This is a genomic window from Roseobacter sp. HKCCD7870 (assembly GCF_037830315.1).
In the GTDB taxonomy this organism is placed as follows: Bacteria; Pseudomonadota; Alphaproteobacteria; order Rhodobacterales; family Rhodobacteraceae; genus M30B80.
The window spans coordinates 1,198,312-1,390,000 of sequence record NZ_JBBLYO010000001.1; the positions used below are offsets into that span (position 1 = coordinate 1,198,312).

Annotated in this window: 181 protein-coding genes, 1 tRNA gene, 2 rRNA genes and 1 other RNA gene (2 of these 185 running past the window's edge); 83 read left to right on the plus strand and 102 right to left on the minus strand. The window is 54.9% G+C overall.

Features of this window, described 5'->3' with window-relative positions:
* The 10 genes from AAC637_RS06040 to AAC637_RS06085 all read left to right on the plus strand — a co-directional run.
* Nucleotides 1–270: the 3' end of an NnrU family protein gene (locus tag AAC637_RS06040; protein ID WP_340302742.1), read on the plus strand. 285 nt of this gene lie to the left of the window's left edge; 270 of the gene's 555 nt are visible here — the last part of the coding sequence; the start codon falls outside the window, past its left edge; the stop codon is at nt 268–270.
* Complete coding sequence (locus AAC637_RS06045; protein ID WP_340302743.1) at nt 263–478, plus strand: DUF1737 domain-containing protein; 216 nt, start codon at nt 263–265, stop codon at nt 476–478. The genes AAC637_RS06040 and AAC637_RS06045 overlap by 8 nt, the downstream gene beginning before the upstream one ends.
* 20 nt (nt 479–498) lie before the next feature.
* A complete protein-coding gene (locus AAC637_RS06050; RefSeq protein ID WP_340302744.1) occupies nt 499–1,530 on the plus strand; it encodes a MaoC family dehydratase in 1,032 nt (343 codons plus the stop codon).
* 193 nt (nt 1,531–1,723) lie between these two features.
* Nucleotides 1,724–2,107, plus strand: coding sequence for a succinate dehydrogenase, cytochrome b556 subunit (sdhC, locus tag AAC637_RS06055; protein ID WP_340261790.1), 384 nt, complete (start codon nt 1,724–1,726; stop codon nt 2,105–2,107).
* A gap of 19 nt (nt 2,108–2,126) precedes the next feature.
* Nucleotides 2,127–2,498 (plus strand): succinate dehydrogenase, hydrophobic membrane anchor protein, encoded by a 372-nt coding sequence (sdhD, locus tag AAC637_RS06060; RefSeq protein WP_340302745.1) that lies wholly within the window; start codon nt 2,127–2,129, stop codon nt 2,496–2,498.
* A 25-nt stretch (nt 2,499–2,523) separates the two neighbouring features.
* Nucleotides 2,524–4,332 (plus strand): succinate dehydrogenase flavoprotein subunit, encoded by a 1,809-nt coding sequence (sdhA, locus tag AAC637_RS06065; protein ID WP_340252619.1) that lies wholly within the window; start codon nt 2,524–2,526, stop codon nt 4,330–4,332.
* A gap of 26 nt (nt 4,333–4,358) precedes the next feature.
* Nucleotides 4,359–4,658 (plus strand): hypothetical protein, encoded by a 300-nt coding sequence (locus AAC637_RS06070; protein WP_340252621.1) that lies wholly within the window; start codon nt 4,359–4,361, stop codon nt 4,656–4,658.
* Nucleotides 4,659–4,671: 13 nt separating this feature from the next.
* Entirely contained in the window at nt 4,672–5,451 is a 780-nt protein-coding gene (locus AAC637_RS06075) for a succinate dehydrogenase iron-sulfur subunit (protein WP_340302746.1), read from the plus strand.
* A gap of 222 nt (nt 5,452–5,673) precedes the next feature.
* Nucleotides 5,674–6,522 carry an urea carboxylase-associated family protein gene (locus AAC637_RS06080; RefSeq protein WP_340302747.1) on the plus strand — a complete coding sequence of 283 codons (849 nt, stop codon included), beginning with the start codon at nt 5,674–5,676 and terminating at the stop codon, nt 6,520–6,522.
* 178 nt (nt 6,523–6,700) lie between these two features.
* Nucleotides 6,701–7,885: a type III PLP-dependent enzyme gene (locus AAC637_RS06085; protein ID WP_340302748.1), complete on the plus strand. Its 1,185-nt coding sequence runs from the start codon at nt 6,701–6,703 to the stop codon at nt 7,883–7,885.
* A gap of 37 nt (nt 7,886–7,922) precedes the next feature.
* On the opposite strand, the gene AAC637_RS06090 is transcribed toward AAC637_RS06085, so the two are convergent.
* Together AAC637_RS06090 and AAC637_RS06095 are read right to left on the minus strand one after the other, a co-directional pair.
* A complete protein-coding gene (locus tag AAC637_RS06090; RefSeq protein WP_340302749.1) occupies nt 7,923–8,231 on the minus strand; it encodes an H-NS histone family protein in 309 nt (102 codons plus the stop codon).
* A gap of 122 nt (nt 8,232–8,353) precedes the next feature.
* Nucleotides 8,354–10,321 (minus strand): protein meaA, encoded by a 1,968-nt coding sequence (locus AAC637_RS06095; RefSeq protein ID WP_340302750.1) that lies wholly within the window; start codon nt 10,319–10,321, stop codon nt 8,354–8,356.
* Between the two features lie 348 nt (nt 10,322–10,669).
* On the opposite strand from AAC637_RS06095, the gene ccrA reads away from it, so the two are divergent.
* Nucleotides 10,670–11,965: a crotonyl-CoA carboxylase/reductase gene (ccrA, locus tag AAC637_RS06100; protein ID WP_340302751.1), complete on the plus strand. Its 1,296-nt coding sequence runs from the start codon at nt 10,670–10,672 to the stop codon at nt 11,963–11,965.
* 51 nt (nt 11,966–12,016) lie between these two features.
* On the opposite strand, the gene rpe is transcribed toward ccrA, so the two are convergent.
* The gene (gene rpe, locus AAC637_RS06105) at nt 12,017–12,703 is read right to left on the minus strand and encodes a ribulose-phosphate 3-epimerase (protein ID WP_340302752.1); all 687 of its coding nucleotides are present in this window, start codon (nt 12,701–12,703) and stop codon (nt 12,017–12,019) included.
* Between the two features lie 133 nt (nt 12,704–12,836).
* Between rpe and deoC the strand changes: the two genes are divergently transcribed.
* From deoC to AAC637_RS06120, 3 genes are read left to right on the plus strand one after another with little or no spacing between them, the layout of a single operon-like run.
* Nucleotides 12,837–13,850, plus strand: a complete 1,014-nt coding sequence (gene deoC / locus AAC637_RS06110; protein ID WP_340302753.1) for a deoxyribose-phosphate aldolase — start codon at nt 12,837–12,839, stop codon at nt 13,848–13,850.
* Between the two features lie 8 nt (nt 13,851–13,858).
* The gene (locus AAC637_RS06115) at nt 13,859–16,222 is read left to right on the plus strand and encodes an aldehyde dehydrogenase family protein (RefSeq protein ID WP_340302754.1); all 2,364 of its coding nucleotides are present in this window, start codon (nt 13,859–13,861) and stop codon (nt 16,220–16,222) included.
* Nucleotides 16,223–16,237: 15 nt separating this feature from the next.
* On the plus strand, nt 16,238–17,341 hold the full coding sequence (locus tag AAC637_RS06120) for a pyridoxal phosphate-dependent aminotransferase (RefSeq protein ID WP_340302755.1): 1,104 nt from the start codon (nt 16,238–16,240) through the stop codon (nt 17,339–17,341).
* 1 nt (nt 17,342) lies between these two features.
* On the opposite strand, the gene AAC637_RS06125 is transcribed toward AAC637_RS06120, so the two are convergent.
* The gene (locus AAC637_RS06125) at nt 17,343–18,548 is read right to left on the minus strand and encodes a pyridoxal-phosphate-dependent aminotransferase family protein (RefSeq protein ID WP_340302756.1); all 1,206 of its coding nucleotides are present in this window, start codon (nt 18,546–18,548) and stop codon (nt 17,343–17,345) included.
* A 137-nt stretch (nt 18,549–18,685) separates the two neighbouring features.
* Here AAC637_RS06125 and ygfZ point away from each other — a divergent pair, with 137 nt between their 5' ends.
* The gene (ygfZ, locus tag AAC637_RS06130; protein WP_340302757.1) at nt 18,686–19,447 is read left to right on the plus strand and encodes a CAF17-like 4Fe-4S cluster assembly/insertion protein YgfZ; all 762 of its coding nucleotides are present in this window, start codon (nt 18,686–18,688) and stop codon (nt 19,445–19,447) included.
* Here the strand turns inward: ygfZ and yghU are convergent, their stop codons facing one another.
* The 8 genes from yghU to AAC637_RS06170 all read right to left on the minus strand — a co-directional run bounded on the left by yghU (nt 19,448) and on the right by AAC637_RS06170 (nt 30,052).
* Nucleotides 19,448–20,311, minus strand: coding sequence for a glutathione-dependent disulfide-bond oxidoreductase (yghU, locus tag AAC637_RS06135; protein ID WP_317656471.1), 864 nt, complete (start codon nt 20,309–20,311; stop codon nt 19,448–19,450).
* Between the two features lie 78 nt (nt 20,312–20,389).
* Nucleotides 20,390–23,305: an isoleucine--tRNA ligase gene (ileS, locus tag AAC637_RS06140; protein WP_340302758.1), complete on the minus strand. Its 2,916-nt coding sequence runs from the start codon at nt 23,303–23,305 to the stop codon at nt 20,390–20,392.
* 212 nt (nt 23,306–23,517) lie between these two features.
* The gene (locus tag AAC637_RS06145) at nt 23,518–23,877 is read right to left on the minus strand and encodes a YcjF family protein (protein WP_340302759.1); all 360 of its coding nucleotides are present in this window, start codon (nt 23,875–23,877) and stop codon (nt 23,518–23,520) included.
* Complete coding sequence (locus AAC637_RS06150) at nt 23,850–24,506, minus strand: hypothetical protein (RefSeq protein WP_340302760.1); 657 nt, start codon at nt 24,504–24,506, stop codon at nt 23,850–23,852. The genes AAC637_RS06145 and AAC637_RS06150 overlap by 28 nt, the downstream gene beginning before the upstream one ends.
* Nucleotides 24,507–24,637: 131 nt before the next feature.
* A complete protein-coding gene (gene rpsD / locus AAC637_RS06155; protein WP_340302761.1) occupies nt 24,638–25,258 on the minus strand; it encodes a 30S ribosomal protein S4 in 621 nt (206 codons plus the stop codon).
* Between the two features lie 200 nt (nt 25,259–25,458).
* Nucleotides 25,459–26,550 carry a Hint domain-containing protein gene (locus tag AAC637_RS06160; RefSeq protein ID WP_340302762.1) on the minus strand — a complete coding sequence of 364 codons (1,092 nt, stop codon included), beginning with the start codon at nt 26,548–26,550 and terminating at the stop codon, nt 25,459–25,461.
* Nucleotides 26,551–26,693: 143 nt separating this feature from the next.
* On the minus strand, nt 26,694–27,557 hold the full coding sequence (locus AAC637_RS06165; RefSeq protein ID WP_340302763.1) for a lipid A-modifier LpxR family protein: 864 nt from the start codon (nt 27,555–27,557) through the stop codon (nt 26,694–26,696).
* A gap of 215 nt (nt 27,558–27,772) precedes the next feature.
* Nucleotides 27,773–30,052, minus strand: coding sequence for an adenosylcobalamin-dependent ribonucleoside-diphosphate reductase (locus tag AAC637_RS06170; RefSeq protein WP_340302764.1), 2,280 nt, complete (start codon nt 30,050–30,052; stop codon nt 27,773–27,775).
* 117 nt (nt 30,053–30,169) lie between these two features.
* On the opposite strand from AAC637_RS06170, the gene AAC637_RS06175 reads away from it, so the two are divergent.
* Complete coding sequence (locus AAC637_RS06175; RefSeq protein ID WP_340302765.1) at nt 30,170–30,601, plus strand: DUF1489 family protein; 432 nt, start codon at nt 30,170–30,172, stop codon at nt 30,599–30,601.
* Here AAC637_RS06175 and hisG read toward each other — a convergent pair.
* The 3 genes from hisG to hisS are packed head-to-tail and all read right to left on the minus strand — an operon-like array spanning nt 30,598 to nt 33,874.
* Nucleotides 30,598–31,287, minus strand: a complete 690-nt coding sequence (gene hisG, locus AAC637_RS06180) for an ATP phosphoribosyltransferase (RefSeq protein WP_317656485.1) — start codon at nt 31,285–31,287, stop codon at nt 30,598–30,600. The genes AAC637_RS06175 and hisG overlap by 4 nt on opposite strands.
* Entirely contained in the window at nt 31,284–32,396 is a 1,113-nt protein-coding gene (locus AAC637_RS06185) for an ATP phosphoribosyltransferase regulatory subunit (RefSeq protein WP_340302766.1), read from the minus strand. Before AAC637_RS06185 ends, hisG begins: the two co-directional genes overlap by 4 nt.
* Nucleotides 32,393–33,874, minus strand: coding sequence for a histidine--tRNA ligase (gene hisS / locus AAC637_RS06190; RefSeq protein ID WP_340302767.1), 1,482 nt, complete (start codon nt 33,872–33,874; stop codon nt 32,393–32,395). The genes AAC637_RS06185 and hisS overlap by 4 nt, the downstream gene beginning before the upstream one ends.
* Before the next feature lie 137 nt (nt 33,875–34,011).
* Between hisS and AAC637_RS06195 the strand changes: the two genes are divergently transcribed.
* Nucleotides 34,012–34,212 (plus strand): SlyX family protein, encoded by a 201-nt coding sequence (locus tag AAC637_RS06195; RefSeq protein WP_317656489.1) that lies wholly within the window; start codon nt 34,012–34,014, stop codon nt 34,210–34,212.
* A gap of 3 nt (nt 34,213–34,215) precedes the next feature.
* On the opposite strand, the gene dnaE is transcribed toward AAC637_RS06195, so the two are convergent.
* From dnaE to AAC637_RS06230, 7 genes are all read right to left on the minus strand, one after another.
* The gene (dnaE, locus tag AAC637_RS06200) at nt 34,216–37,710 is read right to left on the minus strand and encodes a DNA polymerase III subunit alpha (RefSeq protein ID WP_340302768.1); all 3,495 of its coding nucleotides are present in this window, start codon (nt 37,708–37,710) and stop codon (nt 34,216–34,218) included.
* Between the two features lie 110 nt (nt 37,711–37,820).
* The gene (locus AAC637_RS06205; protein WP_340302769.1) at nt 37,821–40,337 is read right to left on the minus strand and encodes a GcvT family protein; all 2,517 of its coding nucleotides are present in this window, start codon (nt 40,335–40,337) and stop codon (nt 37,821–37,823) included.
* 184 nt (nt 40,338–40,521) lie between these two features.
* Nucleotides 40,522–41,097: a F0F1 ATP synthase subunit B family protein gene (locus tag AAC637_RS06210; protein ID WP_340244782.1), complete on the minus strand. Its 576-nt coding sequence runs from the start codon at nt 41,095–41,097 to the stop codon at nt 40,522–40,524.
* A gap of 3 nt (nt 41,098–41,100) precedes the next feature.
* Nucleotides 41,101–41,649 (minus strand): F0F1 ATP synthase subunit B', encoded by a 549-nt coding sequence (locus tag AAC637_RS06215; protein ID WP_340302770.1) that lies wholly within the window; start codon nt 41,647–41,649, stop codon nt 41,101–41,103.
* 89 nt (nt 41,650–41,738) lie between these two features.
* Nucleotides 41,739–41,975, minus strand: a complete 237-nt coding sequence (locus tag AAC637_RS06220) for a F0F1 ATP synthase subunit C (protein WP_050928673.1) — start codon at nt 41,973–41,975, stop codon at nt 41,739–41,741.
* Nucleotides 41,976–42,031: 56 nt separating this feature from the next.
* Nucleotides 42,032–42,811, minus strand: coding sequence for a F0F1 ATP synthase subunit A (locus AAC637_RS06225; RefSeq protein WP_445322726.1), 780 nt, complete (start codon nt 42,809–42,811; stop codon nt 42,032–42,034).
* Between the two features lie 83 nt (nt 42,812–42,894).
* Nucleotides 42,895–43,233, minus strand: coding sequence for an AtpZ/AtpI family protein (locus AAC637_RS06230; RefSeq protein WP_340302771.1), 339 nt, complete (start codon nt 43,231–43,233; stop codon nt 42,895–42,897).
* Nucleotides 43,234–43,477: 244 nt separating this feature from the next.
* Here AAC637_RS06230 and AAC637_RS06235 point away from each other — a divergent pair, with 244 nt between their 5' ends.
* Nucleotides 43,478–43,822, plus strand: a complete 345-nt coding sequence (locus tag AAC637_RS06235; protein WP_340302772.1) for an ArsR/SmtB family transcription factor — start codon at nt 43,478–43,480, stop codon at nt 43,820–43,822.
* Here the strand turns inward: AAC637_RS06235 and AAC637_RS06240 are convergent.
* The 3 genes from AAC637_RS06240 to AAC637_RS06250 are packed head-to-tail and all read right to left on the minus strand — an operon-like array spanning nt 43,819 to nt 45,635.
* Nucleotides 43,819–44,703 (minus strand): LysR family transcriptional regulator, encoded by an 885-nt coding sequence (locus AAC637_RS06240; protein ID WP_340302773.1) that lies wholly within the window; start codon nt 44,701–44,703, stop codon nt 43,819–43,821. The genes AAC637_RS06235 and AAC637_RS06240 overlap by 4 nt on opposite strands.
* Before the next feature lie 8 nt (nt 44,704–44,711).
* Nucleotides 44,712–45,314, minus strand: a complete 603-nt coding sequence (locus AAC637_RS06245; RefSeq protein ID WP_340302774.1) for a DUF1523 family protein — start codon at nt 45,312–45,314, stop codon at nt 44,712–44,714.
* A gap of 42 nt (nt 45,315–45,356) precedes the next feature.
* Nucleotides 45,357–45,635: a hypothetical protein gene (locus AAC637_RS06250; RefSeq protein WP_340302775.1), complete on the minus strand. Its 279-nt coding sequence runs from the start codon at nt 45,633–45,635 to the stop codon at nt 45,357–45,359.
* 118 nt (nt 45,636–45,753) lie between these two features.
* Between AAC637_RS06250 and AAC637_RS06255 the strand changes: the two genes are divergently transcribed.
* A complete protein-coding gene (locus tag AAC637_RS06255) occupies nt 45,754–47,037 on the plus strand; it encodes an acetylornithine deacetylase/succinyl-diaminopimelate desuccinylase family protein (protein WP_340302776.1) in 1,284 nt (427 codons plus the stop codon).
* Here AAC637_RS06255 and AAC637_RS06260 read toward each other — a convergent pair.
* A complete protein-coding gene (locus AAC637_RS06260) occupies nt 47,034–47,219 on the minus strand; it encodes a hypothetical protein (protein WP_340302777.1) in 186 nt (61 codons plus the stop codon). The genes AAC637_RS06255 and AAC637_RS06260 overlap by 4 nt on opposite strands.
* A 293-nt stretch (nt 47,220–47,512) precedes the next feature.
* Here AAC637_RS06260 and AAC637_RS06265 point away from each other — a divergent pair, with 293 nt between their 5' ends.
* Complete coding sequence (locus AAC637_RS06265) at nt 47,513–48,982, plus strand: ABC transporter substrate-binding protein (RefSeq protein ID WP_340302778.1); 1,470 nt, start codon at nt 47,513–47,515, stop codon at nt 48,980–48,982.
* Nucleotides 48,983–49,060: 78 nt separating this feature from the next.
* On the opposite strand, the gene hemC is transcribed toward AAC637_RS06265, so the two are convergent.
* Nucleotides 49,061–50,017: a hydroxymethylbilane synthase gene (hemC, locus tag AAC637_RS06270; RefSeq protein WP_340302779.1), complete on the minus strand. Its 957-nt coding sequence runs from the start codon at nt 50,015–50,017 to the stop codon at nt 49,061–49,063.
* 118 nt (nt 50,018–50,135) lie between these two features.
* Here hemC and hemE point away from each other — a divergent pair, with 118 nt between their 5' ends.
* Together hemE and AAC637_RS06280 are read left to right on the plus strand one after the other, a co-directional pair.
* On the plus strand, nt 50,136–51,164 hold the full coding sequence (hemE, locus tag AAC637_RS06275) for a uroporphyrinogen decarboxylase (protein ID WP_340302780.1): 1,029 nt from the start codon (nt 50,136–50,138) through the stop codon (nt 51,162–51,164).
* Nucleotides 51,165–51,212: 48 nt separating this feature from the next.
* Nucleotides 51,213–52,271 carry a glycosyltransferase family 4 protein gene (locus AAC637_RS06280; protein WP_340302781.1) on the plus strand — a complete coding sequence of 353 codons (1,059 nt, stop codon included), beginning with the start codon at nt 51,213–51,215 and terminating at the stop codon, nt 52,269–52,271.
* On the opposite strand, the gene hemF is transcribed toward AAC637_RS06280, so the two are convergent.
* On the minus strand, nt 52,268–53,149 hold the full coding sequence (hemF, locus tag AAC637_RS06285) for an oxygen-dependent coproporphyrinogen oxidase (protein ID WP_340302782.1): 882 nt from the start codon (nt 53,147–53,149) through the stop codon (nt 52,268–52,270). The genes AAC637_RS06280 and hemF overlap by 4 nt on opposite strands.
* 262 nt (nt 53,150–53,411) lie before the next feature.
* Between hemF and AAC637_RS06290 the strand changes: the two genes are divergently transcribed.
* The gene (locus AAC637_RS06290; protein ID WP_340302783.1) at nt 53,412–54,908 is read left to right on the plus strand and encodes a D-alanyl-D-alanine carboxypeptidase family protein; all 1,497 of its coding nucleotides are present in this window, start codon (nt 53,412–53,414) and stop codon (nt 54,906–54,908) included.
* Between the two features lie 3 nt (nt 54,909–54,911).
* On the opposite strand, the gene ccoS is transcribed toward AAC637_RS06290, so the two are convergent.
* From ccoS to fnrL, 9 genes are all read right to left on the minus strand, one after another.
* The gene (gene ccoS / locus AAC637_RS06295) at nt 54,912–55,070 is read right to left on the minus strand and encodes a cbb3-type cytochrome oxidase assembly protein CcoS (protein ID WP_340302784.1); all 159 of its coding nucleotides are present in this window, start codon (nt 55,068–55,070) and stop codon (nt 54,912–54,914) included.
* A gap of 8 nt (nt 55,071–55,078) precedes the next feature.
* Nucleotides 55,079–57,277, minus strand: a complete 2,199-nt coding sequence (locus AAC637_RS06300) for a heavy metal translocating P-type ATPase (protein ID WP_340302785.1) — start codon at nt 57,275–57,277, stop codon at nt 55,079–55,081.
* A 7-nt stretch (nt 57,278–57,284) separates the two neighbouring features.
* Nucleotides 57,285–57,776: a FixH family protein gene (locus AAC637_RS06305; protein ID WP_340302786.1), complete on the minus strand. Its 492-nt coding sequence runs from the start codon at nt 57,774–57,776 to the stop codon at nt 57,285–57,287.
* The gene (gene ccoG, locus AAC637_RS06310) at nt 57,773–59,203 is read right to left on the minus strand and encodes a cytochrome c oxidase accessory protein CcoG (RefSeq protein ID WP_340302787.1); all 1,431 of its coding nucleotides are present in this window, start codon (nt 59,201–59,203) and stop codon (nt 57,773–57,775) included. The genes AAC637_RS06305 and ccoG overlap by 4 nt, the downstream gene beginning before the upstream one ends.
* 331 nt (nt 59,204–59,534) lie before the next feature.
* Nucleotides 59,535–60,431, minus strand: coding sequence for a cytochrome-c oxidase, cbb3-type subunit III (ccoP, locus tag AAC637_RS06315; RefSeq protein WP_340302788.1), 897 nt, complete (start codon nt 60,429–60,431; stop codon nt 59,535–59,537).
* Nucleotides 60,428–60,631, minus strand: a complete 204-nt coding sequence (locus tag AAC637_RS06320) for a cbb3-type cytochrome c oxidase subunit 3 (RefSeq protein ID WP_340302789.1) — start codon at nt 60,629–60,631, stop codon at nt 60,428–60,430. The genes ccoP and AAC637_RS06320 overlap by 4 nt, the downstream gene beginning before the upstream one ends.
* A 15-nt stretch (nt 60,632–60,646) precedes the next feature.
* Entirely contained in the window at nt 60,647–61,366 is a 720-nt protein-coding gene (ccoO, locus tag AAC637_RS06325; RefSeq protein WP_340244818.1) for a cytochrome-c oxidase, cbb3-type subunit II, read from the minus strand.
* 14 nt (nt 61,367–61,380) lie between these two features.
* A complete protein-coding gene (gene ccoN / locus AAC637_RS06330; protein WP_340302790.1) occupies nt 61,381–62,982 on the minus strand; it encodes a cytochrome-c oxidase, cbb3-type subunit I in 1,602 nt (533 codons plus the stop codon).
* Between the two features lie 413 nt (nt 62,983–63,395).
* Nucleotides 63,396–64,145 (minus strand): transcriptional regulator FnrL, encoded by a 750-nt coding sequence (gene fnrL / locus AAC637_RS06335; protein WP_317656527.1) that lies wholly within the window; start codon nt 64,143–64,145, stop codon nt 63,396–63,398.
* 85 nt (nt 64,146–64,230) lie between these two features.
* On the opposite strand from fnrL, the gene hemN reads away from it, so the two are divergent.
* On the plus strand, nt 64,231–65,586 hold the full coding sequence (gene hemN, locus AAC637_RS06340; protein ID WP_340302791.1) for an oxygen-independent coproporphyrinogen III oxidase: 1,356 nt from the start codon (nt 64,231–64,233) through the stop codon (nt 65,584–65,586).
* On the opposite strand, the gene AAC637_RS06345 is transcribed toward hemN, so the two are convergent.
* From AAC637_RS06345 to AAC637_RS06365, 5 genes are all read right to left on the minus strand, one after another.
* Complete coding sequence (locus tag AAC637_RS06345; protein ID WP_340302792.1) at nt 65,583–67,166, minus strand: ABC transporter ATP-binding protein; 1,584 nt, start codon at nt 67,164–67,166, stop codon at nt 65,583–65,585. The genes hemN and AAC637_RS06345 overlap by 4 nt on opposite strands.
* Nucleotides 67,163–68,272 (minus strand): ABC transporter permease, encoded by a 1,110-nt coding sequence (locus AAC637_RS06350; RefSeq protein WP_340303162.1) that lies wholly within the window; start codon nt 68,270–68,272, stop codon nt 67,163–67,165. Before AAC637_RS06350 ends, AAC637_RS06345 begins: the two co-directional genes overlap by 4 nt.
* A gap of 7 nt (nt 68,273–68,279) precedes the next feature.
* Entirely contained in the window at nt 68,280–69,434 is a 1,155-nt protein-coding gene (locus tag AAC637_RS06355) for a microcin C ABC transporter permease YejB (protein ID WP_340252692.1), read from the minus strand.
* 5 nt (nt 69,435–69,439) lie between these two features.
* Nucleotides 69,440–71,311, minus strand: a complete 1,872-nt coding sequence (locus tag AAC637_RS06360) for an extracellular solute-binding protein (protein WP_340302793.1) — start codon at nt 71,309–71,311, stop codon at nt 69,440–69,442.
* A 180-nt stretch (nt 71,312–71,491) separates the two neighbouring features.
* On the minus strand, nt 71,492–72,007 hold the full coding sequence (locus AAC637_RS06365) for a c-type cytochrome (RefSeq protein WP_340302794.1): 516 nt from the start codon (nt 72,005–72,007) through the stop codon (nt 71,492–71,494).
* Nucleotides 72,008–72,123: 116 nt separating this feature from the next.
* On the opposite strand from AAC637_RS06365, the gene AAC637_RS06370 reads away from it, so the two are divergent.
* Together AAC637_RS06370 and AAC637_RS06375 are read left to right on the plus strand one after the other, a co-directional pair.
* The gene (locus tag AAC637_RS06370) at nt 72,124–72,978 is read left to right on the plus strand and encodes a prephenate dehydratase (RefSeq protein WP_340252698.1); all 855 of its coding nucleotides are present in this window, start codon (nt 72,124–72,126) and stop codon (nt 72,976–72,978) included.
* A 72-nt stretch (nt 72,979–73,050) separates the two neighbouring features.
* Nucleotides 73,051–73,971 (plus strand): DMT family transporter, encoded by a 921-nt coding sequence (locus AAC637_RS06375; RefSeq protein WP_340302795.1) that lies wholly within the window; start codon nt 73,051–73,053, stop codon nt 73,969–73,971.
* A gap of 139 nt (nt 73,972–74,110) precedes the next feature.
* Here AAC637_RS06375 and AAC637_RS06380 read toward each other — a convergent pair whose 3' ends face one another.
* Nucleotides 74,111–74,311 (minus strand): hypothetical protein, encoded by a 201-nt coding sequence (locus AAC637_RS06380; RefSeq protein ID WP_340302796.1) that lies wholly within the window; start codon nt 74,309–74,311, stop codon nt 74,111–74,113.
* A gap of 94 nt (nt 74,312–74,405) precedes the next feature.
* On the minus strand, nt 74,406–75,389 hold the full coding sequence (gene nudC / locus AAC637_RS06385; RefSeq protein ID WP_340302797.1) for an NAD(+) diphosphatase: 984 nt from the start codon (nt 75,387–75,389) through the stop codon (nt 74,406–74,408).
* 393 nt (nt 75,390–75,782) lie between these two features.
* Here nudC and ffs point away from each other — a divergent pair.
* Together ffs and AAC637_RS06395 are read left to right on the plus strand one after the other, a co-directional pair.
* An RNA gene (gene ffs / locus AAC637_RS06390) (signal recognition particle sRNA small type) lies at nt 75,783–75,881 on the plus strand.
* Nucleotides 75,882–75,977: 96 nt separating this feature from the next.
* The gene (locus AAC637_RS06395; RefSeq protein WP_340302798.1) at nt 75,978–76,694 is read left to right on the plus strand and encodes a CatB-related O-acetyltransferase; all 717 of its coding nucleotides are present in this window, start codon (nt 75,978–75,980) and stop codon (nt 76,692–76,694) included.
* Nucleotides 76,695–76,696: 2 nt separating this feature from the next.
* Here the strand turns inward: AAC637_RS06395 and AAC637_RS06400 are convergent, their stop codons facing one another.
* Nucleotides 76,697–77,014, minus strand: a complete 318-nt coding sequence (locus AAC637_RS06400) for a hypothetical protein (protein WP_340302799.1) — start codon at nt 77,012–77,014, stop codon at nt 76,697–76,699.
* A 130-nt stretch (nt 77,015–77,144) separates the two neighbouring features.
* On the opposite strand from AAC637_RS06400, the gene AAC637_RS06405 reads away from it, so the two are divergent.
* Genes AAC637_RS06405 through recR form a run of 3 tightly spaced genes read left to right on the plus strand, consistent with a single transcriptional unit; the run spans nt 77,145 to nt 79,876 of the window.
* Complete coding sequence (locus tag AAC637_RS06405; RefSeq protein ID WP_445322714.1) at nt 77,145–78,896, plus strand: DNA polymerase III subunit gamma/tau; 1,752 nt, start codon at nt 77,145–77,147, stop codon at nt 78,894–78,896.
* Nucleotides 78,897–78,914: 18 nt separating this feature from the next.
* Complete coding sequence (locus AAC637_RS06410) at nt 78,915–79,259, plus strand: YbaB/EbfC family nucleoid-associated protein (RefSeq protein ID WP_340302800.1); 345 nt, start codon at nt 78,915–78,917, stop codon at nt 79,257–79,259.
* A 5-nt stretch (nt 79,260–79,264) separates the two neighbouring features.
* Nucleotides 79,265–79,876: a recombination mediator RecR gene (gene recR, locus AAC637_RS06415; protein WP_340302801.1), complete on the plus strand. Its 612-nt coding sequence runs from the start codon at nt 79,265–79,267 to the stop codon at nt 79,874–79,876.
* 122 nt (nt 79,877–79,998) lie between these two features.
* On the opposite strand, the gene AAC637_RS06420 is transcribed toward recR, so the two are convergent.
* From AAC637_RS06420 to AAC637_RS06430, 3 genes are all read right to left on the minus strand, one after another.
* Nucleotides 79,999–81,447 (minus strand): NAD-dependent succinate-semialdehyde dehydrogenase, encoded by a 1,449-nt coding sequence (locus tag AAC637_RS06420; protein WP_340302802.1) that lies wholly within the window; start codon nt 81,445–81,447, stop codon nt 79,999–80,001.
* Nucleotides 81,448–81,467: 20 nt separating this feature from the next.
* Entirely contained in the window at nt 81,468–82,463 is a 996-nt protein-coding gene (locus AAC637_RS06425; RefSeq protein ID WP_340302803.1) for a type I glyceraldehyde-3-phosphate dehydrogenase, read from the minus strand.
* A 69-nt stretch (nt 82,464–82,532) separates the two neighbouring features.
* Nucleotides 82,533–83,180 (minus strand): ribonuclease T2, encoded by a 648-nt coding sequence (locus AAC637_RS06430; RefSeq protein WP_340302804.1) that lies wholly within the window; start codon nt 83,178–83,180, stop codon nt 82,533–82,535.
* 133 nt (nt 83,181–83,313) lie between these two features.
* On the opposite strand from AAC637_RS06430, the gene AAC637_RS06435 reads away from it, so the two are divergent.
* On the plus strand, nt 83,314–84,069 hold the full coding sequence (locus AAC637_RS06435; protein WP_340302805.1) for a DUF1013 domain-containing protein: 756 nt from the start codon (nt 83,314–83,316) through the stop codon (nt 84,067–84,069).
* A 59-nt stretch (nt 84,070–84,128) separates the two neighbouring features.
* Here AAC637_RS06435 and AAC637_RS06440 read toward each other — a convergent pair whose 3' ends face one another.
* Genes AAC637_RS06440 through clpS form a run of 3 tightly spaced genes read right to left on the minus strand, consistent with a single transcriptional unit; the run spans nt 84,129 to nt 86,328 of the window.
* The gene (locus AAC637_RS06440) at nt 84,129–84,941 is read right to left on the minus strand and encodes an SDR family NAD(P)-dependent oxidoreductase (protein WP_340302806.1); all 813 of its coding nucleotides are present in this window, start codon (nt 84,939–84,941) and stop codon (nt 84,129–84,131) included.
* Between the two features lie 19 nt (nt 84,942–84,960).
* Nucleotides 84,961–85,983, minus strand: coding sequence for a methyltransferase (locus AAC637_RS06445; protein WP_340302807.1), 1,023 nt, complete (start codon nt 85,981–85,983; stop codon nt 84,961–84,963).
* Between the two features lie 21 nt (nt 85,984–86,004).
* The gene (clpS, locus tag AAC637_RS06450) at nt 86,005–86,328 is read right to left on the minus strand and encodes an ATP-dependent Clp protease adapter ClpS (RefSeq protein WP_317656706.1); all 324 of its coding nucleotides are present in this window, start codon (nt 86,326–86,328) and stop codon (nt 86,005–86,007) included.
* A 155-nt stretch (nt 86,329–86,483) separates the two neighbouring features.
* Between clpS and AAC637_RS06455 the strand changes: the two genes are divergently transcribed.
* Nucleotides 86,484–87,191, plus strand: a complete 708-nt coding sequence (locus tag AAC637_RS06455) for an HAD family hydrolase (protein WP_317656553.1) — start codon at nt 86,484–86,486, stop codon at nt 87,189–87,191.
* Here AAC637_RS06455 and AAC637_RS06460 read toward each other — a convergent pair.
* Both AAC637_RS06460 and AAC637_RS06465 read right to left on the minus strand, forming a co-directional pair.
* Nucleotides 87,188–88,174: an NAD(P)H-quinone oxidoreductase gene (locus tag AAC637_RS06460; protein ID WP_340303164.1), complete on the minus strand. Its 987-nt coding sequence runs from the start codon at nt 88,172–88,174 to the stop codon at nt 87,188–87,190. The genes AAC637_RS06455 and AAC637_RS06460 overlap by 4 nt on opposite strands.
* 26 nt (nt 88,175–88,200) lie before the next feature.
* Complete coding sequence (locus AAC637_RS06465) at nt 88,201–88,908, minus strand: COQ9 family protein (RefSeq protein ID WP_317656555.1); 708 nt, start codon at nt 88,906–88,908, stop codon at nt 88,201–88,203.
* Between the two features lie 105 nt (nt 88,909–89,013).
* On the opposite strand from AAC637_RS06465, the gene rpsU reads away from it, so the two are divergent.
* On the plus strand, nt 89,014–89,220 hold the full coding sequence (gene rpsU, locus AAC637_RS06470; protein ID WP_009806335.1) for a 30S ribosomal protein S21: 207 nt from the start codon (nt 89,014–89,016) through the stop codon (nt 89,218–89,220).
* Nucleotides 89,221–89,319: 99 nt separating this feature from the next.
* Here the strand turns inward: rpsU and AAC637_RS06475 are convergent, their stop codons facing one another.
* From AAC637_RS06475 to AAC637_RS06485, 3 genes are all read right to left on the minus strand, one after another.
* Nucleotides 89,320–89,895 carry a hypothetical protein gene (locus tag AAC637_RS06475; protein ID WP_340302808.1) on the minus strand — a complete coding sequence of 192 codons (576 nt, stop codon included), beginning with the start codon at nt 89,893–89,895 and terminating at the stop codon, nt 89,320–89,322.
* A gap of 18 nt (nt 89,896–89,913) precedes the next feature.
* Nucleotides 89,914–90,054, minus strand: a complete 141-nt coding sequence (locus AAC637_RS06480; RefSeq protein ID WP_340244868.1) for an aa3-type cytochrome c oxidase subunit IV — start codon at nt 90,052–90,054, stop codon at nt 89,914–89,916.
* A gap of 126 nt (nt 90,055–90,180) precedes the next feature.
* Complete coding sequence (locus AAC637_RS06485; RefSeq protein ID WP_340302809.1) at nt 90,181–91,206, minus strand: MBL fold metallo-hydrolase; 1,026 nt, start codon at nt 91,204–91,206, stop codon at nt 90,181–90,183.
* A gap of 94 nt (nt 91,207–91,300) precedes the next feature.
* Here AAC637_RS06485 and AAC637_RS06490 point away from each other — a divergent pair, with 94 nt between their 5' ends.
* Nucleotides 91,301–92,281, plus strand: coding sequence for an L-threonylcarbamoyladenylate synthase (locus AAC637_RS06490; RefSeq protein WP_340302810.1), 981 nt, complete (start codon nt 91,301–91,303; stop codon nt 92,279–92,281).
* Here the strand turns inward: AAC637_RS06490 and AAC637_RS06495 are convergent.
* Nucleotides 92,278–92,880 carry a YqgE/AlgH family protein gene (locus AAC637_RS06495; RefSeq protein WP_317656708.1) on the minus strand — a complete coding sequence of 201 codons (603 nt, stop codon included), beginning with the start codon at nt 92,878–92,880 and terminating at the stop codon, nt 92,278–92,280. The genes AAC637_RS06490 and AAC637_RS06495 overlap by 4 nt on opposite strands.
* Before the next feature lie 116 nt (nt 92,881–92,996).
* Here AAC637_RS06495 and AAC637_RS06500 point away from each other — a divergent pair, with 116 nt between their 5' ends.
* On the plus strand, nt 92,997–93,851 hold the full coding sequence (locus AAC637_RS06500) for a protein-disulfide reductase DsbD domain-containing protein (RefSeq protein WP_340302811.1): 855 nt from the start codon (nt 92,997–92,999) through the stop codon (nt 93,849–93,851).
* Here AAC637_RS06500 and AAC637_RS06505 read toward each other — a convergent pair.
* From AAC637_RS06505 to AAC637_RS06520, 4 genes are all read right to left on the minus strand, one after another.
* Nucleotides 93,848–97,219, minus strand: coding sequence for an efflux RND transporter permease subunit (locus tag AAC637_RS06505; RefSeq protein ID WP_340302812.1), 3,372 nt, complete (start codon nt 97,217–97,219; stop codon nt 93,848–93,850). The genes AAC637_RS06500 and AAC637_RS06505 overlap by 4 nt on opposite strands.
* A 2-nt stretch (nt 97,220–97,221) precedes the next feature.
* Nucleotides 97,222–98,562, minus strand: coding sequence for an efflux RND transporter periplasmic adaptor subunit (locus tag AAC637_RS06510; RefSeq protein ID WP_340302813.1), 1,341 nt, complete (start codon nt 98,560–98,562; stop codon nt 97,222–97,224).
* A 106-nt stretch (nt 98,563–98,668) separates the two neighbouring features.
* Nucleotides 98,669–99,211, minus strand: coding sequence for a molybdenum cofactor biosynthesis protein B (moaB, locus tag AAC637_RS06515; protein ID WP_340302814.1), 543 nt, complete (start codon nt 99,209–99,211; stop codon nt 98,669–98,671).
* Nucleotides 99,208–100,032, minus strand: coding sequence for a uracil-DNA glycosylase (locus tag AAC637_RS06520; RefSeq protein ID WP_340302815.1), 825 nt, complete (start codon nt 100,030–100,032; stop codon nt 99,208–99,210). The genes moaB and AAC637_RS06520 overlap by 4 nt, the downstream gene beginning before the upstream one ends.
* A 133-nt stretch (nt 100,033–100,165) precedes the next feature.
* Here AAC637_RS06520 and AAC637_RS06525 point away from each other — a divergent pair, with 133 nt between their 5' ends.
* The 3 genes from AAC637_RS06525 to plsY are packed head-to-tail and all read left to right on the plus strand — an operon-like array spanning nt 100,166 to nt 103,001.
* Entirely contained in the window at nt 100,166–101,122 is a 957-nt protein-coding gene (locus tag AAC637_RS06525; protein WP_340302816.1) for an aspartate carbamoyltransferase catalytic subunit, read from the plus strand.
* Nucleotides 101,119–102,402, plus strand: a complete 1,284-nt coding sequence (gene pyrC, locus AAC637_RS06530) for a dihydroorotase (protein WP_340302817.1) — start codon at nt 101,119–101,121, stop codon at nt 102,400–102,402. The genes AAC637_RS06525 and pyrC overlap by 4 nt, the downstream gene beginning before the upstream one ends.
* Nucleotides 102,396–103,001: a glycerol-3-phosphate 1-O-acyltransferase PlsY gene (plsY, locus tag AAC637_RS06535; protein WP_340303165.1), complete on the plus strand. Its 606-nt coding sequence runs from the start codon at nt 102,396–102,398 to the stop codon at nt 102,999–103,001. The genes pyrC and plsY overlap by 7 nt, the downstream gene beginning before the upstream one ends.
* Here the strand turns inward: plsY and AAC637_RS06540 are convergent, their stop codons facing one another.
* The 3 genes from AAC637_RS06540 to AAC637_RS06550 are packed head-to-tail and all read right to left on the minus strand — an operon-like array spanning nt 103,002 to nt 105,659.
* Nucleotides 103,002–104,372, minus strand: a complete 1,371-nt coding sequence (locus AAC637_RS06540) for a glutamate--cysteine ligase (RefSeq protein WP_340302818.1) — start codon at nt 104,370–104,372, stop codon at nt 103,002–103,004.
* 20 nt (nt 104,373–104,392) lie between these two features.
* Nucleotides 104,393–104,932, minus strand: a complete 540-nt coding sequence (locus tag AAC637_RS06545; protein WP_340302819.1) for a hypothetical protein — start codon at nt 104,930–104,932, stop codon at nt 104,393–104,395.
* A complete protein-coding gene (locus tag AAC637_RS06550) occupies nt 104,919–105,659 on the minus strand; it encodes a 16S rRNA (uracil(1498)-N(3))-methyltransferase (protein ID WP_340302820.1) in 741 nt (246 codons plus the stop codon). Before AAC637_RS06550 ends, AAC637_RS06545 begins: the two co-directional genes overlap by 14 nt.
* A gap of 11 nt (nt 105,660–105,670) precedes the next feature.
* Between AAC637_RS06550 and ubiA the strand changes: the two genes are divergently transcribed.
* The 3 genes from ubiA to AAC637_RS06565 all read left to right on the plus strand — a co-directional run bounded on the left by ubiA (nt 105,671) and on the right by AAC637_RS06565 (nt 108,883).
* Nucleotides 105,671–106,624 (plus strand): 4-hydroxybenzoate octaprenyltransferase, encoded by a 954-nt coding sequence (gene ubiA / locus AAC637_RS06555; protein ID WP_340302821.1) that lies wholly within the window; start codon nt 105,671–105,673, stop codon nt 106,622–106,624.
* Between the two features lie 64 nt (nt 106,625–106,688).
* Nucleotides 106,689–108,569 (plus strand): OmpA family protein, encoded by a 1,881-nt coding sequence (locus AAC637_RS06560; protein ID WP_340302822.1) that lies wholly within the window; start codon nt 106,689–106,691, stop codon nt 108,567–108,569.
* Nucleotides 108,566–108,883, plus strand: coding sequence for a hypothetical protein (locus tag AAC637_RS06565; protein ID WP_317656582.1), 318 nt, complete (start codon nt 108,566–108,568; stop codon nt 108,881–108,883). The genes AAC637_RS06560 and AAC637_RS06565 overlap by 4 nt, the downstream gene beginning before the upstream one ends.
* Before the next feature lies 1 nt (nt 108,884).
* Here the strand turns inward: AAC637_RS06565 and AAC637_RS06570 are convergent, their stop codons facing one another.
* From AAC637_RS06570 to AAC637_RS06600, 7 genes are all read right to left on the minus strand, one after another.
* Complete coding sequence (locus tag AAC637_RS06570; protein ID WP_317656584.1) at nt 108,885–109,346, minus strand: molybdenum cofactor biosynthesis protein MoaE; 462 nt, start codon at nt 109,344–109,346, stop codon at nt 108,885–108,887.
* 4 nt (nt 109,347–109,350) lie between these two features.
* Nucleotides 109,351–109,599 carry a molybdopterin converting factor subunit 1 gene (moaD, locus tag AAC637_RS06575; protein ID WP_340302823.1) on the minus strand — a complete coding sequence of 83 codons (249 nt, stop codon included), beginning with the start codon at nt 109,597–109,599 and terminating at the stop codon, nt 109,351–109,353.
* 4 nt (nt 109,600–109,603) lie between these two features.
* Nucleotides 109,604–110,218, minus strand: coding sequence for a CDP-diacylglycerol--glycerol-3-phosphate 3-phosphatidyltransferase (gene pgsA / locus AAC637_RS06580; RefSeq protein WP_317656587.1), 615 nt, complete (start codon nt 110,216–110,218; stop codon nt 109,604–109,606).
* Between the two features lie 18 nt (nt 110,219–110,236).
* Complete coding sequence (uvrC, locus tag AAC637_RS06585) at nt 110,237–112,123, minus strand: excinuclease ABC subunit UvrC (RefSeq protein ID WP_445322727.1); 1,887 nt, start codon at nt 112,121–112,123, stop codon at nt 110,237–110,239.
* Nucleotides 112,124–112,433: 310 nt separating this feature from the next.
* Nucleotides 112,434–113,213, minus strand: coding sequence for an SDR family oxidoreductase (locus AAC637_RS06590; protein ID WP_340302825.1), 780 nt, complete (start codon nt 113,211–113,213; stop codon nt 112,434–112,436).
* Nucleotides 113,214–113,227: 14 nt separating this feature from the next.
* The gene (locus AAC637_RS06595) at nt 113,228–114,172 is read right to left on the minus strand and encodes a calcium/sodium antiporter (protein ID WP_340302826.1); all 945 of its coding nucleotides are present in this window, start codon (nt 114,170–114,172) and stop codon (nt 113,228–113,230) included.
* Entirely contained in the window at nt 114,169–114,333 is a 165-nt protein-coding gene (locus tag AAC637_RS06600; protein WP_340302827.1) for a hypothetical protein, read from the minus strand. The genes AAC637_RS06595 and AAC637_RS06600 overlap by 4 nt, the downstream gene beginning before the upstream one ends.
* A 216-nt stretch (nt 114,334–114,549) precedes the next feature.
* Between AAC637_RS06600 and arfB the strand changes: the two genes are divergently transcribed.
* Nucleotides 114,550–114,966: an alternative ribosome rescue aminoacyl-tRNA hydrolase ArfB gene (arfB, locus tag AAC637_RS06605; RefSeq protein WP_340302828.1), complete on the plus strand. Its 417-nt coding sequence runs from the start codon at nt 114,550–114,552 to the stop codon at nt 114,964–114,966.
* A gap of 15 nt (nt 114,967–114,981) precedes the next feature.
* On the opposite strand, the gene pncB is transcribed toward arfB, so the two are convergent.
* Nucleotides 114,982–116,274, minus strand: a complete 1,293-nt coding sequence (gene pncB / locus AAC637_RS06610) for a nicotinate phosphoribosyltransferase (protein ID WP_340302829.1) — start codon at nt 116,272–116,274, stop codon at nt 114,982–114,984.
* 67 nt (nt 116,275–116,341) lie between these two features.
* On the opposite strand from pncB, the gene AAC637_RS06615 reads away from it, so the two are divergent.
* Nucleotides 116,342–117,436: a THUMP domain-containing class I SAM-dependent RNA methyltransferase gene (locus AAC637_RS06615; RefSeq protein ID WP_340302830.1), complete on the plus strand. Its 1,095-nt coding sequence runs from the start codon at nt 116,342–116,344 to the stop codon at nt 117,434–117,436.
* Here the strand turns inward: AAC637_RS06615 and pncA are convergent.
* Nucleotides 117,425–118,036 (minus strand): bifunctional nicotinamidase/pyrazinamidase, encoded by a 612-nt coding sequence (gene pncA, locus AAC637_RS06620; RefSeq protein ID WP_340302831.1) that lies wholly within the window; start codon nt 118,034–118,036, stop codon nt 117,425–117,427. The genes AAC637_RS06615 and pncA overlap by 12 nt on opposite strands.
* Nucleotides 118,037–118,115: 79 nt before the next feature.
* Between pncA and trhO the strand changes: the two genes are divergently transcribed.
* The 4 genes from trhO (at nt 118,116) to arsJ (ending at nt 122,173) form a co-directional block, all read left to right on the plus strand.
* Nucleotides 118,116–119,018, plus strand: a complete 903-nt coding sequence (trhO, locus tag AAC637_RS06625; protein ID WP_340302832.1) for an oxygen-dependent tRNA uridine(34) hydroxylase TrhO — start codon at nt 118,116–118,118, stop codon at nt 119,016–119,018.
* Nucleotides 119,019–119,096: 78 nt separating this feature from the next.
* On the plus strand, nt 119,097–119,921 hold the full coding sequence (locus AAC637_RS06630) for an arsenate reductase/protein-tyrosine-phosphatase family protein (RefSeq protein ID WP_340302833.1): 825 nt from the start codon (nt 119,097–119,099) through the stop codon (nt 119,919–119,921).
* A 3-nt stretch (nt 119,922–119,924) separates the two neighbouring features.
* The gene (locus AAC637_RS06635; RefSeq protein WP_340302834.1) at nt 119,925–120,923 is read left to right on the plus strand and encodes an ArsJ-associated glyceraldehyde-3-phosphate dehydrogenase; all 999 of its coding nucleotides are present in this window, start codon (nt 119,925–119,927) and stop codon (nt 120,921–120,923) included.
* Complete coding sequence (gene arsJ / locus AAC637_RS06640) at nt 120,920–122,173, plus strand: organoarsenical effux MFS transporter ArsJ (protein ID WP_340302835.1); 1,254 nt, start codon at nt 120,920–120,922, stop codon at nt 122,171–122,173. The genes AAC637_RS06635 and arsJ overlap by 4 nt, the downstream gene beginning before the upstream one ends.
* On the opposite strand, the gene AAC637_RS06645 is transcribed toward arsJ, so the two are convergent.
* Nucleotides 122,153–123,085 carry a DMT family transporter gene (locus tag AAC637_RS06645; RefSeq protein ID WP_340302836.1) on the minus strand — a complete coding sequence of 311 codons (933 nt, stop codon included), beginning with the start codon at nt 123,083–123,085 and terminating at the stop codon, nt 122,153–122,155. The two genes, arsJ and AAC637_RS06645, sit on opposite strands and share 21 nt — an antisense overlap.
* A 105-nt stretch (nt 123,086–123,190) precedes the next feature.
* On the opposite strand from AAC637_RS06645, the gene AAC637_RS06650 reads away from it, so the two are divergent.
* Nucleotides 123,191–124,711, plus strand: a complete 1,521-nt coding sequence (locus tag AAC637_RS06650; RefSeq protein WP_340302837.1) for an FAD-binding domain-containing protein — start codon at nt 123,191–123,193, stop codon at nt 124,709–124,711.
* 1 nt (nt 124,712) lies between these two features.
* Here AAC637_RS06650 and glpD read toward each other — a convergent pair whose 3' ends face one another.
* The gene (gene glpD, locus AAC637_RS06655) at nt 124,713–126,290 is read right to left on the minus strand and encodes a glycerol-3-phosphate dehydrogenase (protein WP_340302838.1); all 1,578 of its coding nucleotides are present in this window, start codon (nt 126,288–126,290) and stop codon (nt 124,713–124,715) included.
* A 190-nt stretch (nt 126,291–126,480) separates the two neighbouring features.
* On the opposite strand from glpD, the gene AAC637_RS06660 reads away from it, so the two are divergent.
* Both AAC637_RS06660 and glpK read left to right on the plus strand, forming a co-directional pair.
* The gene (locus AAC637_RS06660) at nt 126,481–127,260 is read left to right on the plus strand and encodes a DeoR/GlpR family DNA-binding transcription regulator (RefSeq protein WP_340302839.1); all 780 of its coding nucleotides are present in this window, start codon (nt 126,481–126,483) and stop codon (nt 127,258–127,260) included.
* 3 nt (nt 127,261–127,263) lie between these two features.
* Complete coding sequence (glpK, locus tag AAC637_RS06665) at nt 127,264–128,760, plus strand: glycerol kinase GlpK (protein ID WP_340302840.1); 1,497 nt, start codon at nt 127,264–127,266, stop codon at nt 128,758–128,760.
* 14 nt (nt 128,761–128,774) lie between these two features.
* Here the strand turns inward: glpK and AAC637_RS06670 are convergent, their stop codons facing one another.
* From AAC637_RS06670 to AAC637_RS06685, 4 genes are all read right to left on the minus strand, one after another.
* Complete coding sequence (locus AAC637_RS06670; RefSeq protein ID WP_340302841.1) at nt 128,775–129,833, minus strand: AbrB family transcriptional regulator; 1,059 nt, start codon at nt 129,831–129,833, stop codon at nt 128,775–128,777.
* Between the two features lie 52 nt (nt 129,834–129,885).
* Complete coding sequence (locus tag AAC637_RS06675; RefSeq protein WP_340302842.1) at nt 129,886–131,403, minus strand: tripartite tricarboxylate transporter permease; 1,518 nt, start codon at nt 131,401–131,403, stop codon at nt 129,886–129,888.
* Between the two features lie 12 nt (nt 131,404–131,415).
* Nucleotides 131,416–131,922 (minus strand): tripartite tricarboxylate transporter TctB family protein, encoded by a 507-nt coding sequence (locus AAC637_RS06680; RefSeq protein ID WP_340302843.1) that lies wholly within the window; start codon nt 131,920–131,922, stop codon nt 131,416–131,418.
* A 108-nt stretch (nt 131,923–132,030) separates the two neighbouring features.
* The gene (locus AAC637_RS06685) at nt 132,031–133,017 is read right to left on the minus strand and encodes a tripartite tricarboxylate transporter substrate binding protein (RefSeq protein ID WP_340302844.1); all 987 of its coding nucleotides are present in this window, start codon (nt 133,015–133,017) and stop codon (nt 132,031–132,033) included.
* Between the two features lie 141 nt (nt 133,018–133,158).
* Between AAC637_RS06685 and AAC637_RS06690 the strand changes: the two genes are divergently transcribed.
* Genes AAC637_RS06690 through AAC637_RS06700 form a run of 3 tightly spaced genes read left to right on the plus strand, consistent with a single transcriptional unit; the run spans nt 133,159 to nt 136,207 of the window.
* Nucleotides 133,159–133,827 (plus strand): response regulator transcription factor, encoded by a 669-nt coding sequence (locus AAC637_RS06690; RefSeq protein ID WP_340302845.1) that lies wholly within the window; start codon nt 133,159–133,161, stop codon nt 133,825–133,827.
* On the plus strand, nt 133,824–135,209 hold the full coding sequence (locus AAC637_RS06695) for a sensor histidine kinase (RefSeq protein ID WP_340302846.1): 1,386 nt from the start codon (nt 133,824–133,826) through the stop codon (nt 135,207–135,209). Before AAC637_RS06690 ends, AAC637_RS06695 begins: the two co-directional genes overlap by 4 nt.
* Nucleotides 135,179–136,207: an ABC transporter substrate-binding protein gene (locus AAC637_RS06700; RefSeq protein ID WP_340302847.1), complete on the plus strand. Its 1,029-nt coding sequence runs from the start codon at nt 135,179–135,181 to the stop codon at nt 136,205–136,207. The genes AAC637_RS06695 and AAC637_RS06700 overlap by 31 nt, the downstream gene beginning before the upstream one ends.
* 2 nt (nt 136,208–136,209) lie before the next feature.
* Here the strand turns inward: AAC637_RS06700 and AAC637_RS06705 are convergent, their stop codons facing one another.
* Nucleotides 136,210–136,410: a hypothetical protein gene (locus tag AAC637_RS06705; RefSeq protein ID WP_340302848.1), complete on the minus strand. Its 201-nt coding sequence runs from the start codon at nt 136,408–136,410 to the stop codon at nt 136,210–136,212.
* A complete protein-coding gene (locus AAC637_RS06710; RefSeq protein ID WP_340302849.1) occupies nt 136,400–137,647 on the minus strand; it encodes an MFS transporter in 1,248 nt (415 codons plus the stop codon). The genes AAC637_RS06705 and AAC637_RS06710 overlap by 11 nt, the downstream gene beginning before the upstream one ends.
* 131 nt (nt 137,648–137,778) lie before the next feature.
* Between AAC637_RS06710 and AAC637_RS06715 the strand changes: the two genes are divergently transcribed.
* Entirely contained in the window at nt 137,779–138,633 is an 855-nt protein-coding gene (locus AAC637_RS06715; RefSeq protein ID WP_340302850.1) for a shikimate dehydrogenase family protein, read from the plus strand.
* On the opposite strand, the gene AAC637_RS12690 is transcribed toward AAC637_RS06715, so the two are convergent.
* Together AAC637_RS12690 and AAC637_RS06720 are read right to left on the minus strand one after the other, a co-directional pair.
* Nucleotides 138,630–138,968 carry a fused MFS/spermidine synthase gene (locus AAC637_RS12690; protein ID WP_445322715.1) on the minus strand — a complete coding sequence of 113 codons (339 nt, stop codon included), beginning with the start codon at nt 138,966–138,968 and terminating at the stop codon, nt 138,630–138,632. The genes AAC637_RS06715 and AAC637_RS12690 overlap by 4 nt on opposite strands.
* Nucleotides 138,898–139,797, minus strand: coding sequence for a glycerophosphodiester phosphodiesterase family protein (locus tag AAC637_RS06720; RefSeq protein ID WP_340302851.1), 900 nt, complete (start codon nt 139,795–139,797; stop codon nt 138,898–138,900). Before AAC637_RS06720 ends, AAC637_RS12690 begins: the two co-directional genes overlap by 71 nt.
* Before the next feature lie 202 nt (nt 139,798–139,999).
* On the opposite strand from AAC637_RS06720, the gene AAC637_RS06725 reads away from it, so the two are divergent.
* Genes AAC637_RS06725 through AAC637_RS06735 form a run of 3 tightly spaced genes read left to right on the plus strand, consistent with a single transcriptional unit; the run spans nt 140,000 to nt 142,176 of the window.
* Nucleotides 140,000–140,644 carry an SGNH/GDSL hydrolase family protein gene (locus AAC637_RS06725; protein WP_340262013.1) on the plus strand — a complete coding sequence of 215 codons (645 nt, stop codon included), beginning with the start codon at nt 140,000–140,002 and terminating at the stop codon, nt 140,642–140,644.
* A 21-nt stretch (nt 140,645–140,665) separates the two neighbouring features.
* Nucleotides 140,666–141,574 (plus strand): 2-dehydro-3-deoxygalactonokinase, encoded by a 909-nt coding sequence (locus tag AAC637_RS06730; protein WP_340302852.1) that lies wholly within the window; start codon nt 140,666–140,668, stop codon nt 141,572–141,574.
* Nucleotides 141,571–142,176: a 2-dehydro-3-deoxy-6-phosphogalactonate aldolase gene (locus AAC637_RS06735; protein WP_340302853.1), complete on the plus strand. Its 606-nt coding sequence runs from the start codon at nt 141,571–141,573 to the stop codon at nt 142,174–142,176. Before AAC637_RS06730 ends, AAC637_RS06735 begins: the two co-directional genes overlap by 4 nt.
* A 52-nt stretch (nt 142,177–142,228) precedes the next feature.
* On the opposite strand, the gene AAC637_RS06740 is transcribed toward AAC637_RS06735, so the two are convergent.
* Complete coding sequence (locus AAC637_RS06740) at nt 142,229–142,660, minus strand: DoxX family protein (protein ID WP_340302854.1); 432 nt, start codon at nt 142,658–142,660, stop codon at nt 142,229–142,231.
* A 348-nt stretch (nt 142,661–143,008) separates the two neighbouring features.
* Between AAC637_RS06740 and xylB the strand changes: the two genes are divergently transcribed.
* From xylB to AAC637_RS06755, 3 genes are all read left to right on the plus strand, one after another.
* Nucleotides 143,009–144,457, plus strand: coding sequence for a xylulokinase (xylB, locus tag AAC637_RS06745; protein ID WP_340302855.1), 1,449 nt, complete (start codon nt 143,009–143,011; stop codon nt 144,455–144,457).
* 221 nt (nt 144,458–144,678) lie between these two features.
* A complete protein-coding gene (locus AAC637_RS06750) occupies nt 144,679–145,044 on the plus strand; it encodes a VOC family protein (protein WP_340303166.1) in 366 nt (121 codons plus the stop codon).
* Between the two features lie 17 nt (nt 145,045–145,061).
* Complete coding sequence (locus tag AAC637_RS06755; RefSeq protein ID WP_340302856.1) at nt 145,062–147,440, plus strand: transketolase; 2,379 nt, start codon at nt 145,062–145,064, stop codon at nt 147,438–147,440.
* A gap of 260 nt (nt 147,441–147,700) precedes the next feature.
* Here the strand turns inward: AAC637_RS06755 and AAC637_RS06760 are convergent, their stop codons facing one another.
* From AAC637_RS06760 to AAC637_RS06780, 5 genes are all read right to left on the minus strand, one after another.
* Nucleotides 147,701–148,663, minus strand: a complete 963-nt coding sequence (locus tag AAC637_RS06760) for an ABC transporter ATP-binding protein (protein ID WP_340302857.1) — start codon at nt 148,661–148,663, stop codon at nt 147,701–147,703.
* Nucleotides 148,660–149,649 carry an ABC transporter ATP-binding protein gene (locus AAC637_RS06765; RefSeq protein WP_340302858.1) on the minus strand — a complete coding sequence of 330 codons (990 nt, stop codon included), beginning with the start codon at nt 149,647–149,649 and terminating at the stop codon, nt 148,660–148,662. The genes AAC637_RS06760 and AAC637_RS06765 overlap by 4 nt, the downstream gene beginning before the upstream one ends.
* The gene (locus AAC637_RS06770; RefSeq protein WP_445322728.1) at nt 149,649–150,566 is read right to left on the minus strand and encodes an ABC transporter permease; all 918 of its coding nucleotides are present in this window, start codon (nt 150,564–150,566) and stop codon (nt 149,649–149,651) included. The genes AAC637_RS06765 and AAC637_RS06770 overlap by 1 nt, the downstream gene beginning before the upstream one ends.
* A gap of 16 nt (nt 150,567–150,582) precedes the next feature.
* A complete protein-coding gene (locus tag AAC637_RS06775; RefSeq protein ID WP_340302859.1) occupies nt 150,583–151,566 on the minus strand; it encodes an ABC transporter permease in 984 nt (327 codons plus the stop codon).
* A gap of 72 nt (nt 151,567–151,638) precedes the next feature.
* Nucleotides 151,639–153,204 (minus strand): ABC transporter substrate-binding protein, encoded by a 1,566-nt coding sequence (locus tag AAC637_RS06780; protein WP_340303168.1) that lies wholly within the window; start codon nt 153,202–153,204, stop codon nt 151,639–151,641.
* A gap of 525 nt (nt 153,205–153,729) precedes the next feature.
* On the opposite strand from AAC637_RS06780, the gene AAC637_RS06785 reads away from it, so the two are divergent.
* The 3 genes from AAC637_RS06785 to AAC637_RS06795 all read left to right on the plus strand — a co-directional run bounded on the left by AAC637_RS06785 (nt 153,730) and on the right by AAC637_RS06795 (nt 157,477).
* Entirely contained in the window at nt 153,730–154,050 is a 321-nt protein-coding gene (locus tag AAC637_RS06785) for a hypothetical protein (RefSeq protein ID WP_340302860.1), read from the plus strand.
* A 258-nt stretch (nt 154,051–154,308) separates the two neighbouring features.
* Nucleotides 154,309–156,207, plus strand: coding sequence for a di-heme-cytochrome C peroxidase (locus AAC637_RS06790; protein WP_340302861.1), 1,899 nt, complete (start codon nt 154,309–154,311; stop codon nt 156,205–156,207).
* Between the two features lies 1 nt (nt 156,208).
* Entirely contained in the window at nt 156,209–157,477 is a 1,269-nt protein-coding gene (locus tag AAC637_RS06795) for a DUF4331 family protein (protein ID WP_340302862.1), read from the plus strand.
* 35 nt (nt 157,478–157,512) lie between these two features.
* On the opposite strand, the gene AAC637_RS06800 is transcribed toward AAC637_RS06795, so the two are convergent.
* The 4 genes from AAC637_RS06800 to AAC637_RS06815 are packed head-to-tail and all read right to left on the minus strand — an operon-like array spanning nt 157,513 to nt 162,930.
* The gene (locus AAC637_RS06800; protein WP_340302863.1) at nt 157,513–158,469 is read right to left on the minus strand and encodes an ABC transporter ATP-binding protein; all 957 of its coding nucleotides are present in this window, start codon (nt 158,467–158,469) and stop codon (nt 157,513–157,515) included.
* On the minus strand, nt 158,466–160,355 hold the full coding sequence (locus AAC637_RS06805) for a dipeptide/oligopeptide/nickel ABC transporter permease/ATP-binding protein (RefSeq protein WP_340302864.1): 1,890 nt from the start codon (nt 160,353–160,355) through the stop codon (nt 158,466–158,468). The genes AAC637_RS06800 and AAC637_RS06805 overlap by 4 nt, the downstream gene beginning before the upstream one ends.
* On the minus strand, nt 160,352–161,299 hold the full coding sequence (locus AAC637_RS06810) for an ABC transporter permease (RefSeq protein WP_340302865.1): 948 nt from the start codon (nt 161,297–161,299) through the stop codon (nt 160,352–160,354). Before AAC637_RS06810 ends, AAC637_RS06805 begins: the two co-directional genes overlap by 4 nt.
* Nucleotides 161,300–161,355: 56 nt before the next feature.
* Nucleotides 161,356–162,930, minus strand: coding sequence for an ABC transporter substrate-binding protein (locus AAC637_RS06815; protein WP_340302866.1), 1,575 nt, complete (start codon nt 162,928–162,930; stop codon nt 161,356–161,358).
* Nucleotides 162,931–163,022: 92 nt separating this feature from the next.
* Here AAC637_RS06815 and AAC637_RS06820 point away from each other — a divergent pair, with 92 nt between their 5' ends.
* Nucleotides 163,023–163,712, plus strand: a complete 690-nt coding sequence (locus AAC637_RS06820) for a DUF1028 domain-containing protein (RefSeq protein ID WP_340302867.1) — start codon at nt 163,023–163,025, stop codon at nt 163,710–163,712.
* Here AAC637_RS06820 and AAC637_RS06825 read toward each other — a convergent pair.
* Nucleotides 163,682–164,443, minus strand: coding sequence for a FadR/GntR family transcriptional regulator (locus AAC637_RS06825; RefSeq protein ID WP_340302868.1), 762 nt, complete (start codon nt 164,441–164,443; stop codon nt 163,682–163,684). The genes AAC637_RS06820 and AAC637_RS06825 overlap by 31 nt on opposite strands.
* A gap of 89 nt (nt 164,444–164,532) precedes the next feature.
* Between AAC637_RS06825 and AAC637_RS06830 the strand changes: the two genes are divergently transcribed.
* The gene (locus AAC637_RS06830; RefSeq protein ID WP_340302869.1) at nt 164,533–165,762 is read left to right on the plus strand and encodes a M20 family metallo-hydrolase; all 1,230 of its coding nucleotides are present in this window, start codon (nt 164,533–164,535) and stop codon (nt 165,760–165,762) included.
* Between the two features lie 149 nt (nt 165,763–165,911).
* Nucleotides 165,912–166,619: an IS6 family transposase gene (locus tag AAC637_RS06835; protein ID WP_340302870.1), complete on the plus strand. Its 708-nt coding sequence runs from the start codon at nt 165,912–165,914 to the stop codon at nt 166,617–166,619.
* Nucleotides 166,620–166,840: 221 nt separating this feature from the next.
* On the opposite strand, the gene nagB is transcribed toward AAC637_RS06835, so the two are convergent.
* The 3 genes from nagB to AAC637_RS06850 all read right to left on the minus strand — a co-directional run bounded on the left by nagB (nt 166,841) and on the right by AAC637_RS06850 (nt 169,581).
* Nucleotides 166,841–167,623 carry a glucosamine-6-phosphate deaminase gene (gene nagB, locus AAC637_RS06840; RefSeq protein WP_340302871.1) on the minus strand — a complete coding sequence of 261 codons (783 nt, stop codon included), beginning with the start codon at nt 167,621–167,623 and terminating at the stop codon, nt 166,841–166,843.
* Nucleotides 167,624–167,702: 79 nt separating this feature from the next.
* A complete protein-coding gene (locus tag AAC637_RS06845; RefSeq protein WP_340302872.1) occupies nt 167,703–168,758 on the minus strand; it encodes a hypothetical protein in 1,056 nt (351 codons plus the stop codon).
* Between the two features lie 19 nt (nt 168,759–168,777).
* Nucleotides 168,778–169,581 (minus strand): 3-methyl-2-oxobutanoate hydroxymethyltransferase, encoded by an 804-nt coding sequence (locus AAC637_RS06850; protein WP_340302873.1) that lies wholly within the window; start codon nt 169,579–169,581, stop codon nt 168,778–168,780.
* A gap of 211 nt (nt 169,582–169,792) precedes the next feature.
* Between AAC637_RS06850 and AAC637_RS06855 the strand changes: the two genes are divergently transcribed.
* On the plus strand, nt 169,793–170,572 hold the full coding sequence (locus AAC637_RS06855; RefSeq protein WP_340302874.1) for an oxidoreductase: 780 nt from the start codon (nt 169,793–169,795) through the stop codon (nt 170,570–170,572).
* Here AAC637_RS06855 and AAC637_RS06860 read toward each other — a convergent pair.
* Nucleotides 170,569–171,594, minus strand: a complete 1,026-nt coding sequence (locus AAC637_RS06860) for a LacI family DNA-binding transcriptional regulator (protein WP_340302875.1) — start codon at nt 171,592–171,594, stop codon at nt 170,569–170,571. The genes AAC637_RS06855 and AAC637_RS06860 overlap by 4 nt on opposite strands.
* Nucleotides 171,595–171,783: 189 nt before the next feature.
* Between AAC637_RS06860 and AAC637_RS06865 the strand changes: the two genes are divergently transcribed.
* From AAC637_RS06865 to AAC637_RS06910, 10 genes are all read left to right on the plus strand, one after another.
* Nucleotides 171,784–172,512: an SDR family NAD(P)-dependent oxidoreductase gene (locus tag AAC637_RS06865; RefSeq protein WP_340302876.1), complete on the plus strand. Its 729-nt coding sequence runs from the start codon at nt 171,784–171,786 to the stop codon at nt 172,510–172,512.
* The gene (locus tag AAC637_RS06870) at nt 172,505–173,674 is read left to right on the plus strand and encodes a Gfo/Idh/MocA family protein (protein WP_340302877.1); all 1,170 of its coding nucleotides are present in this window, start codon (nt 172,505–172,507) and stop codon (nt 173,672–173,674) included. Before AAC637_RS06865 ends, AAC637_RS06870 begins: the two co-directional genes overlap by 8 nt.
* A 10-nt stretch (nt 173,675–173,684) precedes the next feature.
* Nucleotides 173,685–174,599, plus strand: a complete 915-nt coding sequence (locus tag AAC637_RS06875) for a sugar phosphate isomerase/epimerase family protein (RefSeq protein WP_340302878.1) — start codon at nt 173,685–173,687, stop codon at nt 174,597–174,599.
* Nucleotides 174,600–174,701: 102 nt separating this feature from the next.
* On the plus strand, nt 174,702–175,691 hold the full coding sequence (locus AAC637_RS06880) for an ABC transporter substrate-binding protein (RefSeq protein WP_340302879.1): 990 nt from the start codon (nt 174,702–174,704) through the stop codon (nt 175,689–175,691).
* Between the two features lie 77 nt (nt 175,692–175,768).
* On the plus strand, nt 175,769–177,253 hold the full coding sequence (locus tag AAC637_RS06885) for a sugar ABC transporter ATP-binding protein (RefSeq protein WP_340302880.1): 1,485 nt from the start codon (nt 175,769–175,771) through the stop codon (nt 177,251–177,253).
* The gene (locus AAC637_RS06890; RefSeq protein ID WP_340302881.1) at nt 177,250–178,191 is read left to right on the plus strand and encodes an ABC transporter permease; all 942 of its coding nucleotides are present in this window, start codon (nt 177,250–177,252) and stop codon (nt 178,189–178,191) included. The genes AAC637_RS06885 and AAC637_RS06890 overlap by 4 nt, the downstream gene beginning before the upstream one ends.
* Entirely contained in the window at nt 178,188–179,195 is a 1,008-nt protein-coding gene (locus tag AAC637_RS06895; protein WP_340302882.1) for an ABC transporter permease, read from the plus strand. The genes AAC637_RS06890 and AAC637_RS06895 overlap by 4 nt, the downstream gene beginning before the upstream one ends.
* 12 nt (nt 179,196–179,207) lie before the next feature.
* Nucleotides 179,208–180,284 carry a Gfo/Idh/MocA family protein gene (locus AAC637_RS06900; RefSeq protein ID WP_340302883.1) on the plus strand — a complete coding sequence of 359 codons (1,077 nt, stop codon included), beginning with the start codon at nt 179,208–179,210 and terminating at the stop codon, nt 180,282–180,284.
* Nucleotides 180,281–181,396, plus strand: coding sequence for a Gfo/Idh/MocA family protein (locus AAC637_RS06905; protein WP_340302884.1), 1,116 nt, complete (start codon nt 180,281–180,283; stop codon nt 181,394–181,396). Before AAC637_RS06900 ends, AAC637_RS06905 begins: the two co-directional genes overlap by 4 nt.
* Nucleotides 181,397–181,436: 40 nt before the next feature.
* Entirely contained in the window at nt 181,437–182,471 is a 1,035-nt protein-coding gene (locus AAC637_RS06910; protein WP_340302885.1) for a Gfo/Idh/MocA family protein, read from the plus strand.
* Nucleotides 182,472–182,721: 250 nt separating this feature from the next.
* Here the strand turns inward: AAC637_RS06910 and AAC637_RS06915 are convergent, their stop codons facing one another.
* Nucleotides 182,722–184,389, minus strand: a complete 1,668-nt coding sequence (locus tag AAC637_RS06915; protein ID WP_340302886.1) for a hypothetical protein — start codon at nt 184,387–184,389, stop codon at nt 182,722–182,724.
* Nucleotides 184,390–184,654: 265 nt separating this feature from the next.
* On the opposite strand from AAC637_RS06915, the gene AAC637_RS06920 reads away from it, so the two are divergent.
* The 5 genes from AAC637_RS06920 to AAC637_RS06940 all read left to right on the plus strand — a co-directional run bounded on the left by AAC637_RS06920 (nt 184,655) and on the right by AAC637_RS06940 (nt 190,389).
* The gene (locus AAC637_RS06920) at nt 184,655–185,221 is read left to right on the plus strand and encodes a hypothetical protein (RefSeq protein ID WP_340302887.1); all 567 of its coding nucleotides are present in this window, start codon (nt 184,655–184,657) and stop codon (nt 185,219–185,221) included.
* A 220-nt stretch (nt 185,222–185,441) separates the two neighbouring features.
* Complete coding sequence (locus tag AAC637_RS06925; RefSeq protein WP_340302888.1) at nt 185,442–185,639, plus strand: helix-turn-helix domain-containing protein; 198 nt, start codon at nt 185,442–185,444, stop codon at nt 185,637–185,639.
* 183 nt (nt 185,640–185,822) lie between these two features.
* Nucleotides 185,823–187,619 carry a tyrosine-type recombinase/integrase gene (locus tag AAC637_RS06930; protein WP_340302889.1) on the plus strand — a complete coding sequence of 599 codons (1,797 nt, stop codon included), beginning with the start codon at nt 185,823–185,825 and terminating at the stop codon, nt 187,617–187,619.
* Nucleotides 187,616–188,746, plus strand: a complete 1,131-nt coding sequence (locus AAC637_RS06935) for a tyrosine-type recombinase/integrase (RefSeq protein WP_340302890.1) — start codon at nt 187,616–187,618, stop codon at nt 188,744–188,746. The genes AAC637_RS06930 and AAC637_RS06935 overlap by 4 nt, the downstream gene beginning before the upstream one ends.
* Nucleotides 188,746–190,389, plus strand: coding sequence for a recombinase family protein (locus tag AAC637_RS06940; protein ID WP_340303169.1), 1,644 nt, complete (start codon nt 188,746–188,748; stop codon nt 190,387–190,389). The genes AAC637_RS06935 and AAC637_RS06940 overlap by 1 nt, the downstream gene beginning before the upstream one ends.
* Here AAC637_RS06940 and AAC637_RS06945 read toward each other — a convergent pair.
* From AAC637_RS06945 to AAC637_RS06955, 3 genes are all read right to left on the minus strand, one after another.
* Nucleotides 190,346–190,422, minus strand: a tRNA-Met gene (locus tag AAC637_RS06945). The genes AAC637_RS06940 and AAC637_RS06945 overlap by 44 nt on opposite strands.
* Nucleotides 190,423–190,505: 83 nt before the next feature.
* A 5S ribosomal RNA gene (gene rrf, locus AAC637_RS06950) occupies nt 190,506–190,620 on the minus strand.
* An 89-nt stretch (nt 190,621–190,709) separates the two neighbouring features.
* Nucleotides 190,710–191,689: ribosomal RNA gene (locus AAC637_RS06955) — 23S ribosomal RNA — on the minus strand (it continues 1,852 nt past the right edge of the window).

Below are 191,689 nucleotides of genomic sequence, written 5' to 3' on the forward strand. Positions count from 1 at the left end.
CGCATCCGCCACAAACAACTGTCTGCGATTAAGGCTTGGGCTATTGCCCATCTCTTGGTGAATGGCGATTTGGCCTCAATCATTTTGTTTGGGGGAATGTTGGCTTGGGCCGTGGCCTCAGTCATCATCATCAATCGCCAAGATCGCGATTGGGTGCGTCCCGCCAATCCAAGTATCGTCAAGGACATCTTGGCCTTTGTCATCGGGATCATCGTAATGGGCATTGTGGGCTATATCCACACATTACTGGGGTATTTCCCCTATGGCTGAGGCAAACGTAATTTATAGGCTTCTCACCGAAGAGGACACATCGGCCTTCTGCCACAAAGTGTCGAATGCGCTAGCGAAGGGATGGGTGCTCTATGGCAGCCCATCCTATGCCTTTGATCCAAGCACCAACAAAATGCGCTGCGCGCAGGCAGTGACAAAGACAATCGCAGATGCCTATCACCCCGATATGAAACTCGGTCAGCAATGAACACGCAAAGGAATGGCGGCATGAAAACCAATTCTGGCAATTTTTTCGAGGATTATCGCCTCGGCCAAGTGATTGAGCATGCCGTTCCGCGCACAGTTTCGGATGGAGAGCGGGCTCTCTATCACGCGCTCTATCCTGCACGCCACGCGTTGCATTCCTCTGATGCTTTTGCCCAATCCTGCGGGCTAGCTCAAAGCCCATTGGATGACCTGATCACCTTCCATATCGTCTTTGGCAAAACTGTGCCAGATATTTCGCTCAATGCCGTTGCTAATTTGGGCTATGCTGAGGGGCGGTTTTTGCAGCCCGCCTACGCAGGTGACAGCCTGACCTCAAAAAGTCAGGTCATTGGCCTCAAGGAAAATTCCAACGGCAAATCTGGCGTGGTCTATGTGCGCACACAAGGCAGCAATCAAAATGGCGATGTGGTGCTTGATTATGTGCGTTGGGTCATGGTGCGCAAAAACAATCTTGATGCCGCCGCACCAGAAACCGTGATCCCAGATTTGGCAAAGGTCATTGCACCAGACGATTTGGCTATTCCCCAAGGCCTTACTTTCGCCAATTACCCGACCACTCTGGCAGGAGAGCCGCATCTTTGGGGAGATTATGAAATTGGCGAGGTGATCGACCATGTGGACGGCGTCACCATCGAGGAGGCCGAACATATGATGGCCACCCGCCTATGGCAGAATACGGCCAAAGTGCATTTTGACGCGACCTTCCGTGATGACGGCCAGCGATTGATCTATGGGGGACATGTCATCTCCATGGCGCGGGCTTTGTCCTTTAATGGCTTGGCCAATGCGCAGATGATTGCAGGCATAAACGCGGGTGCCCATGCCAACCCATGCTTTGCAGGCACGACAATCCGCGCGTGGTCTGAAGTGTTGGACAAAGCTGAGACTGCATCGCCAGATATCGGCGCGCTGCGCCTTCGATTGGTTGCCACCAGCGCGGCAGGCACCGCAGGACAGCTGCGCGATGAGGCAGGCAAATATCTGCCCCATGTGTTGCTTGATCTGGATTACTGGACACTCATGCCACGCTGAGATTCCACAGAAATTTAGTGAACACAGGATTTCTCAATGTGATCACAAAGGGCCAACTGCGGCAATAAATCACCTAATTTTGCCCTTAATTCACCTGTTAGCGTTCACTCCCCCCGTGACAGGGGCGAAAATTCGGGTATGGATGGTCGTTGAACAGACGACCAGACCAAGACAGCCTGAGAGGGTTCCCAGAATGGCAGACGTAAATCGGGGCAATCGCCCTTTGTCGCCGCATTTGCAGATTTATCGCAAACAGCTCAATTCCGCGACATCAATCCTAAACCGCATCACGGGTATCGCGATGCTTGGCTCGGCTTTGCTTATCGTTTGGTGGCTATTGGCCGCAGCGACAGGGAAGGCCTATTTCGATCTCGTGGACGGGCTGATGACATCGATGCTTGGAGATGTCGTGATGACGCTTTCCGTATTGGGGCTGTGGTATCACACGCTTGGCGGACTGCGTCACCTGATCTGGGACACTGGCCGCGGGCTAGAGCTTGAGGCAGCAGACCGCATGGGATGGGCCATGATTGTGGGCGCGGTGGTGCTGACCATTCTCACCCTCATCTTTGTCTAAGGCAGGAAAGGCATAGGTTATGAAATTCGCAACAGACCGCAAACGCGTGATCGGCCTTGGTTCTGCTCGCTCAGGCACAGAACATTTTTGGACAATGACCCTCACCTCGGTGGCGCTCATGGTTCTGACCCCGCTTTTCGTGTTCACCTTCGGGCCACTTTTGAGCCAACCTTATGACGCGGTGATCGCAGCTCTCGGTCATCCGCTGCGCGCGCTGATTATCGCGCTGATGTTGATCGTGGGCCTCCACCATTTCCGCCTCGGCATCCAAGTGGTGGTTGAAGATTACACCGGCGGCTTGACCCGCAAAGGCCTTCTCATCGCCTTTTCGATCATCTCCTACGGGCTGATGGCGATCGGGCTTTTCGCGATTACAAAACTCGCGTTATGAACAGACAAACAGGAGCAGACGGAACATGACCGCTTCCTACGAAATTCATCACCACAGCTATGACGTTGTCGTTGTTGGCGCGGGCGGATCGGGCCTGCGTGCGACCTTGGGCATGGCAGAACAGGGTCTTAAGACCGCCTGTGTGACCAAGGTTTTCCCAACCCGTTCTCATACTGTTGCGGCACAAGGGGGCATCGCAGCCTCACTTGGCAATATGGGGCCTGATAGTTGGCAGTGGCATATGTATGACACAGTCAAAGGGTCGGACTGGCTTGGCGATACGGATGCGATGGAATACCTCGCCCGTGAAGCGCCCAAGGCGGTTTATGAATTGGAACATTATGGCGTTCCATTCTCGCGCACCGAAGAAGGCAAGATTTATCAACGCCCCTTTGGCGGCCATACCACTGAATTTGGCGAAGGCCCGCCCGTGCAGCGCACGTGCGCCGCCGCAGACCGCACAGGTCACGCGATTTTGCACACACTCTACGGCCAGTCGTTGAAGAATAACGCGAATTTCTACATCGAATATTTCGCAACTGATCTGATCATGTCTCAAGACGGTCAGTGCCAAGGCGTTCTGGCTTGGAAATTGGACGATGGCACGCTGCACGCCTTCAATGCCAAGATGGTCGTTCTGGCCACAGGCGGTTATGGCCGCGCCTATTTCAGCGCAACCTCAGCGCATACCTGCACAGGCGACGGCGGCGGCATGGTCGCGCGTCATGGTCTGCCCCTGCAGGACATGGAATTCGTTCAATTCCACCCCACGGGGATTTACGGCGCAGGCTGCTTGATTACGGAAGGCGCGCGCGGCGAAGGCGGCTATCTGACCAACTCAGAGGGCGAGCGGTTCATGGAGCGCTATGCCCCAACCTACAAGGATCTAGCGTCACGCGATGTGGTTTCACGCTGTATGACAATGGAAATCCGCGAAGGCCGTGGCGTTGGTAAGGAAAAGGATCATATCTTCCTGCACCTCAACCACCTGCCGCCCGAAACCTTGGCAGAACGTTTGCCCGGCATCTCGGAAAGCGCACGGATTTTTGCAGGCGTGGACGTAACACGCGAACCAATCCCCGTGCTGCCGACTGTGCATTACAATATGGGCGGCATCCCCACCAATTATTGGGGCGAGGTCTTGAACCCCACCAAGGACAATCCCGATGCGGTGGTTCCTGGCCTGATGGCCGTGGGTGAGGCAGGCTGCGCCTCGGTGCATGGTGCCAACCGCCTTGGATCAAACTCGCTGATCGACCTTGTAGTCTTTGGCCGTGCTGCCGCAATCCGCGCAGGCAAGGTTGTCGATCCTAACACCCCTAACCCTGCGTTGAACCAAGCCAGTCTTGATGCAGCTTTGGCTCGCTTTGATGGGTTGCGCCATGCGAAGGGCACGGTCGCCACAGCCGAATTGCGCCTTGAGATGCAGAAAACCATGCAGGCCGATGCGGCTGTTTTCCGCACCGATAAGACCCTTTCGGAAGGGTGCGCAAAAATGGAGGCGGTCGCCGCCAAGATGGATGACCTATCAGTCACCGATCGCAGCCTCGTGTGGAACTCAGACCTGATGGAAACATTGGAACTGACCAACCTGATGCCAAACGCCTTGGCCACCATCGTCTCGGCTGAGGCGCGGAAAGAGAGCCGTGGTGCACATGCGCATGAGGATTATCCCGACCGCAATGACAAAACATGGCGCAAGCACAGCCTTGCGGTGGTTGAGGATCAAAAAGTGGCGCTCGATTATCGCCCCGTTCATCTTGACCCGCTGACCACGCATGAAGAAGGCGGGATTGACCTCAAGAAAATTGCCCCGAAAGCGCGGGTTTACTAAGGGAGAATGCGGTGGGACTGCAGGCCATGATACGTACTAGGCCCCTCCTTGCTGTGGCGCTGATGGCCGCCTGCACGCCCCCCGCACCGCCCACATTGGCGCAGGCAGAAGCACAATGCCGCCAACGCGCAGACGCGGCGACACGACCGCAAACCCAGATTGCGGTCGGTGTTGGCACTGGCGGCACATCTGCGGGTATGCAAATCGGCCTTTCCTCAGACTACCTCGCAGGGCGCGACCCCGGAGATGTCTACACCACCTGCGTTATCAGATTGACGGGCCAAGCGCCCGAAACACCCCTCTACCCCGAAACGGGCAGCCAGTGAGACGGAGACGACCATGGTAGAACTCGCACTTCCAAAGAATTCGCATATCACAACGGGCAAAACTTGGCCCAAGCCCGAGGGGGCTACAAACCTGCGCAAATTCCAGATTTATCGCTGGAATCCCGATGACGGGCAAAACCCCCGTGTCGACACCTATTGGGTGGATATGGACAACTGCGGGCCGATGGTTTTGGACGCGCTGATCAAGATCAAAAACGAGATCGACCCAACGCTCACCTTCCGCCGTTCGTGCCGCGAGGGAATTTGTGGGTCTTGCGCGATGAATATTGACGGGATCAACACACTGGCCTGTATCTATGGCATGGATGAGATCAAGGGCGATGTGAAAATCTATCCGCTGCCCCATATGCCCGTGGTCAAGGATTTGATACCCGACCTGACCCATTTCTACGCGCAGCACGCCTCGATCATGCCTTGGCTTGAGACGAAAACGCAGCGCCCTGAAAAGGAATGGCGCCAATCCGTCGAAGACCGCAAAAAACTGGATGGGCTTTATGAATGTGTGATGTGCGCTTCCTGCTCCACCTCCTGCCCTAGCTATTGGTGGAACGGCGATCGCTACCTTGGACCAGCCGCGCTTCTGCACGCCTATCGGTGGATCATCGACAGCCGTGACGAGGCCACGGGCGAGCGTTTGGACGAGCTGGAAGATCCGTTCAAACTCTATCGCTGCCACACGATCATGAACTGCACCAAAACGTGCCCCAAAGGCCTAAATCCCGCCAAGGCTATCGCCAATATCAAAAAGATGATGGTGGAACGGCAGTTATGAGGTGAAAGAAAAAGGGGCCCAAAGGCCCTTTTAGTTTTCAGCACTATGTTGACAGACAATAAATTTGTAGCCGCTCATAGGAATCCGAAATCACATAAATCAAATCCGCGTAGCTCAATATCGCATAAAAAGCGCCTTCTTGCTCAAATACCACTTCTCCATTTGAGACGGAGAATTGCACTGTGAAATTACAACTGCCCAAGTAATGCAGGAGGGAGCACTATGACAGACCATATAACGGCCCCAAACGATGCCGAGGCGCGCCGCACGGTGGCGCCTGTGATCTGCTATCCCACCGACAGCCTGCCCGCGCCCGACCCCGTCCGTATGGCGCGCGCGCGCAAGCATTGGCGCAAAACGGCCGAGGTGCTGATCCCCCCGCGCGAAGCGGCCTGTTTCGAGGTGAAGGCAGGGCAATCCTTCCGCATCTCCCTGCCGCAAGGGGCACAGGTGGGGGATCTCAACCTATGGAATGCGCATGACCTGTCCGAGCGGTTCTTTTCGGGCAAAACCCGCGCCATCCATGGTAGCCATGTCAGCACGGGCCACACGCTTTATTCCAACCTTCCGCATCTGCGCGCCATGGCCCTGATCCTTGAGGATAGTTTGGCGTGGTATGGGCGCGATGATTTTGGCGGCGCGGTGCATGATGTGATCGGCACGCGCTGCGACCCCTATACGCATAACCTGCTGTCTGGCGGGCAGTATCACCACTGCTGTCATTCCAACCTGACCCGCGCGCTGGCCTCACATCGCGGCCTATCTTTGACCGAGGCCGAGATGGCGGTGCATGACGTGCTCAACGTGTTTATGTGCACAGGGTTCACCCGTGATACGGGCCAATATTTCATGAAGGCCACGCCCGCGCGCGCGGGGGATCATCTCGATTTCCTTGCCGAGATGGATCTTTTGGGTGCGCTCTCTGCCTGTCCGGGTGGGGATTGCGGGGCGGAGCATTCCTCTGACAGCGCCACCTGCCACCCGATGTTGGTGGAGGTGTTTGACAGCGAGTTGACCGCTGATTTTACCCCCCGCCCCGCCAATGGTTACGACCGCAGCCATGGTTTGTGAGGCGGGCTGCAAAAAACTTCTTGCTATTTGATCGCAGGTGATGCAAACGCCCGCGCACAGACGCCAACGCACGCGCCTCTGGCGAGGTGGGCTAGCACCCACGCGGTTAATGTAGCGACGGTAACGTCTCCCTTGGAACGTCTGGTCGAGTTTCGGCCCATGTCTATTGGAGATGCCTATGAATGCTACATTTGCCGAGCCTTCGGTTTGCGAAGCTATTTCTCAACCCGTTGATCCCGATGCCCGTCTGTTGGGCTATATCCGCAGCACAAGCTTTGATCGCCCAACCCTTGTTCTGGATCTTGAGCGGATCGAAGCACAGTATCACGCACTCAAAGCGGGCTTGGGCCATGCGGATATTCATTACGCGGTCAAAGCCAATCCTGCGCCTGAAATCTTGGCCCGTCTTGTAGGTCTTGGCGCGCATTTTGACGCGGCCTCTCGCGCCGAGATTGAGGCCTGCTTGGCCCATAGCGCGCGGCCTGCGCATATCTCATATGGCAACACGATTAAGCGGCCTGCCGATATTGCCTATGCCCATGCGCAAGGAATCACACTCTTTGCCGCCGATGCGGTGGAAGAGTTGGACAAAATTGCGGCCCATGCCCCAAATGCCCAGGTCTATATCCGCGTGATTGTCGAAGCCTCGGGTGCCGATTGGCCGCTGACACGCAAATTTGGCACAAGCCGCGAGACTGTATTGGGCCTGATCGAGCACGCCCACGCGGTTGGTTTGACCCCGCGCGGCCTGTCCTTCCATGTGGGCAGCCAGACCCGTGATCCGATGATGTGGGCTGATACACTTGATCAGATTGCCGCCGTTTGGCACGCCGCGCAAGCCGCAGGGCATGGTTTGGACTTGCTCAATATCGGGGGCGGTTTCCCCGCATTTTACGGCGATGACATCCCACACCCCACCGCATATGCCCGCGCCGTTATGGATCAGGTTCACGCCCGCTTTGGGGATGTGGCGCAGATCATGGCCGAGCCTGGCCGCGGTCTGGTCGGTGAGGCGGGCATGATCGCCGCAGAGGTGCTGCTTGTCTCGCGCAAATCAACCGATGACCTATGCCGTTGGGTTTATCTTGATATTGGCAAATTCTCAGGCCTTGCCGAGACAATGGATGAGGCGATCCGTTATCAATTCATCACAGAGCGTGACCACGAAGTCACGGGCCCCTGCATTCTTGCAGGCCCATCTTGTGACAGCGCGGATGTTCTCTATGAAAAGCGGCCCATGCAATTGCCGCTTGGGCTGAAGGGCGGAGATAAAATCATTATCCGCGCCTGCGGGGCCTATACATCAACCTATGCATCCGTAGGATTTAATGGCTTTCCACCTTTAGATGTGGTTGCCATTTAAAAGAAAAAGCCGCCCATTTTGGGCGGCTTTATTCAATTTAGATCGCTAGATCATCCAAAGATTTTCCAGAATTCAACGCGTCCACAACCCAAAGGGGTTTGCGGCCACGGCCCGTCCATGTTTGGTCAGGATTGCTGGGGTTAAGATAGCGTGGCGCAACTTTAGCACCCGCTTTACGACCGCCCAACACCTCTTCAAGGCTAAACCCAAATTCTTGCGCCGCTTTTTGGGCTGCAATCAGGGCTTCTTTCTTTTTCCGTTTATCAAAATCTTTAATTGCCGCTGAGACATCTTTTTGAAGTGCGACAAGCTCATCTTTCGACATTTTTGAAAGAACAATAGACATAATGCCTCCAACCCGTTTGGAATTTCAAACTAGCAGAAGGATTAAGCCTGTAATTATATATTGGCAACAGGAATATATTTAATGCGCGCGCTATAATTATTGAAAATATAGCACGTTATTATTTACTCAGCCGCAACGGAACATGGTTCAACCAAGGCCACGATATCAAACATAATACGATTTAATTCGAAATCCTTGGGTGTATAAACCCGTGCCACACCCATAGACAAAAGGCGCTTTTCATCCGCCTCTGGGATAATCCCGCCGACAACCACAGGCAAATGTCCCAATCCTGCAGCCTCTAAATGCCCCATCAATTGCTCGACCAGAGGCACGTGGCTGCCTGATAGGATCGACAGGCCAATAACATGGGGTTCTTCCGCAAGGGCCGCTTGAACGATTTCCTCGGGCGTCAGGCGGATACCCTCATAGCTGATATCCATTCCACAATCGCGCGCGCGGAAGGCGATTTGTTCCGCCCCGTTGGAATGCCCATCAAGTCCGGGCTTGCCCACCATAAACTTAAGACGGCGGCCCAGTTTATCGCTGACCGCATCCACGGCGGCACGGATATCCTCCAGACCTTCGGTTTTGTTCGACACAGATTTCGAAACACCCGTTGGGCCACGGTATTGACCATGCACGGCGCGCATGACCTCGGCCCATTCGCCAGTCGTCACGCCTGCTTTTGCGGCGTCAATCGAGGCGGGCATGACATTGCGCCCTGCAGTTGCATCATCGCACAATCGCGCCAAAGCTGCCTCGACAGCGGCGCTATCACGTGCGGCGCGCCACGCAGTAAGGCGCCCGATTTGGTCGGCCTCGACGGCAGGATCAACAACCATGATCCCGCCCTCTTCATCGACCAAAGGCGAAGACTCTGATTGCGTAAAGCGGTTGACGCCGACAACAGTGGTGTAGCCCCGCTCAATCCCCCCCACACGGTCAGCATTCGCTTCGACCAAACGCGCTTTCATGTAATCAATCGCCATGATCGCGCCGCCCATCGAGTCGAGATTGGCCAATTCGGCCCGCGCACCTGATTTCAATTCCTCAACCTTGGCATCCACCACAGGGTTGCCGTCAAAAAGGTCGCCATATTCCAACAAATCGGTTTCATAGGCCATGATCTGCTGCATCCGCATCGACCATTGCTGATCCCATGGGCGCGGCAGGCCCAAGGCCTCATTCCATGCAGGCAATTGCACCGCCCGCGCGCGGGCGCGTCTCGACAATGTCACGGCGAGCATCTCAATCAGGATGCGATAGACATTATTTTCAGGCTGCTGCTCTGTCAGACCGAGAGAGTTCACCTGAACCCCATATCGGAAGCGGCGAAATTTAGGGTCTTCCACGCCATAGCGCTGTTCTAAAATTTCATCCCAGAGATCAACAAAAGCGCGCATCTTGCACATCTCGGTCACAAAACGGATGCCCGCATTCACAAAAAAGGAGATGCGACCACAAAGTGCGGGGAAATCTTCTGCTGCCACGCGGGGCTTTAGCGCATCAAGAACCGCAATCCCTGTCGCAAGGGCGAATGCCAGTTCTTGCTCGGGTGTCGCACCCGCCTCTTGCAGGTGATACGAGCAGACATTCATCGGATTCCATTTTGGCACATGCGTATAACAATACTCAGCCACATCTGCGATCATCCGCAGAGACGGCGCAGGGGGGCAAATATATGTCCCGCGCGACAGGTATTCTTTGATGAGATCGTTTTGCACTGTGCCTTGAAGGGCCGCCACCTCGGCGCCCTGCTCCTCAGCCACCGCGATATAGAGCGCTAAAAGCCAAGGCGCAGTCGCGTTAATGGTCATTGAGGTGTTCATCTGCTCCAGTGGGATATTCTCAAATAGGGTGCGCATATCACCCAAATGGCTGACGGGCACGCCGACCTTACCCACCTCACCGCGCGCAAGCGCATGGTCGCTGTCATATCCCGTTTGGGTAGGCAAATCGAAGGCAACGGATAGGCCCGTCTGGCCTTTGGCCAGATTGCTCCGATACAGCGCGTTCGAGGCTTTGGCAGTAGAATGACCCGCATAGGTGCGGATCAACCAAGGCTTATCTTTCTGCATCTCGGCCATCAGCGCCCTCCAGATTCGTATTTAGCAATATCCTTACTTAAATAGAGGTATATGGAAAACTTTATGTCTCTGTCAATTCGCTGCAATGCAGAATAAAGGTACGCGCCCATCGGCCGAAAATAATTTATAATAAAATCAACATATTAACGAATATCTGCCTATGATCTTGGCAAGCTGATGCGACTAAAAAAGCGAGAATTCACATTATGTGAGACATTTTATTTCTCAAAATTTGTATTTTTATTTGAATTGTTGCGCAGCACTTGATATTCAATGCTGCAATAGCACATCAGCGATTCCGCATCGCAGCACCATACGCCCCCTGGGGCGCAATTTACGGAGGCCCCAATGGCTTTGGACAGCAATCAGACGCCCCTCCACTACGAGGCGCCCGAAAAAGACCTCTATGATATGGGCGAGATGCCTCCAATGGGATATGTGCCGCCAAAAATGCACGCATGGGCCATCCGGAAAGAGCGCCACGGCACGCCCGACAAAGCATTTCAGCTTGAGGTCGTAGAAACACCCAGCATCGACAGCCAAGAAGTTTTGGTTTTGGTTATGGCTGCGGGTGTGAACTATAACGGCGTTTGGGCGGGCTTGGGTCAACCGATTAGCCCCTTCGATGGGCATGGCGCCCCCTATCACATCGCTGGCTCTGATGCCGCAGGCATTGTTTGGGCCGTTGGCGACAAAGTGAAATCTTGGAAAGTTGGGGACGAGGTCGTCATCCACTGCAACCAAGATGACGGGGATGACGAAGAATGTAATGGCGGTGATCCAATGTTCTCGCCGACACAGCGCATTTGGGGCTATGAAACCCCCGACGGGTCATTCGCCCAGTTTACCCGTGTGCAGGCTCAGCAGTTAATGCCACGCCCCAAGCATCTGACTTGGGAAGAATCCGCGTGCTACACTCTGACCCTCGCCACGGCCTATCGTATGCTGTTTGGCCATCACCCGCATGAGTTAAAACCTGGCCAGAATGTTCTGGTCTGGGGGGCATCAGGTGGGCTTGGTGTCTATGCCATTCAGTTGATCAACACCGCAGGCGCGAATGCGATTGGCGTCATCTCAGATGAAAGCAAGCGCGACTACGTCCTCAGCCTTGGCGCAAAAGGTGTGATCAATCGCAAGGAATTTGACTGCTGGGGTCAAATGCCCAAGGTGAACACCCCAGAATATAACGCGTGGCTAAAAGAGGCCCGCCGTTTTGGCAAAGCAATTTGGGACATCACTGGCAAAGGCGTGAATGTCGATATGGTGTTTGAGCACCCAGGTGAATCGACCTTCGCCGTCTCAACTCTCGTGTGCAAAAAGGGCGGCATGGTTGTTATCTGTGCGGGCACGACAGGGTTCAACTGCACCTTTGATGTGCGCTATATGTGGATGCATCAAAAGCGCTTGCAGGGCAGCCACTTTGCCCATCTTAAGCAAGCTGCAGCTGCAAATCGCCTAATGTGCGAGCGCCGTCTTGATCCGTGTATGTCCGAGGTCATGCCATGGGCCGAGTTGCCCGATGCGCATGGCAAAATGCTAAACAACCAACACAAGCCCGGCAATATGTCCGTGTTGGTTCAAGCCCCCCGCACAGGCCTGCGCACCTTGGAAGATGTGCTTGAGGCGGGCCCCAATAAAGCATAGCCACTCTTTTAGACAACCCAATCCAAAGGCGCGCAGTTTGGCGCGCCTTTTTTATTGCGCGGATGCGGCTGCTTTTCGGATAGACGCGATATTGTCGCCGTAAAGCTCAGGGCGATCAACCGAGCCGCCCTTGAAAACGGCTGAGCCTGCAACCAACACATCCGCGCCCACGGCAGCCACCAGTGGAGCGGTTACGGGATCAACGCCCCCATCGATCTCAATATGGATCGGACGATCCCCGATCATCGCGCGCAGACGCGAGATTTTGTCCGTCAGATCAATAAATTTCTGTCCGCCAAAGCCTGGGTTGACCGTCATAACGCAAACCAAATCACACAAATCCAAAAGATGCGCGACACTGTCGGCGGGTGTTCCAGGGTTCAATGCCACCCCAGCTTTCATGCCTGCACCACGAATGGCCTGCAGCGTGCGGTGAATATGCGGGCCCGCCTCAATATGCGCGGTCAAAATATCTGCCCCTGCATCCGCATAGGCATCAATATAAGGGTCAACAGGCGCGATCATCAGATGCACATCCATGACCGTTTTCACATGAGGCCGAAAGGCCTTCACCGCAGGCGGGCCAAAGGTGAGGTTCGGCACGAAATGCCCATCCATGACATCAATATGCACCCAATCCGCCCCTTGCGCCTCAATGGCGCGGATCTCTGCACCAAAATTGGCAAAATCTGCAGAGAGAATAGACGGGGCGATTTTTATCGAGCGATCAAAGGACATCGGGCAGGGCTTTCAAAAGTTTGGGCTAAAGCGTCGTCTCTCCCTTAACGCTCAATTCTACCCCTGTCACCACCTTGCCAAGCATCGCCGCGCGTGTAAGCGTAAGAGCTGACTGTATGAGTGACGCCAAAACATGACCCAAACCACCAAAACTTTTGCCGCAACGGGCCACCAGACGGGCCATGCGCAGCTGCCGCAATTGCACCTTCCCCGCAACGAGGGAATGGCGCTAGACCTTGATTGGGTTGCGCGCGCGACAGCAAATCGATCTGCAATTGAACGGCGCGCAGCCACAATTGGCACAAGGCGCAGCGTGAAAAAGGCATATCAAACAGCATGGCTTGCCCGCGCCGTAACGATGATAGACCTGACCACATTGTCAGGCGATGACACCAAGGCGCGGGTGGCGCGGCTTTGTGAAAAGGCCAAGCAGCCCGTGCGCGCAGATGTGCTAGAGCGTCTGGGACTGCCGCAGATCACAGTGGGGGCGGTCTGCGTCTTTCACGACATGGTCGAGCCCGCGCTTAAGGCGCTTGAGGGCAGCGGCATCCCTGTGGCAGCGGTATCCACAGGTTTTCCTGCGGGCCTCTCACCCTTTCATCTGCGGGTGGCGGAAATCAAGGAAAGCGTAGCCGCGGGCGCGCAGGAAATCGATATTGTGATTTCACGCCGCCACGTCCTCGAGGGGAATTGGCAGGCTCTTTATGACGAGATGCGAGAGTTTCGCACCGCTTGCGGCGCGGCTCATGTCAAAGCGATCTTAGCCACGGGTGAGCTTGGTACATTGCGCAATGTCGCGCGCGCAAGCCTCGTTTGCATGATGGCGGGCGCAGATTTCATCAAGACCTCAACAGGTAAGGAAGCGGTCAATGCCACCCTACCCGTCAGCCTGACCATGATCCGCGCAATCCGCGCTTATGAGGCGCGCACAGGGTTTAAGGTCGGCTATAAACCCGCAGGCGGCATTTCCAAAGCGAAGGACGCGCTGACCTACCTGGCGCTGATGAAAGAAGAATTGGGACAAGCTTGGATGTCTGCGCAGCTTTTCCGCTTTGGCACGTCATCTCTTCTTGGTGATATTGAACGCCAACTCGAACACCAAGCCACGGGTGCTTATTCCGCCCGTTACAATCACCCGATGGCCTGAGGCAGATCATGAATATAACCGAAATTTTCGAAACCATGGACTATGGCACCGCGCCCGAAGCCGATACTGAGGCGCGCGCATGGATTGCGGGGCATCATGGCCAGTTTGGACATTTCATCAATGGCAGCTTCACTAAGGGCCAAGATCATTTCGAAACCCGCAATCCTGCCCGCGGTGAGGTTCTGGCGCATATCGCGCAAGCAACTGAAACCGAGATAGACACGGCCATTAGCGCGGCACAAAAGGCCTTTGGGCCATGGTCACGGCTCAGCGATCATGCGCGTGCGCGCTACCTTTATGCTTTGGCGCGGGCTTTGCAAAAACACAGTCGCCTCTTTGCAGTTCTCGAAACTCTCGACAATGGCAAGCCAATACGCGAGGCACGCGATGTCGACATCCCGCTTGCTCAGCGACATTTCTACTATCATGCAGGCCTCGCCCAATTGCGCGGAACTGTGGCCGAAGACCATCAACCGCTTGGCGTTTGTGGGCAAATCATACCTTGGAACTTTCCGCTTTTGATGCTCGCGTGGAAAATTGCCCCTGCCTTGGCCGCGGGCAATACGGTTGTGTTAAAGCCCGCGGAATTCACCCCGTTGACCGCCCTTTTGTTCGCAGAAATCTGTCAGGAGGTTGGCCTGCCCAAAGGTGTTGTGAATATCATAACAGGGGATGGCACGGCGGGCGCCTATTTGGCCGCGCATGCAGGTATCGACAAATTAGCCTTCACAGGCTCAACCGAAGTTGGGCGCAAAATTTATCAAGCCCGCGCAGGATCAGGCACGAAACTCAGCCTCGAATTGGGCGGCAAATCGCCTTTCATCGTCTTTGATGATGCCGATCACGACAGCGCTGTTGAGGGCTTGGTTGATGCGATTTGGTTCAATCAAGGGCAGGTCTGTTGCGCGGGGTCACGCCTGTTGGTGCAGGACAGCGTGGCCGATGAGGTCTATGCCAAAATTCGGGCGCGGATGGCGAAACTGCGCGTGGGTGATCCGCTGGATAAATCCATCGACATCGGCGCGATGGTTGATGACAGCCAAGCCACCCGCGTGCGCGACATGGTGGCGGGTGTTGATGCATTCAGCCCTGAATGTGTCTTGCCTGAGACAGGCTGCTTTTTGCCGCCCATGCTGATCACCGATCTTGGCACCGCCCACCCCCTGATGCAGGAAGAAATTTTTGGCCCCGTTCTTGTGGCCGCGCGGTTTCGCACCCCTGAGGAGGCTGTGAGCCTTGCCAATAACACGCGTTACGGCCTTGCCGCGTCAATCTGGAGCGAGAATATCAGCCTTGCGCTTGATATTGCCCCGAAATTGGCAGCGGGTGTTGTCTGGGTCAATGGCACCAATATGTTTGACGCTGCCGCGCCCTTTGGCGGGGTGCGTCAATCAGGGGTTGGTCGTGAAGGTGGGGTTGAGGGGCTGCGCGCCTATATGAAGGCACCGCTTCCCCTGACCAAAATTGAAAAGCCAGTGCGCCACCCCGCCCCTGCAACGCTCAAGCAGGCGAATACACCCGCGATAGACCGCACCGCCAAACTCTACATCGGCGGCAAACAAGCGCGCCCTGATGGCGGCCACGTCATTCCAATTTGGTCAAAATCGGGCGACATGCTTGGCCAATTGGGCCGCGGCAACCGCAAGGATATTCGCAACGCCGTTGAGGCTGCGGAAGCCGCGTCAGGATGGGGCACGATGCCCGCCCATAGTCGCGCGCAAATCCTGTATTACTTCGCCGAAAATTTAGCGGCACGCGGACAGGAATTTGCGGAACGTCTCTGTGATCTCACAGGACAATCCAAAGCCACCGCCAAAGCGGAGGTTGAAACAAGCCTAAGCCGCCTGTTCAGCTATGCCGCATGGGCCGACAAATTCGCAGGCGAAGCGCGGGCCGTGCCCTTGCGCGGCTTGGCGATGGCGCTACGCGAGGCGGTCGGGGTGATCGGCATTATCGCCCCGCAAAACGCCCCGCTCTTGGGCGCAATTTCGCTTCTTGCGCCTGCGGTCGCGATGGGGAACCGCGTGGTTCTCCTGCCCAGTTTGGAAGGTGGTCTTGCGATGACCGATTTCTATCAAGTGCTCGACACATCCGATGTGCCCGCAGGCGTTATCAATATTGTGACGGGCGACCCATCCGAGATGGCCGCAGATTTAGCAGCGCATATGGCCGTTGATGCAATCTGGAATTTCAATGCAAATATAGAGGCGCATCTCATTGATACGAAGGCCTCTCTCAACCTCAAGCGCAGTTGGGGTCTGGCAGGCTTTAAGGGCAAAAGCCTCGATTGGCGGAATCCCGCTTGTGAGGGCGTGGTATTTTTGGAAGAAGCAACTGAAGTCAAAACCGTTTGGGTTCCATACGGGGCCTGAGGATCAAGCCATTTCATGACCAGCCCACGCTACACCAAGCTTATTGATAGCTTGCCTGCAAAAGTGCCGTTTGTCGGCCCCGAGGCGCAAGAACGCGCGCAAGGCTTTGACTTTGTCGCAAGGCTTGGCGCCAATGAAAGTGTTTTTGGCCCTTCACCCAAGGCGATCGCCGCAATGCAGGCCGCAGCGCGCGATGTGTGGATGTATGGCGACCCAGAACTCCATAATTTGCGCCATGCCCTTGCAGCGCACCATAGGGTCGCGCCTGAAAACATCGTGGTAGGCGAAGGGATAGACGGGTTACTTGGATATTTGGTACGGCTGTTGGTGGCCGAGGGGGATCCTGTCGTCACCTCGCTTGGGGCTTACCCCACTTTTCTTTACCATGTCGCGGGGTTCGGCGGGCAGGTTACAGCTGTGCCCTACAAAGAAGATCACGAAGACCCTGAAGCACTGCTTGCGGCGGCGCAGGCGAGCGGTGCAAAGCTGCTTTATCTTGCAAATCCCGACAATCCTATGGGCACATGGCACAAGGCCGAGGCAATCGAACGGCTTGTCGCCGCACTGCCCCCTGAGACGGTGCTGATCTTGGACGAGGCTTATGCCGATACCGCGCCGCAAGAGGCCATTCCTGCGATGGATGTCAGCCATCCCCGCGTGATCCGAATGCGCACCTTCTCCAAGGCCTATGGTCTTGCCGGGCTTCGCGTGGGTTATGCCATCGGCCATCACGAGCTGATCCGTGCCTTTGACAAAATCCGCAACCATTTTGGGATAGGGCGTATCGCACAAGCGGGCGCTTTGGCGGCCCTGAAGGATCAAGATTATCTCAACCTGACCGTTCAGAAAATCACCCAAGCCCGCGCCGAGATTGCCCGTATCGTGCAACAGAATGGTTTAACGCCGCTGCCTTCGGCCACGAATTTCGTGGCGGTGGATTGCAGGCGCGATGGCGCCTATGCAGCTGCGCTTCTTAAAGAGTTGACCAAGCGCGGCGTATTTCTCCGCATGCCCGCGATCGCCCCGCTCAATCGCACAATCCGCATCTCATGCGGGGATGCCGCGATGTTGGCACATCTTGAGGCAGAATTGCCAAAGGCGCTTGCCGCCCTTGGCTAGATCAGCCTGCTTCGCCAATGACCTCAATCGCGGCCTCTAACCCAGTTGGGTCATGCGGGATCTGCATCGCCTTCATGCCCGCTTGCAAACTGCCCAAAAGGCCCAAAACCATATGCGCATTCACATGCCCCATATGGCCGATACGGAAGAAATCAACCGCGCGCGCAGGGTCAGGGCGCAACCCCTGCAACGGGATGCCAAGTGTCACGCCCGCCGTGGCCGTCATCCAATCCCGCATCTTTGCACCATTCCCCGTGCCCATATCCACCGTGGTCACGGCATGCGAGCGTTTCGCAGGATCAGCAATATTGGCCGCAACAGGGCCATTCGCACCCCAACGATCTAAGGCCGCCCATACGGCACGGGCCAAAGTCGCATGGCGCGCCCAAACGGCCTCCAACCCTTCTTCATGCAAGATCATGTCCAAAGCCACACGCAACCCATAGAGGTGATGGGTCGGCGCAGTGCCGTTGAAATATTTGTAAAATTCGGTCGGATTCACACGGGGCCGCCAATCCCAATAGGGCGTCACACAATTGGCCAGTTCCCGCGCTTGATCCGCTTTTTCCGAGAAATAAACAAACCCAATCCCGGGAGGGGTCATCAAACCCTTTTGGCTGCCTGTGACCATCACATCCACACCCCATGCGTCAAATTCAAACGCATCACAGGCGAGGCAGGCGATGTTGTCAGAGAACAACAACGCGGGGTGCCCCGCTGCATCCAAGGTCTGCCGCAGGGCTAAAATATCATTGCGCACACTGCTAGAGGTATCCACCTGCACCGCGAGAACGGCCTTGATCTCATGGGCCTTATCTGCCGCCAAGGCCTCAGCCACGCGGGCCATGTCGATATCGGATTGAGGGCCAAAATCAATAATCTCGCAGTCAATACCCAGACCCGCCGCAAACTCGCCCCATCCAAGGCAGAAGCGCCCCGTGCCAAGCACCAAAATCTTGTCGCCCCGCGACAGCGTGTTGCACAGCGCCGCCTCCCAGACACCATGACCATTGGCAATATAAATCGCCACATTGGCGTTTTGCGCACGACCAACCGCCTTGAGATCAGGGATCAGCCCATGCACCATTTCGACCAACTCGCCAGTATAAATATTCGGCGCGGGACGATGCATGGCCTGCAACACGCGATCAGGAATGACCGAAGGGCCCGGAATGGCAAGATAGTGACGACCATTGGCAAGGCTCATGTAAGTGTCCCTTTGTTGAAATCGGCAAAAAGCAAGGCACAGGCTTTTGCGTCTTTGCGTAATTTCAATTACTCTGGCGGCCTTGGCAAGAGCGCAAGAATGATTAGCTCTCTGGTCAAGATAAGGGAAACAGCGCCATGACCAAAGAGCAGCCACAAAATCGTAAAATCATTGAGGTATCAGGGTCTGACCGCGAGAAATTCTTGCAAGGCTTGACCAGCAATGCCCTCCCTCGAGATACCGAGGGGCTGCGCTACAGCGCAATCCTGAGCCCGCAAGGTAAGTATCTGGCTGATTTTTTCATGCTGAATCGCGGCGATTGCGTTTTGCTTGATGTGGACGGTGATTTGGCCACACCGCTGATGCAGCGTTTGTCGATGTATAAGCTGCGCGCAGATGTGGCGCTGACCCTCTCGGATATGACAGTGGCCGTGGGGCATGGCACCCTGCCAAAAGGGGCATATGCTGATCCACGTGACCCTGCCCTTGGTTGGCGCGCCTATGGCCAGCCTGGCTTGCCCAACTTATGGGATGCAGCAGGATGGAAAACCACGCGCATTGCCCATTTGATCCCTGAACATGGGCGAGAACTGATCCCCAATGACAGCTATATCCTAGAACTTGGATTTGAGCGCCTAAATGGCGTGGATTTCAAAAAAGGGTGCTATGTCGGCCAAGAGGTGACAGCACGGATGAAACACAAGACCGAGTTGCGCAAAGGGCTGGCGCGGGTCACGGTCAGCGGCACAGCTGCGGAAGGCGACCTCATCACCGCGAACGGCCGCGAAATCGGGCAGCTTCATAGCATTTCTGAGGATCAAGCACTGGCGTACTTACGTTTTGACCGCGCCCAAGCTGTTATGCAGGCGGGCGCAGCCGAGTTGCATTTCGCGGAGTAATCACCCGCCGATTTTATCCTGCGTGCGGTTCAGGAAATCATCGGCAGAATGACGCTCGTGCAATTGCCCTTCAAGAGGGCCATAGGTGCGGTTGACCATCGCACCGCGCTGCACAGCAGGGCGGGCATAGAACCGCTCGGCCCAAGCGACCACATTTTTATAGTCATGCACAGAGAGAAACTCGCCCGCGTCATAGGCCTCACCGCGCACAAGGCGGCCATACCATGGGGCAATGGCAATATCGGCAATGGTTATCTCATTGCCCACCATCCAATCGCGCCCTGCAAGATGACGATCAAGCACATCCAACTGGCGCTTCACCTCCATTGCGAAACGATTGATCGGGTATTCTTGCGCAAATGGGGCATAGGCATAGAAATGCCCAAAACCGCCGCCCAAATAGGGCGCGCTTCCCATTTGCCACATGAGCCACGACAAGAGTTCTGGCCGATCCTCTGGGCGGCCCAAGAAGGCGCCAAATTTTTCGGCCAAATGCATCAAAATCGCGCCCGATTCAAAAACGCGCACAGGGGTTTGGCCAGAATAGTCCATTAGCGCAGGAATTTTCGAATTGGGGTTCACATCGGTAAAGCCAGACCCGAATTGATCGCCATCCCCGATACGGATCAGCCACGCGTCATACTCCGCCGCATGACCCGCGGCGAGCAATTCCTCGAACATCACCGTGACCTTTACCCCGTTGGGTGTGGCTAATGAATAAAGCTGAAACGGATGATCGCCCCGCGGCAAATCCTTGTCATGGGTAGGCCCTGCAATCGGGCGGTTCAGACCCGCCCATTTGCCGCCATTCTCCTTGTCCCAAACCCAAACCTTTGGCGGGGTATATGGCGCATTTTCCGACATGATCCGTCCTTCATTTCTTGAACATAAAAAGGACCCTAACCCTTTCGGGTCAGGTTCCAAGTCACGAGATTGCGATTTTCAGGTCAACGCGCTGTCGCAGCGCCCGCAAACATGGGCATTTCTGTGGCTGCACACATCAGGCAGGATCTTCCAACAGCGCGCACATTTTTCGCCATCCGCTTTGGCAAAGACCACACCAACCCCCTCAATTTCGGGCAAAGTGAAGGCATCCGCGGGCATCGCCTCATCGCTCAGCGTCACTGCAGAAGTGATGACCAAATCCTCGAACCGCACGGATTGCAGCGCTGCGCGCATTGCGGCATCTGCCACGTAGATCACAGGCGCGGCTTCCAGGGAGGCCCCAATCACCTTGTCACGGCGCTGCACCTCAAGCGCGGCTGTCACCACGCGGCGCGCACGGCGGATCATCGCCCATTTCGCGGCCAAGTCTGGATCATGCCACGCCGCAGGGGTGTTGGGGAAATCCACCAGATGCACTGAGGCCTCAGGGTCTTTGTTCCGCTCAAGCCAGACCTCCTCCATGGTGAAGGTCAAAATCGGCGCAAGCCAAGTGGTCAGGCGTTGGAATAGGTGATCCAAAACTGTGCGCGCAGCACGGCGTTGCGCAGTATCACCATCACAATAAAGCGCGTCTTTGCGGATATCGAAGTAAAAGGCCGACAAATCAGTGGTCGCAAAATTGAACAGCGCTTGGAACACGCCTTGGAAATCATATTTTGCATAGCCTTCGCGCACGATCCGATCCAACTCTGACAAACGATGCAGGATGAACCGCTCCAACTCGGGCATATCGGAGGCTTCTGTGCGGTCGGTTTCCGTTAAGTCACCCAATGAGCCAAGCATAAACCGCATCGTGTTGCGCAAACGGCGATAGCTGTCGGCCACGTTCTTCAAGATCTCAGGCCCGATGCGCAGATCAGCCGTATAATCTGACTGTGCCACCCATAGGCGCAGAATATCGGCGCCATATTGGTCAATCACCGCCTGCGGCGCGACCGTATTGCCCAAGGATTTGGACATTTTCATGCCCTTCTCATCCAGCGTGAAGCCATGGGTCAGAACACCGCGATAGGGCGCGCGACCGATTGTGCCGCAAGCCTGCAACATCGAGGAATGGAACCACCCGCGATGCTGGTCTGTGCCTTCGAGATAGAGATCGGCAATCCCGTCCTCTGAGCCATCTTCGCGATCCCGCAAGACAAAGGCATGGGTCGAGCCAGAGTCGAACCAAACATCCAAGATATCAAAGACCTGCTCATAGGCATCTGGGTCATATTCATTGCCCAAGAAGCGGGCTTTGGCCCCCTCCTTATACCATGCATCTGCGCCCTCAGCCTCAAAAGCCTCAAGGATGCGGGCATTCACCGCGTCATCGCGCAGCAAGAAATCGGGGTCACTTGGCTGTGCATCTTTTTTGACAAAGCAGCTGAGCGGCACACCCCATGCACGTTGCCGCGACAAAACCCAATCGGGCCGCGCCTCGATCATCGAATGCAGACGATTGCGCCCGGTCTGGGGTGTCCATGTCACCAATTCATCAATCGAGCGCAGCGCGCGTTCGCGGATGGTCTTGCCATAGGTGTCATCCCCGCCAATCTCGCGATCAATGGCTGCAAACCATTGCGGGCGGTTCAGGCGGATCACAGGCGCTTTTGAACGCCAGCTATGTGCGTCCGAGATGGTGATGCGGCGGCGGGCCAGCAGGCCGCCAACCTCAACCAGCTTGTCGATCACGGCCTTATTGGCCTTGCCCGCCTTGCCGTTTTCTTCGATGACGCGAAGCCCTGCAAAGAAGGGCAGATCAGCGCGGAAACTGCTGTCATCCAGAATATTATAGGTCATCTCAAGCCCATGCTTGAGGCCGATTTGATAGTCATCATCCCCGTGACTTGGCGCGGTATGCACGAAACCCGTGCCCGCATCATCGGTGACATGGTCGCCTGCAAAGAGTTTGACCTCAAAATCCCATTCGCCATTCGCGCCCTCAGCCCCATGCAGCGGGTGATGGGTGACAAGCGTGGCCAATTCATCGGCGCTGACGTCACGCAGGCGCGTGTAGTGGCCCGCCTCAAGACGCATGGCCCCAAGCGCATCCTCGGCCAGTTTATCAGCTACAAGATAGCGATCACCAACCTTGGCCCAACATTCGTCAGGGGTCGCGGTGACCTCATAGAGCCCATAGGAAATCGAAGGGCCAAAACAAATCGCGCGGTTTTGCGGAATCGTCCAAGGGGTGGTTGTCCAGATCACGACAAAAGCACCACCAAGCGCGCCAGAATTCTGCACCTTGAACGGCACCCAAATCGCATCGGTCTGGCGGTCGTGATATTCCACTTCCGCTTCGGCCAATGCGGTCTTTTCAACGGGCGACCACATCACGGGCTTCGAGCCTTGGTAAAGCGCGCCGTTCATCAGGAATTTCATAAACTCGCCAGCGATCACCGCCTCGGCGTGGAAATCCATGGTGAGGTATGGCTTGTCCCAATTCCCTGTTACGCCAAGGCGCTTGAACTCCGCGCGCTGCACATCAATCCACCCTTCGGCAAAGCGGCGGCATTCCTGACGAAAATCGACAACGTCAATCTTATCCTTATCTTGGCCTTTGGCGCGATAGGCCTCCTCAATCTTCCATTCGATGGGCAGGCCGTGACAATCCCAACCAGGAATGTAGCGCGCCTCATGGCCCATCATCTGTTGGCTGCGCACAACCATATCCTTCAGCACTTTGTTCAGTGCATGACCGATATGCAGATTACCATTGGCATAGGGGGGGCCATCATGCAGCACGAATGGTGGGCGTGGCGCGCCTGCCTTAGCCGCCTCTGCCGCCTTGTCGCGCAGGCGTTTATATACGCCAATTTTCTCCCAACGGGCCAGCCAATCAGGCTCGCGCTGTGGCAGGCCTGCGCGCATCGGGAAATCAGTTTGGGGAAGGTTCAACGTGTCTTTATAGTCGGGAAGATCGGCACACATGGGAAGGACGTCCTATTGGCTGAAACGGGTCATGGCAGGCCATGACCAATGAGAGGGGAAAGAGCGGCGCGATAGCTCAACACCTTAGTCCCGGCGGCCCTGCTGATCAGAGCGCCGGGCAGATAATTCGTAGGGAAATCTGCGTGTTCATCCGTCTCATGTTTAGCCCTATATCGCTGCAGGCGCGCGGGGTAAAGCCGCGCTTTGCGCGATCAGCCCTTTGACCCAGTGAAAAGCCCAGAAAATGCCTCGGATAAAACACTGCGCAAAGCAGGACGGGGTAAGGCGTGAAAGGGCAAAGATCGGCAAAGCTGCATCGCAATTACCCCAAGCCGCGCGGCCATCGCCCCATTCAAGACGCCTTCACCAAAGCGGCGCGACAATTTCCCTGCCAATGACTCGCCCAAAGTATAACTGAGCAAATCGTCCCCAAGGGCAATGGCCCCTGTCGCCACAAGTTGCGCAACCACAGACCGCGCCAAGCGCATGGCGCCAAACGTGCCCGCACGCCCACCATAAATCTCGGCCACACGGCGGATCATCTTCAGATTGATCCAAAAGCTGATGACCATATCAGCGACCCCATCGGGACGAGGGCCGTGACACTGGCGACACGGCGGGTGGCTTGGGCCACCTCAGCACGGGCCTGTGCATCTAGCCCTTCCAAAAACGCTGTCTCAATCACGCCCATTCGCAAATCTGCATCAAGCACATCCTCGACACTCTGCAAACGGTGGTCTGCTGCGCCCTGCACGCCCATGCGGTCGCGATAAAGCGCGCGCAGTTTGGGGATCAAAGCGGAAAGCTGTGCTAGGTTTTGGGCGGTCAAGGCCGATTTAGCCTCAGCCTGCAAAGCCGTCATGCGCGACAGCCGCGCATAGGCCCGCCATTCGCTGATCGCAAAGACGATTGCAGCCACGAAAAACAGGCCCACAATCGCAAGGGCCACCTGCCCCCAGATTGTGCCGCGCGCCATCATATCAAGAACAAAACCCCAAACAGCGTTGATCAACAGCGCACTGGCAAGGCCGCCCGCCGACCAGAGCAAAAACCGCGATGCACCTGACATCTTTTGGGGCGCGGGCCGTTCATCGGGCGCGGCGGATGGCGCGTCAAAAATCGCAGGCGCGTCCACGGGGGATGCGCCACCAACGCTCGCCACTTCCTCATCCAAGATGATTGGGTTTTTCCGCGTGGCCATACGCCCACCCACCTCACTTCTCCGTCACCCGCAAGGGAGAGCATAAGCAAAGAACCCTGCAGAGGAACAGTCACAAAAAAGCGCGCCACAGGGGGCGCGCTTTTGATCTTCTGAACTTGTGGCGGCGAAGATTAGTTCTTCGCGTAGAATTCAACCACGAGGTTTGGTTCCATCACGACAGGGTATGGCACATCGCCCAAACCAGGGGTGCGCACGAAAGTCGCGGTCATTTTGGAATGGTCGGCCTCGACATAGTCAGGCACATCACGCTCTGCCAATTGCACAGCTTCCAGAACTGTCGCCAATTGCTTGGATTTCTGACGCACCTCAACAACATCACCCTCCTTAACGCGGTAGGATGGGATATTGACGCGCTTGCCGTTCACCAAAACATGGCCGTGGTTTACGAATTGACGGGCCGCAAAAACGGTTGGCACGAATTTCGCGCGGTAAACAACGGCGTCCAAGCGGCGCTCCAACAGGCCGATAAGGTTTTCACCTGTATCACCTTTTACGCGCTCTGCTTCTGCATAGATGCGGCGGAATTGCTTTTCGGTCAAATCGCCGTAATAGCCCTTCAGCTTCTGCTTGGCGCGCAACTGCGAGCCGAAGTCAGACAGTTTCGCCTTGCGGCGCTGACCATGCTGGCCTGGGCCATATTCGCGGCGGTTTACTGGGGATTTGGGGCGACCCCAAATGTTTTCGCCCATGCGGCGGTCGATTTTATACTTGGCAGACGTGCGTTTGGTCACGGCTGATCTCCTTCGTTAGAACGCCCCAGATCGGGGCTATGAAGGGCGTTGTCCTTTGCCGCTGCTTTCGCTTTGGCCGACAGGCTTTCCCTTGCGGGGGCCACCAACACCAATGAAAAGAAGCACCGCAAACGGTGCCTCAGTGGTGCGTGGGCTATAGGGGATTCCTCGCGCTGTCAAGCGCATGGGGGAAATCAAGCCTAGCTTAAGCCGTAAATCCCACGCGATGGCCCAAGATGGGCGGATAAAATCGCGGCTTCCGCCGCACCCAACATCCGCCGCACAGCGGGGCCAAAAAGATCGGGATGGCCTGCAAGATCAGGATGACGTTCATAAAGATCATCAAGGCAGGCGGCCGCATCGGCATCCATCTCGTCCTCGGGCAGTGCCGCATAAGCGGGGTGGAAACTGTCAACCGCGACACTGTTTGCAATCAAGACCTGATGCCCCTCAACCATCACGTGGAAATATGTGACAGAGGCCGCGCGGTGATCCACCCACGCGCCCAAATCCCCCACCAAATCCTGTGCGCGCATCATGACCTCATCTTCGCCCCAAAGCGCCCGTGCCTCGGGCGATTTAATCAATACGCGATGATCAGGGGACACCAACAGATCGGGTTCAGGTTTGCCTTTCCCAAAAAGACCCTGCGGCAATCGAATTGGGCGAAGATGCGGCGTGGCAAAAAGTTGCGCGCCTGACAGGCTGCGCTGCCCCACCCATAGGACTTCTTTCAAACCATTGTCGCGGGTGACAAGATAATCCCCTGCCCGCACATCCTCGACCGCAATTTCCCCTTTCAGTGCGGCCAATCGTGTGCCTTTGACAAAGCAAACAACAGGGCCTTGGCGCCGAAAGCGGGCGGAAAACCCGCCCCCCAAAGAGATGATTGTCAAATGTCGGCGCGAGGGTGGCATGCCATCGGGAAAGAGCAATACCGTTTCGCGGCTATCCTGAAGGGTCAGGGGAACGGCACTAAAAAACCGCACACCATCCGACAGCACCATCGCATTACGATACAGGGGATCGTGAAGGTCGCTCGACAAGTGAGGCAGGGGCGCGGGTCTTTGCATGAACTTATGCACGACCCGCGCCGCTTTGGCACGAAGTTGGAGAAGATCACGGCTGGATGTCAGAACAAGGGCGGCGTCTTTGCCTTCAAGCGGGAAGGCACGACCGTGCCAGCTCCAACTCATCCCTTCAGCCAGATCTTTCTTGTTATAGTCCGGGTCTCCCTCGATCCGCGTCTGCGCCCAAGAAATGATGAACGCACCGCGCAACCCCATGCTCATGCGATGCCTGCCTTACTTGCCTCAATGCGTGCCTTTTTTGTTTCGGCTTGGGCGGCAAACTAGCATGGGTGATTCGTTCTGTGAATCCCCTTTGACGCGTCTTGGCGAATTTTCGCACATAGACCTATGTTCAAGGAGGGGGGTTAGAAATTCCATCCAAGGCTGACCGACCCAACAACCTGCCCCGTAGTTTGGCCGGCAAATTCGGGCAAGAGATAGGTCACTCCATAAAAGGCGGTGTAGCCGTTCTGGCCATAGTGCACACCCCCGCGTAGGCGGTGACGCTCATCTTGTGCATCAGCACCATGGCCTGTGGGTAAGTATTCAGAGGCATCCACATAGGCCCAATCCGCACCCAAGACCAAAGATAGCCCATTGTCCTCTTCAGAGGCCATACCACTAAACCGCTGACCCGTGATTGGATCTCGTAGGCGCAACCCTTTTTGCCCCCATTGACCCAATGTCAGGTCAAACCCAACACGGGCCAAATCCTTTGCCCCGTAAGTCAGACCAAGGAACGGGCGCAGATAGGCCCCTTCGGAAATCGCATATTCATTGTTCGCCTCAAAACTTAGATCCAACAGGGTCTTGTTTTGCAATTCACGATTGCCCGCATTCACAACGGGTTGGCTTAACGCCTCATGCAAATCGCGCTGCAACTCGCGAATGCCTGTCTGTGGACCAATCCCCAAAATATCCGCGCCCATCGCAATATCGGCACCGCGCCAATTAAAATGGCTATGCACCCCAAAGGCCAACACGCCCGCATAGAGGCGGTCATTCAGCGCGGGAGTCGTGACATTGGCAGGCGCAATCGCCTCGCCGCGCAGGCGGAATTCGATGACATCGAGCGGGCGTGAGGTCAAATCACTCTGCCATTCCGATCCGTAAAGCACGCTGATGGAATAGGAACCCGTGCGCCACCGATATTCGCCATTCCCAATGACATCATTGTTCAGCAACCGCCCATTGCCGAGATAGGTAAATCCCGCATCTTCAGCGGCCATAGGCAAAGCGCCCCCGCAATGATCAACAGCCCAAGCAGGATGCCTTTGGAACCAAATCGCACTATTAAAAAGCCTTGCAAACGTCACTCTGGCCAAAGGCGAGCGCACAATAAACCTGACTGGGCCAGATTACGGCCAGCCGCGTTCATAAGGTAGTTAATAATAAAATTGTGTCTAAAATTTATTTATGACTGTTCTGTGTTATCCACAGGGACTTAGCCGCATTTTGAATAGCCGCAATCGGTGCAAGTCATGCACCCCTCGCTCATCCGCATCGCAGAAGACCCACAGGAATTACACTCTGCCGCCCCCGTGCGGCCTGCGCCCAAATCATAAACCTCGGCGGTGGGGTCGGTTTTCAACCCCATCCCCTCGCCCGAAATAAACCCGATTGAGATCAGATGCCGTTCGATAACACCGCCAATCGCCGCTAAGATCGAGGGCACATATTTACCCCCAATCCATGCCCCCCCGCGCGGATCAAACACGGCTTTGAGTTCTTCTACCACGAAACTCACATCACCGCCGCGGCGGAAGACAGCCGACATCATCCGCGTCAACGCCACTGTCCACGCGTAATGTTCCATATTCTTGGAATTGATAAACACCTCAAACGGCCTACGATGACCGCTGAGCACTACGTCATTGATCGTGATATAAATCGCGTGCGGGCTATCGGGCCATTTCAGTTTATAGGTATTGCCCTCTAGGGTCTGCGGCCGCTCTAGCGGCTCGGAGATATAAACCACTTCGCCCGTAGAGGCCTCGCGCGCGGTGGCGCCATCTGGCTTTGCTTCTGCCTCAGAAACACTCAGGACACTGCCCGTCACATCATTGGGGCGATAAGTGGTGCACCCCTTACAGCCCGTTTCATAAGCCTGCAGATAGACATCTTTGAAGGCCTCAAAGCTGATATCTTGCGGCACGTTGATGGTTTTCGAGATGGAACTATCCACCCATTTCTGCGCGGCCGCCTGCATGCGCACATGATCAGCAGGGGCAAGGGTTTGGGCATTTACAAAAAACGCAGGCAATTCTGCGTCACCCTGTTTTTCGCGCCAAAGTTTGACCGCGTAATCGGTCACCTCCTCCTCGCTGCGCGACCCATCCCGCTGCAACACTTTGCGCGTGTAGCCATAGGCAAAAACGGGCTCAATCCCAGAGGAGACATTTCCCGCATAAAGGCTGATGGTGCCTGTGGGCGCAATCGAGGTCAAAAGCGCGTTTCGGATGCCATCTTTGGCAATCGCCTCGCGCAAATCTTGATCCATCTGCGCCATATTCCCTGAGGCCAAGAACGCCTCGGCGTCAAATAAGGGGAATGCACCTTTTTCCCGCGCCAATTCAACCGAAGCCCAATAGGCCGCATGGGCAATTTCCTTCATCCAAATCTCAGATTGCGCCACTGCGTCATCGGCCCCGTAGCGCAGGCCAAGCATCAAAAGGGCATCGGCCAAACCCGTCACACCCAAACCAATGCGCCGCTTTGCTTGGGCCTCGCGCGCCTGTGCCTCGAGTGGAAAACGGCTGGCATCCACCACGTTATCCATCATCCGCACAGCGACCCGCACCAAATCCTTCAGCGCATCAAGATCAAGGGCCGCATCCGCCTCAAAGGGCGCGAGCACAAGCCGCGCAAGGTTAACAGAGCCAAGCAAACACGCCCCATAGGGCGGCAAAGGTTGTTCGCCGCACGGGTTGGTTGCCGCAATGGTTTCGCAATAGGCCAGATTATTGGATTGGTTGATGCGATCGATGAAAATCACACCTGGCTCAGCGTAATCATATGTCGATTGCATAATCTGGTTCCACAGGTCACGCGCCTGCACCGTGCGGTAAACCTTGTTGTCAAACACCAATTCCCAAGGCCCGTCTGCTTTGACCGCCTCCATAAAGGCATCGGTGACGAGAACAGAGACATTGAACATCCGCAGCCGCGCCGCATCAGATTTGGCGGTGATAAAATCTTCGATGTCTGGGTGGTCGCAGCGCATCGTTGCCATCATCGCGCCGCGGCGCGAGCCAGCCGACATAATCGTGCGGCACATGGAATCCCAAACATCCATAAAACTCAGCGGGCCAGAGGCATCCGCGGCCACGCCCTTAACATCCGCGCCTTTGGGTCGTATGGTCGAGAAATCATAGCCGATCCCGCCCCCCTGCTGCATCGTCAAAGCCGCCTCTTTGAGCATATCAAAAATGCCACTCATGGTGTCGGGAATTGTGCCCATGACAAAGCAATTGAAAAGCGTGACACTGCGCCCCGTTCCCGCACCCGCCGTGATGCGACCTGCCGGTAGATACTTGAAATCCTCAAGGGCTTTGTAGAATTTTTCTTCCCAATAGGCGGGATCTTTCTCCACCGAGGCCAAAGCCCGCGCGATCCGCCGCCAAGTGTCCTCGACAGTGCGGTCAATGGGTGTGCCATCCGCCTCTTTAAGGCGATATTTCATATCCCAAATTTGTTCAGCAATCGGGGCGGCAAAACGAGACATAGCGCAGACTTTCACGATCAGATGGGGAAACACAAACTAGGGGCCTTGGCGCAAGCGGTCAACTTGAACCTTGCGAAAAATAGCATACCATGTCTTGAGGGACTTTGGGGAAGAGATATGAGCAGCACCATAAATCTGGTCAAATTATGTGTCGGCGCCGAAGAGGTGCAGGATCTTTTGAACTGGCAAAAGAACCCGCGCGCCTTGAGGCCATCGGGCCTGCCGCGCCATGTGACACGGATGTGGCCCAAGCGTGAGGCAGAAATTCTTGCAGGCGGATCGCTTTATTGGGTGTTCAAAGGATTGATCCTATGCCGCCAAAAAATCTTGGCCCTAGAGGAGGTTGATCGCGGCGATGGGATCAGGCGCTGTGGCATCGTTTTGGAACGGGATGTCACCCGCGTGACACCCACGCCCAAACGCCCGTTTCAAGGGTGGCGCTACCTCAAACCCGAAGACAGCCCCCGCGATTTAAACGCCAATCGCGCAGAAGAAGAAACTTTGCCGCGTGAATTGCAAACCGCTTTGGCCGAAATCGGCGTTCTTTAGATCGAAAGCTTGGTTTTCAGCCCATCAAGGGCGGCTCGGGCCCCATCCGTCCAATCTGCGCCGCGCGCCCGAAACAGCATCGCTTGGCTACGCAGGATCATCCCATCCGACAGGATTTTCAGGTTATTGGCCCGCAAGGTTTCCCCTGTTGAGGTGATATCAGCGATCAATTCCGCCGTGCCATGCGCCACGGTGCCCTCGGTCGCGCCTTGGCTGTCGACCAATTGATAATCGGCAACACCTGCAGCGCGCAGATAGTCCCGCACAAGACGATGGTATTTCGTGGCAATCCGCAAACGCATCCCATGGGCCTCGCGGAAATCTGCGGCAACAGCATCAAGATCATCCACGCAATCCACATCAATCCAACATTGCGGCACGGCCAAAACCAAATCCGCAAAGCCAAATCCAAGCTCGGCCAATTCTTCGACCGACTGATCCCATGCGGGAATCTTCTCACGCACAAGATCGGTGCCTGTCACGCCCAAATGAATGCGGCCCGCCGCCATTTCGCGTGGAATTTCTCCCGCAGACAGCAACATCAACTGCATATCCGCCCCCGAAACTTCGGCGGCATAATCGCGCTCTGAGCCTGCGCGGCGCATCTCAACCCCGCGCGCTGCAAACCAATCAAAGGTCTTTTCCATCAACCGCCCCTTAGACGGCACCGCAATACGCAACGTCATATGCCACCCCCCTGACGCGAGAGGCCATGCAGCAATTCAGGACGGATCACCCCGCCCACGGCAGCAATCTCACGACCATTGCCCAAGATTTTGGTCAGCGCATCATAGCGTCCACCTGTTGCAACGGGGGGCATATGCGGGTCAGTCTCGTTGAAAAAGCCGAACACAAACCCATCATAATATTCCATATTCGTCCGCCCATAGGAGGCCTCGAACCATAGGTCATCTACGGCGACACCTGCGGCGGACAGCGCCTCAATGCGGCGCACCAAGCCCGAAATGGCGCTATCGATCTGCGGTAAATCCACAGCTAAATCCCGCAATTGTGCGACTGCGTTTGGCAGGGTTTCGCGCAAGGACAAAACCCGCTCCAAGGCTTCGGCCTGCGCCGCCGAAATACTGGGCGCATCATCATCCTCGGCCAAAGCGCGCATACGGCGCAAGACATCAGCGGGGCTGCGTAGACCACTCCAATTTTCAGTGGCGTCAATCATGGCTTCAGGCCCTAAATCGGCCATCTGGGCAATCAATGCTGCACGGGTCGCAGGGGCATCGCTGCGGCCTGAAAAACGATCTAGCAAGCGCCGAAAACGGCGCGGACGCCACACATGGCGCCGCAAGGCGCGTTTGCGCCGCTCGGTTGTATCAAGGGCAGATATCGCGGCCAAAACCACGCCAATATCGCCAGTGACGGCACGCAGGCCATATGGGGCAAGCAATGTGCTAAAAAGGGCAAAGACTTCGGCATCTGCGCGCGCAGGGTCATCACGATCAAACAACTCATATCCCACTTGCAGATATTCGCTCGCGCGGGCGGGACTGGCCTCCTGTTTGCGGAAAACCTCGCCCATGTAGCTATAACGCGCAGGCTCCGCCCCGTCCGACATATGGCGCTGCACCACGGGCACGGTGAAATCGGGCCGCAGCATCATTTCGCCGCGATTGGGGTCATGCGTGACATAGGCCCGCGCGCGGATATCTTCGCCATAGAGATCAAGCAGCGTATCAGCAGGCAGCAAATGATCGGCCTCAAAAGCCACGGCGCCCGCGGCTTGAAATGCCGCAAAGAACCGCTCCGCCTCTGAACGAATGGCCGCTTTTTGGCTCATCCCTGACGCTCCAATATAGCGCGAATTTCGGTGACCAGATCACCGCGCGCCACTTCGCGCTGTGCAGGTTGCGCCTTCCATTCCTCAAGGCTTGCATTGGCTGAAATCTTGGCCCCTAAGATCAAATCCTTGATCTGAACCACGCCGCGCGCGGCCTCGTCCGAACCTTGGATGACCGCAACAGGGCTTTCGCGTTTATCTGCATATTTCAACTGATTGCCGAAATTCTTAGGGTTGCCCAAGTAAACCTCGGCGCGGATGCCCGCATTGCGCAACTCAGTCGCCATGGCTTGATAATCCGCCATGCGGTCGCGATCCATGACCGTCACCACGACAGGCCCCTGCATCGCGCCGCTGATCCGCCCTTTGGCGCGCAATGCGGCCAAGAGGCGATCAACCCCGATGGACACACCCGTTGCAGGCACATCTTGGCCTGTGAAGCGTTTGACCAAATCGTCATAACGTCCGCCGCCTGCAACAGACCCAAATTGACGCGGGCGGCCTTTGTCATCCAGAATCTCAAAGGTCAACTCCGCCTCGAACACGGGGCCCGTATAATAACCAAGGCCACGCACCACCGAAGGATCAATCACGATCCGGTCGGGGCCATAGCCTTGCGCATCAAGCAGCGTGGCAATGGTTTCAAGTTCGGCCACCCCAGCCTCACCAATCGCAGATGTCCCAATCAGCTTGCGCAGCATCACCAAAGTCTCGGCATTGCTGTCTGCGCGCGCCAACAGGAATGCCACGATCTGATCGGCCGCTGCCGCATCAAGACCCACGCCATCGATATAAGCCCCAGACTCATCCAAACGGCCCTTGGTCAGCAATTGGATCACGCCTTCGCGGCCCACTTTGTCGAATTTATCAATCGTGCGCAGCACAGCTTGGCGGGTGGTTTCATCCTCGGAGGACAATCCAATGGTCGCCAGAACCCCATCCAACACCTTACGATTATTCACCCGAACCACATAATCGCCGCGCGGAATGCCCACAGCCTCAAGCGTGTCTGACAGCATCGCGCAAATCTCGGCATCTGCGGCAACGCTGGCCGCGCCAACCGTATCGGCATCGCATTGGTAGAATTGGCGGAAGCGCCCCGGCCCTGGCTTCTCATTGCGCCAAACGGGGCCAAAGGTGTAGCGGCGATAGGGGCTTGGCAAATCATTGCGATATTGCGCCGCTACGCGGGCCAAGGGGGCGGTCATGTCATAGCGCAGCGCGACCCAACCGCCGTCTTCCTCCTCCTGCCAAGCAAAAACGCCCTCATTGGGGCGATCCGTGTCAGGCAGGAATTTCCCCAAGGCCTCCACGGTTTCCACGGCCGATGTCTCAAGCGGGTCGAAGCCATAGCGCTGATAGGTTTCGGCAATTTTGGCAAGCATCTCTCGCCGCTCCAACACCTCCGCGCCGAAGTAATCGCGAAATCCACGCGGCGTCTCTGCTTTAGGGCGGGGCTGTTTTTTCTCTTTTGCCATAACCATATCCTCGATCTCGCGCGTGGTGTAGCGCCCTCGCGTCAAAGGGGCAAGAGAGGGGTGGTCATGGGGGCCCTGCAAAGGTTAGTTTGCATCCGAACGCAACGACACAATCCCAGACAAGGATCATAGGCCCCATGAGCGCCTCTCGCGATGATTTGGAAATGCATTTGGCCCATCTCACCCGCACAGTCGATGACCTCTCGGAGGTGGTCGCACGCCAAGATCGCGAAATCACCCGTCTTACCGCCCGTGTTGAGATGCTGATGCAGCGTGAGGCAGATCGTGAAGCCGCAGGCGATATGCCCGCCGCCAATCAAAAACCGCCCCATTGGTGAGGGTTAGACCTCTTCCACCGCGATGACACCGCCCAAAGATTTCAGCGCCCCTTTTATGGCGGGATTGACGGGGTAATCCTCGCCCAAGAGGACTTCGACCTCACCCGGAAGATCAGCGGCTGTGAGGCATAATTGAATTGGGCCTGTCACCCGCGATGCATTGGTCTTTTTGGCCTCGCCCAACACATTGGCCAATTGCGGCAAAGCGGTCGCGTCCTCGACAAACACCCTCAAGCCTGTAGCCCCACCATGTGCGGCAACCGCATCAATGGGCTGCACTGCGCGAGCTAGGAGTTTTAATTGTTCCGCTTCATAGGTGGCCTCAACGGTCAACACCACATTCTGGCCCGCCTCTAACAGATGCCGCGCAGACTCGAGCAGGTCAGAGAACACTGTGACTTCGTAAAGTCCCGTTGGATCGGAAAGACCCACAAAGGCAAAACGGGTGCCGCGCTGGCTTTTGCGCTCTTGCTTGACCGCAACCGCCCCTGCCAATTTGGTGACAAAAGCCCCCCCTTGCACCCGCGCCTCAACCTCACGCAGCGACAGGCAGCCTGAGCGTTTCAAGCTTGGCATATATTCATCCAAAGGATGGCCAGAAAGATAGAAACCAACCGCCTGATGCTCTTGGGAAAGCCGTTCATTCGGCAACCAATCTGGCGGATTAGACAAGCGTGGCTCAGGCAAATCATCGCCCCCTTCCCCGAATAGGGAGGTCTGGTTTGACGATTTTTGATCGTGAATTGCAGCAGAATAGGCGACCAGCGCATCCAAACTGTCAAACACGCGGCGGCGGTTCGCATCCAGCTCGTCAAAGGCGCCTGCACGCGCCAACATCTCAAGCGGCCGCTTGCCCACCCGTTTCAAATCAACCCGCCGAGCGAAATCAAAGAGCGATGCAAAGGGCTGATCTCCGCGCCCTTCAACGATCAGGCGCATTGCGTCGACACCGACATTTTTCAAGCCACCCAAGCCATAGACCACGCGCCCTTCGGACACGGAGAACGTAGCAAGCGAGCGATTAACACAAGGCGGCACGATCTCGATGCCAAGACGACCCACCTCTTGGCTATAAATAGACAGCTTATCCGTCAGATGGATATCGCAATTCATCACCGCAGCCATGAATTCGACAGGATGGTTCGCCTTGAGCCAAGCGGTTTGATAACTGACAACCGCGTAAGCGGCCGCGTGCGATTTGTTGAAGCCGTAATTGGCGAATTTTTCCAGAAGGTCGAACACTTCTTCGGCCTTGGCCTTGTCGACCCTATTTGCCTTTGCGCCTTCTACAAATTTGGGGCGTTCGGCATCCATGGCCTCTTTGATCTTCTTCCCCATGGCGCGGCGCAGCAAATCCGCACCGCCTAGGCTATAGCCTGCCATGACCTGCGCAATTTGCATCACCTGTTCTTGATATACGATGATGCCTTGCGTCTCTTCGAGGATGTGATCAATCAACGGATGGATCGAGGCACGCTCTTTGATCCCATTCTTAACCTCGCAATAGGTTGGGATATTCTCCATCGGGCCCGGGCGATAGAGCGCCACAAGGGCCACGATATCCTCAATGCAGGTGGGGCGCATACGCCTTAGGGCATCCATCATGCCCGAGCTTTCCACCTGAAACACCGCAACCGTCTTGGCCGAAGCATAGAGCGCATAGGTCGCTTCATCGTCTAACGGGATCGCGTTGATCTGGTTTTCTGCCCCCTCAGGCGGTTGATAGAGCGCGTGGCCATCTGGTGCGACATGCAAATCGCGGCCCGATGAATGGATCAGATCAATGGCATTTTGCACCACAGTCAGGGTTTTAAGACCGAGAAAATCGAATTTCACCAAGCCCGCAGGTTCTACCCATTTCATATTAAACTGGGTTGCAGGCATGTCCGAGCGCGGGTCTTGGTAAAGTGGAACCAACTCGTCCAAAGGGCGGTCACCGATCACAACGCCCGCGGCATGGGTTGAGGCATTGCGCAAAAGCCCCTCCACCTGTTGACCATAATCCAAAAGCCGCGCAACCACTTCTTCGGCCTGCGCTTCTTCGCGCAGGCGCGGTTCATCGGCCAAGGCTTTTTCAATGCTCACGGGTTTGACCCCCTCAACAGGGATCATTTTTGACAGGCGATCCACCTGACCATAGGGCATTTGCAAAACCCGCCCGATATCGCGCACGGCCGCCTTGGATAACAGCGCACCAAAGGTGATGATCTGCCCCACGCGGTCGCGACCATATTTTTCCTGCACATATTGGATCACCTCCTCACGGCGATCCATACAGAAGTCGATATCGAAATCGGGCATTGAGACGCGTTCAGGATTGAGGAAGCGCTCAAACAGCAAGCTATAACGCAGAGGATCAAGGTCGGTGATGGTCAAGGCATAGGCCACAAGGCTGCCTGCACCCGACCCGCGCCCAGGCCCAACTGGGATATCATGCTCCTTCGCCCATTTGATGAAATCGGCCACGATCAAGAAATAGCCCGGGAAGCCCATCCCCTCGATGATGTCCAATTCGAAATCGAGGCGCTTTTGATAGTCCTCAACTGATGCCGCATGCGGGATCACCGCAAGGCGCGCTTGCAGACCTTCATTGGCCTGACGGCGCAGTTCTTCCACCTCGTTCTCGGCAAAGCGCGGCAAGATCGGGTCGTGGGTGCGCGCGCGATAGGCGCAGCGCTGTGCAATCTCGACCGTGTTTTCAATCGCCTCGGGCAGATCAGCAAAGAGTGTCACCATCTCTTCGGGGGTTTTGAAATAATGCTGAGATGTCAGGATACGGCGTGGTTCTTGTTGATCGACATAGGCCCCTTGCGCGATGCAGATCAACGCGTCATGCGCCTCATACATTTTTGGTTTGGGGAAATAGACGTCATTGGTCGCCACAAGGGGCAGGCCCATCTTATAGGCCATATCAATCAAATGCGGCTCACTCAGCGCCTCTGCCTCGGGCAGACCCTGATCTATGGGGTGACGCTGCAATTCAACATAAAGCCTATCCCCAAAGATCTCAGCCAATCGCGCCATCAATCCTTCGGCTTTGGCTATTTGCCCCGCAGAGAGCAGCGCGCCAAACGGCCCCTCAGGGCCACCAGAAAGACAGATCAACCCCTCATTATGCGCCGCCAATTCATCAAGGGTGACATGGGGAATCTGGCCATCGCCGCGCAAGTAGAAATGCGAATTCAGCTTTAATAGGTTCAAGTAGCCCTGACGCGATTTCACCAAAAGAACAATGCCGCGCGGGGGGCGCGGCTTCTCGCCCTGCGCTGCCGCCTCATAGGCCAAATCAATCTGGCACCCCAATATCGGCTGCACACCTGCCTTGACCGCATATTCGGAAAACTCAAGCGCGCAGAACATGTTGTTGGTGTCTGTCACTGCGACAGCGGGCATGCCTGCATCGGCCACCAATTGCGACAAAGATTTGATCCGCATCGCCCCTTCAAGCAGCGAATATTCGCTATGCACACGCAAATGGATGAATCGAGGCTTTGACATATACTCAACCTATGAAATGCGCGCCGAGCAGAAAAGCAAAAAAGCCGCCTGCATCTCCAAAGGGATGCAGGCGGCCTTCACGGGAGGAACCCTGTCTCGATCAGGCTGGATCAGCCATCCACGCGGATCGTGACGTTCTTCGGATCATAAGGGCTGTCTTCGGTAATTTCCGCATCATAAAGTGCGCCCATGATCATCACCTTCAGCTTTTGCCCAAACTGCGCATAGTCAGGTTTCACATAGCCCATGCCGATCTGTTTTCCGAAATGCACGGAATAGCCACCTGATGTCAGACGCCCAACACGGGTTTCGCCATCAAACAGGGCTTCGCGCCCCCATGGGTCAGCATCCTGAGGCCCGTCTATCAACAGCGTCACACATTTAGAGCGGATACCCTTATCAAGCATTGCTTGCTTGCCATGGAACTCCTTCGAGAGATCAACAAAGCGATCCAAGCCCGCCTCCAATGGCGTAGCATCACGTCCGAGTTCATTGCCAAAGGCCCGATAGGATTTCTCCTGACGCAGCCAGTTCTGCGCACGCGCACCAACCAGCTTAAGCCCATGCTTTTCGCCTGCGGCCATAAGTTGATCCCACAGGTGATTTTGCATCTCAATCGGATGGTGCAATTCCCAGCCCAACTCGCCTGTATAGGCCACACGCGCGGCGCGCACAGGCACCATGCCCAGCTCGATGTCGCGCACAGACAGCCACGGCGAACGCTTGTTCGAGAGGCGTGTTTCTGGCTCTGCGTCACGGACAAGCTCGTTCAAGATCGCGCGGGAATTTGGCCCCGCAAGGGCAAAGACACCCCATTTCGTGGTCACATTCTCGACCGCAAACCAGTTGCCTGTGCTTTGGGTTTTGGCCCAGAAATCTTCTTCGGCCTTGCGCAGATAATCGCCGTCATAGGCCTCCCACGCGCCTGCAGAGACGAGGTAGTAATCATTCTCAGCAATCCGCATGATAGTGTATTCGGTGCGGGTCGTGCCTGCATCGGTCAGCGCATAGGTCAGGTTAATCCGTCCCACTTTGGGCAATGCGTTACAGGTAAACCAATCCAAGAAAGCAGTCGCTCCAGGCCCGAACACACGATGCTTGGCAAAGGCTGTTGCATCAATCAGGCCAGCGGTTTTACGGATCGCTTCCGCTTCCTCGCGAGCAAAGTTCCACCATCCGCCGCGGCGGAAACTGCGCGCATCATGGTCAAAATGAGACGGCGCATCTTTGGGGCCGTAGTAGTTTGGACGTTCAAATCCGTTCACACAGCCAAATTGCGCGCCAAGCGCCTTTTGACGATCATAGGCAGGGCCTGTGCGCAAAGGACGGCAGGCTTCGCGCTCTTCGTCAGGGTGGTGCAGAACATAGACATGCGCATAGCATTCTTCATTTTTGCGCGCTGCATATTCGGTCGTCATCCAATCTTGGCCGTAACGCTTCGGGTCAAGGCTGGCCATATCGATTTCCGCCTCACCTTCGACCATCATCTGCGCCAAATAATAGCCTGTGCCACCTGCCGCGGTGATGCCGAAGCTGAAACCTTCAGCCAACCACATATTCCGCAGGCCAGGCGCAGGGCCGACCAATGGGTTCCCATCGGGGGTGTAGCAAATCGGACCATTGTAATCATCCTTCAGACCCACTGTCTCACTGGACGGGATGCGGTGGATCATGGACATATATTCTTCTTCGATCCGCTCCAGATCGAGCGGGAAGAGATCCGCGCGGAAACTGTCGGGCACAGCATATTTGAAGCAGGCAGGTGCGCCTTCTTCATAAGGCCCTAGAATCCATCCGCCGCGTTCTTCGCGCACATACCATTTTGCATCTGCATCGCGCAAAACGGGATGCTCGGGCGCGCCATTTTGACGGAAGTCCACCAATTCTGGATCAGGCTCCGTGACGATATATTGATGCTCGACTGGGATGGCGGGGATTTTGATGCCCAACAATTTCGCTGTGCGCTGCGCATGGTTTCCTGTTGCGGTCACAACATGTTCGGCAGTGATCACTTGGGTTTCCTCAGAAGGAACCAAATTGCCGCCCTTTTCTACCATCTTGGTGACAGTGACGCGCCATGCCTCGCCTGTCCATTCATAGCCATCAACTTGCCATTTGCGCTCGATGATCACGCCACGCTGACGCGCGCCCTTGGCCATGGCTTGGGTCACGTCTGCAGGGTTGATATAGCCGTCAGTCGGGTGGAACAGCGCCCCTTTGAGATCTTCTGTGCGCACCAGTGGGTAGCGGTCTTTAATCTGCGCAGGTGTCAACCACTCGTAGGGAATACCAACCGTCTCAGCGGTCGATGCATAAAGGCGGAACTCGTCCATGCGTGCATCGGTCTGCGCCATGCGCAAGTTACCGACCACAGCAAACCCTGCGTTGAGGCCTGTCTCTTCTTCCAACGTCTTATAGAATTTTACAGAATAGTCGTGAATATGGCTGGTTGCGTAGCTCATGTTGAACAAGGGCAAAAGTCCAGCCGCGTGCCATGTCGAGCCAGAGGTCAATTCATCCCTCTCCAACAGCATCACATCCTGCCATCCCGCTTTTGCAAGATGATAGGCAATAGATGCTCCAACGGCACCGCCGCCGACAACCAAGGCTTTGACATGTGTGTTCATGATATCCGCTCCCGCGCGTGATCTGTGGTTGTCCCCTCTTGCCAGAGGTCAAGCCGCGCGGCCTCGCCCGCCCGACCGAAAAAAGACAGAAAACGACATCTGTGACACAGGCCACATAATCAACAAAAAAAAGGCCCCTCTCAGGGGGCCTTTTTCATAACTTTTACCTTCCAAGCATACCTGCTTAGTGCAGGCGGCTTTCCACTTCGGCGATGGCCGCATCAATGCGCTTGTTCGCCTCGGTTGCAGTGGTGCTATCGGCCAAAATCTTTGCCGCCGCCGCAATCGCAACATCCACAGCACGGTTGCGCAATTCACGGGTCGCTTTTTCTTCGGCGCTCGTGATCTGCTCCTCAGCTGCCTTTAAGCGGCGCGCGATGGATTGCTTGAGGTCTTCTTTGGCAGCATCGGCAGCCAAACGAGCCTCTTCGCGGGCGTGGTCGATAATGCGCTGAGATTGTTCAGCCACTTCGCGGCTTTTACGCTCATAGGCCGCCAGAACGGCTTGCGCTTCATCGCGTAGGTTGCGGGCCTCATCCAATTCGGAACGGATGGTTTCCGCGCGGTCATCCAACATCTTGAGGATCATCGCAGGCACGTTGAAATAGAACAACAGCGCCAAGAACAAGATGAAGCCAATCAGCACCACGTAATTGGTGTTGAAGAAAGACGCAAAGCCGTAATCACCACCTGCTGCAAAAGCAGGCGCCGCGATTAGGGTCAGCGCAGATGTTGCCAATGTCGCGTAACGCAGTGTCATGGCTTATCCTTTCATCCGCTCTGCAATGGCCGCTTTCAGCGCCTTGGCATCGGGCTTGCCGCCACCAAGAGCCGTTACAATCTCGGCTGTCGCATCCTTTGCGACCGCTTCGATGTTTTTCACAGCGCCTGCGCGGATCTCACCGATACGCGCTTCAGATTCTTTTGCCTTTGCAGCGATCTGCGCATCCGCTTTTGCAGTTGCGTCCGCCAATTCAGCCGCGATTTCGCTGCGGGTCTGGGCGATGATGTCTTGCGCTTGCGCGCGCGCATCTGCGAGGGCTTTGTTATAGGCCTCTTCCGCTTCAGCAGCTTTGGCTTTGAGGTCTTCAGCAGCGGCAATGTCTTTTGCAATCACGCCTTGGCGGTCTGCCAAAACGGATGCAACGCGAGGCAACGCCACGCGGCTCAAGATCAAATAAACGACCACCAGTGTAACCACGAGCCAGAAAATCTGGTTCGGGAAGGTGGAGAAGTCGAGTTGCGGCATACCCCCCGAGGCGGCTTCACCACCATGGGCTGCACTGGCAACGTTGTGGGCAGTCTCTGCCATCATGTCCTCCTGGAACCGGTGATTACACTGGGCCGCTGTGGCGCGCTGCGCGCAAAGCGACCCAGCCGTAAGGATGGTTCGCTAAAGGCTTAGACTGCGAACATCAGCAGAAGTGCAACGAGGAACGCGAAGATCCCCAAAGCTTCTGCGAACGCGATACCGATGAAGAGCGTTGCGGTCTGACCTGCAGCGGCAGATGGGTTACGCAAAGCACCTGCGAGGAAGTTGCCTGCAACATGGCCCACACCGATCGCTGCTGCGCCAGAGCCGATAGCGGCAAGGCCTGCACCGATGAATTGACCGAGTTCTGCGATATTGCCTTCCATTTCCGTTTCTCCTTACGTTGGAATTGGCTGAATAGATGTCCTGAACCGTGATCCGCTTAGTGGTGCGGATGCAGCGCATCTTTCAGATAGACGCAGGTTAGGATGGTGAACACATAGGCTTGGATCACGGATACGAGCACTTCGAGCCCGTAGATCGCGACAATGCCCAAGATTGGGGCGAAGGCTGCGACGCCCATCGCGCCAGCGAAACCTGCAAACACTTTCAAAACTGCGTGGCCCGCCATCAAGTTACCCGCAAGACGGATGGAGTGGCTGACGGGGCGCACGAAGTAAGAAATCAATTCGATGATGGCAAGGATCGGGCGCAACGCCAATGGCGCGGAACTAACCCAGAACAGGCTGAGGAAGCCTGCGCCGTTCTTGATGAAACCCACCAAGGTCACTGTCAGGAATACCGCCGCCGCCAAAATCGCGGTCACCGCGATATGCGATGTGGTGGTAAAGCTCATTGGGATCAGGCCCAAGAGGTTCGACAGCAAGATGAACAAAAACAGGGCGAAAATATAGGGGAAGAAGGGCAGCGCATCTTTGCCTGCAACATCTTCGACCATCTTACGCACGAAGCCATAGATCAGCTCAGCAACCGACTGGCCGCGCGATGGAACCACGGCGCGACCGCGCGTGCCCATGACCATCAACGCCACAATCGCGATGACGCTGAGCGCCATCCAGAGCGTGGAATTGGTCGGCGTGTACCAGTTCAGCGTGTCACCAAACAATGGGGAGATGACGAATTGATCCATCGGGTGGATCGCCAAGCCGCCTTCGTAATCGTCAAGGAGACCCAAGACGAAAAGCACAGCCGCGATGGCCAAAAGGACAAATGCAATCGGCTTGCCCGAATTAGAGGGCTTGTTCTGATCAGAATTCGTTACATCCGAAGCCACGGTGTATCCCCTTATTTAGTGCCGCCCTCATCCGCGTTTTCGCGGGCTTGGGCTTGGTTCTGAAGCTCTTGCGCAGATCGGATCATCGTTTTGACCCCAGCCACAAAGCCCAGCAATGTAAAAACGACCATCAGCCAAGGGCGCGTGCCCAAGAGGCTATCCAAGCCCCAGCCCATGCCAACACCGATCAACAACCCGCTGACCAGTTCAATCACCATCCTCCACGCGTGCTGCGCTTGGGAATAATGCTCCCCCATCGGTGGTTTCTTGTCGGCTTCGCGCGACCGAATGTTTGCCAGTTTTTCTTCCAACGCCTTAAGGCGGTCGGGATTTGGCGATGGCTCGGTCATGTGCAAAGCACTTTCAGAAAACGCCCCTCGGGTGTCGCGCGGAACCTAAGAACAGGCCGCGCCAGAGTCAACGAAACTTTGCACCCGCAGAGAAATGCATAAGCTATTGAATATACAGTAATAAAATTACCTGCGACAAGTTGGTCGAATCAACCCGTCAAAAGGTCTGCGGCAATTTTCGACAATTTCCCATATTCAACCAAATGGTTGACGATTGCCTCAGAAGGCAGGATAGGATGCCAATATGAGCGCCAGTTCCCTAGATCTGACCTTTGCTGCCTTGGCAGACCCAACCCGCCGCGCGATCTTGTCGATGCTGCTGGAAGATGACATGGCCGTGACCGATGTGGCGGAACCGTTTGAAATGTCTCTGGCTGCGATCTCAAAGCACCTCGCCATCCTTGCCCATGCGGGATTGATTACCCAAGAAAAGCGGGGACGGGTCAAGTGGTGCAAACTCGAGCCTGACGCGCTGCGCGCCGCAAGTGTTTGGATGCAGGGGTTTGGTCAATTCGAACCCATCCACCTAGACGAGTTCGAAGCCTTTCTCGCCCGCGAATTGGATGGGGCTGATACGCAGGGCGGTTAAACCGTCCCAACGATATTTTTGGCGTTATCTTTGAGAGAGGCCAAGACGCGCTGCACCTTTGGGCTGCGATGCAAATCGACATGGGTGACCAACCAGACAGAAGAGTTCCATTCGTCCAGTGAGGGCATCACCTCAACCAAGTCTGCATTTTGCTCAAGGGCAAAGGCGGGTGCAAAGCCTATGCCGATCCCCGCATGAACGGCCTCAATCGCACTCGCGAAATCGGAGGCCCGAAACACGATTGCATCTTCAGGCACATGATCCTTGAGCCAACTTAAAAACGGCGCGCGGCTATCGGCTTGAGTGGTTGCCACAAAGCGATGCTGCCTTGCTGTTTCTAGGCTGAATGGCCCATGCTGTTCGAGATAGGACTTGGTTGCATAAAGACGCGACCTGAGCGTGAAAAAGGGCTGCACGACATTATCAGGCTCCGATGGGGCAGACCCTGCACGAATGGCAATATGCGCCTCGCCCAATTCCATCCGAAAGACGCGCTCATCCGTCACCAAACGAATGCGCAAATCTGGATGATCGTTTTGCAATTCGGCCAATGCGGGCATCAACAACTGCGCTACAAAGCCAAGCGCGGTCAGCACCAATTCCCCCGACAGCGTATCGCCCTGCCCTGCAATACGCGAGGCCAATTGTGAAAACCGCGCTTCAGTTTCAGCGGCAGTCGCAAGCAAATCCTGCCCGGCCTCGGTGGGGGTGTAGCCGCGTGCATGACGATGGAACAACCGCACCCCAAGACGCCCTTCAAGCGCATCTATGTGACGGATCACTGTAGCGTGATGCACCGATAGATAATCTGCGGCCCCAGACACCGTACCCAGTCGTGCCACATGATAAGCCGTGCGCACCTCATCCCATGCATCCATCATCGCACCCTTTACTTGCCGCGCAAACGATCACGGCTTTTCGACCAAAACACAGCCGCCCTGTCATAAAGCGGATCAAGAATGCGGGCTTCAAACCGCTCCCACAAGCGCCATAGGGCCAACAAGACAACCAAAAGAAGGACGAGAATCGTAATCGGCATCCATGGGATCAGCGTCACATCTGGCCCTGCCACCTGACGCAAGGCCACAGCATTGGGATAGGTCGTCAAAATGCGCGAACGCCATCCGTAGTGGGTAACCGCTACCCAAATCGGGTCAGCCGCAGTCGAAATCAGGTTTGCCGCTTCGGCCTGCAGGTCTGAGCTGTCCAACTTGAAATAAGGAGGCCACCCAAAACCCGTATCCTCATTGCGGAACACGTGAACCTCGCCCTGCGCATCGACCGTATTGATCAAACGCAAATCGCGCGATGCGAGTTGTGCGCTGCCTGTATCGCCGCGCGCGTAGAAGATGCGGTTGAGGCCTGAAAAATCTTGCCTGATTATTTCTGTCTGCGTGATCCGCAAAATATCACGCTGCGGCAATGTATAGTGGAAGAACGCGGCAAGGAACGCGCCCAATATCAGTAATGCTATGATCCGTGGCCAACGCATGCGCCGCCTGCCCCTTTGTCATTTATTTTCTCATTACGCTCCCTAAGGCGCGAACGGATCGGTGAACCCAACATAAAGGAACAGCGCCGCCAGTGGCAAAGCATAAACCACAACCGCCAAACGCAGCGCGATTTTACGCATAGATCCTGCCAGACGGCGATTGATCCAATCCTCACGATGCTCATTCGCGGCATCAGACGGATCCCGCTTTCGCCATTCCGCGATTAAGGCCTCACGCTGGCCTGCGCGCAAATAAAAATAGAGCGATACAAAGACTATTGTCAAAAGCACCGCCGTCAGCAAGGCTATTCGAATAACCACACCCTGTTCTCCCAGATCCGTGTCTCATCCTTGATATAGGCACGGCGCAAAAATTTGCACGGGCTTGCAATGCGCAAATTCCCACAGCAAGCTGAAAAAGACGGAAGGTGGGACAAAAATGGACAGCAAAGATCAACTTGAAACTGCGATTGCCGTACGGCGGGACGATTTGATCGCACTGACCCAAGATTTGATCCGCATCCCCACCCTCAACCCGCCCGGTCAAAACTATCGTGAAATTTGCGACTATCTCAAACAGCGCTTGGAGGCAGCGGGGTTCACGGTTGACTTAATCCGCGCCACAGGCGCGCTTGCCGATAGCGATACATATCCACGATGGAACATGGTGGCGCACTATGAGGGCGGCGCAGCGGGGGACACCGTTCATTTCAACAGCCATCACGATGTCGTGGAGGTTGGGCATGGATGGACGAAACCGCCTTTTGGCGGGGTTATCGAAGATGGCCGCATTTACGGGCGCGGGGCGTGCGATATGAAAGGTGGACTTGCAGCCTCAATCATCGCAGCTGAGGCCTTTATTGCCATCTACCCAAAATTCGCTGGTGCGATTGAAATCTCTGCCACCGCAGATGAGGAGTCAGGTGGCTTTGGCGGCGTTGCCTATCTGGCCGAGCAGGGCAGATTTGACCCTGCCCGCGTTCAGCATGTTGTTATCCCCGAACCTTTGCAAAAAGACCGCATCTGTCTTGGCCATCGTGGCGTTTGGTGGGCACAGGTCGAAACGAAGGGGCGCATCGCGCATGGCTCAATGCCATTCTTGGGCGACAGCGCCATCTCTCACATGGGCGCGGTTCTCGCAGAAATAGAAACGCATCTTTTGCCACTCCTCGCAGGAAAAACCACTGCAATGCCAGTCGTGCCACCGCAGGCGCGCCAATCCACGCTGAATATCAATTCAATCCATGGGGGCGAGGCTGAACAGGCCGAGGATTACACTGGCCTGCCAGCACCATGTGTTGCAGATCGCTGCCGCATCGTGATTGATCGCCGCTTTTTGATTGAAGAGGACATCGCAGCGGTCAAAGCGGAATTGACCGATATGCTAGAGCAGATCAAAGCCAGCCGCCCCCGATTTGACTATGAGATTTCCGATCTGTTCGAGGTGCAACCGAGCATGACGGATGAAAGCAGCCGGCTTGTGCAATCGGTGGGCCAGGCCATCGAACGCGTGTTGGCTCAAAAAGCGGAATATGTGGTCAGCCCAGGTACCTATGACCAAAAACATATCGACCGCATTGGTCGGTTGAAAAACTGCATCGCCTACGGGCCAGGTATTTTGGAGCTTGCCCACCAACCCGATGAATGGGTTGGGGTTGATGACATGGCAGACAGCGCGCTTGTTATGGCGCTGACCTTGGCAGAATTGCTACCAACAGCTTAGGGCTGAAGAACAAAACCCATATGCTCAATCGCGCGTTGCGCGATCTTGTCACCCTTGAGGGCCGCATCGTTCAAAACCTTCATCAGCCCCGAAAGTTTGCGGCTGCTGGCTTGCTCTTTCACGAAATTACTGACCTCTTCGGCAGACAGGGCGAGGATAGTCTGTGCTGTATCGCATACCATATGCGTATCTCCCGAGTTCGACCCTCGTCTCAGCGCATCGCCGCAAAGCGTATCTCACGCTATGGTCGACGGACTTATCAGAACCAACAAGTGCCGGTCCGTTCCAGAGCGTTAACCTCTCGTTACGATTCGGGCGAGTCGGAAATGACAGTTCTCCGACAGTATGCGCAGCCTTCCGCCTATCCCAATTCCCCCAAAAGGCACAGCAAGCAGGCCGCAATACAACCAGAACGCTTGCCAGACCAAGCCTTGCGGCACTACGATGGCCCTCTGAACTTTCGCGGGAGGGCCACATGGTTCGGTTTCTAACATCCGCCGCAACGGCGTTGATCATTTCCACCACATGCGCCTTTGCGCAAGGCAATAGCATCAAAATCGGGATGGTGCTTGAGCCGCCAAATCTCGACCCTACAGCAGGTGCAGCAGCGGCCATTGATGAGGTGGTCTATGCCAATGTTTTTGAAGGCCTGACACGGTTCGGCCCTGACGGCTCTGTGCAACCTGCGCTTGCGCGGTCATGGGAGATTTCAGACGATGGTTTGACCTATCGCTTCACCCTCGCGCCAAATGTGCAGTTTCACGATGGCAGCGACATGAATGTGGATGATGTGGTCTTTAGCCTAGATCGGGCCCGCGCTGAGGGCACCACCAACGCACAAGCCGCCCTCTTTGCAGGTATCGCCTCTGTTGTCGCAGAAAGCCCTGACACCGTTGTGGTTACGCTAAACGCCCCTGATGGGGCCTTTTTGTTCAAGATGGCTTGGGGGGATGCGGTGATCGTGGCCCCCGAAAGCGCAGAAACAAACGCGACCAACCCCATTGGCACAGGCCCCTTCCGCTTTGTCGATTGGGTGCAAGGGGATCGCGTGGAACTGGCCCGCAATGCCGCGTATTGGGGCACGCCCATCGCGCTCGACAGCGCAACCTTCCGCTTCATCACGGATCCAAATGCCGCCTATGCCGCATTGATGGCAGGTGATGTCGATGCTTTCCCAAATTTCCCAGCGCCTGAAACTTTGACCCAATTCGAGGCAGACCCACGCTTTAACGTGATTGTCGGCTCGACCGAAGGCGAGACAATTTTGGCGATGAACAACAAGCAAAGCCCGCTTGATGATATCCGCCTGAGAGAGGCGATTTCGCACGCGATCAATCGGCAGGACATTATTGACGGGGCTATGTTTGGCTATGGCACACCCATTGGCACACATTTCGCGCCGCATAATCCCGACTATGTAGATCTGACCGCGCAATCGAATTACGATCCAGAACGCGCGCGTGCTTTGCTGCAAGAGGCAGGCCTAGACGGGGTGACATTGCGTCTGATGCTGCCCCCGCCAGCCTATGCGCGCCGTGGCGGAGAGATCATTGCGGCCCAACTGCGTGAGATTGGTATTGAGACAGAAATCACCAATCTAGAATGGGCGCAGTGGCTCGAGCAGGTGTTCCGTGGTCGCGATTTTGATCTCACCATCGTCAGCCATACCGAACCGATGGATATCGGCATCTATGCGCGGGAGGATTACTATTTCCAATATGCCCGTCCCGAGTTTGTTGCGCTGAACGAGGCGCTGACCTTGGAAAGCGATCCTGCTGCGCGCAGCGACTTGCTCGGACAAATGCAGCGCATGATCGCGGATGATTATGTGAACGGCTACCTGTTTCAGTTGGCCAAAACAGGGGTTGCGGATGCGCGCATCCGTGGTCTTTGGGAAAATTCGCCGACACAGGCCAATGATCTGACAGACGTCTCTTGGGACTAGGGCACGCGATGTCCCGTTAAAAAAGCCCCGCTTTGCATCAGCGAAGCGGGGCTTTTTTCATCTCTTGTCACGCGCGCCTCAAGCCTTGGCGGTGATCCAATCAAAAAATCCTTCACCTGCGCGCGCGCGTAAATCCCGCGCCATATCCGCGCCAAGCTTCGCGGCCTCAGCAATGGGGGCGCTGCGATCCCCGCTCAAGACCTCGCTGCCATCGGGGCGCAATATCTCGCCGCGCAGACGCAACATAGGGCCATCAATCTCGGCCAGACCTGCAATCGGGGTTTCGCATGAGCCATCAAGCCCCGCCAAAAACGCGCGCTCAGCGGCAAGCCTGATGCCCGTGTCGCGATCATGAATACCAGCCAACATCTCGGCCATGCGGGGATCATTCGCGCGCCGCTCAATCCCGATGGCGCCTTGTGCAACAGCGGGCAGCATATCTTCGGGTGAAATGGCAGAACGCGCGACATCGGCCATGCCCAATCGATTAAGACCTGCCTGCGCCAAAAACGTGGCTCCTGCGACCCCGTCCTCAAGTTTTTTCATTCGCGTCTGCACATTGCCACGAAACTCGACCACCTCGAGATCAGGACGGCGCGCAGTCAATTGCGCACGCCTACGCAGGGAAGATGAGCCAACCTGCGTGCCAGCGGGCAAGGCATCGAGACTGTCAAATTCAAGTGACACAAATGCATCGCGCACATCCTCGCGCGGGAGGTAGCAATCAAGCAGCAAACCTTCGGGCTGCAAAACGGGCATATCCTTCATGGAATGCACCGCTATATCAATCGCCCCAGATAGCAGGTCTTCTTCTATCTCGCGAGTGAACAGACCCTTGCCGCCAATTTCCTTGAGAGGACGGTCTAAAACCTTGTCACCTGTGGTTTTTATGACCACAATTTCAAAGGCCTCATGCGGCAGATCAAAGGCCTCCGCAAGCCGCGCGCGCGTCTCATAGGCTTGCGCCAAAGCAAGGGGAGAACCACGCGTGCCAATGCGCAGTGGAGAGGCGGGAGTTGGTCGTTCGTTTTTCATGGGTTCTTTCTAACTCTGTCAACTTGACATGACAACCATAGACAGCATGGCTTGGGCAGGTTAGGACAGGATTGAGCCTACATCCAAAGAAATTTGGCGCAAGAAAATCGGATCGACCATGACAAAAACACTTCTGCGCGCGTTGAGCGGCGAAACCCTCCCCACTCCACCCGTCTGGCTGATGCGCCAAGCGGGGCGCTACTTGCCCGAATATCGCGCGACACGCGCGCAGGCTGGGAATTTTCTTTCGCTGTGCTACACACCCGATTTGGCGGCAGAAGTCACCTTGCAACCAATTCGCCGCTACGGGTTCGATGCTGCAATTCTGTTCGCAGATATTCTCTTGATCCCCGATGCGCTTGGCGCGGATTTGTGGTTTGTCACGGGTGAAGGCCCACGCCTCTCTACAATCACTGGGCCAGACGGCTTAAAGCCTTTGAAGGGCAAGGACGACATCCACGACCATCTCGCGCCTGTTTATGAAACCGTTAAAATCTTGTCGCAAGAATTGCCCAAAGAAACCACACTCATTGGTTTTGCAGGCGCGCCATGGACAGTGGCCACATACATGATCGCAGGGCGCGGCACACCCGACCAAGCGCCCGCACATAAACTGCGCCAAGAAGATCCCGCAACTTTTGACGCGCTCATCAACCTGCTGACCGATGCGACCATCGAATATCTCTCAAAGCAGGTCGAAGCCGGTGCAGAGGTCGTGAAAATCTTTGACAGTTGGGCAGGCTCGCTGAAAGGCGAGGCTTTTGACCGATATGCGCTAGAGCCCGCGAAAAAGATCACCCAAGAGATGAAGCAGCGTTTTCCAGGCTTGCCCGTCATCGCGTTCCCGCGTGAGGCAGGCGACAAATATATTGGCTTCGCAAAGGCTGTTGGTGCGGATTGTTTGGCCCTCGACACGAGTGTTGATGCGACATGGGCGGCACAGCATTTGCAAAAGGATGGCTGCGTGCAGGGCAATCTTGACCCCAAGCTGATGATCACAGGCGGTGATGCCTTGCGCCAAGAGGCGCGGCGCATTGTGGACGCGCTGAAAAACGGGCCTCATATTTTCAACCTCGGCCATGGCATTACACCTGAAGCTGATCCTGAAAATGTGCACGTTCTGCTTGAGGAAATTCGCCGCGCGTAAGCCGCGCGGCGCTTGCCCATGCCGCGTTTGCGCGGTAACGCTCAGGGCATGGCGCACCCTAGGATTGATCAAATCGACATCCTCGCCCCCAATTTCAAGCAACGCTTGTCTGGGGTGACGGCGACCATTGTGCGCCTCGTGCCGCATCAGGCTGAAAAGGTGGCGATAGCCGCCGTAGGGCGCGGCTTGCCCACAGGCTTGCCACAAATCCCGCTCAATGATCTGCTTACAATGTCGAAAAACGGGCCACATGGCCCGCGCGTCTGGCACGCAAGGCGCAATAATGAAATGTTGGCGGGGATCGTGCTGAAGCATGTTTTTGGAAAGCGGTTAAAACTGCTGTTCACCTCCGCATCACAACGAAACCACACGCGCTACACGAAATGGCTGATTGGCCACATGGATCATGTGATCGCTACGTCTCAGAAAACGGCGGCCTTCTTGGATCGACCCGCAACTGTGATTTTGCACGGAATTGATATTCACGCGTTCAGCCCTGCGCCCGATCACAGCGCGCTGAAAGCCAAGCTTGGCTTTGGCAAAGGACCATTGATTGGATGTTATGGCCGTATTCGCCCTTCAAAAGGGACAGATCAGTTTGTGGATGCAATGATCAACCTTCTGCCCCAACATGAGGGGGCAGAGGCGGTTATTTTAGGCCGCGCAACCGACCGGCATAAAGACTATTTGAAATCGCTAAAGGCAAAGATCGCCGCAGCAGGCCTTCAGGGGCGGGTTCATTTCCCAGCCGAAGTTCCAACGCATGAGATTATTCCCTATTATCAGGCGCTGGATCTGTTTGTGGCCCCGCAGCGACACGAAGGGTTTGGCTTAACCCCGCTCGAGGCAATGGCCTGTGGTGTTCCCGTAATAGCCACCCGCGCAGGTGCATTCGAAGAACTGATCCGCGATGGGGAAACCGGATATTTGGTCGGGATTGAAGATCAAGCAGCGCTAGAGACGCAGATCGACCACCTTTTGCAGGATGCACCGTTGCGCAGCAAAATGGGCGCGGCTGCCCACGCCCATATGGTTGATCACTTTTCGCTAGAACGCGAAGCAGATGCGATCATCTCAGTCTATCAGCGCCTCTTGAGCGGGACTTAAACCCACTTGGCCAAAGGCGGCAAGCTCATCAAAACAGCATTTGCATCATGGCCTGTCTCAAGGCCAAATTTTGTGCCGCGATCATAAACGAGATTATATTCGGCATAGAGACCGCGATGGATCAACTGAACGTCACGATCCGCCTCGTCAAATGCCATCTCGCGCCGCTTTTCGACCACGCCTAAAAAGGCAGGTAGAAAGGCACGACCGACATCTTGGGTAAAGGCGAAATCCGCCTCCCAATCGCCCGTGTTCAGATCATCGTAGAAAATCCCGCCAACCCCACGCGCGCGACCACGATGCGGCACATAGAAATACTCATCTGCCCATGCTTTGAAACGGGGATAGATGTCGCCACCATGCTTGTCGCAATGCGCCTTGAGAACCGCGTGAAAATCCGCGGTGTCTTCCTCATATTCGATGCAAGGGTTAAGGTCAGAACCGCCCCCGAACCACCACCCGTGCGGCGTCCAGAACATGCGTGTATTCATGTGCACCGCAGGGACATGCGGGTTGTTCATATGCGCAACCAAACTGATACCCGAAGCCCAAAAACGCGGGTCATCCCGCAGGCCTTCCATATCTTTGCGCGCAGACATTGCCGCCACAGCGCGCGCGCCCAATGTGCCATGCACAGTGGACACATTGACACCGACCTTCTCAAAGACCCTGCCCCCGCGCATCACGCTCATGAGGCCACCCCCTGCATCGCTGCCATCCTCGGAATGACGTTTGGTCTGCGACACATCAAATCGTCCCGCGTCATCGGCGCTCTGGTGGCGGTCTTCCAAATCTTCAAACGCGGCCACGATATCATCGCGCAATTGCCTAAACCACGCGGCAGCGCGGGCTTTGCGCTCATCAAAGGGATCGGTCATGCAAATCGTCCTACAGTTGTATTGCGCATACCTAACACCACCTTTGACATAAGGTCACGCGCTGAAAGCAAAAATCCGAATGAAATATGAAAAATACGCTTGCAAATACAAGCATGGGGCCCGCACCATGCAGCAAATTTCTTGTGATCAAGAAAGCTGAAACCTTCCAATAGTTTATCATGGATTTTTTCAAACTTCTGCCGTATTGTCGGAGGATAACAACCGCGTCAGACGGTTAATTGAGGCAGAGTGAGCAGGTCTCGTGGCATATAATCGGTTTTTTTCCGCCCTTCTGGGGCTTTTAATTGTTGTCTTTTTCGCTGCGACACCCGTAAAGGCCGCGCCTTATGCGGCCATGGTGATTGACGCACGAACGGGCGAGGTTTTGCATTCGCGTAATGCGGATACACGACTGCACCCCGCCTCTCTGACCAAGATGATGACGCTTTACATCGCTTTTGAGGCGGTGCGGCTTGGCGAAATTACCATGGACACCTTGGTTACGGTGTCGCAAAACGCGGCCGCAGAACCCCCCTCGAAACTCGGTTTGCGCGCAGGCCAGCAAATTCGTCTACGCTATTTGGTGCGCGCGGCGGCTGTGCGCTCGGCCAATGACGCGGCAACGGCCATTGGCGAAGCGATTGAGGGGTCAGAGGCGGCCTTTGCACGGCGCATGACCCGTACCGCAGAAGCCCTAGGGATGACGCGCACAACATTTCGCAATGCCCATGGCCTAACTGCGGAGGGCCATTTGTCGACCGCTAATGACATGACAATGCTTGGGCGGCGCATGGTTTATGACTATCCAGAATATTACAACCTGTTCTCGCGCCTTTCGACTGATGCAGGTGTCGCGACTGTGCGCAACACGAACCGCGCTTTTTTGTCGGCCTATCGTGGCGCCGATGGGATCAAGACAGGCTATACGCGCGCCGCAGGATTTAATCTCGTGGCCTCCGCCCAGCGCGGCGATGTGCGTATCATTGCCACTGTCTTTGGCGGCCAATCTACGGCATGGCGCAACCAACGCGTCTCGGAGTTATTGGATATGGGCTTTGCCCGCGCGCCTGCCCATGCCGAATTGAGATTGGCAGGCTTCCCCGTCTATTCAGGCGGCTCAGGCGGCGGCGGGAGTGGGCCTGCCAGCGATTACGAGCGCGGGCCAGTTGCACGCACGATCCGCCCCTCAGGGGTTGTTGCGCGCAGCCTAGTGCCGCAACCGCGCCCGCTTCCAATTACACCGCCAAGTGAAACCTTACTCGCCGCGATTGATGTTGCAGTTGAGGAGGCGCTCACAGCCGCAACCCCCAGTGCCGAAGGGGCAGCCTCTGTCATCAGCGAGGCAGACACCCAGCCCGTGATCGTGGATGACGCACCAAGCCCCGCCCTTGCAAGTTTAGATGAGGACGCGCTTGCGCCGGAAGAGGCGCCTTTGCCAAGCCAACGCCCAATCGAATTGGCGGCAGCACTTTCTGAAAATGCCTTACCTTCTGCGCCTGAAATCGTGACCCGTGCTACGTCTACGGGCGAGCGGCTTTATGCGATATCCTTGGGGCGTTACCCCACCCAGAACACCGCTGAGCGTTTGCTGCTGCAAACGGCTTTGTCGGAATCTTCGCTGCAACAGGCCCTGCGCCATGTGACCCAACGCCAAGGTGGCTTTGAGGCGCAATTCGCGGGCATGACAGAAGATGAGGCCACTCGCGCCTGCGCACGGCTTGTGGCGCGCGACACAGCCTGCATGGTGGTCGGGCCGTAAAACTTAACTTTTGGGTTTGTCGTCAAAATCACTGCGCAAAATGCGCGCAGCGTCCCCTTCTGGGTCATCATATTGCCCGCCTTTCAGCGACCAAAAGAAAGCAGCCAAGCCAACAGCCCCAAGAAACAGGGACGCGGGGATGAGAAGTGCGAGAATATCCATAAACCACCCTACCCCCGAAGCCGCAACGCGTTCAAGGACACTGTGATGGAGGAGGCCGACATGGCCAAGGCCGCCACCAAGGGGGTCGCAAAACCCGCCACTGCAATCGGCACGGCAATCACGTTATAGGCCGTAGCCAATGTGAAATTTTCTTTGATCCGCGCCCGCGCGCGTTTCGCGGTCTCCATTGCATCGGGCAACGGCGCCAAATCGCGCCCAAGCAGCACCATATCCGAGGCCGCACGGGCCGCGTCCAAGGCGGTTGCAGGCGAGATCGACACATGAGCCGAGGCCAAAGCAACTGTGTCATTTAATCCATCCCCCACCATCAACACCTTATGACCCTGATCCGCGAGGTCCTTCAGCATTGCCGCTTTTTCTTCAGATTTGGCATTGGCGCGGTAGTCTTCAATGCCAAGTCGCGCAGCGAAGCTTGCAACCGCCCCTTCTTGATCGCCAGACAGCATCAAAATCCGAACGCCCTTGGCCTTAAGCGCGGCGATTGTAGCCTCTGCCCCATCGCGAATGTGATCGCGGAACCGCAGGGCAACGGGCGGCGTATCGCCAATCGCCAGATAGGTCGCCGTTTCGTCCAATGCCTCTGCGCCGACCCATTCGGCACGGCCCAATCGGATCATTTGACCCTGATAGCGCCCTTCGACCCCCAACCCTAACTTTTCGCGCAAATCGTCAAGCAGGGCGGGATTCACCTTCAAATCGGCCAAGGCCTCCGCCAATGCGCGTGACAGCGGGTGATCTGACCCTGCGACCATTGCTGCAAGGATGGCTTTTTGCGCGGCGCTTAAGTCATCAAGCCCCATCGCCTCGGGCGCGCCCATGGTAAGCGTGCCTGTTTTGTCAAAGACCACGCAATCCACTTCGGCAAGACGCTCAAGCGCGGTTGCATGTTTGATCAGCAGACCCTTCCGAAACAACCGACCCGAGGCCGCGGTTGTCACAGCAGGCACCGCCAGACCAAGCGCGCACGGGCAGGTGATGATCAAAACCGCAGCGGCAATATTGAGTGAGACGCGAATGTCTTGCGTATAGAGCCACCAACCGACAGCCGCCAAAACGGACAAGATATGCACAAATGGCGCGTAAAGTTTGGCGGCCTGATCGGCCAGCGAGGTGTAATTGCTGCGCCCCGCTTCTGCCATTGCAACCAGATCAGCGATACGCGCAAGCGAACTGTCCCGACCTGCCGCCGTCACCCGCAGGTCTAGCGGGCCCGTCAGATTGATCTCGCCCGCGCTGACCTGCCCACCCACACCAATGGCCGCAGGCAGGCTTTCCCCCGTCATGAGCGCACGATCAAGTTCGGATGTGCCGCGGGTCACCACGCCATCAGCAGGGATCCGCCCCCCTGGACGCACGCGGATCACATCACCGATGGCTAGATCAGCAGCGGCGACAGCCTCTTCGCCTGTTGCCGTTACGCGCAAGGCGCGCGGCACTTCAAGGGCGGACAGCTCTTGTGCCGCAGATCGCGCAGATGCGCGGGTTTTGAAATCCAAATACCGCCCGCCTAAGAGGAAAAAGCACAAAGACACCGCCGCATCAAAATACGCATGTGCCCCAGAATGCATTGTCTCATAAAGCGAGGTTATAAGCGCCAAGAGAATGGCGAGGGTGATTGGCACATCCATATTCAGCCGGCCCACCCGCAAAGCAGACCATGCCGAAACATAAAACGGACGGCCGGCGAAAATCACCGCAGGAATGGCAATGGCGGCTGATATCCAATGCATCATGTCGCGGGTCACACCCTCAGCCCCCGACCAAACCGCAACCGAAAGCAGCATCACATTCATCATAGCGAAGAAGGCAACACCCAGCCGCATCAGCAAATCGCGACCCTGCCTTTGTGCGGCCGTGCTGCTCAGGCGACCTGCATCAAGCTCGTGCGCCTCGTAACCAACAGCCGCCAGACGCGCGATCAAATCATCGACCGACACTGTGCCATCGGTTTTCACAGCCGCGCGGCGCAAGGTGAGGTTCACCCGTGCATCCGTCACGCCTTGCATCTTGCTCAACGCCCGCTCAACCGCCGAAATGCAGGCCGCGCAATGGATTGTTGGCAAGGACACCATGATTTCCGCATCTTTGGGCAATTCTGCCAAATGCTCGGCCAAAGGGGCCACGCTGCAGGCGGGACAGGCTGCAGGTCTTGGCCGTTCTTCGTAATGGAAATCAGTGGTGGCCATGATGTGTTTAGTTCACCCAAAAAGTCAGGTTATGGCGGTAATCCGTGCCGTCATCCGCACGCCCTGTCAGGCGCAAACGCCACCGCCCTTGATCCAAATCTGCGGGTGCCTGCCATGCGCCATCCATGAGCTGCAGGGCCAAAAGCTGATCTTGGGTTTGGTTCGTGGGGCGGGTCAAAAGCGCCTCCATCTGCGCGGGCATCACAGGCGCGCCTGACGCGTCGGTCAAATGCAAGATTACAGTCGCCCCTGCCCCACTCCCCCGCGTTTCAACCGCCGCTTGCCAGTGCAAAGCCTCTTGGGCATCGCGGCGTATGTTGAAATCCTGACTGTCGGCGTAGGAGGAGCTGACCTCCAACCCAGGAAAAGTGGACAGGGCTTGAAACGCCATAAAGATATTCACGGCGAACATAACCCCGAAAAATCCCACAAAAATCATCAACACCTTGCCCCCTGTCAGGCGGCCTTTACTGGGGTTATTGCTTATCGGCATGCTCATTCCATATCTCTCCCTGCAAAGCTGCTGTCTTGTGAACTGCGCTCATTGGTGGCGAGGTTTTCAATCCAAAACCGAATATCCGTGCGCTCGCTTTGCGCAGCTTGGCTGTTGGGGGTTGCGTAAACATAGACGCGCTGCAAATGGGTTTCATCGGCGGGCACAGTGACGGTGGTGTCATCTTCACCTTCAAGGCTGATCTCCAAGCCCGCCTCTGAGACAACGCTCACGGCGAACACGGCATCCTCATGGGTCATGTTGCGCAGACGAATGTCATAGGTGTTGCGGATCGTCCCGTCAGACAGCGTGACATAAAGCGGGTTGCGCACAGGCGCGACCGTCATGTCGATCTCACCCCGCATAAACAAGGCCACAGTCAAACCGATACCGATGCCCGACCACAGGATCGTGTAAATAATCGTGCGCAGACGAAAGATGTGTTTCCACACAGAAACTTTTTTATTTCCAGCGCGCTCGTTCTCTTCATCGGTCAAGGCCATATAGTCAATCAAACCGCGCTCTTTGCCAACCTTGGCCATCATATCATCGCAGGCATCAATGCACAGCGCGCAGGTGATGCATTCCAACTGCTGACCATCGCGGATATCGATCCCGACAGGGCAGACATTCACGCAGGCATTACAGTCGATGCAATCGCCCAACTGATCTGCGCCTTCTGCCTTGCGGTGCTTACCACGCGGCTCGCCGCGCCAATCACGATAAGCGACCGTGATTGTATGCTCGTCCATCATCGCGGCCTGAATACGGGGCCACGGGCACATGTAGATGCAAACCTGCTCGCGCATGAATCCGCCAAACACAAAGGTTGTCGCGGTCAAAACGGCGATGGTTGTATAGGCAACAATATGGGCCTGCCCTGTCAGGAAATCGCCAAGCAGGGTCGGTGCATCGGTGAAATAGAACACCCACGCCCCCCCAGTTGCGACCGCAATCGCCAACCAAACCGCCCATTTAAACAACCTGAGCCGGAGTTTGCGCGCATCCCATTTGGCATTCCACAAACGCACGCGTGCGTTGCGATCGCCCTCAATCCACCGCTCAACAGTGAAGAACAAATCCGTCCAGACCGTTTGCGGGCAGGAATAACCGCACCAAACCCGACCAAGGGCAGAGGTAAAGAGGAACAACCCCAATCCCGCCATGATCAAAAGGCCCGCTACAAAATAGAATTCATGGGGCCATATCTCGATCCAGAAGAAGAAAAAACGGCGGTTGGCCAAGTCGACCAAAACAGCCTGATCGGGCAGGGAGGGGCCACGATCAAACCGTATCCATGGCGTGACATAATAAATCGCCAAGGTGATGGCCATAATCACCCATTTCAAATTGCGGAAATTGCCTTTCACACGGCGGGGAAAGACAGGCTCACGCGCAGCATATAGCTTTGGCGGCTCTGAAGAGGTGGTCATAGCTGACGCATCCTTGCATGATTCGATAATAGGTCTGGTCCTCGTTCGCGCGGTCAAACTACGGCCAAAACGGCGTTGCTTCTTTGACTTGAATCAAACAATGGGCTCAAGGGTCGGCGGCTGTCATCTGCCACATAAATCCGACTGCGATCCTTGACTTGGGCGCGTTTCGCGCTTTCTTGCTTCAATAAAAAACCTATCTCCACATTGCGCAGAGAGAGGTTTGAGGAGGAAGACGTCGGCCTCGTAGGAAACGCGCGAACAGGACTGAGGCCGACGCCGCACCACATTTCGCAAGGGAAACATGGATTTTTGTGCCCGAGGGCGGCGGTTATTCACCGCCCCCAAGCGAATGGACATAAAGCGCAACCGAACGGATCTCGGCTTCGGACAGGCGCTCATTCCAGTTTGGCATCACACCAAATCGGGCATAGCGCACGGTCTCCTCGATCTTCTCCGCAGAGCCGCCATAGAGCCAGATTGCATCGGTCAAATTGGGGGCGCCCATGAAACGATCCCCAAGGCCTTGATCCCCGTGGCACGCAGCGCAGTTATTGAGGAACACCTCCTGTCCTGCAGCGGCGAGCCCCGCATCATGCTCTTGGTTCGAAATTGCCAGAACATGATTGACGACCTGACCGATTTCTTCATCGCTGAGCATGCCTTCAAAAGCAGTCATCGCTGAATAGCGCGCATCTGGGTCTGTCTCGTTGCGGATGCCGTGGGTGACAGTGTAGTGGATATCGTCAATACTCCCGCCCCATAGCCAATCATCATCCAACAGGTTCGGGTATCCTGCGGCCTGAACACCAGCTGCGCCCGATCCGTGACATTGCGCGCACCATGTGCGGAAGGTCGCCGCGCCACCTTGGATCGCGTAATTATAAAGATCAGGTGTGGCCTGCGGGGTGATGGTCGCAAGATCGACTGTCTCAAGCTCTTGACGCAGACCTGCATTCATCGCGTCAAATTCCGCAATGTCATCGACCACATTGGCGCGGGTCGAGAACCCAAGCAAACCTGGCGTTGCCTCTTTCAACAGCGGCCATGCGGGATAGGCCACAGTATAGGCCAAGCCCCACACGATACAGGCGTAGAATGTCCACAACCACCAACGTGGCAGGGGGTTGTTGAACTCTTTGATCCCATCCCAAGAATGGCCCGTTGTTTCAGGGTCACCCGCTTGCAAGGTTGGGTCAACGTGATTTGCGTTTTTATGGTCGGTCATTGCCGTGCCTCCTTGGTCGCAGGGCTGCGTGCGGCGGGCTTGTCATCATGGCGAAAGGGGATATTTGCCGTGTCTTCGTGAACTTTGCGGCTTCCTGGACGGAAGGTGAAAAACACCACCGCCACGAAAGAGACAAACATAAACACAGCACCCCAAGAGCCTGCAAAAACCCGCATCAGGGTGTAGCTGTCATCAAGCATCAGGTCAGCCCTCCCTTAGCGGCTTTCGTCAGGCGTAAAGGTCGAGAAATCGACCAATGTGCCCAACATTTGCAGATATGCGACCAAAGCATCCATTTCGGTCACGGCGGGATTACCATCAAAGTCGCGCTGCTGCGCGCCGGGATAGCGGGCGACAACACCCGCATCGCCATAGGTCGTAGCCTGTTCGATGAAATCGAGCTGGGCCATTTCCAATTGCTCATCCGTGTATGGCACACCGACCAAGCGGTGGGTTTCCATCAGATCAACAACATGCTCAGGCGAGATTACACGATCAGATAGGAACCCATAAGCGGGCATGACGGATTCAGGCACAACCGATTGCGGATCGGTCAAGTGATCCACATGCCAAGCATCCGAATAACGGCCGCCCACACGGGCCAAATCTGGCCCCGTGCGCTTAGAGCCCCACTGGAACGGATGGTCATACATGGATTCAGCCGCAAGGCTGTAATGACCATAACGCTCCACCTCATCGCGCATTGGACGGATCATCTGGCTATGACAGACATAGCAGCCTTCACGCACATAGATTTCGCGACCCGTCAATTCGAGCGGTGAGTAGGGACGCATCCCATCCACTTCTTCGATTGTGTTCTCAAGGTAAAACAAGGGGGCGATTTCCACGATACCGCCGATGGTGACGACCAGAAAGCTGAGCGTCAGCAGAAGCGTGGCATTGGTTTCAATTTTCTTGTGACCTTCAAGAGCCATTTCTCACGCCCTCCTTATTCTGCTGGTGCCATGGCAGGGGCTTGCTGCGTAGCAGCGCCTTTGCGCACGGTCATCCAGAGGTTGTAGGCCATGATGATCGCCCCAGTGAGATACATGACCCCACCCAAGCCGCGCACCACATACATTGGGAATTTGGCCGAAACCGTGTCTGCGAAAGAGTTCACAAGGAAGCCTTGCGCATCAACTTCACGCCACATCAGACCTTCCATGATCCCCGTGACCCACATCGAAGATGCGTATAGAACGATCCCAATGGTCGCCAACCAATAGTGCCACGACACGGCCCGCAGGGAATACAGCGCCTGGCGGTTCCACAGTTTGGGCACGAGATAGTAGAGCATCCCGAAGGTGATCATCCCGTTCCAGCCCAAGGCACCAGAATGCACGTGACCAATCGTCCAGTCCGTGTAATGCGACAGCGAGTTCACCGCGCGGATCGACATCATTGGGCCTTCGAATGTGGACATTCCGTAGAAGGCAACCGAGGTGACCATCATCCGCAACACAGGATCCGTGCGCAGCTTGTCCCAAGCACCCGACAAGGTCATCAGGCCATTGATCATACCACCCCAAGAAGGCATCCAAAGAATGATTGAAAACACCATACCAAGGGTAGAAGCCCAGTCAGGCAGCGCGGTGTAATGCAAATGGTGAGGGCCTGCCCAGATATACAGGAAGATCAGCGCCCAGAAGTGGATGATCGACAATTTATACGAGTAGACAGGTCGCTCGGCCTGTTTTGGAATGAAGTAATACATCATCCCCAAAAAGCCCGCCGTTAGGAAGAAGCCCACAGCATTGTGGCCATACCACCATTGCGTCATTGCGTTTTGCACGCCCGAGAACACCTGAACCGAGCGCGACCCAAAGATCGACACTGGGATCGCAAGGTTATTGACCACATGCAACATGGCCACGGTCATGATAAAGGACAGCAAGAACCAGTTGGCCACATAAATATGCGGCTCACGGCGGCGGATCAGCGTGCCAACATACACGGCCAAAAACGCCACCCAAACGATGGTCAACCATAGGTCAACATACCATTCAGGTTCCGCATATTCTTGGCTTTGGGTTGCGCCAAGCAGATAGCCTGTCGCCGCCAGAACGATGAACAGCTGATAGCCCCAGAACACGAACCAAGCCAGACCGCCGCCCCAAAGCCGTGCGGCCGTGGTGCGTTGAACAATGTAAAATGACGCGGCCAAAAGCGCGTTACCCCCAAAGGCGAAGATCACCGCCGATGTGTGCAAAGGGCGCAAGCGGCCAAAGTTACCAAAGGGCTGAGCCCAATCGAAATTCAACTGCGGAAAGGCAAGTTGAAACGCGATATATGTGCCAGCGAGAAAACCAACCACGCCCCAGAATACTGTGGCGATGGTGGCGGCGCGCACTGGCCCGTCATTATATTCGTCCAAGGCTGGAGCAAGCTGTGGCTCGCCAGTGCGGCGCAATTGCCACAAAAACACCCCCGATGCGACCAGCATGACCAAAACGGCATGCACCATATAGGCGTCATCGCGGGCATATTGCGCAGCAATCGCGGCCAAAACCGCAATCAGACCAAGGATCAATAGCTTTGCATAATCAAGCATAGATCGTCCCTTCGTATCGCTCTTGAGGTGAATCAATCACCCGTAAAGCTGTTTCCTATTGCGCCTCAAATCGCCCATGTGGGGCGATCCCTCCTTGATCCATGTCAAGAGTTTCCGCGCTTTCTTTTGACTCAAGTCAAAGGCTGATGCGCTCTGCGCGGCCTAAGCTCGGCCCGAGTGCCATGCAAACCTAAATGCGAATAAGACCCCCGCGCAAAAGGATCAGACCACCACGCAGTGCGCAGCACGCCACGCGGGGTAGCGGCATAAGATTTTCCAAAAAATAATGCTGGCGCAGCCAATGCTGACACAGCCCCAACAACAAGCTGCCGCCTGCGTCTTTGCATTGCGATCCCCCCAATCTTGCGCGGCTGGCCTGCGCGCGCGTGAGGTGAATTAAATCGCGCAAAGCCCTAGGATGGCAAGCCCCCATCATCATCATCGCCCGTCTCATCCAACAAGGCTTCGAAATCTGGGATGATGATGCGCCGCTTGCCGTCCAATTCGATGACACCGTCCTTGCGCAAGGCAGTCATTTGGCGGCTGACTGTCTCGATAGTTAAGCCCATATAATCCGCCATCGCCTCGCGCGTGAGCGGCAAATCAAAGCTCAAAGGCCCGCCCAGAGAGGGCACATTTTTAAGGCTCGCGTCACGCCGCGCAATGATTGTCAGGAAAGAGGCGATTTTCTCGCGCGCAGTCTTGCGGCCCAAGAGCAGCATCCACTCCCGCGCGGCATCCAACTCATCCAATGTCATTTCCAACAAGCGTTGGCTGACATGGGGCGTGGTGGCAATCAATTGTTGAAACGGATTGCGGCGGAAACAGCACAGCACAATATCAGTTGCCGCATGCACATCATAAGATACCGTGTCACGATTCGGACGACCCAAGAAATCTGAAGGCAACAAAAGACCAACCATTTGGCGGCGGCCATCCTCCATGGTTTGGGTCATTGACGCGACACCCGAGACAACCGATGCCACGAATTCCATCGGATCGCCCGCCCAAACAATCGGCTGCCCTGCCGTAAAGCCTTTATAATACTTGATTTCTTCCAAAAGCGTTAGTTCATCCGGCTCGCATCGTGCACAAACCGCTTTGTGGCGAATAGGACAATCAGCGCAGTCCTGTTTTGGTAGGGTCAGCGGTCTGTTTGGCATGGATGCCGTCCGTCAGTTTAGCTCAAGTCAGTTTGGGTTGATCTAGGTCAATCCCAGTTCGGTCCGTTCGCCCTACGGTAGTCTGATGGACAATAACACGCAACTCCGCAAACTGGGTTTGTTCGACGCCAAAGTGCCGCGCTATACCAGTTACCCGCCCGCCACGAAATTTTCGAATGACGTGACTTCGGAAAGATTCGCATCATGGATTCAAGGGTTGCCCGAAGCTGCGCGCATTTCGGCCTATATCCATGTGCCATTTTGCAGACGTCTGTGTTGGTTCTGTGCCTGCCGCACACAAGGGGTGCGCTCTGACGAGCCCATCATTGCCTATCTGGCAAGCCTAAAACAAGAAATCACCAATCTCTCTGCACTCCTCCCAAAAGGGGTGAAACTCGCGCGATTGCATTGGGGCGGCGGCACGCCCACCTTGCTGACCCCTGCACAGATGACAGATCTCGCAAGCCATTTGCAAACTGTGCTCCCTCTTGATGAGAACTATGAATTCTCGGTTGAGATTGATCCAAACGAAATAGATGACGCGCGCCTTGATGCTTTGGTGGCCGCAGGAATGAATCGCGCTTCAATCGGGGTGCAAGATTTTCATTCCGAAATTCAAAACACAATTGGCCGCCTGCAAACATATGATGTGACAAAGGCAGCGGTGGATGCCATCCGCGCGCGTGGGATTACTTCGCTGAATGCAGATATTCTATTCGGCCTGCCTCATCAGGATGCAAAGCGCATCGCAGAAACTGTTCAAATGCTGCTCTCGCTGAGCCCTGACCGCGTGGCGCTTTATGGCTATGCCCATGTGCCATGGATGTCCAAGCGTCAATCCATGATCCCAACCGATGCGTTACCAACACCCGAAGAACGGCTTGCCTTATTCGATGTCGCGCGTGAATTGTTTATGTGGGATGGATATCAGGAAATCGGGATCGACCATTTCGCTCGTCCCAATGACAGCTTGGGCCGTGCGGCGCGTGAAGGTCGTCTGCGGCGCAATTTCCAAGGTTACACAGATGACACCTGCGATACGCTGATTGGGTTAGGCGCTTCGGCTATTTCACGCTTTCCACAAGGCTATGCGCAAAACGCCTCAAGCACCGCCGAATATCAAAAGGCCGTCCGTGCAGGCGCATTGGCCACAGGGCGTGGTCATGTCTTCAAAGGGCAAGATCGGCTCAGATCCCGACTGATCGAAGCCATCATGTGCGATTTCCAAATCGACCGCGCCGAAATTTTGGGGAATTTTGAAATCGCGCCCGCAAGTCTTGAGGCCCTGCTTCAAAGCACGGCGCGACAGTTTCCCAATATGGTGTCAGTCACGCAATCTGGTTTCTTTATTCATCCAGAGGGACGCCCCCTGACCCGCATGATCGCGCGCGCTTTTGATGCTTATGAAATGCGCAGCGAAGGACATTCTTCAGCCATCTAATGGCTCAGAACAGCCCGCAGCAGCGATTGCGTATAAGGGTGGGCGGGTGCATCAAAGACCTCCGCTGCCTCACCCATCTCGACCACATCGCCTGATTTCATCACCAAAATCCGATGCGCTAAGGCGCGCACAACACGCAGATCATGGCTGATGAACAAATAGGCCAGCCCCTTTTTTGCTTGCAGCTCGCGCAACAATTCCACGATTTGAACTTGCACGGTCATATCAAGTGCCGATGTTGGTTCGTCTAGAAGGACAAGCTTTGGATCAAGCACCATCGCACGCGCAATTGCGATGCGCTGTCGTTGACCGCCCGAAAATTCATGCGGGTAACGATGCATCATGGCTGGATCAAGCCCCACCTCACGCAACATCTCAGCCACGCGGTCTTGTCTCGCGGATTTGCCTTCAGGGTGATGGATGCTCAACCCCTCGGCAATGATTTGTTCAATCGTCATGCGCGGGCTAAGCGAGCCATAAGGGTCTTGGAACACAATCTGCATATCGCGCCGCAAGGGTTTCATGGCCGCGCTTTTCAAACCTTGAATGTCTCGCCCCTCAAGGCGGATCGGCCCTTGTGACGAGATCAAGCGCATCAGCGCAAGCGCCAGCGTGGTTTTACCTGATCCCGACTCGCCCACGATGCCAATTGTCTCCCCTGCGCGGATTGAAAGAGTGGCGGCATTCACCGCTTTCACATCCCCCACTTTGCGGCGCAGCAGCCCCGCAGTGATTGGAAACCAAACACGCAAGGCGTCACATGCGATCACTTCGGGCGCATCTTTCGCCACAGGGGCAGGCGCGCCCGTGGCCTCAGCCGCCAAAAGCTTTTGGGTATAAGGATGCTGAGGCGCCCCAAAAACATCCGCTGTTTTGCCCTGCTCAACAATTTCGCCCGCTTGCATCACGCAAACCCGATCCGCGATTTTGCGCACAACGCCAAGATCATGCGTGATGAACAAAAGGCTCATCCCTTCAGATTTTTTCAATTCGGCCAAAAGATCAAGGATTTGCGCCTGAATGGTGACATCAAGCGCAGTGGTTGGCTCATCTGCGATCAAAAGATCAGGCCCGTTGGCCAAGGCCATTGCAATCATCACGCGCTGCCGTTGTCCGCCTGACAATTGATGCGGATAGGCCCCGAGCCGCGCCGCAGGATTAGGGATACCAACCTTCTCCAAAAGCGCGACACTGCGCGCCCGCGCCTCTGCACCGCTCAGGCCCTGATGCAGGCTCAGCGCCTCACCCAGTTGCTTTTCAATGGTATGCAGGGGGTTCAGCGATGTCATCGGCTCTTGAAAGATAAAGCTTATATCATTGCCCCGAACCGCGCGCAGCCGCGCCTCAGGCGCGCCGATCAAACCTTCGCCGCGATAGCGCACCTCGCCCGATACTTCGGCCGCATCGGGCAAAAGCGATACAGTAGAAAGCGCAGTCAAAGATTTGCCTGATCCAGACTCGCCCACCAAAGCAACAGTTTCCCCTGCCTCGATGTGAAAAGACACACCGCGCACCGCCTCGATCCGCCGCCCATCTTGCTGAAAGGTGATGCGTAGATTTTCGACCGACAGCAGGCTCATTGGAACGTCTTTCTGGGGTCAAACGCATCGCGCACCCCTTCGAAAATGAACACCAATAGCGACAGCATGATCGCAAAGGCAAAAAACGCCGTGAAGGCCAACCATGGTGCTTGCAGGTTGTTTTTGGCCTGCAAGGTCATCTCGCCCAAAGACGGGGCGGATGAGGGCAGGCCAAAACCCAAGAAATCTAGCGCAGCCAGTGAACCAATCGTGCCCGTGACGATAAAGGGCAGCATGGTCAGCGTGGCCACCATCGCATTTGGCAACACATGGCGGAACATGATCACGCGATCCGAGACGCCAAGCGCACGGGCCGCGCGCACATATTCGAAATTGCGGGCGCGCAAAAACTCGGCCCTGACAACCCCGACAAGGGATGTCCAACCGAATAAGACCATCAAAAACACCAAGAGCCAAAAATCCATGGTGAAAATCGCGGCAACGATGATGATGATATAAAGGCTTGGGGTCGCGCCCCAAATTTCGATCACACGCTGGAAAATAAGATCAATGACACCGCCAAAATAGCCCTGCACCGCCCCTGCCGCGATTCCGATCACCGAGGCCAGCGCAGTGACGATCAGCGCGAATGTCACCGAAAGACGGAACCCGTAGATCACTCGCGCCAAAACATCCCGTGCGGTGTCATCCGTGCCAAGCCAATGGTTCCCGTCAGGCGGCGATGGGGCCGCGCGCCCGATATCGTTGACGGTATTGTAGCTATAGGAAATAGGCGGCCAAAGGAGCCATCCTTTTACAACCTCTATGCCATCAACACTCCCTGTGGTTTGAACGGTTTCAATCACGCCTTCAGGATCATCCCAACAGGCGTCTAACCCGCCCGAGATGACCAGGCATTGCACCTCAATATCACGATAAACCGCCTCGGTGCGGAAATCGCCGCCAAACTCTGTCTCAGGGTAAAAGTTGAAAATAGGCGTGTAATAGCCGCCCTGATATTGCACCAAAATCGGTTTATCATTGGCAATGATTTCAGCGAACAGGCTAATCCCGTAAAGCACAAGAAAGATCATCAATGACCAAAGCGCGCGGCGATTGGCCCTAAAATTGCGCCAACGGCGTTGGTTGAGAGGGGAGAGCGTGATCATGCGCTCACACCTCCCGCGTCTCAAAATCAATGCGCGGGTCGATCCAAACATACATCAGATCGGACAAGATCCCCACGACCAGACCAATCAGCCCAAACACAAAAAGCGTTCCGAAAATCACGGGGTAATCACGGCTCACAGCCGCCTCAAAGCCCAAACGCCCCAAACCATCGAGAGAAAAAATCGTCTCGATGATCAGTGAGCCGCCAAAAAATACCGACACAAAAACCGCGGGAAAGCCCGCGATGACAATCAGCATGGCATTGCGGAACACATGCCCATAAAGCACCCGCCCCTCCGACAGCCCCTTTGCCTTGGCTGTCATGACATATTGCTTTTTGATCTCGTCCAAAAAGCTGTTCTTGGTCAAAAGCGTCAGCGTGGCAAAAGCTGCAATGGTTGAGGCGAGCACAGGAAGGGTGATGTGCCAGAAATAATCCCCGATTTTACCGAAGAGGCTCAGATCTTCCCAATTGTCCGAGGTCAGACCACGCAGCGGGAAAATCTGAAAATAACTGCCACCCGCCAACAAAACCAACAGCAAGATCGCAAACAGAAACCCAGGGATCGCATAAGCAACGATGATCAACCCGCTTGTCCAAGTATCAAAGCGGCTGCCATCGCGCACCGCCTTACGGATGCCAAGCGGGATCGAGACCAAATAGGCGATGAGGGTCGACCACAGCCCCAAGGTGATGGAGACAGGCAATTTCTCGATCACCAAATCCACCACAGAGATTGAACGGAAATAACTGTCGCCAAAATCAAAGCGCAGATAATCCCCCATCATAAGAAAAAACCGCTCCATCGCGGGGATGTCTTCGGCCACACATTCTGGCGCACGCAACGAAGGGGTGCCCGTAAACCCATCTTCGCAAACAAGGCGCGCGAAGTTAAATTCTAGCTTCAGCTGGTCCAAAAATTGCGGCGGCAAGCCGCGCGCGCCTTGGTAATCGCTGCCGACCTGCTCCATCTGCGCGCCTGCGTCACCGCCGCCGCCAGAAATGCCTGCAAATACATCCCCTTCCCCCTCAAGCTGTGCGATCACCTGCTCAATCGGCCCACCTGGTACGAATTGCACAAGGGCGAAATTGATCACCATGATCCCCAATAATGTGGGGATCATCAGCAAAAGACGTCTGAGGATATAGCTTGCCATAAAGCTTACAACACGCCTTGTTCTTCGAGCCCGGCTTCAGCCGCGGGATCAACCCACCAGAAATCGAGGAAGCCAAGATCATAGGGCGGCAGCGTATCGGGATAGCGATAGATGTCATAATAGGCGACCCAATGGTTGGGGTTATACCATTGCGGCACGCGGAAGACATGGGCACGCAGCACGCGGTCAAGCGCCTGCACGGCGGGGGTCAACTCCTCCTGCGTTTCAGCATCGACCACTTTTTCGATCAAGGCATCGACACCCTCATCTGCCAAACCCATGACGTTAAAGAGTGACTCATCCGCCCCAAGCGACCCAAAATATTGGCGCAACCCTGATCCCGGCTCAAAGCCCATAGGGAAGTGATCCGTGATAATGTCAAAATCCGCATCTCGTTGCCGCTGTTGCAATTGCGCAGGGTCAACGCGGGTCAAAATGGCGTTTACCCCAATCGCCTGTAGGTTTTCGACATAGGGGTTGATGATCCGATCAAACAACGGACTGGCATTCAGGAATTCGACATCCAATGTTGCGCCATTTGCGTCACGCAGCATCCCGTCATCACCAACGACCCATCCCGCCTCCTCAAGCAAGGCAGAGGCACGGCGCGCGGCGCGGCGGTCGAGACTGCGATCAGGATCAGAGGGCGGGGTGGCAAAGGCATCTTCGGTAAAGACCCGCGCAGGCAGTTGATCCCGCAATGGGTCTAAAAGCGCCAACTCAGCTTCAGATGGCAGGCCATGCGCGGCCAAATAGGTGTTTTCCCAGAAACTCGTATTCGGCGCGTAAAGTCCATAGAACAAGGTCTGGTTCGTCCATTCAAAATTGAACATCAACGCAATCGCTTCGCGCACACGCGGGTCAGCGAATTTTTCGCGCCGCAAATTCATCGCAAAACTTTGACCCGAAGTGGTCGACCCATCGTGCAATTCTTCGCGAATAATGATCCCATCATTCAGACGTGGGAAATCATAACCCGTGGCCCAAGTTTGGCTGCTGGATTCCTGACGGAACAGGTAATTGCCCGCTTTGAACCCCTCAAAGGCGGCAATCGCATCGCCATAATATTCAATTCGGATGCTATCGAAATTGTTTCGCCCGCGATTGATGGGCAGATCATTTCCCCAATAGTCCCGATTGCGAACATAGACCACACGTTGACCCGGATCCGCTTCGCCCAAAACATAAGGCCCAGAGCCGATGAGGGGCGTGAGGCGGCTGTCTTCAAAGGCCAAACCTGATGCCTCATGGCTCGCACGGCTGAAAACGGGCAAGCCACCCGCCGCCTCAATCCGACCACGCAGCGGGCTTTCGGGATTGAAAGTGAATTTGATCTCGCGCGGGCCCAAAACCTCCGCACTTTCAATAGTCATGGGCAGAGATGCACGGAAGGATGGCAAACCCTCATCGCGCAGAATTTCGTAAGAGAACAGCACATCATCCGCGGTGACAGGCGTGCCATCTGAGAATTGCACCTCTGGCCTTAGGGTGAAAATCACATAGTCACGGTTCTCAGGAAACCGCATGGTTGCGCATAAAAGACAATAAGAGGCGCCGATTTCATCCGCCGTGCCTGTCAGCATGGATTCAAAGAAAATCGAGGACAAAACCGCCGAATTACCCACGCGCGTGTAAGGGTGCAGCGAGTCAAACGTGCCCGAGGGCCACGAAAAAGACATCTCCCCACCCTGTGGCGCATCTGGGTTCACATAGTCGAGATGCTCAAAATCCGCTGCGTATTTTGGTGTTCCGAAGGTGGATATGGCGTGGGTTTCGATCAAGTCTTGCGCAAATGCCTGCGTGACACCCATGCCAATTATCACGGCCCCCATCAGGCCCGTTGCCAAGGATTTGGGCACCATCCGTCTCTCGTGCATCGCAACCTCCCGACCATTATCTCTGAGTGCGCCCATACAGGGCGATATGTCATTTCCTAATAACTTAGCGATCACACAGCAAAGAACCAGACCCCATGAAGTTTGCGCGCGAATCTGTGAATAAAAAAGCCGCCCCGTGTCAGGGCGGCCTTCTGAAAAATACAATCTCTAGAGACGAGCTTAGTTGCCGATGGTCGCGAGATAAGCAATCAGGTTTGCGCGGTCTTCGACCTTGCGCATCCCGTTATAGGCCATGGCGGTGCCAGGTGCATATTCGCGAGGTGCTTCCAAGAACCCATTGAGGTTCTCTGGTGTCCAATCGCCTTCCAAGGCACGGATGCCATCCGAATAGTTGAATCCGTCAACCGAATGCTTGGCGCGGCCAACAACGCCATAAAGGTAGGGGCCTACACCATTGGCACCTTGCTCCAGCGAATGGCAGGCCTGACACTGGCGAAATAGGCCTTCACCCGCGCCCGCATCTGCGGCGGCGTATACATCGGCAAAGGCAACCTCAACCACCTCTTCGGCAGGTTCGGCGCTACCAGCATCGGCCACTTCAATCGGATAGCCGCTAACGTGTTCTTCACCATGGCTTGCAGTGCCAACTGAATATAGCCCGTCACTGGCCCAACCAGCGAGGAGAAGTGCAAGCAGGGCTGCGCAAAGCGATGCGCCTGCTTTCGTGATGGTCATTGTATCAAACATGTCGTTCCCGTTCTCTAGCCCGAGTTGAGGGCTATCTATCGTCTTCCATCACAAGATGGCAAGGTGTAGGAAGCGCGACAGAACGCCCATCTGAAAGATTTATTATGACTGCCACTGCAAACCCACGCCGCATCGCCTTTCAAGGAGAGCTTGGTGCCTATTCTCACCAAGCCTGCCGCGAAGCACGCCCCGATTGGGATGTGCTGCCCTGTGCAAGCTTTGAGGAAACGATGGATGCGGTGCGCCAAGGCGATGCTCAAGCCGCAATGGTGCCCGTAGAAAACACGACCTATGGCCGTGTGGCCGATATCCATCGTCTGTTGCCTGAAAGTGGCCTTTATATCGTGGGCGAGGCCTTTGTGCGCGTTCACATCAATCTTTTGGGTGTCAAAGGTAGCCAGATTTCTGACGTAAAAGAAGCGTGGTCGCATCTGGTTCTTTTGCCGCAATGCTCGAAATTCTTGAAAGAAAATAACATTAAAGGCTGTGTAACCACCGACAATGCCCGCGCCGCGCGCGATGTTGCTGCATGGGGCGACAAGGCCAAGGCCGCGCTTGCCTCGGAACTTGCTGCTGAAATCTATGATCTCGATATTTTGGCCCGCCATATCGAGGATCAAGACAGCAACCGCACGCGATTCTTGATCATGGAGCCAAAGGCTGATCTGCGCCCACGCGCGGAACATATGATGACCACCTTCGTCTTTCGTGTGCGCAACATCCCTGCGGCGCTGTACAAGGCCATGGGCGGCTTCGCGACCAATGGTGTGAATATGACCAAGCTTGAAAGCTATATGGTTGGGGGATCCTTTTCGGCGACACAATTTTATGCCGATATCGAAGGGCACCCCGATGATCGCGCCGTGCAATTGGCCTTGGAAGAGTTGGAATATTTCACCAGCGAGCTGCGAATCTTAGGCAGCTATCCCGCTGATCCGAGCCGCGACTACGGGACCTAATCCGCCCTTGCATTGCCATCGCGCCTCGCGCAAAGTTTGCGCTGACACAAGATTTGCGCGAGCGCCCCTCTCATGAACCCCCTTCGCGGCATTGCCCTGAAAATCGCATCTGTATGCGTTTTCGTGGCGATGGTATCGTTGATCAAAGCCACCTCTGACCATGTGCCGCCGGGTCAGGCCGTTTTCTTTCGATCATTTTTTGCGCTGCCTGTGATCATCGCATGGCTGTGGATGCGACATGAATTGTCAACCGGCCTGCGCACAGTCTCGCCCTTGGGCCATGTTTGGCGTGGGGTTGTAGGCACCAGTGCGATGGGGCTTGGGTTCGCGGGGCTTGGCCTTTTGCCATTGCCCGAAGTAACCGCGATTGGATATGCCGCGCCGATTTTGGTGGTTGTTTTTGCCGCCATGTTCTTGGGCGAAGATGTACGGCTTTTTCGCCTCAGCATGGTGGCTTTGGGGATGCTTGGCGTGGTGATTGTTCTTTCTCCGCGCCTCAGCCTTGGCGGCGCTGACACCACCCATGCCGAGGCGCTTGGCGCAATGATTGTTTTGATGAGCGCGGTATGCGCGGCCCTTGCACAGGTGTTTGTGCGCAAAATGGTTGCAACTGAAACCACATCGGCCATCGTTTTTTGGTTTTCAATCACGGCGACCTTAATGTCCCTTTTGACCCTACCATGGGGGTGGGTCATCCCTGGGCCCCGCGAAGCGATGCTCTTGATCTTGGCTGGCGTTTTAGGCGGCGTGGGTCAGATTCTGCTCACCTCAAGCTATCGCGAAGCCGATGCTTCCTTGATAGCGCCCTTTGAATATAGCTCGATGCTCTTGGCGCTTGGGGTGGGCTATATGATATTTGACGAAATCCCAAGCACGACCATGTTGGTGGGTGCGGCCATCATCATCACGGCAGGGATCGCCATCATACTTAGAGAACGGCAATTGGGGATAGAGCGCGCACGTCAACGCAAGGCCATGACGCCGCAAGGCTAAACCTAGCCCAAGGAGGCGCGATATTCCGCCTCGACCTCATTGCCACGGCGCACCAAATAGCCCGTCATCCGTTGCAAAACGCGGCCCCGCGCAAGTTTCAAAGATTGAATCACTAACCGCGCACTTAACGTGGTTGGCTTCAACTCCAAGGGCGCGCACGGCCGCGCAATTTGATCTCACTTGACCGCCCTGTGCCTTTGCGGGGCTGCAACCACCCGCCTTCCCGCACGAGCTTGGCGCCGCGTCCCGCCAAATCGGCTTCGATCTGCGTAAAATCGCAAAACCGCTCGAACACCAGTTCCAGCGGGGCATCAATATCTTCGGTCGCTTTGAATTTCATAGCTGATCACCCCAATGCTATACGCCGATCCTTTGCGCGCTGTGAAGGCAGGGCGTCTGGCCAAAGACCACCCCAGTCGCGCACCTATTGCAGCCTATATGAACCGATCTGCGAGCCAGTTTTCCAGCAAAAACCGCGCAATTGCGCCCTTGCGCGGCGAAGATATTTCTGGGTGTGACCCACAAAAGACATCCATCGCCTCTTGGCGGCTTAACCATCGCGCATCGTCCAATTCATTTGGATCAACCGTAATCTTTGTGCTTGTGGCGGTGGCTAGGCAGCCAAACATCAAAGAGTTGGGGTAAGGCCAAGGTTGATTGGCAACATAGCGCACTTCCGATGTGGTGATCCCCGCTTCTTCCAACACTTCGCGGCGCACGGCGGCCTCGATTGTCTCACCAGGTTCGACAAACCCTGCGAGTGCGGAATACATCCCTTCGGGCCAACCATGCGAACGCCCCAACAAAATTTGATCGCCATAGGTCACAAGCATGATCACCACGGGATCCGTGCGCGGGAAATGCGAGGCGCCACAGGCGGGGCATTTGCGCTGCCACCCCGCTTGCACCATCTGCGAAGGGCTGCCACATTTGGCGCAATAGAGATGCGAGCTGTGCCAATTCAACAAAGCACGGGCTGTTGCCGCCAATTCTGCTGCGCGTGGAGGCAGGGTGATCATAATGCTGCGCAATTCCAAAAACACAGCGCCCTCGGGCGCATCTGGATGGGCCTGCTCGGACAGATCAACAAAGGTGTTCAAGCTGACCCCTTCTGGCAATTCAGGATTCCAGTCGCTCAGGTCTTGCGCAAAATAGGCCGCCCCATCCTCGGACAGCCCCAAAAACAACCGCGCCTCCTCTGCGAGATCTCGTAAAAGCGGTGCGTCTTTTGGCAAAAAGCACAAGGACGCCAGACCCGTTTCTGAATCGCGCTGACATAGCACCTTGCCGCGCCACAGAACCAAGATATGCGCCTTTACAATTTGCCCCAATTGCACAGGATCATCCCGCAAATGCGCCGCACGATCTAAATTCGATCCACCAAAGGTGACCGCAGAGGCAGTTTTTAAAAGGGGCATGTGATGTGATCCTTGCTTCGCGCCCAAACCTTACAGAGACGTGAACGGGGTGCAACAAGAATAGGATTGCGCAGAACTACCCTTATGGTTGTATGATGCCCCCATCATAAGGGGATGAGATTTGGCTGCGGGACACATCATCATAGGGACGGCGCGGTCCGCGCGTCTGAAGGTCACGCTTTTTGCGACCACCGATTTACACGCTCATCTGACCGAATATGACTATTTTCACGACACCCCCTACTGCGCGGGAGGTCGGGAAAGAGCGCGATTTGAATGGTCTGGCCTATCCTGGCGTCTCGGCCCAAGGGTTCGAGCAATTTGAAATCACGCTTTAGCCCGCATTTTTTGTGCAGCCCTTGCACCAAGAGCCAAGATTGACTATTTGGGCGTTGAGAGGTTGGCGCGGACAGGCTCCTCGCCAACCCGGTCAGATCCGGAAGGAAGCAGCCGTAACGAGTCCCGCTTGGGTCGTTGTCCAGCCTCTCACCTTTCCCTTGAAAATAAGTGCCACCTGAACCCTTGCGGCGGTGCGTAAAAGCAACCAAGCTGTGGCTTGGGTTACGGAATTTCGGGGAATAGGCTGCAATGAATCGCTTTCGCTGCACCGATCTGGCATTGGTCGAGGCGCTGCCCATGCGTTTTTACCCAAAGCTGCGCGCGGGCCATGTTTTGAACAATGCAAGCGCCAAGTTTGAACGTCACAGTCAGCACAATCCAAGAGGTCTGATGCCGCTTGGCGCCTATTCCTACAGCCATTCCGTTATTATTGCGGGTTGGATTGGGCGATATTGCTCGATCAGCGAAAATGTCCGCGTAATGGGGGCCAGCCATCCGCATCATTGGGTGACAACCTCGCCTGTGCAATATCAACCCCGCAGGCGGCGGATGTTTGACCTGCCCCCATTGCCTGACTCTGCCCGGTATGATGGCGCGGTGCGGCCTGTGCGTATCGGTCATGACGTTTGGATTGGCCAAGATGTGCTGCTGCGTGATGGTATATCCATCGGCAATGGCGCGGTGATTGCAGCGGGTTCTGTGGTGACGCGCGATGTGGCAGATTACATGATTGTTGGCGGCAACCCCGCCCGCGTCATCCGCCCCCGTTTTGCGCCTGAGATTGCAACGCGGCTTCAACGCAGCGCGTGGTGGGAGATCACCCCCGAAGCATTATCTGACCTGACTTTTGACGATCCTTTGGCGTTTTTGGATGGGTTTGAGGCAAAACCCTCCTCACCTAAAATGCCCGATGAGCGGCGCACCATATGGGACTGGTCTGGGATCACACCGCCTGAGGCGTCATGACCTTAGCTGCCCCCACCATAAAGGCCATTCACAAGTGAAGCCCAAATAAAATTCCCCGCCATCGCGAAGAACAGGGCCACGCAAAAATAGAGGGTCAGCCCATGCACCAAATAGCGCATCCGCCCCAAGGCCCCTTGGCGCCATAACCAAATGCCTGCGGCGGTTGCAGGCAAATGGATCAACACAAAGATCGACACCACCGATAACGGGATGGCCCGAAACCTGCCCTCAACAAGAGCGGCCCATAGATAAACCAGCGCGACAAAGACGCTGGCCAGGATCAAAAACAGGAATATCAAAAGCCGTGATCTATCGCTCATCGCGTCCCCGCTTGCTTTGCGCGCAGGAAGCGGTTGCCGCGCCGCTCATCTGCGCCTAGTTTGCTAATAACCCTGCAGGCAGGGCGCCGTTCTGCCAAGCAAAAACCGTCAAGAGCCGTTGGAAAACCCTATGACCCAAACCACCGATCAAGCCTATCAGGTGCTTGCGCGCAAATATCGCCCCGCAAGTTTCGCCGATTTGATCGGGCAAGAGGCCATGGTGCGGACACTGAAAAACGCGTTCGCCGCAGACCGCATCGCGCAAGCCTTCATTATGACAGGCATTCGCGGCACAGGGAAAACGACCACCGCACGAATTATTGCTAAAGGCCTAAACTGCATTGGCCCTGATGGTGCGGGCAAGCCCACGACTGAACTCTGCGGGCAATGCGAACATTGCACCTCTATTGCCGAAGGGCGCCATGTCGATGTCATGGAAATGGACGCGGCTTCGCGCACTGGCGTGAATGACATCCGCGAGATTATTGAAAGCGTCAATTATCGCTCTGCCAGTGCGCGCTATAAGATTTACATAATTGACGAGGTTCACATGTTGTCGACCAGCGCGTTCAACGCGCTGCTTAAGACATTGGAAGAACCGCCTGCCCATGTGAAATTCATCTTCGCGACCACAGAGATTCGCAAAGTGCCTGTCACCGTATTGTCGCGCTGCCAGCGGTTTGATCTGCGCCGCATCGAGCCTGAGGTAATGATCACGCATTTGCGCAAAATCTCGGATCTGGAAAAAGCCGAAATCACGGACGAAGCCTTGGCCCTGATCACGCGCGCGGCGGAAGGTTCTGTGCGCGATGCGCTCAGCCTCTTGGATCAGGCAATTTCCCATGGTGCAGGCGAGACCAGCGCGGAACAAGTGCGCGCAATGCTCGGCCTTGCAGATCGCGGGCGTGTCATGGATCTGTTTGAGATGATCATGCGCGGCGATGCCAAGGGTGCATTGGATGAATTGGCCACGCAATACGCTGATGGCGCTGACCCAATGGCAGTTCTGCGGGATTTGGCCGATATCACCCATTGGTTGTCAGTGGTGAAAATCTCGCCTGAAACCGCGGAAGACCCCTCTATTTCTCCTGATGAGCGCAGCCGCGGGGTGGCGCTATCGGGGGATTTGCAAATGCGCGCCTTGTCGCGGATGTGGCAGATGCTGCTGAAGTCGCTCGAGGAAGTGGCCTTTGCCCCCAATGCGATGATGGCCGCCGAAATGGCCGTTATCCGCCTGACTCATGTGGCCGAATTGCCAAGCCCCGATGATTTGATCCGTAAGCTGCAATCCACAACACCGCCCCCCGCCGCACCACCGCGCGGGCCAGCCCCCACACAAGGCGGATCGCATGGCGCCCCCGCGCGAGGCTCAAGCCCTCCAAGCAGCACAGGCGGCGCAAATGGCGCGCCGCAAGCGGCCCTTTCTGAGGCCCCAGAGGCCCTACTGGCGCGATACCCGACTTTTGAGCATGTGGTCGCATTGATCGAAGAGATGCGCGACATCAAACTGTTAGTTGAGGTAAAGACCACTTTGCGCTTGGCCACCTATCGCGCGGGGCGCATTGAATTTGAACCTACTGACCGCGCGCCCGAAGATTTGGGGCCACGCCTTGGCCAACGCTTGACGCAATGGACAGGGACAAGATGGGTGGTCTCGGTCGTCTCCTCGGGCGGCGCACCCACCATTGAAGAGCAAGCGAATGCGGAGCGTGCCGAGCTTGAAAAAGAGACCAAAGACCATCCGCTGATGCAGGCCGTCCTCTTGGCCTTTCCACACGCCAAAATTACAGATATTCGCAGTCACACAGATATTCAGGCCCATGCTGCGGTCGAGGCCTTGCCCGAGATCGAAGATGAATGGGATCCGTTCGAAGACGATTAACCACAAAGGATGATTGATATGCTCAAAGGCCTTGGCGGTCTTGGCGATATGACCAAGATGATGAAACAGGCGCAAGAAATGCAGACCCGCATGGCGGAAATGCAAGAAAACCTGCACACAATCCACGTCACAGGGGAAGCAGGCGCAGGCCTCGTAAAGGCCACAGCCAGCGCCAAAGGCGAATTGGTGGGTTTGGATATCGACCCCTCCATCTTTAATGGGGATGACAAGGAAGTGGTCGAAGATTTGATCTTGGCCGCCATCAAAGATGCGCAAGCAAAAGCCTCTGATCGCAGTCAGGAAGAATTGCAAAAAATCACTGCTGAACTTGGCCTGCCAGCAGGCATGAAGCTGCCCTTCTGATTTCGATGAGCGAAGGCGCGCGCCAAATAGAGGAATTGATCGCGCTGATGGCGCGCTTGCCTGGTCTTGGGCCACGCTCGGCACGGCGTGCGGTTTTGCACCTGATCAAAAAACGCGCAGGCCTGATGACACCCTTGGCGCAATCCTTGGCCGAAGTGGCCCGTGACGCGCGTGAATGCCTCTCTTGTGGCAATATTGGAACAGATGAGGTCTGCGCGATTTGCACCGAACCCAAGCGGGGCAATGGCCAAATCTGCGTGGTCGAGGATGTCGCCGATCTTTGGGCGATGGAACGCGGCCGCGCCTTTGGCGGACGTTATCATGTCTTGGGTGGCACGCTATCGGCACTAGACGATGTTGGCCCTGACGATCTGCGTATCCCGCGCCTTATTGAGCGGGTCGCAAGAGATGGAATTGAAGAAGTGATCCTTGCGCTGAATGCCACCGTTGATGGTCAGACCACCGCCCATTACATTGCGGGCGAACTCGCCCCAATGGCGCGCGAAGGACAAGTGAAAATCACATCACTGGCGCAAGGTGTGCCCATCGGGGGCGAATTGGACTATCTTGACGATGGCACGATTTCCGCAGCCTTGAGCGCGCGGAAATCATTTTAACCTAAATCCCAAACCTCAGCGGTCGTTTTACAGGTCAGGGCATATGCATACCTAATGCGCATCCACGCGCCCCTCGACCATATGCGCAATCCCCCACACGCATCAGGTCGAGGGAAGTGGGATCAAAGCCCGTCAATGCAGACATATTTGGTATCAAGATAATCTTCGACACCTTGGCTGCCGCCCTCTTTGCCAAGACCTGATTCCTTGATGCCGCCAAAGGGGGCCTCAACCGTGGTGATCATGCCAGAATTGATGCCGACCATGCCATATTGCAAATCTCGATCAAGGCGCATCGCGCGCGCCAAATCGGAGGTGTAGGCATAAGCCGCAAGGCCAAAGCGGGTGTTATTGGCAATATCAATCCCGTCTTGATCTGTCTCAAATTTGAACACGGGCGCAACAGGGCCAAAGATTTCTTCCTGTGCAAATTCCATGTCGGCTTTGGCCCCTGTCAAAACCGTTGGCTGAAAGAATGTGCCGCCCAATTGATCCCGCATGCCGCCTGTGGCCACAGTGGCACCTTTGGCTTTGGCGTCTTCCACAAAGCCCTCGACCTTTTTCAACGCCGCTTGATTGATCAAAGGCCCTTGGGTCACGCCCGCATCCATGCCATTTCCAAGTTTCAGCGCGCGGGTTTTCTCAACCAATTTCGCCAGGAATTCATCATGCACACCTGCCTGCACAAAAACACGATTGGCGCAAACGCAGGTCTGACCAGAATTGCGAAACTTAGAGGCCATAACCCCGTCAATCGCACGATCCAGATCAGCATCGTCAAAAACGATGAATGGGGCATTTCCCCCCAATTCCATGGAGACTTTCTTGACTGTATCAGCTGACTGGCGGATCAATAATTTGCCCACATTGGTCGAGCCAGTGAAGGTCACTTTGCGCAATTCAGGGCGCGCCATCATCGCCCCACCAATGGCGGGTGCATCCCCCGTGACGATGTTAATCACCCCTTTGGGATAGCCCACATCCTCGGCCAAAGCTGCCCAAGCCAAGCCTGAATAGGGGGTTTCTTCCGAAGGCTTCGCGACAACTGTGCAGCCAACCGCCAAAGCAGGCGCAAGTTTGCGGGCCAGCATCGAGGAGGGGAAATTCCAAGGCGTAATCATGCCCACAACACCCACGGGGTGCTTTGTTACCAAAATACGGCGACCATTGACGCCTGCAGGAACGATCTCGCCTTTCACACGGCGGGCCTCCTCTGCATACCACCGCAGATATTGCGCACCGATGGTAATTTCGCCCTTCGCTTCTGCCAAAGGTTTACCCATCTCGCGGGTCAACAATTCGGCCAAACTGTCTTGGTTATCCATCAGCGCATCGTGCAATTTCCACAAAAGCGCCAAGCGCCCCATCAAGTCCATCGCTGCAAAAGCGGGAAAAGCTGCATGGGCTGCATCAATCGCGCGCATGGTTTCTGATTGGCCAGATTTCGGAATTTGCCCAATCACCTCGCCCGTGGCGGGGTTTGTAACATCCAAGGTCGCACCATCATCCGCGCCCACCCATGCGCCTGCGATATAATTCGCCTCGCGCATCCAGTTTTTCCAATCTGCCATGCTCCTCGCTCCTTTCTTATTTAGGCTTGCGCCCCCATCTTGCGCGCCACATCCAACATGCGCGCAGAAAATCCCCATTCATTGTCATACCACCCAAAGACGCGCAGCATCCCGCCTCTGGAGCGTTTGATCTGATCCCCTTGCACGATCAACGACTCGGGGCGCGCCCGAAGATCAGTCGAGACAACAGGCGCCTCGGTATAGCCTAAGATTGGCCCTTTGGCTGCGCGCAGGACATCGCGCGCCGCCTCAACCGATGGTCGCTGCTCGGTGATGACCGCCAAATCGATACAAGAGACACTTGCCGTTGGCACCCGAATGGCCGAGCCTGTGATCCGCCCCGCAAGATGGGGCAGCACAAGATCAATCAACTTTTCTGCACTGGTTGTTGTGGGCACCATCGACAAGGCCGCCGCGCGGGATCGCACCAAATCCCCCATCGGCATATCCACGGTGGGTTGGCTGCCCGTGTAACAATGCACTGTCGTCATCAAAGCCGTCTCGACCCCAAAGGCCTCATCGAGAACCCGCATCAGGGGGGCTGTGGCATTGGTGGTGCAAGATGCGTTCGACACAATGCGCGCTTCGGGCACTAGGGCCGCATCATTCGCCCCCAAGACCAGCGTCACATCAGCATCAAGGGAGGGGCCAGAAATCAGCACCCGTGCGGCACCTGCGCGCAAACCTGCCTCGGCAATCCGCCGATCCATGGCGCGCCCTGTGCATTCCATCAGAATATCCACCCCCGCAAGGGGCAGCGCCGCCAGATCAGGCTCGCAGGTAAAGGCAATCGGGCGTCCATCAATCACCAATGCGCCATCACCGCAGGTCACCTCGCCCGCGTAAGGGCCAAAGACGCTATCATATTCGAACAGGTAAGCGCAGGTCTTGAGAGGGGCGATGTCGTTGATGGCGACAATCTCGACCTCAGGCCAACCGCCCTTAAGCCACGCGCGTAGCACGGTGCGCCCAATGCGACCAAAGCCGTTTATTGCCACACGAATGGGGGCGGTCATGATGCCGAATCTCCTGATTGCTGTGAGGGGGCGAGTGATGCATGCCCACCGCGAAGGTGCAAGAACGCATCAGCGGATTGGATCAAACAGCGCCTCACGCAAAGAACAATCGCGCCCCATATCGGCAGGGCAATCACGGGGCTCTAAATCGCGGGTCAGACAAATGCGCAGTTCTGCAATGCGACCTGCGCGGCAGGTGGTGACAACACCAGCGTCACTGAAATCGGGGTTGGCTTCGCGGAGCGCGTCCTCCACCGCTTCGGCTGGCAGGCGCACAGGCCGATTAAGTTGGGTTAAAACCGCAGGCACAGTCACCGCCGCATAAGCGCGGCGCGATAGGGCGAAGTAATCCTCAGCAGGCAGGCCAGAACAGACCCCATGCTTATGCCATTGGTGCCACGCAAGGCCTGAGCTTCCCATGATATCAACCATGCCCGCCGTCAACGCATCACTTGGGCCGCGCGCGGGTGTTGAGCAATAACTGGGCCACCACTCCTCATATTGTGGCCAAAGCCCGTGCAAGGTGAACCCATGGCCTGCGCCCGTCTCACATTGCGCCGCGCCACGCTCATCCCCCTCAATCGCGCACCATGTTGAATTCCAACTGAGGGCTAAGACATAAAGGTTAAACACCCCCGCCTGATCTGCCCGCGCAGGGAGTGCCGCGCCACATAGTGCAAAGGCCAAAAGCCCCGCACGCATCAATCTGCACCCCATCTCGCGTTTCCCTCTTTCCTTGCGCCAATCGCTGTCTTATATAACGGGCAACTTCCCCGAAATCGAGGAATTGCGGCCCCCGCCGCAGCGTTGTTTCAGCGCCCGCCCGATTGCATCCGAAAAGGAGCTAAAAATGACAAAACCCATCATGGCAAAAGCCACCGCCGTTTGGTTGGTGGATAACACCACGCTAAGCTTTAAGCAGATCGGCGATTTCTGCGGGCTACATGAATTGGAAGTGCAAGGGATTGCAGATGGTGACGTAGCCACAGGCGTCAAGGGTTTTGACCCGATTGCCAATAACCAGCTCGACCAAGACGAGATTGATCGTGGCGAGAAAGACCCTGCGCATAAGCTTAAGCTGAAGCATAACCCCGCCGCACTGGGCGAGGAAAAGCGCCGTGGCCCACGCTACACGCCCCTGTCCAAGCGTCAGGATCGTCCTGCTTCAATTCTTTGGTTGGTCAAATTCCACCCAGAGCTGTCCGATGGCCAGATTGGCAAATTGGTTGGCACCACCAAACCAACCATCCAAGCGATCCGCGAACGCACCCATTGGAACATTTCTAACATCCAACCAATCGACCCTGTTGCGCTTGGTCTGTGCAAGCAGTCTGAATTGGATGCCGCCGTGCAATCAGCCAACGCGAAACGCGCCAAAGAAGGTCTGGTTATGACCGATGATGAGCGCCGTAAATTGGTCTCGACCGAACAAAGCCTTGCAGGTGATCCAGAGCCCAAAATGCCAAGCGCGATTTCAGGTCTTGAAACATTCAGCCTCTCAGGCAATTCGTCTGCCGCCGATGAGGACGAGGACGAAACCGAAAAGACCTATGATGCGGACAGCTTCTTTAACCTGCCAGACGATAAAGACGAAGACGACAAATAATCAGGCGTTATAACGCCTGCCATCTGAAAACCGCGCGCCCCCAAAGGTTGCGCGGTTTTTTAATGCAAAGGCACGCCAACAGGATCAAGCAGGCTGCGCCCACCATCCACGCAGAGAATTTGTCCTGTAACAAATCCCGCCCCATCCGAGGCAAAGAATTGGGCCGCACCCGCTACCTCGCGCGCCGAAGCAATGCGGCCAAGCGGTGTGTGGCTTTGGATGTCTTTGCGCTTCAATTCATCTTCTGCCAAACCTGCTTGAAGACTTGCGGACATCACCGACCCAAAAGATACAGCATTCACACGAATACGATTTGGGGCGAGGGACAATGCCAAAGACCGCGTAGATTGCTCAAGCGCCGCTAACGACACCGAATAGCCCATCAAATCAGGATGGCTGCGCATCGCAGCGATGTTCGAGATATTCACAATCGCGCCGCGCGTCTCATCATCGCGGTCATCCCCTTCGGCTTGGGCAATCATCTTTTTTGCAACGGCTTGGCTCAGGCGAAGCGATGTAAACAGGTTTTGCTGCAACATTTGCTCAATGCTGGTATCGGCAGGATCAAACGGGTCCGTTGGTATGATCTGGCGGCACGCATTGACCAAAATATCGACCCGATCGAAGGCATCAATCGTGGCCGAGATCAAATTGGCCACTGTCAGCTTTTCGCTTAAATCTCCCGCAAAGGCGCGAATATTTGGCGCGCACTCATCATCTGAGGCGCCACATTCATCAAAAAGCCGCTCCTCATCGCGATCTGTAAACACGACATTCGCGCCAAGGTCAGAAAAATGACGCGCAATCGCAAGGCCAATCCCATTGGCGGCCCCCGTCACAATCGCAGTTTTCCCTTGGATGGATAAAGACATTCCAAAACCCCTTTGCCGATCATCGCGCGGATCGCGCAGCTTTCGGTTTCCCAGCTTGATAGAGCTTGTAGCCCTGCATCTCGGCCAACATGCGGCCCGTTGAAAAATTCGCCTTCAGCGCCGATTCATAGGGCAGGTGACGATTTGCGACCATCAAAAATTGTCCCGAAGGCTTAAGCAGGCGACTTGCCGCCGAAATAAACGCTTGCCCCAAGGCAGGATCAGCCGCGCGTGATGTATGAAAAGGCGGATTGCACAAAATCGCATCATAAAGTGCATCGGGCTTATATGCAGTCGCATCTGCCCAGAAAAAGCGCGCGCGCGGATCATCGACATTCTGACGGGCGGCCTCAAGCGCCGCGTGATCGGCCTCAATCAAATCGAGGGTTTCAATACTATCCTGTTCATCCAGAATATGGGCGGCGATATATCCCCAACCCGCCCCAAGATCAGCAACGCGTCCCTTAAGTTTAGGGGCCAGTGCAATCAGTATTTCCGATCCTTGATCTGGCCCGTCCGCAGAGAAGCTGCCAATTGGCACGATATGGCCATCTTCGGTTTCCGTGGCGCGGCCAACCCATTCCGCGCAGGTTTGGGGCAGGACATCTGGGCGCGCAAACCAAATCAATTTGCCATGCGATTTTGAAAAAACTTCTAAGCCGTCAAAGGTTGATTTTAGGGCCTTGAGGATCGATTCAATCCCGATGGTTTTCGCCCCGTCCACCATCAAAATGCCACCCTTGCGCAATGCCATCAGTGATTGTGTGATCTGCGACAGGGTCAATTTTTTTGATTTATGGGCCGCAACCAAGGCCAGATCAAACGCGTCCACCGCATCGGCTGGCAAATCAGGATGCACTTCAATTCCACGGGCCGCAACGCGGGCATAATCCGGGTAAAACCCTTGCACAGCCAACAGACGGGCCTGTCCGAACACATCAAGTTGCATATCGCCAGTGGCACCATAAATCAAAACCGCCGAAAGGGGCGGCAAGCTGAGCGCATTTTGCTCAAGCGCGGAAATCCATCTGTCTGGGGTCATAAGCGGCGGCGGGACTGGGGATCAGTCCTCTTTCTCCATGGTGCATTGCAACGGATGCTGATTGCGGCGCGCGAATTCCATCACCTGCGCCACTTTCGTTTCGGCAATCTCATAAGAGAAGACACCCACAACGGCCACCCCTTTTTTATGCACAGTCAGCATAATCTCGACCGCCTGCGCGTGAGAGATGCCGAAGAAGCGCTCAAGAACGTGAACGACAAACTCCATCGGGGTATAGTCATCATTCAAAAGCAGCACCTTATACATCGGGGGCCGCTGCGTTTTTGGTTTTGTTTTGGATATAACGGTGGTGTCGTTTTCCTCCACAGGAGGTTTCGCCATCATCGTCAAGCCATCGCGCCGCATATCTACTCCAAAACTGGCCATCTGGTCTAAAACTGGCGTGCTCATGGTGCCATCGTCCATGTGCCTTTATATAAGCCGCAAGGTGATTCAGAAAAGGGGCCACAAGGCAACTGCCTGCGGTCGTGCATAACCCAATGACAAAAAAGCTGCAAATAATCGGTTTGGACGCGGATGATACGCTTTGGCAGAACGAAGAATTTTACCGCGTAACCCAAGCGCGCTTTGCAGAACTTTTGGCGGATTGCTGCGCCGAAGACGATTTGCACAACCGCCTCTTGGCGGCAGAGCGGCGCAATATCGGCCATTACGGATTTGGCATTAAAGGGTTCATGCTCTCCATGATTGAAACCGCAATTGAAGTCACCGAAGGAAAAGTCAGCGGTGCAGTTATCGCGGAAATTTTGGCCGCGGGTCAGGACATGCTCCAACACCCCATCACCCTGCTGCCCCATGCCGACAGGGTGGTGCGCGATCTGTCGCAAAGCCACAAATTGGTGCTGATCACTAAGGGTGATCTTCTCGACCAAGAACGCAAATTGGCGCAATCAGGCTTGGGCGAATATTTTCATGGCGTTGAAATTGTCAGCGACAAGAAACCTGAAATTTACACCCGCGCTTTCGCACGGCATGGCGCGAGTGCCGATGTGGCATTGATGGCGGGCAATTCCATGAAATCGGACGTCATCCCCGCCCTTGAGGCAGGGGCGTTTGGGGTCTATGTGCCGTCAACCTATATCTGGGCGTTGGAGGAGGCAGAAGCGCCCCAAACCCATGCACGCTATCACAGCCTACCCGATTTGGGTGGGCTGCCTGCGCTGGTCAAAACCTTGGAACAGGCCTAAGGCGCAACCTCTAGAACGATTTTTCCGATATGGGCAGACGCCTCCATATGGGTATGGGCCGCGGCGGCCTCGGTCAGATCAAAGTTGCTATCCATCACGGGCGCAATTTGGCCAGTTTCGAGCAAGGGCCAAACATGAGCGCGCAACTCAGACGCAATTGCTGCTTTGGCGGCATCTGATTGGGGCCGTAAGGTCGACCCTGTCAGCGTCAAGCGCCGCGTCATCATCTGTGTAAAGTTCAGCTCAACCTTCGCGCCCTGCAAAAAGGCGATTTGCACAAGTCGCCCATCATCCGCCAAAGCCCGAATATTGCGCGGCAGATATGGCCCGCCCACCATATCGAGAATGACATCAGCGCCACCTTCAGCGCGCATGATCTCAACGAAATCTTCCTTGCGGTAATTGATCGCCCGCTCCGCCCCCAAGGCTTCGCAGGCTCTGCATTTTTCATCTTGGCCTGCGGTCACAAAAACCCGCACCCCAAAAACACGCGCCAATTGAATGGCCGTTGTGCCAATCCCAGATGCGCCGCCATGCACCAAGAGCCGCTCACCCGCGCGCAAAGCGGCGCGTTGAAACAGATTTGACCACACGGTGAAAAACGTCTCACAAAGCGCAGCCGCAGCGCGCAGATCCATGCCGCTTGGCACGGGCAAAGCGTGGGATTGATGGGTCAGAGCATAATCTGCATACCCCCCGCCTGGCAAAAGTGCACAGACCTGATCCCCGATTTTCCACTCGGACACAGCCTCGCCCACCGCCACAACTGTGCCAGAGGCCTCAAGACCGGGAAGGTCAGAGGCCCCTTTGGGCGGATCATACAGCCCCGCCCGTTGCAGCGCATCGGGTCGGTTTACCCCTGCATAGGCAATTTTGATCAAAATCTGCTCGGCCTCAGGACGGGGGCAAGGACGGCTGCACAGCGTCAATACGTCTGGCCCGCCCGCCTCGCTGATTTCAACGGCGCGCATGGTTTCAGGCAGGGTCATGTAACTCTCCAGAACAGATTTCACTGTTGGTCTTTTGGACGAATATATCCTGGAAGGTCAATTCGTGCGACCCGCGCAGGGGGGCGGATCTTTCCAAGTAGCCAATTTGGCCCCGCCATTAGGGGCTTTAGCGCAGGGTTCTCATTGACAGATTTCTTTAGCTTTTCGATTTGCATCACATCATCGATGCGGCGATCCAAAAACGCCCATGTCGCAGCGTGATCTGGCGATTGATCCCCCAACCAGTAAAGCACAGTAGCCGAATACACCCCCGCTAATGTCGCACGCTTGGAATACCAATTGAAATCATTGGCGCGATCCCCAAGCCCCTCCCAAATGCTGTCAGCGGTTTCCCAGACGGCTTTGGCGCCATCTGCGGCATGGATGGGCAGGGCAAACAAGGTGGTGCCGCGGCGCACGGCCTCTTTGTGGTCGGCGACCGCCTCAAGGCGCAGGCGCACCCCATAAGCCACGCGATCACGATAGCGCATTTCAGACAAGTCAGCATTGCGCAAGGCGCGCAACAAATCTGCATCCCCCTGCCGATGAAAGGCCAAGGCCAAATCAACCGCTCCACGAGGGAAAAGCGCGCGACCCGTTTCGGTGTCTACATCGCAATCGCTCAACGCAGCGCAAAGGGCCGCATCAGACCACCCATCAAATGGCACATGATCCAATGCTGCGGTGACAATGCGCGCTTTCAGCTCGGTCGTGGCTTGGCTTTCCATCGCATCACTCCATTTTTCTGCGTTGCTTTACAACTTAGCAGATTCTTGCTAGATGGCCACTTCCTGCAACTTTGAAACTCTAACTTAGAAAGGTGGTGACACCACATGCAGGTGAGTGTTCGCGACAACAATGTTGATCAAGCATTGCGCGCTCTGAAGAAGAAACTTCAGCGCGAGGGCGTTTTCCGTGAAATGAAGCTTAAGCAACATTTCGAAAAGCCTTCCGTCAAGAAAGCACGCGAGAAAGCGGAAGCAATCCGCCGCGCGCGCAAACTGGCGCGGAAAAAAGCGCAGCGTGAGGGTCTGCTCTAAGCAGAACCTTCGCAAATGCGAAGTTTTCTTCAAAAAAGATATCCCCCGTCCTTTTGGCACGGGGGTTTTCTTTTGCGCTATGCTCAGAGGGTGAAGGGATCACCCTTCGTCATCATTATCCCAGATTTCATAGGTTCGGATGCCATCATAGCGGGCCAAATTTTCCATGGTCTTTTCGGGAAACCATGTAACTGGCAAATCGGAAAACTGCGGTAATTCACCAAGTAATTCCGAGATTGAGCGCGAACAATTTGCCTTGGGGGCAGGGCCAATTTCCTGAATGCGCTGCGCCACGAATCGCGCCTGTTCTGGCGGCAAAAGAACCTCCTGCGCTACGACATGATGAGTCTCGCGCGCATGCCACTGCATATAAAACCCATAGAGCGTGGGAGTCATTCCATAGAGCACATCATTGCGTTCGGGTGCGGCTGGGTGGAACCAACCGCCGGCAGGATCAAACAGCAATCGCTGTGTCCCGTCATCGACAACAAGGGCGCTATGCGCACCCGTGCCTGTTTCACTGCGCAGCATTGTCAAAAGTGTGATGCGCGTTGGCCCAGGCTCGCGATAGCTTGCTGTCGCAATGTCTTGATCACTGGCCCAAATCGATGGATTCGCGCAGCCCGTAAGGGCCAGCGCGAGACACAAAACTGTAAGAGACGAACGCCACCCCATCGGTGTTCGGCTTCAAACTTAGCGGGCGAAAAGGGCCAAGAAGATCACAACAGCGATCGAAACAGCACCAACGCGCATGCTCCACGTCATGAAACCATCAAAGGTTTTCTCCTGCTCGCTGATATCCATCGAGCCGTGCTTATGTTCGTTCTTTGCCATGGTCGTCTCCATTGATCTGGTCGCTTTTACGATGCGCATACCGAATTTCATGCGCCCTGTCACGCGACACTGTGACACGATCTGTGTAAAAATCTTACAAGGCGACAAGGAAGCTGGGTGGGGCCCTCAACTGCGCAACTGCCAAACCCATGCACCGCGCGCGTCCATTTCACGGGCAACCTCGCCCAGATGATAGAGATGGTTGAGATGGGCCACGGCCTCGACCATCGCTAGCCCATAAGTCGCCTCATCAATCTGGCGTTTGAACAAGGGGGCAAAGCAGTCAACCGCTGTGCGGGGTTCCGCGCGCAAATGTTCACGCAATCGGGCAAGCGCACCGTGATGATTGTCCGATAATTGCGCCAATCGTGCAGGCAACCCGTGATAGGGCAGCTTGTGACCTGGCAAAACAAGGTGATCTTCGTACGCCATGGTTTCAAACCTTGCGCAGCTTTCTAGCCATTCGGCCACAGGATCTGCCATCGGTTCTGTAGGATACACCCCAAGATTGGGCGATATCGATGGCAAAAGCTGATCCCCCGCCAAAACAAGCGGCACATCTTGGCACCATAAGGTGGCATGATCTGGCGCGTGACCTTGTCCCAAATGCACGACCCAGTCACGCCCGCCAAGACGATGCACCGCCCCTTCCTCCAAACGCGTAAAGCCCAAGGGTAAAGGATAAACTGTGTCACAGAAATTAAAGGGGCGGTTATCAAGGCGCTTGCTCAAAAGCGCCTCATCCATGCCCGCCCCACGCCAAAAAGACACCGCTTCTGGGCTCGGTGTTGGCTCCTCGTCCAAGGTCAGCATCCTTGCCGTCAGCCATGCGGTGCGGGTCATCAATAATTCCGCGCCTTGCGCCATAAACCAACCAGCCAGCCCGACATGATCAGGGTGGTGATGGGTGACAACCACCCGCAAGATAGGATCACCGCGCAGATCATCTTTTATAATCGCGGCCCATTCATGGCGATTGAGTTTCGTATCAAGCCCTGTGTCGATCACTGTCCAGCCATTTGGTTCGCGCAAGGCATAAACATTCACATGGTCCAAGCCCAAGGGCATGGATAACCGAATCCAAAGGATGCCATCCGCTATTTCCCGCGCAGTGCCTTTTGCAGGTGGGGTCTCGTGTGGATAGTGGATCATGTTACACCTTTTTGCAGCGCGGCTTGGCTTCACAGCGCGCCCAAGCTATATCGGGCCGCGCAAACACCAGTGCCGTCCTAGGCGATGAACCCCAATGTCACAAGTGCCACCTACCCAAGACCACCCCGCCCGTTTGTCCCCTGATGAGCAGGGGATCACGCGGGCCTGTGACTTGTTAGATCAGGGGGAATTGGTCGCGCTGCCCACGGAAACTGTCTACGGGCTTGGCGCAGACGCACGCAATGACCAAGCCTGTGCCAAAATCTTTGAGGCAAAAGGACGCCCTACATTCAACCCGCTGATCGTGCATGTGGCTGACCTCGCACAGGTCGCGCAAATTGCAGAGGTGACCGATACCGCACAGATCTTGGCAGATCGGTTTTGGCCCGGCCCTTTGACCTTAGTCTTGCGCCTGCGCCCTGATCACGGACTATCCCCCTTGGTTAGTGCAGGTCTGCCGACTGTGGCAATTCGCATTCCAAACCACCCTGTGGCCCAAAATATCTTGCGCCGCTTTGGTGGCCCAATTGCGGCACCATCTGCCAATAGATCAGGCCGCTTGTCCCCCACATCGGCCGAACATGTGGCGCGGTCGTTGGGCAATCGCATCGCGGCTATCGTAGATGGTGGGCCCTGCCCCGTAGGCCTTGAGTCAAGCATCGTGGACGCAAGTCAGAAGCCCGCGAAACTCCTGCGCGAGGGTGGCATTGCGCGCGAAGAAATTAGCGCGCTGACGGGGGCGCTTGTGTCTGACCTTACGCCTGGACGCATAGCTGCACCTGGTCAGATGAGCAGCCATTACGCCCCCAATGCACCGCTGCGCATCAATCAGGATCTCAGCGATCCAACGCGGCTACGCATTGCCTTTGGCCCGATTGGGGATGCAGATTTCACCTTATCGGAACAGGGCGATTTGCGCGAAGCGGCTGCGGCACTGTTTTCGATCCTGCATCACGCCGATGCGGAACTGGCATTGCACGGCAAAACTGGGATTGATGTCGCGCCTGTCCCACAAAAGGGATTGGGCCTTGCAATCAATGATCGGCTGATGCGGGCTGCCGCCCCGCGTGATTAAGCGCGCCCTGCCTGCGCAGACAACAAAATCGGATCAATACCCAATTTTGCAAGGGCAGCTTCCCATTTGCGCGGCATATCCACATTGAAAACCAGATCAGGCGCGGCCTCGCAAATCAGCCACGCATTCTGCGCAATCTCACTTTCCAACTGGCCCCGACCCCAGCCCGCATAGCCCAAGGCGACAATCGCCTGATCTGGGCCTTCGCCTTGCGCAATATCGTCTAGGATATCGAGGGTGGCGGTCATTGCAAATGTGTCATCCACCTCTAGGCGCCCCGCATGACCTGCGTCACCTTGCGCGTAAGAGGTTTCATGCAGCACAAATCCACGCCCCTGTTCAACGGGGCCACCAAAGCAGATTGGTAAATCAGGCAAAGATCCTGAGCCATTGGCAATGCCCAATTGCTCGAACATCTCAGACAAGGTTAGTTCGGCCAAAGGTTTGTTAATGATCAACCCCATGGCCTGCTCGTCATCATGCGCGCAGAGGAACACCACCGCATGCGCAAAACGCGGATCCCCCATTCCAGGCATAGCGACCAAAAGTTTGCCCGTTAAAGTCTCGATCGCGCTGTCGATATTTTCAATTTCATTCATATGTCCAAAATGCGCGGAGCCTGTCGCAAGGGCAAGGGGCGACCGCGCGGAATTTGCCGCATCTTCGCCGAAACGTGACTTTTCATTCATGGCGTCTGCCGCTAACCAATGAGGCTATGATGAATAAAACCACCCCATGCCATGCCGCCGCGCGCGCCCTCACTTTGGGCGCTTTTGCGTTTTGCATGGCCTGCGAGATAACGGGCGCCGCGTCAGGCCAAACTGTTGCCTTGAACGGTGATGATGTCGTCAAGGCACGGTTTCTGTCGGGATGGCGCATGGAAAATGGCCATCACATGGCCGCCGTAGAAATCAGCCTAGCCCAAGGGTGGAAAACCTATTGGCGCAGCCCTGGGGATGGGGGCCTCGCACCTGAATTGCGTATCGAAAGAAACGCTCAAATTGCAGCGGCTTGGATGCATTTCCCCCGCCCCGAAGTGATCTTCACGGCGGGCACGCCCAATATTGGATATCATGATCACGTGGTCTTTCCAATTGAGCTTGCAATGCCCCGCGGCCTTGGCCCCATGCCCCTTTCGGCAGAGTTGAGCATTGGTGTTTGTGATGAAATTTGCATGCCAATCACCCTTGAGCTTGAGGGTATTTTACCAGATAGCGGTGCCCGTGATCCGATGATCCTGCAGGCGTTGGCAGATCAACCCACCCCCGCCGCAGAAGCGGGCGTTGGCCCTGCCCGATGTGCAATCAGGCCAATTTCAGATGGGTTGCAAGTGTCGGTAGAGGTCACCGCCCCCGATTTAGGCGCGCCTGAAACGATGATGTTAGAGCTGCCCCTCCCAGATGTCTGGATGTCGCCGCCCGCCTTTCAGCGCAACGCGGGGCAAATCACTGCAACGGCGGATTTGGTGCCCCCGCAAGGCCTGCCCTTTTCGATGGAGCGCTCAGACCTGCGCATCACACTTGTCGGCTCTCATCGCGCGATCGAGATTGAGGGCTGCGTGGCGCATTAGGTCTTGCGATTTTGATAAGCGACCCCTGCGACAAGCCCCAAAACCAAGATCAGCACGCCAAGGCTAAAGACAAGGAACGCCGTCAGGGCACTCGCGGGTAGGAGTGCGGCCCCCCATCCCCAAGCCCCGCCCGTCAAGATTGGGCCGCCCATGACCAAACCCCACCAGAGAACCACCCCCAACGAGGCAAGCCAAAGTGTGGCGCCGGCTTGACCAATCCGCCCGCGATGGCCCAAGCCGCGGCGCAAACTGCGCACATGCTTTCCAATATCAGCTTGTATTGCCAAAACCGCTGGCACCAAGAGCAAGACGACAAACATCCCAAAGCCCAAACCATAAACCAACGTAATCACAGTGGGTTTGAGGAACTGCGCCTGTGACGATGTTTCAAACAACAAGGGCGCAAGACCCAGAACCGTGGTGAGGGTGGTCAAAAGAATGGGTCGCAAACGATCACAGGCAGCATCAATAACGGCAGGGATCAGCCCACGGTCTTTTGCATATTCATCCACAGTTGAAACTAAAACAATCGAGTCATTGATGATGATACCCGTCATCCCAATCAGACCCACAACCGTAAACATCGACAAAGGCACATCCCAATGCCAATGGCCAAATATCGCCCCCGTCAGGCCAAACGGGATCACGCATAACACGACAAGCGGGCGTAGCCAGCTTGCAAAAATCCACGCCAAAACGATGTAAATGCCAACCATACAGGCCAAGAACCCCGCAAGGGCATCGTCCAAGAAAGCGCGCTCCTGCTCGGTCAAGCCCGAAAGGGTCGTGGTCACCCCAAATTGCGCCTCAATATTTGGCAAGATTTGATCACTCAATTGCGCCATGATTTCCTCAGCGCGGGCCGGGTCATCTTCGGATAAATCCCCCGTCACTGACACCACGCGCTGTCCGTTTTCGCGGCGGATTGTGGAAAAGCCCGTCCGCGTCTCAACCGAAACAATATCGGCCAAAGGCACATAGCTGCCGCCATCCGCCCGCAACAACATGCGATCCAGAAAATCAGCGGTTAACTCGCCTTGCGGCAATTCCACCCGCACGGTGGCCGTGCGCAACCCATCGGGAAAGCTTGCCGCTTCAACCCCACCCAAGCGATTGCGCAATATCCGCCCCAAAGCCTCAATTTCAAATCCCAAGGCCTCACCGCGCGGGGTCAGAGATAGACTTAACTCCTGCCGATCATAGGGCAGATCATCAGCCAAACCCGACACCTCGCCAAAGGGCAAAAGCGCGGTTTTGACGGCCTCGGCCGCAGCCTTGAGAATCTCGGTTTCCGCACCTGTGATTTGAACATCAATCGCATCGCCACCTGGCCCACCGCGCCATCCGCGAAAGCTGATCTCTTCCACCATCGGATTTTGCCGCACTTCATTTTGCAAGTCCGCGACAAAAGCAAAGGAGGAATAGGGGCGCAGGTCAGGGTCAATCAACTCGATGGAAATTGACCCCAAAAGATCGCTGTCTTTCCCATCGGCAGATGCAAGACTGCCGCCCGTATTCCCACCAATTTCGGCCAAGACGTAAGAGGTTGGGTTGCGGCCATGCTCAGCCTCATACCGGCTTGCAACGGCCTCAACCGCGCGTTGCATTTCAGCCAACATGGCAAGGCTATCCTCGCGCCCTGCCCCATCAAGCATGGCAAAATTCCCTGAAACGGAGCTCAGCTCAGGCGCATTGAAAAAGCGCCATGTGACATCACCGCGCAAGAAACTGGCTGCTTGGGTGGCCAAAAGTAGCAGCATCACGGCCACAACAGGGTAGCGTGCTTTGACGGCAAAATCGATGAAGGGGCGGAAATAACGCCCGCGCAGCCTCTCGAACCAGTGGTTCACAAAACGTGAGGGACGATCATACCAAGCATCCTTCGCATTCGCCGCCAAAGCATGCGCCATATGATTGGGAAGGATTAGGAAACATTCCACCAAACTAGCCATCAGCACCACGATGACAGTAAAGGGAATATCAGCGATCAAATCCCCAAACCTGCCGCCAATGGCAGCAAGTCCTGCAAATGCCAAAACAGTGGTGAGGGTCGCGGCAAAAACAGGCGCTGCCATGCGCCGCGCGGCTGTTTCGGCGGCAGTGATAGGGTCTTCCCCAAGGGCACGATGGCGGTAGTCGGCATGTTCGCCCACCACAATCGCATCATCCACAACAATCCCCAAAGTGATGATCAAAGCAAAAAGCGAAATCATATTCAAGGTGATCCCAACGGCATACATCAGCGCAATTGCGGCCAACATCGCCACGGGGATGCCCGCTGCCACCCAAAATGCGGTGCGGGCATTGAGAAACAAAAACAACAAGCCAAGAACCAAGGCCAACCCTGTCGCGCCATTGGACAACAGAATTTCTAAACGCCCCGAAATAAACTCTGCGCGCGTGCGGATCAGATCAATCTGCACATCTTGCGGCAAGGTCGCCTCCATTTGTGTGGCGATCTCTTCGACCGTTGCCTGTATGGAAATCGCATCACCCTTATCCGAGCGATCCACCCGCACCGTCATTGCTGGGTTGCCACCCACGAAGTATGCACTTTCGCGGTCAACAGCCAATTCCATCACCCGCGCCACATCCCCAATCGAGACTGTGCGCCCATTTGGGTCACGAATAAGGGCAATTGCCGCGATCTCCTCTGCACTGCGCTTGGCTGATCCTGCCCGCACCCGTGCATTGGCCCCATCAACCGCCCCTGCAGGCGCGGTATCGACTTCGGCCGCAATGGCCGCCGCAATATCGGCCATCGTGAGATCATATTGAATCAACCGCACAGTTGGCACTTCGATCAAAATCTGCGGGGCAGCGACCCCGCGAATGGTTGTGCGTGTCACCCCCTGATCAAAGAGGCGCGCCACGAATTCATCTGCGAAGCGACCCAGTTGGGCGGGTGCCACGGGCCCTGTAATCACCACATCGGTCACGCGATCACGCCATGTGCCGCGCCGCACCTCTGGCGTATCGGCATCTTGGGGCAGGTCGGTGACACTATCGACTGCCTGCTGCACATCATCCGCTGCGCGCGCCATGTCCCAGCTGGGCTCAAATTCCAAACGAATATTGGCCACACCTTCACGCGCGGTGGCCTCGGATGCGACAACACCATCAACCGCCAAAAGAACAGGTTCCAAGACGCCCACAATGGCGGCATCTACATCCTCAGCCCCTGCCCCATCCCATCGGGCCGAGATGTCGATATCATCCACCACAACATCGGGAAAAAACTGCGCGCGCATATTGGGCAGGGCAAACAAGCCTGCCACGATCAATGCAACCAAAACCAAATTGGCCGCCGTGCGGTGACGCGTGAAATAAGACAATATGCCCGAGGCCTGTGGCGGAAGGCTACGCATGGTTAGCCCCCCATTCGTTCTTCAAGCCGCGCCACCACCCCGCTTGGCACACGGGGTTGGTTTAATTGATCCAAGAGCCGCGATTTCACATCATCAGGGATAAAGCTGTTGCCTTCAACATAGGCGATCAGCCGCGCACGGCGTTCAGGGTCAAGCTCTAGCTCCTCGTCTTGAACCACCTCAGGAAGGCTACCATCGGCTGTAGGGCGCAGAGGGTCAACCTTGATCCCCGCCCCCAAGACGGGGGTTCGGGCGGCCACAATCTCGCGGCCTACCAAGTGATCCGCGCGGAAAATCACATCATCCCCTTGGCGGCGCAGGAGCGTCACTTCGGCTTCCTCAAGGCGATCTTCATCCCCCAAAACAAGCACATGCGCGCCATCGGCCAAGGCCGTGGCAGGTGCAATCATGACGCCCTCAAGCGCGGGCTCGGTCACATGGACAGTGACAAAATCCCCCGCTTGCAAGCCCGCAGGGCGCAGCACATCGGCAAAGAGCAACCGCCCCGTTTGCCCTTCACCCACCGCCCCGCTTTCCCGCGTCAGGCGTGCAGGCAGGGTCAGAACTTGCTCACCCAGATCAATGCGCAACTCCACATCAACTTGCGGCAGGCGGCCATCTTCGCCAACAAGGCGCGCATATTGCGCGGTCGATAGACGAAAGGCGACTTCAAGCTGATCAGGATCAAGCAGGCGGCCAAATTGCTCATTCGCGCTCAACAGCCGCCCTTCGGCCAAATCAACCTCGGATAAAACTCCCGCAAAGCCAGCGCGAATTTCAGTATCAGCCAAACGCCGCTCTGCATCCGCAAGCGCCTGTCTGCGGGCCAATGTGGCTTGGCTGGCGGAAGCCACGGCCAATTCCGCCGCCTCAACTGCGGCCAAACTGCCGACACCGCGATCAGCAAGATCACGCGCCCGCTCTAGCGCGCGGCGGCGCAAATCTTCCTGTGCTTCAGCATCTTGTAGATCTGCCGCGGCGGTGTCGCGCGCCCATTCTGCCTCGGCAGGATCAATCCGCACCAAAAGCGCGCCTTCCTCAACACGCCCCCCCTCGCGGAAATTGGGCGCAAGCTCGACCACACGCCCCCCGATGGCCGCCCGCAATTCTAGACTGCGCCGCGGCAAAATCTCGCCAAACGCAGTCAGTTCAGGACGCAAGCTTTGCGGGGTAAGGGTCAGAACTTCGGCGGCAAAAACCCGCTCTCGGGCAGGCGGGCGACTGCCCTGATCGCCCATGCGTTCCTGCAAAGATGACCAGATCAGCCCGACCGCCAAGGATAACAGTCCAAAGGTCACAGCGCTTAGGAATAACCCCGTCAATGCACGATTGAAAAATCTCATAAATGTATCGCCTCAGCAGGGAAGGTTACCATAAGAATAGACCACGAAACTGCGATGGAAATAGCGCGGCATAGTGACCCCACACAGGAGGACACGCGCGGCATGGCTATTTCCGGCGCCGATGTTCCTCAAGGCGGGGCAAGATTTCAACAAAATTGCAGGGGCGATGGCGATAATCGAGCTGCCATTTTAGAATTTCATCCCACGCATCGGCACAGGCCCCCGAACTGCCCGGCAAGGCAAAGAGATATGTGCCTTGGCAGACCCCGCCCGTTGCCCGAGATTGAACTGCTGATGTGCCGATTTTTTGCATCGATACCATGGTGAAAACGGTGCCAAAGGCCTCGATTTCTTTTTCGTAGACATCGCGATGCGCCTCCACCGTGACATCGCGCCCTGTAAGACCCGTGCCACCCGTGGTCAGGATCACGTCAACCGCAGGATCCGCGCACCACGCGCGCAGTTTTTCTGCGATCTCAGTGCGCTCATCTCGTAAAATCTCGCGGTGGATCAAATGATGGCCCGCCGCTTTGATCCGCCCGTCCAAAAGGTCGCCAGATTTATCTTGCGTCAAATCCCGCGTGTCAGAAACGGCCAGAACCGCAATGCCGATGGGGATAAAGTCGCGCGTCTCATCAATGCGGCTCATCTCGCGCCCCCAAGGCTCGCTTTCAGTTTCAACAAATCCGCCCATGCCTCGCGCTTAAGCAAAGGCACCTTCATCAATCGCGCGGGCGAATAAATTGGGAAAGCAGCGCAGCGATGTGTGCCTGCCTCAAGCATATGATCCGATTCACGCAGACGCTGCACACCCGTTTGTGACAGGGCTGAAACGCAAGATGCGTTTCCAAGCAGCACCACCGCCTTCGGCGTACATAATGCGATATGGCGCAGCAAGAAAGGGCGCAGCACCTGATGCTCGGCCTCTGTGATTGGGCGATCTTGTGGCATCCGCCACGGAGAAACATAGGTGAAATAGAGCGCCTCGCTCTGACCCTCTGCCGACCGCGAAAGACCGATCGCGCCAAACATCGCATCAAAGAGTTTGCCAGCTTCATCGCTAAAACCCTGCCTCGCCTCATCATCGACACGGCTTGGGGCTTCGGCAATTACCATCACATCGGCCTGAGGCTTGCCCTGCGAGAAAACCATATTCCGCGCGCCTTTGCGCAAATCAAGCCCATGGAAATCCGCCATTGCGGCCCGCAATGCGTCTAAGGAAGGTGCCGCCTGTGCTAGGGCATCGGCGGCTTTGGCCAAATCTGAAACAGTGGCCGCTTTCGGTGCGGGTGTTGGTGCAGGCTTAGACTGCGCGACCTTTGGTGAAACGGGCGCGGGCTTCACCTCGGGCTCAAGGTCAAATCGGTTGATCGGCGCCTCTTCAATCGCATCGCTCACACCCAAATCTACCTGCCAACTGAGCGCGGCAAGCGCATCGGTATAGGTCATCTGATCAAGGTCATGACGCATGGTCACAATGCTACTGCCAGTGCGCCGCGAGGTAAATGGGCCATAACCGCCTCTATCGGATGGGTTGTGTCCGCCCCCAAAGACAGCCTATAAGCGGCGCAGTCAAATAGGAAGACAGATCAGGGGGAGCCCGATGTCGTTTCGCCAAAACCACCTCTTAGGTATCGAAACACTTGCCCCCGATGAAATCGTTACAATTCTTGATCTTGCCGATCGCTACGCCGAACTCGAGCGCGGCGATAACAAGCATGGCGATGCCTTAAAGGGGCTGACCCAGATCAATATGTTTTTCGAGGCCTCCACCCGCACCCAAGCCAGTTTTGAATTGGCAGGCAAACGTCTTGCCGCGGATGTGATGAACATGGCGATGGCGGCGTCTAGCCTCAAAAAGGGTGAAACGCTCATTGATACGGCGCTGACGCTCAACGCGATGCATCCTGATCTTTTGGTTGTGCGACACCCGCATTCGGGCGCCGTTAACCTCTTGGCGGAAAAGGTGAATTGCGCGGTTCTGAATGCGGGCGATGGCAAGCATGAACACCCAACCCAAGCCTTGTTAGATGCGCTGACCATTCGCCGCGCAAAGGGGCGCTTGCACCGCCTGAACATTGCGATATGCGGCGACATTGCCCATAGCCGCGTGGCGCGCTCAAACATTCTGTTGCTTGGCAAAATGGAGAACCGCATTCGCCTAATTGGCCCCCCTACCTTGATGCCCGCAGGGGTCAGCGAATGGGGCGTGGAAATGTATGACGATATGCAAGTAGGGCTTGCAGGCTGTGATGTGGTGATGATGCTGCGCCTTCAAAAAGAACGCATGGACGGCGCCTTCATCCCCTCAGAACGGGAATATTATCACCGCTTCGGGCTGGACGCAGAAAAGCTGAGCGCCGCCAAGGATGATGCGATTGTCATGCACCCCGGCCCAATGAATCGCGGGGTCGAGATTGACGGAACCATCGCCGATGACATCAATCGCTCAGTGATCCAACAACAGGTTGAAATGGGCGTTGCTGTGCGTATGGCAGCAATGGATTTGCTGGCGCAAAACTTGCGTGCCAGACGAGCCAAAAAGGGGGCGCAGGCATGAATATCCTATTCAAAAATGCGCGCCTCATAGACCCAGAGGCAGGCACCGAGGATTTGGGCTGGCTTCTCGTCAAAGATGGAATGATTGCGGCGCGCGGAACGGGTGACACGACCCAAAACGCAGAGCGCGTCATTGACTGCGCCGAAGCCTGTCTTGCCCCCGGTCTGGTCGATATTGGCGTCAAAATCGGCGAACCTGGTGAACGGCATAAGGAAAGTTTCCGCAGCGCACGCGCGGCTGCCGCAGCAGGTGGCGTGACCACCATCGTCACGCGCGCTGACACCACCCCCCCGATTGATACGCCTGAAACATTGGAATTCGTGCGCCGCCGCGCGCAAGATGCAAGCCCCGTGCGTATCCTCCCAATGGCAGCCCTGACCAAGGGCCGTGAGGGGCGCGAGATGACGGAATTGAGCTTTCTCTTGGATGCAGGGGCTGTGGCCTTCAGCGATGGCGACCTCGTTCTGCGCGACAGTAAGGTTCTCAGCCGCTGCATGGTGTACGCCCGCAGTCTTGGCGCGCTCATTGTGGGCCATCCACAAGACCCTATTTTGTCAGAAGGGGCGGCTGTAACATCCGGCAAATTCGCCTCTCTTAAAGGCTTGCCCGCAGTGTCGCCTATGGCAGAACGTATGGGGTTGGAGCGCGATCTCGCATTGGTTGAAATGACCGGCGTGGCCTATCACGCAGATCAGATCTCCACCGCGAAATCCTTACCCGCGCTGCGCCGCGCGAAAGAGGCAGGGCTGAATGTTACGGCAGGTATTTCAATCCACCATTTGACGCTCAACGAATTTGACGTAGGCGATTACCGCACCTTTTTTAAGGTTAAGCCACCCTTGCGCGCCGAGGAAGACCGCGTTGCGATGGTTGAGGCGCTGCGGGAAGGGCTCATTGATATTATTTGCTCCATGCACACGCCACAGGATGAAGAAAGCAAACGGCTGCCTTATGAAGCGGCGGCCAGTGGCGCAGTGGGGCTTGAAACCCTGTTGCCCGCCGCGTTGCGGCTGCATCACGGGGCGGGTCTGAGCCTGCCTGACCTCTTCAAAGCCTTGTCTTTGAACCCCGCCCGCCGCTTTCATGTCCCAGGTGGCAGCTTGGCCGAAGGTGCTGTGGCTGATCTCATCTTGTTTGATCCACATCGACCCTTTGTTCTGGATCGCTTCGCTTTGCACTCAAAATCCAAGAACACGCCCTTTGATGGCGCACGACTGCAAGGGATGGTTTTGGCAAGTTTCGTCAACGGCCAATGCATTTATGAACGGAACTCATCGTGATCGAATTTAACTTGATCCAATTGGGCCTCGTTGGGATCGGTGCCTATTTCTTGGGCTCGGTTCCCTTTGGACTGGTCATGGCGCGCCTGTTCAATTTGGGCGATTTGCGCAGCATTGGGTCGGGCAATATTGGCGCAACCAATGTCCTGCGCACAGGCCATAAATTGGCGGCTTTCCTGACCTTGATTCTTGATGCAGGAAAAGGTGCGATTGCTGTTTTGGTGGCACGTGCCCTGTTTGGCGATTTAGCTGCACAAGTTGCAGGGGGCGCGGCATTTCTCGGGCATTGCTACCCTGTGTTTATCGGTTTCAAGGGCGGCAAGGGGGTGGCAACCTTTCTTGGCACGCTCCTTGCACTTGCTTGGCCTGCAGGTATTGCTGCTTGCGCCACATGGGCGATTGTGGCCGCGCTGTTTCGCATTTCGTCCCTATCCGCGCTGATCGCAGCAGTATTGTCACCCGTATTCGTGGCAATCTTGGGCTATCCGCAGACCGCAGTCGTCACGGTCATCTTGGCTGCGCTGATTTTCAACAGACACCACGCCAATATCAAAAGACTGCTCTCTAGAACCGAGCCGAAAATTGGCCAGAAATCCTAATCAGTATTTATACTCTTCGTAGATCTGCGTTAAATCACCGCCCCATTCGCCGTGATAGCGTTCCAATAATTCATCAGCGGGGGTCTTGCCGCTCTCTAGGCTTTCTTTCAACGCATTCAAAAAATGTGTCTCATCAGGCACAAGCCCACCCGCGCCCGCGCGCGCGCGGGTTTTTAACCCCGCCTCAGAGAGCGCCACAACTTCACGCGCCAGATCATGCATCTTTATCCCATGAGTGTCGGCCTGAAGCCCATCTACGGATGCCGCAACGCGCAGCGCATCGCGCGTCTCAGCGTCCCATCCCTTCACCAAATCCCATGCGGCGTCTAATGCGGTCTGATGATACATCAAACCCACCCAAAACGCGGGCAAGGCACATAGTCTGCGCCACGGGCCGCCATCAGCACCGCGCATTTCGATGAATTTCTTGACCCGTGCCTCAGGGAAAATTGTGGTCAAATGATCCGCCCAATCAGAGAGGGTCGGCACCTCACCTGGAAGGGCAGGCAATTGACCTTTGAGAAAATCGCGGAAGGATTGACCGAGCGCGTCAATGTAGACCCCATCGCGATACACAAAATACATCGGCACATCGAGCGCATATTGCGCCCATGCCTCAAAGCCAAAACCCTGCTCAAACACAAAGGGCAGCATCCCCGTGCGCGCGGCATCGAGGTCACGCCAAACACGGGCGCGCCATGATTTATGCCCATTTGGCTTGCCATCAACAAAGGGCGAATTCGCAAACAGCGCAGTCGCAACAGGTTGCAACGCCAAAGCCACGCGCAGCTTTTGCACCATATCCGCCTCAGAGGAGAAATCGAGGTTCACCTGAACCGTGCTGGTGCGATACATCATGGTTTTGCCCATGCTGCCCACGCGATCCATATAGCCTGTCATCAGGCGATAGCGCCCTTTTGGCATCATCGGCATATCCTCATGCCGCCAAATCGGGGCCGCACCTAAACCGATGAATTCAACCCCGATCTTATCGGCGACATCACGAACCTCGCGGAGGTGTTGGTTCACCTCGTCACAGGTCTGGTGGATTGTCTCGAGAGGCGCACCTGAAAGTTCAAGCTGCCCGCCAGGCTCAAGGCTGACATTCGCGCCATCCTTGGTCAGGCCGATGATGTGCGCGCCCTCCATAACGGGCGCCCATCCGAATTTATCGCGCAACCCCTCAAGCACCGCTTTGATTGAGCGGGGGCCATCATAGGGCAGCGGGTTTAGCGTGTCGCGGCAATAGCCGAATTTTTCATGCTCTGTGCCAATGCGCCATTGATCCCGCGGCTTGCACCCTGAGGCCAAATACTCGGCCAATTGGCTTTCGCGTTCAATAGGGCCACCGCCTTGTTGAGGTATCGACATGGGCGCTGCTCCAGCCTGAATTATGATTGCACACCAATGCGGAACTGGCCCGCCTGACCACCCGTGTCAAGGCCACGCGTCCACAGAATTTGCGTACCAAGGCGTTTCTTATCGCGCGCGGCAATCAGCGCGGCCATTGAAATTTTGGGCAGGGCAGAAAACCCATCAAACAAAACCTCTGCGCCGCTTGCCTCAAGAGGAATGGTCAAAACACTGTCGCGGGTTTTCAACACCCATGCAGGGTCTTTGTCCTTCTCGACCCGCAAGCCAAGGGTTTCTAAATCATCCAAATCCACGGCACCGCCCCAAATTGGGCCCATATAGGCGATGCGCCCTTCAACAAGGCTGACCACCCCCACGCCTTGCCCAGACGATGCAAACCGCGCGCGGCGCCATGCGACAAAGCCCGTTGTGGTTGCCACAGCCACCACCATCCACCCAACCATACCCAAAATTGGGCTCGGGCGCGTGATCAACCACAGGCCAAAGCCAACCGTGCAGAGGGCTGCAATCACCTCCGCGTGTCGCACAAAGGCGTGGCGCAATTCAGGTCGGATCATGCCAATCCCCCAAATGCGATTGAAACAGCGTCAGCAGGGCCACGGCGGCGGTATCCGCGCGCAAAATGCGTGGGCCAAGGCTGACTGGGGTCACAAAAGGCAGGCGCGACAAGCTTGCGCGCTCCTGCGGGGAAAACCCGCCCTCAGGGCCAATCAATAGCGCCCATTTCTGACTATGTTGCGGCCCCGCATAAGCCGCCGCAACACCCATCCGCGCCTCATCCGCCCAAATAATCTGACGACCCTCAGGCCATTGCGCCAAAAGGCGATCAAGGCGCATCAGATCACTGACCTCAGGCACGAATGTGCCGCCACATTGCTCTGCCGCCTCTATGGCGTGGGCTTGCAAGCGATCCTGCCTGATCCGCTCGGAATTGGTGAACTCGGTCTGAACGGGGATGATCCGCGCTGCCCCCATCTCGGTCGCTTTTTCCACGATAAAATCGGTGCGCGCTTTTTTGATTGGCGCGAAAATCAGCCATAGGTCAGGCGGCAGCTGAACCGCACGGGTTTGCTCGCGGCACAAAAGCCGTCCTGCGCGCTTATTTGCTTCGACAACTTCGGCAAGAAACTCACCGTCACGGCCATTAAACACCAAAATCTCGGCCCCAACGGAAAGCCGCATCACAGCAAAAAGATAATTCGCCTGATCACGCTCGAGAGAGAGTGTTTGCGCTTTGGCAAGCGGCTGGTCTAGGTAAAGGCGTATCTTGGCGGCTTGAGACATAAGGGGATCATATGAGCGCAGATAACCAAATGCCAGAGGGTCGCGTGCGCGATGCCTATCAGGGCAATTGGGTCGATCATCTCGCCCCTGCCGCAACACGGCCCTATCTGCGATTGTCGCGGGCCGATCGCCCAATTGGCACATGGTTATTGCTTTTGCCGTGCTGGTGGGGCTTGGCGCTTTCTGTTGCGGCTGACCCTGCGGGTGGCACAGTCTATGATCTCTGGATTGCACTAGGATGCGCTATTGGCGCGTTTCTCATGCGCGGTGCAGGCTGCACATGGAATGACATCACCGACCGCCATATTGATGCGGGCGTTGCCCGTACCCAATCGCGCCCTTTGCCATCAGGTCAGATGACAGTGCGCGGAGCACTGATTTGGGCGGTTGTGCAGGCACTCATCTCTTTTGGCATTCTGCTCACCTTTCAGGCAGCCGCAATTTGGTTGGGCATTCTGGCTCTGTTGCCCGTAGCGATTTATCCTTTTGCCAAGCGTTTCACATGGTGGCCGCAGGTGTTTTTGGGCATGGCCTTTAACTGGGGCGCGCTTTTGGCCTGGGCGGCGCATCAAGGCAGTCTATCGCTTGCCCCTCTCCTTCTTTATCTCGCAGGAATTGCTTGGACCCTGTTCTATGACACGATTTATGCCCATCAAGACAAAGAAGATGACGCGCTGGTGGGCGTGAAATCGACGGCACGCCTTTTTGGGGAGAATTCGGCGCAGTGGCTTTGGGGCTTCTTGATCCTCAGCGCGGGTCTTGCGGCGGCGGCTGTGATGGTTGTCCTATCAGGGTCGGCGCTGATTTTGGGTCTTTGCGGCGTTGTGGGTTTTGCCGCCCATATGATCTGGCAGATGCGGCACTTGGACATCAACAATGTCGACCGCTGCCTGTCACTGTTTCGCAGCAATCGCGATGCTGGGCTGATCTTTGGGCTATTTCTTGCCGCTGCAGCATGGCTGTGATTGATCCTCGGGCGATTAATCTCTAAGCCATCCGCAGGGGATAAATTCGGATCACATTTCCAATATGAAAATTTCGCTCTCTCTTGCAGCAGTTTTAACTTTTTTGATCGCAGGCCTGTTGTCTTATCTCGTGGCAATCGCCGCGGCGATCTCTATCGAAAACCGTTCGGTTGCGGCGGTTGAGGATCGGCTTGAGCAATCTGGCGTGAGTTGGGTCGAGTTGCGCGGGGACGGGCTGCAAGTTCACATTTCAGGCGAGGCCCCCAATGAGGCCGCACGGTTTCACGCGCTGACCCTCGCCGCGGCAGTCGTGGATGATGACCGGCTGATTGATGAAATCACTGTTGCTGACCCCGCAGGCATTTCAACCCCAGATTTCCTGCTCGAGATGTTGCGCAACAGTGACGGCATTTCGATGATTGGACTGATCCCAACCGATGCCGATGACGAAACCATTGCCGCGCGCATCGCCGATATCACCAATGGGGTCGAAGTCGCCAATCTGGTGGAAAGCGTTGACTATCCTATTCCGCATGGTTGGGATGCCGCACTTGAATATGGGCTGCGCGCCTTGCGCTTGCTTCCACGTTCAAAAATCTCGGTGATGCAGGGCAAGGTGACTGTCACGGCCGTTGCCGATAGCGTGGCGGAGCGTGACAGCGCAATATCCCGCTTAAACAGTTACCCTCAGGCAGGGTTAGATGTGGTTATCGACATCTCCGCCCCCCGTCCCGTTATTACACCCTTTGCCTTTCGTATGATCCGCGAGGGCGATGTGGCCACCCTTGAGGTTTGCTCCGCAGATACGGAGGCGAATGCGGCGCGGATTATCACCGCGGCAGAGGCCGCAGGCCTTACCACAGGTGAAAGCTGTGATGTCGGCCTTGGCGTGCCTTCCACAGAATGGGCGCGGGCCATAGAGGTGGCAATTGCCGCTCTGGCAGAACTCGGGGATGGGACGCTGACCTTCTCAGACGCCGATGTCAGCCTTATTGCGAAAGAAGGCACATCGCAGCGTCTTTTTGATCGGGTGGTGGGTGAATTAGATCGCAACCTTCCCAATCTGTTCTCATTGCAGGCCATCCTACCGCCCCCGCCCCAAGATAGCGGCGCGTTAGAAGCACCAGAATTCACCGCAAACCTTTCTGAGACAGGGGCCGTTCAAGTGCGCGGTCGCTTACCCGATGAAAACCTGCAAGCCGCGAACCAAGCTTTCGCGCAGGCGCTTTTCGGCAGCGAAAATGTCTATTTCGCCACGAATTTAGACGAAGCCTTGCCCGAAGGATGGTCAGTCCGCAGTCTTGCAGGCTTAGAGGCGCTGTCCTTTTTGCATGACGGCGATTTGCTCATCACCCCCGCAAAACTGACATTGTCTGGCCGTGTTGCAGATCGAGATCACATCGAAATGGCCTCGCGCCTGCTATCGGATAAACTTGACGGTGCAGATTTCGAGATCAACGTGACCGTAGATGCAAGCCTTGCGCCTGAACCTGAATTGCTGTCGCCTGAAACCTGCCTTTCGCGGATCAATGATCTGTTGGCAGCGACGAAAATTACCTTTGATCCTGGGTCGATTGAAATCAACGAAAGCACAGGCGCAATCCTAGATCGCTTGGCTGAGATCCTGCCAGATTGCCGCCATGTGGATATGGAAATCGGCGGTCATACCGACAGTCAAGGGCGAGAGGAAATGAACCTCACATTGAGCCAAGCCCGCGCTGATGCGGTCTTAAACGGCCTTCTGGCGCGGCGGGTTCTAGTGTCGAACCTATCGGCGAGCGGCTATGGAGAGGCCAACCCAATCGCGGATAATGACACCGAAGAGGGCCGCGAGCAAAACCGCCGTATCGAGTTTAAACTAATTGATCGAACCGCAGCCGAAAATGACACGCCCGAGGAGGCGGCAGATGCCGAAGCCCCTGCAGGCGAGGAGGCCCAACAATGAACCGCACTGAATTCATTATCGCCATTACGATCATTTTGATCATCGCCTTTGCCCTTGGGTGGTTCGCAAATTGGCTTGTGCATCGCCTGACGCGCGTATCCGATGCAGATGTGAATGAGTTGGAAAGCCTCGCCGCTTCGCTGCACGAAGCCGAAGAATTGCGCGACCAAGCCATCACTTATATCGAACAGCGCGAAAGTGAATTGACCACGCAGCTTTCCCAAACCGAAGCCGAGTTGCGTGCCGCGATGGAAGGGTTGCGTGAAGCCCGCAGCGAAAACGACCATCTGCGCAGTAAGTTGGAGAAATCCTAATCTAAGATTTTACCCATTGGGCGAGCGCGGCCTCATCTTCGTCTTTGGCCTCTACCCAATCCGCGCGCCCATCGTGGCGCGCTTCTTTTTTCCAGAATGGCGCACGGGACTTCAGATAATCCATGAGGAAATCGGCGCTTTCAAATGCTGCTTTGCGATGGGGCGAAGCGGTCGCAACCATCATGATCTGGTCTGACGGCACAAGTTTGCCATAGCGGTGGATGATCAAGACGCGGATCAACGGCCAGCGCGCCTGCGCCTCGGCGGCGATTGCACCAAGCGCTTTTTCAGTCATGCCTGCATAATGCTCTATTTCCATGTGAGCGAGGCTTTGATCGGGCAAATCGCGCACCAGACCTGTGAAACTGACGACAGCGCCCGCACCCGTTGCGGCTGCGGCGAAATTCGACATCTCAGCGCCCAAATCAAACGGCGCAGACTGGACGCGGACATCTACCGCCATGGCCCTAGCCCCCCGTCATTGGTGGGAAGAAGGCAATCTCGCGCGCGCCCTGAACCGGATGATCCAAATCGACCAATTCCTGATCAACCGCAGCGCGCACAGAGGATAGATCCGAAAAGACCAAGTCATGCGCATCAGATTTACCGCGCAGCTCAGCAATCAAATCGGCGATTGTTGCCGCATCGGTGCTGATCATCTCGCGATCCGCGCCAATGCGTTCGCGCAACCATGCGAAATATCTCAGTTCAATCATCCCGTCAGCCTTTCTGGTCACTGAGGAATGGCAAGGCTTTGAGGAAGTAATCAAACCCTGTGACAAAGGTCAAAACGGCTGCAAGCCACAACATCCCCATGCCGCCCCACGCCAAAGCATCGCGCAGCACATGCAAGCCAAAGGTGCCAAATGAATGGTCATTGTGCATGTTATGCTCTGCAATCGCCCATAAGAACATCAAGACAATCGCAACCATCTGCACCATGGTTTTCCATTTGGCGAGTTTTGTAACCTTAAGTCGCCCTGCATCCGCGCCCAAGAATTCGCGCAGGCCAGAGACGAAGACCTCGCGAAACAGGATAAGAACAACAGGTGTGATCAGGGCCACGGATAAATCAAACAGTCCGACCAAGATTGCCAAGGCGATCACCACCATGGCCTTATCCGCAATCGGATCAAGCATGGCACCGAAACGGGAAACTTGCGCCCATTTGCGGGCCAAATATCCATCCAGATAATCGGTGGTGGCCGCGCCGATAAACAGGATCAATGCCACCCAATCGGCAATCGGACGCGGAAAGATTGCAAATACAACACCGACCGCAATCGCGGCTAACAGGCGAAGCACCGTCAGAATATTTGGAAGTGTCCATGTCATAGGTTCGATCTTATCCGCTCACGCCCCGTCATGGAAGAAGGCATAGATGGTTTCTGCCATCCGATCTGAGATTCCTTCTACCGCCTTCAGATCTGCCAAATCTGCGCGTGACACGGCCTTAGCACTTCCAAAATGGGCCAAAAGCGCCCGCTTGCGGGTGGCGCCAATGCCGGGAACCTCATCCAACGGGGTCGCGCCAATCGCCTTTGACCGCTTGTCGCGATGCGCCCCAATTGCAAAGCGATGCGCCTCATCGCGCAGGCGTTGGATAAAATAGAGCACAGGGTCATTGCGCTTAAGCGCAAAGGGGCGCGCCCCATAGCGGTGGAACTCTTCCTTGCCCGCATCACGATCGACACCTTTGGCGACACCGATAAAGGGCACATCGTCAACACCTAGATCTCCCATGATCTCGGCAACAGCACTGATCTGCCCTGCCCCACCATCGATAAGCAATAAGTCAGGCCAAGCATCCGATTTGCGGTCAGGGTCTTCCTTAAGCAGGCGCTGAAAGCGGCGCGTTAGAACCTCTTTCATCATGCCAAAATCGTCCCCGGGGGTAAGGTCATCCCCGCGGATGTTGAATTTGCGATATTGGCTTTTGAGAAAGCCCTCTGGCCCCGCAACAATCATGGCCCCAACGGCATGCGCGCCTTGGATATGCGAGTTGTCATAAACCTCTATGCGCGCAGGCGCGCCATCTAGGCCAAACGCATCGGCCAAACCGCGCAACAATTTTGCTTGTGTGGCGCTTTCGGCCATACGCCGTGCAAGGCTTTCGCGGGCATTGCGCAATGCCCCCTCAACCAATTCCGCCTTTTCGCCACGCTGTGGCACGAGGATCTCAACCTTGCCACCGCGCTTTTGGCCCAAGGCGGCCTCCATCAGCTCGGCCTCCTCCAGCCCATGCGACAGGATCACTTGGCGTGGGGGTTCCTTGTTATCATAGAACTGGCCCAAAAAGGCCTCCATCACCTCATCAGGGGACTCAGAACCACCCAAGCGCGGGTAATAGTCATGGTTGCCCCAGTTTTGGTTGGCGCGGATAAAAAAGACCTGAACACAGGCCTGACCGCCCTCCATATGTAAGGCGATGATATCGGCCTCACGCACAGCTTGCGGGTTGATCCCTTGGGTGCCTTGCACTTGCGTCAGCGCGCGAATGCGGTCGCGCAACGCTGCAGCGCGCTCATATTCCATCGCTTCGGCCGCCTCTGCCATTTGCGCGCCAAGCTGCTCTTGAATTTCGGTGGAATTCCCGCGCAAAAACCGCGCGGCATCAGCCACGCTCGCGGCGTAATCTGATGCGCTAATATAGCCAACACATGGCGCAGAACACCGCTTAATCTGGTAGAGCAAACAGGGCCGCGTGCGGCTGTCAAAAGTCGTGTCGCTGCAATTGCGCAGCAAGAACACTTTTTGCAATTGGTTCAACGTGCGATTAACCGCCCCCGCCGATGCAAAGGGGCCAAAATACTGCCCTTTCTCCGTCTTCGCCCCTCGATGTTTGCGGATTTGCGGAAAATCATGCGCAACCCCGATTACGATATTCGGGAAGCTTTTATCGTCACGAAGCAAAACATTGTATCGCGGCTTGAGCTGCTTAATGAGATTTTGCTCTAACAGCAGCGCTTCGGTTTCGGTGCGCGTGGTCAGAAACATCATCGAAGCAGTTTCCGAAATCATCCGCGCGATACGCGGACTATGCCCCGAGGGTTTCGCATAATTCGACACCCGCCGCTTGAGGGCACGCGCTTTGCCAACATACAAAACGCGGCTCTGTGCATCGAGCATGCGATAAACACCAGGGCTTTGATCTAGCGTCTTAAGATAGTCGCGGATGACCTCATGCCCCTGCCGCGGCGCATCTCCTGAGGGGCTAATTTCCATGCTGTTTTCTAACATGTCATCCATGATGCAAAGCTTGCCCTGATTCCAATTCGCGCTGCAACGAAGAGCGGCCAAGTTCAAGGGAAAATATGTCCACTAAACCTGTGGATAAACCTGCGGAAAATCCTTGAAGCATCGAAATTTTTCTTTGTTTTTCGGAGGGTTCTGTGAATTGCACAATTTTTAGGCGTCTTTTTAACTATTTGGATTTGTTAATTATTTTCTTTTCCAGCGGGGCTTTGTGATCAAATCGTTACTTAAACTTTACCTAAACGTTACCTAAGGAACCGCGGTGGAAAACTCTAATTATGATCATAAATTAGACCTATTCTATACCCACAACATCAGGGGTCGCCCAAGCCAGATGCTGCCCCCCATCCACGGCGATCATTTGGCCTGTCACAGCCTTAGCTTTCACCAAATAGATGAGCGCATCGGTGATATCGTCCAAATCGGCGCCACGGTGCAAAATTGTGGCTTGTCTCTGGCGGGCAAAGGCCGCTGCATCCTGCCGCCCCCCGCGCAATGTTGGGCCGGGCCCAATGGCATTTACGCGAATATCGGGCGCTAAATTCTGCGCGGCGGTTTTGGTAAATGTCCACAATGCGGATTTTGCCAATGTGTAACTGACAAAATCGGGGGTCAACTTATGCACCCTTTGGTCGATCATGTTGATGATAACTGAGGTTGCGCGCGGCTCACCGCCGCTATCTTGCACGGCTTTGGGGGCCTGCGCGGCAAAAGCATCCGACAAGACCACGCTCGCGCGCAAGTTGGAATTCATGTGCCGATCCCAACTCTCGCGGGTGAGGCCCCCAAATGTATCGTGCTCGAATATGGAGGCGTTGTTGACCAGAACTGAAAAAGGCGCCCCGATTGACGCACGGGCCTCGGACAAAAGGGCCTGTGTCGCCGCCTCGTCCAAAAGATCGGCCTGCACCAGAACCGCCTGACGCCCTGCGTCCCGAACGGATGCTGCGGTCGCCTCAGCCCCTTCGCGGGATGAGGCATAATGGATCGCCACATCGTAACCCGCCTGTGCCAATGCAATCGCCATTGCCTGACCCAAGCGCTGACCTGCGCCTGTCACCAAAGCTGCGGGCATCTGTGAACCTCCGACTAGTGCAATAAGAAACTTACATAGCCGATATAGAGCGCCACAAAGAGAAGTCCCACCGCGCGCCCCATGCGCCACCGAAAAAACACGAAAGGCAGCAAGATCAGCGAAGTGCCCAACATCACCCAAAGATCAAAGCGCAGGAATTCACTATCTACGGGAATGGCGCCAAACCATGGCGCGACCCCGAAAATAAAAACCAAATTAAAGATATTCGAGCCAATTACATTGCCCAAGGCCACATCTGCATGTTTGCGCAATGCGGCCATCACAGATGTCGCCAATTCGGGCAAACTGGTGCCAAGGGCCACAAGGGTCAAACCAATGACCACCTCCGACACGCCAAAGGCGCGCGCGATTTCTGTGGCGCTGTCAATCAAGAGATCCGCCCCCAAAGGCAGACCAATCAAGCCAAGCCCAAGATACATGCCAATCTTCCAATAGGGCATGGACGGATCAGCTTCTTCCAATTCTTCGGGTAATTCTTCGGGCGCATCACCTGCAAAGGCATGGCTAATTTGAACGCCCAATATCAGCGCAAAAACCGCCAGAAGGATCAGACCATGCCACCAGACAAAGGGCCCCAGAAACGCAAGCACAACAAAGACCAAACTGGCGCAGAGCATGAAAATGTAATTCTTGCGCGTGTCCGAGACACTTGGATCAAGGCAGGAAATAATTGCGGGCAGCCCCAAGACCAAAAGAACATTGGCGATGTTCGACCCTACGACATTGCCCAACGCCAAGCCTGGTGCATCACCAAGCACTGCTTGGATCGACACCAATAATTCTGGCGCAGATGTCCCAAAGGCCACCACGGTCAGGCTGACGACCAAGGCCGAAATGCCCAACCGCAACGCAAGGTTGACAGCCCCCCGCACCAACGCATCCCCCGCAAGAACAAGGATCACCAAGCCCAAAACAGCCAAGGCAATATGCGCGGTCATTCCGGTTTGTCCTCGTCTCTCGGATCTCGTTTTAGCGGATCACGCTTTAGGGGATCTGCGGGAAAGCGCGGCTTGCGCGATTTGAACTTGGGCAGGCGCAGCTTTCCGAACATGGCGAGCACGGCCATAAAAATTAGAAAAAGGCTGATGATCTTAAGCATCACAAATCAATCCGCCCCAAAACAAAGGACCAAGGGACTTGTGCAAGATGAGGGCGAAGTGGTCTTTTCATCATAGCCCCTCATGTAACGATGCCCCCCCCTTCAAACAAGGGGCGTCATCTGCGAAATCTTACGGGCTTGGGGCGAAGGATCGTCACTGGGATTATCCGCCTTTGCCCGCTATGATGCCCGCACAAACCCGCAAGGCAGACCCAGATGCTGACCATCACCGACCAGATCACCATTGCCGATTGGGAATTGACCGAAAGCTTCACCCGCGCCCAAGGGCCAGGCGGTCAGAATGTGAACAAGGTCTCAACGGCAGTGGAATTGCGGTTCGAGGCCGCCCGTTCCCCCCATCTGACCGCGCCAGTCAAACGCCGCTTGGAACGCATCGCGGGCCAGAAATGGACGAAAGACGGCGCGGTGGTGATCTTCGTGCAAGACACCAGAAGCCAAACCCGCAACCGCGAGATCGCCCGCGAAAGACTAGCCGAGATGATCCGCGCCGCCCTAGTGGTGCCAAAACCCCGCCGCCCGACCCGCCCCACGAAGGGATCGGTAGAACGGCGGATCAAGGCCAAGAAACTGCGCGCCGAGGTGAAGGCAGGACGGGGGAGGGTGGAGGGGTGAGGCCTCAGTTACCCCCTAAACCACCACCTCAACCCGCTCCTGTTCCCCCACCCCGAACACGCGCTTATAGCGTGCGATCTCATCCTTTGGCCCCATCGCTTTCTCGGGGTTGTCGGACAGTTTGACTGTGGGGCGGCCATCGGCGCGGATGGCTTTGCAGACCAGTGAGAAAGGCGCAAGCGCATCCCCCTCGACCAATCTGCGGAAATCATTCGTCAACAGCGTGCCCCAACCAAAGGACACGCGCACGCGGCCTGAAAATTTGGCGTGCAGCTCGGCGATGCGGTCGACATCCAACCCGTCCGAGAAGATCACCAATTTCTGCATAGGGTCTTCACCGCGCGATTTCCACCAGTCAATCGCGGCCTCGGCCCCTGCCTCGGGCGTGCCTGAATCGATGCGGATGCCCGTCCAGCCCGCCAACCAATCGGGCGCATTCCTGAGGAAACCTGCCGTGCCATAGGTGTCGGGCAGGATGATGCGCAGATTGCCATCATGTTCCTCATGCCAATCCGCAAGAACATCATAGGGCGCCCGAGCCAGTTCCGCATCATCGCGGGCCAAGGCGGCATAGACCATCGGCAATTCATGCGCGTTCGTCCCAATGGCCTCAATGTCGCGCTTCATCGCGATATGGCAATTTGAGGTGCCCGCGAATTTACCCCCCAAACCTTCGATCATCGCCTGCACACACCAATCCTGCCACAGATAGGAATGGCGGCGGCGAGTACCGAAATCGGCAATGCGCAGGCCCTCAATCGCGCGCATTTTTTCGATTTTTTCCCAAAGCTTTGTCATCGCGCGGGCATAGAGCACCTGCAACTCGAACTTACCCATGTCTTTCAAGACAGCGCGCCCGCGCAATTCCATCAAAACTGCAAGCGCAGGAATTTCCCAAAGCATCACCTCGGGCCATGCGCCTTCAAAGGTCAGCTCATATTGATCCCCCACCCGTTCCAGATGGTAGGGGGGCAGTTGCAGCGCCTCGAACCATTCCATGAAATCGGGGCGAAACATCTGGCGCTTGCCATAAAATGTATTCCCGCGCAGCCACGTGCTTTCGCCCCGCGTCAAGCGCAGGGTGCGGATATGATCCAATTGTTCACGCAATTCACCCTCATCAATCAGATGCGCAAGCGGGATGCGCATTGTGCGATTGATCAGTGAAAATGCGACTTGGGTTTTGGGCCGATTGCGAAAGACTGACTGACACATCAGCAATTTATAGAAATCCGTGTCGATCAGCGAGCGCACGATCGGGTCAATCCTCCAGCGATGGTTATGGACACGGGTGGCGATATCGACCATGGCTAGGCTCCAAGCAGGCGTGTTTCGCGCCGTTTAGAGCAAATCATAGGCCATAAAGGCAAGAGCGATGGAAATTTTCCTGCAAGGCACCCCAGGATTGGAGGATATCCTCGCCGAGGAGGCGCGCAGCTTATCCTTATCGGGCGTGCAATCTGTGGCAGGGGGTGTGATCTGTCAGGGTAATCTCGCTGAGGCAATGCGTGCCAATCTCTGGCTGCGCTGCGCGGGACGCGTATTGATCCGTATCGCGGAATTCCGCGCGATGCATCTGGCACAATTGGACAAGCGCGCGCGCAAATTGGATTGGGCCAGCATTTTGCATCCTGATCGAGCTTGGCGCGTTGAGGCCACCTGCCGCAAATCAAAGATTTACCACCAACGCGCAGCTGCGGAACGAATTGAGGGGGCAATCAGCGCGGCGCTTGGCAACATACCGAACCCTGAGGCGCTGATTGTTGTCAAACTGCGCATCGAAGATGATCTTTGCACACTCAGCCTCGATACATCCGGTGAGAGCTTGCACAAACGGGGCGCCAAGGAATTCATCGGCAAAGCGCCCATGAAAGAAACCCTTGCAGCCGCGTTTTTGCGGGCCTGCGGTTATCATGGCGGGATGCCTGTGGTTGATCCGATGTGTGGCTCTGGCACGTTTTTGCTTGAGGCCGCCGAGATTGCCGCGCGGTTGCCCGCAGGGCGTACGCGCCGCTTTGCGTTTGAAGATCTTGCCGGATTTGAGATTGCTGATTGGTCTGCAATGCGCCGCAATTTTTCCTCACGCGAGGCTGAGGCCGTGCAATTTTACGGGTTCGACCGCGACCAAGGGGCGATTACAGGCGCGCGCGCCAATGCCGAGCGGGCGGGTATTGCGGAATGGACCAGCTTTGCCTGTCAGCCCCTCAGCGCGCTTGAACCACCGACAAAGCAAAAAGGGTTGGTCATTCTGAACCCGCCCTATGGCGCGCGGATTGGCAATCGCAAATTGTTGTTTGGGCTTTACGGCGCCGTTGGTGCGGTCATGCGCGAACGGTTCACGGGATGGCAATTTGGCATGGTCACATCGGACGAAGGGTTAGCCAAGGCCACAGGTTTGACATGGTCAGAGGTGAGCCGCCCCGTGGCCTTCGGTGGGTTAACGGTCAAACTCTATCAATCAGCCCTTTGACATCATCACACCCAAAGCGGCCATGTCATCCAAAGCTATCGCCAATGATCCGCCCAGATCAATCGCGCGACACAAATCGCGGCGCAGGTCGACTGCAAACCCTAGTTTTGCGGCATCTTGCGCGGAATAATTGACACAGAAATCTGTCGCCAATCCGACCATGGTCAGATGCGTGATCCCACGATTGCGCAAATATCCCTCAAGCCCCGTGGGGGTCTGGTGATCATTTTCGAAAAACGCAGAATAGCTGTCGATGGCAGGGCGAAACCCTTTGCGAATAATCAGATCCGCTCGGTTTGTGCGAAGTTCTGGATGAAATTCCGCCCCTGCGCTGCCTTGCACGCAATGATCAGGCCATAAAACCTGCGGGCCATAGGGCATCTCAATCATCTCTAGGGGCGCGCGCCCCTCATGCTGACTTGCAAAACTGGAATGATCCGCGGGATGCCAATCTTGGGTCAGGATCACGGCGGCATAGTCATCCATCAAGGCGTTGATCCCCGCTACAATCGCGCTGCCCTCAGGCACAGCCAGGGCGCCGCCTTCGCAAAAGTCATTTTGCACATCAATCACCAAAAGCGCGTGACTATCGGGTTTCATACCATGGTCTCCGTATAGGGCAGCGTGCCGCATCACCTAAGGGTTGAGTTGCACAATGCAAGGGCGTAAATGCGCAGCTATGTATATTGTCGCCGCCCTCTACCACTTTACCCGATTTGACGCGCCCGAAGAGTTGCGCGCGCCCCTGCTTGAGCTGTGCGAGGCGCAGGGGATCAAGGGATCGCTTCTTTTGGCGCGCGAAGGGATCAACGGCACCATCGCAGGCAGCCGCACGGGGATTGACGCGGTGCTATCCCATATCCGCAACCTGCCTGGTTGTGCGGCGTTTGAATGGAAAAAAAGCACAGCCACCGAAATGCCCTTTGGCCGCCTCAAGGTGCGCCTGAAGCGCGAGATCGTCACGATGGGTGTGCCAGAAACTGATCCGCTCAAAATCGTGGGCACTTATGTTGCGCCTGAAGAATGGAACGAATTGATCTCGGCCCCTGATGTTGCCGTGATCGACACGCGCAATGATTACGAAGTGGCCATTGGCACTTTCAAAGGCGCGGTTGATCCACAGACCGAAAGTTTCCGCCAATTCCCACAATGGTGGGAGGAAAACAAACATCGCTTTCACAACAAGCGGATCGCAATGTTCTGCACCGGTGGTATCCGTTGCGAGAAATCCACCGCGTTCCTCAAGGATCAAGGCGTGGAGGATGTGTATCACCTCAAAGGCGGCATCCTAAAATATCTTGAGGAAATGCCACAAGAAAACAGTCTTTGGGAGGGCGAATGTTTCGTGTTTGACGAACGCGTCTCAGTCGGTCACGGCCTTAAACAGGGGCCTTATGGCCTGTGCCGCGCCTGTCGCCGTCCGATTTCTGACGAAGATCGCAGACATCCTCATTTCGAAGAAGGCGTCTCCTGCCATCAATGTATGGACGAGCACAGCGATGAAGATCGCGCGCGTTTCCGCGAACGTCAGCACCAGATTGCCTTGGCCAAAGCCCGCGGTGAAAGCCATTTGGCAGGCTAGTTTACGCTCTCCGTGAATTTTTCATGACAGCGCCATTTGAGGCTTTGCTTGATTCATTATTTCGATTATTCACGAAATATGGAAAATATACTCGTGACACAGCTATCAACTTTGGGCCATGGCCCACGCCTTGATATTTTTCGTCTGCTGATGCGCCGGTATCCTGATGCGGCCGCGGCAGGGGAAATTGGTGCTGCTTTGGGGGTTAAACCCTCGACCTTGTCCGCCTATCTTGGCGCACTCCACCAGGCAGGGTTGATCGTGCAAGAACGCGAAGGCACTTCCCTGCGCTATCGCGTGGCGATGGACACCACCCATGATATGATGGCTGCTCTATTTTCAGAGTGCTGCCGTGGACGGGTAAACCTTCAGTTTGACTGTGCGCCTGACCCGCAGAATGACGGCAGGCCATTTAATGTGCTGTTCCTCTGTGTGGGAAACTCGGCACGCTCCATCATGGCTGAAACTTTGCTACGCGATATGGGCGGGGATCGGTTTCGCGTATACTCCGCCGGTGTCCAACCGCAAAGCACGCTCAACCCGCTCGCGCTCGAAGTGCTGCGCCAGAAAGGTCATGATACCTCTGCTCTCAGTTCTAAGCATCTTAGCGTTTTCCAAGCACCTGAAGCGCCGCAGATGGATTTTGTTTTTACAGTCTGTGATGTGGCCGCCAATGAGGATTGCCCCGCTTGGGCGGGGCAGCCTGTCAGCGGGCACTGGGGCCTGCCTGACCCTGTAAAGGCCCAAGGCAGCGTTGCTGAGCGGGGGCTGGCTTTTCAGGCAACCTATGGCGCGTTGCGCAATCGTATTGCCGCCTTCACCGCCCTGCCCCTTGAAAGCCTAGAACGCGCGGCACTGCAAAAGGCGGTGGATCGCATCGCAAAGATTTCTAAAGAGGATTGAAATATGACTGTCTACGCGCTGAACGGATTGGGCCGCATCGGCAAGCTTGCGCTGCGCCCCTTGCTTGACGCGGGCGCAGAGATCGCGTGGCTCAATGATGCGGTCGGTGATGCCGCCATGCACGCCCATCTGTTGGAGTTTGACACAGTGCATGGCCGCTGGCCCGCGTCTTTCTCAGCAACAGAGAATGCTGTCATCATCAATGACCAGCGCATTCCTTTTATTGGCACCAAAGACATCCATGACCTGCCCCTCAAGGGGGTCGATGTGGTCATTGACTGCACGGGGAAATTTAAAACAGCTGCTGCCCTTGCGCCCTATTTCGCCGCAGGCGTGAAAAAGGTCATTGTCTCCGCCCCCGTCAAAGATGGCCCCACCGCGAATATCGTCTATGGCGTGAACCACGAGATTTATGACCCTTCCGCGCATGACATCGTGACAGCGGCAAGCTGCACCACAAATTGTCTTGCCCCTGTGGTCAAAGTGATGATGGAAGAATTTGGCATTAAGCACGGCTCAATCACCACAATCCATGATGTCACAAACACCCAAACCATCGTGGATCGGCCAGCCAAGGATTTACGCCGCGCGCGGTCTGCGCTGAACTCGCTGATCCCGACCACAACGGGCAGTGCCACGGCGATCACGCTGATCTATCCCGAATTGACGGGCAAGCTGAATGGGCACGCTGTGCGCGTGCCTCTGTTGAACGCGTCCCTGACCGATTGTGTCTTCGAGCTAGACCGCGAGGCCACGGCGGCGGAAATCAACGCGGCCCTTGCACGTGCGGCAGAAGGGGCGCTGAACGGCATCCTCGGCTTTGAAGCGCGCCCTTTGGTGAGTGCGGATTACACCAATGACACGCGATCCTCGATTGTGGATGGGCCATCCACGATGGTCATTAATGGCACGCAGGCCAAGATTTATGCGTGGTATGACAATGAAATGGGCTATGCCCATCGCCTGATTGATGTCGCGCGCATGGTTGGCGCAAGTCTATGACCGCGCCAAAGCCATCCGCCCTGCCCGCCTATATCGCCGTAACAGCGGCTTATTGGGCGTTTATGCTGTCGGATGGCGCGCTTCGGATGTTGGTTCTCTTGGCCTTCCACGAGCGCGGCTTTAGTCCCGTTCAACTGGCCTATCTGTTTTTGCTCTATGAGCTTGCAGGCGTCATAACCAATCTTTCTGCGGGCTGGCTGGCCGCGCGGTTTGGCCTGACCCGCACCTTATATGCGGGGCTGATCCTACAGGTTGGTGCGCTTTTGGCCCTTACCAAACTGGATCCTGCGTGGTCGATCGGCGCATCTGTGGCCTATGTGATGGCCGTGCAAGGGGCCTCAGGCGTGGCCAAGGATCTGGCTAAAATGTCCTCAAAATCGGCTGTCAAACTTTTGGCACCCGAAGGGGCTGGATTGCTGAAATGGGTATCTTGGCTGACAGGATCAAAAAACGCGGTAAAGGGATTGGGGTTCCTTTTGGGCGCAGGCCTTTTGGCACTTTATGGCTACAACACCGCCTTGTTGGGCATGGCAGCTATTTTGGCACTGATCCTTGTGGCGCTGCTTTTCTTCATGCCAGACGGCCTGCCCAAAGGGAACAAAGCGACCAAGTTTTCCACCGTCATCTCGCGAGACAAAAATATCAATCGTCTGTCCGCAGCCCGCGTCTTTTTATTCGGCGCGCGGGATGTGTGGTTTGTGGTGGGCATCCCCGTTTATTTCTACGCCGTTCTTTCCGATGGCAGCGATGAAAGCAGACGCGCAGCCTTTTTCATGATTGGCACCTTCATGGCGGTCTGGATCATCCTTTATGGCACTGTTCAGGCCATGGCCCCGCGCATCCTGCGCAAAGGGGGCAATGATTTGGGGCGGCTGTCCGCAAGCGCGCGCCAATGGGCCTTGGCGCTTGTGCCAATCCCTGCGCTTTTGGCGATTACTGTCTCCACCGCAGGCGCGCCCGCCCCTTGGCTGACTGTGACGCTGGTCTTGGGTCTGTTGGTCTTTGGCGCGATATTTGCCGTGAACTCGGCCCTGCACTCTTACCTCATTCTCGCATTTTCAAAATCCGAGCGGGTCAGCCAAGATGTTGGTTTCTACTACATGGCGAATGCGGCAGGCCGATTGTTGGGCACAGGCCTATCGGGCCTTGCCTATCAATGGGGCGGGGTTGAGGCCTGCTTGATGGCAGCAAGCGGACTTTTGGCCTTATCGGCTGTCGCCGCAAATCGCCTAAACCGCAGCACGGCGTGAGCGCGCGGCAAGGCGCTCCCGATGCATAGTATAAAGACCAGTTGCAACGATCAAAGTGGTGCCAATTAGGGTCCATCCATCTGGTAATTGCGCGAAAACCAAATACCCATACATCACTGACCATAATATCATTGAGTAATGCACGGGGGCCAAAACTACAGCTTCCGCAATCTCAAGCGCACGGATCACCAAAAGCTCGCCCAGGCCCGCAAACGCTGCCATGAAGAACATTATGATTAAGGAATTCTTATCGCTTGGCCATGCCCAGAAAAATGGAAGAGGTATGCTGATAACCGCCACCCCAACAAGAGCAGTGTAAGCAACAGTTGTGTATGTATTGTCATAGGGTGCAATCATACGGGACAGGACTTGGCGAACCGCAAACATACTCGCAGCCAATACTATAAAAAACACTGCCGGATGGACGATCCCTAAGCCTGGCCTAATTACAATCAGTGTACCTAAAAATCCAACAAAAATAGCTGACCATCGGTGTAGGCCCACCTTTTCACGTAGAATCAATGCGCCAAGTACCGTGACAATCAGCGGAGCTATAAAGGTCACTGAGATTGCATCGGCCAACGGGACAAAGCTAACTCCTGTTATAAAGCAGGTTGCCGAACCTACAGCCAGTGCACCCCGCAAAAATTGTAATTTGGGCTTCGCAGTTTTTAAGATTTTAGTTCCGCGCCAGAGCAATATTACAATTACACCAAAAACAAGACCTAGCTGGCGGGTCCAAACAATCTGAATTGGATGGAATCCGTCTGTCAAAAACTTTGCCATTGTGTCAACAGCAGCGAATACAAAAAAGCCTAAGCCCATCAACACCAGGCCCTTAATATTATCGGGAGCTCTAGGCAAATTTTTAGTGACTACAATGTTCTGCGGGAGGTCTGGAACAGTTGGCATCGTCAATCCAAGTTTGCGTTATCAGTTACTGTTAGGCTGTAAATTTGTTACTGTCGACCATGCAAATTACTGACACGGCCGAAACTAAGACTATTTTAACTCAACATGAAACAATGGCCCGTACACCTTGTCTGGTTCAAACGTGATTTACGTGTCACAGACCAAGCATGCCTTGCCTCAGCTGCAGCCCGAGGGCCCGTCTTGCCTGTGTATATTATTGAACCTGATTTTTGGACTGAACCCGATGCAAGCGCACGACATTGGATGTTTCTTCGTCAATCGTTAGCTGAACTACATGATACACTAGCAAGTTTGGGTCAGCCCCTTTTAATCCGACGGGGGGATGCTGTTTCCATCTTAGACGAACTAGCAGCCCAACAACCGATCGCCGCGCTTTGGTCGCATCAAGAAACTGGGAATGGATGGACATATGCGCGCGACAAAAGGGTGGCAGCTTGGTGCAAATCAAAATCCATCCCGTGGCATGAACCCCGTCAATTCGGTGTGATCCGAACCTTAAAATCGCGCAATGGATGGGCGGGGGAATGGGACAGGCAGATGTTGGATCCCTGCCATTCAGTACCACATCTTGAGCCAATTTACGAAACGCCCGGTTTGGATTTACCTACGCCTGCGGATTTGGGCCTTGCGCCTGATGGCGGGGATGATCTGCAAGACGGCGGATCAACAGCAGCACGCGCGCTGCTGCACAGTTTTCTCATCAAACGTGGCGCGCCCTATCGATCGGCAATGTCTAGCCCACTTGTTGGCGCTGATGCGTGCTCGCGCCTTTCGCCGCATCTCACATTCGGCACGATCTCGCTCCGCGAGGTCGCACAAGCCGCCGCACACCGCGCAGGCACCCTCCCCAAAGGGTCGAGCCACAAAGAATGGCGCGGATCCGTGCGCGCCTTTCAATCTCGCCTCTATTGGCACTGCCATTTCATGCAAAAACTAGAAGACGAACCACGGATTGAATGGGAGAATATGCACCACTCCTATGATGGCCTGCGCGATGACCCGCAGGGACACCCATGGTTTGAAGCGTGGAAACACGGACAAACGGGGCTGCCCTTTCTGGACGCCTGTATGCGATCCCTGCGTCATAGGGGATGGCTGAATTTTCGGATGCGCGCGATGGTGATGGCAGTTGCAAGCTATCACATGTGGTTCCATTGGCGCGAAACTGGCCTGCATCTGGCACGGATGTTCACCGATTATGAGCCCGGAATTCATTGGTCACAGGTGCAGATGCAATCTGGCACAACGGGCATCAACACGATCCGAGTGTATAATCCGATCAAGCAAGGGTTGGATCAAGACCCCTCGGGGGTGTTCATCCGCCGTTGGGTGCCTGAACTTGCACAGCTTTCGGGGGATGCCCTGCACCGCCCGTGGTTGCATCCTGACGCGCATGGCATTTTGGGACGAACGTACCCCAACCCAATCTTTGATCCTGCGGCGCGCGCCAAATGGGCCAAAGATCAGATTTGGGCAAAGCGACGCGCGCCAGATCACGAGGCGGGCGCGGTTGCGGTTCTCACCCGCCATGGAAGCCGCAAATCTCCCCGTAAGACAAAACGTGCCGCCAAACATACCGGGGCACAACTGTCCCTGTTTGATTAGCTTATTCTGCCGCCATCTGCCTTGCAGCGCTTAGCATCCATGCATCAATAGCCGCTATTTGTGATGGGTCTAGCCGCAGCCCCAACTTGCTGCGCCGCCAGACCACATCTTCGGCTGTTTGCGCGAATTCGTGTTTCATAAGCCAACGCACCTCTGCCTCGGTCAAAGTTGCGGCGAAATCGCGACCGAGATCCTCTGATGTTTGAGCCCCCGCCAGTATCGCCCAAGCATCCCGCCCATAGGCGCGAATGAGGCGCTTGGCCCATTTGGGCGTAAGAAACGGATAATCCGCCACAAGGCTTGCAATCAACCGATCCACATCCCCCACAGCAAAATCGCCACCTGGCAAGGCTACCCCCGCCGTCCATGGCCCGCGCGCGGATTTCGTGAACTCTGCGATTTTCTCAAGCGCGGACTCCGCCAAACGGCGATAGGTGGTGATCTTGCCGCCAAAAATATTCAGCAAGGGCGCATCCCCATCCCCTTCAAGGATCAGCGTGTAATCCCGCGTAGCGGCAGATGCCGATTGCGCCCCGTCATCATAGAGCGGCCGCAAACCAGAATAAGACCACACGATATCCTCGGCAGTAACAGCCGTGCTAAAATAGTTATTCACAAAGGACAGCATATAATCCCGCTCCTCGGTGCTGCATTCGGGGCGGGTATCGGGGTCGCGGTGATCTTTGTCGGTCGTCCCGATTAAGGTGAAATCCTGCTCATAAGGAATGGCGAAACATATGCGCCCGTCCTCACCCTGAAAGAAGTAGCATTTCGGATGGTCATAAAGACGCTTGGTCACAATATGGCTACCCCGCACAAGGCGCACGCCGCCTTTGCTGTTTTGGCCGATCTTCTGGCCGATCACATCGCTGACCCATGGCCCTGCGGCATTGATCAAAATCCGCGCTTGATGGTGATGGGTTTGCCCATCGCGGGTCTGGGTGCTGACCTTCCAAATGCCGTTGTCGCGCTTGGCGCTCACCACCTTGTGACGCGGCAAGATCACCGCGCCGCGCTCGGCCGCATCGCGGGCGTTCAGCGCCACAAGACGGCTATCTTCCACCCAGCAATCGGAATATTCATAGGCCTTGGAAAATTTACGGTGCAGCGCCGCCCCCTCAGGGCCTTTGCGCAAATCCACCACCGAGGTTCCAGGCAATATGTCTCGCCCGCCCAAGTGGTCATAAAGAAACAGGCCAAATCGGATCAACCATTGCGGACGCCGCCCCGCCATCCACGGCATAAGCCGCGCCAAAAGTCGCGATGTCGGGGTTTGGCTCTCAAAGCGCATATCTTTATGGTAGGGCAGCACAAACCGCATCGGCCAAGAAATATGAGGCATGGCTTTGAGCAAAGTTTCACGCTCAATCAGCGCCTCGCGCACCAAGCGAAACTCAAAATATTCTAGGTAGCGCAACCCACCATGAAACAGCTTAGTCGATGCCGAAGACGTGGCCGAGGCCAGATCGTTCATTTCCGCCAAACGCACCGTCAAGCCGCGTCCCGCCGCATCGCGGGCAATGCCGCAGCCATTGATGCCACCGCCGATGATGAAAAGATCGTCAATCTCGCTCGTCATATCCATTGCGCCTTTCTTGCGGGCCTCATTCTACCGAAACCTGCCGCCGCTATGGCACAAACGAACACAAACGAAAATAATAATATTCAAAATTATTCATTTTTGACGTCATTCGAAGAATTGACCCCCGATTTTAAGCCATCTAAGGTCCGTTAACCGCGCAAATGCGCGAAAAGGAAAAGGAACGCGCATGTCGCAAAGCTTTCGCTGGCCAGAGATTCTCGACATCGCGAGGCGCGAGGGGAAAGTGAGTGTCGAAGGGCTGGCCGCGCATTTTGGCGTGACCACCCAAACGATCCGCCGCGACCTCAGCGATCTTGCCGATGCTGGAAAATTAGAGCGCGTCCATGGCGGCGCGATCCTGCCATCGAGCGTATCAAATATCGGCTATGAAATGCGGCGCGGGTTATACGCTGAAGAAAAGGCACGCATTGCGGCAGCTTGTGCGGCCCAAATACCCGATGACATTTCGCTCTTCCTCAATATCGGCACCACGACAGAGACCGTTGCGCAAAATTTGCTGCATCACAAGAATCTATTGGTGGTCACAAATAACATCAATGTCGCGACTATCCTTGCCGCCAATCCCAATTGCGAGATCATCCTCGCGGGCGGGCAATTGCGCCGCGCAGATGGGGGGCTGATCGGTAAGCTGACCTCAGATGCAGTGGCGCAGTTCAAATTTGACCTTGCGGTCATAGGATGCTCAGCCATTGATGCGGAAGGGGATATGTTGGATTTCGACATCCAAGAGGTGGGGGTCAGCCAGACAATCATCTCACAATCGCGGCGCGTGTTTTTGGTGGCCGACCACTCGAAATTTACGCGCAGCGCGCCTGCAAAAATCGCTGCACTTTCGCAAATTGATGCGCTGTTTACAGATCATCCGCTTGACGCCCCATTGGCCGCACGTTGCCATGACTGGGGGCTTGCAACACATATAATTCCATACAGTTCGACAGGGGCCTAAACCATGACCCATATTCTTGCAATTGACCAAGGCACCACCTCGACCCGCGCGATTGTTTACGATGCTAGGTTTGATTCCCTTGCACAGGCGCAAGAGGAGTTTACCCAACACTACCCGCGCTCGGGCTGGGTCGAGCATGACCCGATGGATTTGTGGCAGACCACGCAAAATTGCATCACATCCGCCTTGCGCGATGCCAAGACATCCGCAATGGCGATTGCGGCCATCGGCATCACCAATCAACGTGAAACCGTGCTTCTGTGGGATCGCAAAACGGGCGCGCCCTTGCACAATGCCATCGTTTGGCAAGACCGCCGCACAGCGGATCGCTGCGCAACTTTGCGCGCCGCAGGGCATGAAGAGATGATCACCGCCAAAACAGGACTTGTGCTTGATCCATATTTCTCAGCCAGCAAATTGGCATGGATGTTAGATGAAATCCCAGATGCCCGCAGACGCGCCGAAGCGGGCGAATTGGCCTTTGGCACAGTGGACACTTGGCTGATTTGGCATCTGACGGGGGGCGCGGTCCATGTGACCGATGTGACCAATGCCGCGCGCACGATGCTGTTCGACATCCACAGCCTTGAGTGGTGCGAAGATATCCTTTCGCTTTTTAATATCCCCCGCGCAGTCCTGCCGAATGTTCTCGATTGTGACGCGCATTTCGGGACGACCGCAAAGGATGTCATCGGCGCAGAAATTCCGATCCGCGCCGTTGCGGGTGACCAACAGGCCGCAACAATTGGCCAAGCTTGTTTTGACAAAGGCATGGCCAAAGTCACTTATGGCACTGGGTGCTTTGCGCTGATGAACACAGGCACAATTGCTGTCCCCTCGAAGAATAAACTTTTGACCACCATCGCTTATCGCATGGATGGGCAAACGGCCTATGCGCTAGAGGGCTCCATCTATATTGCGGGCGCGGTGGTGCAGTGGTTGCGCGATGGGTTGGACATCATCGCCTCGGCGGCAGAGACACAAGACATGGCCAAAGCCGCAGATAATGGACAAGCCATCACGCTTGTGCCCGCTTTTACGGGTTTGGCCGCACCCTATTGGAATTCTGAATGCCGTGGGGCCGTGTTTGGTCTGTCGCGCAACACAGGGCCAAATGAATTAGCGCGCGCCGCACTTCAATCCGTGGGCTTGCAAACCCGTGATCTGATGGAGGCTATGGCCGCCGATATGGCGGCTTTGCAAACCGGCCAAACGGTTCTGCGGGTGGATGGCGGCATGAGCGCGTCAGACTATACCCTGCAATATGTGGCCGATATTCTGAATGCGCCAGTCGATCGACCCACGCACCTCGAGACGACCGCCCGCGGCGTTGCGTGGTTGGCAGGCTACAAGGCAGACCTTTACCCAGACCAAGCAGGCTTCAGAAAAACTTGGGCCATAGATCGTCAATTCGCGCCCAAGATGAATGCGGATACGCGCAATTCAGATTATGCGCGCTGGCAAAGGGCGGTTGCTGCGACCATCGCAGCGGGGGCTTAGTAGTTTGCGTAAGCTTAGGCCTTAATACGAACAATCAGCAGTGGCACAGCCACGCTCAAAATCAGAAGGCGTACCACGTGATGCGCTGCAACCAAAGCAGGCTCAAGGCCTGTGCTGACTGCCAAAGCCGCCATGATTTCCACGCCCCCCGGTGCGAATGCCAGAAGCAGCACCGAAGGGGGCAACCCGATCAGTCTGGCCGCAATGACGGCGCCAATTGCCGCCACCGCGCAAGATACGAGTGTTCCCACCGCCCCCGCCGCCAAGGCCCCCAACAGGCCTTTGCGATTCAGCCCCCGAAATCGCGTGCCAATCAAGCAACCCATCACCATAAAGGCCAGTGAGGTCAGCCAGATCGGCAAATTTCCTGGGGTCAGGTTCGCCCCATGGCCAATGGCTGATGCGGCCATCGCGCCCAATAAAAGCGGCGCAGGTATCGAAAACCGTTTAAAGATAAGACCCAGAGCTAAGGCCGCCGCGAAAACAACCGCAGCCGCCAAAAGGCTAATGGCCCCGTGATCCACGACATAGGCCGTGCCTGTCATCCCCCAAAGCGAGATCAGCAAGGGCACACAGAGGGTCAGCAACAAAACCCGCGTGGCCTGCACCAAAGCCACCCGCGCCACATCCACGCCCATTGAGGTCGACAACCCAAGAACATAGCTGAGATGCCCGGGCGTGGCGGCGAGGGTCGCGGTCATCACATCATAGCCAAAACCGCGCATCAAAATGGCCCGCAGCGAAAAAATCAGCACAACCAAAGTGACCGCCAAAATGGCCAAGGATATTGGCCATGTCAGCGCAGTCTCGATCACCTCAGGTGTTACCGTGCTGCCAATCGAGACGCCAATCACCACGAACACCACATTGCGCAGGGGCAAGGGGATTAAACTTTTCAACCCCAACATCGTGGCAACCGAAACAGCTGCAGCGGGCCCTGTCAGCATATAGGCAGGAAACCCAATCAGCCAAAAAAGCCCAGCCCCTGCAGCGCCAAGCGCAAGCGTGGGCAGAGTTTCTTTGACAATGCGTTGAGCGGTCGGACGCACCCGATGGGCCTTTGCAATTTTCAACAAAAGGGGGCGCGGATTATCCCCGCGCCCGATTACTTATGTTTTGCGCTGATCAATCGCCATCTGCAACACCAGCCTGACGCAAGCGCGCGCGGCGGGCGCGATAGGCAGGCACAAAAACCAGACCCACCGCAAGGATCAACAACCCCAAGGTCATTGGACGTTCGAGGATAAAGCCAAATCCACGATAAAGCTGCATAGCGCGGGCAAAATTATCCTCCATCATCGTGCCAAGGATGAACCCAATCAGAAGCGGGGCAAGGGGATAATCCGCAAAGCGCAAGATCGTAGCAACCACCCCAAAACCCACCAAGATCAGCAATTCAGTCGCATTGTTTTGGCCGATATAGCTGCCCATCAACGTGAAGAACAAAATGAACGGGATCAGATAGGCCCGCGGGATCGTCAACAGTTTGGCGATATAGGGGATAAGCGGCAGGTTCAGAATCAAAAGAACCAGATTGCCAATATACATCGAGATAATAACCGCCCAGAACACATCAGGCTCATCGGTCATCAATCTTGGGCCAGGGGTGACATTAAGGGCGATCAACGCACCAAGCAAAATCGCAGTTGTCCCAGAGCCAGGAATACCCAAAGTCAGCAGTGGCACGAAAGAGCCCGTGCAAGCCGCGTTATTCGCTGTCTCGGGTGCGGCCAAACCTTTGATTGAACCTTTACCGAATTCTGCCTGCTCTTCGCCTTTGGCGATGTTGCGCTCAACCGCATATCCCAAAAAGGATGCAATCGTGGCCCCAGCCCCCGGTAGAACACCGATGAAAAACCCTTGCACCGATTGCCGCCCGATGACGGGCGCGATTTTACGCGCCTCGTCTTTGGTGATGCGCAGATCTTTGATCTCGCCGCCCGAACCACTTTGCGCACCACGCGCAGGGTTCAAGACCAAAAACAGCGCCTCAGGCAGGGCGAACATGGCCATCGCGAGGGTGATGAAGGAAAACCCCGATTGCAACTCCATGATCCCAAAGGTGAAGCGCGGCATATTGGACAAGGCCCCTTCACCAACAGTGCCCATGATAAGGCCAAGAATGGTCATCATCAGCGCCTTGGCGACTTGCCCTGTGCCTGCAAAGGCGGCAATGGCCGAAAGCCCAACAACCATAAGCGCGAAATATTCCGCCGAATGGAACAAAAGCGCGACCGAGGACAGCGCAGGTGCAAAGATCATCAACAAGATCGCGCCGATTGTGCCCCCTGCAAAGGACGCAATGGCTGCAATCGTCAGCGCCTTACCCGCTTGACCCTTTTGCGCCATCGGGTATCCATCAAAGGCGGTGGCAACTGTTCCCGCGACCCCCGGCGCATTGAGCAAAATTGACGAGGTCGACCCGCCAAAAATCGCGCCATAATAGACGCCCGACAACAAGATCAAAGCGCCCGTTGGATCGCCCAATCCAATCGCGACAGGGATCATAATCGCAATAATCGACATTGGCCCGAGACCGGGCAACATACCGATAATGGTGCCAATCACGCAGCCAAACACGACCATCGCAAGGTGAAAGGGCGTTATTGCGGCCGCAAGGCCAAGAAGCAAACCTTCAAGCATGATGCGTCCCCCTCACATCAAAAACGCAGGCCAAGGGCGCAGGAAAATACCCAGCACCTCCTGCACAAGATACCAGATCGTGCCTGCGGCAATCGCGGCCACAGGTATAAGAATGTGAAATTTCCGCTCGCCTAAGATGAACCCACCTAGCGCAAGGAAAAGTATGGTCGCCCCCACAAACCCCGCTGGGCGCAGAAGGAGCGCATAAGCCACCATCAGCGCCAAAAGCGACAGGGCTTGGCCGATATTGTAATCCCCAAGACGGCGGTGATCGATATCTTCGGCGCTTTGCTCTTTTGTTGTATCTGCTTCGACTGTCTTTGCGGACTTGCCAGAAAACAGCACAACCAAACCCACAATCACCCCAAGCACACTCAGGATTTTTGGAAATGTTGATGGCCAAATCGGATTGCGCTGCAAAATTGCAGGCAAGAGATGATCCATCGTGAAAAACGCAGCATAGCCATAGATGCAGCATAGCGCCAAAAAAGCCAATGCAATCCAACGTTCTAAGGCCATAAACGCCCCCTTTTTCTCAGCCAAATTTGTGGGTCTGTTGCACGGAAGGGCCGCCGCGAAATGAGGCAGCCCATCCATAGATCAATCGCGCAAAACGCGCTTATCCTCTTAGAGGAAGCCCAACTCGCGCATCAGATCACCGATCTGCTGCTCTTGTGCTTCGAGGAAGCTTTGGAACTCAGCTCCGGGGCGATAAATATTCACCAGACCCATACGGCCGCGCACTTCTTCCCACTCAGGGGTTTCCATCATCGCCGCCAACATCGCTTGATAAGCTTCAACTTTTTCTTGCGCCATGCCAGGTGCGGCGAAGAACCCGCGCCAGTTCACGAATTGCGCATCAATACCCTGCTCAGCGAAGGTTGGCGCGTCTGCATAGGCAGGAACGCGGTCAGGGGCGGTCACGCCCAAGATGCGGACCTCACCCTGCTCGGCCAAAGCAACCGCTTCGGAAAAGCCTGTGGACAGCGCATCAATCTCGCCCGACAGCAAGCCCGCCATCGCCTCACCACCGGCGTCATAACCGATATAGTTAAACGCAGTGGGATCTTCGTCCGCAGCCTGCATTACAATCGCCGCGACCAAGTGATCCATCCCACCAGGAACCGAACCCCCACCAATGGCAAAATCCATCGGCGCTTCGCGGTATGAAGCCAATGCATCTTCCATCGATGTCAGCGGGCTATCTGCAGTTACAACCAATGCCGCGTAGTCACCCACTGTTCCTGCGATCAAGGTCAGGTCACGGAAGCTTTGAGAAATCTCACCCGTCAAAGCGCGGATCACGATGGGGGTCGAGTTTACCATCAATGTGCCATCGCTTGAGGCTGCATTTTCGATCAAATGCGCAATGGCGACACCGCCACCACCGCCTGACATGTTTTCATATGTGGCATTGCCCACAAGACCAGAATTGACCAACGCCTCGCCCGTGCCGCGCGCTGTGCCATCCCAACCACCGCCAGCACCGCCGGGGATAAGGAAGTGAACCTGATCCATCATTTGATGCCCGCCCGCATTGGACATGCCCGCGAATGCAAGCGTAGCAGTTGCAGCCGCGATCATAGCGCGGCGTGTCCACCTAAAGGTGTTCATAGTGTATTCCTCCCATTTGACAGGCGATCCTCCACCGCCATAGTCTCACCCGACCACAGAAAGCTGACACGAGCCTGACACGCAGGACGAAAACATCAGCCCACCTGTTTGGGGAATAGTCAGGGAAAGGCCACGCGCCCAATGCGCTATCTGCTTGTAGAGGATAACGAGGAATTGGCCGAAGCGGTGGTCAAACGTCTGGTCTTGGACGGTCATGCGGTCGATCACGCCCCAGATTTGGCCCATGCGCGCGCTTGCCTTGCGGATGCCAGCTACGATCTGATATTGCTTGATGTGATGCTTCCCGATGGCGATGGTCGCGCATTTTTGGCGCAAAGCCGCATCCATATCGAAACGCCCGTGATCATGTTAACCGCTCGCAGCCAAGTGTCGGATCGGGTCGGCGCCCTTGACCAAGGGGCCGATGACTACATCACGAAACCCTTCGATTTTTCCGAATTAGAGGCGCGGTGCCGCGCCGTTTTGCGCCGCCGCGGCGGGGCCGCGCGCAATGATATCGCGCTTGGCCAAACCATCTTTGACCCGCTTGCAGGCGCGCTGCGCCATGGCGCGCATACCATCGAATTGCGCAGCCGCGAATTGCGTCTTTTGGAAGTGTTCGTGCGCCATCAAGGACAGATTTTGTCAAAGGCGCAATTGATGGACAGGCTGTTTTCCTATGATGCAGAGATCACAGAAAACGCGATTGAGGTCTATGTGGGCCGCTTGCGCCGCCGTCTTGAGGGAACGGATATTCACATCGAGACTGTGCGCGGCATTGGGTATCGGATGGAGGTGAAAACCCCGTGAGCGAGGCGCAACAGGGCACAGGTTCCATTGGTCGGCGATTAACGCTCTATCTCGCGATTGTGGCGGCGCTGTTGTCATTGTTGTCTTGGGGGATGGTTGCGGGGTTCGCCCGCCAAGCCGCCGAAGAAACCCAAGATAACGTCTTGGCCGCTGCTGTGACTGCAATCGCCGAAACCCTGCGCAGCGAGCAGGGCGAATTGCGGCTTGAACTGCCCTATTCTGCGTTTTCCATGCTCGGCGCGATTAGCGAGGATCGAGTTTTTTATCGGGTCACCGTGAATGGCGCATTGCTGACAGGCTATGCAGATCTTCCCGTTGCCACTGACCCGAACACCCGCGCAGGCGAGGTCAGTTTTGCAACGCAATCTTATCGCGGCGAAGATTTGCGACTGGCCACGCTCTCGCGCCGAATATTGGCGGGAAATCAACCGACATTGGTGATCGTCACAGTCGGACAAACCCGCGAAGGTATTGCCGCCATCGCGCTTGACCTCTCGCGTCAAGCAGGCCTGTTGTCGATTGCCTTTTTCTTGGTCGCGGTGCTGCTGTCCTTTTTTGCCGCCCGCACATCATTGCGGCCCTTGAACGAAATTGCAGGGGCTGTCTCGCGGCGCGGGCCATCCGATTTGCGCCCCTTGCGCCGCCCCGCCCCTGATGAATTGGCGCCGCTCATTGCCGCGCTCAATCGCTTCATGGATCGACTGGGGCAATCCATTCGCCGCTCGGAAGAGTTTATTCTAGAGGCCGCCCATCGCGTCCGCACGCCTTTGGCAACTGTTCGTGTGCAAGCGGATCTTGCCTTGCGCAACGCCTCAGGCGAGGCCGAACGCAACCGTCTGCGCCAGATGATCCGCGCGATTGATGAAAGCTCCCGTTCGGCGGGACAGCTTTTGGATCACGCGACTGTGGCCTTCCGCGCGGATGATCTTCTGCGCGATCATATCTCGCTCAAAAGTTTGGCCGCCCAAACGGCGACTGCAATGACCCCCACGGCAAGCATGAAGGATATCGACATTGACCTGAAAGCCGAGGACATCATCGTTGCAGGTGATGCGGTGCTGCTCGACAGCGCGTTGCGCAATATTCTCGACAACGCCATCAAATATTCGCCTGAAGACACTACCATATCAATTTGCGTGGAGACCAAAGGGGGCTATGGCTACATCACTGTGCGCGATGAGGGCACAGGGCTAGGCGATGACCCTGCCGAAGTTCTCACGCAGCGTTTCAAACGAGGACGCAACACCGAAAACATTGTGGGATCAGGATTGGGCCTTACCATTGCCGCTGATGTTTTGGCCGCCCATGGCGGGCGCTTAGAATTGTCAAATAATAAGGAAGGAAAGGGCACATGCGCCTCGCTTGTCTTACCCTTGCTTTAAGTCTGTGGATCAGCCCTGCAACCGCCTTTGAACCAGAGGATTTCCTACGCATCGAAGGCACGGGCGACAGGGTTTTGCGGATACTCTCCACCGCTGATTTGGACGTCTTCACACCCTATCTCGAAGCGTTTCATCGCGCCAATCCAACCTTAGATTTGGAATATACGGTGGCCTCCTCTGCGGATTTGCATCGTGAGATCAGTTCAGGCGCGGTCTATGACGTGGCCATTTCATCGGCGATGGATTTGCAATTCCAACTGGCCAATGATGGGCTGACACAACGCTATCGCTCGCCCATGACACAAAGCCTGCCAGACTGGGCCACATGGCGTGATGTCATTTTCGCATTCACGACCGAGCCCGCGGTGGTCTTGGTTTCGACTGAATATTTTGAGGGGCTATCCATTCCGCAATCGCGGCAGGATTTGATCGAAGTTTTACGCGACAACCCAGCACGTTTCGCAGGGTCTATCGGCACCTATGATGTGCGGGACAGTGGGCTTGGCTATCTGTTTGCCACGCAGGAAGCCCGTGCCACAGATGCCTATTGGCGACTCTCCGAAGTGATGGGCCGTCTCAACCCCACGCTCTATTGCTGTTCAAGCCAAATGATTGAGGATGTGATGAGTGGCAAACTGGCCCTCGCCTATAATGTCTTGGGCAGTTACGTGGCCGAACGTTTGGCCGATCAATCCGAAGGTCGTGTCCAAATTCTGCGGATGACCGATTTTTCCAACGTGATTTTGCGCACCGCCTTGATCCCAAGCATGGCGCAGAACCCAAACGATGCAGGGGCGTTTATTGATGCGCTGCTCAGTATCGCCTTGCGCGATGGGGCCGATGGTTGGCCCCTGCCGCCGCTCAATGACACATCGCCTGCTGCGTCTAGTGCGGGATTTGGGCCTATTCGGATCGGCCCCGCCCTGATGGTCTATCTTGACCCGCTCAATCGGCGCAATTTTTTGGCCGAATGGGAAAACGCGATTGTGCAACAATAATGCTAGCCTGCAAAACTCCAGCGTTGCAAAACGGAAATCGCATAGGCCTGTGAGAGGCTTGTGAGCGCCGCGCTTGATCCTTCGGCCTCAAGGCCCAAAGCCTCGAAATGACCGCAAGATTGACAGGTGATCTTTGTCGCATCCATCACGATATCGCTTGCCCCACATTCAGGACAAATGGCGGCAACATCATCATTGAACATTAACTCTCCTCCTCCCCTGGCCTGCGGCCAAAATGGGGGCTTGCGGGCGGCGACTGCGCGTCAAAAGCCACGCAATAATTGCCACATTAAACCCGTTCCACAAAATACCATTGATGAATGCCATCTGATAGCTGCCTGTCACATCGAAAATCCACCCCGACATCCAACCGCCGAGCGCCATGCCCACAATCGTCATCATGATCACAAATCCAACCCGCTGACCTGCTTCTCGGGCGGGCATATATTCGCGCACAATCAAAGCGTAGGACGGAACAATCCCACCCTGAGCCAAACCAAAAATCAAGCTGACAACATAAAGCGACACAAGCCCATCATAGGGAAGGTAAAAAAACAGCGCGGTCATTTGCAGAACCGATCCAATCAATAGGGTGCGCGCACCACCCAAACGATCAGCGACTAAGCCTGAAATGATGCGGCTGACCACACCACCCATAAGCATTAGCGACAGCATCTCGGCCCCCACCGCAGGGCCATATCCAAGGCCCACGCAGTAAGATACGATATGCACCTGTGGCATCGACATGGCCACACAGCAGGCCACGCCTGCAAAGCCCAGCAGATATTGCAACTGGCGCGAGGACAGGCCAACCGAATTTGCCTTGGCGCGCGACATTGCCTCGGACTGGGCATGGGCGGTTTCTGGCAGTTTGCGCCGCAACGCGAATGAAAGCGGGATGATCCCCACAAGCGCAATCACTGCAAGGGTGAGGTAGACAGCCCGCCATCCATCCTCGGCCAAAATCCCAGAAAGAACCATCGGCCAAATCGCACCAGAGAGGTAATTGCCGCTGGCCACCAAGGCCACGGCAATCCCGCGGCGGCGCAAGAACCAATGCGATATATCCGCCAATAAAGGGCCAAAGCCCGCAGCCGTTCCAAGGCCCAAAATCAGATGGATCAGGGACAGCGTGTAAATGCTGCTTGCGAGAGTGGAGAGAGCGAACCCCGCCGCGATCATGACAGCTGCCAGAGAGAGGGCAATCGTGACACCAAAACGATCCACCAAGCGCCCCAGCAAAAGATTGCCCGCGCCAAACCCCACCATCGTCATCGTGTAGGGCAAGGACGAGGCCGCGCGCAGCGATCCAAATTCCGCCTCAACCGCAGGCATGATCACGATGATGGCCCACATGCCCACATTAGCGATCATCGCAATCGCCAAGGTGATGGCGAGCCTACCCCAAGAATAGGCGCTATCATGAATATTGCTTTGCATGGATCAGACCTGTTCACATCGCGCAAATCTAACGCTATCGCCATTCCAAAAAGAGCGCCAACAAAAGTTGCATCTGCCCGCCATTCGTGGCGAGATGGCCAAATCACGCGCGAATAGAAAGACCAGGCGATATGTCCTTAAGCCCGACCCAGAACCATGCCCCGCTCAAATTGGGGCTGATCGGTGACAATATCAAACAATCCAGCGCCCCGCGTTTGCACCGAATTGCAGGCCACCTGAACGCCCGCGCGGTCAGCTATGATCTCTTGATCCCCCCTGAACGCGAGGAAACCTTTCTTGAGGTCTTCGAGACCGCGCAAATTGAAGGCTATTCAGGGCTCAACATCACATATCCCTATAAAGAAAAAGTGGTGCCACTTGTGCAACTGGCCGATCCCGTGTTGGACGCGGTTGGGGCCGTGAACACCGTTCTTTTCACGGCCCAAGGGCCCATTGGCTATAACACAGATTACACGGGCTTTAAGGCCGCCTATCAGGCCACGCGGGGCGATGACGCACCAAGCGAGGTGCTGATCATCGGGTCAGGTGGGGCGGGACGCGCGATTGCCTTTGGCCTTGCCGATTTGGGGGCAAGCGCGTTGCATCTGGTTGATACAGATTTGGCTAAGGCCGATGGCCTAAAGCGTGATCTGGCGCGTGGCTTTCCGACATTGCAGGTCACAACCATGCGCGAGGTGTCCAATCTGCCACCTGAGATCACGGGCCTTGTGAACGCAACGCCCATTGGCATGGTTGGCTATGGCGGCACCCCGCTGCCGGCTGCGCATATACGAGAGGCAAAATGGGTGTTTGACGCGGTCTATACCCCACTTAAGACACCGTTCCTCAAAGATGCAGCGGCCCTTGGTCTAGAAATCATTTCTGGGTGGGAATTATTCTTTTATCAAGGCGTGCACGCATGGGCACATTTTTCGGGCGGCAGCGTGGATGAGGCCGCGTTGCGTGCAGCGCTGTTGCAAGCCTAATTCAAGATCGGCTCAAACCTAATCAGCCCGCTAATAGGCGCATCGTCGTCTGTAAGAACGCCCGGGTGCTTATCAGCCACAATCTGCGCCACGAAGGCATCATCGAGGGGTTGAAAGATCATTGGATCAGGCGACCCCGCCGTGAGGCGAGAGACAGGACTTGGTGTTTCGCCACAAAGAAGAACAAAAATCCGCCGCTCACCCATGCTTGGCCCGCGTGCCTCTGTCCAGACTTCGACACTTGGGAAAATTGCGCTGCTGGCCTTACTGCCAGCGCAAACCCCTATCCGACAAGCGGCGCTGCACGCGGGCGGGATAGTCGGAACAGATCGCATCCACCCCAAAATCAATCATGCGATCGATATCTGCGGTTTGATTTACAGTCCAAACAACTACGCCCAAATCTAGGCTTTGCGCATAGGCAACATCTGCTGCGGTGATATCCGCGAAATGCGGGCACCATAGCGCGCCACCTTCCGCCTTGATCTGAGCGGGAATATCGGGTGGCAATCGAAACTGCGGCTCGGATGCAATCGACAAATATGACCGCGGGATTTCTGGCGCTTGTGCCTTACACTCCGCCAAAATGGTCCAATCAAAACTGTGCAAGACGGTCTGCCCAACCACATGGGTGCCACGGATCACATCCAAAACTGCCGTAACAAAATGCGCCCGCGCGGCGGCATCTTGGGCAAGCACGGGATCAGATTTCATCTCCAGAAGCAAACGCGCCGCCGCGTGCTGAGGCTGCGAAATAAGGGCGCATAGATCGGCCAATCGCGGCACCTGTAGCCCGTCAAACTGCGCCTGATCGGGAAAGGCCGCGCCATAGGCGCTCTGCCCATCAATTTTACCAACCTCATAGCGACAGAGATCAGCATAGCTCAAATCACGGATTGGCATCTCATTTGTGATGAACTGTCCCGTGTTATCCCGAAAGGTTGCGGCGTGCAGCGTGGGATTATGCGTAATGACGGGGATTTCATCGCCCGTCAGCACCACGTCAAACTCAAGCAATGGCACACCTGCGGCCAGCGCATAATCAAAACCAAGCATCGTATTTTCGGGAAACACCCCGCGCGCGCCCCGATGGCCAACGATACGGATCAGCCCTGACAATTTGCGAAAATCTGCCGCCGCATCGCCCATCACGCGTCCTGACATTTCCTGTAACGCCTACCTCTTGCCTAGCACCCCGCAGCCATTGCTTGCAATCAGCCAAGTGGCGCTTATTGTTTCGCGCAGTAAAACAAGAAAGTAACGATCACATGACCCATTATCGCATTCTGTTGGCCTGTATCATCCTTGCAGGCTGTGGCGTGCCATTTGTGCCCTTGGTCTAAGGGCCAGTCGGGAAAGGGATGAGATGGAACAAGACCCCAAAACCCTTTTGCTTTTTGGCGATTCCAATACTCATGGCACTGTGCCTTTAACTGTGCTTGGGCAGCCAGAGCGCTATCCCCTTGCGCAAAGATGGCCGACCCTGTTGGCGCAAAAACTTGGGGCCACATGGCGCGTGATTGATGAAGGCTTGCCCGGGCGCACGACTTTGCATGATGACCCAGTGGAAGGGCCGCATAAGAATGGCGCGGCCGCGTTACTGGGGATTTTAGAAAGCCACAGCCCAATTGATACGGTGGTGGTGAAACTTGGCACCAATGACCTCAAGCCGCGCTTTTGCGTCAATGCTTTCGATATTGCGCAATCTGTGGGTAAACTCGTGCGTATCATCCGCGCCTCTGGCTGCGGGCCTGCGCGTGGTGTCCCGCGGGTGATTGTTGTCTGCCCTCCACAGATTGAGGAACGGGGGGTTTTGGCGGAAATGTTCCGTGGCGGCGCTGCAAAATCAGTGGGCCTATCCCCCGCCATGGCCGAGATGGCGGCACGCGAGGGCGTGGATTTGGTCGATCTCACAGGTGCGGTGACGGTTTCACCTGTGGATGGCATCCACTATGAGGCCACGCAAATGCCCCGCATTGCTGAGCTTATTTTCGCAGCCATTCAAAACTGACTATCGGATAAGAGAGACGCGATGACATCGAATTGGTTGGCTGTAGATTGGGGCACGTCGCATCTGCGCATTTGGTGGATCAACGCCGAAGGATCGGTTTTGGCGCAGCGCCACTCCTCCGATGGTATGGGCAACCTTCGCCCTGACGGATTCGAGGCCGCCCTCGTAGAATTGGCGGACGATCTTTTGCCCGCATCGGAAAAAACTATGGTTTTGATATGCGGCATGGCGGGCGCACGCCAAGGATGGGCAGAAGCGCATTATGTCGCGACCCCTTGCCCCCCGCCCTCTGTCGCCGCAGCCGTCAAAGTGGATACCACAGACCCCCGCTTGGCCGCCCATATTATTCCTGGGATCAAGCAAGAGCGTCCCGCAGATGTAATGCGCGGAGAGGAGACGCAAATCGCGGGGTTTTTAGACGAGTATCCAAATTTTGATGGCATCCTTTGCCTGCCTGGCACGCATTGCAAATGGGTGCAGATCAGCGCAGGCGAGATCGTCAGCTTTCGCACCTTCATGACAGGGGAATTGTTCGGCCTGTTAGAGCAGGCCTCGGTTCTACGCCATTCCGTGGGTGGCGGGGGCTGGGACAGCGCCACCTTTCTTGCCGCTTTGGATGAGGCAATCGCCCATCCTGCACTGGTGTCGGCCAATCTCTTTTCCATCCGCGCCGAGGGGTTGCTTCATGGGGCTGACACGAATGCGGCCCGCGCGCGCCTATCTGGTCTGTTGATCGGTCAGGAATTGGCGGGCGCCAAACCCTATTGGCTGGGCCAAGATATCCGTCTGATTGGGACAGGCGGCATTGCGGATGCCTATCACGAGGCCCTTACCGCCCAAGAGGCAAGTGTCATCAAAATTTCTGGCGAGGGCATGGCCCTGAGCGGGTTAAAGGCCGCGTATAAATCCTTTTTAGAGGCCGCAGAATGAGCCGCAACATTATTGCCATTTTACGGGGCCTTCGGCCTGAGACTGCGCTCTCCATAACGGATGCACTGATTGCGGCAGGGATCACTCGGATCGAAGTGCCGTTAAACTCGCCAGACCCGTTTGACAGTATCGCAGCCATGGTTGCCCATGCACAGGGGCGCGCCCTTATCGGCGCCGGCACCGTCCTAGACGTAGCAGCCGTTGATCGCTTGGCGCAGATCGGTGCGAAAATGGTGGTATCACCTGATACAAACCCCGCGGTGATTGAAGCCACAAAGGCACAAGGGATGCTGTCTTATCCGGGTGCATTTACTGCGACCGAATGCTTGACCGCATTGCGGCACGGCGCAGACGGGTTGAAACTCTTTCCTGCCTTCAAGCTTGGGGTGGATGGCTATAAGGCCCTAGCCGCCGTTCTGCCGAAATCGGTTGAAACCTATGCTGTGGGTGGCGTTGGTCCCGCAGATTTTGCCGCGTGGCAGGCCGCAGGGATCACTGGTTTTGGCCTTGGTTCGCACCTGTTCAAACCTGATTATGACGCAACCAAAGTTGGCCATTTGGCGAAAGAGTGCGTGACGGCCTATGATGCGGCCTTCGGGTGAAAATATCTGAGGGGACAGGGCGGGGAGATGCCCCCGCCCCTTTTGCCAAACATCAGGCGGCGTTTTTATCCAAGGCATAAGCCCCAGCGCCATGCGCGAAGAACATCAAGAATGCACCTGCGATAGAGAAGTTCTTGAGGAACATGATCATCTGTATATGATCGGAAAAATTGTTGTGATACAGCACTGCTGTCACAACACAGAAGGCCGCGCTTGCCAATGCGACAAGACGCAATTTGAACCCCACCAATAGGGAAGCCCCCACCAAAATCTCGAAGATAATCGCAGGCCACGCCAAGAACGCCGGCAAACCACCCATCGTGACATAGCCTGCAAAGCCTTGCACATCGGCAAGCTTGCCCAGACCCGCCATTAGGAAAAATCCACCAATGAACACGCGCGCGATCAGCGGCGCAAATTTTTCAAGCTGCTGCATAAGATATCCATCCTTTTCCAAAAGCCATTCGCGGCTTGGCGCGGACATAAACACAGCGTTCAGCGGTCGGATATTCCAAAAGAATTGACGCGCTTTGTGCAAATACGCACAGACAGAGGGCTTTACAGATTTAAAAATTATATCTGACCTTTTGCATGCAGCGAGTGACGGGCCAGCCATCCCTGCATTCAGGAGATGCGGTTTCTGTGGGATTGCCTTTGTGGCTGAATGATTGGCCATCAGACTGGCAAATTACTGGCGGAGGCAGATGATTTACTCTTGCCTCTTGCGCTGCAATACCGACAAAACTTTACACGAGTTAAATTTCAAAAATGCCCCTAAAACGCTCGAATCCACAGATGCGGGCATGCAGCCAGTCGGAAAAGGATGTCGAAGATGTATCTTGGGATCGATTTGGGAACTTCGGCTGTTAAGCTTTGTGTCATTGATACTGAGGGAAATCTGATCGCGCAAAGCAGCAAAGATTTGCCCATTTCGCATCCGTTTGATGGGGCAAGCGAGCAAAATTGCGAGGATTGGTGGGAGGCAACACGCGCCTGCATCAAGGCATTAGATCCCGCGCTTCGTGCCGCCATCAAGGCAATTGGCCTATCTGGCCAGATGCATGGCGCCGTTGTGCTGGACGCACAGCGGAAACCTGTGCGGCCCGTGATTTTATGGAATGACGCCCGTGCAGATGTTGAATGTTCCGATATCATCGCGGCCGATCCGTCAGCCGCGCAAAATGCAGGCGTTTTGCCAATGCCAGGTTTTACGGCGCCAAAAATCTTGTGGTTGTCACGTCATGAGCCCGAGGCCCACGCTAAGATCCGCCATGTGATGTTGCCCAAAGATTATATCGGGCTCTGCCTGCATGGCGGATGTGTGACCGACCCATCAGACGCCGCAGGCACATCATGGTTTGACGAGGCCGCGCGGTGTTGGTCTGCTCGGCTTTGTGAGCTGACCGCAACCGAACCTGCTTGGCTGCCCCGCGTCATGCATGGCACCGATGTGGCTGGCACGCTTTTGCCCGATATCGCCACCGATCTGGGTCTGACGCCTGACATTCCTGTGGCGGCAGGTGCAGGCGATGGTGCGGCGGGGGCGGTCGGTCTTGGTGCTGTGCAAGCAGGTGATGGATTTATCTCGCTTGGCACCTCGGGGCAGCTTTTTGTGACCACGGATGCCTATCGCCCAAATATCGAAAATCGCATTCACGCCTATGCGCATACCGTGCCTGATCACTGGTTTCAAATGGCCGCAATGTTGAATGGTGCACGCCCGATGGCGTGGCTGGCCGATCTGTTAAACCGCCCCATTGATCTTCTCTTGACCGAAGCGGCCGAGGCCCGGCCAGGCCCGCTCTTCCTGCCCTATCTAACGGGGGAGCGCACACCGCATGGAGACACCACAATTCGCGGGGGATTTGCCAATCTGGGCGAGGGTATGAGCCAAGGCAGCTTGATGCGCGCTGTTCTTGAGGCGATCGCCTTTTCTTTTGCAGATGCGGCCGAGGCCTTTGCAAAAGCAGGCACGGCCCCAACCTCACTCTTGGCCATTGGCGGGGGCACCCGCAGTGATTTGTTGATGCAAATGATCGCAGATGTGACAGGGATTACGCTTGGTCGCAGCGATGAGGCCGTTGTGGGCCCTGCCCTTGGGGCCGCACGGCTTGCGCTGGTGGCCTGCGGCGATAAACCTATGGATGCAGTGATGCAGCGCCCCATTGTCCGTCATTTGTTCAAACCGAAAGGGGCAATCGATCACAGCACGCAGATACGCCTTGAGGCATATCGCGCCTTATATCCCGCACTGCGAACGGTTCAGCATAAACTGCGGTAAGGGAGGCGCAATTCTACCAACCGCGAGCGGATCGCACAGGGCAGAAAACCCACCAAGCCTATCACATCCGCCAAAACGACAAAACCATAAAGCGCGATACGAGCAGGTAAGTTGATTGGATTGGTTGCGGGGGCGGGATTAAGCCTATGTCGAACTCAAATTAATCAATGAGCAGTTTGAAGCATTCAGACTCGCAATCCAATTAGTAAAATTGCGTAGGTCTGGATCACGTAAACGTCGTGACGGCCAAGCTGGACGAGATGGTCGCCTGGTACGAATCCATTCTTGAGTTGCGTGCCGGGCCTCGACCTGACTTCCCGTTTGGAGGAGCGTGGCTCTACGCCGGTGACGCACCAGTGGTGCATTTGGTTCAAGAAATCGGACAGCATCGCACCGGGTCGGAAGCCGCGCTAAAGCTGGAACATTTTGCATTCTCGGCAACGGATGCTGTAGAATTCGAGAGAAGGCTTAGAGAAAAAGGCGATCCGTTCAAAAAGGTTGAGGTTCGAGGCGCTGGCCTCCTCCAGTTCCACGTGTCCGATCCGGATGGAAACCATGTGCACGTGGACTTCGATCTGAACGAGTAGAATGACGGGGCAAACAAGTGATCGAGAACGCACACCATCTGAAGGTCATTGAGCAGCGTCTCTTGTGGCTCAGCCACTGGATGATCCACAACGCCAACCACATTCGCCCCAAGGCGGATGGGATTAAGGTTGGTGGGCACCAAGCGTCGTCTGCATCGATGGTTTCGATCATGACGGCGCTCTATTTCTCGGCGCTACGACCCGAGGACAGGGTGGCAGTGAAACCCCATGCGTCCCCAATCTACCATGCGATGCACTACCTGATGGGCAACCAGACCCGTGAGAAGATGGAAAACTTCCGGGGATTTGGGGGCGTGCAGAGTTATCCCAGCCGCACCAAGGATATCGACGATGTGGATTTCTCCACCGGATCGGTGGGTCTCGGAGTTGGCATCACGGCCCTAGCTTCATTGGTTCAGGATTTCATCAAAGCCAAGGATTGGGGCAGCGACATTCCACTTGGTCGCATGGTCGCCCTCGTGGGCGATGCCGAGCTTGACGAAGGCAACGTTTACGAAGTCCTCCAAGAAGGCTGGAAGAACGACCTGCGCAACACATGGTGGATCATCGACTACAACCGACAGTCTCTCGATGGGATCGTGCGGGAGGGCTTGTTCGAACGGGTTGAGAAAATCTTCGATGCCTTTGGGTGGGATGTCGTTCGTGTCAAATACGGTGCTTTGCAAAGGGCTGCCTTTGAAGAGCCGGGCGGCGAGAAGCTGCGGGATTGGATCGATGCTTGCGAGAACCAAGAATACTCGGCGCTGACCTACATGGGTGGAGCCGTCTGGCGGCAACGGCTCATGAATGACCTTGGGGATCAGGGGGATGTGTCTGCCCTGATTGACCGCAGAAGCGACAATGAACTTGCAGTGCTGATGGAAAACCTAGGCGGCAACTGCGTCGAGACCATGGCCGAGACCTTCGCCGCCATCGATCATGATCGTCCTACCTGCTTTCTGGCCTATACGATCAAAGGTTGGGGTACGCCGATTGCCGGGCACAAGGACAACCACGGTGGATTGATGACGAAGGCCCAGATGGTCGAGTGGCAGACCCAGATGGGTGTGCCCGAAGGTCAAGAATGGGAGCCCTTCGCCACGGTCGAAGACGTTGAGGCTTTGCAGACTTTCCTGGAGCAAGTTTCATTCTTCAAGAACGGCGGGCGTCGGTATTCTGATGATCGGTTGCCAGTTCCCCCAGTCCAAATCGAAACGGCAAAAGATACCTCCACTCAGGCCACTTTCGGGAGGATCCTCGATGAGTTGTCCAAAGGCGACAGCGACCTCGCAGCCCGGATCATGACCACATCACCTGATGTAACAGGGACCACCGGCCTTGGCGCGTGGGTCAACCGACGGAAGTTGTTCGCCCGAGAGGCCAAAGCGGATGCCTTCATCGAGCATCGCATCCCATCAACAGCAAAGTGGCGCTTTGATGGGTCGGGACAGCATCTGGAACTGGGCATTGCAGAAATGAACCTGTTCCTGCTGCTTGGGGCTGCGGGACTATCTCATTCGCTATTCGGAAAACGCCTGATCCCGATCGGAACAGTATATGATCCGTTCGTCTGCCGAGGTCTCGATGCTCTGAACTATGCAACCTATCAGGACGCGCGATTCATGATCGTGGGCACGCCCTCGGGGGTCACTCTTGCCCCCGAAGGCGGGGCGCACCAATCCATCGGAACACCTCTGATCGGGATGTCGCAAGACGGGTTGGCCGCGTTCGAACCAGCCTTTGCAGATGAGCTTTCGGTCATCATGAACTGGGCCTTCGACTACATGCAGCGCGACGGCGAACAGGACCCGGATGAACGCACATGGCTCAGGGACGAAACCGGCGGGTCCGTCTATCTGAGGCTGACGACCAACCCGATAGAGCAACCTGGACCACGGCCTGATCCAGAATGGAAGCAAGGGGCGGTCGATGGCGGTTACTGGCTCCGGAAGCCCGGACCAAACTGTGAAGTCGTGATCGCCTACCAGGGCGCTGTCGCTCCTGAAGCCATCAAAGCGGCGGGCCATCTTGCCGGTAAACGCCGCGATGTGGGTGTTCTTGCTGTCACCTCGGCGGACCGGCTCAATGCTGGTTGGACAGCCGCTCAGCGGACCCGTGCTCGTGGCATTGCTGATGCGGTCTCCTGCGTTGAGCGGCTAATGCACGATCTTCCGCAACACTGCACCATTATAACAGTCATCGACGGCCATCCCGCCACGCTTGCCTGGCTGGGCAGTGTTGCCGGGCACCGGACTGTGCCACTTGGTGTAGAGCATTTCGGCCAAACCGGGACCATCGGCGATCTCTACCGCCATTTCGGTATCGACGCACAAGGCATTCTTGAAAAAGTCGCAGGTCTCACCATTGGGAAGCCGCTCAGCCGACAAGTTCTATGAAGCGCAAAATCCTTAGAGGGAGGCGATGAAGCGGTGGCACGAGTACTGGTCGAGTATTTCAATTGACGAACGAACTCAACTATTATCCGACTATTTAGACACTGAAGCTATTTATCGAACTTAACATATGAAGGCCCACCTTGTTACGGATGAGCCTTGTTTTATTGGTTCGACAAAAGCCGTTGCAGAGGCGGGATTAAGCCTATGTCGAACCACAGTTAAGCACCAAACGCCTAGAATGAAGTGGGTGTAAGCATAGTCTAAACATGATGGCAAGAGACGCGCGTATCTCCAATCAAGCGCATCTGAGGGCGAACTGTTTTACACAAGCTTGTAGCAAGTGGACACCGTGGATGAAAGGAGCAGCCAGGCGGAGGATTAATCGGGTCAGGTATTTCGCCTTTGGGCACATCAATTTCTCGCCCAAACCCATCCAATCTTGGCGCAGCATCAAACAGCATACGCGTATAAGGATGCAAAGGTGAAGCGAACAGAGTTTTCTTTGGGGCCTCTTCAACCAAAGCTCCCAAATATAACACACCAATCTTATCCGCCATGTGCTCCACAACAGTAAGATCATGGCTAATAAATAAATACGTAAGACCCAGTTGCTCTTGTAAATCTGACATCAAGTTCAAAACTTGGCTTTGCACTGACACATCCAGCGCAGAAGTAGGCTCATCACACACGATCACCTTAGGCTCAGACGAAAGAGCACGTGCGATGCAAATGCGTTGCCGCTGTCCACCCGAAAACTCATGTGGATACTTATCTGCATCCTCTGGTGATAAACCGACTTGTTGCAGCAACCTTTCGGGCAAACCTTTGATCTCAAGGCCTCTCAATTTTGCAGGCTCTGCTATAATGTCACGCACTTTCCAACGCGGGTTCAAGGATGCGTATGGATCTTGAAAAATCATCTGCAGCTTTTGTCGGGCCTCAGAAAGTTTTGCTTGATTGTCACTCCCAGTTATCGCGATGCCATCAATTTCAATTGTGCCACCGGTTGCACCAGTTAACCCCACAACCATTTTGCCAATAGTTGATTTCCCAGAGCCACTTTCACCAACTAACGCGTAAACTGAGCCTTCCTCAATTTCAAAATCTACATCTGCAACAGCAGTTAAAAAAACCTTTGGCTCCCTTTCGACGACACGATTCAACCAGGGCTTGGAGACATCAAAGAGGCGTCTTAACGCTTTTGCTCGGACAATTACACTCATTTCGCAGACCGCAATTTAGTGTGCTGCAATGGAAACCAACATGCGGCTTGAGTATCACCGTCTGCAATAAATGGAGAAGATCCGGATTTACAAACTTCCTGAGCGAAATCACATCGCGGTGAGAACGCACAGCCTTCTGGTAAAGCTCCGAGCCGCGGCATCGAACCAGGGATTTGTTTCAACCGGTTCAATCCTCTGCTTGCTAACGGAGTAGAGCCCATAAGCCCGTACGTATAAGGATGCTTTGGGCCAGTGAGCACATCTCGCACCGCGCCAAGCTCGGCCAACCTTCCAGCATACATGACAGCTACACGATCTGCCGCCTCAGCAATTACGCCCATGTCATGCGTAACCAACATAACCCCGACGCCACGCTCTCGGCACAAGCGCTTTAAAAGTGCAATGATCTGAGCCTGAACTGACACGTCAAGTGCCGTAGTCGGCTCATCTGCGATTACTAAGTCAGGCTCAGCGCATAATGCTAAAGCTATCACCACTCGTTGCCTCATACCGCCGGAGAACTCGTGGGGATAGCTACCTATCCGCTCTCGCGCTGCAGGGATACCGACTTCTTCCAGGGCTGCGATGGCGCGCTCCTGCGCTTCTTTCTTCGAAACTGCAAGATGTTCAATGATGGTTTCGACCAGTTGCTCTCCGACAGTTAATAGTGGGTTTAACGAAGTCAAAGGATCCTGAAAGATCATACCAATTTTTTTACCCCTGATTTTACGGAATTCAGAGGCTGATAAGTTGTGGATCGGGTTCCCTGATAATAGCACATCACCTGACACAATTCGCGCCGGCCGCTCTAACAGCCCAATTACAGCGTTCCCTGTCATTGACTTTCCTGCACCGGACTCGCCAACGATACCGAGAATTTCACCTGGGAAAATGTCAAAACTCACCTGATCTACTGGCCTGAGGACACCTTTCCGAGTGGGAATTTCCACAACCAGGCTCTTTATTGAGAGGACAGGTTGCACCATCAGCGGAGCCTCGGATTCAAAGCGTCACGCAACCAATCACCGAGTAGATTTATCGATAGTGCGAGAGCCAAAAGAGTGATCGCAGGAAAAAACAAGATCCACCATTCTCCAGAGAACATATATTCTTGTCCGATACGAATTAGTGTTCCCAAACTCGGCTTAGTGGGCGGGGCACCCACACCCAAAAAACTCAAAGTAGCTTCGGCAATGATAGCCAAAGCCAAACTAATTGTGGCAATTACCAAAACGGGATTGAGAACATTAGGTAGGATGTGTTTGACCATCACTGCTAAGTTAGCTCGCCCGATGAGCTGTGCCGCTTGAACATACTCCTTCTGCCGTTCAACCAAAGTAGCGCCGCGGACCACGCGTGCAAATTGAACCCAGTCGCTCAGACCAATGGCAAGAATAAGAACCCAAATAGCTACCTGATCACGGAATTCCGCCGGCGTGACGCCTTTCGCGACACCAAAAATCAACATGGCAACTAAAATAGACGGAAACGTCAGCTGCACGTCAGCAACCCGCATGATAGTAGCATCCAGCCATCCGCCGATATAACCCGCTAAAAGACCGAGAATTACACCCAAAATCATCGCCAGAAAAACAGCTGAGAACCCAACAAACAGAGATATTCGCATCCCAAAGAGAATGGTGGACAAGACATCCCGCCCCTGATCATCAGTCCCCAAAACAAAAACATCTTGTGTGAATTGGTTAGGGGTCAGTGGTCCTGTAAATCCATTCATCAGGTTGAGGGTGGCTGGGTCAAAAGGATCATAAGGAGCTAATAATGGGGCAAATATCGCTCCCATTATTAAAGACACAACCACAAAAAATGACATGATGGCCACCGGATTTTTTCTGAATGACCAGCCTAAATCACTGTTAAAAGCCTGAGAAAATTTTACAAAAATCCTAGTGCGCCTCAACTCAATGCCCCCCTACGCTTCGTTCAATCCGCAAACGAGGATCAATGGCGAAATAAAGGACATCGACTATCAGATTAATTGCCACAAACATTACGGAAATCATCATCAAATAAGCAGCCATGACAGGTATATCGACAAACTGAACAGCGTTGATGAACAGCAGGCCCACGCCCGGCCATTGAAAAACAGTTTCCGTGATGATCGCAAAAGCGATGATACTACCTAGCTGGAGACCAGTTATTGTGATGACTGGCACAAGTGTATTTTTCAGAGCGTGCCGAAAATTAATTGTTTTTTCGCTCAACCCACGCGCTCGTGCAAAGCGTATATAGTCCATGCGCAATACTTCTAACATCTCAGTGCGAACTAGACGCATGATTAATGTCATTTGATAGAGACCAAGCGTAATGGCGGGAAGAATTAATGCTTTTAAACCACTGGCTGTTAGGAAACCTGTGGTCCATCCCCCGAGGTCAACGACCTCACCACGGCCAAAACTTGGAAGCCAACCAAGCTCAACAGAAAATATATAAATCAATAAAATTCCAATCAGGAACGTTGGTAGTGACACTCCGACAAGCGACGCTGTCATAATAAAACTCGGCAGTACACCGTGTCTCCGTATTGCGGTGAACACTCCCAATCCAACACCACCAATAAAGGCTAAGAACCCTGACACGAGCGCCAATTCCACTGTAGCAGGCAATCTTTCAGCGATAATTTCTGAAACAGGTCGCCCTTGGCGATAACTTAAGCCAAAATTTCCTTGAGCAGCTTGCTCCAAAAAGCGCCAATATTGCACTATAAATGGCTGATCTAGCCCAAGCTGTTCGCGCAAGCGCTCAATATCGGCCTGCGTGCGTTCTTGACCCAACATGTTATCCACGGGGTCTCCCACGAAACTGAACATCGCAAAAGCAACAAAGCCAACAGCGAGTAACACTATCAAAGACTGAAATATCCGGCGTAGGATGTATGCCAGCATGAAAAAATTTCCCAAGGGAACAAATTGATAAAAGGGTTACTGCCCCTCTAATTGAGGGGCAGTAATTCACAATTAGTTCATCGTGAAGAATTTGAACTTCGGATCATCTTCAGGGCTAACGTCAATACCAACTGCATCACTCATACCCCAGTTAAGAACCTGGTGATGTATTGGTAGGTACAACTGCTGTTCTTGAACATCGTCCCAAATCGCTTGGATCGTAGCATTTCGGGCGCTTAGGTCAGTTTCAGACGCTAAGCTCTGGATCATGGCATCCATCTCAGGATTTGAATAGCCAGTCCCGTTCCAGCTGCCTCGGTCTTCTCCACGAGTGTGCGTCAAGAAGTTAAAGATATACTCGGAGTCATATGTAGGAACGCCCCAACCCAACATGTAGAAATCGGTTTCACCATTTGTAATGAGTGGGAAGTGTTGTGCCTTTGGCTTAGCGTCCAAGTTAACGGTGATGCCAATTTGCGCCATCATGCCGACGGCTGCTTGGCAAATCGCTTCATCATTGATGTAGCGATCATTTGGGCAGTCCAACTGGATGGAAAACCCGTCGCCATAACCCGCTTCGGCCATCAAAGCGCGTGCAGCATCAATATCAGTTGAAACAGAACCGTCCATCTCTGCTGTCCAGCCGTTTACAAATGGCGGAGCAATCATACCAGCGGGTTGCGATTGACCCCGCATAACTACTTGCTGAATAGCTTCACGATTAATAGCCATATTCATTGCGCGTCTAACGCGGACATCGGCAAGCGGGTTAGCACCATCAACATTGTCATTTGCAATGTCCGCCGCCCCCATATTCATTCCGAAGAAAATTACGCGGTTTTGTGGAGCTGTCTTAACGATGAGACCATCCGTGTTCGCAACACGGTCCAAGTCTTGCACGGGAACATCTTGGATAAAATCGACTTCCCCAGACAACAGCGCCGCTACTCGTGTCGCAGCATTCTGAATAGGTGTGTAAATGATTTCTGTAACTTCAAGTGGGAACTGCCCAATACCCCAATAGTTTTCGTTTTGGGTTAGAACTGTCCGTACATCAGGTTCACGGCTAACAAGCTTGTACGCCCCAGTGCCATTTGCGTTCGTAGCCGCAAAAGTCGTTTCTCCACCTTCGACGTCCTGCACTTCTACAACGCCATTTGCTTCAGCCCAACCACTATCCATCATAAAAAGATTTGTAAGGTTCGATGGTAGGATTGGATTTGGACCATCCGTAACCATCTCAACAGTTAAGTCGTCAACCGCACGAACTTCAACGATTGAGTTCAACAGTTCCTTCATATTGGAATTTTCTGACTGCGCTCGTCCAATTGAGAACACAACATCTTCAGCGGTAAATGCAGCGCCATCGTGATAAGTTACACCCTCGCGCAAATTGAACACCCAGACATTTGGATCATCGGGTGACGGCGCCCAGTCAGTAGCCAATGCAGCCTGAAACTGCCCCGACATATCGCGTATTATAAGTGGTTCGTAAATTTGATGGGCGAGAGTATGAGTCGGGCCCTCGTTTTGTGCATGCGGATCCAACGTCAATGAATCCCCTGACCGCGCCCAACGCAATGTTTCCGCGCTGACTGACGAAATGGCTACTGCTGACACTGCAGCAGTAAGAAGCATAGTTCGCAACGTTTTCTTAGAGTGGGTAAGTTGCATTTTGTTCTCCCTGTTATAAAGCACCCATAGAGGATTTTAGGACCACAACATGCAATGAAAAGAGATTTCGCTCAAAGGATTTCATCAGAAACCTCATCTGCCGATTGGTTTTTCCTCATTTAAACGTACAGGATAAGATATAGAGCAGAAGACATCAGTGAAGCGGTAAATTGAGACATTCGGAAAAAGTGGCTGCGGGGGCGGGATTAAACCTATGCCGAACTCAAATTTATAAATAAGAAATTTGAAGCGTTGACACGTACGATTTTTCCAACGGTTTTCCTGCTCTCGCAGGATCCTGTAAATGAAACGGTACGTACTATAATGTTTGCGCAGGCATAACCAAACTGCTCAAATTATGAGCAAATGATCCATTTGCGGTTCTAATTTCATATTTTCCAGGCGGTTATCCGTAACCGCCTATTACGCCTATTGCACTCCCTCCATCGAAGGTCACACATTGAAGGCGTGGTTTTGGGAGTGAGTACAATGACAGAATTCTACGAAAGCCCAATGGAATACGCGAGCTTCATATATGAGCGCAGCAAGGTCATTTGCTACGGGCTTAAAAACAACGCGGGCGGGACAGTAACGGTGCTCAACTTTGTAGACAGGATACTCGCAGAACAGTTCAAAGCGGAATTTTTAACCGACAGAAGTTTTGAAGTTTTTCACAACCAGGCCCAGCTTATCTGCCTATCTGACTATGACACTGTAATGCGACGATCCAACAACGATCCTCGTGTAAAGTACCTTCACTACAATCGAGAGTTCATGATGGGCACACTGGCACATGTCGGTCGGTTTTAAATGGGAGATTTAGCTTCTCCAAATAAATTGTCCTGAAACCGCAATTTGAGTGCTCGAAATAGTAGCATCTAAGTTTAAAAAATGAAGCTTTGGGATGGCGCCGCGAGGACGAAAGTTTTTACATTTTAGAGGGATTAGGTTAATATTTTGCAAACGAAATGGACGGCCTCTTTCACAGTTGAGTATCAAGACAAACACAAGCAGCGTATAACTTTACTGTAGGATGAGAGCCTTCCCACCTGAAGAAGGCTTGAAACGATGGCGCAAAAGTTCAATCAAACTGTTGCAATACTAGTAGTGTCATTGCTGTTTTCTGGCTCTGCAGCTACTAATGAAAGCTACACTGAAGCCCTAACAGTAGATCAAGGCTGGAGTAACGCAGACAGGTCTTTCTTCTACTTTTCTCCTCAAGGTTCACCAATAATCCCGCTGTCATATTTTATGGCGCTAGAGCAACCGGATAGCGCAAGTCCTTTTCTAAATCAGGACTACCTGAGAGAAATGGGAATGATTTTCTGGGATGATCCTGTCGCAAACCCTTTAGGCTTGCCGGTCGGCCTTACCCAAGACACAGGGCGGTTAGGTAACGAACCTCAGCTGGGAATGAATTGCTCCGCATGTCACGTTGCAGAAATTCGGGTAGGAGATACTGTTGCGCTAGTTGACGGCGGTGTATCCCATTTTAATTTTTGGGAATTTATGACGTCTTTGGACGAGGCTCTAACCCAAACGGCTGAGGATCAAGAGAGACTAAATCGGTTCGTAAACAACCTTAATGAGCAAGCGAACATTTCATTAGACATCGATCAGGTCGCAGCGCGCCTAAATCAAATCATCGCAAAACGCTCCCAATGGTCCGCGAGAAACCACACAAATGTTATTCCTGGCCCCGGCCGTGTTGATGCGCTCAATGTTATTCTAAACCAAGTAACGGCGGGAATGGTGGGGCGCCCAGAAAATGCCAGAGCGGCTGATGCTCCCGTCAGCTATCCGGCACTTTGGGACGCTCCTTATTTAGACTTTGTACAATACAACGGGGTCGTTCCTAATGCTGGTGCCGGAGCAATAGGGCGGAATGTTGGCCAAGTTCTTGGTGTTTTCGGCGAAGTTGATCTTGCCCAGGGACGACTACCGCCTGGGTACAATTCATCAGTTAACGTTACGCATTTGATGGCTCTCGAAGAACGACTGCAGACTTTATCGTCTCCAGCTTGGCAGAGCTTTGTAGAAATCGGGGTACTTCCAGACCTGGATATGTCTCTCGTCGCGCAAGGTGAAGAGATATATCAGGCAGAATGCGCAAGTTGCCACGCAGTCATTGACCCTGTTAATCGAGGTGATCTGGCTTCGATCCATATTCAAACCTTTGATTTGGAAACGATCGGCACTGATCCATCAGCTGCTCTCGGATTTGCCGCTCGCGAAGTTTTCACTGGTCCTCTCGAGGGGCGCAAAGTGGGGGTCGTTACAGGAGCAGAGTTTTGCGATGTAACACACGGAAATGCGGCTCTTGCTCACGTAGTGGCGGGCGTGATGATAAACCACTTAGGCGATGATCGCCATGCTATCGTACAAGCTGCCGAGGGTGTAATCGCCAACACCATTGAACATAAACTTGCGGGTGCTTGGAACTCCATTCAGTCGTTCTTTGGCGCCGAAACCGCAAACGATGCGCCGCCCAACTACACCACAATGATCAATGCCATGGCTGCAGAAGGCCTATCGCAGCAAGAAATCGCAGATAAACTAGCTGAATCTAGCTCAAATTCCGCAGCTCTCTTTAATGAATTGGTACAAGATCATTTCCGATACCACGGTGAAGATCAATCATGCATGAGTGTGCTTGAGACGGCACAATATCGAGCACGACCTCTTAACGGCACTTGGGCTACTGGACCCTACCTTCATAACGGTTCAGTTCCGACCCTTGACGACCTACTACGTCCAGCGAGCGAACGTCCTACTTCGTTTGCGGTGACCAATAGTCAGTTCGATCCGGCTCGAGTGGGATTTGTAACAAGCACCGCGGACCAGACTTCAGAAGTGTTTTACCTAGATACCACCATTCCGGGCAATTCAAACACCGGCCATGAATACGGTACTGGGCTTGCTGAAGCAGACCGCATAGCGTTGCTCGAATATTTAAAGAGCCTTTGAGTTGGGCGTTTTCTTGAGAGCCAAAACGATTTTACGGCTGTTCACGGCTGTTCTCGTTTTGGGCAATTCGGCGGCGTTAGCGACCGACCACATCGATGGTTCGAATACAGTTTATGATCCATCTGTGGATCTAACAGACCTCTATGCATTCACTGCTGACGAAAACGATCCTAAACTTGTCTTAATTCTGAACGCAGTTACGGCCGCAATAGCCAAACTCCCGTCAACCGAAGCCTACTTCAATATTTTATTAGCACCTGCAGATGAAAATCCTGACGCGAGCGGTTATCAATTATCGACTGAATTACCGTATCAAATTAGCTGTATCTGGCTTAACGAGCAAATCTCTTGTCAATTTCCTAGTGGCCGTTTGCTTGAGGTGGCGCTTGATGAAATTACGCCTCCGGCTGCCATACGAGTATTTGCAGGCCTGCGGTCTGATCCTTTCTATCTCAATGGTAGGTGGGCTATCGAGTTGCAGTCAGGTTCTGTAATCCCGCCGGCATTTTCGTCCAATTCTATAGAAAACCTTAATGTCTACAGCATCGTGATTGAAATTGACTTAGATGAGTTGCCTGATGCGCTAAGTGAAGGTGTGATTGCAGTCGGCGCGGAAGTTATGAATTCCGCAGGTGTCGTCAGCGATAGGGTTGGTCGCCCTGAAATTGCCAACATCGCTATACAGGCAACTGGCGCGGATGACCTCCGAAATGCCCTCAATGCTCAAAGAGCCCTAGAGATTGCACCTGACCTGCGAGATATTTTGGAAATTCGATTACGCCAAAATTTGGATCGCTATGACAACCTTTCACCATCTGCTTACAGCAGTAATAAAGATAATCTTGCTCGCATTCTGGCTGATGACTACCTCCTTATCGATACGCGCCTTCCTTGCAACGAGGGTAAATATTTTGAATTGGAAATGGCTTACCTTGAGGCGCGCTCACCGGAGAATTGCGGAGGACGTGGGCTAAACGAGGATATTATCGACGCAGTGTACGGGCTTTTGATCAATGGCACTGTTAACGATCCGGTGCCGGATGGCGCAGATGCACCAACACTGGCACCACTCGATGAATTCCCCTATTTGGCAGCGCCTAATACTGGAATGAAAGCGTGGTTTGCTGCAGTCACTGGTCGTATTTTGGCGGCACTATCTGTCGAAGGTCCAAGGCGGATGTTGATATTGTCATTCGGGGCAATGATTATCCTGATCCCGATACTTATTTTAGGAAAATTTGCATTAAAGAGATTCAAGTCCAAAGCGTAATCATTCAGTGGTAGAACTAAATCCAAAACTCGGGCCTATGTTGCCTCAGCAAAATGACAAGCAACTTGAACACCATTGTCTAACCACCTCAGCTCTGGAACAAGTTTTGTGCATTTGTCCTTAGCAATTGGGCATCGGGTTGCAAAAGCACATCCGAGCGGCGGATTAAGAGGATCGGGTAATTCTGCATTATCCGCCTCTGGGCGTTTTAGGCGAACACCTACTCTGGGAGCACTACTGGCCAAAAGTTTAGTGTAAGGATGACAAGGTTTTGAAAATACCTGCTCAGCTGAACCTAACTCAACAAGTGAACCAAAATATAGAACGGCAACGCGGTCACTGACTGCCTCTACTACTGCCAAATCATGGCTAATAAACACGTAGGTTAAATTAAGTTTGACTTTCAGTTCAGCCAATAGATTCAAAACTTGAGCTTGAACAGATACATCAAGGGCAGACACAGGCTCATCCAAAACTATAATTTTAGCGTCGGCGACGATAGCACGCGCAAGTCCAATACGTTGAGCCTGTCCCCCTGAGAACTCATGTGGGTAACGATCCAGGAAATCTTCGCGCAACTTAACGGAATTAAAGATCTCTCGAATGCGTGAATTCCGCTGAGATGAGTTCATTTTGTAAAGGAATTTCAACGGCGCCCCGACAATCTGGCGTATCGTTTTTCGGGGATTTAAGCTACTGATAGGATCTTGAAAAACGTATTGAACTTTTCGACCAAATTCCCTCGGATCATTTGCGCTCGAGTCCCAGCCCTCGATTTCAATAACGCCCGAGCTTGGTATGGTCAGCCCAGCTAACATTCGGGCAAGCGTGGATTTACCGCAACCGGACTCACCGACTACGCCTAAGGTCTCTCCCTTTTGAATTTCCAAAGATATTGGATGCACTGCATGCAAATGAGTGGGCGAACGAAATAACCCTCGCCCAATAGGAAAAGATTTACGGACACCTGTTAATTTTATAGCTGTCGTCATGTCGCAGCCCCAGTTTTAACATTTTCAGGATGTAAACATCGAACACGGTGACCATTGGGAAATTCCACTGACGATATTGGAGATAACTCACACGCTGATTTCGCCTTTGCACAGCGAGGAGCGAAAGCACATCCGCGGGACAAATTATCTACTGCCGGAGGCAATCCAGGAATAGCTTCGAGACGGCGGCGTCCTTTACCTAATTCTGGCACGCAAGCCATAAGGCGCGCTGTGTAAGGATGAGCTGGCTGGGTAAGAATTTGGTTTGTTACACCTTCTTCAATGACCTGGCCCGCATACATTACAGCCACTCGATCACAAAGCTGAGCTACAACTCCAAAATCGTGCGTTATGAAAATAATGGATATATGTTTTTCACTCCTCAGATCATCTAATAACGATAGAATCTGGGCCTGCACCGTAACGTCTAAGGCCGTGGTCGGCTCATCAGCTATAATTATTTCCGGATCATTCGCGAGAGCCATAGCAATTCCGATCCGTTGACGCATACCACCTGATAATTCGTGCGGATAACTGTCAAAGCGTTTTTCAGGGTTTGGAATGCGTACTGTATGCAATAAATCGAGGGCACGTTGCCGACTGACGTGTTTATCAACTGACTGATGGGTTAAAATTGCTTCACTCAGTTGCTTGCCCACCGTATAGAGCGGGTGCAAAGTGGAAAGTGGATCCTGAAAAATATATGAGATCCTATTTCCGCGAACTTGGCGTAAACTTTCGTAATCAACGCTCAGAAGGTCTCTGCCTTGATGCCAAACTTGTCCGTTTGTTATCAATCCCGGGGGCGATGCAACGAGACGCGTAGCGCTCAGCGCTGCAACTGATTTTCCAGAACCACTTTCTCCTATAATTCCCAAACATTCTCCTGGACGTATATGGAGTGTGACGTCAGAGACAGCTTTAAAAGTACGATTTTTAATTCGAAACTGCGTTGATATTGATGATAGGCTCAAAGCCAGATCACTCGGCGGGATCGGATTATCCTGCTTATCACGCCTTACTAAAGTGGTTGCGCTAGGACGCGACAGAGCGCCGGATTTAAGACGCGGGTCGAGCGCATCTCGCACACCATCGCCGAGAAGGTTGATCGCCATAACAACGACCAAAATCATGAGACCAGGTACAACTGACGTGTAGGGATTAGTTATCAAAGCGGAGCGCGCTTCACCCAACATTGATCCTAAATCTGCTTGGGGAGGCTGTGAGCCCAAACCCAGAAAACTTAATCCGGCCGTCTCCAGTATCATCCATCCAACAGTCGTGGAAACAGCAATTACAATCGTAGGTAAAACGTTGGGCAGAACTTCCCCAACCATAATACGAAGGTCGCCCATCCCACCCAGGCGGGCAGCCTCGATGAATTCCTTATTTGCAATACTCACCGTGATACCGCGAATGTTTCGCGCAAAAAATGGAATATTGACCACCGCCACTGCAATTAGAGCGTTCATTAAACCAGGACCAAGGGCAGCAACGATTGCTAAAGCTAACAAAATGTAGGGAAAGGCCATCAACATGTCGACGCCTCTCATAATCAAATTATCCAACCAACCGCCATAAAACCCTGCGATTATTCCAACAGCAGCACCAATAGTCGCTGCAAAGAAAGCCGCAGAAAAACCAACTGCAAGTGATAATCTGGTCCCCCATAGCACACGGCTTAGCAGATCACGGCCCAAGTGATCGGTACCCAAAATACCAGAACTCGAAAAAGGTAGTTGAAATCGATTAGCTGTATTTGTCACATCCGGATTTGCTAGGGGCAAAAGGGGTGTGACCAGCGATAGAACTATAATGGCTGACATGACTACCAAGCCAAATGCCGCCAATCGATTGCGTGTCAGGAGCACAAGGAAATCCCTCATGTCTTGATCCTTGGATCTAGCAAACTCTGCAGAACATCCACCAGAATATTGAAAAAAACATAGCAAGCGGCGACAAACACTACGCCACCTTGGACCAAGAGAATGTCCCGTTTGAGAATTGCATCGACCAGCATACGACCGATACCAGGCCATTGGAAAACCATTTCAATATAAACTGCCCCCGACAGAACGAAGCCTGCTTGAATGCCGAGAACAGGAATAATGCTAACCATTGCTGCTTTCATAGCATGGCGCCAAATTACATATCGTTCGTGGACACCTTTGGCCCTGGCGGTGCGAACAAAATCTTGCCGCAAGACCTCAAGCATTGCTGACCTTGACAAACGCGCAATTACACCAGTGGCTACAACAGATAATGCGAATGCGGGCAAAGTTAAATGGCTCATCAATGCGGCTAGATCACGCGCACCATAAATCGGCCACATCCCTGAGACAGGAAACCAACGTAGCTGCACAGAAAATATTAGGATCATCATCATTCCAAGAAAGAATGAAGGAATGGAAATACCCAATAGGACCGAAAAAGTAATTAACTTATCAACCCCACTATATTGACGGGCAGCAGATACTACACCCGCAGCAATTCCCATAAGTGAACAAAGAACAAATGAGGTGCCAGATAGCACCAAAGTTGCAGAAAACCGTTCCAAAACCTCATCTAAAACATCTCGGTTCAACGCAAAGCTGCGGCCAAAATCACCTTGCAATAAATTAGTAAGCCAGATGAAATATCTTTGGATTAATGGCTTATCCAAACCAAGATCACGGTTTAACTTCTCAACATTTTCTGGAGTTGCATAAGAACCCAGTATTGCAGTTGCGGGGTCCCCTGGGATCATCGCCATGATAAGAAATACAATTATCGAAATGCCTAAAAGAACCGGTATTGCAGATAGTATTCGTTTTACAATGTATGCAGCCATGCTCTGACCTATGAAAAACTGTAGCCGCCCTAAGCCAGGCGGCTACAGGATCTGCTTCAGTTTTTCACTACATCATCCAGCAGCAAGAAAAACGAGGGCTGAAGCGAGAAGTTCGCAACGCGATCAGAAGTAACAGCGTTTTGCTTCCAGTTCGCAACAAACACCCATGGTGCGTCTTCTTGAACGATAACCTGCATTTCTTGGTAAAGACGTGCACGTTCGTCTTGGTCGGTAGCGACGCGAGCTGCCTCAAGCAAAGCGTCCACCTCTGGGTTGGAGTAATAACCGGAATTAAAGCCACCTTCTTCAGGCCAAGCAGCTGTACGCAACGCGAGGAACGGAAGAGTATCAGGATCATTCGTCATCCATGCCATTTCTGCCATATCAGCCTTGCCTTCAAGACCAGGGTTAACCTCACCAAGAAACGTGTTCCACTCATAGGTTTCAATGGTCACATTGAAGCCCACGGCTTCAAGGTCAGCCTGAATTGCGGTTCCCATTGCGACAGGATCCAACATCCCAGAGCCACCCTCTGTTACATAAAACGTGAGCTCGGCTCCCTCGGCACCGGCCTCGGAAATGAGAGCGCGAGCGCGGTCAGGATCATATGGATACGGTTCAAGGCTTTCGTTATAAGCCCAAGCAAAAGCAGGCGGTGTCGGACCAGCCGCCACCTCAGCTGTTCCCTCAAGAACATCATTCACAATTGCTTCTTTGTTGATGGCATAATTGGCGGCTTGGCGCACACGCACGTCAGCAAACGGACCCTCTTTCGCATTTAAGATCAGAAACCAAACGTGAGGACCTGCCTGTTCATGGATTGTATATTCAGCACCCATAAACTCACTCAGCGACACAGGCGGCACCTCAACCATCAGATCAATACCGCCAGCTAGCATTTCAGCAGTTCGGGTGTTTGCATCAGTAATTGGACGGAAAACCACTGCCTGTAGTGCGGGTGCACCGTCCCAGTAATTTTCATTAGCTTCGATAACCACAGCCTCATTTGAGCGCCATTCTCCAAAAGTAAATGCACCGGTACCTGAGGGATTTCTACCGTAGTCCGCTCCATGTTCCATAACAGCAGCAGGAGAAACTATAAGACCAGTGGGATACGCAAGGTTCGATAAGAATGGTGCGTAAGGGCCGTTAAGCGTAAACTGTACTGTCATATCATCAACGGCTTCGACACTCTCAACCGCAGAAAAGAAGAATGCCAACGGGAATGGACCAGTGTCATGGTAAGGGTGGCTTTCGTCCAACATACGATCAAAGTTGAATTTCACCGCAGCAGCATCAAACGCGCTTCCATCATGGAATGTCACACCGTCGCGCAAATTAAAGGTGTAGACTGTCCCATCATCGCTAATATCCCACGATGTCGCCAAAGCAGGCTCTACTTCCAGCGTGCCATCACGGTATCGTACCAAGCCGTCATAAACATTCATCAAAATGCGAAAATCGTTAACGGCGGTAACAGCAGCTGGGTCCAAAGATTGAGGTTCAGCTATTTGACCTACTATCAAAACATCTTCTGGTGTCTGCGCAGAAGCGGTTAGTGGAAAGAGGGCAAATGCAGTTGCTGCTCCTGCAGCTAACATTGCCCTGCGGGATATGTTCAGCAATGACATTGGGAAGACCTCTCCTGTCTATTTATCATGATGAATTGCAGTCACGCAAATTATCATGATAAATTCAAGAAAAATGTGCTAGGGACATAAAAATGACATTCTCGATTCTCACTTTTGACCAGAAAACAGGCGTTTTCGCGGGCGCGGCAGCTACAGGTAGCCTCTGCGTAGGAGGTTGGGTGCTGCGTGGTGATATCGAATCGGGACTTGTCGCTTCCCAAGGAACTGCGCCGAGTACTTTTTGGCGCGATGAAATGCTGCGGGGTATGTTTAAAAATGAAAGTGCCCCGCAGCTCCTTGAGCGCATTACCCAACCAGATACAGGAAAAGAATTCCGCCAACTAGCAGCTGTTGATCGCAAGGGAAACTCAGCAGCTTTCACGGGCGCTCTAAGCATCGACTACTGCGGGCATCTGTTGGAGCAAGGCGTAGCAATCTCTGGTAATATGCTATCTGGACCAGCCGTGCTCGACGCGATGCAAAAAACAAACTGGACTGCGGTCGGAGATCAGGCGCAAAGAATGCTTCAAGTACTTGATGCTGCTAAAGATGCTGGTGGTGATTTCCGTGGTTTGCGTTCTGCCGCCCTTTTGGTTCTAAAGCCAAACGAGCCCCCGCTTGATCTGCGAATTGATTGTGCAGATAAACCCATCGCTGCTCTTTGGGAATTATGGCATGAGACCAAAAAAAGTCCTTACCAAGACTGGCTTTCCGAGGTTCCTGTATTGGCTGATAGAATGCGCAAACCCAGTCATCCATTCACAAAGCGTCGCATCAGCTGAACTTCCTGATCCTGCATGAACGCCTCAGCTACCTTCATGTGAGATGTCATGATTTTCCGCGCAGCCTCACTGTCTCCAGCGCGCAGTGCAGCCACCAAATCAAGCTGGTGCTCACGGCCTTTGCGCCACAAGTCTAAGTTTGGGGGATCGTAGAGACCACGAAACACAGTAAGGTCTGTTAGGATCCGTGACATAAAGCCAATTACGAAGCTCAATAAAGGATTGGCGGCATATTCCGCAAGCTGAGCATGAAACTCCAGGGAAGCTATATGACGCTGCTTTTCTTCGTCTGCGTTTAGAGCTGGATGTGGATGACGGTCAGCCAACGATTGCAGCTTATTCAACTGATCAGCATCCAAATTTCCGGCCAAACTCGCGGCCAACTCTGGCTCTAAAACTTTCCGCAACTGGTAGATGTCAGCCACAGATAAATCCTGAAAATAAAAATAATTTGCTAGCAGTGCTCGCGCACGCTCGGCAGAGACTTCACCAACGATACTTCCTCCACCAGGACCAGTTTTTGTCAAAATTAATCCTTGAGCTTCAAGAATTCGTAGGGCCTCACGCACGGTGCCTTTTGACACACCAAACTTCGTGATCATCTCACCTTCGTTGGGGAGTTTATCACCTTGCTTCAAATCATGCTCCACAACCCACTGCTTAATTGCTTCTGCTACTTGAACTGGGCGTGATTGCTTTGGTTTTGAAGAAGAACTGTTACTGCCGTCCATAAAGCGCCTCGTTAATATCACTGCAATGTATAGACAGGCCCGTTATCTATGTGTAGCACAATATTTATCATGATAAATTGTGAGTGGCTATGGACTGGGGAAAAATTGCGCAACAGCGCTTAAACGAAATCGCAAAATGCAGCCTACCTTCGGCCGGCGTTACCAGGTTTCCTTTCACCAAAGAACACGAACTTGCTATCGGCGTCATCAAGGGTTGGATGGAACAAGCCAACCTGTCAGTCTCCATGGATGCAGCGGGAACTCTTATTGGCCAAACACAAGGAAGCCCTGAAGCGCGAACTTTTCTCATCGGATCTCATCAAGACAGTGTTAGAGATGGTGGCCGATATGATGGCATCATGGGCATTGTCCTCGGCTGCCTCGCACTCGAAAAGCTTAAAACTGAAGGCATAAATCTCCCATTCACGGTTGAGGTATTGGCCTTTGCTGATGAGGAGGGTGTACGTTTTCCGACAGCATTAATGGGCCCGCGGTCTTTGGCTGGAACATTCGATCCAAAAGATCTTGATTTAAAAGACCGCGATGGTGTGTCGCTGCGAAATGCATTGGCCGAATTTGGCGGCAAGCCCGAAAAGCTTCTTGCTCTCAAACGCAAATCACAAAACATCCTCGGATATCTTGAGGTTCACATTGAACAAGGTCCAATTTTAGAAAATCAAAATTCAGCTTTAGGTGTGGTATCTGGAATTTGCGGAATAGAGAGACATGAAGTTACTTTTGTTGGAGAAACTGGACATGCAGGTACTGTACCTATGTCTAGCAGACGTGACGCTTTGTTAGCTGCTAGCGAGTTCATTGTTGCAGTGAACCATAATGCAATGATGCAAGAGCAAGTGCGCACCACGGTCGGAAGTCTACAGTTATGGCCTGATATTGTTAATGCGATCCCCGATAAAGTAGCGTTGACCCTGGAAATCAGAGCACTTGACGATCAACAGCGGCGAGAAGTTCAAAGCAAAGCTCAAAATTTGATAAGTATTGTCAGTCAAAAATATGATGTTAGCGGAACTATAAAATGCACTTACTCACAGCCGGCAGTTTTATGTGACGAAGGTCTTTCGCTTTCCTTGAAAGCGGCCACTCTTAATTATTGTTCGAACACACTAAACCTACCGTCTGGCGCCACACATGATGCCTCGGCTATGGCTGATTTATGCCCAATCGCAATGCTATTTGTCCGCTGCAAAGAAGGTAGGAGTCACACACCACTTGAATCTGTTACAGAGGAGGATATGGCTGCCTCAATAAATACAGTTGCAGATTTTCTGAAAGGCTTTCAAGGCCAACTAGTGCGTTGATTTTTATTCCCCCATGTAAATCCGTCTTGAAATTGTTTCTTCCAGCGATAGCCAACGCCTGCCCACTTCACCTGAAGTACGATGCTCCAAGACATTGTCAGATTAAACCACCCTTGAGTGGTAGGGGGCCTCACTCTAGGTTCAACGCCATGACAAAGCGCAGCCCCTTTCGTTATTTTAAGACGAGCCCCGAGATCATCCGCCTTGCGGTGATGATGTATATCCGGTTTCCACTTTCCTTGAGGAATGTAGAGGATCTTCTGCACGAGAGGGGGATCGACATCAGCCACGAAACAGTTCGGTTCTGGTGGAACAGATTTGGTCCGTTGATGGCAGCTGAGATCAAACAAAAACGCATTCAGCAACTGCGGGCTTACTCCAAGTGGGAGTGGCACGTGGATGAAGTCTTCGTAAAAATCAACGGTGAACGCCATTACCTGTGGCGTGCAGTGGATGCGGAAGGTGAGGTGCTAGAAAGGGTTGTAACAAAGCGTAGAAACAAAGACGCTGCATTGAAAATGCTTAAAGCATTGATGAAACGATATGGCCGTGCGGAAAAGATCGTGACGGATCGATTAAGGTCCTATGGCACCGCCTTGAGGGAATTGGGCTGCCCGGACAAACAAGAAACAGGACGTTGGTTAAACAATAGGGCAGAGAACTCACACCAACCATTCCGACGAAAGGAGCGCGCGATGCAGCGGTTCAGGCAAATGCGAAGTTTGCAGAAATTTGCCTCCGTTCACGCTTCCGTCTTTAACCACTTCAATCAGGATCGTAGTCACATACACCGTGCTCATTTCAAACAAAGCCGCACCGCCGCTCTAATCGAGTGGCGCGGTCTTCTTGCAGGATAACAGAACCACTACTTTGGCTAAACAGAGACGAGTTCGCATTCGTCTGACAGCACCACACAAAGAGACCGCACAGTGCATTGGGCTATCGCCCACCCGCTTCTGAAGCCATCATACAAATGGATCAGAGGCCAAATATGCACTAACTATAAATTTGGACCGGTCAAATGAGGCTGCTCATTTGGGTATGAGGATTATGTGACAAATCAGTGTGACAGCACCGATTAAGGACTGGCAAAATCGTCTCCGTTAGGATGGACCTGATGGTAGTAATCTGTCATTTGCAGCTCGCTTGCTGCTCCGTGATCAAGTACGACGGTGACCTTGGGATGCATTTGCAGGGCGGACGCCGGACAGGCGGCGCTGACGGGCCCCTCGACCATCGCGGCTACGGCAGCGGCTTTGGCCCTACCGGTCGCCAAAAGTAGACAAGTGCGCGCCTCCAGTATGGTCGCGATACCCATCGTAATTGCATAGCGTGGGACAAGATTCTGCGAATTAAAAAACTGTTGGTTGGCGTCGCGTGTGGCCTCAGTCAGGGTCTTGACCCGTGTGCGCGAACCAAGACTGGATGTCGGTTCGTTGAAACCGATATGCCCATTTGCACCTATCCCCAATAGCTGCAAATCGATCCCACCTGCTTTAGCAATGCAAGCCTCATAGCGTTGCGCCTCAACACAAGGGTCAGAGGCATCGCCGCGCGGCAGATGGGTGGCTTCAGCACGGATGTCGGTATGCTTGAATAGGGCGTCGAGCATGGTCTGGTGGTAAGAACCAGGATGGTCGGGTGGAAGGCCCACGTACTCATCAAGGTTGAAGGTGCTGATCCCCGCCAAAGAAAACTCGCCCGCATGATTCCGACGCACGAGTTCATTATAGAGCGGCATCATCGTGCCCCCAGTTGCCAAACCTAAAACCGCATTTGGAAGCGTTCGGATTTGCGCCGACACTATATCAGCTGCCCTCAAAGTCACAGCCTGCGCATCTTCCAAAATAAGGATCTTCATTTACTTTCCTCGTCCAGTCGCGCCAACAGCGCCGAAAAGTGGGGCATTCGCCCCAAATCGCGCTGCCTGTAATTAACACCTAAGCACCGGCGTCCACTTCCTTCATCAACCGTTCTGTCGACAGAGCGACGGTATTCAATGCGCCGAGTTCGCCCTTTACAGCCAGCTTGGAATTTGACAGCGAAATCGTATCGACGGCTTCTTGGCTTGGCCAACTTACTGCCCCAATGACATGACAAACGCTGAAAATGGAACCTTGAGAACCTGAAAACGGTGCGTTTACACCGAAATCCCTTCCAAGAATATGTGGCGCCCAACCTTCTTCGACACCAAGGCAACCAAAATGCCTTCCAGACCATGGCGCATAGTCACGGCCACCGTTGGAGTGCCATAGCATTGTCATCGGCATAGCTTTCGTTGCACGAAGTGACAAAAAAAGATCGCCTTCAACCGGTCTCGTTACCGCAGTCCAGCCCAGCTCGTGGTCGTAAGCCTCAATTCCGACGACAAAATCTTCATGACACGGGAACCATGGATAGTGCGTGAGATCGGCGGTACCCTTAAGGGCGGGAAAATTTCTAGGGTCGAACGATTGGCCCGGATAACTCAGCCCTGAGCGGCCTCGTATCGGATCAATTTCGACAGGCCAATAAGGCGTCCGCCATTCGCGTTTCCGCGAGGTGCTAATGATCCCGCCATTTGGAAGCGAAACGTTGGCGTGGTTCGAAAATGGAACGTCTAGGGTCAAACCCGTAAATGTGTGGCGCTGGTAGACAAACGGATGCCCGTCGCGGAGTTCGATTTCCTTGGTGAGTTTTGCTCCGTTCACACTTTTCTTCAGCCGTGCGCACAATCGGTTCATAGTCTGGAAGTCTATGAGCCACTCTGAGTTAGCTGGCCAGCCATGAAGCGGCATATCTTCGGTTTCCTGACCGAAGGGCGCACAAAAGAAGTCCCCCCCGAGTGTCTTGAGATGAGGGGGTACCCCATCAGGAAACTCCTCTTCAGAGTCCACCCATGGAGCTTTGTGGAGTGGAGAAATTGACTGGCCACCGTCTGTTACGGTGAAGTCGACAATCTGGCCAATCCTTGGATCAAAACGGAGACTGATACCTTCAGCCATCAATTCGATCATTGCGCGAAAACTCCAGAGGTTACGATTTGGCGTCCAATTGTTCCTTGAAGGCCTCGAGCTCATTTGGCGCCATCTTCACTACGTGTTCGGATTGTGGAAACGACCGGTCCTTGACGTCTGAAACAAACTCGCGGAACGCGGCAATTCGTTCATTTTGTAGACGATCATATTCGGCGCGAAAGTTCCGATAAACTTTGGCGTGTCGAGGAATGTGTCCTTCCGTATAGCCTAGGATATCGTTGGAAAAGAGATACTGTGCGTCGCAGCCAGAGCCTGCGCCCATGGACCAAACGAGGATGTTGACACGCTTGGAGATCTCGGTTGCGACTTCTTCGGGCACAACCTCGAGCTCGATTGCGAATGCACCCGCGGATTCATAAGCCTTAACCTCTTGATAGAGCCGCATGGCAGTGTCGGCCGTCTTCCCGACGGCTCGAAAGCCTCCGGTCCACGTGGCGCGGGCTGGAACCAGCCCGACATGTCCTACAATCGGCACGTATTCACGCGCTAGCATCTCGACCGTCGCGAGTGAACCGGAGCAATAAAGCGCATCTGCGCCCCGTTCGAGCGCTTGGTTGCACCACCGAAGGTACGCATCTGGAGAGCCACACTCTGTGTGTGTTTGTCCAGTCATCGAAAAGACAGACGGTGCGGCATTGCGATAATCTGGGTGAAACAAGATTTCGTCCGGAACAGAGGCGATGTCGATCTCGGCCGCTTCGGCAGCGGCTGCTTCTTCCAGGCTGAAATAGCGAAGCATGGTCAGTTGTCTCTGACCCTTACAGGCCTGAAGGTCTGCAACAGTTGGAAGTTTTCTCGTCATCAAGCAGTCCTTGTTCGATGCTTCGTTGCGAAATCCGACTGAAAGCAATAATATGAGATATTAGATCGCCTTGGAATAAAAAGATTTTTTTGAGGGTACGAAAACTTCACACCTTGAGGCTCGGAACGCGGCGTTGGATACACTTGCGGCCGCATAGCATTGAGCCCAGTAACGTTAACAGTAAAGGGAACGCCCCCCATCGAAAGGATGCATGACAGCAAGGCTTGAAGATATGGTTCTGGTCGTCACAGGGGCGGCCAGCGGCATCGGGCGATCGATTGCCGAACTCGCGGTGGCACGAGGCGTTCGAGGATTTTGTTTAAGTGATATCGATGCGGACGGCCTTAGTGAAACTGCGGAAAGGCTTAAGTGCGACGCCCATGTTGAGACAGTTGTGGCAGATCTGAAAGAGCCGGTGGCAAGTGCTAATATCGCGGATCGAGCTATTGCGCGTTTTGGTCGGATTGATGGGCTCGTGAATGCAGCAGGTGTAACAACGCGAGCGAGTTTTGTGGACGGCACGACAGGCGTCTGGGACGATGTGTTCGCAATAAATGCGCGCTCAACGTTTCTTCTGATGCAACAAGCAATAATGAACATGCTGGAACGTAAGGCTGCGGGCGCTATCGTGAACATCCAATCCATGAACGCGCACTGCGGCCATCCCGACCTCGCCATCTATGCGGCATCAAAAGGTGCTATACAAACGCTGACCAAGAATGCAGCCAACGCGCATTTGGGCGATGGGATCCGGGTGAATGGAATCAACCTTGGCTGGACCCTAACGGACGCAGAAGACCGTCTACAGTCGGAGGTTTTAAAGCAAGGCGATGACTGGGCGGCACGAGCAGGCGCGTCTCTTCCCTTGGGGCGGCTTTTGTCGCCCACTGAGGCATCGCGACTCGCAGTGTACTTGCTGGATCCAATTTCTGCGCCTTTGACCGGAGCTTCCATAGATATGGAGCAATGGATCGCGGGCGCACCTCCCTAAGTTGGTGGCGGTGCAGTACTGGAACGAACCACCAATTCCACAGGCAACGGATCTTCGATTCGAGGTGAATCAGCCCCTGGAACAAGTCGTGCTAAAAGGACCTCTGCGGCTTTGCGACCCAACTTGTGACGATCCTGACGAATGGTTGTCAGTGCTGGGACATAGAACTCGGACATCTCGATGTCGTCGAAACCGACAACGGAGATGTCTTCCGGTACGCGCAAGCCAGCTGCCTGAAGGCCTGAGATTAAACCGAAAGCAACCATGTCGGCCGAACAGAAAACTGCCGTTGGCCTGTCTTCCATCTCCAAAATCTTGGCTGCAGCGTCGTGCCCCGACTCAAGCGAGAAATCACCACGTATGATCCATTCTGGGCGCGCCGGAAGCCCCAACTTTGACCGCTCTGACACCATTCCTTTTCTTCGCGCCGTGGTCAGGACATTTCCTTCCGGCCCTGTTATGTGCGCGATTTTTCGGTGACCCAGCTCATGCAGATGACGAATGGCAAGGCGAGCGCCTTGAGCATTGTCACTGGAGATTACAGGAAATGCTTGTCCTTCGACCCATTCGCACAAAAAGACGATGCGCTCACTCATACCAAGGTCGACGCATTCCTGCAGGGCATTCGACGATAGGTGACCATCCAGAGAAATCGCACCATCAATCCGACCATCAAGGAAGTAGCCGGCAAAAGCCGAGTCTTGGATGGGGTCACTTTCTGTGTCCGTAATCAAGACTGCATAGCCTGAACCGGCAAACTCCTCGCTGATGCCCGCAAGGATTCCCGAATAGAATGGTTTTCCGAGATTAGGCACCAACACGAGCACAGCACTTGCTCGCTGCGTTCGCAGATTTCGCGCGGCTTGATTAACCCGGTATCCGGTTGAGCGAATAGCGACATGCACCACTTCGCGCGTCGGCTCAGAAACGAGACTCGGATTGGTGAGCACCCGGCTTACAGTCGACGCTGATACTTTTGCGGCTCGGGCAACGTCCTGAATCGTTGCTGTCTTGGTGATCATGGTTTTCCAACATACATCGCAAATGACGGGTTGACTCGAATCTATACTCCTGTCGATCATGAAATCGATTTCATACAATTAAAAGATAAAAAACATAAAATATGAAATCCATTTCAAGCCGCCAAACGGCGGTGTCTGAAGCCTTGAGTTGATGCTGTGTGCGAGGTGTCGTCAAATGGTACTGCTGCGGTGAACAGAGAGTCGAATTACGATTTTTCAGATGCCCAAGTTGTGGTCATCGGTGCCAGCCGCGGCGGTATTGGCGCTGCGATAGCGCGCGCATTTCAGGACGCAGGTGCCCACGTCGAAATCACTGGGGCAGAACCAGATTGCTTGCCCGAAGATGCTGAGCGATTTTGCTACACGCGGCTGAATGTTACCGACGTGGATGCTGTTGCAGCGTTCGCTGAGAAGCGCCCCCGAATCGACGTTCTGGTCAACTGTGCAGCAATTACGAAACGCGGCGCAGAAATGGAGCCATCGTTCTTTTCACATGTACTGGACGTCAATCTCACCGGGTCGTTCCGCTGTGCATTGGCGATGCATCCAAGCCTGTCAGCCGCAGCTGGGAGCGTCATCAATGTTGCCTCTATGTATGCGCGCTTCGGGTCGCCAAGAAACCCCGCCTATGGCGCATCGAAAGCCGGTATTGAGCAGCTCACTAAATCGCTTGCAATCGCCTGGGCGGAAGATGGTATTCGCGTAAATGCCATCGCACCAGGGTTCATTGTGACCGAGCAATCGGCGAGGGCGCGGCAAGACCCCGCCTTCACGGCGAAGGTTGAAGAGCGCACGCCGCTATTGCGATGGGGACAGCCAGAAGACATCTCAGGAACGGCACTCTTTCTCGCTTCCAAAGCGGCAGGCTTTATCACCGGCGCATGCATTCCTGTAGACGGAGGGTACTCGGTTGTCTGACAGATCAGGAACCAAATTCTCCGAGGTCGCCGCCGCCGTTATTGGTACTGGTTTCATTGGAACGGTCCACGTACACGCTTTGCGCCGCCTCGGCGTGCAAGTGCGCGGCGTTCTTGGCTCATCGGCTGAACGCGGAGCTGAACGCGCTGCAAACATCGGAGTCGCTCACGCCTATGCGTCGCTTGATGAACTTTTGGCCGATGATGCTGTTGACGTTGTCCATGTCACGACGCCAAACTACGCTCATTACCCTCAAGTGAAGGCCATTATTGCCGCTGGCAAGCATGTTGTCTGCGAGAAGCCGCTCGCCATGACAAGCGAGCAATCCGCGGAGATGGTCAAACTGGCTAGAGCTTCGGGAAAAATCTGCGCTGTGTGCTACAACATCCGCTTTTACCCACTGAACCAGCAGGCCCATGGCATGGTTCAATCTGGTGAACTTGGGGATGTCCGGTTTGTTTCAGGTCGCTATCATCAGGATTGGCTGGCAAAGGACACCGATTGGAACTGGCGACTGCAATCCGAGGTCGGTGGTGCGCTGCGCTCGGTTGGGGATATCGGCACGCATTGGGTGGACCTCACGAGCTTTATTACCGGGATGAAGGTGCAGGCAGTGATGGCCGAACTCGTCACCTTTCTGCCAGAGCGGCAGCGCCCAACGGGGCCGGTTGAAACCTTCTCCAGCGGCGGGGGCGTGGCAGAACCCGTAGCAATCGATACAGATGACGCGTCGATGATCATGCTTCGTTACGAGAATGGATCTCGGGGCGTCATGAGCACCTCTCAGGTTAATGTAGGCCGCAAAAACTCCTTGCAGTGGGATATCGCCGGCAGCGTCAGCAGCGCAGCATGGGATAGCGAGACACCCGACCACTTGTTTATCGGTCACCGCGACGCGCCGAACCAAACACTAATGAGAGATTTTACGCTGATGAACCCAGTTGGCACAGCTGCAGCAATGCTGCCACCGGGACATGTCGAAGGATTTGCCGACAGCTTTTTTAATTTCTTTCGCGCTGTTTATTCAGACGTCGCACGGGGCGCACGCGGCGCGAACAGCACTTGGGCGACCTTTGAAGACGGGCACTATGAGATGTTGTTCTGCGACGCGGTTCTGAAATCTTCGCGCGAGGGCCGCTGGGTAGAATTGGGCGAGATCTGAGGAGAAGACGATGCAACTTGGACTTTTGACGGCTCCATTTGAAGACACCAAGCTGCAAGACGTGGCTGCGTGGGCAGGGGCGAACGGATTTTCCTCGCTGGAGGTTGCGTGCTGGCCTTCGCTTGGTGGCAAAAATCGCCGTTATGCCGGGACAAGCCATATCAATGTCGATGGGCTGAGCGCGGACCAAGGCCAGGATATCATCGGTGGCTTAGCGGAGCATGGTGTGTCGATTTCAGGGCTGGGCTATTACCCCAACCCGCTTCACCCAGATGAAGCCCATCGCGAGGATGTCATCGGGCATCTCAAGAAAGTCATTACCGGAGCCAGCTCCATGGGGTTGTCCATCGTCAATACATTCGTTGGCGGCGACCGGACGCTGAACGTCGATGAGAACTGGAGTCGTGCCCGGGAGATCTTCGCACCTATCGTCGCACATGCAAAGGATTCAGGGGTAAAGCTCTGCTTCGAAAACTGCCCGATGATCTTCAGCTATGACGAATGGCCCGGCGGCCATAACATCGCCTATTCGCCTATGATCTGGCGCCGGATTTTCGAAGAATGGGGCGATGCGGTCGGTATGAACTTCGACCCCTCGCATCTGATCCTGCAATTCATCGACCAAAACCGGTTCATCAAGGAGTTCGGGCCGCACATGGCCCATGTACACGCGAAAGATTTGATGATCGACCGCGACGGGCTCTATGAGCGTGGGATCCTGTCAGCCGGCATGGGCTGGCAAGTACCGAGGCTTTGCGGGCTCGGCGATGTCGTTTGGCCTGACTTTTTCTCCAGCCTCTATCGCGTGGGCTATGATGGTCCAATTATCATCGAACACGAAGACAGGCTCTTCGAGGGCACCGACGAAAAGATAAAGCGGGGCTTTCTCTTGGCACGCGACGTTCTGCAACCATTCATCAAATAGAAGGGCAAAAATGCCCCGTATCATCCAAATTCTAAAACTAGGAGGTATATCCAAATGAAGAGACTACTACTCGGAGCTACGGCACTCGCGGTTGCCACCTCAATGGGGACCGCTTCCTTTGCGAATGCGCACAAAAGCTATACCATCGGCATATCGAATACCGTTCAGGGCAACGGATGGCGTGAGCAGATGATTTGCGCCATGCGGGCTCAGGCACTGGTGGAAGGGGACGTGGGCAACATCATCGTCGCTCATCGTAATACCGACAGCGCTGGACAACTTGAAGACTTGAACAACCTTATCGAGGCCGGTGTCGACGCTATTGTGCTGAACCCATCGAACCCCGATGCGCTGAACTCCGCTCTTGAGGCGGCAATGGCGCAGGATATCGTGGTCGTTGCGGTTGACGCCGGCGTCACTGCTGAGGGGGCATACATCCTGTCCAACAACCAGGAACAGTATGCCTACCTCGGTGCTAGATGGCTGTTCGAACAGGTTGGTGGATCTGGCGACATCGTCTACATGCGTGGCATTGCCGGTGTGTCGGCTGACACGGATCGTGACAACGGTTTCAAACGAGCCCTTGAAGAGTTCCCGGACATCAACGTTGTGCACGAGGTCTTCACTGGCTGGCAGCAGGATCAGGGCAAGCAGCAGATGTTCGACTTCCTCGCCACCGGCATTCCTTTTGACGGCGTATGGACCAGCGGCATCGACAACGTAATCGTGGATGCATTTGTCGAATCCGGTGCACCACTTGTTCCGATCGTTGGCGCGGACAATGCCGGCTTCGTTCAATACCTGACCGAGGTCAACGGTCTCGTTGGTGCCGCGGTGACAAACCCGGGCTCTGTTGGTGGTGCGGGCATCGCGCTGGCTGTTGACATCCTGAATGGCGAAGCTCCCGCCGAGACAACGGTCCTTGTTGATCCAGTGCTTTGGGAGAATGTAACCGATGCTGGCAAGGCCACCATCACGGCTGCACAGAACCCAAACCTGGATCCTGAATGGCCGGTTTCGGTGACGGTGCCTGGCTGGACCGATTACACGATGGAACAGATCATCGCCTGCGAAGGTCCCAGTGGCAGCTGATTATCCTGACGAAAAAGATCCTCGCCTCCAAAAAGGGGCGGGGATCCAGCAAAGAACTAATCAATGTCTAAAAACACATGAGTGACACAGTCCTTCTCGACGCATCCGGCATTGCCAAGAGCTTCGGCGCAGTTCATGCACTAACCGATGCGCGACTGCGTGTGAAGGCTGGCGAGGTTGTTGCTCTAATGGGAGCGAACGGTGCCGGCAAATCGACATTTATCAAGATTATCACTGGTGCTATTAAGCCCGGCAGCGGCCGGGTTATGATCCGTGGCGAGGAGGTTCGGGTTGGAAGTCCTGCTATAGCCAGGAAATCTGGCCTGGTTCCCGTCTATCAGGAACCGTCGTTGATCCCCGATTTAGACATAACCGATAACCTTCGTCTGACCGACACACCAAAAGAACCGTTTTGGAAGTGGGTCGAGGAGCTTGGAATCACAGATCTAAACGTGTCCGACACCATCGGCGAACTACCGTTGGCTACGCTGCGCATTCTCGACCTCGCGCGGGCCTTGGCCGCTGAGCCAGATGTCCTCCTGCTCGACGAAATGACGGCTGCGCTCCCGACCGACTTGGTTGAGCGCGTATTGAAGGTCGTACGCCGGCAAGCAAACGAAGGTATGGGCGTCATCTATGTCTCCCATCGTTTCAACGAAATATTGGAGCTTTGTGACACGGCTAGCGTTCTGCGCGATGGAGAGACCGTCGGCGATCTGACCATTGAAGCCGGCGTTGAGGAGCGTGCAGTCGAACTAATGCTCGGTCAGAAAATCGAGTTGGGGGAGCGGAAGATCGCAACGGGTTTGCGGGCCCATTCTGGCGATCCCCGGGTCAGAGTCAGAAATCTTGCGATTGCCCCAAAGGTAACCAGCATCGAATTTGATCTCTACCCCGGTGAAGTTTTGGGCGTCGTGGCGCTCGAGGGGCAAGGCCAGGACGAGCTCTTCGAGATTCTTGCGGGCTTCTATCCACCAACGGCCGGCTTGATCGAAGTGAACGGCAAGTCGATGAGCTTCAAGCACCCTGCGGACGCCATTGCAGCGGGATTGACGCTTGTCCCCGGCAACCGTACGGACGCGCTTTTAGCACAGCGTTCGGTCAGAGAGAACATTGCCCTACCATTCTCGGCCCGTCTGCCGACCTGGGGCGCTCTCAAACTCCGCCATGAGAGGGAAAGGGTGCAGTTTGCTATCGACAAGCTGCAGATTGACACACGCGCTAAAGGCGAAGTTCAGCGGCTTTCGGGTGGCAATCAGCAGAAGGTGACAATTGGGCGTTGGCTGGCGACCGGTGTGGAAACGCTTCTGCTCTTTGATCCAACGCGCGGCATCGATGTGCGGACCAAACGACAGATTTATCCACTTGTGCGTGAGCTTGCAGCCAAAGGGGCATCGGTTCTTTTCTATACGTCTGAACTCAACGAGGTGTCGCTGGCTTGTGACCGTGCGATCGTGATTTTCAATGGCCAGATAGTTGAAGTAATCGACGCGAAAGACGCGGACGAACAAACGCTCATGCGTGCCGCCTACGGCCTCACATCACGGGAGAGTGTGGCGTGAGTGACATCATTAGAAAGAATGCTTGGGTAGCTGGACTGGCTGCGCTGCTTGCTGTGCTTTTGGTCGGGACCAAGCTTATCCAGCCCAGTTTTGGCGTATCAGGCCTTGAGAGCATTGCAAGATCTGCGCTGCCATTCGCATTCGCAACTGCTGGCATGGCAGTTGTGGTCATTGTTGGGGGGATAGACTTGTCTGTCGCATCGATGATGGCGGTATGTGCCGTGGCGGCGGCAGTGTTGATGGAGCGTATGGCTGGCGTGCCGGCGTTCCTGATTGTGCTCGCTCTTGGGCTGGTGATGGGATTGCTAAACGGCGCTCTCATCGTTTTGACCCGGGTGCCCGACATTGTTGTCACACTGGCAATGCTCTTCGTCTGGGAAGGCGTCGCACTTTTAATTCTCGAAACACCGGGCGGAGCGGCCTCTGATTGGCTGAAGCAGAGCATCCGCGGAAGCTTCCTGGTCCCCGGGATCCCGAACGCCTTGGTTGTGACGATCATATGCGTCGCGGTCGTCTGGTTGCCCATTCGCCGCTCTAAGTTAGGGCTTTCGATCTATGCCACGGGCTCGGATGAGCTAGCTGCCTTTCGCTCCGGAGTTTCAATCGGGCGCACAAAGATCCTCGCTTACAGCCTTTGTGGGGTCTTCTGTGCTTTCGGTGGTCTTAGCCTGGCTGCCTTAACGGGCATCGGCGAACCCGTCCCCGGGCCATATCTGCTGGCATCCGTCGCGGCCGTTGTCCTTGGTGGCGTCGTCCTTGGTGGCGGTCGGGGCGGCCTGTTAGGGCCGTTAATCGCTGTTTACATCCTTAGGATCATTCGGACGATCCTAACACTGCTTGCAGTTGATCCTAACGTGACAACAATTATTGAAGGCGTAATCATGGTCGGCGTTGTCATGCTGGGCACGGCCGCAATGATGCGAGGAGCCCAAAGATGAGCCTTGCTTCAACCGATTCTGCAATGGTGCGTGTAGGACGCTACTTAAAAGACAACCCGGTTGTTCCGTTGCTGCTTTTTCTTTTGCTACTTATAGCGTTTTTGGAGGTAATGCGTCCGGGGATTGTTACCCCGTACCGCGCAGGTCGGGATGGCATTGTTTCGATGTTCTGGGTCGGAAATCTGATAAAGTTTGCCATTCCGTTGGCCATGCTCGCAGCGTGTCAGGTGCTGACCATGTTGACCGCTGGCATCGATCTTTCCACCGGCATAGTTGCAACCGTTGCCGCCTTCGTCTGCGCGACGTTGAGTTCGATTTGGGGCGTCGCGCCTGCGATATTAATCGCGCTTTTAGCCGGTCTTCTCGTCGGTCTCGTCAATGGCTTTGGGGTCGGTATCGTTCGAGTCCATCCCTTGATCATGACGCTTGGCACAGGCCTGATCGCGACAGGCTGTCTGCAAGTCTATCAGCGATTGGTTATCAACGCTGGTTCGGAGATCCCTGTGTTCCTTGCTTGGCTGGGCACCGGTCAGACCCTTGGCTTGCCCAACGGTCTCTTTCTTTTCATTCCCTTCGCGCTGTTTATACTGTGGCTGATGGGTTTCACAGGCTTCGGGCGACTTCTCTTCGCGCTAGGCTCAAACGAGAAGGCCACCAAACTCTCTGGGGTCCGGGCCTGGCAAGTTTACCTCGCGCTCTACGTGCTCTCAGGCCTGATCGCAGCGCTAGCCGGATTGCTCTATCTTGGTATGATCCGCCAGACATCGCTGAGCCTAGCTAACCCGCTCCTTCTACCGTCAGTGGCGGCGGCGGTGATAGGCGGAACGTCAATCTTTGGAGGCCGAGGAAGCTTCGCCGGCGCCATCGTCGGGGCGTTGATCATTCGGGTGCTGGATACGATGCTGACCCTGATGCAAATGCCAGAAGGCGCCCGAACGGCCCTTTTCGGCGCCATCATTCTCGCTGTCACAGCGATCTACGTCCGGCTCACAGACACCAGATAGGAGAAACGTATCATGTCCAAGTTCCGCGTCGTAGGCATCAGTTTCGACCATATGCACATGGGCGACCTTTTGCGAATGGTGCATGAGCATCCCGGAGCAGAGATTACGGCAATCTTCGATCCTGATCGGCAGAAGATGACTTCGGCCGTTGAGACCTTTGGTATTCCTCAGGATCGCGTCTTCACGGATTTCGACGCCTGCATGTCAGCGGGCCCTTATGACATGGCACTTCTCTGTGCCGCGACAGCCAAACATGCCGAATACACCGAACGCCTAGCGCCGCATGATCTTCATATCTTCGTGGAGAAGCCGTTCGCGGCCTCGATTGATGACGCACGGAGAATGATCACGGCGATCGAAGGCACCAGTAAACAGATGGTCATCAACTGGCCTCTACGTTGGGTTGAAAGCCATGTGACCGCGAAGCGGTTGATCGATGAGGGGATGATCGGTGAGCTGATCGAAGTTCATTTCTACGATGGCAACCGTGGCCCGCTCTTCCACCTCGCCGACAAAGTCGAAGTCACTCCCGAAGAGGTTGAGCGCCAGAAGACGTCATCTTGGTGGTACAAGAAGGCTTCAGGTGGTGGCTCGTTGCTCGATTATCTTGGATACGGGGCGACGTTGGGCACTTGGTTCATGAATGGCGAGGCGCCCTTGGAGGTAACCTGCACCGTCGACGAGGCATCGGGCATTGAGGTTGATCAACATGCAATCGCCGTCTGTCGCTATAAACGTGGGCTCTCCAAGCTGGAAACCCGCTGGGGCACGTTCACTGATCCCTGGAAGATCCAGCCCCAACCAACCTGCGGCTTCACCTTCGTGGGCACTGATGGCACGATCTCCTCCCCGGACTACGCTTCTCACGTGACGGTTCAGACGCGCTCCAACCCTGAACGGCACGAAATCCCGGTGGACCCGTTGCCAGAGGGAGAACGCAATGCGATCGAATACGTCGTGGGTCGCCTTCAGGCAGGCAGCCCAATCGAGGGTCCACTGGATCCAGCGCTTTGCCTGACTGCGCAGCGGATTGTGGATACTGCGGCCCGCTCGGCGGCTGAGAAGAAGACCCTGGAGTTGATCCATTGAGTAAGGATGCCGCAACAACCGATACCTATGCCCTGAGGTCGGATAAATTGTCCGAGATGGATCCATCGGACGTCTCATATCGCCCACCAACGCCCAAGTCGTACCGTCCTAAAATCGGCATGATTGGCACAGGCGGTATCTCGAACAGTCACCTTGATGCATATCGAACGGCAGGGTGGGAAGTCGCAGCGCTTTGGAATCGGACCGCCTCAAAGGCAGTGAAAAAGGCAAAAGAGTTCTACCCGACGGCACGGGTCGCTACGGATTGGCGGGAGATACTGGCCGACAATAGCATTGAAATCGTTGATATCACGCTTCCAACCGAGCACCGGGCCGCATTTATTGTTGAAGCATTGAAGGCTGGTAAACACGTCCTGAGCCAGAAGCCCTTTGTTGAGGATCTCGATATTGGCGAAAAGTTGGTTGATCTCGCAGACGCAAACGGTGTCCATCTTGTCGTGAACCAGAACGGTCGATGGTCGCCGCATATGGCCTGGATGCGAAACTCTGTTCGAGCCGGGCATATCGGCGACTTAATCTCCGCACATTTCTCTCTCCACTGGAACCATGGATGGACCGCCGGCACTCTATTCGATGAGATCGATGATCTCGTTCTCTATGACTTTGGTATTCACTGGTTCGATTTCCTGTCTTCGCTTGTAGGCGATCGCGTGAAATCAGTGTTCGCATCGGCCTCCTATGCCCAGGGTCAAACCAACAAGGTTCCGCTCATGGCTCAGTCGCTGGTCAGCTTCGATAGGGGGCAGGCGAGCCTAATCTTTGATGGAGGAATGCGCCACGGACCCCGCGATACGACGTATCTCGGGGGGACTGCAGGCAGCATTACGTCTGATGGACCGGACCTCGGCAACCAATCCGTTACACTGATAACCTCTGAGGGCATCGCTCGACCTGCTCTCGAAGGTCAGTGGTTCAACGACGGGTTTCGCGGTGCGATGGGGGAACTCCTGTGTGCGATAGAGGAGGATCGCACACCAGAAAATTCTGCCCGTGAGAACTTGAAGTCGCTCGCTTTGACTTTTGCTGCAATCCGCTCTCGAAGAACTGGTCGGGAGATAGCCGTTGGTGACGTGCGACGGCTCGCTGATTGATGGTCGCCAAGAAAAAACTGATGATTGAAAGGATGTTATCATGATCCGAGCACTCGTAATTGGTCTTGGCAACATGGGACAGAGCCATGCATTGGCTCTTCACAAACTCGACGGTGTTGAAATCATCGGATTGGTGAACCGATCGAAGCGCCCTCTACGTGAAGAACTTTTAGAGTATCCGTATCTGGATTCCGTTGAAGATGGTTTGGCCCTTAAGCCCGATCTTGTTATTATCGCAACATATTCCGACAGTCATGCAGACTTGGCCATTCGCGCCATCGAAGCAGGCGCCCACGTCTTCGTCGAAAAGCCGCTCGCAACCACAGTCGCGGATGCTGAAAAGGTGATTGAGACAGCAACGCGGCTGAACCGAAAGCTCGTAGTGGGGTATATCCTACGACATCACCCATCGTGGCAAAGAATGGTGGAGGAAGCGCGCAAACTGGGCGGGCCATATGTGTTTCGCATGAACCTCAATCAGCAATCTTCTGGCCCAGAATGGGAGACGCACAAAGCTCTCATGCAGACGACATCGCCGCTTGTTGATTGCGGAGTACATTACGTAGACGTTATGTGCCAGGTGACAGATGCTAAACCCGTACGTGTACAGGGAATGGGTCTCCGGCTCAGCGATGAGATCGCAGAGGACATGTACAATTATGGCCAGCTACAGGTGTTCTTCGACGATGGATCGGTGGGTTGGTACGAGGCTGGCTGGGGTCCGATGATGTCCGAAACGGCGTTCTTCGTAAAGGACATCGTAAGCCCAAATGGCTCGGTATCTATAACCAATGTCGAAAAGGGCTCGTCATCGGATATCGATGGGCACACGGCTGTTGGCAGATTGCTGTTACATCATCGAGATGGTGATGAATTGATTGACCTGCCCGATGAGCCAGGACATCAGGAACTCTGTAATAGCGAGCAAGCCTACGTCCTTAGCGCGATAAGAGAGAACTTAGATCTTTCGCGCCATGCTCGGGACGTCGTACAGTCACTTGCAATATGTATCGCAGCAGATCAAAGCATACGGGAGAGAGCAGCGGTCATGATTGATAAGATTAGGCCTGCATAAGTTCTGCTTATTCAGAATTTGTTTTGACATTTGAGCAGCCTCATCTGACTGGGCCAAGTTGATTGTGAGTGCATGATTGGCCTCTGATCCATGGTTATTATGGCTTCTGGTGTCGGTGGGCGTTTAAGGCGAATACCTACTCTGGGAGCACTACTGGCCAAAAGTTTAGTGTAAGGAGGATATGGCTGCCGCAATAAATACAGTTGCTGATTTTCTGAGAGGCTTTCAAAGCAAACTAGTGCGTTGATTTTTATTCGCCCATGTAAATCCGTCTTGAAATGATTTCTTCCAGCGATAGCCAACGCCTGCCCACTTCACCTGAAGTACGATGCTCCAAGCATACTCTCTGAAGCGCCTCGAGCCTTTCTAAAGGAAGACGCTGATTGGCATCTATTTCATTAGCGGCGATCACGAATTTTTCTGCGGCTTCCATGCCGCCGAATAGTGGCGCGACATCACGGCTCATAAACTCCTCATACTGCAGCGAAGGATCCCATGAAAAACGGGCAAATGCCAAATAGGATAGCTCGACCGTCGCATACCATGGCGATGGCTCACCCCAGATAGTCAGACCCTTCATCCCGGTGCGGTAACTTAATTGTGCCATTTCTGCGAAGACTGGCGCATTGAGCGCATAGCGTTCCGTACGTTCGTCACCGTTCCACTGGCAAGCAAATTGACAGCGCAGCACATTTGGCTGCATTGGAAGTTCTTCAACGTAGCTTTTTGTCAGCTCGGCGGAAATCCGTTTCCAATAGGTGCGATTGGTAGTGTGCTGATAAATACCGCCAACTGGCAATCTGCGCTGCGCCTCCAACGAAACGGGATCTAACAGATTGTCCCATTGGATCTCCGAGTATATCCAGGTGTCAGGTCGTGCTTTGCGAGCCGCATTGAAGAGACGAGGAAAATTATCTGCCATATCCGTATGCGACCAGTAATCGCCATGCACGTCACGACGACGAGCGGCTTCCTTCTCATTAGCACGGCGCGCGACACATCGAGAACATCCGCAAACACCATAATCTCCGGCCTCGATGTTTATACCGCCTATTTCAAAAGTCTCGCAGAGCCAGCTAACGCCCTCTTCCATCCAAGCCATGGTTTCAGGTGCAGAGGGGCAGGCAGAAAGCGTATAATCAGAACGTGGAAAGTTGAGAGGGAAGGCAAGGTCACAAATCTGAAAACCGACGCCTTTCTCCAGCGTCGCGGCAGCTTGCGGGTTCTTCCTTAGCCATGTGGCTAGATTATATTGATTGTCCCCCTCCCAATAGACGCCGCCATACGAACCAATGGCTATACCGGGCAAAATGCGCACGCCGCGCTCTTTGGCATAGCTGCATAACTCCTTAGCGGCTTCAACGCCGCCATGACTGTCTCGCAGGAAGCCATAAATAACAATTGCAGCGATACGGTTTTTCGAGCAGAAATCGACACAGCGTTTATAGTCGCGCAGAAAGCCCCCAGGTGGTTTACCATAAGGGTTGAAAACGCCTATTTCCTGTTGGCCGATCTGAGAAAGCTCCCAATTCGTGGAATGGTCCCAAGTCCAAAAAGTGCGATATGTTAGACCCGGCGTGTCTTCTAAAGTCTCTGAAGGCAATGCCATGCGCGCTTTGTCGGAGCCGCCCTGAGAAATTAGTTCCTCAACGGCATAAATAATGCCAGAAAACGGTCCACCAATTATATCAACTTTTGTAGGAGTGTTTTCGTTTATATCATTCTGGATACGAAACGAACCTTCAGGCATTGATTGATCTTCATGTAAAAATAAGCAAGGAGTTGAATCCGGTGGCAATACGACGGCTTGCCATTTTATGTCAGGGTATTCCTCGCATAATCTACGTAGAGCATGAACGTGATCATGCCCTCCAATCACTGCTACCGAACCTGAAAAGTGACCACGCTCTCGTTTCATCGCGCATCTCCCTTTGAGTTCCAAAACTCCTCTTGCAGGTCTGATGTTTTGTATTATGCCAAAACTGCGCTGAATATAAACTAATTTTACACTTGGACTGGACAAATGAGGCTGCTCAATCTCACTGACCAAAAATGGAATTTTATGCCATAACAAAGCTGGAACCTTTGAAACACAGACTAAAGGTCTCTGTCCGATGGACCTAGCGTTATCGCCCCTTCAATCCGCCTTGACGCGCTGCAAAGTTGACCCTCGCAAATCTGGCATGTACGAGGTTCAGCTTGAGCGCGCTGCTGATCGGTATCACTGTGATATGGATCTTGAGGATCGCCGCGCCGGGCTTGGAGCGCGGGTGTCTTACAAAGAAATGAATAGGTTTAAGGACGCGCTTCGCCGCGGCACGTCAGCTGCGAAGCTAGTAGAACGTTGGCACACGTTGGATGCTTACACACAGGTCTATGTATCCATGCATTATAAACGCCAGACCGGCGTTGTCCTTTCCTTTAACGATCTAGATTTGTCGATAAAGGCAGACAAAGAAGCATTGCACAGCGCCATGAACGGCGCAACCAAGTGGCTGGGCAATAAACCTGGCCACGAATACCCAAGCCCGCTCCTCGATCTCGTACGGGCCACAGCAGATATTTATAAAAAAGCAACAGGCAAAAAACCCGGCATCAGTTCCGAAAACAATAGTAGCGGCGTGAACTATACAACTCCTTTTGAGGAGCTGCTCATCGCAACTTTGGCACTAATCGACAAAAACGATTTAGCCTATGATGGCTATCGTTCGCTCATACGCGCCGCAATTGCTGAGAAGCGTCACCGCTAATCCAAAACTGCCAGAGGGTTCCGCCAACATTTTTGTCCGGGCAACCTGTGGTTCACTCAGGGCATGAACAAACCGTGCTCTCATACCCCTCCTTCTGCACAGGCCGCTTCGGCTGATCTTTGTGCCACGCTTGAGGCGCTTGCGCGCCTGATGGCGCGGCACTGCGCGCGGGCGGATGTGGCGGACGCACATTCTCAACTTTTAGATGGAGGATCTGCCCATGAGCAGTTCAAGACCCTTCCGCCTGCTCACGATCAGTGAGGCGGCGGAGTATCTCGCTATATCCGAGCGCTCGGTTAAGCGCCTCATCGCACGAGGTGATCTGCCCTGCATTCGTGTGGGCAGTGCCTTGCGGTTTGCCTTTGCAGACCTTGAGGCCTTCATCGCCCGCAACCGCTCAGGGGGGATGTTCGGATGACCCTGACTGTCCCCTTCGGGTCTGCTTTGACCCTTGGTCGCGCGCCTTCGTGCAAATCTATATGTTGTTATTTTGACCATCAATTGTGGTATATTTGCACTATATGTAGTATTTTGCCTCGAATGGCTTCACGTGACCCAAACTGTCCTGCATCTTCCTTCACGTCTTCCTGGAGTAACCGCCATGACCATGCATAACCCGTTCTTTGACCCCGATCAGATGAGCTTGGCTGACGTGATTGCGCATATAGAAGCAGATCATGAGCTACCCGTGTATCGGCGCCGCGATATGGTCTCTGCCTGCCGCAGCTTGGCGGAATGGTTCCACTTGCCTGAGACCAGCATCCCAGCTTCTGCGCCTTACATCCGTGAGAAGCTTGAGCGTGTGCATCCAACCCTGATCAATGTAACGCGGCGCCGTGTGCAAAATGTGCGGTCTTTAGTCTTGGGCGCGATGCGGCATCTGAAGATCAACACCAAGCTTGCGCCAGCTTCAGCAAAGCTCACGGCTGAATGGCAGGTGCTTTATGATCTTCTAAGTGGCGATACCTATCGTAAGTCTGAGCTGAGCCGCTTTATGCGCTACTGCTCAAACCAAGGCATCCCGCCCGGCTCGGTGTCTGACGCTGTATCTGACGATTATCTCTCTGCCCTTGAGGCCGAGAGCCTGATCAAGCGCCCGCGCGTGCGGCATCAATCGACCTGCCGTGTCTGGAACCAAATGGTGGAGAAGCACTGCAATATGGGTTGGCCACAGGTCACGCTTCAGGTGCCCCGCTATGAAGACCGGCTCTATGCCATCGACTGGGCTCTCGTCTCTGATCCTGTGAAGGCGGATATAGATGCTTATCTCGATCACCTCGCAAGCAAGGATGTCTTCAGCAAGGGTTTAAAGAAGCCCTTTGCACCAATCAGCATCGATGCGGTTCGGGGGCAGCTGCATCGTTACATCTCTGCGCTCTCATACCAGGGCGTGGATGTAGGCCGCGTGCAGTCTCTCCGCGATCTGGTCACGCCAGCCATGTTTAAGACCGGCATCAACTGGCTGTTGGAACGCAATGGCGGTGAGACCTCAAAGCATATCGGGGAGCTTGCCTGGAGCGTGCGTTGTTACGCCGTCAAGCACTGTGATCCCTCCGATGAAGATGTAGCCTTCTTTGCAGAGCATATGCCCAAGCTGCGTCTTTCTCATGACGGGCTCTCCAAGAAGAATGCAGCCTCTATGCATCAGTTTGATGATCCAAAGGCCGTTCTGCGATTCCTCACCTTGCCGCAAGTGCTCTGGGACCGCGCCCTCTCCATGTCCAAGACGGTTGAGAAGGGCAGTGTGCGCAAGGATGCGCATCTCTTGATACAGGCTGCCGTCCTCATTGAGCTCCTTCAGCTCGCACCGATGCGGATCCACAACCTGAACATGCTGCGTCTCGATCAACACTTCATTTGGCATGGTAAATGCCTGCGCATTGTCGTGCCCATGGAAGAGGTGAAGAACAAGGTCGCGCTCGACTTCCTCTTACCAGAGGCCACGACCGAGCGGGTGAAGCGCTACATCGATGACTGGCGCATGATGTTCACCCCTGGCGCAAGCCCCTATCTCTTCCCAGGCCGCAAAGGGGCTGCAAAAGACTGCTCGGCCTTGCGCAAGCTCATCACGAACACGCTCTGGTCCCATGCCGCGATCCGTCTAACCCCGCACCAGTTCCGTCATGCGGCGGCCAAGCTCCTCCTAGATCGCCTGCCCGGTCATTATGAAGTCGTGCGCAAGCTTCTGGGTCATAAGGCGCTTACAACAACCTATGCGCATTATGCGGGCGCTGAGACCCAAAAAGCAATCGAGCTTTACGGTGAGGTGATCACCAAGGCCCGGCGGGATGGTGTGGCCCAAGCCTTCACAGAGCATAAGCAAAACCCAAAGCGTCATAAGGATCTGTTCATGGATCCCTTGGCTCTGATGGGCAAGCCAAAGGGGCGTGCGTCATGAGTAAGATTGAACGCACCTCCCTTCCCCTTAACGACTGGCCTGAGCAAGACCGCAGGCTTTGGCAATCCGCCACTGAAGAGGGCCGTTACTTCCAAAAGGCAGGCAAAGCCTCCCATTGGTCTGAGGCCACCAAGCTGCAGGTCCAAAAGGGCTATGCCAAATGGCTCTGGTATTTGCAGAGCGGCGGCCTGCGTGATCCTGCCGTCTTCCCCTCAGAGCGCATCTCGGAAGACCATCTGCGCGGGTATCTCGCTGAGCTAGACCGTCAGGGTCTGGCCAGTGTGACCATCACCTCGCGCATCACCGATCTGACGGAAGCCATCCGCGTGATGGAGCCAAAGGCCGATCTAACCCTACTGCGGGATCTCTGCACCCGGCTGAACGCCCGCGCCGTGCCTTCCCGCAAAAAGGCCGAGCGCCTGCGAGCCCCCTCAGAGATCTGGGAGGCAGCCGCTGTAGAGATGTGGTCGATCAGGTCGGAAGGCACCCTCACCACCCAATCCGCCTCCCGCTTCCGCGATGCGATGTCTGTGGCCTTCCTGATTTGGTCGCCCATCCGGCTCAGCAATCTGCAATCTCTCACCTTAGGTGAGACCATCACCTTCGCAGGCGACCTCTGGCGCTGCAGTTTTGCGGCGCATCAGATGAAGGACAAGATGCCTTTGGACTTCTATCTCCCACAGGACGAAGAGTATCGCGCGCTTATGCAGCTCTATCTCCGCCGTTACAGGCAGAAGCTGCTCCGGCAGCCGGAGGTGCCCATTGACGCCCCCCTGCCCTCAGGCGGTCCGCTATGGGTCTCCACCCGTGCAGAGGCCATGTCCAGCCAATCCCTCTATTACGGCTGCAAGCGCTGCACCAAGGCCACCCTTGGCACGGCCATAAACCCGCATCTCTTCCGAGACTGCGCCGCCAGCGCCCTCACAGCCGACAAACCAGAATATGTGCTCGCTGCAGCGCGCATTCTCAATCACAATCAGCTCTCCACCACCCTCACCCATTACGAGCACGCCTCCATGATCCAAGCCGCCTCCCGTCTCCATGACGTCATCGGCCAGATCATCGATGAAGCTGGGGCAGGAAACGATGTGTTCGAGGCGCTCTTCGACAAATGGGGGAATGAGTAATGCGCGTTGCTGTCTATGCCCGCTTCTCTACTGATATGCAGCGCGATACGTCCATAGAAGATCAGGAGCGACTTTGTTTACGACTGATCGAGGGCAGGGGATGGTCACATGTCAAAACATTCGCCGATCGCGGACTGTCCGGAGCCTCTCATACACGTCCAGCCTATCAAGACCTGCTTGGCTTTGTCAGAGAAGGCGGCTGTGATGTCGTGGTGGCCGAAAGCATTGATCGTCTTAGTCGAGACCAAGAGCACATCGCTGGCTTCTATAAAGCGATGGCATTCCAAGGCGTGGTAATTTGCACTGTGGCTGAGGGGGTCATCAACGAACTACACATTGGCCTAAAAGGCACAATGTCAGCCCTATATCTTAAAGACCTCGCACAGAAAACAAAGCGTGGCCTTGAGGGGCGCGTTGCAAAAGGAAAAAGCGGCGGTGGTAATGCCTATGGGTATTCAGTCGTTCCGGGCGATGAGCGCGGCGACCGAATAATCAATGAAGGCGAAGCACGAATAGTTCGTCGGATTTTCGAAGAGTTTGCCAACGGAAAATCACCGAAGCAAATTGCGCGGGACCTAAATCGGGATCGCATACCTGCGCCGAGAACGCGGCTTTGGCGCGACAGCGCCATACGGGGTCATGTTCAGCGCGGAACTGGTATTCTCAACAACGAACTCTACGTGGGCCGGTTGGTTTGGAACCGCCAAAGGTACATCAAGGACCCGGAGACTGGGAAGCGCGTCTCGCGCCGCAATGCCGAACACGAGATCCAAGTCACCGCGGTCCCGCACTTGAGAATTATTGACGACGATCTCTGGAGGCGCGTGAAACAACGCCAGAAGGAGATTTGGCCCAAGCAGAAGCGCGCGCCACAAAAGCAACCAGACTTTTGGCAAACTCGACGTCCCATCCACATCCTGTCCAATAAGACACACTGCAGTCACTGTGGAGGGAAGATGGTGTCCGTGGGGCGCGATTATCTGGCATGTAGCAATGCGCGAAAGCTACAGACGTGCAGCCAAAGCAAAGGCATACGCCGCCCAGATCTGACGACTAAAGTGGTCGAGCTTCTTAATCATGGATTAATGCGCCCCGAGGCCGTGAAGGCATTCGTCAACGCTTATCAACGGGAGTTCAACGAATTACAAAAACATCGTTTTGCTGCCACCAATGCCCTTAGGGACGATCTTGCCGCAGCCAATAAGAAGTTGGATGGTCTTTACGATGCAGTGGCTGATGGAATACGCAGCGAAGGCATAATGGCTCGGATTGGCGAACTTGAAGCACGCGTGAAGCAGCTCAGGGCCGCCCAAGATCAGCAAGTGGAGGCATCGCCTGTTCTGATGCATCCGAACCTCGCGGAAGCGTATCAACGTAAACTCGGTCAACTCACCAGTATGCTGAACGATCCCGCATTTGCGTCTGAAGCCATTCCTCTAATACGCGAATTGATCGATCGAGTTGATCTGCGCCACACTCCTCAGGGATGGGAAGTCGTGCTGCACGGTCAGTTGGCAGCTTTGTTCAATGTCGCTCTATCAGACAAAAAACAGGCTCACCCGGTTACGGATGAGCCTTGTTTTATTGGTTCGACAAAAGTGGTTGCGGGGGCAGGATTTGAACCTGCGGCCTTCAGGTTATGAGCCTGACGAGCTACCGGGCTGCTCCACCCCGCGCCAATATACAGGCCCCAAGGCTGAAATTTCAGGCAATTTGGGGCTGCATCGTTAGAGAGATCGGTGTTCGTGTTTCTTACTAGGTTTGGCGGTGACCTACTCTCCCACGTCTTAAGACGCAGTACCATTGGCGCAGTGGCACTTAACGGCCGGGTTCGGAATGGAGCCGGGTGTTTTGCTCACGCTATGACCACCAAACCGAGAAAGAAACACAAAACATCTAAGTCAGCACACCTGAGTGTGATGCTTTCATCAATCCTAGAGGCCAAACCTGGCTTCTACTGGATCAAATCAAGCCTATCGGGCAATTAGTACCAGTCAACTGAACGCATTGCTGCGCTTACATCTCTGGCCTATCGACGTGGTGGTCTTCCACGGCCCTCAGGGATACCTTGTTTTGAGGGGGGCTTCCCGCTTAGATGCCTTCAGCGGTTATCCTGTCCGATCATAGCTACCCTGCACTGCTGCTGGCGCAACAACAGGTCCACCAGTGGATCGTTCACCCCGGTCCTCTCGTACTAGGGGCAACTCCTCTCAAGTATCCTACACCCACGGCAGATAGGGACCGAACTGTCTCACGACGTTCTAAACCCAGCTCACGTACCTCTTTAAATGGCGAACAGCCATACCCTTGGGACCTGCTCCAGCCCCAGGATGAGATGAGCCGACATCGAGGTGCCAAACGATGCCGTCGATATGGACTCTTGGGCATCATCAGCCTGTTATCCCCGGCGTACCTTTTATCCGTTGAGCGATGGCCCTCCCACTTGGGACCACCGGATCACTATGACCGTCTTTCGACTCTGCTCGACTTGTCAGTCTTGCAGTCAGGCTGGCTTCTGCCATTGCACTCAACGAGCGATTTCCGACCGCTCTGAGCCAACCATCGCGCGCCTCCGTTACTCTTTAGGAGGCGACCGCCCCAGTCAAACTACCCACCACAGAGGGTCCCGGACCCGGATAACGGGCCGCGGTTAGACATCAAGCAAAGCAAGGGTGGTATCTCAAGGATGACTCCACAGGAACTGGCGTCCCTGCTTCAAAGTCTACCACCTATCCTGCACATGCTTGGCCTGATGCCAATCTGAAGTTGTAGTAAAGGTGCACGGGGTCTTTCCGTCTAACCGCGGGAAGCCTGCATCTTGACAGGCAATTCAATTTCGCTGAGTCGATGTTGGAGACAGCGGGGAAGTCGTTACGCCATTCGTGCAGGTCGGAACTTACCCGACAAGGAATTTCGCTACCTTAGGACCGTTATAGTTACGGC

What these genes read in the sequence shown, in the direction of transcription:
- AAC637_RS06045 (WP_340302743.1), top strand. Translation starts at nt 263, where the DNA reads ATGGCTGAGGCAAACGTAATTTATAGGCTTCTCACCGAAGAGGACACA.
- AAC637_RS06050 (WP_340302744.1), top strand. Translation starts at nt 499, where the DNA reads ATGAAAACCAATTCTGGCAATTTTTTCGAGGATTATCGCCTCGGCCAA.
- sdhC (WP_340261790.1), top strand. Translation starts at nt 1,724, where the DNA reads ATGGCAGACGTAAATCGGGGCAATCGCCCTTTGTCGCCGCATTTGCAG.
- sdhD (WP_340302745.1), top strand. Translation starts at nt 2,127, where the DNA reads ATGAAATTCGCAACAGACCGCAAACGCGTGATCGGCCTTGGTTCTGCT.
- sdhA (WP_340252619.1), top strand. Translation starts at nt 2,524, where the DNA reads ATGACCGCTTCCTACGAAATTCATCACCACAGCTATGACGTTGTCGTT.
- AAC637_RS06070 (WP_340252621.1), top strand. Translation starts at nt 4,359, where the DNA reads ATGATACGTACTAGGCCCCTCCTTGCTGTGGCGCTGATGGCCGCCTGC.
- AAC637_RS06075 (WP_340302746.1), top strand. Translation starts at nt 4,672, where the DNA reads ATGGTAGAACTCGCACTTCCAAAGAATTCGCATATCACAACGGGCAAA.
- AAC637_RS06080 (WP_340302747.1), top strand. Translation starts at nt 5,674, where the DNA reads ATGACAGACCATATAACGGCCCCAAACGATGCCGAGGCGCGCCGCACG.
- AAC637_RS06085 (WP_340302748.1), top strand. Translation starts at nt 6,701, where the DNA reads ATGAATGCTACATTTGCCGAGCCTTCGGTTTGCGAAGCTATTTCTCAA.
- AAC637_RS06090 (WP_340302749.1), bottom strand. Translation starts at nt 8,231, where the DNA reads ATGTCTATTGTTCTTTCAAAAATGTCGAAAGATGAGCTTGTCGCACTT.
- AAC637_RS06095 (WP_340302750.1), bottom strand. Translation starts at nt 10,321, where the DNA reads ATGGCCGAGATGCAGAAAGATAAGCCTTGGTTGATCCGCACCTATGCG.
- ccrA (WP_340302751.1), top strand. Translation starts at nt 10,670, where the DNA reads ATGGCTTTGGACAGCAATCAGACGCCCCTCCACTACGAGGCGCCCGAA.
- rpe (WP_340302752.1), bottom strand. Translation starts at nt 12,703, where the DNA reads ATGTCCTTTGATCGCTCGATAAAAATCGCCCCGTCTATTCTCTCTGCA.
- deoC (WP_340302753.1), top strand. Translation starts at nt 12,837, where the DNA reads ATGACCCAAACCACCAAAACTTTTGCCGCAACGGGCCACCAGACGGGC.
- AAC637_RS06115 (WP_340302754.1), top strand. Translation starts at nt 13,859, where the DNA reads ATGAATATAACCGAAATTTTCGAAACCATGGACTATGGCACCGCGCCC.
- AAC637_RS06120 (WP_340302755.1), top strand. Translation starts at nt 16,238, where the DNA reads ATGACCAGCCCACGCTACACCAAGCTTATTGATAGCTTGCCTGCAAAA.
- AAC637_RS06125 (WP_340302756.1), bottom strand. Translation starts at nt 18,548, where the DNA reads ATGAGCCTTGCCAATGGTCGTCACTATCTTGCCATTCCGGGCCCTTCG.
- ygfZ (WP_340302757.1), top strand. Translation starts at nt 18,686, where the DNA reads ATGACCAAAGAGCAGCCACAAAATCGTAAAATCATTGAGGTATCAGGG.
- yghU (WP_317656471.1), bottom strand. Translation starts at nt 20,311, where the DNA reads ATGTCGGAAAATGCGCCATATACCCCGCCAAAGGTTTGGGTTTGGGAC.
- ileS (WP_340302758.1), bottom strand. Translation starts at nt 23,305, where the DNA reads ATGTGTGCCGATCTTCCCGACTATAAAGACACGTTGAACCTTCCCCAA.
- AAC637_RS06145 (WP_340302759.1), bottom strand. Translation starts at nt 23,877, where the DNA reads ATGGTCATCAGCTTTTGGATCAATCTGAAGATGATCCGCCGTGTGGCC.
- AAC637_RS06150 (WP_340302760.1), bottom strand. Translation starts at nt 24,506, where the DNA reads ATGGCCACGCGGAAAAACCCAATCATCTTGGATGAGGAAGTGGCGAGC.
- AAC637_RS06160 (WP_340302762.1), bottom strand. Translation starts at nt 26,550, where the DNA reads ATGAGCATGGGGTTGCGCGGTGCGTTCATCATTTCTTGGGCGCAGACG.
- AAC637_RS06165 (WP_340302763.1), bottom strand. Translation starts at nt 27,557, where the DNA reads ATGGCCGCTGAAGATGCGGGATTTACCTATCTCGGCAATGGGCGGTTG.
- AAC637_RS06170 (WP_340302764.1), bottom strand. Translation starts at nt 30,052, where the DNA reads ATGTCTCGTTTTGCCGCCCCGATTGCTGAACAAATTTGGGATATGAAA.
- AAC637_RS06175 (WP_340302765.1), top strand. Translation starts at nt 30,170, where the DNA reads ATGAGCAGCACCATAAATCTGGTCAAATTATGTGTCGGCGCCGAAGAG.
- hisG (WP_317656485.1), bottom strand. Translation starts at nt 31,287, where the DNA reads ATGACGTTGCGTATTGCGGTGCCGTCTAAGGGGCGGTTGATGGAAAAG.
- AAC637_RS06185 (WP_340302766.1), bottom strand. Translation starts at nt 32,396, where the DNA reads ATGAGCCAAAAAGCGGCCATTCGTTCAGAGGCGGAGCGGTTCTTTGCG.
- hisS (WP_340302767.1), bottom strand. Translation starts at nt 33,874, where the DNA reads ATGGCAAAAGAGAAAAAACAGCCCCGCCCTAAAGCAGAGACGCCGCGT.
- AAC637_RS06195 (WP_317656489.1), top strand. Translation starts at nt 34,012, where the DNA reads ATGAGCGCCTCTCGCGATGATTTGGAAATGCATTTGGCCCATCTCACC.
- dnaE (WP_340302768.1), bottom strand. Translation starts at nt 37,710, where the DNA reads ATGTCAAAGCCTCGATTCATCCATTTGCGTGTGCATAGCGAATATTCG.
- AAC637_RS06205 (WP_340302769.1), bottom strand. Translation starts at nt 40,337, where the DNA reads ATGAACACACATGTCAAAGCCTTGGTTGTCGGCGGCGGTGCCGTTGGA.
- AAC637_RS06210 (WP_340244782.1), bottom strand. Translation starts at nt 41,097, where the DNA reads ATGACACTGCGTTACGCGACATTGGCAACATCTGCGCTGACCCTAATC.
- AAC637_RS06215 (WP_340302770.1), bottom strand. Translation starts at nt 41,649, where the DNA reads ATGGCAGAGACTGCCCACAACGTTGCCAGTGCAGCCCATGGTGGTGAA.
- AAC637_RS06220 (WP_050928673.1), bottom strand. Translation starts at nt 41,975, where the DNA reads ATGGAAGGCAATATCGCAGAACTCGGTCAATTCATCGGTGCAGGCCTT.
- AAC637_RS06230 (WP_340302771.1), bottom strand. Translation starts at nt 43,233, where the DNA reads ATGACCGAGCCATCGCCAAATCCCGACCGCCTTAAGGCGTTGGAAGAA.
- AAC637_RS06235 (WP_340302772.1), top strand. Translation starts at nt 43,478, where the DNA reads ATGAGCGCCAGTTCCCTAGATCTGACCTTTGCTGCCTTGGCAGACCCA.
- AAC637_RS06240 (WP_340302773.1), bottom strand. Translation starts at nt 44,703, where the DNA reads ATGATGGATGCATGGGATGAGGTGCGCACGGCTTATCATGTGGCACGA.
- AAC637_RS06245 (WP_340302774.1), bottom strand. Translation starts at nt 45,314, where the DNA reads ATGCGTTGGCCACGGATCATAGCATTACTGATATTGGGCGCGTTCCTT.
- AAC637_RS06255 (WP_340302776.1), top strand. Translation starts at nt 45,754, where the DNA reads ATGGACAGCAAAGATCAACTTGAAACTGCGATTGCCGTACGGCGGGAC.
- AAC637_RS06260 (WP_340302777.1), bottom strand. Translation starts at nt 47,219, where the DNA reads ATGGTATGCGATACAGCACAGACTATCCTCGCCCTGTCTGCCGAAGAG.
- AAC637_RS06265 (WP_340302778.1), top strand. Translation starts at nt 47,513, where the DNA reads ATGGTTCGGTTTCTAACATCCGCCGCAACGGCGTTGATCATTTCCACC.
- hemC (WP_340302779.1), bottom strand. Translation starts at nt 50,017, where the DNA reads ATGAAAAACGAACGACCAACTCCCGCCTCTCCACTGCGCATTGGCACG.
- hemE (WP_340302780.1), top strand. Translation starts at nt 50,136, where the DNA reads ATGACAAAAACACTTCTGCGCGCGTTGAGCGGCGAAACCCTCCCCACT.
- AAC637_RS06280 (WP_340302781.1), top strand. Translation starts at nt 51,213, where the DNA reads ATGGCGCACCCTAGGATTGATCAAATCGACATCCTCGCCCCCAATTTC.
- hemF (WP_340302782.1), bottom strand. Translation starts at nt 53,149, where the DNA reads ATGACCGATCCCTTTGATGAGCGCAAAGCCCGCGCTGCCGCGTGGTTT.
- ccoS (WP_340302784.1), bottom strand. Translation starts at nt 55,070, where the DNA reads ATGGATATTCTCGCACTTCTCATCCCCGCGTCCCTGTTTCTTGGGGCT.
- AAC637_RS06300 (WP_340302785.1), bottom strand. Translation starts at nt 57,277, where the DNA reads ATGGCCACCACTGATTTCCATTACGAAGAACGGCCAAGACCTGCAGCC.
- AAC637_RS06305 (WP_340302786.1), bottom strand. Translation starts at nt 57,776, where the DNA reads ATGAGCATGCCGATAAGCAATAACCCCAGTAAAGGCCGCCTGACAGGG.
- ccoG (WP_340302787.1), bottom strand. Translation starts at nt 59,203, where the DNA reads ATGACCACCTCTTCAGAGCCGCCAAAGCTATATGCTGCGCGTGAGCCT.
- ccoP (WP_340302788.1), bottom strand. Translation starts at nt 60,431, where the DNA reads ATGACCGACCATAAAAACGCAAATCACGTTGACCCAACCTTGCAAGCG.
- AAC637_RS06320 (WP_340302789.1), bottom strand. Translation starts at nt 60,631, where the DNA reads ATGCTTGATGACAGCTACACCCTGATGCGGGTTTTTGCAGGCTCTTGG.
- ccoO (WP_340244818.1), bottom strand. Translation starts at nt 61,366, where the DNA reads ATGGCTCTTGAAGGTCACAAGAAAATTGAAACCAATGCCACGCTTCTG.
- ccoN (WP_340302790.1), bottom strand. Translation starts at nt 62,982, where the DNA reads ATGCTTGATTATGCAAAGCTATTGATCCTTGGTCTGATTGCGGTTTTG.
- fnrL (WP_317656527.1), bottom strand. Translation starts at nt 64,145, where the DNA reads ATGCCAAACAGACCGCTGACCCTACCAAAACAGGACTGCGCTGATTGT.
- hemN (WP_340302791.1), top strand. Translation starts at nt 64,231, where the DNA reads ATGGACAATAACACGCAACTCCGCAAACTGGGTTTGTTCGACGCCAAA.
- AAC637_RS06345 (WP_340302792.1), bottom strand. Translation starts at nt 67,166, where the DNA reads ATGAGCCTGCTGTCGGTCGAAAATCTACGCATCACCTTTCAGCAAGAT.
- AAC637_RS06355 (WP_340252692.1), bottom strand. Translation starts at nt 69,434, where the DNA reads ATGGCAAGCTATATCCTCAGACGTCTTTTGCTGATGATCCCCACATTA.
- AAC637_RS06360 (WP_340302793.1), bottom strand. Translation starts at nt 71,311, where the DNA reads ATGCACGAGAGACGGATGGTGCCCAAATCCTTGGCAACGGGCCTGATG.
- AAC637_RS06365 (WP_340302794.1), bottom strand. Translation starts at nt 72,007, where the DNA reads ATGACCATCACGAAAGCAGGCGCATCGCTTTGCGCAGCCCTGCTTGCA.
- AAC637_RS06370 (WP_340252698.1), top strand. Translation starts at nt 72,124, where the DNA reads ATGACTGCCACTGCAAACCCACGCCGCATCGCCTTTCAAGGAGAGCTT.
- AAC637_RS06375 (WP_340302795.1), top strand. Translation starts at nt 73,051, where the DNA reads ATGAACCCCCTTCGCGGCATTGCCCTGAAAATCGCATCTGTATGCGTT.
- AAC637_RS06380 (WP_340302796.1), bottom strand. Translation starts at nt 74,311, where the DNA reads ATGAAATTCAAAGCGACCGAAGATATTGATGCCCCGCTGGAACTGGTG.
- nudC (WP_340302797.1), bottom strand. Translation starts at nt 75,389, where the DNA reads ATGCCCCTTTTAAAAACTGCCTCTGCGGTCACCTTTGGTGGATCGAAT.
- AAC637_RS06395 (WP_340302798.1), top strand. Translation starts at nt 75,978, where the DNA reads ATGAATCGCTTTCGCTGCACCGATCTGGCATTGGTCGAGGCGCTGCCC.
- AAC637_RS06400 (WP_340302799.1), bottom strand. Translation starts at nt 77,014, where the DNA reads ATGAGCGATAGATCACGGCTTTTGATATTCCTGTTTTTGATCCTGGCC.
- AAC637_RS06405 (WP_445322714.1), top strand. Translation starts at nt 77,145, where the DNA reads ATGACCCAAACCACCGATCAAGCCTATCAGGTGCTTGCGCGCAAATAT.
- AAC637_RS06410 (WP_340302800.1), top strand. Translation starts at nt 78,915, where the DNA reads ATGCTCAAAGGCCTTGGCGGTCTTGGCGATATGACCAAGATGATGAAA.
- recR (WP_340302801.1), top strand. Translation starts at nt 79,265, where the DNA reads ATGAGCGAAGGCGCGCGCCAAATAGAGGAATTGATCGCGCTGATGGCG.
- AAC637_RS06420 (WP_340302802.1), bottom strand. Translation starts at nt 81,447, where the DNA reads ATGGCAGATTGGAAAAACTGGATGCGCGAGGCGAATTATATCGCAGGC.
- AAC637_RS06425 (WP_340302803.1), bottom strand. Translation starts at nt 82,463, where the DNA reads ATGACCGCCCCCATTCGTGTGGCAATAAACGGCTTTGGTCGCATTGGG.
- AAC637_RS06430 (WP_340302804.1), bottom strand. Translation starts at nt 83,180, where the DNA reads ATGGGGTGCAGATTGATGCGTGCGGGGCTTTTGGCCTTTGCACTATGT.
- AAC637_RS06435 (WP_340302805.1), top strand. Translation starts at nt 83,314, where the DNA reads ATGACAAAACCCATCATGGCAAAAGCCACCGCCGTTTGGTTGGTGGAT.
- AAC637_RS06440 (WP_340302806.1), bottom strand. Translation starts at nt 84,941, where the DNA reads ATGTCTTTATCCATCCAAGGGAAAACTGCGATTGTGACGGGGGCCGCC.
- AAC637_RS06445 (WP_340302807.1), bottom strand. Translation starts at nt 85,983, where the DNA reads ATGACCCCAGACAGATGGATTTCCGCGCTTGAGCAAAATGCGCTCAGC.
- clpS (WP_317656706.1), bottom strand. Translation starts at nt 86,328, where the DNA reads ATGATGGCGAAACCTCCTGTGGAGGAAAACGACACCACCGTTATATCC.
- AAC637_RS06455 (WP_317656553.1), top strand. Translation starts at nt 86,484, where the DNA reads ATGACAAAAAAGCTGCAAATAATCGGTTTGGACGCGGATGATACGCTT.
- AAC637_RS06465 (WP_317656555.1), bottom strand. Translation starts at nt 88,908, where the DNA reads ATGGAAAGCCAAGCCACGACCGAGCTGAAAGCGCGCATTGTCACCGCA.
- rpsU (WP_009806335.1), top strand. Translation starts at nt 89,014, where the DNA reads ATGCAGGTGAGTGTTCGCGACAACAATGTTGATCAAGCATTGCGCGCT.
- AAC637_RS06475 (WP_340302808.1), bottom strand. Translation starts at nt 89,895, where the DNA reads ATGGGGTGGCGTTCGTCTCTTACAGTTTTGTGTCTCGCGCTGGCCCTT.
- AAC637_RS06480 (WP_340244868.1), bottom strand. Translation starts at nt 90,054, where the DNA reads ATGGCAAAGAACGAACATAAGCACGGCTCGATGGATATCAGCGAGCAG.
- AAC637_RS06485 (WP_340302809.1), bottom strand. Translation starts at nt 91,206, where the DNA reads ATGATCCACTATCCACACGAGACCCCACCTGCAAAAGGCACTGCGCGG.
- AAC637_RS06490 (WP_340302810.1), top strand. Translation starts at nt 91,301, where the DNA reads ATGTCACAAGTGCCACCTACCCAAGACCACCCCGCCCGTTTGTCCCCT.
- AAC637_RS06495 (WP_317656708.1), bottom strand. Translation starts at nt 92,880, where the DNA reads ATGAATGAAATTGAAAATATCGACAGCGCGATCGAGACTTTAACGGGC.
- AAC637_RS06500 (WP_340302811.1), top strand. Translation starts at nt 92,997, where the DNA reads ATGATGAATAAAACCACCCCATGCCATGCCGCCGCGCGCGCCCTCACT.
- AAC637_RS06505 (WP_340302812.1), bottom strand. Translation starts at nt 97,219, where the DNA reads ATGCGTAGCCTTCCGCCACAGGCCTCGGGCATATTGTCTTATTTCACG.
- AAC637_RS06510 (WP_340302813.1), bottom strand. Translation starts at nt 98,562, where the DNA reads ATGAGATTTTTCAATCGTGCATTGACGGGGTTATTCCTAAGCGCTGTG.
- moaB (WP_340302814.1), bottom strand. Translation starts at nt 99,211, where the DNA reads ATGAGCCGCATTGATGAGACGCGCGACTTTATCCCCATCGGCATTGCG.
- AAC637_RS06520 (WP_340302815.1), bottom strand. Translation starts at nt 100,032, where the DNA reads ATGCGTCATGACCTTGATCAGATGACCTATACCGATGCGCTTGCCGCG.
- AAC637_RS06525 (WP_340302816.1), top strand. Translation starts at nt 100,166, where the DNA reads ATGTCGTTTCGCCAAAACCACCTCTTAGGTATCGAAACACTTGCCCCC.
- pyrC (WP_340302817.1), top strand. Translation starts at nt 101,119, where the DNA reads ATGAATATCCTATTCAAAAATGCGCGCCTCATAGACCCAGAGGCAGGC.
- AAC637_RS06540 (WP_340302818.1), bottom strand. Translation starts at nt 104,372, where the DNA reads ATGTCGATACCTCAACAAGGCGGTGGCCCTATTGAACGCGAAAGCCAA.
- AAC637_RS06545 (WP_340302819.1), bottom strand. Translation starts at nt 104,932, where the DNA reads ATGATCCGACCTGAATTGCGCCACGCCTTTGTGCGACACGCGGAGGTG.
- AAC637_RS06550 (WP_340302820.1), bottom strand. Translation starts at nt 105,659, where the DNA reads ATGTCTCAAGCCGCCAAGATACGCCTTTACCTAGACCAGCCGCTTGCC.
- ubiA (WP_340302821.1), top strand. Translation starts at nt 105,671, where the DNA reads ATGAGCGCAGATAACCAAATGCCAGAGGGTCGCGTGCGCGATGCCTAT.
- AAC637_RS06560 (WP_340302822.1), top strand. Translation starts at nt 106,689, where the DNA reads ATGAAAATTTCGCTCTCTCTTGCAGCAGTTTTAACTTTTTTGATCGCA.
- AAC637_RS06565 (WP_317656582.1), top strand. Translation starts at nt 108,566, where the DNA reads ATGAACCGCACTGAATTCATTATCGCCATTACGATCATTTTGATCATC.
- AAC637_RS06570 (WP_317656584.1), bottom strand. Translation starts at nt 109,346, where the DNA reads ATGGCGGTAGATGTCCGCGTCCAGTCTGCGCCGTTTGATTTGGGCGCT.
- moaD (WP_340302823.1), bottom strand. Translation starts at nt 109,599, where the DNA reads ATGATTGAACTGAGATATTTCGCATGGTTGCGCGAACGCATTGGCGCG.
- pgsA (WP_317656587.1), bottom strand. Translation starts at nt 110,218, where the DNA reads ATGACATGGACACTTCCAAATATTCTGACGGTGCTTCGCCTGTTAGCC.
- uvrC (WP_445322727.1), bottom strand. Translation starts at nt 112,123, where the DNA reads ATGTTAGAAAACAGCATGGAAATTAGCCCCTCAGGAGATGCGCCGCGG.
- AAC637_RS06590 (WP_340302825.1), bottom strand. Translation starts at nt 113,213, where the DNA reads ATGCCCGCAGCTTTGGTGACAGGCGCAGGTCAGCGCTTGGGTCAGGCA.
- AAC637_RS06595 (WP_340302826.1), bottom strand. Translation starts at nt 114,172, where the DNA reads ATGACCGCGCATATTGCCTTGGCTGTTTTGGGCTTGGTGATCCTTGTT.
- AAC637_RS06600 (WP_340302827.1), bottom strand. Translation starts at nt 114,333, where the DNA reads ATGCTTAAGATCATCAGCCTTTTTCTAATTTTTATGGCCGTGCTCGCC.
- arfB (WP_340302828.1), top strand. Translation starts at nt 114,550, where the DNA reads ATGCTGACCATCACCGACCAGATCACCATTGCCGATTGGGAATTGACC.
- pncB (WP_340302829.1), bottom strand. Translation starts at nt 116,274, where the DNA reads ATGGTCGATATCGCCACCCGTGTCCATAACCATCGCTGGAGGATTGAC.
- AAC637_RS06615 (WP_340302830.1), top strand. Translation starts at nt 116,342, where the DNA reads ATGGAAATTTTCCTGCAAGGCACCCCAGGATTGGAGGATATCCTCGCC.
- pncA (WP_340302831.1), bottom strand. Translation starts at nt 118,036, where the DNA reads ATGAAACCCGATAGTCACGCGCTTTTGGTGATTGATGTGCAAAATGAC.
- trhO (WP_340302832.1), top strand. Translation starts at nt 118,116, where the DNA reads ATGTATATTGTCGCCGCCCTCTACCACTTTACCCGATTTGACGCGCCC.
- AAC637_RS06630 (WP_340302833.1), top strand. Translation starts at nt 119,097, where the DNA reads ATGGAAAATATACTCGTGACACAGCTATCAACTTTGGGCCATGGCCCA.
- AAC637_RS06635 (WP_340302834.1), top strand. Translation starts at nt 119,925, where the DNA reads ATGACTGTCTACGCGCTGAACGGATTGGGCCGCATCGGCAAGCTTGCG.
- arsJ (WP_340302835.1), top strand. Translation starts at nt 120,920, where the DNA reads ATGACCGCGCCAAAGCCATCCGCCCTGCCCGCCTATATCGCCGTAACA.
- AAC637_RS06645 (WP_340302836.1), bottom strand. Translation starts at nt 123,085, where the DNA reads ATGCCAACTGTTCCAGACCTCCCGCAGAACATTGTAGTCACTAAAAAT.
- AAC637_RS06650 (WP_340302837.1), top strand. Translation starts at nt 123,191, where the DNA reads ATGAAACAATGGCCCGTACACCTTGTCTGGTTCAAACGTGATTTACGT.
- glpD (WP_340302838.1), bottom strand. Translation starts at nt 126,290, where the DNA reads ATGACGAGCGAGATTGACGATCTTTTCATCATCGGCGGTGGCATCAAT.
- AAC637_RS06660 (WP_340302839.1), top strand. Translation starts at nt 126,481, where the DNA reads ATGTCGCAAAGCTTTCGCTGGCCAGAGATTCTCGACATCGCGAGGCGC.
- glpK (WP_340302840.1), top strand. Translation starts at nt 127,264, where the DNA reads ATGACCCATATTCTTGCAATTGACCAAGGCACCACCTCGACCCGCGCG.
- AAC637_RS06675 (WP_340302842.1), bottom strand. Translation starts at nt 131,403, where the DNA reads ATGCTTGAAGGTTTGCTTCTTGGCCTTGCGGCCGCAATAACGCCCTTT.
- AAC637_RS06680 (WP_340302843.1), bottom strand. Translation starts at nt 131,922, where the DNA reads ATGGCCTTAGAACGTTGGATTGCATTGGCTTTTTTGGCGCTATGCTGC.
- AAC637_RS06685 (WP_340302844.1), bottom strand. Translation starts at nt 133,017, where the DNA reads ATGAACACCTTTAGGTGGACACGCCGCGCTATGATCGCGGCTGCAACT.
- AAC637_RS06690 (WP_340302845.1), top strand. Translation starts at nt 133,159, where the DNA reads ATGCGCTATCTGCTTGTAGAGGATAACGAGGAATTGGCCGAAGCGGTG.
- AAC637_RS06700 (WP_340302847.1), top strand. Translation starts at nt 135,179, where the DNA reads ATGCGCCTCGCTTGTCTTACCCTTGCTTTAAGTCTGTGGATCAGCCCT.
- AAC637_RS06705 (WP_340302848.1), bottom strand. Translation starts at nt 136,410, where the DNA reads ATGTTCAATGATGATGTTGCCGCCATTTGTCCTGAATGTGGGGCAAGC.
- AAC637_RS06710 (WP_340302849.1), bottom strand. Translation starts at nt 137,647, where the DNA reads ATGCAAAGCAATATTCATGATAGCGCCTATTCTTGGGGTAGGCTCGCC.
- AAC637_RS06715 (WP_340302850.1), top strand. Translation starts at nt 137,779, where the DNA reads ATGTCCTTAAGCCCGACCCAGAACCATGCCCCGCTCAAATTGGGGCTG.
- AAC637_RS12690 (WP_445322715.1), bottom strand. Translation starts at nt 138,968, where the DNA reads ATGCGATCTGTTCCGACTATCCCGCCCGCGTGCAGCGCCGCTTGTCGG.
- AAC637_RS06720 (WP_340302851.1), bottom strand. Translation starts at nt 139,797, where the DNA reads ATGTCAGGACGCGTGATGGGCGATGCGGCGGCAGATTTTCGCAAATTG.
- AAC637_RS06725 (WP_340262013.1), top strand. Translation starts at nt 140,000, where the DNA reads ATGGAACAAGACCCCAAAACCCTTTTGCTTTTTGGCGATTCCAATACT.
- AAC637_RS06730 (WP_340302852.1), top strand. Translation starts at nt 140,666, where the DNA reads ATGACATCGAATTGGTTGGCTGTAGATTGGGGCACGTCGCATCTGCGC.
- AAC637_RS06735 (WP_340302853.1), top strand. Translation starts at nt 141,571, where the DNA reads ATGAGCCGCAACATTATTGCCATTTTACGGGGCCTTCGGCCTGAGACT.
- AAC637_RS06740 (WP_340302854.1), bottom strand. Translation starts at nt 142,660, where the DNA reads ATGTCCGCGCCAAGCCGCGAATGGCTTTTGGAAAAGGATGGATATCTT.
- xylB (WP_340302855.1), top strand. Translation starts at nt 143,009, where the DNA reads ATGTATCTTGGGATCGATTTGGGAACTTCGGCTGTTAAGCTTTGTGTC.
- AAC637_RS06760 (WP_340302857.1), bottom strand. Translation starts at nt 148,663, where the DNA reads ATGAGTGTAATTGTCCGAGCAAAAGCGTTAAGACGCCTCTTTGATGTC.
- AAC637_RS06765 (WP_340302858.1), bottom strand. Translation starts at nt 149,649, where the DNA reads ATGGTGCAACCTGTCCTCTCAATAAAGAGCCTGGTTGTGGAAATTCCC.
- AAC637_RS06775 (WP_340302859.1), bottom strand. Translation starts at nt 151,566, where the DNA reads ATGCTGGCATACATCCTACGCCGGATATTTCAGTCTTTGATAGTGTTA.
- AAC637_RS06780 (WP_340303168.1), bottom strand. Translation starts at nt 153,204, where the DNA reads ATGCTTCTTACTGCTGCAGTGTCAGCAGTAGCCATTTCGTCAGTCAGC.
- AAC637_RS06785 (WP_340302860.1), top strand. Translation starts at nt 153,730, where the DNA reads ATGACAGAATTCTACGAAAGCCCAATGGAATACGCGAGCTTCATATAT.
- AAC637_RS06790 (WP_340302861.1), top strand. Translation starts at nt 154,309, where the DNA reads ATGGCGCAAAAGTTCAATCAAACTGTTGCAATACTAGTAGTGTCATTG.
- AAC637_RS06800 (WP_340302863.1), bottom strand. Translation starts at nt 158,469, where the DNA reads ATGACGACAGCTATAAAATTAACAGGTGTCCGTAAATCTTTTCCTATT.
- AAC637_RS06805 (WP_340302864.1), bottom strand. Translation starts at nt 160,355, where the DNA reads ATGAGGGATTTCCTTGTGCTCCTGACACGCAATCGATTGGCGGCATTT.
- AAC637_RS06810 (WP_340302865.1), bottom strand. Translation starts at nt 161,299, where the DNA reads ATGGCTGCATACATTGTAAAACGAATACTATCTGCAATACCGGTTCTT.
- AAC637_RS06815 (WP_340302866.1), bottom strand. Translation starts at nt 162,930, where the DNA reads ATGTCATTGCTGAACATATCCCGCAGGGCAATGTTAGCTGCAGGAGCA.
- AAC637_RS06820 (WP_340302867.1), top strand. Translation starts at nt 163,023, where the DNA reads ATGACATTCTCGATTCTCACTTTTGACCAGAAAACAGGCGTTTTCGCG.
- AAC637_RS06825 (WP_340302868.1), bottom strand. Translation starts at nt 164,443, where the DNA reads ATGGACGGCAGTAACAGTTCTTCTTCAAAACCAAAGCAATCACGCCCA.
- AAC637_RS06830 (WP_340302869.1), top strand. Translation starts at nt 164,533, where the DNA reads ATGGACTGGGGAAAAATTGCGCAACAGCGCTTAAACGAAATCGCAAAA.
- AAC637_RS06835 (WP_340302870.1), top strand. Translation starts at nt 165,912, where the DNA reads ATGACAAAGCGCAGCCCCTTTCGTTATTTTAAGACGAGCCCCGAGATC.
- nagB (WP_340302871.1), bottom strand. Translation starts at nt 167,623, where the DNA reads ATGAAGATCCTTATTTTGGAAGATGCGCAGGCTGTGACTTTGAGGGCA.
- AAC637_RS06845 (WP_340302872.1), bottom strand. Translation starts at nt 168,758, where the DNA reads ATGATCGAATTGATGGCTGAAGGTATCAGTCTCCGTTTTGATCCAAGG.
- AAC637_RS06850 (WP_340302873.1), bottom strand. Translation starts at nt 169,581, where the DNA reads ATGACGAGAAAACTTCCAACTGTTGCAGACCTTCAGGCCTGTAAGGGT.
- AAC637_RS06855 (WP_340302874.1), top strand. Translation starts at nt 169,793, where the DNA reads ATGACAGCAAGGCTTGAAGATATGGTTCTGGTCGTCACAGGGGCGGCC.
- AAC637_RS06860 (WP_340302875.1), bottom strand. Translation starts at nt 171,594, where the DNA reads ATGATCACCAAGACAGCAACGATTCAGGACGTTGCCCGAGCCGCAAAA.
- AAC637_RS06875 (WP_340302878.1), top strand. Translation starts at nt 173,685, where the DNA reads ATGCAACTTGGACTTTTGACGGCTCCATTTGAAGACACCAAGCTGCAA.
- AAC637_RS06880 (WP_340302879.1), top strand. Translation starts at nt 174,702, where the DNA reads ATGGGGACCGCTTCCTTTGCGAATGCGCACAAAAGCTATACCATCGGC.
- AAC637_RS06885 (WP_340302880.1), top strand. Translation starts at nt 175,769, where the DNA reads ATGAGTGACACAGTCCTTCTCGACGCATCCGGCATTGCCAAGAGCTTC.
- AAC637_RS06895 (WP_340302882.1), top strand. Translation starts at nt 178,188, where the DNA reads ATGAGCCTTGCTTCAACCGATTCTGCAATGGTGCGTGTAGGACGCTAC.
- AAC637_RS06900 (WP_340302883.1), top strand. Translation starts at nt 179,208, where the DNA reads ATGTCCAAGTTCCGCGTCGTAGGCATCAGTTTCGACCATATGCACATG.
- AAC637_RS06910 (WP_340302885.1), top strand. Translation starts at nt 181,437, where the DNA reads ATGATCCGAGCACTCGTAATTGGTCTTGGCAACATGGGACAGAGCCAT.
- AAC637_RS06915 (WP_340302886.1), bottom strand. Translation starts at nt 184,389, where the DNA reads ATGAAACGAGAGCGTGGTCACTTTTCAGGTTCGGTAGCAGTGATTGGA.
- AAC637_RS06920 (WP_340302887.1), top strand. Translation starts at nt 184,655, where the DNA reads ATGTACGAGGTTCAGCTTGAGCGCGCTGCTGATCGGTATCACTGTGAT.
- AAC637_RS06925 (WP_340302888.1), top strand. Translation starts at nt 185,442, where the DNA reads ATGAGCAGTTCAAGACCCTTCCGCCTGCTCACGATCAGTGAGGCGGCG.
- AAC637_RS06930 (WP_340302889.1), top strand. Translation starts at nt 185,823, where the DNA reads ATGACCATGCATAACCCGTTCTTTGACCCCGATCAGATGAGCTTGGCT.
- AAC637_RS06935 (WP_340302890.1), top strand. Translation starts at nt 187,616, where the DNA reads ATGAGTAAGATTGAACGCACCTCCCTTCCCCTTAACGACTGGCCTGAG.
- AAC637_RS06940 (WP_340303169.1), top strand. Translation starts at nt 188,746, where the DNA reads ATGCGCGTTGCTGTCTATGCCCGCTTCTCTACTGATATGCAGCGCGAT.